The sequence below is a fragment of the Streptomyces sp. NPDC054047 genome (assembly GCF_055585065.1).
The window spans coordinates 373,852-544,763 of sequence record NZ_JBVJKV010000002.1 but is presented as its reverse complement, the minus strand read 5'-3'; the positions used below and the strand labels follow the sequence as shown (position 1 = coordinate 544,763).

The window sequence follows — 170,912 nt, the reverse complement described above, 5'->3', positions numbered from 1 at the left end:
CGATCACCCGACGCCGGCGAGCACGGACGAACCAGCACGGCACCACACCCACACACAGACCGGCCCCACAGAACCCGCACCCCGATCACCCGACGCCGGCGAGCACGGACGAACCAGCACGGCACCACACCCACCCACAGACCAGCCCCACAGAACCCGCACCCCGATCACCCGACGCCAGCAAGGACGGACGAACCAGCACGGCACCACACCCACCACCGAACGGGCCCCGCAGCACGCCGGGCGCCCGGCAGCCGGGAACGCGCACCGTCCCGTCCCGCAGACGGACCCGGCCCCGCCCCTCAGTACGGCGCATCCCGCTCCTCCACATGCCGTCGCAACCGTTCCGTGTCCGCCCCCGTCCACCCCTCCCGGGGAACAATCGCCGCCCACCCGTCCACCGGCCCCGCCCCGTACCGGTGGCCGTGCGGGGCCTCGACTCCGTACGACACCGCCATGTCGACCGACGTCTGCCAGAAGGTGACGACGGGGAACCACCGGATCGCCGGGGTGACGTCCGGGCCGAGGGGGCTCCGGAGCCACTGCGGACGGTGCAGGAACAGGTCGGACGACCACCACACCACCGGATCGGACGCGTTCTGGAGATAGACCACCCGCGGATGCCCCCACCCCACCCCCGGCCCCGCCCGCTTCAGGTCCCGCTCGGGGAACTGCGCGAACCGCACGTTCCGGCCCCCCTCGTACAGCGGGCGCCAGACCGGGCTCCCCGCGTCCCGGTGATCGCGGATCTCCTGCGACATCGGGGCGAAGTTGGGCGTGCCCACGATCAGCGCCCCGTCCGTCCGGGCCAGCAGATCGTCCACACCGTCGAACGACGACTCGATCGCGAACCCGCCCAGGCTCTCCCCGGTCACGACCAGCTTGGGCCGGTCGTCCTCGGGCAGGGCGGACCACTTCGCCAGGACGGCGTCGACGAGCCGGCGCGTGGCCTGCGCCGCACGCTCCTTGTCGACGAGGAAGGAGACCCAGCTGGGCAGGTAGGAGTACTGGACGGCGACGATGGCCGTGTCGCCGTCGTGCATGTACTCCAGGGGTTCGCTGATGTCGGCGTTGACCCACCCCGTCCCCGTGGTCCCCGCGATGGCCAGCACGTCCCGGTCGAAGGCTCCCGTCCGCTCCAGTTCCTCCACCGCCAGCCGCGCCTTCGCCTCGAACGGGTCCCGGCTGCTGAAGGCCTCCGGCGCCGACGCGCTGACGTAGACCCGCACGGGATCCTTCGCGGGCCTGCCCGTGTACCGCGTGATCTGTTCCTTCGTCGGTGTGGACCCCGCGAAGTTACGGCCCTGGAACCCCAGGTCCTGCCAGCGCAGCAGCGATCCGGGACCCCCGGACACCAGAGGCGAGGTCGGCCGGCGGATGCCCTCCTTGGTGCCGCCGTTCGTCGCGTACGCGATGCGGTCGGCGAGGTCGATGACACCGCGCTGGAAGACGACGTCACGCAGCCCGATCGTGACGAGCAGCGCGCTGAGCGCGACGCCGAGCCCGATGGCCACGGGCAGCGGGACGAACCGGTGCAGGGCGCGGATCAGCCTGCGCGCCCCCAGCCGGATGCCACGGGCCGCCAGCAGGAAAAGGGCCCAGAGCAGGACGGCGATCAGCATGATGACCGGCGTGTGCCAGGCCATCGACGGCGGCAGCCCCTGGAGCTCGCGCAGGCGGCGCTGCGCGTGGTCGCTCTCGGCGATCAGCCACACGGTGAGGACCAGGCCAAGGCCCCAGTACGCCTGCCAGAGATGGGCCCGTGCCTTCTCGCTCGGCCGCCATCGCAGCAGCGCGCGGACCAGGGTGCTGACGACCGAGCCGAGACCGTAGCCGATGGCCGCGGTGATCCCGCCGACTACGCCCTGCAGCAGCCAGGGACGGGGCACGAGGGAGGGCGTGAGGGAGAACCAGAAGAAGACCGTGCCGAAGCAGGCGCCCGTGAGGTCCGGCCAGCGTCTGACGAGGTAGGCGGGGCCGGGCCGTTCCCAGTACGGCTTCCTGACGATCGCGCCGCCGCGCCGCACCCCCTCCCGCAGAGTCCGCCGCCAACCGCCCGCCCGGCCGGATTCCGCTCCGCCCGCTCGCCCGGGAATGCTCTTCGCCAACCGCCTCAGCTCCGAGGTCCGGCGCGGCCCTCCGGTGACGGATGTCGCCGGGCGGGGGCGCGCGGGGGCACCGCCACCTCATGCTCACCCGGCCCCTCATACCTCGCAAACCCTACGTAAGCTCCCCACTCCACATCCCCGCGCCCCTCCCCCCTCCCTTAACGCTCAGCGCTCCGCGCATCGACCGCGCCCCGCGCATCGCCGATCGTCAGGTAGTCGACGGCCATGAAATTCACCGGCCTCCCGCGCTGCCGCTCGCAGTCGTGCACCCGGTCGAGGACCGGGGTCTCCGGGGGAAGCACGATCTTCAGGTTGGACGTCACCGCGGCTTCCGGGACCGGCAGGCGTCCCAGCAGGTCGCGGGCGAACGGGAGGCTCCGCGGATCGGCGAGGACCTCGTTGTAGAGGCGGTCGTAGGCGTGCTGGTCCTTCAGTACGCCTTGGTGGAAGCCGGAGCTGAGGACGGTGCCGCGCGCCGTGGCCGTCGTGGCGAGGACCGCCACGCACAGCACGGCCACGACCCGGGCGACGGGCCGGAGCCGCCTCAGGCGCGGTCGCGGGCGAGGGCGCCTGGCGGGGCGCGCGCTCTTCCATGCCTTCAGGTTGAGTCCACCGGGTGCGCGCGGCGACTCGGCCTGCCGGTCGCTTCGGGTCGCCTCCGATCGCCTCCGGTCGCCTCGTGCGCGGGACGCCCGCACGATGGACCCGTGCACGCCCGACGGCCTTCCTCGCGGCAGCCGCGGCTTCGGTTCCTGCGGCTTCCGCGGCTCTTGCGGCGTCCGGTCACGACGGCCACCGCCGTCACCGCCACCGTCGTCGTCCTCGTGCTCAGCAACCTCGCGAACAACCGGTGGGCCCAGAACTGGAGCCTGCCCCTCTCCCTGCTGGCCACGGCGGTACTGCTCGCGATCGTGTACTGGTCCGGCGGGCGGTGGGCCGACCTGGGGCTCGCGCGCGCCACCCTCCCGCGCGGCCTGTGGTGGGGGCTGGCGCTGATCGGCGTCGTCGCCGCGGGGTACGCGGTCGCGGCCGCGCTGCCGGTCACCCGCGGCCTGTTCGAGGATCAGCGGCAGAGCGGTCTGAGCGCGGGTGAGGTCGCCCTGCGGGTCCTGGTGACGGTTCCGTTCGGCACGGTCCTGCTGGAGGAAGTGGCCTTCCGGGGCGTTCTCTTCGGTCTGCTCCTGCGCTCCCGCGGGCCCCTCGCCGCGACCCTGGTCTCGTCGGGGCTCTTCGGCCTCTGGCACATCCTGCCGTCGCTCGGCCTCGCCGACGCCAAGCCCGTGCTCGGCGGCGCCTTCGGGGATTCGGCCCTCGGTGTGGTCGTCGTCGACGCCGGTGCGGTCCTGTTCACCGCCCTGGCGGGCTGCCTCTTCTGCGAGCTGCGCCGCCGCAGCGGGAGCCTGCTCGCCCCCATGGGGCTGCACTGGGCCACGAACGCCCTCGGGTACGTCTTCGGCTTCCTGCTGAGGTGAGCCGAGCCGCGCCACCGGGGGGAGCGGCCCCGGGTGAAATGCCCCGTCCAGGGAACCGGCATAGGGTGCAATTTATGGCGTAATGCCCTCTCCGGAGGCCCCTCATCCGCCGCCCCGCCCCGAAAGGGTCACTCCATGCACCCCTCCCTCAACCCGGCCGCCCTGGCCGAGCTGCGCCGCCCGCGCCCCTACCCCGCCGTCACGGTCCTGCTGCCGACCCACCGCAGGGAACCGGACAACGCCCAAGATCCCGTGCGGCTGCGCAACCTCGTCGCCGAGGCCAAGGAGCGCCTGAAGTCCGATCCCGCCGTGGCCAGGGAGCACCGGATCGACGTGGCCGCGCAGCTGGACCGGGCGGTGGCGGAGATCGACCTCGTGCACGCCGAGGACGGGCTCGCCGTCTTCGCCGCCCCCGGGGAGCACCAGGTGTGGTCGCTCGCCAGGACGGTGCCGCCGCGCGTGGTGCTCTCGGACACCTTCCTGACGCGCAACGTCGTCGCGGCCCAGGCCGCCGAGCGCCCGTACTGGGTCCTCGCGGTGTCGGCCGACCGCGTCACGCTGTGGAGCGGCACCCCGGAGCGGGTCACCGAGCACACGGCGGACTCGTTCCCGCTGACCCGCAGCCTCGACGACCCGGACGCCGAGCGCCAGGAGCGGATCGGCGACCTGCCGAGCACCTTCCGCGACGAGCAGACCCGCAAGTTCCTGCGCGAGGCGGACCACGCGGCGGCCGCCGTGCTGCACGCCCATCCGCGCCCCCTGTTCGTGGCCGGGGAGGCCGCGGCGCTCTCCCTCGTCGACGACGTCGGCACGGTCACCAAGAAGGCCACCCGGGTGCCGCACGGCGGCCTCGCGCACGGACCCGCGGACGCGGTGTGGCAGGCGGTACGCCCCTTCCTCGCCACCCAGGAGAAGACCGAACTCGACTCCGTACTCCATGAGTTGGACGCGGCGCAGGGCCGCCACCAGTACGCCGCCGGTCTGGACGAGGTCTGGCAGAACGTGACGACGGACCGGGCCCGCCTCGTCGCCGTGGAGGACACGTACCAGGCGACCGTGCGCGCCGTCGGCGGACATCTGGTGCCGGCCGCGTCCGACGATCTCGACGCGGTGGACGACGTCGTCGACGACATCGTCGAGCGGGCCCTGGACACCGGCGCGCAGGTCCGCTTCGTACCCGAAGGCACGCTCACCGACCGGGGCCGGATCGCCTGCGCCCTGCGGTACTGACGTCACCCCCACCACTCCCCCACGACTCCCCCATCACGGACAAGCTCCAGCAGCAGGGAAAGGACCGCACCGAATGAACCCCATGCCGCCCCGCGGGAAGCGGCGCCCCGCACGCCGCAGGCCCGCGGTGTCCGCCGCCCTCACGCTCGCCGCCACCCTGACGGCCGCCGCCCTCGTCTCGTGCAGCACCGACAGCGACGCCCCGTCGGCCGAGGAGAGCAGGACGGTCAGTGAACGGCCGAGCGCCCCCGACTCGGCGTCGTTCTCGGAGAAGACCGCGTCCCCGCTGAAGTCGCAGGCCTCGGAGGCCGCCGAGTCCGCCCGTGCGTCGGCGTCGAAGGCGGAGGCGTCCGCGTCGGAGCGCGCGGACGAGTTCGAGGCGTCCGTGTCCGCCGACACGGAGCGCGCCAACCAGGCCGCCGAGAAGGCTCTGCAGGACGTCGACGGGAAGGGCAACGCGATGTCCGACGTCTCCATGACGGGCAAGCCGCGCTCCGAGACCGGCGGTGTGCTCGCCTCCGTGGTGACCTTCACCAACAGGACCGACAAGACGGCGGACTTCGCCGTGCAGGTCGACTTCGTGGACTCCTCGGGCAAGACCGTGGAGACCCGCTACGTCGGCACGGAGAACCTCGAACCGGGCAAGCGGGCCCAGCGGTACGCCATCAGCCACGAGCCCCCGGAGCCGAAGCTCTCCGCGAAGCTGGTCAAGGCCCAGCGGTACTGATCCCCCGTACCGCCAGGGAGCTTCAGGAGCTTCAGAAGTCCACGGCGTCGCGGACGAGCGGGCACGTCATGCAGTGCCCGCCGCCGCGGCCCCGGCCGAGTTCGGCGCCGACGATGGTGATGACCTCGACACCCGCCTTGCGCAGCAGCGTGTTGGTCTGGGTGTTGCGGTCGTACGTGAAGACCACGCCCGGCTCCAGGGCGACGGCGTTGTTGCCGCTGTCCCACTGCTGGCGCTCGGAGGCGTAGACGTCCCCGCCCGTCTCGATCACGCGCAGCTCGGGCAGGCCGAGCGACTTGGCGACCACGTCGACGAACGCGCGCGAGCCCTCGTCCGTGATCTCCACGCCGGCCGCCTTGTCGCCCGCCGCCTTGGCGCCGGCCGTTCTGCCGCCGGGACGCAGCGTGAAGGAGTGCACGGCGTCCATGATCTTCGGGTAGAGCGTGACGATGTCGCGGTCGGCGAAGGTGAAGACGGTGTCCAGATGCATCGCGGCCCGCAGCTTGGGCATGCCGGCGACGATGACCTGCTCGGCCGCGCCGTTCTCGAACAGCGCGGACGCGACCTGGGTAATGGCCTGGCGCGAGGTGCGCTCGCTCATGCCCATCAGGACGACGCCGTTGCCGACGGGCATGATGTCGCCGCCCTCGAACGTCGCCTGTCCCCAGTCGAGTTCGGGGTCGCCCCACCACACCGTGGCGCCCTTGAAGTCGGGGTGGAACTGGTAGACGGCCTTCATCAGAAGCGTCTCGTCGTGCCGGGCCGGCCAGTACAGCGGGTTGAGCGTGACGCCTCCGTACAGCCAGCACGTCGTGTCGCGGGTGTAGAGGGTGTTCGGCAGCGGCGGCATCAAGTACTCGCGTACGCCGGTGGATTCGCGCACGAGGGCGACGTATCCGGAGCGGAACTCGTCCGGCAGGTCCGCGGTGGCCAGGCCCCCGATGAGGTACTCGGCGAGCTGCCGGGGCTCCAGCGTCTCCAGGAAGGCACGGGTGCCGTCGATGAGGCCGAGGCCGACCTCGTTCGCGGTGATCTTCCGGTCGAGGAGCCAGTCCTTGGCCCCGGGGACCGCCATGGTCTGGGCGAGCAGGTCGTGCAGCTCGACGACCTCGACGCCGCGCTGCTGGAGCTTGATGACGAAGTCCGCGTGGTCGCGCTGGGCGTTCTCCACCCACATGACGTCGTCGAAGAGCAGGTCGTCGGCGTTGGTGGGGGTCAGCCTGCGGTGGGCGAGCCCCGGCGCGCAGACCAGTACCTTGCGCAGCCTGCCGACCTCGGAGTGGACACCGAAGATCGGTGCGGCGGGGGTGTCGTTGCTGGTCACGATGCGCCTTTCGGTCGGTGGCAACAGAGGCGGAGGCCGGTCCCGGGGGCGCCGGGTCAGAGCTCGATCCAGCCGACCGCGAGCGCGATCACACCCACGACGGCGCCCGCGATCGAGACGGCGCAGATGACGGCCTCGCGGGGCGAGAACAGGCGCCGGTGCTGTTCCCGCCGGGCCTTGATGAACAGGAAGGTCGCGGGGGCGTAGATGATGAAGGAGACCAGGACGAACTTGAGCCCGGCGGCGTACAGCAGGAACGCCATGTACAGCGTGGCGATCACCGCGATCACCAGTTCCTTGCGGGTGCTCTGCCCCTCGACCGCCACGTCCTCGCGGCCCGCCCCGGTGGCGATCTTGACGGCGAAGGCGGCCGCGAGCAGGAACGGGATGAGGCTCAGCGCACTGGTCAGGTCGAGCGCGAAGTTGAACGCGTCGTCGGAGAACATCGTGACGACCAGGACGACCTGGCTCAGCGCGGTGGTCATCAGGAGCGCGGGGACCGGCACGTCCTCGGCGGTGGCCTTCCGCAGGAAGCGGGGCATGTCGTCGTCCTTGGCTGCGACGAAGAGCACTTCCGCGGCCATCAGGGTCCAGGCGAGGTAGGCGCCGAGCACGGAGATGATGAGTCCGACGCTGACGAAGACCTTGCCCCAGGTGCCGACGGCCTCCTCCAGGACCCCGGCCATGGAGGGCTGGCGCAGCTCGGCGATCTCGGCCATCGGCATGATGCCGTACGACACGATGGTGACGGAGGCGAAGACGGCGAAGACGCTGAGGAAGCCCAGGACCGTGGCCCGGCCGACGTCCTCGCGGCGCTTGGCGTGCCGGGAGTAGACGCTCGCGCCCTCGACACCCAGGAAGACGAAGACGGTGGCCAGCATGGTGCCGCGCACCTGGTTGAAGAGCGATCCCGCGTAGTCGGCGCCGCCGAAGTTCTCCGCGAAGACGGACGGCTTGAAGAGGAAGAGCGCCAGGATCACGAAGACGAGGATGGGCACGATCTTGGCGACGGTGACGATCCTGTTGATCGCCGCCGCTTCCTTGACCCCGCGGCGAATGAGCAGGAAGAACGCCCATAGGCCGAACGAGGAGAGGACGACGGCCAGCAGGGTGTCGCCGTCACCGAGGCCGGGCCAGATGGCGCCGACGGTCGACATGATGAGCACCCAGTAGGTGACGTTGCCGACGCACGCGCTGGCCCAGTACCCGAAGGCGGAGAAGAAGCCGAGGTACTCGCCGAACCCGGCCTTCGCGTAGGCGTAGACACCGGCGTCCAGATCCGGTCTGCGCACGGCGAGGGTCTGGAAGACGAACGCGAGCATCAGCATGCCCGTGCCGGCGATGGCCCAGGCGATCAACGCGCCCGCGACACCGGTCTCCTGGGCGAACCGGCGGGGCAGCGAGAACACGCCCGCGCCGACCATCGAGCCGACGACCATCATCGTCAGCGTCGTGAGGGTCAGCTTGACGGCCGGTGAGGCCCCGGCTGTGGCCTGGTCACTCGTCTCAGCGTGGCTCATGGGCTCCTCGTCAGCTCCCGTCGGGGCCGGCGCCTAGGGACGACTGACCACCCTGTGCGGGAATCTATCCCTAGTGGGTCGAGTTGTCCTGATATGAAATCGCAGGCTGACGGTGTTCGCGATTCAGCCAGGCCCGGAGGAAGCACAGTGCACGGTGAGTACAAGGTCCCCGGCGGCAAGCTCGTCGTCGTGGATCTGGAGGTCGAGGACGGGGTGCTGCGGCACGTGCGGGTGGCGGGAGACTTCTTCCTCGAACCCGACGAGGCGTTCGACGCCCTGAGCCATTCGTTGGAGGGCGCCCCGGCCGACACCGACACGGCGGGCCTCGCCGCCCGCGTCGACGCCGCGCTCCCGGAGGGCACGGTCATGTACGGGCTGACGTCGGAGGGGGTGGGCGTCGCGGTGCGCCGCGCCCTCGCGCACGCCACCGACTGGACCGACTACGACTGGCAGCTGATCCACGAGGCCCCGCAGTCCCCCGCCCTGCTCATGGCCCTGGACGAGGTGCTCACCGAGGAGGTCGCCGCCGGGCGCCGCCCGCCGACGCTGCGCGTGTGGGAGTGGGAGTCCCCGGCGGTCGTCATCGGCAGCTTCCAGTCGCTGCGCAACGAAGTGGACCGGGAGGGCGCCGAGCGGCACGGCATCCAGGTGGTGCGCCGGATCAGTGGCGGCGGCGCCATGTTCTGCGAGCCGGGCAACGCCATCACGTACTCGCTCTCGGTCCCCGACTCCCTCGTGCAGGGCCTGTCCTTCGCCGACAGCTACGCCTACCTGGACGACTGGGTGCTCGACGCCCTCGGCGACATGGGCATCAAGGCGTGGTACCAACCGCTCAACGACATCGCCACCGACGCCGGGAAGGTCGCCGGCGCCGCCCAGAAGCGGGTCGCCGGCGGGCACGGCGCCGTGCTGCACCACGTGACGATGTCGTACGACATCGACGCGGAGAAGATGGTCGAGGTGCTCCGCATCGGCCGCGAGAAGCTCTCGGACAAGGGCACGAAGAGCGCGAAGAAGCGCGTGGATCCGCTGCGCCGCCAGACCGGACTGCCGCGCGAGGCCGTGATCGAGCGGATGCTCGACTCCTTCCGCACGCGGTACGGCCTGACGGTGGGCAAGGCCACGGACGAGGAGATGGCCAGGGCGCGGGAACTGGCCCGCACCAAGTTCAGCTCACCGGAGTGGACGGCGCGGGTGCCATAGCCCCGGACGGGTTCGCGGCGCCCCCGGGCTCGCGCTGCCAGGCGGTGGTGCCGATGCGACCGGTGTTGCCGAGGTCGATCCGGCCCTCCGGAATCACGGTCCCGGGCCGGGTGCCCGGGGCCGGGGTGACCTTCAGATAGGTGCCGCTGACGGCGGTCGTGGTCGTGTCGGTGACGGTGTTGCGCCAGACGAGGACGGTGTAGGCCCTCTCGTCCTTCTTGAGCGAGACGGGGTGCGGCCCGGGGTCGTCCATCTGCGTGACGGGCGCGGGCCCTTCGAGGATCTGTACGTCGAGGGGTTCGCGGTGCTCGTCCAGGACCCGCAGCTTCGGATAGCCGTTCAGGCGGTAGGTGTCCTTGCCGCAGTTGGTCAGGGTCACGGACATCGCGCGCAGGCCCATGGCGGGGTTGACCATGCCCGCCTCGATACGGACACCGGACGCGGGGCAGAAGGACGAGGGTGCGTCGGACACCCCCGGCGGCGCCGTCTCGACGGGAATCCCCGTCGGCGAGTCAGGACCGGGCTCGGCGGACACACCGTCCGGCCAACCGTCCCCCGCATCACCCGCATCGCCCGCACCGGACCGACCACCCTCGGCAGACGCCGTACGCCCGGGATCCCTCTCCCGCTCCACCTCCTCCGAGAGCCCGCATCCGGAGGCGAACACGACCACGGCGGAGAGGACGGCGACGTGCCTGAACGGTATGACGGTCACGCGGAGATCATGCCATGGCCAAAGTTTCCCCCTATCTGCCGATCTGCCGCCTCCCACAGCCGCGCCTTCCCGCCCACGGCCGCGTCTACGGAGTCGCGCTACGGGCCGCTACGAGCCCCGACTCATAGGCGAATACGACCAGTTGGGCCCGGTCGCGCGCGCCCAGCTTCGTCATCGCCCGGCTCACATGCGTCTTCGCCGTGAACGGACTGATCACCATGTGCGTGGCGATCTCCTCGTTCGTCAGCCCCCGTGCGGCCAGCGCGGTGACCTCCCGCTCCCGGCGCGTGAGGTTCTCCAGGCCCGGCGCGGTGGCCCGGTCCGGCGGCCGCGAGACGAACTCGCCGATCAGCCTGCTCGTCACGGAGGGCGAGAGCAGGGAGTCCCCGCGCGCGACGATCTCGATGCCGTGCAACAGGTCGGCGGGCTCCGTGTCCTTGAGCAGAAACCCGCTCGCCCCGGCCCGCAGTGCGTCGAACACGTACTCATCGAGGCCGTAGTTGGTGAGGATCACGACGCGTACGTCGCGGAGGCGGGGATCTGCCGCGATCCGCCGTGTCGCCTCGATCCCGGTCATCACCGGCATCTGTACGTCTATGAGCGCCACGTCCGGCACGCACTCCCGCACCAGCGCGACCCCGCGCTCCCCGTCGGCGGCCTCCCCCACCACCTCGATACCGTCCTCGGCCTCGAGCAGCGCACGGAACCCGGCCCGCATCAACGCCTGATCGTCGATGAGCACCACCCGGATCACGTCCCCTCCCCGGGGCGCCCGACATCAGCGGCCACCCTGACCTCCGCCGGCGACCCGCCCCGCCCGGCGGCCTTTCCGGCTCCCCCGGAGAGCGCCGCGCCCATGGGTACCCCCAGGGATGCCTCATCGGCTGTCCCCCCAGCTGCCCCCCGAGCTGTCCCGGACAGCAACGCCCCGCCCTCCAGCGGAAGTTCCGCCCGGACCAGGAATCCCCCCTCGACCCGCGGCCCCGCCAGCAGCGTCCCACCCAGGGAAGCGACCCGCTCGCGCATGCCCGTGAGCCCTGCCCCCTCCACCGGCGACCGCCCCGCATCGGCTACCCCGTCGTCCTCCACCCGCACCCCCAACACCCGCTCCCCGTAGTCGAGTCCGACCGTTACCTTGGCCGAGCCTCCCGCATGGCGTGCCACGTTGGTGAGGCCTTCCTGCACGATCCTGTACGCGGTCCGCTCCAGGTCACCGGCCAGGGCACGCTCCCGGCCGCACACCGCAAGCTCCACCGCGAGCCCCGCCGCCCGCGCGCGCTCGACCAGCAGCGCCGGGCTCCCCGTCGGCTCGTCCGTGCGCAACACCGTGAGCGTGGAACGCAGTTCACGCATCGCCTCGCCGCTCGCCTCCTGGATGGCGAGCAGCGCGGGCGGTATCTCCTCGCCCCGCTTCCGGGCGAGGTGGACGGCCACCCCGGCCTGGAGCTTGACGATCGAGATGCTGTGCGTCAGCGAGTCGTGCAGTTCGCGCGCGATCCGCAGCCGCTCCTCGCCCGCCCTGCGCAGCGCCGCCTCCTCGCGGGTCCGCTCGGCCTCCAGGGCCCGCTGCTCGGTCTGGCGCAGATACGCCTGCCAGTTCTTGTCGGCGAGGCCCGTGACGAGAGCGCACAGGAACCAGCCGGCCAGCAGCAGCGTGCGCTGCACGACGTCGTCCGATCCCTCTCCCGCCGCCACGCCCCCCACAGCTCCCCCGACCTCCCCCGCCACCGCGAAGCCCGCGAGGAACACCGCGGCGGCACCGGCGGCCACGCCCCGGTGGCCTGCGCGCGCAGCCGTATGAACGGCCGCCACCACCGGAATCGCCGCGACACTGCTCGCGCCCGCGTACACCACCTCGCCGAGCAGGCACACCGTGGTGACCGCGAGCACGGCGCGCGGCGCCGCTCGATGGGCGGAGAGTGCGAGCGAACCGGCGCCGATCAATGCGTAGTCGAGGAACCCCGCACCGCCGTCCCGCAGACCCGCCGCTAGTGCGACGATCACGCCCACCACGACCGCGAGCACCGCGTCGCCGACCCACGCCTGCCGCGCTTGATTCCGCACCTGGTCCCGCACCCGATCGCGCACGTTCACCTGCCCCGCCGCTCTCCCCGTCCGGTCCGCCGCCATCTCCGCCCCCGCGTCCCTCGCATCCCCCGTTTCGGCGCATCCCCCGCCGTGTTCAGAACGATAGAGGCCGTCACTGACAACCGCGTCACCTCAGCAGACCGTTCCCGCACTACTCCCCACGCAGTAGTCGCCGACCCGTCCGGCCCCGGCGGCGTACCCGCAACTGCCTTCCGCCGGACGACGACCCGAGACACCCGGCGCCCCGACCATCGAGCCATGGCAACCTTTCGATACACCGATTCCGTACTTCCGAAATCCGCGACGGGCAGGACCGCCGAGGCTTACGCGCAGATGGCCGAGGACTTCGGCATCTCCGAGCCCGCGCCCCTAGTCGCCCTGTCCCCCGCACCCGAACTGTTCACCGCCACCTGGGCGTTGCTCCGCGAGTCCCTGCTGGTCGGCGGCGGCGACGCCTTCGGCAGCGGCGGCACCACCCGCACCGACCGGGAGCTGGTCGCCGTGGGCGTCTCGCTCGCCAACCGCTGCCCGTTCTGCGTGAGCGCGCACACGGTGATGCTGCACGCCACCGGCGAGCACCGCGTCGCCGAGCGGGTGCTGCGCGGCGAGCAGCCCGAGGACCCGGCGCAGGCGCGACTGCTCGCCTGGGGCCAGGCCACGCGGACGCCGCAGGCGCCGGAGCTCGTCTCGCCGCCGTTCCCGCGCGCCCACGCCCCGGCCCACATCGGCACCGCGCTCACCTTCCACTTCATCAACCGCGTCGCGTCGTCACTGATCGGCGAGGCCATGCTGCCGTGCAACGCGCAGCGCTTCCGGGCGGTGCGCTCGATCGGCGGCCGCACCCTGCAGAAGTCGGTCCGCCGCACCGTCACGCCCGGTGACTCGCTGCCCCTGCTCGACGACCCGCAGCCAGGCCCGGCCTGGGCCGCGGGCACACCCATCGGCTCCGCGTACGCGGCGCTCCGCACCGCGGCGACGATGGGCGCGGGCCTGCTCGACGAGGCCGACCAGGCCCTCGTACAGGCGGTGGTGGCGGAGTGGGACGGCGCGCATCCGCCGCTGTCCTGGGGCGCCCTGCCCGACCGCGCGTCGCGCCCGGGGGCACGGCTCGCGCTGCTCGCCGCACTCGCGCCGTACCGCATCACCGACGAGGACGTGGCGGCCTGGAAGAAGCCGCCGTTCAGCGACCACTGCCTCGTGCACCTGATCGCGTACGGCGCGTTCACGGCGGTCGACCGCATCGAGAGCTCCCTCGCGGCGCACCACTCGGCTCACTACGCCAAGGAGACGTCATGACCGGATCGAACACATCGGCCGCATCGAACGCGTCGGCTGCGTCAGCCGAGTCGGCTGCTTCGGCGACATCGACTGCGTCGGCGACACTGACGACGCCGACCCCCAACTCCCGCCAGGCGAAGGCCTGGAACGGGCCGGTGGGCACCCACTGGGCCACGCACCACGACCGTTACGACGCGATGCTGTCCGGCGTGAACGACGCCCTGTTCGACGCCGCGGCGATCGGCGCGGGCGACCGTGTCCTGGACATCGGCTGCGGCGCCGGCGTCACCACGCGCATCGCGGCCCGCCGCGCTGGGCACGGCCATGCGGTGGGCGTCGACATTTCGGCACCGCTCCTCGACCGGGCCCGTGCGAGCACGGCGTCCGAAGGCATCACGAACGCGGCGTACGAGCGGGCCGACGCCCAGATCCACCCCTTCCCCCGAGCTGGGTACGACGTCGCGATCAGCCGTGGCGGGGTCATGTTCTTCGCCGACCACGCCGCCGCGTTCACGAACATCGCCCGCGCGCTGCGTCCCGGCGGGCGCCTGGTGTTCGTCTGTCCGCAGCCCGTCGACCAGGAGACCGAGGAGTCCCGGACGCTGAGCCGGTTCGCCAAGCTCCTCGCGGAGGAGGATGGTCCCGCGGAGAGCCCGGAGTACGTGTCGCCCGAGGCCGCGGCCGACGCCGTCGCCGCCCGCACCGCCATGTCCTCGCTCTCGGACCCGGCCCGCATCAACGAGGTGCTCACCGCCTACGAGGACGTGAGGGTGACGCCCATACCCATCGAGGCCGTGTGGGGCCAAACCCCAGCCGAGGCGGTCGACTTCATCCTGTCGCGCACGCCGGGCCGGACGGTCACCGCCGCGACGCGGGCCTCCCTGGAGGCGGCGTTCCGGCCCCACGCGACCGAGTACGGCGTGCGGATGCGGGCGGGGGTGTGGCTCGTGACGGCGGCGCGCCAGGCCTGAGGCTTCACATGCGACACGTGCGCCACATGCGCAGGACCTGAGGCTTCAGGGACGCCAGGCCCGAGCCGCATCCGGCACCAGGCCCCGGCCGCGCCTCGCACCTCGCACCTCGCACCTGCCTCAAGCCCTTTCCCGCGCAAGGGCCTACGCCTTCCCCCGCTCGCCGTCGTCCTGCATCGCCCGGGTCTCGCTCTTGAGAATCCGCAGGGACTTGCCCACCGCGCGGGCCGTGTCCGGCAGTGTCTTCGAGCCGAACAGCACGATGACCACGATCGCCACGATGAGCAGATGCCAGGGTTCCAGTCCGTTACGGAGCATCGTCGCCCGCCCTTCTCCACAGATGTCTCAGCCGTCATTCAGCGTCGGTAGCCTCAGGAAAGATTGCTACATTGCGCAACTGTACAACCATGGGGCGGGCCGGGAGGTCCCTCTCTGTGAGGCGGAACGACTCGGACGGATAGGGCGCACCCATGACAACCAGCCACCGTGCAGCTGTACGCGGCCGTCGGCGCAAGCGCGGCCGTGTGCGGCTCACACTGGGCATCGTCCTGTCCCTGCTGGTGCTCGTGGCGGCCGGCGCCGGGTGGGTGTACGTCCGGCTGAGCGGCAACATCGACACCTTCGCGGCGGACGGTGTCTCCGGTGACCGGCCCGACGCCGACACATCCAAGGGTGAGAACGTCCTGGTCATCGGCTCGGACGCACGCACCGCGGGGAACAGCGCGCTCGGCGGCGGCGACAAGAACGACATCGGCCGCTCCGACACCGCCTTCCTGCTGCACGTGTACGCCGACCACCGGCATGCCGTCGCCGTCTCCATCCCCCGCGACACCCTCGTGGACCTCCCGCCCTGCAAACTGCCGGACGGCAGCTGGACGAAGACCCGGCCGAACACCATGTTCAACGCCGCGTACTCCGTGGGCGAGACCGCCAAGGGCAACCCCGCCTGCACCCAGAACACCGTCGAGCACCTCACCGGTCTGCGCGTGGACCACACCGTCGTCGTCGACTTCAAGGGGTTCGCCGAGCTGACGGACGTGGTGGGCGGAGTGGAGGTGTGCCTGCCGCAGGACGTCTACCAGCGTGACCTCAACCCCCACCGCGCCACCCGTGGCGCGCGTCTCTTCGCCAAGGGAGAACAGGAGGTGTCGGGCCAGAAGGCCCTGGACTACGTACGCATCCGGCACGGCATCGGCGACGGCTCCGACATAGGCCGCATCAAGCGCCAACAGGCCTTCGTGGCAAGCCTGTTGAAGAAGGTCAAGAGCGACGGCCTGACGCCCACCAAGCTGCTGCCGCTCGCGGACGCCGCCACGCAGTCCATGACCGTCGACCCCGGGCTCGGCTCAGCCGACAAGCTGATCTCGTTCGCGATGTCGCTGAAGGACATCGACCTGGGCAACACCAAGTTCGTCACCATCCCCTGGCGATACGAGGGTTCGCGGGTCGCGGTGGTCCAGCCGGATGCCGACGCGCTGTGGGCCTCGCTCAAGGACGACCGCACGCTGGACGGCGATGACGCCAGCGGCAAGAACGGCAAGAACGGCAAGCGAGACGAGCCCGGCGGCGCAGAGTCCGCCGCGCCTGTCTCCGGGGGCGGCGTCGCCGTGGCCGTCTACAACGGCACTACCGTCACCGGTCTCGCCGCCCGCGCGGCGAAGACCCTCACCGAGAACGACTTCACGGTCACCGGCACCGCGACCGCCGGCACCCAGGACCACGCCACCACGGTGATCGCGTATGGACCCGGCGAGCAGGGCAGGGCGAAGTCCGTCGCCCGGCTCTTCCCGGGGGCGGAAGTGGAGTCCGCGACCGCCCCGGGCGTGACCGTCACCCTGGGCCGGTCGTACGCGGACGCCCCCACGGCCACCCCGTCGGGCGAGCCGGAGCCCGTTCCCACCAAGGTCGCCGACGACGCCCGCTCCGCCGACGACAACCCCTGCTCGGACCTCTCCTACGGCTGACCACAGCTCACTGCGGCTGACCGCGGCTGGCCACTGCGGCTGGCCACAGCTGGCTACGGCTGCGGGACCCACCGGCGCCGGAGCACCCCGAGCGCCGCCGCGTAGAGGCCGAGCACCACGGCGAGCAGCAGGTAGTACAGGCCCGGCAGAGCCGTCATGCCCAGGAGCGGGCCCAGTGGGGAGAGCGGAAGGAGCAGGCCGACGGCGGCGAGCGCGGCCACCGACCAGCCGACCGGGCCCGGCGTCCTGCCCTCGGCCCGGCGGCGGCCGATCCGTAGGAGCAGCATCACCAGGGCCTGGGTCAGCAGGTTCTCGGTGAACCAACCGGAGTGGAACACCGCCTGGTCGTCCACGGCTCCGGGCCCGTGCAGGGCGAGCGCCAGGACCAGGAAGGTGGCGAGGTCGGCGAGGGCGTTGAGCGCGCCGAAGCCGGTGATGAAGCGCAGGAAGGCGCGGGGCCGCAGCTCGGTCGGGCGGCGAAGGACCGCCGGATGAGGCCGCTCGTAGGCGAAGGCGAGCTGCGCGGCGTCGAAGCACAGGTTCTGCACCAGGACCTGCGCCGGGAGCATCGGCAGGAACGGCAGCAGGAGTCCCGCGGAGAGCATCGCGATGACGTTGCCGAGGTTCGAGGAGAGGGTGACGCGCAGATACGTGGCGATGTTGCCGCTGCTGTGGCGTCCCGCGCGGACGGCGTGGCCGATCGCGGTGAGGTCCTTGTCGGCGAGCACCACGTCGGCGCTCTCGCGTACGACGTCCACGGCGGCCCGCGGCGCGATCCCGACGTCGGCGGCCCGCAGCGCGGGCAGGTCGTTGACCCCGTCGCCGAGGAACCCGGTGGTGTGCCCGCCCGCCCGCAGCGCCTCGGTGATGCGGGCCTTGTGCTCGGGGGTACAGCGGGCGAAGACGGTGGTGTGCCGGGCGGTCTGGGCGAGTTCGGCGTCGGTGAGGGTGTCGACGCGGTCGGCTGTGAGGACTCCGCCGCCCTCTGCCTCGCCGATCCCCAGCTCGCGGCAGGCCCGCGCCGCCGTCCCCGGGTGGTCGCCGGTGAGGATCTTGACCGTGATGCCGCTCTCCGCGAGGTCCCGCAGGGCGGTGGCGGCGGTCGGGGCAAGGGCATCCCGCAGGGTGAGGAAGCCGCGGAAGGTCAGGCCGCGTTCGTCGGCCGGGGTGTAGGCGCGGGTGCGGGCTGGCCGCTCGGCGGTGGCGACCGCGAGGAGACGCAGGCCGCCGTCCGCTTCACGGGCGGCGAGGTCCAGCAGCCTCTCCCGTTCACCGTCCTCCAGCACGCAGCGTTCCAGCACGGCCTCGACGGCGCCCTTCACCACGAGCGTGTGGGTGCCGAGGCCTCCGGGACCGCGTACGACCGCGGTGGCGAGGCGGCGTACGGGATCGAAGGGCAGCGCCGCCACCCCTTCGTATCCCAGCCCTTCGTAACCCAGCCCTTCGTAACCCAGCCCTTCGTAACCCAGCCCTTCGTAACCCGGCCCTTCGTATTCCAGCGCCTCGTCCCCCACCCCTCCGTAACCCGGCCCCTCGGACCGCGCCCCTCCGTACCGCATCGTTTCGTACCGCATCGCTTCGTCCTCGCGCCCGGCGTCGGGCACCGCGTCGAGGACCGCATCGAGGACCGCGTCGTCGAGCGGGTCGGGGGCGGGCAGCTCGGCGAGCTGGAGTGTCCACCAGGAGTTGACCGCCGCCCAGTGCAGCGCTTCGGGCGCCGCCCGCCCGTCGGCACCCAGGGTGCGGTCGAGGACCGGCCGGTCCTCGGTGAGCGTGCCGGTCTTGTCCAGGCACAGGACGTCGACGGCGCCGAGGTCGTGCAGCGCGGGCAGCCGTCTGACGATCACCCCGTGCGTACGGGCCAGGAGCGAGGCCCCGCGCGCCAGGCAGGTGGTGACGATGACCGGCAGCATCTCCGGCGTCAGACCGACCGCCACGGCGACCGCGAACGGCAGGGTCTCCAGGCCGCGCCCGCGCAGGGCGGCGTTGGCCATCAGCACGAGCGGCGGGGTCAGCAGCATGAACCGGATGAGGACCCAGGAGATGCCGTGCACGGAGCGGTCGAAGGCGCTCGGCCCGCGCCGCCCCGCCATGCCGTGCGCGGCGGCGAACCGGGTCCGCGCCCCGGTCGCGACGACCACCGCGGTGCCGCTGCCCGAGGCGACGCTGCTGCCCTGGAAGCAGAGGTGAGGCTGCTCGAAGACCCCCTCGGGGCGCCGCGTGCCCGGCACGTCGGCCGCGGCCTTGGGCACCGGCGCCGACTCCCCCGTCAGCGCCGCCTGGCGCACGCTCAGCCCGCTCGCGCGCAGCAACCGCACGTCGGCGGGGACGAGATCGCCGGGGCCGAGCCGCACCACGTCCCCCGGCACCAGTTCCTCGACCGGGATCTCCCGCTCCCGGGGGCCGTCGTCACGCTCCGCGCGGCGCAGCACGCTCGCGGTGGTGGCCACCAGGGCCCGGAGCGCGGCCATGGACCGGTCGGCGCGGTACTCACCGGACGTCCGCAGCACTCCACTGACGACGACCAGGCACAGGATCACGCAGGCGGTGCCCCAGGAGGCGACGGTGGCCGACACCAGGCCGAGACAGAGCAGCACCGCCGTGAAGGGATCCCGCAGGCTGCGGCCGAAGAGCCGCGGCCACGACACCGCCCTCCGGTCGGGAAGGGTGTTCTCGCCGAACCGGGCGACGCGCCGCTCGGCCTCCGCGTCCGTCAGGCCGCGCGGGCCGCTCTCCACACGGCGCAGCACCTCCAGCGAGGTGAGCCCACCGGCTGCGGCCTCAGGCACCAAGGCCGCGGAGCCGGCGTGCCGGTGACCGCGCGGCACGGTCGGCACTGCCGTCACGGTTGGAGCGGTCGGCACGGTCGGCGATGTGGGAGCGGTCGGCACGGTCGGCGATGTCGGAGCGTTCGGCGCGTCCAGAAGTGTGTGAGCGGTCGGCAGGGTCAGAAGTGTGCGAGCGGTCGGCGCGGTCGGTCAGCTGTCCGACCATCAGCCGCACCACGGTCACCACGTCCGCGTCGTCGACGAAGTAGACCTGGCGCCGGCCCTCGCGCCGGGAGCGCACGAGCCCGGCCAGCTTCAGCTTCGTCAGATGCTGGCTGACCGCGGGCAGCGCACCGCCGACCCGCTCCGCGAGCCCGGTCACGTCGCTCTCGCCCTGCGCGAGCGCCCATACGATGTGCAGCCGCGCGGAGGAGGCGAGCAGCCCGAAGGCCGCCGCCGCGTCGGCGAGGACCTCGGCCGATGGATCGTCGAAGCCGGTGCCGTTCGTCGCCACGGTCGTCCTCCCTCCGCGCCTGGACTCGCGCGTACGGACTCTCGTACGCGAGGGTCCAGTCTAGGCCGCCGATCGGCCTCCCCCGGAGCCCGCGCGCCTGCCCCTACCCCTGCCTTTTGCGCCCGCCCCTGCCCACCGCCATCAGCCCGACGTAGACGACCAGCGCCGACGCGAGCCCGATCGCCCAGCCGTAGTCGGCGAGCGGCTTCAGTACGGGGATCAGCCCGTCCTCGGGGAACGGTCCCTTCCCCGGCGCCGAGTGCGACCCGCCCACGGCAAGCACGCCCCCGACCGCGAAGGCCGCGACGGCGCGCAGGTTCCACCCGCCGGTGTACCAGTAGCGCCCTTCCGGGCGGTACAGGTCGGCGAGGTCCAGGACCGTCCGAAGCACCACCCAGTAGTCGGCGATCAGGATTCCGGCGACCGTGCCGAGCAGTCCGCCCACGACGCCCAGCCAGACGAAGATGTAGAGCTCGGGCGTCTCGATCAGCTTCCACGGGAAGATGACCACGCCCACGACACCGGTGATCAGCGCGCCCGTACGGAAGTTGATGAACTTCGGGGCGAGGTTCGCGAGGTCGTACGCGGGTGAGACCACGTTCGCCGCGATGTTCACGGAGACCGTGGCGACCAGGACCGTCACCAGGGCGTAGAGAAGCCCGAAGACGTTGTCGGCCTTGGCGGCCAGGTCGACGGGCTCCCAGATCGGCTCCCCGTACACCGCCTGCGAGCCGGAGGTCACCAGGACCGACAGGAGCGCGAAGGCGGTCATGGTGGTCGGCAGGCCGAGCGTCTGCCCCCACACCTGCGCCCGCTGCCCCTTACCGAACCGGGTGAAGTCGGGGATGTTCAGGGACAGCGTCGACCAGAAGCCGATCATGCCCATCAGCGCGGGGAAGAACACCGGCCAGAAGTCGGCTCCCCAGCCCAGCGTGGACGGCTGGTCGAGCAGCGGGCCGAAGCCGCCCGCCTTGTCGGCGATCCACACGAGCAGCACGACGGCGCCGACGAGCACGAAGGGCGCCGCCCAGTTCTCGAAGCGCCGCAGCGCCTCCATCCCCCGGTAGATGATGGCCAGTTGGAGGACCCAGAAGAGGACGAAGCAGAGCCACAGCGGCCATGGGTGGCCGCCGATCCGGGACTCGTCGCTCCACGCTCCGTCGAAGACCTGGTTGAGCAGGACGTAGATCCCCTGGCCGCCGATCCAGGTCTGGATGCCGAACCAGCCGCAGGCCACGGCCGCCCGGATCAGCGCGGGCAGGTTCGCCCCGCGCAGGCCGAAGGAGGCGCGGGCCAGGACGGGGAACGGGATGCCGTACTTCGGGCCCGCGTGTCCCGTCAGAAGCATCGGCAGGAGCACGATCACGTTGGCCGCCGCGATCGTGAAGACGGCCTGGCGCCAGTCCATGCCGAGCGCGACCAGACCCGAAGCGAGCGTCCAGGAAGGGATGTTGTGGGCCATGCCGATCCACAGGGCGGCGAAGTTGTAGGTGCTCCAGTGGCGTTCGGCGAGGGGGATGGGCCTGAGGTCGTCGTTGGCGAAGCGGCTGTGCTCCGGGAAGGCGCCGGGGCGCAGTTCGACGCGGCCGTCGTCGGCCACGGTCTGGGATGTCGCGCCGGGGTCCGCGGCGGTCGGCCCCGTGGGGACGGTGCCGGTCACGAGGCGAGCGGATCGGTCTGCGGCACACGTCCGATCGGCGGCACACGTCCGAAATCCATGCCCAGGCTCCTTACTCGGGTTTCGACGCGGGGATCGGGTCGACGCGGGACTCCGGTCGACGCGGGACTCCGGTCGACGTGGGACTCGGGTCGACGCGAAGACTCGGGTCAAGTCGGCTCAGGTACTGGCGGTGGCGCTGTTGCCTACAGGTGCGGGAGAGGCTTCAGATCCAGCCTCTTGGCGAGTTTCCCCGACTGACGGCGCCGACAACCCTGTTCCCGTCCGCTCCCGGTCGGACTGACCGCGACAGCGGCCTCCCGGCGTACCAGCGTACCGGCGTACCCGTGCCACGTACCCCAACTACCCTGACCCGCATGATCAGCCGCTCCGGAGAGGACGAGTCGTGAGCCAGGGGAACCCGCAGCCCGTCCGCCGCCATCCGGACACCGGGCCCGCGCTCCCTCGGCAGGCCGACCCCCGGCAGGCGGACCCCCGTCGGCCGCTCCCCCGCCAGGCACAACAGCCGCCCCACAGCGGCCACATGATCGTCTGCGGTGACGACGCGCTCGCCGAACGCCTCGCCGCCGAGCTGCGCTCGGTCTACCGCGAGCGGGTGACCGTCGTCGTCCCTTCCGCGCTGCCGGTGGACGGTCCGCGGTCGGGACCGGCCGGGCGTGCGCGGGCCACCGCCCTCCTGGTCCGGATGCAGGCCGTCATGGCACGCGCGGCCGGAACCCCCGGCGGCAGCGGGGACGCAGCGACGCGGCCCGAGGTCCCCCGGGTCCTGGAAGCACCGGAGCCCGACGAGGCCGTCCTCGTCGAGGCGGGCGTCCACGACGCCGCCGCGCTGGCCCTGGTGTACGACGACGACGAGACCAACATCCACGCCGCGCTCGTCGCCCGGCGCCTCAACCCCCGCCTGCGGATAGTGATCCGGCTCTACAACCGCAAGCTGGGCCAGCACCTGGAGGAGCTGCTGGACCAGGCCGCCGCGGTCGCGTCGCCCGGCCTGGACCCGGCCGAGGTGAACGCCTCCACCACCGTCCTGTCCGACGCCGACACCGCGGCTCCCGCCCTCGCGGCCACCGCCGTCGCCGGTACCAGCAAGGTCGTCCAGGCCGACGGTCTCCTCCTGCGCGCCGTGGAGCGCGACCCGCCGCGCCGCGGAGAGGTCGCCGACCCCGGCCTGTGCACGCTCGCCCTGCTCTCGTCGACCACCAACGACCCCGCGGGCGCGGAGGGTTCGGACGACGGCGGCCAGGACGGGCCCCTGCTGCTGCCCGACGACCGCACCGTCACCTCCGCCACCGGCAGGGGCACCGTGGTCCTCAAGGCCGTCTCGCACGCCGGGCCCGACCGGCCACCCGGCCGCCTGACCGGGCGCGGCCTTCCGCTCGGATCGCTCTTCTCGCCGCGCCTGCGCTGGTCGGTGGCCGGGCTCATGGCCTGTGTCCTCGGCCTGGCGGTGGCGAACTGGCTGACCGGCGACGACCATCCGCTGCACGCCGCCTATCTGACCCTGCTCGACCTGTTCGCCATCGACGACCCCGCGCTCGGCGAATCCACCGCCCGCCAGATCCTGCAACTCCTTTCGGGACTGGCGGGGTTGCTCCTCCTGCCGGTGCTCCTCGCCGCCGTCCTGGAGGCGCTGGGCACGTTCCGCACCGCGTCCTCCCTGCGCCGCCCGCCACGCGGTCTCTCCGGTCACGTGGTCCTGCTCGGACTCGGCAAGATCGGGACCCGCGTCCTGGCCCGCCTGCGCGAACTCGGCATCCCCGTCGTGTGCGTGGAGGAGGACCCCGAGGCGCGCGGCATCCCGCTCGCCCGCCGCCTGCGCGTACCCACGGTCATCGGCGACGTCACGGACGAAGGCGTCCTGGAAGCCGCAAAGATCCACCGCGCACACGCCCTGCTCGCCCTCACCAGTGTCGACACCACCAACCTCGAAGCCGCCCTGTACGCCCGCTCGGTCAAACCCAACGTCCGCGTGGCTCTTCGGCTGTACGACGACACGTTCGCCACCGCCGTCTACCGCACCCTGCGCGCCGCCCACCCGCAGGCCCTCACGCGCAGCCGCAGCGTCTCCACCCTCGCCGCGCCCGCGTTCGCCGGGGCCATGATGGGGCGGCAGATCCTGGGCGCGATCCCCGTCGAGCGGCGGGTGCTGCTGTTCGCCGCCCTCGACGTCGCGGGACACCGCCAGCTGGAGGGTCGGACCATCGCCGAGTCGTTCCGGCCCGGGGTCTGGCGGGTCATCGCCCTGGACGCCACCGCACCGGACGAGCGGCTCCCGGACCTGACCGCCGCCCGGTCCGACGACGGCACCGAGCATCCGGCCGGTCTCGTCTGGGACCTGCACCCGGGCTACGTACTGCGCTCCCAGGACCGCGTCGTGCTCGCCGCGACCCGCCAGGGCCTGGCGGAACTGCTCGGTCGGCGCGCACAGGCCAGGACGGGCACGGCCGACGGCTAGACCAGCACAGAGACAGACAGGCACAGAGGGAGACCGGCACAAAGGCAGACCGGCATAAAAGAACCGTAATGATTGCCGGATCACGGCAATGTGCACCATCTGTCCCGCATGCGACGATCCCCACCTCACCGAGACATCCGGCAAGTGGCAAGTGGCAAGTGGGGAGGTGCTCCGGTGACTCTCTTTCTGGGTCTTGGCATCGCGGGAATCGTGCTGCTGATCCTCTCCCTCGTCTTCGACGGGGTTCTTGAAGGGCTCTTCGACGGGCTCCTCGACGGGCTGCTGTCCCTGCCCGTCGTCGCCGGATTCGTGTCCATGCTCGGCTTCGGCGGTGCGATCGTGCTCGGTACGACCGGGCTCGGCGCCGTCGGCGCCACCGCTGCCGGAGCGGCCGTCGGCGTGGCAGCGGGCTGGCTGACCTGGAAGTTCAGCCGTGCCCTGATGCGGGATCAGACCGCGACCACACCACGGGGCGAGGATCTCGTGGGCACCGCGGGGGCCGTGGTCACCGCGATCCCGGCCGACGGCTATGGAGAGGTGCTGCTCCAACTGGCCGGTCAGCCGGTGAAGTTCGCCGCCAGGAGCACCGTGGCCGTCACCCGCGGCACCGAGATCTGGGTCGAGTCGGCCCTGTCACCGACCTCGGTCGCGGTCCGCCCCGTGCAGCGCTGACCACCGCACCACTCACGTCACGTCACGTCACACCACGTCACGCCCGTGCCGCCCCACGTAGCTCATCCACGTACACGCACCACATCACCGATCTGCCGCCCCCGGGAGGCAGGGGGGAATTCACCATGAGCCCAGTCCTGACCGCCGTCATCGGCGTCGTCGTACTCCTCGTACTGCTCGCACTCGTCGTCGTGACCCGCTACAAGGTCGCCGGGCCCAGCGAGGCCTTCATCGTGACCGGGCGGCGCGGCAAGAAGTCCACCGATCCCGACACCGGCCGCATCTTCACCGACAACAGCGGCCAGAAGGTCGTGGTGGGCGGCGGCGTGTTCGTCGTGCCGTTCGTCCAGCAGAAGTTCACGCTCGACCTCTCCTCGCGGCACATCCCGATCGCGGTGCGCGGCGCGGTCACCCTGCGCGGGGTGAAGGCCAACCTGGAGGGCGTCGCGATCGTCAAGGTCGGCGGCACCGAGGACTCGATACGCGCCGCGGCCCAGCGGTTCCTCGCCCAGCAGGGCGGCATCGTCGGCTTCACCCAGGAAGTCCTCTCCGGCGCGCTGCGCTCCATCGTGGGCCGGATGTCGGTGGAGGACATCATCCGCGACCGCGCCGCGTTCGCCGGGCAGGTCGCCGAGGAGGCCGAGGCGAGCCTGTCCGGGCAGGGCCTGGTGCTCGACGCCTTCCAGATCCAGGACATCAGCACCGAGGGCTCCTACCTGGAGGACCTCGGCCGTCCCGAGGCCGCCCGCGCCAAGCAGGAGGCGGACATCGCCGAGGCCGTGGCGCGCCGCGCCGCCGAGCAGGCCCGGCTGAAGGCCGAGGAGGAGATCGCGATCGCCCAGCGGACGTTCGCCCTCAAGCAGGCCGAGATCAAGGCCGAGACCGACGAGGCGTCCGCCCGCGCCGGCGCGGCGGGACCGCTCGCCGAGGCCGCCCGCCGGCAGGAGGTCCTCACCGAGCAGGAGAAGGTCGCCCAGCGGCAGGCCGCCCTGACCGACCGCGAGCTGGACACCAAGATCCGCAAGCCCGCCGACGCCGCCCGCTACCAGGCCGAGCAGGAGGCCGAGGCGCGCCGCGTCTCCCTGGTCAAGCAGGCCGAGGCGGACGCCGACCGGGCCCGCCTGACCGGTGAGGGCGAGAAGGCCCAGCGCGCCGCGCTCGCCGACGCCGTACGCCTGGAGGGCGAGGCCGACGCCGCCGCGATCGGCGCCAAGGGGGCCGCTGAGGCGGAGGCGATGCGCAAGAAGGCCGACGCGTTCGCGCAGTACGGCGACGCGGCGGTGCTGCAGATGCTCGTCGAGGTGCTGCCCAGCGTGGTGGCCAAGGCGGCGGAACCGCTCGGCGCGATCGACAAGATGACGGTGATCTCGACGGACGGGGCGAGCCGGCTCTCGCGCACGGTGGCCGACAACGTCGCCCAGGGCATGGAACTCCTCAGCTCCACCACGGGAGTCGACGTGGCCGAGCTCCTCAAGGGCATCACCGGCGGCAAGCCCCTCGCGGCCGCCGCCGCCACCGCGGCTTCGACCGCCGCTGCCACCCAGCTCAACGGCAAGATCGACGTCACGGACTGACCCGCCCGCGACGCCGCCGCCGGTCACCTCACAGCGAGGTGGCCGGCCAGCCGAGCAGCCGAGCTCCGATGACCGCCGTCTGGAGGGTGTAGCGGTCCAGCGGGTCGGAGGGGTCGGATCCGGTGAGGGTGCGGATGCGCTCCAGGCGGTACGTGAGGGCTCGTACGCTCAGCGACAGCTCCCGCGCCGCCTGGGCCGCCACGCACCCGGTGTCGAAGTAGGCGAACAGGGTCTCCAGCAGGGGCACGGCCCCGCCGCGCGCCTCTTCCAGCGGGCCGAGCGTGGTGAGCACCAGGTCCACCAGGGCCTGCCGGTCGCGGGCGAGTACGGGGAAGACCAGGAGGTCGGCGGCGCGCAGGACGGGCTCGTCGAAGCCCATGCGTGTCGCGAGCTCCAGGGTGCTGACGGCTTCTTCGTAGCTGTGGGCGATGCCCGCCGCGCCGGGCTGGGGCCTGCCGATGGCGATGCGGCCGCCGTCGGTGGCTGCGTACGCCCGCTTGGCGAAGTGGTCGAGGACCTCGTCCTGGTGGGCGGGGGCGATGCACACGAGGCGGCCGTCCTTGGTGGTGAGCAGGATGTGCCGGTCGCCGAAGCGGCCGACCAGTTCGCTCTCCACGTCCCGCGACACGGGATCGGTCTCGTCATAGGCGGCCGGCCCTTCCGCCACGGCCACCGCGTGCGCGTGGGACAGCCGCAGCCCGAATCGCTCGGCACGCGCGGCGAGACGCCCCAGGTCCCCTCGCCCGTACAGCAGGTCGTCGATCAATTCGCGCCGGGCCGCCTCCTCCTGACGTACGACAAGGCGTTGCGCGTGTTCATAGCCCTCGGCGAAGGCGTCGATGGCCTGCTCGGCGGTCGCGAGCAGGTGGTCCGGATCGCCGGTCGCGGGACGGTGGACGCGGGTGGCGGCGAGGTGTTCGCGGATGAGGACGCGCCACGCGTATCCGGCGTGGGCGGCCTGCGCGCCGAGCGCCCTGCGCGATGTCAGCTCCTCACGGGTGAGGCGGCGGCCGGTGGCGGCGGCCCGGGTGAGGATGTCGGCGTATCCGTCGAGCAGCCGCTCGGGAATCTCCTGGGTGGTCATCTGCTCTCCCTGGTCGGGTCGATGGCCGGTGGGTGCACGGCAGCGCGGCACGGGCGCACGGCTCATGCCGTCGGGACAGGCGGATGAGAGCAACTGGGCGCGGACGGGCGGGAGTCGACACTCCGGCAACGTCAGGGGCGCGGGCCGCTCGTCATGGTGCCGTCGATATCAGGCACGCTGTCACGGGCGGAGTTGTCGATGCGTACGACCCTGGGAGCGCGCACCCCGGCGCGGTCACGGAAGACACCGTCCACGGGGAGCCGGGCGGCGCGACCACTGCGACCCATGCCCTGCCCCCAACCCTCCGACCGTCGGCGATCGACGTCGCCGCTTGAAAATTGAGCAACTGACGGCTCAATGGAGCACCTTGGCTCGGTTTGTTAGTTTACCGTACGACATAGACCGCAAGCCGACACCCACCCGACATAAGCGATGAAACCCATGGGATGGCCGGGCGCCCTCGTCAGTTCGTCGTCCAGGACCGCAGCTTCTCGGGGTTCCGTACCGCCCAGCAGCGCTTGATCCTTTCGCCTTCGATGTCGAACGCGAGCACCGACGTGGTGACGCCACCGTGCTGGACCACCAGACCGGGCTGGCCGTTGACCGTGCGTTCCAGGATCGTCTGGCCGGGCGGCACGTGGTCGGCGACGGCGACCAGGTAGCGCGCGATCCGCTCGCCTCCCGTGATGGGGTGGGGCGCCGCGTTGACCCGTCCACCGCCGTCGGCGAGTGCCGTGGCGTCGGGATCGAGGAGGCCGATGAGCGCGGCGATGTCCCTGCTCTCCCAGGCCCGCTTGAAGTCCCTGACGATGACGGCGCGCCGGACCGCCGGGGTCGCCGGGGCCTGCGGGGTGCGCATGCGGCGGCGCGCCGATGAGGCCAGCTGACGGCAGGCCGCCGGGCTGCGGCCGACGATCTCGGCCACTTCGGCGAAGGAGTAGCGGAAGACGTCGTGCAGGATGAACGCCACCCGCTCGGCCGGGGTCATCGATTCGAGCACGACCAGGAACGCCATGTTGACCGACTCGTCGAGCGTGACGCGGTCGGCCGGGTCGGCGGTCGTACCGCCCGGCCGCCCGTCGGCCCACTCCGCGCGGTCGGGCAGCGGCTCCGGAATCCACTCGCCCACGTAACTCTCGCGCCGGGCCCGTGCCGAGCGGAGCTGGTCGAGGCAGATGCGGCCGGCGACCTTCGTCAGCCAGCCGCCGGGGGACGCGATGGCCTGCTGCTGCCGCGGGGACATGGCGTACCAGCGGACGTATGCCTCTTGTACGACGTCCTCGGCGTCGGCCAGGGAGCCCAGGAGCCGGTAGGCGAGATTGATGAGCTGACGCCGCTCGCTCATGATCGCGCCCAGGCTCGGGTCGAGCGGGCCGTCTCCGGTGCTGGACTGGGTCGTCACTGTCTCGCCGCTCCTCTTGCCGCATGTGCCGTCACCCGTACGACGAGACAGCCCGCCGGAATGTGATGTCGGCGCGTGGCCTCACATTCCGGCAGGCTGTCTCGTCGGTCTGCTGGGACGACACGGTCCCCGCCAACGGCCGCTCCGTCCCGGGGCGGACCGGCCCGACACGCAAGGGAGATCACCATGCTCACCCCCCGACTCGACTTCCTCGGCAATCCGGTCTCGGCCCAGGCCGTCAAGCACATCGCCGCCGCGGGCCGGTCGCTCGCCGAGTCGGCGCTGCCCGCCGCGACACGCGAACTGGTCGCGCTGCGCGCGAGCCAGATCAACGGCTGCGGTTCCTGCATCGACATCCACACCAAGGAGGCCACGCACGCCGGGGAGAGCCAGATACGCCTGCACCTGGTCGCCGCCTGGCGCGAGGCCACCGTGTTCACCGAGGCCGAGCGGGCCGCGCTGGAACTGGCGGAACAGGGCACCCGCATCGCGGACGCGGCCGGTGGCGTCACCGACGAGGCGTGGGCGAACGCCGCCAAGCACTACGACGAGGACCAGCTGGCCGCCCTGGTGTCGGTCATCGCCCTCATCAACGCCTTCAACCGCCTGAACGTCCTCACGCAGCGGCCCGCGGGCGACTACAAGGTCGGCCAGTTCGGATGACGGGACCGTCCGGATGACCGGACGGCCGGGACGACCGGACGGCTCGGGCGACCGGGCCGTCCGGGGGCCTGAGCCAGGGAAAGGAACCTGATGACGACGAGAGTGCGCGTCGTGACGTTGAACGTGTGGAACAGCCGGGGCGACGCCGCGGCACGGATGGCGATGGTCAATGCCGGGCTGCGGCGGCTGGACCCGGATCTCGTCGCCTTCCAGGAGGTCCTGCCGGACCAGTTGCCCGGTCTGCTCGACGGGACCGGGCTGCACGGCACCCACCAGGCGCGGACCACGGCGACGGCTCCGCCCCACGCGGACCGGTACGGCGGGACGGCGATCGCGACGCGGTGGCCGCACCGCATCGCCGAAGTCCTCGATCAGCGCGGCACGGACGCGCCCGACGTCCCGTGGCTCACGCTGGCCGCCCTCGTGCCGCTGCCCGCGCTGGGTGATGTGCTGTTCATCGCGCCCACGACGTCGTTCCGGCTGGACGCGGAAGCGCAACGGGAGCGCCAGGTGCTGGCCTTGAGCGACCTGGACGCCCGGCACCGCACTGCCCTGCCGACGGTCATGGCCGGTGACTTCAACGCGGAGCCCGAATCGGCCGGCATCCGCTATCTCACCGGCCGGCAGTCGCTGTCGGGGCGCAGCACCCACTTCCACGACGCGTGGGAGGTCGCGGGCTCCGGTCCGGGGCACACCTGGAGCGCCGACAACCCCCGCGCGGCCGAGGACATCGAACTCCTGGTGCGCCAGCCCGGACACCGCCGCCGGATCGACTACGTCTTCGTCGGCTCACCGCACGCGCACCCGGGCGCCTTCGCCCGCGTGCGCGGCGCCGGCCTCGCCTTCGACGAACCGGTCGACGGCGTATGGGCCAGTGATCATTACGGTGTCGTCGCCGACCTCGAGGTGGGGCTGCTCAGGACAGCGCGGGAATGACCGTGTCGCCGTACCCGTCGATGACTCCCTCGCGGGCGTCGTGCATCGCGTACAGCGCGAACTGATCCACTCCCAGTCGCTCCAACTCCCTTAGTTTCGCGATGTGTTGCTCGGCCGTGCCGATCACGCAGAAGCGGTCCACGATGTCGTCCGGGACGAAGGCCGTGTCGGGGTTGTCGGCGCGGCCGTGGTGGGAGTAGTCGTAGCCCTCGCGGGCCTTGATGTACTCGGTGAGGGCCTCGGGGACCAGGTCGGAGTGTTCGCCGTACTTGGACACCAGGTCGGCGACGTGGTTGCCGACCATCCCGCCGAACCAGCGGCACTGCTCACGGGCGTGTGCCAAGGACGCCGGTGAGTCGTCCTGCGTCAGGTACGCGGGGGCCGCGACGCAGATCGTGACCGAGGAAGGATCGCGGCCCGCCGCCGTGGCGGCGTCCCTGACCGCCTTCACCATCGTCTCCGTCAGATACGGGTCGGCCAGCTGGAGGATGAAGCCGTCCGCCTCCTCGCCCGCCATCTTCAGGGCCTTGGGGCCGTACGCGGCCATCCAGACCGGGAGTTCGGCATCCGGCTTGATCCAGGGGAAGCGGATCGTGGTGCCGCCCAGGTCCGCCTCCCCGCCCGAGGCCAGCGAGCGGATGACCTTCATCGCCTCGCTGATCCGGGCCAGGGTGTTCGGCGTACGGCCCGCCACCCGCATCGCGCTGTCGCCGCGCCCGATGCCGCACACCGTGCGGTTGCCGTACATGTCGTTCAGAGTCGCGAACGTGGAGGCCGTCACCTCCCAGGTGCGCGTGCCCGGGTTGGTGACCATCGGGCCGACGATCAGCCGGTCCGTGTTCGCCAGGATCTGGCTGTAGATGACGAAGGGTTCCTGCCACAGGACCGCCGAGTCGAAGGTCCAGCCGTGGCTGAAGCCGTTGCGCTCGGCGCGCTTCATGAGGCTGACGACCTGCCCGGCCGGTGGATCGGTCTGCAGGACGAGTCCGAAGTCCATGGTGCGTCGCCTCTCCTAGCCGAGGTACTGGGTGGTGCCGCGCGGCACGTACGCGCCGTGTCCGGCGCGGCCGGTGAACTTCCGCTGGTCGATGACGACTTCGCCGCGGGACAGGACCGTCTCCACCTGGCCGGTGACGTGCTTGCCCTCGTACGCGGAGTAGTCCACGTTCATGTGGTGTGTTTCCGCCGACATGATCTGCTCGGCGGCCGGGTCGTAGATGACGACGTCCGCGTCGGCGCCCGGCGCGATCGTGCCCTTCTTGCCGTACAGGCCGAACATCCGGGCCGGGCTCGCGCAGGCGATCTCGATCCAGCGGCGGCGGCTGATGTGCCCGTCCACGACGGCCTGGTGGAGGAGGTCCATGCGGTTCTCGACGCCCGGCAGACCGTTCGGGATCTTGGAGAAGTCGCCGCGGCCCAGCTCCTTCTGCCCGACGAAGCAGAAGGGGCAGTGGTCGGTCGACACCACCTGGAGGTCGTTCGTGCGCAGCCCGCGCCAGAGCGCGGCCTGGTGCTCGCGGGGCCGCAGCGGGGTCGAGCAGACGTACTTGGAACCCTCGAAGTCGGGCTCGGCGAGGTTGTCCGTGGACAGGAACAGATACTGCGGACAGGTCTCCCCGAACACCGGCAGACCCTCGTCGCGGGCCCTGGCCAGCTCGGCCACCGCCTCCTGGGCCGAGACGTGCACGACGTAGACCGGGGCTCCGGCCACCTGGGCCAGCTTGATCACCCGGTGCGTGGCTTCCGCCTCAAGGAGCGCCTTGCGCACCTCGCCGTGGTAGCGCGGATCGGTCTCGCCCCGGGCGAGGGCCTGCTCCACCAGGACGTCGATGGCCAGGCCGTTCTCCGCGTGCGTCATGATGAGGCCGCCGTTCACGGCGGCCTTCTGCATCGCCCGCAGGATCTGCCCGTCGTCGCTGAAGAAGACGCCGGGGTAGGCGGTGAAGAGCTTGAACGAACTGACCCCTTCCTCGATCAGCAGGTCCATCTCCCGCAGGGACTTCTCGTTGACGTCCGAGAGAATCATGTGGAAGCCGTAGTCGATCGCGCACTTGCCGTCCGCCTTCGCGTACCAGGCGTCCAGGCCCGCGCGCAGCGCCTGCCCCTTGGTCTGCACCGCGAAGTCCACGATGGTGGTGGTGCCGCCCCAGGCCGCGGCCCGGGTGCCCGTCTCGAAGTCGTCGGAGGAGAACGTGCCGCCGAACGGGAAGTCCATGTGCGTGTGCGCGTCGACTCCCCCCGGAATCACGTACTTGTGGGAGGCGTCGATGACGTGGTCCGCGGTCCACGCAGCGGCGGCGCCCGAGCCGTGTGCGGCGAGCGCGGCGATCCGGCCGTCCTCGATCAGCACATCGGCGTGGATCTCTTCGGCGGCGGTGATGACGAGTCCGCCGCGGATCAGGGTGCGGGTACTCATGATGGTGCGCTCCCTTTCATGCTCGTACGTTCCTGCCGGAAGGCACTGGACTAGACGCTCCGCAGGGCCCGTTCGAGGATCGAGGCCCCTTCTTCCGCCTCCGCGACGGTCAGCGAGAGCGGCGGGGCGATGCGCAGGACGCTGGTGTCGTGGCCGCCGCCCTTGCCGATCAGGAGGCCGCCGTCGCGGGCCGCCTCCAGCACGGCGGATGCCGCCTGCGGATCGGCCTCGCCCGTCTCGGGGTCGACCAGTTCGATGCCGATCATCAGGCCGCGGCCGCGCACTTCGCGTACGACGGGCAGCTGGGCGCAGATGGCGCGCATCCGCTCGATGAGCAGCCCGCCGACGCGGCGCGCGTTGCCCTGGAGGTCGTGCTCCAGGAGATACGTGAGGTTGGCGAGGCCGGCCGCCATGGTGACCGGGGAGCCGCCGAAGGTCGAGATGGAGTTGGAGTCGAGGGAGTTCATGACCTCGGCGCTCGCGACGACGCCGCCGATGGACATGCCGTTGCCGATGCCCTTGGCGAAGGTGAGGATGTCCGGCGGGCCGCTGGCGGCGTGCGCCTGCCAGCCCCAGAAGTGGTCGCCGGTGCGGCCCCAGCCGGTCTGCACCTCGTCCGAGATCCACAGGACGCCGTGCTCCCAGAGGACTTCGCGGAAGGCCGCGTAGAGCCCGTCCGGCGGCGAGGTGAAGCCGCCGACCCCCTGGATCGGCTCGGCGATCAGCGCCGCCACTCCCCCGCGCGCCTGCCCGAGCATGTCCTTCAGGTCGGCGACGCAGGCCTCGATGAACTCGGCGTCGCTCAGCGCGGCGTACGGTCCTCGGCTGCGGACGCCCCCGTGGACGTACAGCGTCTGGAGCGGCGAGAGGCTGGTCGGCGACCAGGCGTTGTTGCCGGTGATGCCGACGGCCGTGAAGGAGCGGCCGTGGTAGCTGTTGCGCATCGCCAGGATCTGGTTCGAGCGGCGGTGCGCGGTGGCCAGGAGCAGGGCCGTGTCGTTGGCCTCGGTGCCCGACGTGGTGAAGAAGACGCGGGCGTCCGGGATGCCGGAGAGGCCCGCGACCCGCTCGGCGAGGTCGATCATCGGCCGGTTGAGGTAGAGCGTGGACGAGTGGATGATCCGCCCGGCCTGTTCGCTGACCGCCTTGGTGACCTCGGGCAGTGCGTGGGCGGTCATGGTGGTGAGGATGCCGCCGAAGAAGTCGAGGTACCGCTTGCCGTCCGCGTCCCAGACGTGGCGGCCCTCGCCGTGGGTGATCTCCAGCGGGTCGGCGTAGTAGAGCGCGAGCCACGCGGGCAGGACGGCCTGGTGGCGGGTATGGAGGTCCTTCACGGCTGTACCAGTCCTTCGTACGCGTCGGGGCGGCGGTCACGGTAGAACGCCCACTGCTGGCGTACTTCCTCGATCAGCCCCAAGTCCAGGTCCCTGACGACGAGTTCCTCGGCCTTGTCGCTCGCGGTCTCGCCGACGAACTGGCCGCGCGGGTCGACGAAGTACGACGTTCCGTAGAAGTCGTTGTCGCCGTACTCCTCGACGCCCACGCGGTTGATCGCGGCGATGAAGTACTCGTTGGCGACGGCCGCCGCGGGCTGTTCCAGCTGCCAGAGGTAGGCGGAGAGTCCGCGCGACGTGGCGGAGGGGTTGTAGACGATCTGGGCGCCGTTCAGGCCCAGCTGGCGCCAGCCCTCGGGGAAGTGGCGGTCGTAGCAGATGTAGACGCCGACCTTGCCGACGGCCGTGTCGAAGACGGGCCAGCCCGCGTTCCCCGGCTTGAAGTAGTACTTCTCCCAGAAGCCCTTGACCTGGGGGATGTGGTGCTTGCGGTACTTGCCGAGATACGTACCGTCGGAGTCGATCACGGCGGCGGTGTTGAAGTAGAACCCGGACTGCTCGACCTCGAAGACCGGGACGACGACGACCATGCCGGTCTCGCGGGCCAGTTCCCGCATCCGCGTGACGGTGGGTCCGTCCGGCACGGGTTCGGCCCATCGGTAGTGCTCCGGCTCCTGCACCTGGCAGAAGTAGGGGGCGTTGAACACTTCCTGGAAGCCGATGATCTTCGCACCCTGGCGGGCCGCCTCGCGGGCGTGCTCCTCGTGCTTGGCAATCATGGATTCGGTGTCGCCTGTCCAGGTCGCCTGGACCAGTGCGGCGCGTACGACGTTGACCATGAGCTGCTCCTTCGACGGGACGTCAGAGAGCTTCTACGCCCGTAGACTTGATGCGTAGACAGGAAAACGTAAGCCTCCCCGACGGGCTGGGCAAGACCATCGCCGTTAACCGGCGGAGTCGATCATGTTTCGCACCCAAGCGGACGAGAACGCACAAATGAAACGGGCGCGTCAGGCACTGAATCCGGCAACACGCAACGCGTGCACGAGATCCCAGTGGCGCTCGTCCGACACCCCCTGGGCCGCCCGGAGCAGCAGCGGGATGAGGCGGTACGGATCGGTGTGGGCGCAGCCGGCCGCGTCCTCGGGGGTACGGACGCGGATGTAGGCGTCGAGCAGCGCACGGGCCTCGCGCTCGCGGCCCGCGTCGATCAGCGCGAGCACCGCCTCGGCGATCTCCGGTGCGGGCCGGGAGACACCCTGCCGCAGCAGCTTGCGGCAGTCGTCGCCGCGGCCGGACCCGGCGAGGGCGTCGGCCAGCGCGACGAGCCGGTCGGGCGGCAGCGAAGCGGCCTCCCAGAGCAGCGTCGACCAGTCGGCACCGAGGCCCGCGCGGTGCAGCTCACCGGCGAACACGGGCAGGCGCGCCGCGGGCCAGCCCGCCGCCTCGACGAGTACGCCGTGCGCCTCGCCGCTGCGGCCCTGGCCACGGAGCCTCACCAGGGCGGCGACGGCTTCGGTGGTGGCCCGCTCGGCGTCACGGTCCGGTCCGGCGGCGCCGTCCGCCCCTTCGGCGGTGTGCGCCCCTTCGGCGGTGTGCGCGAACCGCGCGCCGCGCGGGCCGTTCGCGGCGGGCCGCTGCGGGGCGGTCTCGGGTACGGCGACCGCACCACCGGCCTCACCCTCGCCACCCTCGCCCTCGTCCGGCCCGGCGAACCCCGCGAAACGGGCGCCTCGGGGGCGGCGCGGACGGCGGGACGTGTCGCGCGACTTGCGGTTCTGCTTGGGGGCGCGGGAGGGGCCGGGGGCCGGCTGGGCGTCGGGCGGTCCCGAGTCCGGCTCCAGGGCCGACTCCGAGTCCTGGGCCGGATCGACGGAGAGGGTGCGGGAGTCGGGGGTCGGGCCGCCCTGATCCGTCGTGAAGGCGCCGAACTCCCTTGTGCGGGTGTCGAGTTCGGGCGACGCGGCTTCGCGGCCACCGGCGACGGCTCCGAAGCCGTCCGCGGGCCGGGCCCCGAAAGCGGTCGCCCCCTGCTCATCGAAGCCGTCGAACTGCGCGGCCCGGAAAGCGCCGGACCCCTCGGCCCCGAAGCCGCCGGAACTCCCGAGCCCGAAGTCGCCGGAACCCTCGACCCCGAAGTCGTCAGCACCCTCACCCGCGAAATCGTCCGACACCGGCGTCCCGAAGTCGACCCACTGCGGGCGATCCGCCCGGTCCAGCCGCTCGATGCGCTCCCGGAGCTCCGCGCACCGCGCGGTCGCCCGCTCGTGGTCGTCACGGACCCAGGCCAGGTCGCGGTTGAGCCGCTCCACCTCGTCCCGCGTGGCCGCCGCCGCGAGCGAGCGGCCCAGGTCCGCCTGTCGTTCCACGGCGAACCGCTGCTCGGTGAGCATCATGTCGAGCCGCTCGCCGAGCAGTTCACGGCCACCGGGCCGCGCGTCGTACGCGGCCAGCGACGCACCGTGCAGCGCCCGCGCCCGCTCCGTCTCCCGCTCGGCGGCCTGCGCCCCGTACCCGGCGGCCAGGTCGTGCAGCAGTGCCTCCACCACGTCCCAGGGGGGCACTTCCGAGCCATCCAGGCAGGCCTGCATTCCCTCGGGGTCGCGGGACCAGAACACACCGCACCACCCGGCGCCCGGGTCGAGCCGCGCCAGGAGGTCCCTGAGGTACCTCGCGAACTCCCGGACCTGATCCGGGAGTTGTCCTACTGCCATCCGAGCCAGCACCGCCCCATGGAGCCTGGAGTCTTCCGGTCCGGAACATAACACCAGTCGTGTTACGGGGCGGCTACACGCGGCTTTCCGGCCGCCCCACGGAGCCTCACACCTCACTCTCCGCGCCGTGAGCGAGCACGGAGGCGCACAGCCTCCGCAGCCCCGCGTGCAGCTGCCCGGGGCTCGCGCCCTGGCTGGTCAGGTGCTCGACCAGGTCGCTGCGGACGGCGGCGAGCAGGGCGTGCGCGAGATAGTCGGCGTCCTCGCGTCCGTGTACGCCGGTCAGCATCCCGGCGACTTCGGAGTGCCACAGATCGTAGGCGGGATTGAGGTAGGGACTGCCGGCCCCCGCGCGCTCCAGGGCGAGCATCAGGGCGCGCTGGTTCAGCTTGAGGTCCAGGAGTGCGGCCATGAGCGCGGGCACCCGCTCGGCGACCGGTGCGCCGGGGCCCAGGGGCGGCGGTCCGTCGACGACTTGCTCGCGCAGTTGCTGCGTCTCCTCGACGACCAGCGCCCTGACCAGGCCGATGCGGTCGGAGAAGTGCCGGAAGACCGTGCCTTTGCCGGCCCCGGCGGCCTGGGCGATGTCGGCCATCTTGACGCTGTCGGGGTCGTCGGCGTCCTTGAACAGCCGGGCGGCCGCGGCCAGCAGCGCGGCCCTGTTGCGGACGGAGTCGGCTCTCTCCTTGCGGGCGGTGATGGTTCCTCCTCGGTGGGGGCGGGTCGAGCGGGACGAGCACGGCGAACAGATCCCAGCATAAGTCGACCCCGGGTCCGGTACTTGTAAACGGACCCGGGGTCAGGTTAACGTCGGCACCATGACGACGCACCCCGCGACACCTGGGGCAACACACCCCGCTGCACACCCCGCAACGCCCCATTCAGCGACCGACGTATTCATGCGCTCCCTGGACCTCCTCCTCGCCAAGGACATCGACGGCTGGGTCGGTCTCTGGGCGCCGGACGGAGTCTTCGAGTTCCCCTTCGCGCTCCCCGGCGCCCCACACCGGCTCGTCGGCCGCGACGCCGTGCGCGCCTACATGGCCGACTACCCCGACCACATCGACCTGCGGAGCTTCGAGGACCTGACCGTCCACCGCACCGAGGACCCCGGGACGATCGTGGCGGAGCTGCGCGGCACCGGCCGGGCGGTCGCCACCGGGCGCCCCTTCGACATGCCGTACATCCAGGTCATCACCGTCCACGAGGGCCGGATCACGCGCTTTCGCGACTACTGGAACGGCGCGCTGGTCGCCGACGCCTTCGACGGCGAGATCCCCGTCGGCGCCACCCGTTCCGGAGAGACCCGATGACCATGCGCTTCCTGATCACCGGCGGCACCGGCACCACCGGCAGCCGCGTGGCGACCGCACTGGCCGCCGAGGGCATGTCCGTACGCGTCGGAAGCCGCACCCCGGCGCCGGGCACCGGCCAGGTCCGCTTCGACTGGAGCGACCCCACCACGCACGGCCCCGCCCTCACCGGCACGGACGGCGTCTATCTGGTGCCGCCCATCGGCGACGCCGAGCCCGCCCGGCTGATGGCGCCGTTCCTGGAGCGGGCCCTGGACGCGGGCGTGCGCCGCTTCGTGCTGCTGAGTTCCTCCGCCATCGCCGAGGGCGATCCGGGAGCGGGCGAGGTGCATCGTGCGCTGCGTCAACTGGCCCCGGAGTGGGCGGTGTTGCGCCCTTCATGGTTCATGCAGAACTTCGTCACGCCGGGCCATCTCCACGTGGAGAGCATCCGCGCCACGGATGAGATCGTGACGGCCACCGGGGAGGGCCGGGTGGGGTTCGTCGACGCGGGCGACATCGCGGCCGTCGCCGTACGGGCCCTGGCGGACGAGCGGCCGCACAACGCGGCGCACCTGATCACCGGGCCGCAGGCGCTCGGCTACGCGGATGTCGCGGAGGCGGTCTCCAAGGTCTCGGGGCGGGAGATCCGCCATCGCTCCGTCCCGGCGGCGGACTTCCGCGAGCGGCTCGTCGCCTCCGGGATGCCCGAGGCATTCGCCCGCGTCCTCGCCGCCATGGACGACGGCATCGCGCACGGATCGGAGGACCGCGTGGACCCGGCGGTCGAGCGGATCACCGGCCGTCCGGCCCGCGACTTCGCGGACTTCGCCGCCGAGAACGCAGCCGCGTGGGCCCGGACGGCCTGACCGCGGCCACCCGCGCAAGGCCTCACGCCCCGCGACTGGGCCTCACTGCCCGCCGCAGCCCCTCACGCCGGGGCGAGCGGCACCAGCTCGCACGCCTGGGCCACCTCGTCCAGCGAGAGGCCGAGCGCCGTCGCGAGCGCCGACACGGTGAAGAACGCGGGCGTCGGGGCCCGCCCCGTCTCGATCTTGCGGAGCGTCTCCGCCGAGAGCCCGGCGGCCGCGGCCACCTCCACCATGCTCCGCTCGCCACGCGCCGAACGCAGCAGCCGGCCGAGCCGCTCGCCGCGCTCGCGCTCTTCAAGGGTCAGGGGAGTTCGAACCATGCACCCACCCTAGTCGAGAATCCCATTCTCATACCGGTATAGTAATTGGCCCCACTGGGGAGCACGGCAGGGGCTGGGACCTGCCGGTCCTCCTGGCGCTGAACGCATGGGCGGAACCGCGCGGCCCGGTGAAAGTGCCGGGCGGGCCCTCACAGGCCCGCCCGGCCCCGTCTCACTCCGGCCGAACGACCATCGCCGACCCGCCGCCACGACGCACCTTCTCCGCCGCGGCGAGCCACTTACCGCCCGGCAGCCGCTGCACCGCGGTGGCCGCCCCGATCTCGGGGTTCCGCTTGAAGGAGTGCCCGATCGCCTCGAGGTCGGCCCGCACCGGGCTCTCCCACAGGCCCGGCTCCAACTCGGTCTGCGCGGCGTTGCGTTGGCTCGCGCGCGGCGCCGCGATCGCGTCCACCAGCGGCAGCCCCCGGTCGACGAAGCCCGTGAGGGTCTGCAGGACGGTCGTGATGATCGTGGCACCGCCCGGCGAGCCGAGCGCGACCACCGGCTTCCCCTTCTCCAGGACGATCGTCGGGGCGATGGAGGAGCGCGGACGCTTCCCCGGGCCCGGCAGGTTCGGGTCATGGACGGCCGGGTCGGCGGGCGCGAAGGAGAAGTCGGTCAGTTCGTTGTTGAGCAGGAAGCCACGCCCCGGCACGGTGATCCCGCTGCCGCCGGTCGACTCGATGGTCAGGGTGTAGGCGACGACGTTGCCCCACTTGTCGGCGGCCGTGAGGTGCGTCGTGTTCTCCCCCTCGAACGTGGTCGGGGCGGCCTTGTCGCCGGACCCGCACGCCGCCGGATTCCGCGGGTCGCCCGGCGCGAGCGGGCTCTTGAGGACCGCGTCGTCGCGGATCAGGCACTCCCGCGAGTCTGCGAACTTCTGCGAGAGCAGTTCCTTCGTGGGCACGTCCTCGAAGGCGGGGTCCCCCACCCAGCGCCCGCGGTCGGCGAAGGCGACACGGCTGGCCTCGATGTAGCGGTGCAGGTACTTCTTCTTCGAGGCCTTCGAGAGGTCGGTGCGCTCCAGGATGTTGAGCGCCTCTCCGACGGTCGTGCCGCCGGAGGAGGAGGGGGCCATCGAGTAGACGTCGAGGCCTCGATAGGAGGTCTTCGTCGGCGCCTGCCGCTTCACCGCGTAGGCCTTCAGGTCCTTCGCGGACAGGTCGCCGGGCCGGGCGACGCGCCCGGACGCCGGGTCCACGGGCGGCTTGTTCACCGTCCGTACGACGTCCTTGCCGATGCCGCCCCGGTACAGCGCCCCGATGCCCTTGCGCCCCAACTCCTCGTAGGTGCGGGCGAGATCGGGGTTCTTGAACGTCGAGCCGACCACGGGCAGCGCGCCCCCGGGCAGGAACAGCTTCGCCGTGTCCGGGAAGTCGGCGAACCGCGCCTGGTTCGCCTCGGTCTGCGAGCGGAAGGTCCCGTCCACCGTGAAGCCGTCGCGCGCGAGGCGCTCGGCGGGCTTCAGGAGCGTGCCGAGCCGCTTGCTGCCCCATGCGTCCAGCGCGGACTGCCAGGTCGCGGGGGTGCCGGGAGTGCCCACGCCCAGGCCGCTGGTGACGGCGTCCGCGAAGGGGATCGGTTTGCCGTTCTCCAGGAAGAGGCCGGAGTCGGCGGTGCGCGGGGCCGTCTCGCGGCCGTCGATCGTGCTCACCTTGCGGCTCTTGGCGTCGTAGTGGACGAAGTAGCCGCCGCCCCCGACACCCGCCGAGTAGGGCTCGGTGACGCCGAGGGCCGCCGCCGTGGCGACCGCCGCGTCCACCGCGTTGCCGCCCTTCTTGAGGATCTCGATCCCCGCGGCCGACGCGTCCGCGTCGACGCTGGAGACGGCGCCTCCGTGACCGACGGCCACCGGCACCTTCGCCGGGGTCCGCGAGGCCGGTTCAGCTGAGCGCGGAGACGAAGGGGGCACGGCCGCTCCGACCGACACCAAAACCCCTCCGACCGCCAATAGCGTCAGATTCCGTACGACAGCACGACGCATTCGTACCTCCAGTCAACAACCGTCTGCGCAGCGTAACTTCGGTTCCCCCGCCACGTCAGGACCCCCTCGAACACGGGTCCTAGAGCCCGCTAGCATGCGCCCCCATGACTGAAGACGTGCGCACTGTCGTCCTCGGCCTGATCGCGGCCGGCCTCGGTGCCGTGCTGGGCTGGCTCGCCCGTACCTACCTGTGGCGGCGCAAGCTCCGCCGCAAGCAGGCCTTCTTCGGGCTGCCCGACAACTCCGAGTCGCTGCTCGTGGTGAACCGCGAGGCGGGCGGGCCCGAGCTCACCGTCGTACGCCACGACGTGTTCGCGCTCCTGGAGCTGGCCGCGGTGATCAAGGACTGCGGGGCGCACGCCCAGCTCGTCGCGCACGACGCCGCCCAGCAGAGCTTCGGCGAACGCACGGAGTTCTGCGTCGGCTCCCCGACGGCCAACCGCCGCATGGCCGCGCACATGCACTCCCTGCTGCCGGGCGTACGGATCAACACCGACCCGGAGCCGGGTCCCGACCGCGGGGCGTTCCAGATCGGCAGTGAGCGGTACCGCATGGAGGGCGGCATCGCGGAGTACGTGATCCTCGCGCGGCTCACCGCGGGGCAGGGCCAGGAGGCGAGACCCGTCTTCCTCTTCTGCGGCCAGCGCGCGATCACCAACCAGGCGGCGACCCGCTATCTCGCCCGGCACCACGAGCGCCTCGCCCGCAAGCACGGCGCCAACACGTTCGTCCTGCTCCTGAAGGTCGTCAACTCCCAGGCGTACGGTCCCGACGTCGTCGAGCTGGTCGGGGACGTCACCCGCGCCGCCCAGGCCCCGGCCCCGGCGGTCACGCCGCCGCGCACGTCCCATCGCGCCAAGTAGGCGGCCGGTCACCGAGCGCCGACGGTCACGCCCGGCTCATATCCCGCCTCTGTGACCTATTCGGCAATTCGGGGCAACAGGCAACCCACCGGGACCTTTGACCCTCTCTCCGTGCAGTTCCACATTCGCACGGAGGTACGTTCCCTTGAGGCCCCTGAGCTCGCCGAGTCGCCGACGCCCCGCACGCACCCGCCGCACCGGAGCCGCGGTCACGGCCGCCGGCCTGGCGACCCTGGCCGCCGCACTGACCGCCTGCTCGGGCAGCACTCCCGCGTCCGCCGACACCGCCGCGGACAAGCCGGACATATCCGTCAACTTGCAGGGCAAGAAGGCCAAGGCGGGCTCCCCGGTCGAGGTGAAGCTGGCCGAGGGCAAGCTGAAGCAGGTCACGGTCGCGGACGCGAAGGGCGAGAAGCTCACCGGCAAGGTCGCCGCGAACGGCACCACCTGGACCTCGGACCGCAAGGCGTCGCCCGGCACCTCGTACAAGGTCACGGCGACGACGGACGAGGGCGGCAGCGCCCGCACCTCCTTCAGGACGGCCGCCCCGGAGCAGGTGAACAAGCTGTCCCTGACGCCCGGCAAGGACACCACGGTCGGCGTCGCGCAGCCCCTGTCGGTCGTCTTCGACCACCCGGTGAAGAACAAGGCCGACGTCGAGAAGCACCTGAAGGTGACGACCTCGAACGACACCACCGGGTCCTGGGGCTGGATCAAGAACTACGACGGCAAGGACCGCATCGACTGGCGCCCCAAGGAGTACTGGAAGTCGGGCACGAAGGTGAAGCTCGACGCCCAGCTCAACGGCGTCGACTCGGGCAGCGGCGGCGGCTGGTTCGTCCGCGACTACGCGACCGGCTTCACCGTCGGCAAGAGCCAGAAGGTCAAGGTCGACCTCGACAGCAAGCAGGCGACGCTCGTGCGCGACGGGAAGAGCGTCAGGACCGTCCCGATGTCGGCGGGCACCCCCGGCGGCGACAAGGCGTCCTGGGGCGGCACGTCCGTCCTGATGGCCAAGGAGGGCACGATCAACATGCGCTCCGAGACGGTCGGCCTGGGCGACGCCTACGACAAGATGGTCGACAACTCGATGCGTCTGACCTGGTCGGGCATGTACGCGCACGCGGCTCCCTGGAACGCCTCGTACTTCGGCAACACCAACCACAGCTCGGGCTGCATCGGCATGAGCGACGGCGACGCCTCCTGGCTCTACGGCCAGGTGCAGGTCGGCGACCCCTTCGAGGTCTCCGGCAGCGGCTCGAAGGGCGTCCCGGACCCGGGCAACGGCTACGGCGAGTGGAACATCTCCTGGACCGACTGGCAGACGAAGAGCGCGCTCGCCTGATCAAGCGCTCAACAATCGTTACCGTGGCGTAACTTACCGACGGGTTACCCCCGGTAAGACGCCGAGGTTACCGTCGGGTCACTTTGCTTGCACGAGTAAGGAGTGACCCGTGGGACAACCGCGCAAGGCTCTGCGTACGACCACCGTGGGCGCCGTCTCGGCGACTCTCGTCGCCGGCGCCGCCTTCGGCCTCGCCCCGGCCGCCCAGGCGGCTCCGGCGGCCGCTCCGCGGGCGGCGAGCTCGGCGGACGTACGCTTCGTCGACATACCCGGCGACGGCGGCACGATCCTCAAGGCCAACGTCTTCACGCCCAAGGGCGCGCAGGCCGGCGCCGCCGGCACGAAGTACCCCGCCATCGTGCTGCCCACCAGCTGGGCCATGCCGCAGATCGAGTACGTCGCGCAGGCCCAGAAGCTCGCGAACTCCGGCTACGTCGTGGTCAGTTACAACTCGCGCGGCTTCTGGCAGTCCGGCGGCGAGATCGAGACCGGCGGCCCCGAGGACATCGCGGACGCCTCCAAGGTCATCGACTGGACCCTGGAGAACACCCCGGCCGACCCGGAGAAGGTCGGCATGGGCGGCGTCTCGTACGGCGCGGGCATCAGCCTGCTCGCCGCCGCGCACGACAAGCGGATCAAGGCGGTGGCCGCACTCAGCGGCTGGGCCGACCTGATCGACTCGATCTACAGCGGCCGCACCCAGCACCAGCAGGCCGCCGGGCTCCTCGGCGGCGCCGGCATCCTCACGGGCCGCCCGAGCCCCGAACTCCAGCAGACCCTCAAGGACTTCCTCGCCTCCAACCTGGACAAGGAGGACGAGATGATCGCGTGGGGCGCCAAGCGCTCCCCCGCGACCTACATCGACCGGATCAACAAGAACGGCGCGGCCATCATGATGGGCAACGCCTGGGGCGACACGATCTTCCCGCCCAACCAGTACGCCGAGTTCTACGAGCAGTTGACGGGCCCCAAGCGCCTGGAGTTCCGTCCGGGCGACCACGCCACGGCCGAGGCGACCGGCCTGCTCGGGCTGCCCAACGACACCTGGACCTCCACCCAGCGCTGGTTCGACCGCTACCTCAAGGGCGAGAAGAACGGCGTCGACGGCGAGCAGCCCGTCCAGCTCAAGTCCCGCTCCACGGGCGGCTACGAGGGCTACCCCGACTGGAAGTCCGTCGGCGCGACGAAGAAGAAGATCGACCTGGCGGGCTCCACCACGATCCGCGCGAATGTCGACTCGGGCGCCAACGGCGGCACCGTGCTGCTCTCGAACGCCCTGGACCAGTTCCTCAAGATCCCGCCGATGGCGTCGGTGCCGCTGCTGCCGCGGCGCTACGCGAGCGTGTGGCAGTCCGAGAAGTACACCGCGGAGCAGCGGGTGCGCGGGACGGCGAAGCTGCACACCACGCTCACCAGCACCAAGGAGAGCGGCACCCTCGTCGCGTACCTCTACGACGTGGGCCCGCTCGGCCTCGGCAAGCTGGTCAGCAACGCGCCGTACACCTTCCACGGCAAGACCCCCGGCCGGCCGTTCGGCGTGGACCTGGAGTTGTTCTCCACGGCCTACGACGTCCCGGCAGGACACAGGCTCGCCCTGGTGGTCGACACGGTCGACCCGCTCTACATCGAGCACAACCCGTCCGGCGCGCAGCTGACCTTCTCCTCGCCCGCGTCCGACCCGTCGTACGTGTCGGTCCCGCTGCGCGAACAGTGATCACCGGCTGCTGCCGGGTCGGGCCCTGGCCCCTTTAGCTACTGCGCACCCGGCAGCAGCGTCCCTGGTTCGGCCGGTGCCACTTCCGCGGCCTCGGTCTTGGGATTGCGCCGCTGTCGCTTGGACACCCACTGGGCGAACCACGAGAGCAGCATGCACATCCCGATGTAGATCGGCGAGATCACCAGAACCACGGGGATGAAAGGTAGATCGTAGTCGAGGTTCGACGCGATCAGCTTCCCGGCGTGGAGGAACTCCTCATAGGTGATCAGATAGCCGAGCGAGGTGTCCTTGAGGGCGACCACCAACTGGCTGATGATGGCGGGCAGCATGGCGCGCACGGCCTGCGGTACGAGGACGTGCGTCATCACCTGCGTCTTGCGCATCCCGAGCGCGTACGCCGCCTCCCGCTGCCCGCGCTCCACGGAGTTCACGCCCGAGCGGAAGACCTCGGCGAGCACCGAGCCGTTGTAGAGCGTGAGCCCGGTGACCAGGGCCGGCAGCGGCTGGACCTTCAGCGCCACGAAGACGAAGAAGATCATCACCAGGACCGGCATCGCGCGGAAGAACTCCACGAGGAGCGTGGCCAGCCAGCGCACGGGGCGGTGGTCGGAGAGCCGCCCCATGGCGAGCAGGCCACCGAGGGCGAGCGCGAGCACCGCGGAGATGGCGAAGGCCTTGAGGGTGTTCCCCAGGCCCTTCAGGAGCAGTTCCTGGATGCCCGTGTACTCGAAGGGCGTCCACTTCGTCGCGGTGAACTGGTCGGTGTCGAAGAGCAGATAGATGATCCAGCCGACCAGGGCGAGCAGGATCACGGTGGAGAGCAGCCCGTAGAGCTTGTGCCTGCGCTCGGTCCTGGGGCCCGGTACGTCGTAGAGGGCGGTTGATTCGTGGGAGAGGGCTTTCATCGGGCGACTCCCCAGCGCTTCTCGAGGACATTGAAGACGGCGCTGATGGCGAGGGTGATGATCAGGTAGCCGACGGCGATCCAGACGAACGTCCAGATGATGTTGTAGCCGAGCTCACTGAGCGTCTTGTACGTGCCGAGCAGCTCGGTGACGCTGAACGCGCCCGCGATGGCCGAGTTCTTGGCGAGGGCGATGAGGGTGGAGCCGACCGGCGGGATGACGGACCGGAAGGCCTGCGGGAGCACGACCATGGACAGGGTCTGGCCGAAGGTCATCCCCAGGCTGCGGGCGGCCTCGCCCTGGCCCTTGGGGACGGTGTTGATGCCCGAGCGCAGTGCCTCGCAGATGAAGGCGGAGGTGTAGCAGCCGAGCGCGAGGACGGCGAACACCTTGAAGGGCAGGACGAGTCCGAAGCGCGGGAGTCCCAGCAGCACCGCGAAGAAGAGCAGCGTGAGCGGGGTGTTGCGCAGGACGGTCACCCAGGCGGTGCCGAACGCCCGGAAGGAGCCGACCGGCGCCACCCGGCACGACGCCATGACGAAGCCGAGCACGAGGGCCAGGATCGAGGCGTAGACGGTGAGTTCGACGGTGCCGACGAACCCTTTGCCGAAGGTGGAGAAGTTGTCTGTCAGTACGTCCACGACGCCTCCTCAGCTCGCCGGGTAGCGGTCGATGGCGGGCGGCTTCGGCGCCGGGACTCCGGAGAGGCCCAGGGTGGCGTCGTAGGCCTTCTTCCAGTCGCCGTTCTTCTCCCGGGCGGCGAGCGCGTCGTCGACGGCGAACCGCAGGGTGTTGTCGCCCTTGGGGACGCCGATGCCGTAGGGCTCCTTCGAGAACGGCTTGCCGACCACCTTGAGCTCGTCGGGCACCTTGGCCGCGTACCCGATGAGGATGGCGTCGTCGGTGGTGACGGCGTCGACCTGATAGGTCAGCAGGTTGTCGACGCAGACCGAGTACGTGTCGTACGCGACGAGCGTCGCCTTCGGGTAGTCCTTCTGGATGCGCTGGTAGGGGGTCGACCCGGCGGCCGAGCAGACCTTCTTGCCGTCCAGGTCCCGCGGCCCCTTGATGTCGTCCTCGTCGGAGCGCACCAGCAGGCCCTGGCCCGCCATGTAGTAGGGGCCGCCGAAGCCGACGAGCTTCTTGCGGAGGTCGTTGATGGTGTAGGTGCCGACGTAGTAGTCGATCTGCCCGTTCTGCAGGGCGGTCTCGCGGTTCGCCGAGGCGATCGTCTTGAACCGGATCGACTTCGGTTCGAAGCCGAGCGAGGCCGAGACCATCTTGGCGATCTCGATGTCGAAGCCGGAGTACGTCCCGGTGGCGGGGTTCTTCTCGCCGAGGAAGGGCTGGTCCTCCTTGGCCCCGACGACGAGGTGACCGCGCCTCTTGGCCTTCTTCCAGGTGCCGGAGCCCGGCAGCGTGAAACCCTTCGCCACCTGGTACTTGGGCAGTTCGTCGGGCTGCGGCCCCTTCACCGGGGGGCTGCCCTCCTTGCCGCAGGCGGTGGCGGCGCAGGCGGCGAGGACGAGCGCCGCGAGCAGACGTGTCGTACGCATCATGGCTGTCCCCCCGTCAGTGCTTGAGGATCTTGGAGAGGAAGTCCTTGGCCCGGTCGCTCTCCGGGTTGCTGAAGAAGTCCTCCGGGGCGCGGTCCTCGACGATGCGGCCGGCGTCCATGAAGACGACACGGTTGGCGGCCGAACGGGCGAAGCCCATCTCGTGGGTGACGACGACCATGGTCATGCCGTCGCGGGCGAGGCCCTGCATGACCTCGAGCACTTCATTGATCATCTCGGGGTCGAGGGCCGAGGTCGGCTCGTCGAAGAGCATCACCTTGGGCTCCATGGCGAGCGCGCGTGCGATGGCCACACGCTGCTGCTGGCCGCCGGAGAGCTGCGCGGGGTACTTGTCGGCCTGTGTCGCAAGGCCCACCCGCTCCAGGAGCTCGCGGGAGCGCCGCGTGGCGTCTTCCTTCTTCTTGCCCCGCACCTTCACCGGCGCGAGGGAGACGTTCTGCAGCACGGTCTTGTGGGCGAAGAGGTTGAAGGACTGGAACACCATGCCCACGTCGGCACGGAGTGTGGCCAGCGCCTTGCCCTCTTCCGGAAGCGGCTGCCCGTCCAGTGCGATGGCTCCCGACTGGATCGTCTCCAGCCGGTTGATCGTCCTGCAGAGCGTTGATTTCCCCGACCCTGACGGGCCGATGACCACGACCACCTCCCCCTTGCCGACGGTGAGGTTGATGTCCTGGAGGACATGCAGCTCCCCGTAGTACTTGTTCACATCACGCAGCTCGATCAGCGGATCGACGGCCATGCCCTGCCCTGCCCACTCTCGGCGGTCTCGGTCCGCGCAAACTATCTACGCGAAAACGGGACTTACTGGACGACACGCACGTATGGGCATTAACCGTATTTCCAGTTACGTCATCCCGCGGCTACGCCTCCGACGCCTCCGCGTAGACCTGGGACAGCTCGGGAGCACCCGTCACCGCCCAGTCGAGCCCCGCCTCCACCACCTGGATCTCGCGCCCCGACGCGAGCTGCACGACGGGGCTGCCGCCGGGCAGGACGTGCCAGGTGGCGCCGGGCACCGTACGGACGATGACCGAACCCAGGTACAGGCCCGCGTCGTTGCCCAGCCACGGCAGCATCTCGGGGTCGTCGCGCCAGCGCGGCAGGAGCTGGTCGAGTGCGGTCAACGAGGCCGGGGAGTCGTCGAGTTCGAGCCCCGCGGTGGCTGCCTGGGAGCGCAGCAGCTCGCATTCGGCGAGGAGTTCGGCCACCCCGGCCGGATCCGCGTCGAACGCCGAGGCGAGTCCTGGGCTTCGGTCGGCGGCCTGCTGCTTGCGCCACTTGCCGAAGAAGGAGATGTTCATGATCGGCCTCTCCGTGAGGGTGCCTCTGCTCCCCGGTCCAACGAATGTAACTTGCGTCAGTTGATCACGGAATCATCCGAGTGCGCCCGACGCGTCGGCGAACCGGCGATACGCGTCGGTGAATCGCCGACGGTCTCTTCGGCTGTCCGCAGCGGCACTTCGCGGATCGGTCAACGCCTATGTACGGCCGCGCCTGCACCGAGGTGCCCCGGAGTGCACCTGACTGATGAACACCGGCCGCTACCCCACGTTCCGGCGCAGCTCCGGCGCCGGCGGCATCTTCGGCGACCCGCGGGCCAAGCTCCAGTCGGGCCTGGACTGTGTACTCGACGGCATCGGCGTCCGCACGGACATCTGACGGGGCGCCACCCGGCGGATTCCGGCATCCCGGCGAGTTCGGGTCGTGTTCACGCGCACCTCATTGACGCTTCTCCCTGACCTCCTTAGCTTCATGGCGCACCTGTCGTCACGTCAGCTTCAGCCAAGGGGAGGGGTCTGGTGTGCGCCCACGCAGCTCGCGTGCCTCGCGTATCTCACGTATCTGGGGATCGGCCGCCGTACTCGCGGTACTCGCCGGCGTCGCCCCCGTGGCGACGGCGCAGGCCGCCCCGCACAGACCCGAGCCGCTCCCCCTGGAGCGGCTCTTCGACAACAGGGCGGTCAGTGACGACGCGCGCCCCGGCGACGCGGACTTCGACGGCTCGGGCGGCTCGCTCTCGGCCCAGGACCTGACGGCGGCGGGCTGGACCCCGGGCCGCTCGCTCGCCGTGGACGGGGCGCGGCTCACGCTGCCCCGCACGGGCGCGGGCGAGGCGGACAACGTCCGGGCCGACGGGCAGTCCGTGCGGGTGCGCGGGCGCGGGGACGCGCTGGCGTTCCTGGTCGCGGGCACGGGCGGCGAGGCCAGCGGCGCGGGCACGGTGCGCTACCGGGACGGATCGAAGGGGACGTACCGCCTGACGGCACCGGACTGGCGCTCTGGTCCGCTCGCCACGAAGGCGGTCGCGCTGCCGCATCTGAACACCCCCGGCGGCCAACTCGCCGAGAAGACACGGCTGTACGTGGTGACCGTGCCGGTGGCGCGCGGGCGCGAGGTCGCTTCGGTGACCCTGCCCAAGGACCCGGGCGCCCCGGATCTGCACGTCTTCGCGCTCTCCGTGCGGCAGCCCGCGAAGGGGTGGACCGGCAGCTGGTCGGCGTCGACGGCCGGGTACACGGCGGTGGGCCCGTGGGCCGACCGGACGGTGCGGCTCGTCGTCCACACGAGCACGGGCGGGCCGCGGGTGCGGATCCGGCTCGACAACACCTTCGCCTCCGCGCCGGTGCGGATCGGCAGCGCGACGGTGGCGGTGCAGGAGTCCGGCGCGGGGGCGCGGGGCGAGCCGCGGCGGCTGTCGTTCCGGGGCAAGACCGGCACCCAAGTCCCGGCGGGTACCCAGGCGTTCAGCGACCCGCTGGACTTCGACGTGCCCGAGGACACGAACCTCCTGGTGAGCTTCCACCTCCCCGAGACGGTGACGACCGCGCCCGTCCACAGCCAGGCCATACAGCGCTCGTACGTGAGCGGCCCCGGCGACCACGCGGCGGACGGCTCCCCGGCGGCGTACACCTCGACGATCACGACCTGGCCGCTGCTCACCGGGGTCGACGTGGGCGGCGGTCCCGGCTCCGTGGTGCTGCTCGGCGACTCCATCACGGACGGCGTGAAGTCGACGCAGGACGCGAACCACCGCTGGCCCAACGTCCTCGCGACGCGGCTGCTCCGGCAGGACGAGGTGCCGCGCTTCGGGGTGCTGAACCAGGGGATCTCGGCGAACCGCGTGGTCGCGGACCGCTATCCCGGCGACGGGGTCTCCACCGACACGGGCGGCGTGAGCGCGCTGCACCGCCTGGACCGTGACGTGTTCGCCCAGACGTCGGCCCGTACGGTCGTGCTCTTCGAAGGCGTCAACGACGTCCGCTGGGGCGCGTCGGCGGATCAAGTGATCGCCGGTATGCGGGAGATCGCCGAGCGGGCGCACGCGCGAGGCCTGCGCGTGGTGGCCGCGACGATCGCGCCCTGCCGGGGCGAGACCCTGTGCACGGCCGCGGCGGATGCCGAGCGGATGAAGGTCAACGACTACCTGCGGGCGGGCGGCGACTTCGACGCCGTCCTGGACTTCGACGCGGTGCTGCGGGATCCGGCCGATCCGGCGCGGATGCTGGCCGCGTACGACAGCGGGGACCATCTGCATCCGGGGGACGCGGGGCTCGCGGCGATCGCGGACTCGGTGGATCTGGGGGCGCTGGTCCCGGAGTGATTCCTGAGGGGCCCGTAAGGGGCGCGGGGAACTGCGCGGCCGGCCCTCACCGGCCCGCAGGTCCCTCACCCCGCACCCGGCGGAGCGCTACAGCTCCAGGTCCACCACGACCGGCGCGTGGTCGGACGCGCCCTTGCCCTTGCGCTCCTCGCGGTCGACGTACGAGTCCGTCACCGCCTTCGTGAACGCCTCGTTCCCGTACACCAAGTCGATCCGCATGCCCTTGTTCTTGGGGAAGCCGAGCTGGCGGTAGTCCCAGTACGTGAACGGGTGGTCGTACTTCAGGGGGCGGGGCACGACGTCCGAGAGGCCCGCCTCGCGCAGCGCGGCCAGCGCCGCGCGCTCGGCGGGGGTCACGTGCGTGGCGCCCTCGAACAGGGCGGGGTCCCACACGTCCGCGTCGGTCGGGGCCACATTGAAGTCACCGAGGACCGCGAAGGGCCGTGCGCCCGCCGCGTCGGCGGCGACGGAGGCCTTCAGCGCCTCGAACCACTGCAGCTTGTATGCGAAGTGCGCGTGGTCCACCTCGCGGCCGTTGGGCACGTACACCGACCAGACGCGCACGGAGCCGCAGGTCGCGGAGATCGCGCGGGGCTCCTGGACGCCGTCGTACTCGGGGCCGCCGGGCAGGCCGACCGTCACGTCTTCGAGGCCTACGCGGGAGACCAGCGCGACGCCGTTCCACCGGCCCGTCGCGTTCACCGCCGACTCGTAGCCCAGCTCGCGCAGCTCGGCGGCGGGGAAGCCCTCGGCGGTGGTCTTGGTCTCCTGGATGCACAGCACATCCGTACCGCTGCTCTCCAGCCAGGCGAGGAGCCTCGGCAGCCGAGCGGTGATCGAGTTCACGTTCCAGGTGGCAATGCGCATGCTTCACAACCTACCGGGCGCCACTGACAGTGCCCGGCCCGCCGGTCAGAGGTCGGCGGACTCTCCCGGGGTGAGCCGCAGGTGCTCGGCGCCGCCGAGCGCCCCGATCTGCGCGTCGTAGATCGGCCGGGCCAGGTCCGTGAGCAGCGCGTCGTGGATGTCGTAGGCACGCTGCGGCTTGATCTCGCGTACGTAGTCGATGACCTCGGAGATCTTGCTCCAGGGTGCCATCACCGGCAGCATCAGCGTGTCCACCGGCTGCTCGGGCACGGTCAGCGCGTCGCCCGGGTGGAAGACCGAACCGTCCACCAGATAGCCGACGTTGGTGATCCGCGGGATGTCCGGGTGGATCACGGCGTGCAGCTCGCCGTGCACCTGTACGTCGAACCCGGCGGCCGTGAACGTGTCGCCGTGCCCGACGGTGTGCACCCGCCCCGGGAAGGCGGCCGAGATCTTCTCCGCGACGGAGCGCAGGGTCCAGATCTCGGCGGCCGGGTTGGCCTCCATGCCGGCGCGCAGCCGGTCCTCGCTGAAGTGGTCGGGGTGCTCGTGCGTGACGAGGATCGCGTCGGCGCCGAGCGCCGCGTCCTGTTCGCTGAAGGCGCCGGGGTCGATGACGAGACTGAGGCCGTCCCGCTCCAGGCGGACACAGGCGTGTGTCTTCTTCGTGAGCTTGATGCGCTTCGCGGCAGTCGTCATGCCCCCATCCTGCTACTCCTGGGGCGTGGTTTCCTCACGGATCACGGCCTGGGCCACCTTGAAGGCGGAGTTCGCCGCGGGCACGCCGCAGTAGACGGCCGCCTGGAGGAGCACTTCCTTGATCTCCTGCGGGGTGAGGCCGTTGCGCAGGGCCGCTCGGGTGTGGAAGGCCAGCTCGTCGAGGTGGCCGCCGGCGACGAGCGCGGTGAGGGTGACGCAGCTGCGGGAGCGCCGGTCGAGGCCGGGGCGGTTCCAGACCTCGCCCCACGCGTAGCGCGTGATGAGCTCCTGGAAGTCCCCCGAGAAGTCGTCGGCCGCGGCGAGCGCGCGGTCCACGTGCGCGTCGCCGAGCACCTCGCGGCGGACCTTGATCCCCGCTTCGTACGGGTCGGGGCGTCCGCCGCCCACGGCCTCGGGCTGTTCCATGGGCCCGATCTCCGCGACGGGGAAGACGGGCGGCGGCGGGGCGAGCACCGGCTTGACGGGCACCGCGCTGATCGCGGCGTGCGTGCCGGTGGCGTCGGGCGCGATCTGCCAGGCGGTGGAGAAGTGGCGTACGAGAAGGTCCGTGACGGCCGCGGGCTGCTCGACGGGAGCGAGGTGGGACGCGCCAGGCACCACGGCCAGGCGGGCGTCCGGTATCCCCGCGACGAGGGTGCGGGCCTCGCCCTGCCCGGTGACCTGGTCCTCCGAGCCGACCAGGACGAGGGTGGGCACGCCGATCCGGTTCAGCTCGGCGCGCACGTCGAAGGCGGCGAGGGCCTCGCAGGCGGCGATGTAGCAGCCCGGGTCGGTCGTCCGCACCATCTGTACGGCCCAGTCGGTGATGGCGGGCTGCGCGGCGGCGAAGCCGGGCGTGAACCAGCGCTCGGGGGACGTGCGCGCGATGGGATCGAGACCGTTGCTCCGCACGATCACCCCGCGCTGGCGGAACTCGTCGGCGCTGCCGAAGCGGGGCGACGCGGATATCAGCGCCAGGGACGCCACGCGCTGCGGGTGCCGCAGGGCGAGCTCGGCGCCGATCGCGCCGCCGAAGGCGCAGCCCGCGTACCCGAAGCGCTGCACGCCGACCTCGTCGAGCGTGGCGAGAAGCCGCTCGGAGAGCTCGCCGACGGAGCCGCAGGGGTGCGCGGGGGAACCGCCGTGTCCGGGCATGTCGAAGCGGAACACCCGCCACTGCTTGACCAGCTCGGGAACCTGCCGGTCCCACATGTGCCAGGTGGTGCCGAGCGAAGGCCCGAGGATCAGCACGGGGGCGTCTTCGGGTCCGTCGAATCGGTACTGGAGGGCAGGGGTAGTCGTCTCGCTCACCGCTCTACGCTAACGGGCGGAGCTGACGCGTGAGTAAGAGGGTGCCGAAGCTCTCATCGGGAGGACTGGTCCGGCGCCGGAATTCCGCGCGGAAGGCGTTCTCAACTCCCGCCGCCAAGCGCCCTGTTCACTTCGCCCCGACGACGCAGCCCCGCCCACACGCTGAAGGCGTCCTGGTGGAGAAGGCTCGATGGGGGTGATCATGAGCGTGACGCGACGCGACCGGACATCCCCCGGCAAACAGCCCGAAAGGAACCAGGCATGAGCGAGGCCCCGCCCTACATCGACGCCGACGCGATGGCCCGGCTCGTCCCGATGGCCACGGCCGTCGAGGCGGTGGAGGCCGTCCTCAAGACGGGCCTGGACCCGGAGACGGAACCTCCGCGGGGAATCGTGGACGTACCGGGCGGCCAGCTCCTCCTGATGCCGTCCGCCACGACGTCGTACACCGGAGTGAAGATCGCCACGGTCACGCCCGAGAACGCGTCCCGCGACCTCCCCCGCGTCCAGGGCGTGTACCTCCTCCTCGACGGCGAGACGCACACTCCCCTGGCCCTGCTGGACGGCATCGCCCTCACCTCTCTGCGCACTCCGGCGGTCTCGGGAGCCGCGATCAAGCACCTCGCGGTCCCGGAGGCCGGCCGCCTCCTGGTCTTCGGCACCGGCCCCCAGGCCTGGGGCCACGTGGAGGCGGTCCGCGCGGTACGCCCGACCCTGGCCCACGTGGACGTCGTGGCCCGGAACCCGGAGCGGGTGGCGGCCTTCGTCGACCGTTGCCGCGAGGCAGGTCTCTCAGCGGCGCCCGCGACCCCGGCGGACGTCGCCACCGCCGACGTGGTCTGCTGCTGCACGACAGCGCGCGAACCGCTCTTCGACAGCGCACTGCTCCCGCCCCACGCGACGGTCGCGGCGGTGGGCTCGCACGAACCGGACGCCCGCGAGGTGGACGAGGGTCTGCTCAGGCGCGGCCTGGTGGTGGCGGAGTCGCACGGGGTGGCGCTGCGGGAGTGCGGCGACATCGCACTGGCGGTGAACGCGGGCGCCTTCGACATGACCCGGCTGCGGACGCTGGGTGAGCTGGTACAAGGCAAGATCGACATCCCCGCGAACCGCCCGCGGTTGTTCAAGTCGGCGGGGATGGCCTGGGAGGATCTGGGGGTGGGAGCGGCCGTCTTTGAGCGGTGGAGGAGCTGAGCCCACTCCGCCCCTCGGCGCGGCCCGTGCCGTACTGCGCCTGCCCACCGCCGCAGTCGGGCTTTGACCATCACTCTGCGGGGTGATGGCTGAGCACCCTATTAAAGAAATTCGGCTGGACCGCGAGGAAGTCGAGATACTCATCGACGCCGGCGTCATCCCCTCATAAGACGACGTCAACAAGCTGACGTCGCCCATCTCCGGAACCTCTTGATTGGCTGAATCCCTTTCCGCGGTGAAGCATCGCCGTCGACGCAGGGGGCATTTCCAGCCCGACCGGGCAAGGTCCGATTTCCCCGCGGTCATCCTCCGAGACTTCGCGGACGGCAGGGTCACATATCCGAGCGCGCTGAAGCCGGGTGGAGGAATCCACACCCGAATCTCCGGTACACCGTCGAGGACACCCGACCAGCCCTTGACGGTGCATCCGCTCCTGGGGTGATCAGCAACTCTCCCTCCGCGTTCGGCGGATGAGGCCGACCGCAGCGAATGCCACTCTGTAGCGGGCCTGGGCGACGTCCCACCACCTGGCAGGGGCCGCTCAGCAGCTCTCGTCGGCAGGCACCTGGCACGGGCTGGTTGAGAGTTCACCATTCTTCTCATACGGGCCGAGTGCCGCATCCAAGACAGGTAGGCTTCAGCGCAAGCTCTTGGGGAGAGCTTCGTCTCGTGCCCAAAAGGCAGTTGGGCCACGGCCTTACAGCCTTGCCATCCCGTGGGGGGATCTCGCCTTGCATGAAATCGTTAAAGGCGCCAACGCAACTCTGTCCGCTCTCAGTGCCAATGCAGACTCTGTCATCGTCAGCCTGAGCTGGAGCAGTCCTAGCGGTCAAGGTGATGCCGATGTATCCGTACTGCTGCTTGGCGATAAGGGGAAAGTCCGCAGCAACGCCGACTTCTTCTTCTACAACAACCCTGCCGCGACAGACGGCAGCGTTCAGCTGCTCGGGCTCACCCCGACGGAGAACGGCAACGAGGACCGGATCCAGCTCGATCTGAGTTCCCTTCCCGCCGAGGTCGACACGATCGTCATTGCTGCAAGCCGTCATCAGCGGGCTCAGTTCGGCGAGTTGGAGAACCTGCGCCTCACCCTGACGGATGGATCCGGCGACGCCGTACTCGGCTTTGCCATCACGGACGCGAGCGTGGAGAGCGCCTTCGTCTTCGGTGAGATCTACCGGCGCAACGAGGAGTGGAAGTTTCGCGCCGTGGGGCAGGGCTACGAAACGGGCCTTGCGGGCTTGGCCACCGATTACGGCATCGAGATCGACGAGGATGACGATCAGGAGACCGAGGCGGCGGGCGAGGCCGAAGGCGAGGCCGCACAACCCGCGGCACCCCAGGCGACGGCCGAAGCTGATTCGAAGTCCGGGGCGGTGGCAGTTCTCCCTGCTCAGTCCGTTCAGGAACCGACCGCTCCCGCACCCGCGCGCCGGCTGCGTACGGCCAAGAGGAAGATCACGCTTCCCAAGGCGCCGAAGGTCTCCCTGGCGGAGAACGACTCGTGGCGGGCTGCCCGGCTGTTCCCCGCCACGACGCTGAAGAGCGACCGGGAACGCGAGACAAGGGCCACGTCGATCCTGCTGTCCGTGATGGCTCAGGTCCCCGAGTTCGGGCGCCGTCTCACCGCCGCCTTCGGAGCCCCCGCGGGGCGTATGGAGACCTTCACCGAAGTCACTCTCCCCCACGGCGAGAACCCGAAGCGCCCGGACGGAGTCATTCGCGTCGAACGCGCCGGAAGACTGTGGACCGCTCTGGTGGAGACCAAGACCAACGGCAACTCCCTCAAGGACGTGCAGATCCAGGACTACATGGACATCGCCGCCCGACGCGGGTACGAGGCCGTCATCACTCTCTCCAACGACGTGGCCCTGGAGGGAAGCCCACTCGTCGATGTGAAGATCGACGGCCGCCGCAAGCACAAGGTGGCCCTCTGGCACCTCTCCTGGGCCGAAGTGACCCACCAGGCCCAGATGTTGATCCGTCATGAGGGCGTACGTCATGAAGCCCACGCATGGCTGTTGCAGGAGCTGCTCCACTACCTCCAGCACGAGAACTCCGGGTGCCACGGATTTCAGAACATGGGCCCGGCCTGGGTTCCCGTGCGCAAGGGCATCGACGACGAGACCCTCTGCCCCGGCGATCCCCGCACTGTGCTCGTCGTCGAAAGCTGGGAACGCCTCATCCGACAGGTCTGCCTGCGCCTCGGCGGCGAACTCGGCACCAAGGTCGTACCGGTGCAGCGCGCCAAGCGTGGGACCGATCCCCAGTCACGTCGCGCGCAGCTGGCGGACCGGCTCTGTGAGGACGGGCGGCTTCACGCCGAGATCCGTGTCGACGGAGCGGCAGGCACCCTGTCGATCGGCGCCGATCTGCGCCTCGGGAAGCTCAGGACATCCGTCGAGGTCCCGGCACCGGAGCAGGGGTACCCGCTCACCTGGGTGAAGCGGCTGATGAAGCAGCTCAGCGAGGCACCGGCGGACCTGCATGTCCAGACCCTCCTCGAGGATGAGGGCACCGGACCGCGCGGCACCCTGGAGCGACTGCGTCCCGAGCCCGGTGACCTGCTCCCGACGGGATCGCAGCGCATCAGCGGATTCCGGCTCTCGCTCTCCAAGAGTGTGGGAAGCACGCGGGGAAATGCCGAGTCCGGTTTCATTCGCAGTGTGGACTCCGCCGTCGACCGCTTCCACTCGACCGTGGTCACTCCTCTGGGACAGCGCCAAGCCGGGCGCTCGAAGGCGAGCGACGCCGACTAGCGCTCCAGCTCAATCGTGTCGGCCACTGCTCCTTGGCCTCACGCCGACCACATCTGACGCATCCGGTCCCGGCACCCTCTCGGCGCCGGGACCCTCGCGAAGAGACCCGGCGCCACCCGGTGGACACAATCGACGCCATAGCGGTGCAGTAGAGCAATGTCCTCCGCGGCCGGGCGGTCCGGGAACAGGGCGCTGAGGCGGTCGGCTCCCTGTGGGCTGTGCGGTGCGTAGTCCAGCAACTGCCCCAATGCCTCACGTACGTACCTGTGACCGGAGTTGCTCTTGGCCTCTATCAGCTCGGCACCGTTGTCATCGGTCACGTAGAGGTCGCTGATGCCGCCCGGGCAGTAGAAGCGACCCGCCGCGCGTCCCTCGACCAGGAGTTGCTGCCTGAACTCGCTCACGAGGCTGGACTCGTGGCGATTGACGATGATGAGGCGTTTGCTGCGGCTGTACGAGGTCTGCCGTGTTCGCTGCTCCTCCAGCGCCGCCGTGCGCGTGGCGTGCCGGGTCTGTTCATCTGCAGGCGGCACAACGTCCCGGGACCGACGGCTCCATTCCGTCCCAGGAGTGATCATGAACTCTTCCAGTACCGAGCGCGCCTTCTCGTCCGTCAGCACCATCTGGCCGGGAAAGTTGTGCGCCGATTTGTAGCCGATCGCCATGTTGAGGTCGGCGTAGGGGATGGCAGCGTCTGTGAGGTCCAGCACCGAGTACACGGTGTGCCAGCTCTTGCTGTCCTCGGACGGGGGCCACAGACGGTCGGCCAAGTCGCGGTTACGGAAGACGGCTCCTACTTCGCCCACCGCTCGCACGCGATTCTCGCCCGTGAAGAGCACCACGTCCCCGGTCGCCACACCCTGCATCTTCTTGTCGTGACTGGGCGTCGCTCCCCAGAAGCGGGCCATGCCATCCGGGTGCAGTTCCAGGAGCCAGTTCTCCTGCTGAGTGGTGAGCGCCTCCGAGTACCGGCCGTCGGTGAAATTCACCTGCTGTGCCAGCGTGTCGGCCCAGTGGCGCCGTGTCTCCGCGCTGCCGTAGGACGGCGATATCAGGACACGCACCAGAAGCCCTCCCTCGGCCGTTCGGTCCGGGCTGTCACTTCACCCGCACCTCATGCCGCACCACCGCATCGAACAGATACCCCTGCGTATTGTGCACCGTCGTCTCCGGCTGGGTGTGGCCCGTGGTGTCTGTGGCTCGGGCCAGGAGTGTGGTGGGGCCGGGGGTTCTGGGGTGCCAGGGGGTGGTCCAGCGGGTCCAAGTGGCGCGGTGCGGGGTGTCCTTGAGGTGGGCCCGGCGCCATGTCGTGCCCCCGTCCGTGCTGATGTCCACCCGGGTGATCGCGCCCGTCGCCGACCAGGAGCGGCCGGTGAGGTGGTGGGTCGTGGCCGCCTCGAAGCTTGCGTCCCGCGGGAGTTCGAAGGCCGACTTCAGGGTCTGGCGGGTCAGGGGGGCGCTGCCCTCCGGTGGGTACGCCTCGCCGAACAGGCGGTAGAACTGCGTGTTCCAGGGGGAGAAGAGGGGTTTGGACGAGACCTCGATGTCGCCCACCCACTTGATCGACGCGATGCCCACCCACGCCGGGACCAGGACCCTCACCGGGTAGCCGTGGTCCGGAGGCAGTGGGGCGCCGTTCATCTCGTAGGCCAGGATCACGTCGTCCAGCGCCTTGGTCAGTGGCAGCGGGCGGCGGACCCGGCCCAGGTTCGTGCCGTCGTCCGTGACGTACTCCGCGTCCAGACCGCTCGGCATCACGTCCACCGCGTGGCGCGACACGCCTGCCCTGCGCAGGACTTCGGAGAGGCGTACGCCGCGCCAGCGGGCGTTGCCGATCGCTCCCAGGGTCCAGGCCGTGCCCGATGCCGGTTGGCCCTGCTGGGTCGTGAAGAAGCTCCTGCCGTTGCCCGCGCACTCGACGAAGGCGGTGCGCGTCACCGACGGGAGGCTCTTGAGGTCCGCGAGCGTGAACTCCCTCTCGCCTCCGGTCAGTCCGTCGCCCCAGACGCGCAGCGTCCAGGTCTTCGCGTCCAGGCGGGGCGTCGCCGTGTGGTTGCGTACGAAGAAGTGGGACACGGGGGTGTGGAAGGGGGTGCCGGCGAGCGCCTCGAATTTCGTTTCCGCGTTCGTGCCGCGGATCGTGAAGCGGTCCGCGGGGAGCGGTTTCACGATCCCGGCTGCCGCTGTGCCGGTTGCCCCTGTGCCGGTCGCCGCTGTGCCGGTCGCCGCTGTGCCGGTTGCCCCTGTGCCGGTCGCCGCCTGCGCCCGGGGCGCTCCCAGCGTCACCGGCAGCGTCGCCACCGCCCCGGCCGCGGCCAGCAGCCGCAGCATGTCCCTGCGGGCCACGCCGTCCGCCCGCGCCTCCCCCGCGAGCCACTGGGCACGTCGACGTCCGTCGTACGCCTCTTCAGAGATCATGGGCGTCATCGTACGAGCCGCCCCGCGGGCAACTCACCGATGAAACACGCCAGTTACGGGGTTGTCGTAGACACTACATAGACCATCGGGTGCTCCGAGTTGACGCGGTTCACCACCACGTCCAGGGTCGGCGCCGGGTCCTTCTTCACGTGGGTGAGGCCGAGCCAGGGGCCCGGGTCCGTGAACTCCCAGCCGACCACCTTGCGGTCGCGCTTGCTGATGGTGATGTCGTTCTTCTTCAGCGTCTTGGTGCTCGTGCCGATCTGCTTGAGGAACTTGTCCAGGCCCTTGTTGCTCGTCAGGAACTGGGCGTAGAGGCGGCTGGTGCGCCAGTTGTTCGTCTCGTAGTAGGCGACTTCCCGGGAGTACGGGGGGATCGGCACGTCGTAGAGTCGGCGCTGCACCCGGGAGGGCCAGCCCGCGGTGAGGCCGGTCGCGGAGTACTTGGCCTCCTTGTCGCGGCCGCTGTTGCGGCTCTGGTTCGCGGAGATCACCAGATAGCCGGCCGGTACGCCGATCAGGAGCACGATGATCGTGGCCGTCAGCCAACGGCGGCGGATCATGTGGCGGCGGTCCTCGCGGGGGCCGCTCCCCTCGTCGGCATGATCCGGGGAGCCCGCGGAGTCCGGGGACGAGGGTTGGCGGGGCACGGTCATCACTTACAGAGTTCCCTGAGAGGTGCGGTCATTGGTGCGGCGCGCCTCCGCGTAACGCTCGTAGCGTTCGTAGCGCTCCACCCGGCGGCGGTTGGCCCTGCGGAAGCGGCGGGCCACCAGGCGCGCCAGGTCGGCGGCGCCCACCATGCCCGCCTCGGGGCCCAGCTGGGCGCGGGCGATACGGGCCTCGGGGCGGTAGCCGCGGCCCGTCAGCTGGCGGCGGAAGGCGTCGCGGGCCGGGCCGATCAGGAGGTCGTCGGCGGCCGAGACGCCGCCGCCGATCACGAAGCAGGACGGGTCGAGGGCCGCCGCGAGGTTCGCGATGCCGACGCCCAGCCACTGGCCGATGTCCTGGAGCAGCTCCACGCACATCGCGTCGCCGTCGCGGGCCAGCTCCGTGATCAGGGGGCCCGTGATGTCGGGGATGTTGCCCTTGACCCGCTCGATGATCCCGTACGCCACCGGGGAGTCGGCCGCGGCGAGCTCGCGGGCCTCCCTGACCAGCGCGTTCCCGGAGCTGTACTGCTCCCAGCAGCCGCGGTTGCCGCACGGGCAGCGGTGGCCGCCGGGGACGACCTGCATATGGCCGAACTCTCCGGCCACGCCGAACTTGCCGCGCTTGACCTGGCCGTCCTCCAGGATCGCGCCGCCGATGCCGGTGCCGAGCGTGATCATGACCAGGTGGTCCTCGCCGCGGGCCGCGCCGAAGCGCCACTCCGCCCACGCGGCGGTGTTCGCGTCGTTGTCGACGAGCACGGGGACCGCGAGGCGACCCGAGATGCGGTCGCGGAGGGGTTCGTTGCGCCAGGAGAGGTGCGGGGCGAACAGGACGCGGTTGCGGTCCGCGTCGACCCAGCCCGCCGCGCCGATGCCCACGGCGTGCACGTCGTGCCGGTCGGAGAGGTCCAGGACCAGCTCGACGATGGTGTCCTCGACGACCTTGGGGCTCTTGGACTTGTCCGGGGTCTCCGTGCGGAGCGTCTCCAGGATGTTGCCGTCGGCGTCGACGACGCCCGCCATCACCTTCGTGCCGCCGATGTCGATGCCGACGGTGGGGACGCGGGGCGCCGTCAGATGGGATCGGCGCTCACGCGTGCCCACGGTCCGCAGAACGGTGGCTCGTGCGGAGCCGCGGTGCGCGAGATCGCGGTAGGTGCTCATTGCGGCGATTCTGCCTCACTCTCGCGGGGGCGCGCACAACGGACCCGGGGCGCACCCCGTAGCTCCGGGGTGCGCCCCGTCAGGGGCGCGGGGAACTGCGCGAGCAACCACGAAGAAGCCGCAGACGCGTCTGCTGGGTCACAGAGCAGTCGCGACTGCGGCTTTTCCTGGGCTGAGCGCGCAGTTCCCCGCGCCCCTTACGGGGCGCTGCTCAGCGCTTCTCCAGTTCGTGACGGAGGTCGTCCAGTTCGCTGCCGCCCGCCATCTGGCGGGTGAGCTCGTCCAGGGTGACCTCGTCACGCGCGTAGCTGCCGAACATGGTGCCGCGCTTGAGGAGGACGAAGCGGTTGCCGACCAGGTACGCGTGGTGCGGGTTGTGGGTGATCAAGACCACTCCGAGGCCCGCGTCCCGCGCGGCCGCCACGTACTTCAGGACGACGCCGGACTGCTTGACGCCAAGGGCGGCGGTCGGCTCGTCGAGGACCAGGACCTTGGCGCCGAAGTAGACGGCGCGGGCGATCGCCACGCACTGGCGCTCGCCGCCCGACAGGGTGCCGATGGGCTGGTCGACGTCGCGCAGGTCGATGCCCATGCGCAGCAGCTCCGCGCGGGTCGTCGCGCGCATGAGGTCGACGTCCAGGCGCTTGAAGGGGCCCACGCCCTTCCTCGGCTCGGAGCCGAGGAAGAAGTTGCGCCAGACCGGCATCAGCGGGACCACGGCGAGGTCCTGGTAGACCGTGGCGATACCGCGGTCCAGGGCCTCGCGCGGCGAGCCCAGCTTCGCGTCCTCGCCGTCGATGCGGAACTCTCCCGCGTCGTGCCGGTGCAGACCCGCGATGATCTTGATGAGGGTCGACTTGCCCGCGCCGTTGTCGCCGAGGACGCAGGAGATCTCGCCCGCGTGGACCTCCAGGGAGACGCCTTCGAGGGCGCGGATGTTGCCGTAGTACTTACTGACGTCGTCGAGCTCGACGAGCGGAGTGCCTTCCGCCGTCGGCACCGCGTCGGTGACATCGGTCGTGTCGGTCACTTCGTCGCCTCCGCGCGCTTGCGGACCCAGTGGTTGAGCAGGGTCGCCAGGAGCAGCATCACTCCGAGGAAGAACTTGAACCAGTCCGGGTTCCACTCGGCGAACACGATGCCCTTGCTGACCATGCCGAAGATGAGGGCGCCGACGGCCGCGCCGACCGCAGAGCCGTATCCGCCGGTGATCAGACAGCCGCCGATGACGGCCGCGATGATGTAGATCAGTTCGTTGCCGACGCCTTCGCCCGACTGGACGACGTCGTACGAGAAGAGCAGGTGCTGGCCCGAGATCCAGGCGCCGAAGGCGACGCCCATGTAGAGGCCGATCTTGGTCGCCGCGACCGGGACACCGACCGCGCGGGCCGCGTCCTCGCCGCCGCCGACCGCGAAGATCCAGTTGCCGACGCGGGTGCGGAGCAGGATCCAGGTGGCGACCGCGATCAGGCCGAGCCACCAGAGGATCGTGATCTTGAAGTCGACGCCGCCGATGGTGATCGTCGAGGCGAAGACGTCCTTGGCGGAGGAGAAGCCCTCCATGTCGGCGATCGACTTCGTGGAGACCGTGCCGCTGATCAGCTTGGTGAAGCCGAGGTTCATGCCGGTCAGCATCAGGAACGTACCGAGCGTGATGATGAAGCTCGGCGGGTCGGTGCGTGTCAGCATCACGCCGTTGAAGACGCCGACCCCGAGGGTGGCGACGAGCGAGACGAGGACGCCGACCCAGACGTTGGCCGTCATCTGGTAGCTGAACATCGACGAGATCAGCGCGGAGGTCGTCACCATGACGCCCGCCGACAGGTCGAACTCGCCGCCGATCATCAGCAGGGCCACCGGCACCGCCATGATGCCGAGCGTCGATGCCGCGTAGAGCACCGTGGCGAGGCTGTTGGTCTGCAGGAAGCTGTCCGCGGCGACCGCGAAGAAGACGAAGACGGCGACGGCGCCGACGACCGAGCCGAGCTCGGGGCGGCCCATCAGCTTCTTCAGCGGCGATGCCTTCAGGAGGCGCTCGTCGGCCTTGGTGTCCGGCGAAGGCGCCGGCGCCGGTGCGGTCGCTGTCATCGCGTCCCTCGCTTCGCGTATTCCTCCAGCTTGGCGGCCTGGTCCTTGGTGACGATCTGCGGTCCGGTGAGGACCGGCTTGCCGCCGCCGAGGACGTCGGCGTTGTACTTGTAGAGCCAGAGCAGGTCCACGGCCTCGTAGCCCTGGAGGTAGGGCTGCTGGTCGACGGCGAAGCCGAGCGTGCCGTCCTTCAGGCCCGCAGCGACCTTCTCGTTCAGGTCGAAGGTGTCGACCTCGGCCTTGCTGCCCGCGCTGTCGGCGGCCTTCACCGCGGTGTCCGCGAAGGGCGCGCCGAGCGTGACCACCGAGTCGATGGCCTTGTCGGACTGGAGCCTGGCCTCGATGGAGGACTGCACGTCGGGCATGTTCGTGCCGGTCACGTACAGGTTCTGCATCTTGCCGTCGAAGGTCTTCTTGGCGCCCTCGCAGCGCTGCTCGTGGCCGACGTTGCCCTGCTCGTGCAGGATGCAGAGCGCCTTCTTCTTGCCGCGCTTGTTGAGCTCCTCGCCGACGGCCTCGCCCGCGATCGTCTCGTCCTGGCCGATGTGGGTGAGCGCGCCGAATTCCTTGGACTCCGCGGAGCCGGAGTTCACCGTGATCACCGGGATGCCGGCCTTCTTGGCGCGGGCCAGGGCGCCCTTCATGGCGGCGGGCTTGGCGAGCGTGACGATGATGCCGTCGACCCGCTTGTCGATGTACGAGTCCACGAGCTGGGCCTGCTGCTGGGCCTCGGCATTGTGGGCGTACAGGAAGTTGATGTTGTCCTTGACGGCGGCCTGCTTGGCGCCGCTCTGGACGATGTCCCAGAACGTGTCGCCGTCACCCGAGTGGGTCACCATGCCGAACGTCCAGTTCGGCGTGTTCACCGCGGCCTTGCCCTGTGCCGTCGCCGCCTTGCGTGCGTCCTCGGCGCGCTTGCCACCGGTGCTGCTGCACCCCGCGAGGGACACCCCGAGCACCGCGACCAGCACGGCGCCCACCGCACGTACCCCTGTCTGAACCCTTGCCACGACGCCGTGCCCTTCTAGCTCTGCTCCTCGGTGTGGCCGGTCCGGATGCCCGGCCCCGGCCGCCCAAGTATCGACCACGCGGATCACGCATGTGTTCATCGGGTACCGCGGGCGGTGTACTTCTCGAGCTTCGGCACGTCCTTCTCGGTGACGATCGCGGGTCCGGTGAGGACGGGCTTGCCGCCCCCGAGGACGTTCGCGTTGGTCTTGTAGAGCCACAGTTCGTCGATGGCGAGGTAGCCCTGGAGGTAGGGCTGCTGGTCGACGGCGAAGCCGACCTCCTTGGCCTTCAGGCGCTTGACGACCTCGGCGTTCAGGTCGAAGGTGGCGACCTCGGCCTTGCTGGCCGCGTCTCCGGCGTCTTCCTTGGCCTTCACCGAGAGGGCGGCGATGGGCGCGCCGAGCGTGACCACCGCGTCGATGTCCTTGGTCGCCTGGAGTTTCGCACTGATGGATGACTGGGCGTTCGGCGCGTTGGTGCCCTCGACGTTCAGGTTCTCGACCGAACCCTTGAGGGTCTTCTTGACGCCGTCGCAGCGCTGCTCCAGGGAGACGTTGCCCTGTTCGTGGATGACGCAGAGCACCTTCTTCTTGCCGCGCTTGTTGAGCTCGTCGCCGACGGCCTCGCCCGCCACGGACTCGTCCTGCCCGATGTGGCTCAGCGCGCCGAAGTCGGCGGAGAACTCGCCGCCGGAGTTGATCGTGACGACGGGTATCCCGGCGGCCTCCGCCTTGCCGAGGACCGTCTTCATCGCCTCGGGCTTGGCCAGGGTCACGACGATGCCGTCGACCTTCTTGTCGATCGCCGACTGGACGAGCTCGGCCTGTCCCTTGGCCTCTTTGTCGTTCGAGTAGAGGAAGTCGACGTTGTCCTTGCGGGCCGCCTGCTTGGCGCCGCTCTGGACGATGTCCCAGAACGTGTCGCCCTCGCCGGAGTGCGTGACCATCGCGATCTTGAGGCGCGGCGTGTTCACGCCCTTGCCGCCTCCCCCGTCGTCGCCCGACTTGTCCTCGTCGTCCTTGCCGCCGGAGCCGCTGCACCCGGCCGTGAGCGCGATCACCGCTATGAGAGCTGCTGCCGTGCGGGCTGTACGCATGGTGGGGCCACCTCTTCTCCCGGCCGCCCTAGTGCGGCTGGGGGAGTTCTAGCGGCGGGCGCGCGGCAGCGTCAATGGCTTTGTCAGAACATTCTTACGACGGTGATGTGCCGGAGGGCTACGGCCGTACGAGGAGCTGGAACTCGAAGGAGTAGCGCGAGGCCCGGTAGATGTGCGAGCCGAACTCGACCGCGCGGCCCGTGTCGTCGAAGGTCGTGCGCTGCATCGTGAGCAGCGGGGCCCCTGCGGGCTCGCCGAGCCGCTCGCCCTCGTCGGCGGTGGCGGCGCGGGCGCCCACGGACTGGCGCGCGCTGTGCAGGGTGATGCCCGCGGCGCGCATCATGCGGTAGAGGCCGGTGGCCTCCAGGCGTGCGGTGTCCAGGCCGAGCAGGCCGGACGGGATGTGGTTGCGGAGGCAGGCCATCGGTTCGCCGTGGGCCAGGCGGAGCCGCTCGACCAGGTGCACCTCGTCGCCTTCCGCGACGCCGAGCCTGGCTGCGACCTCGGCGGACGCGGGCTCGACGGTGTTGCGCAGGACGCGAGTCTCGGGGCGCTGGCCCGCCGCCTCCAGGTCGTCGTAGAGGCTGCTGAGTTCGAGGGGGCGCTTGACCTGGCTGTGCACGACCTGGGTGCCGACGCCCCTGCGGCGCACGAGCAGCCCCTTGTCGACGAGCGACTGGATGGCCTGGCGGACGGTCGGCCGGGACAGGCCGAGGCGGCCCGCGAGCTCGATCTCGTTGCCGAGCAGGGTGCCCGGTGTCAGGGCGCCTCGCTCGATCGCCGCCTCCAGCTGCTGGGACAGCTGGAAGTACAGCGGGACCGGGCTGCTGCGGTCGACGCCGAGCTGGAGGGAGACGGTCGGGTCCACGGCTGATTTGGCGGCAGATTTGGGCACGTGGCGAGCGTAGTCGCAGGAAATGATGACGGGAAGTTCTGAAGTTCTGTTGTCCGGACAAAGGATTGACAGGATCGCGGGGCGTGGTGAGGGTGGGTCCATGCGCATCGGACTGATCGGAACGGGCCGTATCGGCACATTTCACTCCGCGGCTCTCCAGCGGCATCCCGACGTGGGTGCGCTGGTCGTCGCCGACGCCGATGTCGGGCGCGCGGCCGGGCTCGCGGCACGGATCGGCGCCTCGTCGGCGCCCTCGGTGGACGACGTCTTCACGGGCAGCGCCCGGTCGGGTGCCGTGGACGCGGTGGTGATCACCGCGGCGACCTCCGCGCACGCCGAGCTGATCGGCAAGGCGGCGCGTGCGGGACTTCCGGTGTTCTGCGAGAAGCCCATCGCCCTCGACCTGCCCGGCACGCTCGCCGCGCTCCAGGAGGTCGAGGCCGCGGGCACGGTGCTCCAGCTGGGCTTCCAGCGGCGGTTCGACGCGGGGTACATGGCGGCGCGCGAGGCCGTGCGGTCGGGGCGGCTCGGGCGGCTGCACACGGTCCGCGCGATCACCTCCGACCCCGCGCCGCCGCCGGCCGCCTATCTCCCGCTCTCCGGCGGTCTCTACCGCGACTGCCTGGTACACGACTTCGACATGCTGCGCTGGGTGACGGGCCGTGAGGTGACCGAGGTGTACGCGACCGGGTCGGACGCCGGGCCCTCGATGTTCCGCGACGCGGGCGACGTCGACACGGCCGCGGCGGTCCTCACCCTCGACGACGGCACGCTCGCCACGGCGACGGCCACGCGGGTCAACGGCGCGGGCTACGACGTACGGATGGAACTGGCCGGAGAGGACGACCAGATCGCGGTCGGCTTCGACGACCGCATGCCCCTGTCGTCCGTGGAACCCTCGGGCCCGCCGCCGCCCGAGAAGCCGTGGCCGGGCTTCCTGGAGCGGTTCACTCCCGCGTACGAGGCGGAGCTGGCGGCGTTCGTGGATGTCGTACGGGGAGAACGGGAGAACCCCTGTGACGGGCGGGAGGCGCTGCAGGCGCTGCGCATCGCCGAGGCGTGTGAACTGTCGCGGCGGGAAGGCCGGTTGGTGCGGATGACGGAGATCGCCGGGGGGTGAGCCCATCACCTTCCTCGTAGAGCCCGGCTCGGGTCCGGGCGCTACTCCACACCGTCCAGCAGCCCCGCGTCATGCGTCAACAGCGCGATCTGCACCCGGTTGTTGAGGTCCAGCTTCGTCAGGACGCGGGAGACGTGGGCCTTGACGGTGGCCACGCTCAGGTAGAGCTCCGCCGCGATGTCCGCGTTCGACGCGCCCCGGCCCACCGCGACCGCCACCTCCCTCTCCCGCTCCCCCAGCAGGGCCAGGCGCTGCAACGCCCTTTCCCTGCGCCCCAGTTGGGGGTCGATGCCCGTCACCTGCGTGATCAGCTGCTGTGTCACCGAGGGCGAGAGCACGGGCTCCCCCGCCGCCACCGCCCGTACCGCCGCGACGATTTCGGCGGGCGGGGTGTCCTTGAGGACGAACCCGGCCGCCCCCGCCCGCAGGGCCCGCAGCACCTGTTCGTCGGCGTGGAAGGTGGTGAGGACGATGACCTCGGGGGCGTCCGGGCGCTTGCGCAGGGCCTCCGTCGCCGCGAGGCCGTCCATGGTGGGCATGCGGATGTCCATCAGGACGACGTGCGGGCGCACTTCGGCGACCAGCGGGGCGACTTGGGAGCCGTCCGCCGCCTCGCCGACGATCTCGATGTCGTCCGCGCCGCCCATCATGAAGGACAGACCGGCTCGGACCAGCGGGTCGTCGTCGACGAGAAGGACGCGGATGGGGTTCATGGGCTCCACATTAACGAGATCCCCTCTCGGACAAGCCGGTCACGTCCGCCGCCCCCCGTCACATCTGTTGACCCCATCACGTCTGCTTCGGCTCGTCCCCGCGGCCGGAGGGCGCGTCCCACGGCAGCCAGGCGTCGATGCTGAACCCGCCGTCCCGCGCCATCCCGTGCTCGATGCGGCCGCCCGCCAGCGTGGCCCGCTCCGTGAGGCCGATCAGGCCCTGGCCGGAGCCGGGGACGTCCGGCACGTCGCCGGGCGGCGGTGGATTGCGTACCGAAAGGGTGAGGCCGTCGCCGGGGGCGCCGGAGACCAGGACGCTCACCTCGGCGCCCGGGGCGTGCTTGCGGGCATTGGTCAGGCCCTCCTGGGCGATGCGGTAGGCGGTACGGCCGACGGCGGCGGGCACCGCGTCCTGGTCGGCGACGCGGTGGTCGAGCGCCACCTTCATGCCCGCGTCGCGGGACTCGGCGACCAGGGTCTCCAGGGCGGCGAGGGTCGGCTGCGGGCGGCCGGAGGCCTCGCCGTCGCCGCCGCCGCGCAGGACGCCGATCACCTCGCGCAGGTCCTGCAGCGCTTCGTGCGCGCTCTCCCGGATGACACCGGCCGCGCGGGCGATCTCCTCGCGGGGCGCGTCGGGGCGGAACTCCAGGGCGCCCGCGTGCACGCTGAGCAGGGTGAGGCGGTGGGCGAGCACGTCGTGCATCTCGCGGGCGATGGACTCGCGGGCCATGCGCTGGGCCTGTTCGGCGCGGAGCGCGGCCTCGTTCTCGGCGCGGACCGCGCGCTCGCGCAGGCTCATCAGGAGCTGGCGGCGCGAGCGGACGAACATGCCCCAGCCGATGACGGAGGCGTTGATCAGCATGCTGATGAGGACAACGACCAGGAAGGGCAGATCGGCGTCGGGCCGCAGCCAGTAGATGAACGGCACCACGGCGATCGAGACCCCGCCGATCCAGCCGACGTACCGGAAGGGCCGGTGCACCGCGAGGGTGAACAGGGCGACCGCGGTCGCCCCGCCCGCGGTGTCCGAGAGCACGCTGACCGGCACCATGGCGATGGCCAGACCGACCGGCCAGCGCCTGCGCAGCCAGACGGCGGCGCAGGCGAGCGCGCCGATCACCTGGTCGGCCTCGGCGAAGCCGGGCGAGACGTTCGGGTTGTTGCCGACCGCGTCCGCGCCCACCATGCCGATGGCGACGGCCACGAAGAAGCAGGCGAAGTCGACGAGCCAGTCCCGCACGGTCCGCCGGGGCCTGCGGTCGCCCTTGTTCTCGCGTCCCGCGTGGTCCGGATCGAGCTCGGCGGCGACGGCCGAGGGCAGCGCCCAGGGACGCCTGGCCAAGGGGGCCGGGGGCGCCGAGGGAACAGGCCGGGGCTCATTGCCGCTCATGGTCGACAAATCTACGCACTGCCGGGGTCATGGGGCGTCGTCCGGACGTGATCGTCTACCAAAGTCGTACACGCGCAGACTTTCGGAGGGGCCCGGGAGGAAGAGGCCTCGCCCCGTGGCCGATGTGCGTGGGGGGTCCGCGGGGCGAGGCTCTTCGGCATGAAGCAGGTACTCGAGGTCTCCGGCGTCCTTCTCCTGATCCAGGGCGTGGCCGCCCTGGTGCACGAGCTGACCGGCCGGCTGCGCGGCTGGGGCGTCGTACAGCGGATCGGGTTCCTCGACGGCTACGAGATCTACGCGGGCGTCACGCTGATCGTGCTCGCGCTCGCGCTGTTCGCCGTCGCGGAGAGCCGAAAGGCCCGCTAGCACCGTGCCGCGGCGGGCTCGGGCACGCCCGGCGGCTCAGCAGGCGTAGTCGACCAGGTCGAAGGACTCGTAGTGGTCGGCCGTGTAGTAGTCCTCCTGGTTCTCCTCACCGGTCACGATGCGGCGCGCGCCGCGGTCCGGTGAGCCCGGCGTCACCACGGTGAACTCGTGGTAGTAGCCGGATCCTTGCGAGGGCAGGATGCCTTCCCTGTTCTGGAAGACGGTGCCGTCCTGCGGATACGGGTAGGGGCCGCCCGCCTCGATCAGGTCCAGGGTGTCGTGCGCCTGGGCGGGCAGCGCGGAGTAGCAGATGTCGCCGACGGCGGCGACGGAGTACGCCGTCGACGCGGGGGCGTGGTGGGCCGGGGCCGCGCTCGCGGAGGCGGCGACGGGGCCGCCGATGACCAGGGCGGCGGCGAGGGCGGTGATGCTCACGATTCGTGGGGGGATTCGCATGCGACCAGTGTGACGCGCGTAGAGGTTGTCGTGTCAACGTCAAGTGCGGTGAATTTTCCGGGAGTTAACCCGGCGCAACCGGTTCGCCGCCGTCAGTCCTTCTCGGCAACGGCCTTCTCGGCGCCGGTCTTCGCGGCAGCGGTCTTCGCGGCAGCGGCAGCGGCAGCGGCAGCGGCGATGCGGTGTTCCGCCATGTACTCCCGCATCCGCAGGCTGGTGGACCCGCCGGTGAAGAGCACCGCGCCCGCAACCGACAGCGGCACCGAGAGCCCCAGCCAGCCCAGCATCTCGGGCCACCTGCGCTCTGCGCGGCAGTCGTCCCACGTGGCGTCCGCCCACGTCGGGGCGTCACCCTCGTAGAACAGCACCGACTGGCACGTGCGGCTGCTGCTGGAGTACTCGTCGTCCCCGTCGCTGAACGGCGCCATCAGCTGGTACGCGAGCACGGCCCAGATGATGCCCGCGGCCAGGAACAGCGCGGCGCCCCAAGCACGGCGCTTCTGCGCGCTCGCGGCGAATTCCTGCTCGAAGTACTCGTTCATGGGCTCCCCCTGCTTGATCGACCACGGAAGGTATCACCGTGCCCGGCGCCCCCAGCTGGTCCCCACCAGAACCAGCACACCTCCCACCAGACCCACCACACCCAGCCGCTCCCCGCCGAGCGCGATCCCCACCGCCGCCGCCCACAACGGCTCCGTGCCGAGCAGCAGGCTCACCCGGGAAGGGGACGTCCTGCGTACCGCCCACATCTGCACGAAGAAGGCGAAGAGCGTGCAGAACACGGAGAGGAAGAGCAGCCCGGCCCATTCGCGCGCGCCGAAGTCCACGGCGACGGACCAGGGCGACGCTCCCGTGCCCGCGGCGGCGAGCACCGCGAACACGGCCACGGCGGAACCCAGTTGGACGGTGGTGAGCGAGAGCGCGTCCGCGTCCTGGACCGCCTTGATCCGGGACATCGCCAGAACGTGCACCGTCCGCGCGAGCGCCGCGAGGAGGATCAGACCGTCCCCCAGTGAGGGTCGCGTGAAGCCGCCGCCCTGGGTCAGCAGGATCACGCCGAGCACGGAGAGCCCGGCCGCCGCGAGGAAGGCGCGCGGCGGGCTCTTGCGGGTCACCGCGGCCTCGGCGAGCGGAGTGAAGATCATGGTGAGGCTGATGATGAGGCCCGCGTTGGTCGCCGAGGTGTGGACGACCCCGTACGTCTCCAGGAGGAAGATCCCGCTCAGGATCAGCCCGAGCACCCCCGCCCCGCGCCACTGCGGCGCCGTCAGCGCCCGCAGGCCGCGCCATCCGGCCACCACGAGCGCGGGCAGCACGACGGCGAACCGCAGCACCAGGACGGCGACGACCGTGTGCGTCGTCGTGATGCCCTTCGCCGCCAGATAACTGGCGCCCCAGACCACGGCCACGAGCAGGACGGGCAGATCGGTGAGCCAGGCGCGGCGCACTGCGGGCGCGGCGGGAGCGGCGAGCGTCGACACGGGGCGCGATCTCCAACGGATGCGGCGGTGTGGAGACTTCGGCGGCTCTCACGTGGGTCGATCACCGTATCCGGCAAAGATCGCGCCGGGAAGGGACCGCGGAGATGGGACTGCGGAGCGCGGCGTCCATTTACCGCCAGCCATGGGGCACGCCGCCCGCTTTCATTGAAACCGCAAGCACTTCTCACGCATATCGGCAGACACCCACGCGAATGAGGTTATGAACATGTCTACTCTCACCGGCAGGACGGCTCTGGTCACCGGCGGCAGCCGCGGCATCGGCGCGGCGATCGCGCTGCGGCTCGCGCGGGAAGGCGCCGATGTCGCGATCACGTACGTCAACGGGGAGGCCGCCGCGCGTGAGGTGGCCGCCAAGATCGAGGCGGCGGGGCAGCGCGGCTTCGCCATCCGGGCGGACGCGGCCGACGCCGGGGACGCCGCGGGCGCGGTGGAGCGCGCGGCCGACGACCTGGGCCGCCTGGACATCCTGGTGAACAACGCGGGCATCGGGGTCCTCGGCCCCATCGGGGACCTGGCGCTCTCCGACATCGATCGGGTGCTCGCCGTCAACGTGCGTTCGGTCTTCCTGGCCTCGCAGGCGGCGGCCGGGCGGCTGGCCGACGGGGGCCGGATCATCTCCGTCGGGACGGCGCTCACGCGCTACGCGGGCGGGACCGGCAGTTCGCTCTACGCGATGAGCAAGGCGGCGCTCATCGGTATGACGAAGCCCCTGGCGCGGGAGCTCGCCGACCGGAGGATCACGGTGAACGTGGTGCACCCGGGTGCGGTCGACACGGACATGAACCCCGCCGACGGGCCGTTCGCCGAGCCCCAGAAGGCGGCGAACGCGCTGACCCGCTTCGGTGCGCCCGACGAGGTGGCCTCCCTCGTCGCCTATCTCGCCGGTGAGGACGCCGCGTTCATCACCGGCTCGGAGCTCGTGGTCGACGGCGGGCATGCCGCGTAACCGTGCGCGGGCATGGTGATGGGGCGCACCGGGGCTGTCCACCCGGTGCGCCCCACGTTCTTCAGCGGGCTTGGGCGGGCCCGATCAGCCGCCCAGCTCCTGGTGACGCGCCGTCAGGCGGCTCGCGCCCGCCTCGGTCAGCGAACCGAAGAGGTGCAGGCGGGAGATGCCGCCGTCCGGGAAGATGTCGATGCGCACGTGCGTGCCGACGACCGGGGCGTCCAGGACGAAGCGGTGGTTGGTGTCGGGCTGCAGGCGGGTGCGGGGCAGCGCCTCGACCCACTCGCCGCTCTCGCCGTCCCGTACCGAAAGCGCGGCCCAGCCGGCCGAATTGCCCTTGAGGTACGCGGTGTCGATCTCGACGGCACGGATCTCGGACTGGGCGACCAGCTGGTAGCGGATCCAGTCGTTGCCGTTGTCGCGGCGGCGCCGCGTCTCCCAGCCGTCGTCCATCTTGCGGGAGCGGCCCGGCTGGATGGTGTTGGTGGCCGGGGAGTAGAAGCGGTCGGACGCGTCCTCGACCTGGCCGCCGTTCTCCAGGGCGAGCACGTCGAACGTGCCGAGCGTGGCGAGCCACTTGGGGTCGGCGACGACCTCGCCGTACACCCGCAGGCGCGCGATGCCGCCGTCCGGGTGCTGATTGACGCGCAGGTGCGTGAAGCGCTGCTCGACGTCGACGGCGAAGCCGTTGGCCGCGTGGCCGCCGACCGCCGTGCGGGGCACGAGCGTCGTCCACTTCACGTCGTCCGCGAGGAGCTCCTCGGGGGTCGGCGAACCCTCGACGTTGGCGCCCTCGACCGAGACGGCCTGCGGGTAGTTGCCGCGGAAGTGGGCGGTGTCGATGACGAGACCGCGTACGACGCCGGGGGCACCGAGGCGGACGAGGGCCCAGTCGTGGTCGTCGGCGGTGGGCCACGGCTGCCCGGCGGAGACGCCGCGGCGGCGGCGGGTCTCCCAGCCGTCCATGACCTTGCCCTTGTGCCCGAAGTGCTCCGGGTCGAAGACGGCGTCGTGCGCGAGGAGGAGGTTCTCGCGCATCGCGAAGAACTCGTCGTTGGCGGCGATGACGCCCGCGCCGAGCTGCCGGTCCGCGAGGTTCGCGTACTGGGTGAAGGGGAAGTCGGCGGTGCGGTAGTCCGCGTACGGGTCGCCGCCGCCGTAAGGGCTCGCGTCGCCGGTGAAACTGGGTATCGCCGTCACGGTGATCAGTTCTTCCTTTCCAGAAGTCGGCCTGCGGGTTCGCTGAACTCGCCGCCGTGCAGGATGCGTTCGCCGCGCAGCCAGGTGGACTTCACGACGCCGCTGAGGGTCTTGCCCGCGTACGCCGTGACTCGGTTCCGGTGCTGCAGCTCCGCGGGGTCCACGGTGAAGGTCTCGTCGGGCGCGAGGACCGCGAAGTCGGCGTCGCGGCCGGCCTCGATGGCGCCCTTCTGGTCGAGTCCGACCAGTTCGGCGGTGCGCGTCGACATCCAGCGCACCACGTCCTCGAGGCTGTGGCCGCGCTTGCGGGCCTCGGTCCAGACCGCGGGGAGGCTGAGCTGGAGCCCGGAGATGCCGCCCCACGCGGTCGCGAAGTCGTCGGTCTTGAGCTCGGCGGTGGACGGCGAGTGGTCCGTCACGACGCAGTCGATGGTGCCGTCGGCGAGCGCTTCCCAGAGCAGATCCTGGTTGGCGGCCTCGCGGATGGGCGGGCAGCACTTGAACTCGCTCGCCCCGTCCGGGACTTCCTCCGCGGTGAGCGTGAGGTAGTGCGGGCAGGTCTCGACGGTGAGCTTGACGCCATCGCGCTTGGCGGCGGCGATCAGGGGCAGCGCGTTCGACGACGACAGGTGCAGTACGTGGACACGGGCGCCGAGCCGCTTGGCGAGCCCGATGAGGCCCTCGATGGCGGCGTCCTCGGAGACGCGCGGCCGGGTGTCCAGGTAGTCCGTGTACTTGGGGCCGCTCTTGTGCGGGGCCGCGTCCAGCTCGTGCGGGTCCTCGGCGTGCACGATGAGCAGGCCCCCGTGAGCACCCAAGCCCGCGATCTCGGCCATGGAGGTGGCGAGGTGGTCCTGGTCCAGGTGCGGGAACTCGTCCACGCCGGACGGCGAGAGGAAGCACTTGAAGCCGTAGACACCGGCGTCGTGCAGGGGCTTGAGGTCGCCGACGTTGTCGGGCAGGGCGCCACCCCAGAAGCCGACGTCGATGTGCGCCTTGGTCCGTGCGACGTCCTGCTTCGTGCGCAGGTTGTCGACGGTGGTGGTCGGCGGCAGGGAGTTGAGCGGCATGTCGACGAGGGTGGTGATGCCGCCGGCTGCCGCGGCGCGGGTGGCGGTCCAGAAGCCCTCCCACTCCGTGCGGCCCGGGTCGTTCACATGGACGTGCGTGTCGACGATGCCGGGCAGCAGGACGTCGTCGCCGAGGTCCTCGATCCTGGCCCCCGCCGGTACGTCGGCGTCGTGCGCCAGGACGGCCGCGATCTTCCCTCCGGAGACCGTGACCGACGCGGCGCGGGTTCCCTGCGGTGTGATCACGCGGGTCGAGCGCAGCACCAGTTCTACGTCCACGTCCTCAACGCCCTTTCTTCGCTTCTTCGCTGTCGCTCGGCTGTTCGCCGTCGCTTGCCGTGTTGCTCGCCTGTTCGTTCTTTTCCGCTACACAGACCATTCGTTTCCGCTAAACGGAATTCAACGTTCTGTTGAATGAGTCTTCACGGCCGACCCCGAACCGTCAAGAGGCCACCTGGCACGCCCTGGACGTTTCCACAAAGTGGAATTAGAATTCCGCAGACCAGAACGTAGCTATGCACAACCGGGCCGTCAAACGATCACCAGGCGCGACGGCGGGTAAGCGGACAAAGGCGCCCCGACCGGTCCCTGACCGGCCCTGACCGGCAAAGACGCCAGGGCCGGTCAGAGCCCCGGCGGGGAACCGCCCGGTAGGCTGCTGCCTTGCCCGTCAGCCCCGAAAGGACTGCGCCGTGCCGACGTCAAGCGCCAGCGACGCCTCCACCGAAGTCGCCGCCTCCAAGCCGCCCGCTGCCAGCGGTGGTGTCCAGTCCCTTGAGCGCGCCTTCGACCTCCTCGAACGGATGGCGGACGCCGGAGGCGAGGTCGGCCTGAGCGAGCTCTCCGCCAGCAGCGGCCTTCCGCTCCCCACGATCCACCGCCTGATGCGCACCCTGGTCGCCTGCGGCTACGTACGCCAGCAGCCCAACCGCCGCTACTCCCTGGGCCCGCGCCTGATCCGCCTCGGCGAATCGGCCTCGCGCCTCCTCGGCACCTGGGCGCGCCCCTACCTCGCGCGCCTGGTCGAGGAGACCGGCGAGACCGCGAACATGGCCCTGCTCGACGGGGACGAGATCGTGTACGTCGCACAGGTGCCCTCCAAGCACTCCATGCGCATGTTCACCGAGGTGGGCCGCCGGGTCCTGCCCCACTCCACGGGCGTCGGCAAGGCTCTTTTGGCCCACACGCCACCGGAGGAGGTACGGGCCCTCCTCGCCCGCACCGGCATGCCCGCGGCCACGGAGAAGACGATCACCACGCCGGAGGGGTTCCTCGACGCGCTGGAGGAGGTCCGCAGGGCGGGCTTCGCGGTCGACGACAACGAACAGGAGATCGGGGTGCGCTGCCTTGCGGTGTCGGTCCCGAACTCCCCCACGGCGGCGGCCATCTCGATCTCGGGCCCGGCGGGCCGCGTGACCGAGGCCGCGGTGGAGAAGATCGTGCCGGTGCTGCAACAGGTGGCGGTGGAGCTGTCCGCCGCGCTGGCGAGTTCGGGGCCTGCGGCCTGAAGGGTCGATACCCGCCGGCCTACCCGGCCGGGTCTACCGGTCCCATGACCACGGGCCTGCCGGACGGCCGTCGACCTCGACTCCGTACGGCAGGAGGGGGGCCGTGGGCAGACATCCCGCGGCCCGCGCCCGCCGGGCGAACTCGTCCGCTTCGGGAGCGTCGGCCTTCCGGAGTGCCGCCAAGAGGGCCTCACCGCAGCTGGTGGTCGCTCGGTTGAGGTCGACCTGGGATGCCGGGGCTCGTCGCAGGAGGTGCTGGAGCGCCTCCTCGGCTTCGAGCTCCATGAACGCCTCGAGAAGCCTGGCGACGCTGTTCATGTGCCCGAGGCTCGCGCCCGGGGCGGCACGCCGGACCAGGACCTCGCACGCTCCGGAGAACCCCGCGGCGTTCATGGCCTTCAGCAGGGCGGCGATGCCCATCGTGTCGTCCAGGTCGATGCCGGCGGCGGCCCGGTCGGCGAAGGACCGTGCGGTCTCGTCGGCCCCCGCTAGGACGAGGACGTCCAGGAGCGTCTCGTGCGCATCGAGGTTCGTGGAGAAGTCCACGGCGACTCGGTCCACCAGGCCTTGATCGATCAACTTCCGCACCGCGTCCGGAACGTGGGCCGCGTGGCAGAACCACGCGAGGATGCTGACCTCGTCCAGATCCGTGCTGGTGGTGTTGGCGACATGGTGGAGCGCCAGCCGTCGCGCGGCTCCGTGGGCTCCTGCTTCCGACAGAGCGAGCACGGCGAGCAGTCCGTGCCCCGTTCCCACGTCCGCCTCGGCGCGTGTCACGAGGTGGTCGATGGCCCGCTCGGCGTCGACCGACAGCAGAACCTCGACGACTTCCGCGATGAACTCGGAGACGTGGAGGTCCACTTCGTTGACGAGCACCGTTGCCGTGGCTTCAAAGACCTCGCAGGCTCCGGCCCTTCGCAGCGCGCTGAGCAAGGGCTGGATCTCGTGCGGATCCTCGTACCACACGTGCCCGGCAACCTCCCGCCGCAACAGCGTCGCCAGGGCTTCCTCGCGGCCGGCCGCGCACAGCGAGTCCAGGAGAGCGGTGACTGTTTCGGGGTCGGTCAGATCCAGCTCGGACACGGCGCGGTCGGCGAGAACGGCGAACTCGTCCATGGCCCCGTACTCCCGCAAGGCGCCGAGAAGTCCGCAGACCGCCCTCTCGACATCGTCCGGACCCGGCACGAGACCGACATGCCGGGCCGGTCCGCGGCTCAGCAGCGTCCGTACGGCATCGTCGGCCCCGGCAAGGCGAAGAACTCCCAGCAGGCACCCGACGGTTGCGGCATCGGTCAGCCCGACCCTTGCCGCCGGGTCGAGGGCGAGCAGCGAGTGCACGGCTTGCTCGGCCCCGGCATGCCACAGCTCCGCCATCAGGCCAGGAAGTTCATCGGGGTCCAGGCGCGAAGCCTCGGTGGTGATCCTGGTGGCGAAGGCAGCCAGGAGGTCGGGAGCCTCGGCCGTGTTCAAGGACCGGATCAGCATCACGGTCGCCCACGTGTCCACCAGGTCGAGCTCGTCGGCCGCACGCCGGGCCAGAGACCGGAAGGAACGCTCGGTGCAGACCCGCCGGAGATCGGGCAGCACTCGTACCAGAGCACGTGGGGCGAGCTGATCGGTGTGCTGCAGCAGTGAGTCCACGAGGGCTTGGACGACCTCCGGAGAGGCACCCTTGTCCGTCAGACGCACGGCGAGTGCTCCGCCGGTCACGACATCCGCCGGGTCGGTCCGATCCACGAGCCGACGTGCGAGCTCGTCGACGGCTTCCTGGGCTTGCGCCGCGGCCAGGAGGTCCAGGATCTCGTCAGTCTGGCGCGTCCGGGACGGATGGGCCTGCGCTGCCGCCCAGTGTGCGATCCGGTGGGCGTCCGGATGTGTCGCGGTGCGTTTGAGAAGACGGATCAAGGCTTCGCCGCTGCCCGCCTTCGCGGCCCTGCGGTCCAGGTCGACGGCGTACCGGAACAGCCCGCGCTGCCAGGCGGCTTCCTGCAATGAAACGAGGTCCGCGGTCTCCTCCGTGTGGCGGCAGAGGGCTTCCCACAGGGACGCCGAACCGGCCTGGTCGGCGCGGACAGGGGGGATGTGCTGACGGAGGTAGACCGTGGGCTCGTACAGAGGCGGGGCTCCCGCGGTGTCCCGTCGCGCCCTCAGAGGCGTCAGGGTGCAGCGGATGTCGGTGCGGGTGCCGTCGAGCCGTTCGCCGGTCGTCAGCGCGTCGAGGACGAGTGCCGCCCAGTCCGCGCTCGGGGCCCGGTGGTGCGGGGCGAGCGTGCCGTCGGCTGCGTCCGCCAGGAGGGCCGAGGACAGCGGCGATGAGTGGCCCAGGCGGTGGGCGTCGAGCGCCGCGGTGATCAACGCGTGCTCATGGCGCGTGAAGTGGTCGTCGGGGCCGCTCAGATAGGCATCGAGCAGTTCGGGGCCGCCGCTGAGATGCTGCACCATGCGCCCGTCCCGCGCTCCCGCCCGCTCGGCGTACGCCAGGCGGTCGTCCCCATGGTGCGCGGCGAGCTCCCGCCACTGCTCCCGCTCCTCAGGGGTCAGCTCGGCCGGGACCCGGATCCGGTGCGTGTGGGCGCCGACGAGCAGGGCCCGCGCATGCGGATAGGGGTCCCGGGGCTTTCCTTGCCTGGTCAGCTCCTGCCAGTACGGGTTCTGCCACAAGGTGGCGACGGCCGCCACCCCTTGGTGCCGTTCGAGGAACAACCGCAGCTGCGCGGCGACCTGTTCGCCCTCGCTGTCGTACAGGATCCGCTGGAACTCGTTCAGCCACAGCACGGTGCCGGGACGTGCCGCCCCGTCGGCCAGGAGCGACAGCAGGTCCTGTGCGGTCGCGGGCCGCAGGAGCGGCTGGTCGGGGGCCAGTTCACGCACGGCCTCGTACAGGGCGCGAGTCTTGCCGGTCGAGGACTCCCCGGTCAGTACCAGGAGGGCCGAAGATCCACCGGCGAGCGCCTTCTCCAGCCGCCTGCGCAGCTCTCCGTCCAGCTCACGGCTCAGGTACGGGGACAGGGTGGGCAGTGTCCGGCGCCGGGGCCTGGGCAAGGGTGCCTCGTGCACCTCCAGTTGTTCAGCGGTCAGATCGGAGAGCGATTCGGCTTCGGACCGTTCCTCCGGCGGCGTGCGGCGCTCGGCCCCTTGCTCGTCGCGAGCCTTCCCCAACAGGTCGCGCAACTCGCGTCCTGGCGGCGGTTCCTGTGCCCAGTCGGCCCAAAGCGCGGCCAAGGCCAGGACTCTGTCGTCACTGGCCGCTTGGGGCAGCTTGAACCCGGCCACGTCCCGGGGAGCCCAGTCGCTGATCCGCTTCCGTGAGAAGCCCCGAGCACCTGGAGCAGCGGCGGATGTCCTGAGCGTCGTCTCCACCACGGTCTGGCTGAAGGAGAGCCCTTGAGCCCTCCGGCGCGCCTCGGCCCGCTCACGCAATCCGCTCAGGATCTCCCACACGCGCTGTCCGGCCGTCCCCATCCGAATGCGCCTCCCCCTGCCCGGGCCACCCGCGACAGGCGCTTCGGGCACTTCCCTCGGTGGCGTTGACCAGCAGGATAGTTCGCCCGCTGCCCGGTTCGCCCGGATGTCGGAGGTTGCACGAACACGTGGAGTCAGAGTGGCTCCCGTACCGGGCCACGGTCCCGGCGCAGTGGTCATCCGCCCGCTCAGACCCCAAGAGGTTCACGTGTGCCGTCACTTCGAGAAGCCCGAGCCCGACCGCGTACCGGCCCCACCGAAGGAAGAACGGGAAGTCACGTCCCCACCGCTGTGGCAGGAAGTGCGGCGCCGCATCGCACTCGGGGCGGCAGGAGTGGTCATGCCTGCGCTGCTGGGCCTCTTCGAGTGGTGGTCCCGACGCTAGGTCAGCTCCAGGGATCAGCGACACGGCCGTCCGGTTCGAGTCCGTACCGGAGCAGTTGCCGACGGCGGGGGTCGTCGCCGTCCTTCCCCAAGAGCCACAGGCCAGAGGAATCCCCGGACGCCACGGCTCTGAGGGCGAGGCTTTCGGCTTCGACGTGCTCACCGGCCTCGTCCAAGAGCCGTGCCAGGTGGACGAGACCCCAGGTGAATCCTTGGTCAGCGGCGTCCTGACAGGCGGCCACTCGCCCGGCCTCGAGGCGCGCGCGCAGTTCCCTCAACGCGTCCAATGCGTCCGCCGGAACCTGCGATCCGTGTGCCGCCACCCTCCCCGCCCCTCACTTGCTGTCCTGTTCACCGGTGTTCATCTTTGTCCAGGCGCACCATGGCGAACAGTCACTTCGGCAGATTCGACCCCGCTTTACCCATCAGTCGGCGTCGAAGGAGAAGAACGCTGTGTCCGACCACACCGTCATGATCGCGCTCGCCCTGGCCGTGACCATCGTGATCGCTGTCCTGGTCGCGGCAGGTGCCGGGTACCTCGCCCGTCGCGATCAGGCGACCTACCCGGCCGCACTGACGCGCGCCGCCGTGGCATTCGCCGCCACCCTCACTCTGGCCGCCGTGCTCACCACCGCGCTCGTCGATGTCGGCGCGTCCTGACGCCACGAGGATGTCTGGCGTCGGCAGCGGCTCGGTCCCCTCCTCGCCGATGTCTCAACGCGAAGGCCGCTGCCCGGCGCCGCCCCGGATCAGCCCACGCCCCGTCGCCACCGCGACCGCCGCCGTACGCGAATCGACGCCCAGCTTCGCGTAGATGTGCACCAGGTGGGACTTGACCGTGGCCTGGCTCAGGAAGAGCCGCTTGCTGATCTGCAGGTTGGACAATCCCTCCCGCACCAGCCGCAGCACCTCCAGCTCGCGCCCGGTCAACGCCTCCCCGGGCGTCCGCATCCGGTCCATCAGCCGATGCGCGATCGCCGGCGCGAGGGCGGACTGCCCCGCCGCGGCGGTCCGCACCGCCGCCGCCAGCTCCTCCGGCGGCGCGTCCTTCAGGAGATATCCCGCCGCGCCCGCCTCGACCGCGGCGAGGATGTCGGCGTCCGTGTCGTACGTCGTCAGGACGAGCACCCGCGGCGCCCCCGGCACGGCGGTGATCGCGGCCGTGGCCTGCGCCCCGTGCATCCCCGCCCCGAACTGAAGATCCATCAGGACGACGTCGAACCCGCCGGTGGCGGCCAGCGACACCGCGGCCTCGGCCGTCGCCGCCTCCCCCACGACGGCGAAGCCGGGCTCGGTGTCGAGTACCGCGCGCAGCCCGGCGCGCACGACGGGGTGATCGTCGGCGAGGAGCAGCCGGATGGGCTCCGGCGCCTCGGCGCTCACAGTGCGGCCTCCATCGGACCGGCTCCCACCGGAGCAGTCCCCGTCGGAACGGCTGCGGTCGGAACGGCTGCGGTCGGAACGGCCCCCGTCGGAACGGCTTCGGTCGGAACGGCCCCCGTCGGGAGCGGCAGGGTGACCGCGACGGCGGTTCCCTGCCCCGGCGCCGACTCCACGCTAAGCGTCCCGCCGAGCGATCGGGCCCGGGCCCGCATCGCGGGCAGACCGAACCCTCCGTCCTGCCCGTTGTCGTGGGGCGCGGACGCCGGGTCGAAGCCCCGCCCGTCGTCGACCACGTCCAGGGACACCGAGGTGTCCATGAAGCTGAGCGTGATCTCGGCGCGCCTCGCGCCCGCGTGCCGGACGGTGTTCGCGAGGGCGGACTGGGCGGTGCGGAGCAGGGCGACTTCGTACGGGGTCGGCAGCTCGGTGGGTGTACCGCTCACCGTGAACTGGACCTGGACGTCCGAGGCGGGCGATGCGGACGCGCTTGCCGATGCGCTTGCCGATGCGGAGAGCCTTTCCAGCGCTCCGGCCAGCGAGCCGTGCTCCAGGTCGGGCGGGCTGAGGGCGCGCACGAAACGCCGTGCCTCCGCGAGGTTGTCCTGCGCGGCGGCGCGGGCCTGCTCGATGTGCGGGGCGGCGGGCGATCCCGCGGGCAGCGCGCGTTGCGCGGCGCGCAGCAGGAGCTGGATGGAGGACAGGCCCTGCGCGAGCGTGTCGTGGATCTCGCGGGCGAGGCGTTCGCGCTCGGCGAGGGTGCCCGCGGTCCGCTCGGCGGCGGCGAGCTCGGCCCGGGTGGCCATGAGCTCGTCGATCAGTTCACGGCGCCGCTCGCTCTCCCGGTACAAGGCCTGGTACCCGAGGACGGTGGCGACCGCCACGGCCGCGCCGAGCAGCGGCCCGATGAAGCTGCCGGGCGACACGGGAGAGCCGTGCAGCAGGAAGCTGGCGATGGCGGCAGCGGCGGTCAGCGCGACGGCGGGCAGGCCCCAGCGCAGAGGCAGCAGATGCATCTGGAGGAAGTAGAGGGGGAAGGCCGCCCACAGCCCGTCCGGCGACAGGACGAGCAGCGCCACCCAGCAGGCGCCGAGCACCGCGAGCCACACGGCCGCCGCCCGCTGCGACCGAGCCACGGCCGGACTGAACGTGCCCGCCGCGTAGACGCCTCCCATGACGACCACCACCGCCACGACGACACCGCCACGCGCCGCACCGTCGGCCACGGCCCGCACGGCAGCAAGCGCGAGCAGCCCCACGAGCAGCGCGTGCAGGCAGAGGCGCAGGGCGAGGGTGACGGGGGTGGTCCGCGAGGGGGATGAGGGGGCCAGGGAGTCGTCGGGGAGCATCGGGGCCTCGGTCGGGGGTGAGGGTGGGAGCGGGGAGGGTGCGGGGGCGGGTGCCCGGAGGCGGTCTCGGTCGGAGGGGGCGAGGGCGGATGCCCCCAGAGCTGATCTCAGGCGGAGGCGGGAGCAGGGGCGGGGGCCGGTTTCGGTCCGGGGGCGCTCCGGCTCCGGGGCGGTCTCGGTCGGGGGTGAGGGCGAGGGCGGGAGCGGTGGCTCCCGGAACCGGTTCTCGGCCGGAGGCGGGAGCGGGGCGGGGGCCCAGAGCTGATCTCGGTCGGAGGCGCCCGGTACCAGTTTCGGCCCGGAGTGAGGGCGGCAGCGGGGCGGGGCCCGGAGCCGGTTTCGGTCGGGTGGGAGCGGGAGCGGTGGCTCCCGGAACCGGTTCTCGGCCGGAGGCGGGAGCGGGGCGGGGGCCCAGAGCTGATCTCGGTCGGAGGCGCCCGGTACCGGTCTCGGCCCGGGGTGAGGGCGGCAGCGGGGCAGGGCCCGGAGCCGGTTTCGGTCGGGTGGGAGCGGGAGCGGTGGCTCCCGGAACCGGTTCTCGGCCGGAGGCGGGAGCGGGGCAGGGGCCCAGAGCTGATCTCGGTCGGAGGCGCCCGGTGCCGGTCTCGGCCCGGGCTGAGGGCGGCAGCGGGGCGGCGCCCGGTGCCGGTTTCGGTCGGGGGTGGGTGCGGGTGCTTCCGGAGCTGGTCTCGGTCGGAAATGGGGGCGAGGGCAGAGTCGGGGGTCCGGTGCGATTCGCGGGCCGGGGTCCGCCCCGTGGCTTCGAGCGGGACTGGATTCCCGGCGCAAGTCCGGGCTCGGCACTCGGGGAGTTGTTCATCGGACCCTCCAGCGTAGGCGCAGCCGCCCCCGCTTCCGTCAACCGAAAGGTTGATCGCGGGCTCCCTCCTTCGATCCGGGGGAAGCGTGCTGCGGCGCGATGCCGCGCGGGTGGGCACGGACGGAGGGTGGGGCCATGTTCGTCGCATGGAGAGACCTTCGGTTCGCCAAGGGGCGGTTCGCCCTGATGGGAGCCGTCGTCGTACTCATCACTCTGCTCGTGGGGCTGCTCTCCGGGCTCACGGCCGGGCTCGCGAGGGAGAACACCTCCGCGATCACCGGCCTCCCCGCCGACCACCTCGCCTTCGCCGCGCCACCGCCCGGCCAGTCCGCCTCCTTCACCAGCTCCCAGGTGCAACAGCGCGCCTGGGAGACCTGGGCGAAGCAGCCGGGCGTACGGTCCGCCGAGCCCATCGGCATCAGCACCCTGAACGCCACCGCCGGTGACCGCTCGGCCGCCGTGTCCGCCTTCGGGGTCGAGCCGGACTCCGGGATCGCGCCGGCCGGCGTCGCGCCGGGCAGGGCCGTGCTCTCGGAGAAGGCCGCGGCGGACCTCGGAGTCGGCCCCGGGGACACGGTGCGGCTCGGGGGCAGCGGAGTCGAGGAGAGCGTCGCGCGGATCGCGTCGGACGCCTCGTACAGCCATACCCCTGTCGTCTGGACCGCGCTCGACGACTGGCAGGGGCTCGGCCACCGGGGTACGTCGCTGGACGAGCAGGCCACGGTCGTCGCGCTGCGGACCGGCGGCGGAGTCGATCTCGCCGCCGGGGACGAGGCGGCGGGCACGGAGACGAAGTCCCTCGACGGCGCGCTCACGGCCATCGGCTCCTACCAGGCGGAGAACGGTTCGCTGCAGCTCATGCGCGGCTTCCTCTTCGTCATCTCCGCGCTCGTCATAGGGGCGTTCTTCACGGTGTGGACGATCCAGCGCGCCGGTGACATCGCGGTGCTGAAGGCACTGGGCGCGTCCACTCCGTACCTGCTGAGGGACGCCCTCGGCCAGGCCGTGCTGATACTCGCCGCCGGGACGGCCCTGGGGACGGGGATCGCCGCGGTGGTCGGCTCCGCGATCGGCGGCGGCGACGTCCCCTTCGTCCTCGACGCTGCGACCGTGCTGTGGCCCGCCGCCGTGATGATCGCCCTCGGGGCGTTGGGCGCGGGCCTGTCCGTCCGGCGGATCACCGCCGTCGACCCGTTGACCGCGCTGGGGAGTGCCCGATGAGTCTGTCCCTCGAAGACATCACGCTGACGTACCCGGACGGTGAGGGCCGCCTCACGGCGCTCGACGGGGTCGACCTCGACGTCCCCGCCGGAACGCTGACGGCGATCGTCGGCCCGTCCGGCTCGGGGAAGTCCAGCCTCCTCGCGGTGGCGGCGACGCTGGCGACGCCCGACGCGGGGCGGGTACTGGTCGGAGGTACGGAGACAGGTGCGCTGTCCGCGGCGGAACGCACGGAGTTGCGGCGGCGGAGGATGGGGATCGTCTTCCAGCAGCCGAATCTGCCGGCCTCGCTGACCGCGCTGGAACAGGTGGAGCTGATGGCGCGCATCGACGGTCGCGGACGCCGACGCTCCGGCGAGGCCCGGGCGCGGGCACGGGAGCTGCTCGCCACGGTGGGCCTCGACGGTCTCGCGCATCGACGCCCGCACCAACTGTCGGGCGGCCAGCGCCAACGGGTCGGCATCGCACGGGCGTTGATGAACGCACCCGCGGTGCTCCTGGTGGACGAGCCGACCAGCGCCCTGGACCACGAACGGGGCGCGGCGGTCCTCGATCTGCTGGGACGCCTCACCCGGGAGTGGCGCACGGCAACGGTCCTGGTCACCCACGACCGAGCCCGGCTGGCTGTCGCCGACCGGGTGGTGGAACTGGTGGACGGAAGGGTGGGGGCCCCGGCGGAGAGCTCCTTCCCGTAGCACCCCTCCCCGGAGCCCCGCCCCGCCCCGGAGCCCTCACCGCCCCGGGGAAGAGGTCCGAGTCCACCCCCCGGCCGAGGGCCAACTGGGCGCAGCCGGTGATCAACAACCCGCCGAGGGGACGGAGCTCGCCGCCGAGAAGCGCTGGAATCCAGCCCGCTCTGCGGCCGAGGGGGACCTCGGCCGGGGCAGTCGTCAGTGAGGGTCCCTGGCCGGGGGAGCCGGGAGTTCGGGGCGGGGCGGGGGCGGGGGCGAGGGCGAGGGCTGGGAGAAGTCTTCCGGGGTGATCCTCCGCAGCGTTCGGCGCACCCCTCGCGGCACCGCAGGCCCCGGCACCGTCATGACCCGGCACCGCGCATGCCTCTGTACGTAGCGTCGTGCCCTCCCCCAGCCCCTGCGCGTGCCGAGGATCACGAGGTCATCCGTCGAGGCGGCGGCCAGGTCACACACCGCCCGGCCCACCGCGCCCCGCACCACCCACCGCTCCACCGCGACCCCCTCCGGCGCCCCGCCGAACACCTCGTCGAACGCCCGGTCCAGTCGCTCCCGGGCCGCCGACTCCCAGTGCTTGGCCCACGCCCGGTCCGGGCGCCGCGCGTACAGCCCCTCCCCTTCCGGCGGCTCCCAGGCGATCACCGCGACCAGGGTGCGACCGGCCCTTCGCGCCTCTTCCGCCGCCACCCGCAGCGCCGCGAGACTCGCCGGTGAACCGCTCACCCCCACCACGACCCTTGCCTCCACGGCCAGCCCCCTCCCTCGTCGCACCTCGTCGCGCCTCGTCGCACCAGCGCCTAGTAGCAACAGGCCAATCCGGCCCGCTCCACCGGAGTCTGTACGCTGATTGGCCTGGCCAGCAGGGCCAATCAGCGGGAGGTGGCATGGCAGACGTACGTGTGATCCACGATGTGGACCGGAAGCTCGGCAGCCGGCAGTTGTCGCAGCTGGTGACCGGTACGGCCGGGGCCCACCCCGGCTACCGCGCGCTCGCCCACGGCATCCGCACCCTCCTCCTGGACGGCCGCATCCCCCTGCGCACCCGGCTTCCCGCGGAACGCGAGCTGGCCACGGCACTCGGTGTCAGCCGGGCCACCGTCACCGCCGCGTACGACCTCCTGCGCGAGGGCGGCTACGCCCGCAGCAGGCGCGGCGCGGGCACCTGGACCGAGCTGCCCGACGGGAGCCGCCCCTCCAGCGTGGCCGCGTTCCCCGCGGGCGACGGCGTGCTCGACCTCGCGGTGGCCGCACCCGGCGCACCCGAGGCCGAGCTGACCGAGGCGCTCGCCGCCGCGGCCGCCGCCCTCCCCCCGCATGCCTCGACGCCGGGCTACCACCCGTACGGACTACCGGAGTTGAGGGAGGCCGTCGCCGACCGCTTCACGCGGCGCGGTCTGCCCACCCTGCCCGACCAGATCCTGATCACCACCGGCGCCCAGCACGCCCTGTCCCTCACGCTCTCCCTGCTCGGCAGACCCGGCGACCGCATCCTGGTCGAGAACCCCTCGTACCCGAACGCTCTCGACGCGATCCGCCGCGCGGGACTGCGCGCCACGCCCGTACCCGTCACCGACACCGGCTGGGACACCGGCCTCGTCGAGTCGACGCTCCGTCAGGCGGCGCCCCGCATGGCCTACTTGGTGCCCGACTTCCAGAATCCGACGGGCGGTCTGATGCCCAGGGAGCAGCGCGTACGCATCCTGGAGGCGGCCCGCTCCACCGGCAGCTGGCTCCTGATCGACGAGACGATCGCCGACATCGCGCTCGACGGGCCGCCGGCCGCGCCCTTCGCCTCGCTGGCCCCGCACGGCGTGGGCGAACAGGTCGTCACCGTCGGCTCGTTGAGCAAGACGCACTGGGGCGGGCTGCGCATCGGTTGGGTGCGGGCGGGCTCACGGCTCATCACGGAGCTGGCGACCGCGCGCGTCCCCTCCGACATGGCGACCCCGGTGATCGAGCAGCTCGTCGCGCTGCATCTGCTGTCCGGCATGGACGACGTACTGCGTGACCGGCTGCCGCGCATCCGGGCCCAGCGGGACGCGCTCGCCGCCTCGCTCGCCCACCACCTGCCCGAGTGGCGCTGGCGGACCCCGCCGGGCGGCCTGTCGCTCTGGGTCGACCTGGGGCAGCCGATCGCCTCGGCCCTGGCCCGCGCGGCGCTCGCCCACGGCGTACGCATCGAGGGCGGCGCCCGCTTCGGCGCGGACCCCGGCACGCACGAGCACCGGCTGCGCATTCCCTACACGCTGCCTGCCGCCTCCGGCGAGGAAGCGGTCCGGCGGCTGGCCACGGCGCTCGGCACGGGCCTGGACCGCTCGGCCACCGGAGGACCACGCCACTGGGTCGCCTGACGGCACGGCGCTCCATCAGGCCGCTCCATCAGGGCGCTCCATCAGGGCGCTTCACGAGAACGCCCGGAGAAGGGCGCCGCGCTCTACCGCGGCCCCGGCTCCCCGAACAGCTCCACCGCTCCCCGGACCGCCGCGAGGCCCGCGGCCAGCGCGCTGACGGAGCCGATCGCTCCCGCGACGAGCAGCAGCGACCGCCGCAGCCTCGGCACCTCCGGGGCACCGCTCAGCGCCATCGCGGCCAGTGCCGCGAGCTCGTCCTCGGCAATGCCCCGGTCGGGGAACTCGGCCGGATGCGCGGCGAGCTCACGGCGCAGCCGCGACACCGCGGTGCCCAACTCCGCGACTCGCGGATCCTCATCGCTGCCGGTCACTTGCCTCTGCCCCACGCTCCGCAACACAGCTCTCCCCCTCGCACGACGTCGCGCGCATCTTCTCGTGCAGATCTTGCGACCCCCGCGCGGCGTTGGTCAGACACCAGGGGGGACGCGGGTCAGTAAACGCCACGGGAAGCAGGACGCGCCACTTTATGGCCTGAAGACACCGCGTCGACCGCTGATCGACCGCACAACGACCGCGGAAGGCCACTTCGACCGCCGCGACCGGGCGGCCGTGGTGCGGTATGCAGGAGCCATGACGAATCCGATGATCGCCGGGCTCCTCCTCGCCGCGGGCGGCGGGCGGCGCCTGGGAGGCCGGCCGAAGGCGCTCCTCGACCACCGGGGGCGGCCCCTCGTGGAGCACGCGGTCCACGTCCTGCGCGAGGGCGGGTGCACGCGCGTGCACGTGGTGCTCGGGGCGGACGCCGACGTCGTACGCGCGAAGGCCTCGCTCCCCGGCTGCGTACTGATCGACAACCCGGAGTGGGCGGAGGGGATGGGGTCGTCGCTGCGGGCGGGCCTCGCATCCCTGCGCGAGGACGCCGCCGACGCCGAGGCCGCGCTCGTCTCGCTCGTCGACCAGCCGGGCATCGGCCCGGCCGCGGTGGCCCGCGTGCACGCCGCCTACCGCTCGCCCGCCACCCTCGCGGCGGCCGCGTACGACGGGGAGCGCGGCCACCCGGTGCTCTTCGGCGCCGACCACTGGGCGGGCATCGCGGCGAGCGCGGTGGGTGATCGCGGGGCTCGCTCCTATCTGAAGGAACACGCCGGAGAAATCTCACTCGTCGAGTGCGGCGACGTGGCCCGGGCGTACGACATCGACACCCCCGCCGACCTGATCCACCTTGAGTGACCGGCATGGCACTCAGCGACACGTTCTGTCGATGAGAAGAATCTCGACGTCAACAGACGATTGAACTTCCACTATGAGGAAACTAGTATCCACTGTTCAGAAGCACCCGTTCCCTCAAGTGGGGCCCACGGCCGTATCTCGGCTCCGGTGGCACTGAGTGTCACTGCGAATGCCCGGCGGTCGCCAAGGCGCCACCTGTGAAGCTCGCTGAAGGAAGTGACAGCTCATGTCCGCACCAGCGCAGTCCCCGCTGGCCATCGTCGACGCGGAGCCTCTGCCGCGGCAGGAGGAGGTCCTCACCGACGCGGCCCTCGCCTTTGTGGCCGAGCTGCACCGGCTCTTCACGCCCCGGCGTGACGAGCTCCTCACCCGCCGCTCCGAGCGCCGCGCCGAGATCGCAAGCACCTCCACGCTCGACTTCCTTCCCGAGACCGCGGCGATCCGCGCGGACGACTCCTGGAAGGTGGCGCCGGCCCCGGAGGCCCTGAACGACCGCCGCGTCGAGATCACCGGGCCGACGGACCGCAAGATGACCATCAACGCCCTGAACTCGGGCGCCAAGGTCTGGCTCGCGGACTTCGAGGACGCATCGGCGCCCACCTGGGAGAACGTGGTCCTGGGCCAGCTCAACCTCACCGACGCCTACGAGCGCCGCATCGACTTCACCGACGACCGCAGCGGCAAGTCGTACGCCCTCAAGGACGCGGGCGAGCTCGCCACCGTCGTCATGCGCCCGCGCGGCTGGCACCTGGACGAGCGTCACCTCCAGCTCGAGGGCCGCCCGGTGCCCGGCGCGCTGGTCGACTTCGGCCTGTACTTCTTCCACAACGCCAAGCGCCTCATCGAGCTCGGCAAGGGCCCGTACTTCTACCTCCCGAAGACGGAGTCGTACCTGGAGGCCCGCCTCTGGAACGACATCTTCGTCTTCGCGCAGGACTACGTCGGCGTCCCGCAGGGCACCGTCCGCGCCACCGTCCTCATCGAGACGATCACGGCCGCGTACGAGATGGAGGAGATCCTCTACGAGCTGCGCGACCACGCGTCGGGCCTGAACGCGGGCCGCTGGGACTACCTCTTCTCCATCGTCAAGAACTTCCGTGACGGCGGCTCGAAGTTCGTCCTGCCGGACCGCAACCTCGTGACGATGACCGCCCCCTTCATGCGGGCGTACACCGAACTCCTCGTCCGCACCTGCCACAAGCGCGGCGCGCACGCGATCGGCGGCATGGCCGCGTTCATCCCGTCCCGCAAGGACGCGGAGGTCAACAAGGTCGCGTTCGAGAAGGTCAAGAACGACAAGGACCGCGAGGCCGGCGACGGCTTCGACGGCTCCTGGGTCGCGCACCCGGACCTGGTCCCGATCGCGATGAAGTCGTTCGACGCGGTCCTGGGCGACAAGCCCAACCAGAAGGACCGTCTGCGCGAGGACGTGAAGGTCGCCCCCGGTGACCTGATCGCCATCGACTCCCTCGACGCGAAGCCCACGTACGACGGCCTGGTCAACGCCGTCCAGGTCGGCATCCGTTACATCGAGGCGTGGCTGCGGGGCCTGGGCGCCGTCGCCATCTTCAACCTCATGGAGGACGCGGCCACCGCCGAGATCTCGCGCTCGCAGATCTGGCAGTGGATCAACGCGGGCGTCGTCTTCGAGAACGGCCGGACGGCCACCGCCGACCTGGCCCGCGAGGTCGCCGCCGGTGAACTGGCCGCCATCCGCGCCGAGATCGGCGAGGAGGCCTTCGCGGCCGGCAAGTGGCAGCAGGCCCACGACCTCCTCCTCCAGGTCTCCCTGGACGCGGACTACGCGGACTTCCTGACCCTCCCGGCGTACGAGCAGCTGCGCTGATTCCCCTGCGGAATTCATGACTTGGCCCCCGGCACCGCACAGCGCCGGGGGCCAAGTCATGCCCCGTAAGGGGCGCGGGGAACTGCGCACTCAGCCAGGGACCGCCCGCGGCTAACCGAGATGCGAGGACCAGTCCTGCTCAGCCGCGGGCTTCCCGTGCAAGTCGGGCACCCGCTTCAGCCAGGCAGGCCGCCCCCTCTCCGTAGCGGCAGCGCGCCGGGCGTCGGCGGCAGCCAGCTCCCCCCGACTGGGAAAGTCCCTCGGCAGCCAAGCCGCAGAGGAACGCGCTCTGGCCAGCAGGAAGCCGACGTACGCCTCCCGCACCTCCCCGGGGGACGAGAACCCCGGTTCAGATGCCAGCCACGCGTCCGGCACCAGGGCGACGATCTCGCGGAGAGCGGCCTCCGTCACCAGCGGAGCGAGCTCCGCGTCGGCTGCGGCCGTATCGGGGGCGTACCCCCCGAGGGCGTGATGGCGGAAGTCGTACACCTTGTCCGGCGCGGACGCGCCCCAGCGGTGGTGGAAGACCAGGGCCGCGCCGTGGTCGATCAGCCACAGGTGCGGCTCGTGGGTGCCGAACGTGGGCCAGACCATCAGGTTCGAGCTGTGCACCGTGCGGTCGACGTTCGCCGTGAGGGCGTCGAGCCACACCACCTTGCCCGCCTCCAGCGGGTCCACGTCGAGCGCCTCGGGCGTGAAGTCCACCGCCCCCGGCAGGAGGTCCATGCCGAGGTTGAGCCCGGCACTCGCCTCCAGCAGGTCCCGCACCTCCTGGTGCGGCTCGTCCGCCGCGACGGCCGGGTCGAAGTCGACCAGGACGAGCTCGGGGAAGCGCAGCCCGAGGTGGCGGGCCAGTTCGCCGACGATGATCTCGGCGACCAGGGCCTTGCGGCCCTGCGCCGATCCGGTGAACTTCACGACGTACGTACCCAGGTCGTCGGCCTCGACGATGCCGGGCACCGATCCGCCGGTCCGCAGGGGTTCGATGTAGCGGGTGGCAACGACCTGTCTCAGTGTCTTCAAGGGTCCCGCTCTCCAGCTTCCTTCGTTCTCACGGAGTCAGAGCGTCTTGCTCAGACGGTCGGCGAGCAGGGACGCGAAGCGTGCCGGGTCGGTCAGCTCCCCGCCCTCCGCGAGCAGGGCGGTGCCGTACAGCAGCTCGGCCGTCTCGGTCAGCGCCGGGTCGCCCGCTCGCTGGTCGTAGGCCGTCTGGAGGCCGCTGACCAGCGGGTGCCCCGGGTTGAGTTCGAGGATGCGCTTGACCGGCGGGAGCTCCTGGCCCATCGCCTTGTACATCTTCTCCAGGGCCGGTGTCAGGCCGTCGGTGTCGCTGACCAGGCACGCCGGTGAGCTGGTGAGGCGGGTCGTCAGGCGTACGTCCTTGACGTCGTCCAGGGTTTCGTTGAGCCAGGTCAGGACCGCCGCGTAGGCGTTGGCCTGCTCCGCGGACGGCTCCTCGTCGGAGGGCAGGTCGTGCGCGCCGCGGGTGATGGACTGGAACTCCGTGCCCGCGTAGCCCCCCACCCCTTCGACCCAGATCTCGTCCACGCGGTCGGTGAGCAGCAGGACCTCGTACCCCTTGGCCCGGAAGGCTTCCATGTGCGGGGAGTTGGCGATCTGTGCGCGGCTGTCGCCGGTCATGAAGTAGATCTTGTCCTGGCCCTCGGGCATCCGGGTGAGGTAGTCGGCCAGGGTGGTGGGCTCGTCGCCGGCGGTGGAGGCGAAGGAGGCGATGTCGAGGATCGCCTTGTGGTCCTCGGCCGGGTCGAGGAGGCCCTCCTTGACGACGGGGCCGAACTCGCGCCAGAACGTGCGGTACTTGTCGGCTTCCTTGGTCATCAGGTCCTTGACGGAGGCCAGGACCTTCTTCGCCAGGCGGCGGCGGATCAGCTGGATGTGCCGGTCCTGCTGGAGGATCTCGCGGGAGATGTTCAGCGACAGGTCGGCCGCGTCCACGACTCCCTTGACGAAGCGCAGGTGGTCGGGCAGGAGCTCGCGGCTGTCGTCCAGGATGAAGACGCGCTTGACGTACAGCTGGAGGCCGTGGCGGGCGTCGCGCTGGTAGAGGTCGTGCGGGGCCCGCGAGGGCAGGAACAGCAGCGCCTCGTACTCGAAGGTGCCCTCCGCCCGCATCTGGATGACCTCGAGCGGGTCGGCCCAGTCGTGGCTGACGTGCCGGTAGAACTCCTGGTACTCCTCCTCGCTCACCTCGGAGCGCGGGCGGGCCCAGAGCGCCTTCATCGAGTTGAGGGTCTCGTCCCCGAGCCGGACCGGGAAGGAGATGAAGTCCGAGTACCGCTTGACGATCTCCCGGATCTTCCCCTCGTCGGCGTAGTCGTAGAGCGCGTCCTCCTCGTCGGCGGGCCGCAGGTGCACGCAGACCGACGTGCCCTCCGGCGCGTCCTCCACGGTCTCGATCGTGTACGTGCCGTCGCCCGTCGACTCCCAGCGCACACCGGTCGTCTCACCGGCCTTGCGGGTGAGCAGCGTGGTCCTGTCGGCGACCATGAACACGGAGTAGAAGCCGACGCCGAACTGGCCGATCAGCTCCGCCGACTCCTTGTTCTCCTTGAGGCGGCGCAGCATCTCGGCCGTACCGGACCGGGCGATGGTGCCGATCAGTGCCACCACCTCGTCGCGCGTCATGCCGATCCCGTTGTCCCGCACGGTCAGGGTGCGGGCCTCCTTGTCGGCCTCGATGGCGATGTGCAGGTCGTCCGCACCGAGCTTCTCGTCCTTGAGGCCGGCCAGGCGCCGCTTGTCCAGGGCGTCAGAGGCATTGGAGATGAGTTCGCGCAGGAAGATGTCCTTGTTCGAGTAGATCGAATGGACCATCAACTCCAGCAGCTGCCGGGCCTCGGCCTGGAACTCCAACGTCTCGGTGCTCATGACTTCCCCTCTGGTCAGTAGATCTGTTCGACGCCAAGAATTCCAGAGGCCGGGAAGATGCACACACCGGTATCCGGGCACGGCGCGGTGACGGTCGCCGAACCGGCGGCTACCCGGCGGCCCGATCGCCGGCGCGGAGCCGGTCAGGACGCGCGCAGGGCCTTCGCGAGGACGCCCTCGCCCGTCAGCTCGATGCGGCCCGCCCGCACGCCCTCCCCCACCGTCGATGCGCCCCGGCCGACCTCCACGCACGTCTCGGCGTCCAGGGCCATACGGGCGTCCGGTTCCGCGGGGGCCGGTCCGTCGCCGTACGACTCCCGCCCGCCTCCCAGACTGACGTGGAACTCCCCTTCGTCCAGGCGGACTTCCAGGACCCCTTCCACTCCGAGCGCCGCCAGGGCCCGGAGCAGCGGCAGCGCGAACCAGTGGGCGCGGACCGCGTCCGTCGGCCTGCGCTCCTGGAGGACGGGCGCGCCCCAGGTGGCGAGCGCCTGGAGCACCGGGAGCAACGTGCGACCCCGCTCGGTCAGTTCGTAGACGTACGCGGCCGAGGGCGGGGGCAGGCGGCGGCGCGTCGTCAGGCCTTCGCGCTCCATGTCCTTGAGCCGGGAGGCCAGGACGTCCGTGCTCACGCCCGGCAGATCGGCGTGCAGGTCGGTGTAGCGCCGGGGGCCGACCAGGAGCTCCCGGACGATCAGCAGGGTCCAGCGGTCGCCCACGGCGTCGAGGGCGCGGGCTGCGGCGCAGTACTGGTCATAGCTTCGGCGGGACCTGGCGGCGGGTGGCATGCGACTCAGTCTATGCAAGTTGTTGGACTTTCCAAGCTCCAACTTGGTAAAACCAAGTAACTCACGTCACGGGAGGCACAGCGCATGGAGTTCCGGCAGTCCAGCAAGCTCAGCGAGGTCTGTTACGAGATCCGGGGCCCGGTCATCGAGCACGCCAACGCCCTGGAGGAGGCGGGCCACAGCGTCCTGCGCCTCAACACCGGCAACCCCGCGCTCTTCGGCTTCGAGGCGCCCGAGGAGATCGTCCAGGACATGATCCGGATGCTCCCCCAGGCGCACGGCTACACGGACTCGCGCGGCGTCCTCTCCGCCCGCCGCGCCGTCGCCCAGCGCTACCAGGCCCTTGGCCTGGACGAGGTCTCGGTGGACGACATCTTCCTCGGCAACGGCGTGTCCGAGCTGGTCACCATGGCCGTCCAGGCCCTCCTGGAGGACGGCGACGAAGTCCTCGTCCCGGCCCCGGACTTCCCGCTGTGGACCGCCGTGACGACCCTCTCCGGAGGCAAGGCCGTCCACTACGTGTGCGACGAGTCCGCGGACTGGTACCCGGATCTGGACGACATGGCGTCGAAGATCACCGACCGCACGAAGGCCGTCGTGATCATCAACCCGAACAACCCCACGGGCGCCGTCTACCCGAAGGAGATCCTGGAGGGCATCCTCGACCTCGCGCGCCGCCACGGCCTGATGGTCTTCGCCGACGAGATCTACGACCAGATCCTGTACGACGACGCCGTGCACCACAGCGTCGCCGCCCTCGCCCCCGATCTCGTCGTCCTGACCTTCTGCGGCCTCTCCAAGACGTACCGCGTGGCGGGCTTCCGCTCGGGCTGGCTGGTCGTCACGGGCCCCCAGCAGCACGCGAAGAGCTACCTGGAGGGGCTGACCATGCTCGCCTCCATGCGCCTGTGCCCGAACGCCCCCGCCCAGTACGCCATCCAGGCCGCGCTCGGCGGCCGCCAGTCCATCCGCGAGCTGACCGCTCCGGGCGGCAGGCTGCACGAGCAGCGCGACATGGCGTGGCGGAAGCTGAACGAGATCCCCGGCGTCTCCTGCGTGAAGCCGAAGGGCGCGCTCTACGCCTTCGCGCGCCTGGACCCCAAGGTCCACCCCATCCACGACGACGAGAAGTTCGTCCTCGACCTGCTGCTCCAGGAGAAGATCCAGGTCGTCCAGGGCACGGGCTTCAACTGGCCGCGCCCCGACCACTTCCGCATCCTGACCCTCCCTTACGCTGACGACCTCGACGCGGCGATCAGCCGCATCGGCCGCTTCCTCAGCGGCTACCGCCAGTGACGTCACCGGACGACGGGGGTCGTGTGTCTCTCTGTTCCACCTGCCGGGTTCCTTCCCTCACCCAGTTCGCCTCGCCCGGCCTGGTCGAGGCCATCGTGTACGGCGGGCTCGACCGCGCGGCCGACCCGGCCTGGGCGGAGTCGGGCGCCGTCACCCTCGACGACTACGCGCGCTGGTGCGGCCATCTGTGCGGTCTGACGTGCCTGCGGATGGCGCTCGGCCCCTCCGCGCCCTCGCTCTTCGAGCTGCGGGACGGCGCGCTGAAGTACGGCGCCTACACGGAGGACGCCGACGGCACGATCCACGGGCTGATCTACGCCCCGTTCGCGGAGTACGTACGTGATGTGCACGGCGTCAACGCCACGGTGCACCGGCACCTCACGGTCGAGGAGGTCACCGGCCTGCTCGACGAGGGCCGCTCGGTGATGGTCTCGGTGCACTACGAGATCCGCCGTCCGCACCTGCCTTCGCCCGGCCGGGGCGGCCACCTGGTGCTGGTCACCGGGCGTTCCGCGGACGGCGGGCTGCACCTGCACAATCCGTCCGGGGTCGATGCGGGGACGCGGACGGCGGACATGGCACTTTCGGACTTCGAACCGTTCTTCGCCGGACGCGGGGTGTCCCTGCGCTGACAGAGGGTCATCCTTCCTGCCAGGATGGCGCGATGATGCGTGGAGGCAGGGTCGCCATCGTGGGTGGGAGCATCGCCGGATGCGCCGCCGCACTCGCCGCGTACCGCGGTGGCGCCGATGAGATCACGGTGTACGAGCGGGCCGCGGGTCACCTCGCCGACCGCGGTGTCGGACTCGCGGTGCACAACTCCCGTTACGCGGAGCTGGATTCCGCCGGGTATCTGGACGCGGACATGCCGTGGGTGCAGCTGGAGCGGCGCCGCTGGTACGTGCGGGACGGGTCGGCGGCGGGGCCGCTCGGCCACGAGATCGGGGCGATGGCGTTCCCTTTCCGTACGTACAACTGGGGACCTCTGTGGCGTGAGTTGCGCGGCCGGGTGCCCGAGTCCGTGGTCTTCCGGACGGGCGTGGCGGTGGAGGAGGTGCGCACCGGCCGCGAGGACGCCGAGGTGGTCACCGCCGACGGCACCGAGCGCGCCGACCTCGTCGTCGGCGCAGACGGCTACCGTTCCGTGGTCCGTGCGGCGGCGTTCGCGACCGTGCGTCCCGCGTACGCCGGCTATCTGGCCTGGCGCGGCGCCTTTCCCGCCGTCCGGCTGCCGGACCCGGAGCTGTGGGCCGAGGAGGACTGCGTGTACGTCGTCTTCCCCGGCGGCCACCTCATCGTCTACCGCATCCCGGACGGCATCGGCGGCCACCGCGTCAACTGGGTCCTGTACACCGCGCCGCCGCCGGACCTCGACCTGGGGCTCGGCCTCGACCTGCGGCTCACCGCGCCCACCAGCCTGCCGCCCGGCGGCCTCACGGAGGCCCTCTCCTCCCACCTGACCTACGTGTGCGACGCGTTGCTGCCGCCCTACTGGGGCGACCTCGTCCGTACGACCACCCCGGACGAGCTCTTCCTCCAGCCGATGTACGACTTCACCGCGCCCCGCTACACCACGGGCCGGGTGCTCCTGATGGGCGACGCCGCCACCGTGGCCCGGCCGCACACCGGGGCGGGCGCGGTCAAGGCGCTCCAGGACGCGACGGTCCTGGAGTCCGCCTTCGCCACGGCCACGACCTGGCCGGACGCCCTCGACACGTACGACACCGACCGCACCGTGGCCGGTGCCGCGATGGTCGATCTCGGGCGGCGCCTGGGCCGTGCGCTCGTCGAGGAGACGCCGCCGTGGCGGTCGATGGACCAGACGGCGCTGGAGACGTGGTGGAAGCAGGCCGACGGGAGCGGGGCGTTCGGGGGGCGGGAGCTTCGACGGTGAGATGAGGTTGGCGGCTGAGGTGCGGACGGGCTGACGCGGCGGGCGGCGGCTGATACCCATCCGTCGGTTTGGGTATGCACGTCAAGATCAATAAGATCCGGCGATGATCACAAGAAAACGGCTGGCGGCCGGGGCCTTCACCCTGCTCGCCGCCTTGACCGCCGGACTCGGCACGGCGGGCCCCGCCGCCGCCGAAGCAGACGAACCGGCGCAGCCCTCGCCCAAGGTCGAGCTCGTCCTCGACGTCAGCGGTTCGATGCGGGCCCGCGACATCGACGGCAAGTCCCGGATGGCGGCGGCGAAGCAGGCGTTCAACGAGGTGCTCGACGCCACGCCCGACGAGGTCCAGCTCGGCATACGCACGCTGGGCGCCAACTACCGCGGCGACGACCGCAAGACGGGCTGCAAGGACACCGAGCTGCTCTACCCCGTCGCCGAGCTCGACCGCGCGGGACGCACCGACGCGAAGGCCGCGGTGGCCACGCTCGCGCCCACCGGGTGGACGCCGATCGGCCCCACGCTCCTGAAGGCCGCCGACGACCTCAAGGACGACGACACCGGGCGCAGCCGCCGCATCGTCCTCATCTCCGACGGCGAGGACACCTGCCAGCCGCTCGACCCCTGCGAGGTGGCCCGCAAGATCGCCGCCGAGGGCATCCACCTCACGGTCGACACGCTCGGCCTGGTGCCGGACGCCAAGACCCGCGACCAGCTGAGCTGCATCGCCGAGGCCACCGGCGGTACGTACACCTCGGTGCGGCACACCGACGAACTCTCCGGGCGCGTCAAGCAGTTGGTCGACCGCGCCGCGGACCCCGTCGCCACCCCGGTGGCCACCGAGGGCGCCACCCAGTGCTCCGAGGCCCCGCAGCTGAAGGCGGGCGTCTACACCGACCGGGAGAAGTTCGGCGAGCACCGCTGGTACCGCGTCGACGTGAGGCCCGGCCAGGAGCTGCGTTCCTCCGTCAGCGTCGGCGCCGACCGCGCGGTGAACCAGGACTACGGCGTGCTGCTGCGCGCCTCGACCGAGCGCGGACGCGAGATCGTGCGGGGCTCCGAGGCGGGTGACGGACGTACGGACGTGATCTCGACCGGGCTGCGCTACCCGAAGCCGGAGGAGGACGGCGACGACGAGGGCAGCGACGGGGGCGAGCCCGCCGCCGAGACCGTGTGCCTCCAGGTCAGCAACTCCTTCTCGGCGCCTTCCTCCGTGAAGACGACCCCGGGTCTGCCCATCGAGCTGGCCGTCGACCTGGTGGACGCGCCCGACGAGGCCTCGGACGTGGCGTCCTTCGGTCTGGGCAACGGCTGGTGGCTGCTCGGCGCCCTGATCCTCACCGGCTTCCTCGCCGGTCTGGTCTGGGGCTGGGTCTCGCGCTGGCGCTTCGCGGTCTGGAGGACCAACTGATGCGTACGACACGTGTGTTGAGCCGGGCCGGCCTGCTGGCCGGCGCCGCGCTGCTCGCCCTGACCGGCACGGCCGGAGCGGCCTTCGCCGCCGGTTCGGACGGTTCTGACGGTTCAGGTGGTTCCGACACGTCCGACGCTCCGACCGAGGCCGGTACGTCCTTCCGTACGGCGACCGCGATCCAGCCGGACCAGGAGGCCACCGCGGAGGCGTCCACCGGCGACTACCTGTACTGGTCGTTCCCCGCGGACGTCGGGCAGCGCGCCACCGTGCACGCCACGGTGAAGCTGCCCGAGGACACCGCCCGGCACGGCGCATCCACCTGGCGGGTCGACGTGTACGACGGACTGCGGCGCCACCAGGCGTGCCGGTTCGGCGCGCAGAGCAGGACGGCGGCGCAGGACGCCGCCACGGTCGAACTGTCCTGCACGCTGCGCACGGTGCGCGGGTGGGCCGAGCCGTGGGCCAACGACCCGCTGCCGGGCACGTACTACGCCCGGCTGACGGTCACCGGACTGAAGGCGGACGACCTGGGCCTGCCGATGCGGGCCGAGGCGTTGGTCACGACCAGCGACGCGGGCGGTGCGCAGGCGGTGGACGGCGCCCTCGCGGAGCCGTTGGTGCCGGGGGCCGGCACGAAGGCGGCGGCGGCCTCCAGCGAGCCGGAGGACGGCTGGGCGTCGGGGTGGTGGTCGTCCCGCTGGCTGTGGACCGGGGCCGGTGGCGTGCTCGGCGCGCTCGCGGGCATCGGGGGCTACTGCCTGACGCGCGGCTCGGGCCGCCCGGCGCGCGTACCTGCGGGGATCTAACCTCGGTGGTGGCCGGACCGGGCCTTCCGGTCCGGCCACCACCGACAGAACAGGAAGTTGTGCACCATGGGTGACCTGCTCCTCGTCCGGCACGGCGAGACCCAGTGGTCCCTGACCGGGCAGCACACCAGCTGGACGGACATCCCGCTGACCGAGAACGGCAGGGAGCAGGCGCGCGGGCTCGCACCGCTGATCGGCAGGTTCCGGATCGGCGCGGCGTTCGTGAGCCCCCGGCAGCGGGCCCGGGACACGGCGGAGCTCGCGGGCTTCCCGGAGGCCCGGGTCGACCCCGACCTTGGCGAGTGGGACTACGGGGCGTACGAGGGGGTCACCACGGTGGAGATCCACCGCACCCGCCCCGACTGGTATCTGTTCACGGACGGAGTGGCCGCGGGCCCCGCCGAGCACCCCGGCGAGAGCCCGGAGCAGGTCGGCGAGCGGGCCGACCGGATGCTGGCCAAGGTCGACGCGGCGCTCGCCAACTACGAGGGCAGCGTGGTCCTCTTCGCCCACTCCCACTTCCTTCGGGTCCTGACGGCGCGGCGCCTCGGACTGCCGGTGTCGGGAGGGGCGTTGTTCCAACTGGCGACGGGGACGGTCTGCCGCCTCAGCACCGAACACGGCCGACCTGTCGTGGCGAGCTGGAACATCCGTCCGTAAAACCAGGCACACTCTGTCCCATATAGCTCTCTCACCACCAAGAAGGATCGCGAATGATCACGCTCAAGAAGGAAGACGGACCGGCTGATCTCGGCGGAGTGACCCGTCTGTCCATAGGGGTGTCCTGGGACCCGACCGTCGGCAGCAGCGGTGGGGTGCTGGGGAAGCTCCGCCAGAAGGCGGGCACCGACCTCGACCTGATCGCCATCGCGATGGCCGGGGCGGACCCGGTGCGCCTCGCCGGTCTCGACTCCCTCGACCCGCTGGGCAACGGCTCGCTGGTGCACAGCGGGGACAACCAGACCGGCAAGGGTGACGGCGACGACGAGACGGTGACCGTCGAGTTCGAGCGCGTGCCGGACAACATCACGTCCATCGTGTTCGTCGCCGCCGCGTACAAGAAGCGCAGCGCCTTCCAGAACGCGCGCAACATCAGCTTCAAGGTGTACGACGCCACGGGCGGCAGCACCCAGCAGGTCGCCGACATCTGGCCGAGCCTGCTCACCAATGACAACGGCTGCGCCGTGGCCAAGGCGATCCGGGAAGGCGGTGCCTGGAAGCTCCAGGTCATCAACGAGACCGGGAAGATCAAGCAGGGCGACGAGCAGGCCCTGATGCGCTTCGCGATGAGCAAGTAGCGGGCGGACGTCCGGGCCGGCCGGTCTCCCCGGCCGGCCCGGTGGCGGTCATGGGGCGGTGGGGCCGTCGCGCGGTGCGGCCGTCGCGCGGTGCGAGGGCCGGTTCGACACGCACCCCCAAGATCATCAAGACTTGCCGCCATGCGATACGGCGTGAACCTCCTCAACTTCGGCTCCGGCACCACCCCCGACTCCCTCGTCCGTCAGGCGACCGACGCCCGTGACCTCGGGTTCGACCTTGCGATGATCTCCGACCACATAACGGTCACCCCCGACGTGCACGCGGTCTATCCGGCCCCGTTCTACGACCAGTTCGTGCTCGCCGCGCATCTCGCTGGCCGCGTACCGGGGCTGCGGCTCGGCACGACGATCACCGTGATCCCCTACCGCCACCCGCTCCAGACGGCCCGCCTGGCCGCCAACATCGACCAGCTGAACGAAGCGGGCTTCATCCTCGGCGCCGGTGTCGGCTGGTCCCGCGCCGAGTACGAGGCGCTGGGCGTCCCCTTCGAGGAGCGCGGCGCCATCACGGACGAGTACCTCACCGCGATCCGCGCCGCGTGGCGTGCGGAGACGACCTCCTTCCAGGGCCGGTACGCCGCGTACGAGGACATCCGCAACGCCCCCGCCCCGGCGACGCCCCTGCCCGTCTGGGTCGGCGGCAACTCCCCCGCGGCCCAGCGCCGCGCGGCCCACCTCGGCGAGGGCTGGCACCCGTTCATGCCGACGCTCGACGCCGTGCGCACGGCACTGCCCCGGATCGCCGCCGAGGCGGAGGCCGCCGGGCGCCCCGCGCCGGACCTCGTGCCCCGCCTCCAGCTCCGGCTCGCACCGCAGCCCGACACGGCGGAACGCCCCCTCGGCCACGGCAGCGTCGACCAGCTCCGCGCCGACCTGGAGGCGCTGGCCGAGCTCGGCGCCACGGACGTCCTACTCGACACCTACCCCGGTACGCCCGCCGAGCGCGGCACCGCCGACGACGACCGGCGCACGCTGGAACTCGTCGCCGAGAAGGTCGTCGACCTCGCCGCGGGAACCGTTCGCTGAGTCGGCGGGCCGCAGACAGCCGAGGTCCCGCGGCCGTTGTCAGTGGCACGAGGCACTATCGGAACCAGGCGGAAGAGGACCTGGGGAAGAGGTGGGCTCATGACGAAGCCTGTGACGGCCGCTCAGCGGCGGATCATCGAGGCCGCCGACCCGGCGACGGGCCGTCTCACCGGGAGCGAGACACAGCTGGCGGGACTCGTGCGCCACCGCCTCGCCTTCCGGCACCCCCGGCCGCCGCACGCCTACTTCCTGACGCCCACGGGTCATCGGATACGGGAGGGCACCGAGCTCGGCCCCGCTGCCGATGCCCCCGCCCCTCCCCCGGTCGCCCCCGCCCCCTCCGGCCTCTTCGCCGCCCGCACGGGCACCGAGCCCGCACCGCCGCCCGGTGCCGAAGGCCCGGCCCGCGCCCGTGACGTGCGCAGCGCCTGGGAAGGCCTCCTGGAGATGCGCCGCATGACCAATCCGGGCGGTGCGCGGGACCGCCCCTGCTCCTGGGAGCGGACGCATCTGGTGCAGGCCGCCGCGCTGGCCCTGGAGGCGGCGGGCTGCCCGCCGGGGCCCGAGGGGTATCGGGTGGGCGAGACACCTCAGCCCGAGGCCGTCGCCGTGCGCGAGGCGGCGCCGGACCGGCTGCGGGCGTGCGCGACCGCGCTGGAGGCCGCGGGATGGCAGGTCGGCGAACACGCCGAGCGGCCGCACGGCGTGCGCTATCTGCTTGCCTCGCCCCGCAGGGGCTAGGCGCACGCGGCGCTGAAGAAGTGACCTTGTCGAACCGTTGAAGGGAATGTCGTGTCGGAGCAGTTCTACGTGAGCATCGGTGTCCGTGGGTACGAGACGGACTCGCAGGGCCACCTCAACCAGGCCGTCTACCTGCAGTACGCCGAGCACGCCCGCTGGTCGGTGCTGCGCGCCGCGGGCATCGAGCAGGCCGGTCTGCTCGCCAAGGGGGTGGGCCCCGTCGCCCTGGAGAACACCATCCGCTACTTCAGCGAACTGCGCGCGGGCGACGAGGTGGAGGTGACCTGCGAGTTCGTGTGGGGTGAGCGCAAGACGTTCCGCATCGAGCAGTTGATCCGCAAGACGGACGGCACCAAGGCCGCCGAGGTGCACTCCATCGGTGGCCTCCTGGACCTCAACGCACGGCAGATGGTGGGCGATCCGCGCGAGTACTTCCGCGCGCTGGCCGACGACCCGACCGTGATCGGCCTCTGACGGCTAGATTGGTGGTTGATCGTTCCAACAGGCAGCAAGCAGGCCCGCTCACCCACCGGAGGCCCTCTCGTGTCGGACCGCGACCCCCAAGCCGAAGCCGCCGCGGAGATACGCGCGCGCATCGACACCAGCACGCCGCACTCCGCGCGGTTCTGGAACTACTTCGTGGGCGGCAAGGACAACTACGAGAAGGACCGTGAACTCGGCGACCACATCAAGGGGATCCACCCCGGTCTCGTCGACGTGGCGCGGCTGAGCCGGCAGTTCCTGGGCCGCGCGGTCCGCCATCTGGCGACGGAGCAGGGCGTCCGCCAGTTCCTGGACATCGGCACCGGCCTGCCGACCGCCGACAACACGCACGAGGTCGCCCAGCGCGTCGCCCCGGACTCCCGGATCGTGTACGTCGACAACGACCCGCTCGTCCTGGCCCATGCCCGCGCGCTGCTCACCAGCACGCCCGAGGGCGTCACCGCGTACATCGACGCCGACCTCTACGACCCCAAGGCGATCCTGAAGTCCGCGAGCGAGACCCTGGATCTCTCGCGGCCCGTCGCCCTGATGATCCTCAACACCCTGGGCCACGTGGGCGATTACCAGCAGGCACGCGACCTGGTGTCGCAGCTCATGGCGGGCCTGCCGTCCGGCAGCTACCTGGTGATCAGCGACAGCACCGCCACCAGCCAGGGCATGATCGCGGCGTCGGACGCGTACAACAAGAGCGGCGCGATCCCCTATCACGTACGCAGCGTCGAGGAGATCGGCGGCTTCTTCGACGGCCTGGAGCTGGTGGAGCCCGGCGTCTCCCAAGTCACCCGGTGGCGCCCCGAATCCGAGGACGCGACGCCGGTCGACGCCTACGGAGCTGTGGCCCGCAAGCCGTAACCGGCCCCGCGCACCCCGGGCATACGGAGCGGCGGGGGCTAGGCGTCGACCAGCCCCCGCTTCTCGTCATAGTCCGCACGCGACTGCGCGATCGTCACCCGGTGCCGCTCCGCCCACCCCGTCAGGGTCAGCAGCGTGCCGTGCAACTCCTGGGCGACCGGCGTCAGGTCGTACTCGACCTTCGGTGGCACCGTCGGGTACACCGTGCGCGTGAGCAGGCCGTCGCGCTCCAGGTTCCGCAGCGTCAGCGTCAGCATGCGGCGGCTGATGCCCTCGATGCTGCGCTCCAACTCCGTGAAGCGGATGGGGCCGTGGGCCGCGGCGACCAGGATCGGGATGCTCCATTTTCCCACCACCCTGTCAAGAACTTCCCGCAGCGGGCACGCCTGCGCGTTCACCACCTGCGCCGTTACACCGGTGTTCCCTTGGGACATCGAAGTTCCTCCTTCTCCCGGACTCCATGGTCACGCACGATGAGCCCCGTTACAAGTCGTGCACCTATGCAGCTCATGGAGGTTCCCATCGTGTCCGATGTCAAGGATCGAACCCTCGCACCGCGCTCCCGCCGGGCATCGCTCGCCGTTCTGTCCTCGGGCCTCCTGATGACGATCATCGACGGCAACATCGTGACCGTCGCGATGCCCGCCATCCAGAACGACCTCGGATTCTCGGCGCCGGGCCTCGCCTGGGTCGTGAACTCCTACCTCATCGCGTTCGGCGGCCTGCTCCTCCTCGCGGGCCGGCTCGGCGATCTCATCGGCCGCAAGCGGATGTTCGTCTCGGGTCTCGCCGTGTTCACCGCGGCGTCCGTGCTGTGCGGAGTCGCCACCGACCAGGGCCTGCTGATCGCGGCACGCGCCGTGCAGGGTGTCGGCGGGGCGATGACATCGGCGGTCGTCCTCGGCATGCTGGTGGCGCTCTTCCCCGAGCCGCGCGAACAGGCCAAGGCCATCGCGGTGTTCAGCGCGGTCGGCGCGGCGGGCGGCGCGCTCGGCACGTTCCTTGGCGGCGCGCTCACCGAGGCCCTCAACTGGCACTGGATCTTCCTGATCAACCTGCCGATCGGGGCCGTCGCGCTCGTCGCCGCGGTCCGCGTCCTGGCGAACGACCGCGGCACGGGCCTCGCCGGAGGCGCGGACTACCCGGGCGCGGCGCTCATCACCGGCGCGCTGATGCTCACCGTCTACACGATCGTGGGCTCCGCCGAGCACGGGACGCCCGCCACGGTCGCGCTCGCCGCGCTCTCCCTCGCCCTGTACGCCGCCTTCGCCGTCCGCCAGACCCGCGCGGCCCGCCCGCTGCTGCGCCTGCGCGTCTTCCGCTCCCGCGCGCTGACCGGCGCCAACGTCGTGCAGATCCTGATGATCGCCGGCATGTTCGGCTTCCAGTACATCGGCGCGCTCTACTTCCAACGGGTCCTGGGTTACGGCGAGTTGAAGACGGGCTTCGCCTTCCTGCCCGCGCCGATCGTCATCGGCGTCCTGATGGTGGGCCTGTCCGCCCGGCTGATCGGCCGCTTCGGCCCCTACCGTTCGGTGCTCGCGGGGCTTGCCCTCATCACGGTCGGCCTCGCTCTCCTCGGCCGCCTGCCCGCGAACGGTTCGTACGTCGTGGATGTGCTCCCCGCCATGCTGCTGCTCGGCGCCGGGTTCGCCGCCGCGATGCCCGCGGTGACGGGGCTGGCGATGGCCGGGGCGCGCGAGGAGGACGCAGGCCTGGCCTCCGGGCTCTTCAACACCACGCAGGTGGTGGGCGGTTCCCTGGGTCTCGCCGTCCTGACCACGCTGGCGGCGAGCCGTACGGAGGGTGTGCTCGCGGACGGCGGGCAGACCGTGGCGGCCACGGCGGACGGCTACCGCCTCGCCTTCTCGGTGGCCACGGGCATCGCGGCGGCGGGCTTCGCCCTCGCGGCGACGCTGCTGCGGCCGGAGCGCGGGACGACCGCTTCCGACAGCGCCGCCGCCCCCGAGATGGAGCAGGAGCGAGAGCAGGAGCACCGGGAACCCGTGGCCGCGCGTACCGCCCGCTAGAGGCGCGAACCGCGTGTTAGACCAGTCCAGGTACTGCACTTGCCTCACGGCGGCCGGGCCACTACGGTCCGGCCAGCCGTGAATCTACGCGCGTCGCGCACCGAGCGAGAGGTCCCTGACCATGCGTAAGACCCTTCTGACCGCAATGACCGCCATCGGCGCGGGAGTTGCCGTGGCGCTCGGCACCGGCCTGTCCACGGCACAGCCGAAGGCAGCCCCGTGGCAGCAGGTCGGGAGCGACGTGAAGTCCGGCATCAGCGGCCTCGCCGTCACCTACCGTTCGGGTGGCAATCTGCACGCCCTCGTCGTACGCGACAACAAGCGGCCCGGCGAGAACCGCGTCGCCGAGGTCACCTACCGCCACGGCCAGGCGGCCGTGGCCACGCCGCTGACCTGGCTGGGCGGTGCCGAGCCCGTCGACCTGGAGGCGCTCGACGCGGTGCCGGGGACGTCCGACGAGTACGTGGCCGTGGCCAGCCGAGGGCTCGCCTACCACCTCGAGCTGACCGACGCCGGGGAGGCCGTGCGGGTCCTGGACATCGCGCCGCTGCCCGCGATCGGCACGGGCGACGACTTCGAGAGCTTCACGCTGACGTCGCGGCACGGGAAGACGGTGGCGGTCTGGGCGGACCGGGGCGAGGGCAAGGACCGTCCCGCGACGCTGTACGCGGCGCCGTTCTCGATCAATTCCTACGGTGAGTCGAAGTTCGGCGCGGTGAAGACGGCGACGTTCCGAGCGCCCTACCCGAAGGGGGACGTCCGCCACGCATCGGACATGGAGGTGACCAGGTCGGGGCGCCTGCTGGTCAGTTCCGCCTCCGACGCCGGTGACGACGGGCCGTTCGACTCCGCCGTGAGCGACGCGGGCAGGGTGTCCGTCACCTCAGCGGGGAGGGTGCGGCTGTCCGTCGACAAGACGCCCGAGCTCCTGACGAAGTTCAAGGACCACAAGATCGAGGCGCTGCACTGCGTGCCCGGCTCCCGCGTCGCGGCCCTCGGCACGGACGACGAGAACGCGGGCGGCGCCGTCACCATGCACCGTCTCTGCGACTGACCCCGGCGCCGTCTGTGCGGCTGATACCGGAGCCACCCGCCCGCCTCTTCCGGCGTGCGGGGCGCAGCGGATCCGCCCGCCCCGCACGCCGGTAGAGGCGGGCGACCGCAAGGCACTGCAGGCCCATGGACCCCGCCATGGCCAGGCAGACGCCGGGCAGCCCCAGGCCCAACAGGGCGTGGGCGAGCGCAAGTTGGACCGCCACCCCGCACGCCGTGATGCGGGCGAGGGCCGGGCTGCCGCCGCTGCCCTCGAAGACGCCGCCCAGCGCGATGAAGCAGGCGAGCAGCACCAAGTACGGCCCAAGGCAACGCAGATAGAGCGCCCCCGCGTCGGCCACCTCGCCCTCGGCGCCGAAGCCCCGCATGATCCACGGACCGGCGGCTAGCAGCAGCAGCGCGGCCGCCAGGCCCAGCGCCCCGGCGATGAGCAGGGCCTGGCGCCCGACGGCCCGCCGCTCGTCGCGGCCGGTGCCCAGCAGGTGGGCGGTGTGGATGGCGGCGGCCTGGCGTACGGAGTAGAAGGCCATGGTCGCCAGATACATCGCCTTGGTCGCGATGCCGTACGCGGCGACCTCCCCGACGCCGATCCTGGCGACGACCGCCACCAGCGCGAGCGCGCCCGCCATCCGTACGACGAAGTCGGCCGACATCGGCAGACCGGTGGCCGCCGTCCTGCGCGCGTCGGCGCCCAGCCGCCTCTCGCCCACTTCGCGGCGCGCTGCCCGCAGCAGCGCGTTGCGGTGCAGCGCGACGAGACCGCCGAGCAACGCGACCGCCCGGCCGAGGACCGTGGCGATCGCCGCCCCGCGCACACCGAGTCCGAAGCCCAGGATGAAGAGTGGATCCAGGACGAGGATCAGGCCGTTGGCCAGCAGGGCGAGCCGCATCGGGGTGCGGGTGTCGCCCGCGCCCTTGAGGATGCCGTCGACGACGTTCGTGGCGAAGTACACGGCCATGCCCGGCAGCGCGATCGCGAAGTAGCCGGTCGTGAGGGCCAGCGCGTCGCTCTCCCCGCCTAGGACCAGCCGGGCCAGCGGCTCCCTGCACAGGTAGCCGCCGACGGCCACGACCGGCGTGATCAGCACCCACAGGGCCCAGCCGCCGCGCACCGCCGACCGCACCGCGGCCCGGTCCCGCGCTCCCCGGGCCCGTGCGACCAGGACCGTCGTACCGGAACCGGCCATGAGGATGACGCCGAGCAGCAGGTTCTCGACGTTCGTGGCGACGGCCACCGCGGCGACCGCGTCCCCGCCCAGGCGCGCCACCCAGACCATGTTGATGATCCCGGCCGTGACTCCGGCGAGCAGCTCGAAGTAGACCGGGTACGCGAGCGAGACAAGTCGCCGCCGGTGCTCTGCCGATGGTGATGCTTTTCCTGATCCTGATCCTGATCCTGATGACGGACCCATGGCCCATCCCCCCCTTTCCGCTGTACCTCGATTCGAGGTACAGCGGAAAGAGATAGCATCAACCGCACGGGGTGGACAAGGGTGCGCGAGGTTACGCAAGGGTGCGCCGCTCTGGAACGCGCGACGAAGGGGCTCAACTCACATGCTGGAGCTGTCGATCCTGGGCTTCCTCCGCGAGGAGCCCCTGCACGGCTACGACCTCAAGACCCGTATCCAGGGCCTCAGCGGTCACATCCGCCCCGTGAGCGACGGCGCGCTCTATCCGGCGATCACCCGCCTGGTGAAGGCGGGCCTGGTCGAGCAGCGCACCGAGCCGGGCAGGAGCGCGGCGCCCCGTCGGATCCTCTCCCTCACCGAGGCCGGACGCACCGAACTCCTTGCCCGCCTGCGGGACCCCAAGGACGCCGACATCACCGACGGGCAGCGCTTCTTCACCCTGCTCGCGTTCCTGCGCCACCTCCCCGACCCGGCCGAGCAGGCCGCCGTGCTCCGTCGCCGCCAGGTCTTCCTGGACACACCGGCGAGCTTCTTCTACCGCGACGGGAAGCCGGTGTCGGCGGAGGAGGCGCCCGACCTCTTCCGCCAGGGCATGCTCCGGATCGCCCGCGCCACCGGCACGGAGGAGAAGAAGTGGCTGACCGAGGCCATCAGCACCCTGGAGGGCGGGCGCGGTTGAGGGGTCAGGGTCGCTGCGCCGCCACCAGTTCCCGGGCCTCCTCGTCCGTCGCGACCGACGGCGGGGAACCCTCCAGGGGCTTGCGGGCCGTCTCCTTCATCGCGGCCACCGCGATGATGCCGACCAGGCCCGCCAGCATCGTGTAGAACGCGGGCATCAGGTCGTTGCCGGTCGCGCCGATCAGCGCCGCGACCACCAGCGGGGTCGTACCGCCGAAGAGCGAGACCGAGATGTTGAAGCCGATGGACAGCGAGCCGTAGCGGACGTCCGTGGGGAAGAGGGCCGGCAGCGACGACGACATGGCGCCCAAGTAGCAGACCAGGGCCAGGCCGAGGATGAGCAGGCCGGTGAAGACCGCGACCGTGCCGCCCTGCTTGATGAGCAGGAAGGCCGGAAGGGCCAGGACGAAGAAGCCCACCGAGCCCGCCATCAGGACCGGCTTGCGGCCGATGCGGTCGGAGAGGCGGCCGACGGAGTTGATGAGTGCCATCAGGATCAGCATGACGAGCACGATGGACATCAGGCCGCCGGTCTCGCCGAAGCCGAGCTGCGTCAGGTACGTCGGCATGTAGGACAGCAGCATGTAGTCGGTGATGTTGAACGCGGCCACCAGCGCGATGCAGAGCAGCATCGCGCGCCACTGGCCGAAGAAGGAGTCCTTGAAGGACTTCTTCTGGCGTTCGGCGGCCGGTCCGCTCTCCGCCTCCGCCATCTTCTGGAAGGCGGGCGACTCGTCGAGCTTCAGCCGCAGGTAGAGGCCGATGAGACCGAGCGGCGCCGCCACCAGGAACGGGATGCGCCAGCCCCAGGACTGCATGGCGTCGTCGCTGAGCCACAGGGTGAGGGAGGTGACGAGGACCGCGGCGACGGTGTAGCCGATCAGGGTGCCGAACTCCAGGAAGGAGCCCCAGAACCCGCGGCGCTTGTCGGGCGCGTACTCGGCGATGAAGGTCGCCGCGCCGCCGTACTCGCCGCCCGTGGAGAAGCCCTGCACCATGCGGCACAGGACGAGGAGGATGGGGGCCCAGACGCCGATGGTGGTGTAGCTGGGGATCAGGCCGATCGCCAGGGTCGCCGTCGACATCATGATCATGGTCAGCGCGAGGATCTTCTTGCGGCCGACCCGGTCGCCGAGCGGCCCGAAGAACATGCCGCCGATGGGACGCACCAGGAAGGCGGCGGCGAAGGTGGCGAGCGAGGAGAGGGTCTGCGCGGTGTCGTTGCCGGAGGGGAAGAACTCCTTGCCGATGATCACCGCGAGGTAGGCGTAGACGCCGAAGTCGTACCACTCCATGGCATTGCCCAGCGCGGTCGCCTTCACCGCGCGCTTGACCTGGGCCTCTTCGGTGACGGTGATGTCCGACTGACGCAGGCGCGGGTTCTTGCGGCGGTGGATCGCACGGAAGAGCGCGCGGTGCCGGGCCAGGGCCTCCGGAGCGGGTGCCGGTGTTTCGGGTGCTTCGGGGGCGCTCACGGGGCAGTCACTCTCTCGGTCGGCGATGGGCGTGCACCGACGGCCCGACCTGGGTGGCCGGTACATCGACATTTGGTCGTCTGCCCTGCTGGGCGACGATCAACACTCCCAATTCCGGAGAGCGGAAAATGCCCGCCATTGGTCCTCACCACGCGGGCCCCAAGTCCCGCATTCCGCGGGACTTGGGGCCCGACGCGCGCGGCGGCGGAGGACCGTGGGTCCGCTCAGCGCGCGGACAACTGCGTCGCCGGCACGATCTGCTGCTCCTGGCCGGGGCTGGACCAGAGCAGCTTCATGTGCGCCTCGCCCGTCTGCTCCGCGTACTCGACCTTGATCGAGTGCCGCTTGCCCGCGGTGAGGGCGACCTGGCCCTTGTCGATCCTCGGCTCGTGCGGCGACCAGGAGTCGATGACCAGCTTGCCGTCGATCCACACCCGCGCCATGTCGTCCGACACGGTCGTCAGGGTGTACGTCTCCGAGCGGCGCGGCTCCAGTGTGCCGGTCCAGCGGATGCTGAACTTGTCGGAGGGGATGCTCGCCGCCGGTGAACCCTCGTACTTCCAGGCGTGGTTGAGGGTGCGGTCGGTGCGGGTGATCTTCGGGGTGCCGCTCAGAACGGCGTTGTCGAAGATCTCCTGCTTCAGGCCCTTGCCGTGGCCGGGGCGGGCCGTCGGCCCTGCGTCCACCGTCAGCTCGACGACCGTCGCCGTGTCGTCGGTCGCGGCTCCGGACGGCTTCACGTCGATGCCGTCACCGGCCTTGGTGACCGTCACCTTCTGGTCGCTGCCCAGCACTCGCGCCGCCGTGACGTCGAAGTCCGTACGCGCCTTCAGGTGCAGGGCGGCGCCGGACGCGGGCCACTGGGTGACGGCCGCGTAGAGCTTGTCGCCCTTGCGGCTGACCGAGCCCCAGGACGGCTCCTCGACGAGTCCGCCGTAGCGGGCGCCGAACACCGCCTTGCCCTGACCCGCCGTGCGCAGCCAGTCGCCCATCTGCTTCAGGCGGTCGACGGAGGGCTGCGGGACGCGTCCTCGGGCGTCGGGGCCGACGTTCAGGAGGTAGTTGCCGCTGCGGGAGGTCGTGGAGAGGAGGTTGCGGACCAGGGTGGACGACGACTTCCAGTCGGTGTCGTAGCGCGCGAAGCCCCAGTGGCCGTTGAGGGTCATGCACGATTCCCAGAGCTGGCCGTCGACCGGGGCGCCGGGGATCTCCTGCTCGGGGGTGCCGTAGTCCCCGTCGACCACGCGGCGCTTGCCGACGCGGTTGTTGATGATCAGGTCCGGGTCGAGGTCGCGGAGGTAGGCCTCCAGCTTCTCGCCGTCCCTCGCCGTCCAGGGGTTGTTGGGCTTGTCCGTGTCCCACTCGCCGTCGAACCACAGCAGCGCCGGATCGTAGGTGTCGACCAGCTCCTTGAGCTGGGCGCGCATCCGCTTCTCGTACCGGGGGAAGGTCGCCGGGTCCGGGAAGTCCGGGTCGTGCCAGTCCCAGATCGAGTAGTAGAAGCCGAGCTTGATGCCCGCGTCGTCCGAGGCCTTCTTCAGTTCGGCCAGGATGTCGCGCTTCTTGTCGAAGGAGGAGTGGTCGCGCAGGTTCCAGTCGTTGACCTTCGTGGGCCACATCGCGTATCCCTCGTGGTGCTTCGAGGTGATGACGATGTAGCGCATTCCGGCGTCCTTGGCCGCCTTGACCACGGCCTTGGCGTCGAACTCGGCCGGGTTGAACGTGGCGGCCTGCTTCTCGTACTCCGCCTTCGGGATGTCGCACTGGCGCTGGATCCACTCGGCGTCGCGGCAGACGGAGCCGTCGGCCTTCTTGTACTCGCCCTCGAGGTTGGAGTACGTGCCGAAGTGGATGAACATGCCGAAGCGGTCCTGCCGGAACCAGTTGGTGCGGTCCGCGGTGAAGGGGTCGTCGGTGGCGTGGTCGGTGCCCGGGCCCGGAGCCTCGGGGGCGGCGGCGGCCGGGGGTTCCGTCGGTGCCGCGACCGCGGCGGGGACGGCGGTCGCGGCGAGGGCCGAGGCGAGGAGCAGGGCGATCCCGGCGACTCTTCGCCGGGTGCGGCTGAACTGGGTGCGCATGGGGGCGGCTCCCTGAGGTTGACGGGTCGCTCGGGAACGTAGGGTCGAATACATCGGATGTCAATGCGTCCAACTGACCTCGACAGGGCCGATGTTGGCACGATCGCCCGCCAGCGCTCCGATGACTGGAGGCGCACTGCGGCCACACTGCCTCGGGGGTGCACCGAGGCGGTGCCACGCCGCCCCCCATCCCGCGTTTCCATAAAGATTTCAAGCGAATTCCGATCAGCACGCGAAAGGAATCTGTGACTCCGATAAATCGCCGCGTGACGTCGACCTCACTATTGATTATTTACCGGAAGGGGATTTGTGAAGGTGGTGTAGCATCGGATCAGGCAGATAATTCGTCGACGATGAAAATCAGCCAACGGGGGCAAGGAGAACATCACTTGATGCCCCCATGTTCTGATCTTTCACAGTCGTGAATGCGGAACCCAGGGGGAGATCAATGTCATCGATAAAGGTCCTGCTCGTCGACAGCGAACAACTCGTGCTCGAAGGTTTCCGAAAGCTTCTCGACGGGTTTACGGAATTCTCAGTGGTGTCCATCGCCCATGACGCCGCAGCGGCGGTCGAGCACTTACGCAGGCGCCGCCCACAGATCGTCGTGATGGGACTCGGCGTGCCCGGAACGGGCGGCGTGGACGCGATCCGGGCCATTCGCCGGGAGTCGGGGCACGTGCGCATCGTCATCCTCTCCTCCAACCAGCAGCCGGTCTATATGCGCGAGGCCTTCGTGGCCGGCGCCAACGCGTACCTCTCCCGCAGCATCGACGCGGACGAGCTGCGGGGCACGCTCCTCGCCGTGCACCGCGACGGCGCCGCGTTCACCGCGGCCACCGCGGGGCCGATCCTGCAGCTCATGTCGGGCCGCCACCGCGGCGACGACACGGCCCTGTCGACGCTGACCGAGCGCGAGCGGCAGATCCTGTCCCTGATCGCCGACGAGCGCGAGACCGAGTGCATCGCCACCGCGCTGGGCATTCGTCCTAAGACCGTGCGCAACTATCTGAGCCGTATCTACGCCAAATTGGGCACCCCCAACCGTGTACAGACCGTCCTGTACGCGAAACGCTCCCTGGGTCGCCAAGGAGGACTCGTGACGGACCCGTGACGCACTGGACGGCCATCTCCCTGACAGCGCAACGGAACGCGTCTCAATTGCCCGAGCAATTGACCCGTTCAAATCGGTTCCTGCACTCGTTCCGGTACTCGATCCGATACTCGTTCCGAAACTTCGGCAACCGCCCTGCACCATGCCGCGCCCGCATCCGCGAGCGCGATGGGGAAGGCCATGAAGGTGAACGCGCCGCGCTGCGGGAGATCCCGCAACCGGGCAAGGCCCTCAATCTGTATGAACTCCCGCTTCCTGCCATGAAGATGCGTGGGCCAGAGAGCGGCGGGGTCGCGCGTCCCGTAGAAGGACTCCACCATCGCGCGGGCGGGGCCGTCGAAACTCCAGCAGTCCGTACCGAGCACCTTCACGCCCAGGTCCAGCAGATGGTCGACGGCCTCGGGCGTGATCGCGGTGGACCGCGTGTAGTACGCGGGGGTGCCCAGGCGCAGGTCCGAGTCGGTGCGGAAGAGCACCACCGTCCCCGGTCCGGCCTCCGAACCGGCCGCGTGCAGCGCCTCCTTGACGTCGGACGCCGTGACACTCCCCCCGCACTCCCGTACGTCCAGGACGACGCCGGACCCGCAAAACCACTCCAGCGGCAGGTCGAGGACCTTCTTCGCGGGCTCCCCCGCGCACTCGGGGCCGTAGTGGAAGGGCGCGTCCACGTGCGTGCCCTGGTGGACGGACATCCGGTAGAACTCGTTGGAGAGGAAGCAGCCGTCGGGCAGATCGCGTGCGCGCAGCCGGCGGGCGCCGGTCAGCCAGCGCCAGTAGTTGCGCCGCCGGTCCTTGCGACTGTCCCCCGGCAGCGCCCTGATCCTGCGCGAGAGGTGGCGGATGCCGTCGCGGTGGAGCCACTGCTCGAACTCCACGCCGGGCGCCCGGCGGCTGATGGGGATGCTCAGGTCTACGTACATGGATCGGATGCTCCTGACTCTTTCTCTGTCGGTGACGGGACGTCGGTCTTCACTCACGCCTGATGCGGCACGCCCGATGCGGCACGCCTGCTGCGGCACGCCTCACGCGGCGTAGGTGAGCAGGCGGCGGATCGCGGCCGCCGCCGTATGGCCGTACGCCTCTCTGACCCGGTCGAGGAGGCGGCGTACGTCCATCGCGTACTCCTGTGTGCCGGTCGTCTCCAGGGCGAACGAGGCCAGTGCGCAGCCCAGTTGGGCGGCTCGTTCGGGCGGCGCTCCCTGGATGATCCCGGCGACGAGGCCCGCCCGGAACGCGTCTCCCGCCCCGCTCGGCTCGGCCACGGTGACCGAGCCGAGGGCGGGGACGAGGCAGGGCTCACGGCCGGGACGCTCGATGCGCGCCCCGGCGGCGCCGAGCGTGGTCACCCACGCCCCGACCCGTTCGAGGACGCGCGGGCCGCTCCAGCCGGTGGCCTCCCTCAGCCGCTCCGACTCGCCCTCATTGGTGATGAGGCAACTCGTCCCGGATATCAGGTGCTTGATGTCCGCACGGCCCATCCCTTCGATCTGCCACGAAGGGTGGGCCACGAACGGCAGCCCCAGTGCGCGGCACTCCTCGGTGTGCCGGAGCATCGCGGCCGGATCGCCCGGCTCGACCACCACCAGGCCGAGGCCGCCCGTGCTCGCCGCGACGGAACGCAGCGAGAGGGTGGAGGAGGCCCACAGGGCGCCCGGCCTGAAGGTGCTGACCCGCTCCCCCTCCAGGTCGGTCGTGCACACGTGCCGCGCGGTGTGCTCGCCCGGCACGACGAGTACGGACTCGGTGTCGACCCCGTGCTGCTTGAGCCACACCTGGTAGTCGGCGAAGTCGGAACCGACCGCGCCGACCAGGACCGGATCGAGACCGAGCCGGCCGAGGCCGAAGGCGACGTTGGCCGCGGCGCCGCCCCGGCGCATCTCGAGCCGCGAGGCGAGGAAGGCGAGGGACGCGACGTGCGGCCGGTCCCCCACCAACCGCTCCGGAAAACGGCCCGGGAAGGTCATGAGGTGGTCCATCGCGATGACCCCCGTGATGGCGATGGGCACGGAGAACTCAGACCCCGGACTCGATCTTCCGCTTGATGCCCGCCTGGTTCTGCCGGGTGTGCAGCTGCATGCGCTCCACGACGGTCGGCAGCGGGACATCGAAGGCGTCGTCGACCTCGAAGTCCTGGACCCAGGTCATGAGGGTCCCCTCGGGCACCTGCCGGTAGCTCCACTTGAGGTGCATGTAGCGGAACGGGAAGAGCGGATCGCGCCGCTCGGCGACCGCCGTGAGCTCGCGGTGGTCCAGGAGCCGCCAGGAACTCCAGGTCGAGCCCTCGGGGTTGGTCAGCTCGAAGAGGATCTCGGTCCAGCGGCCGTCCCGCTCCTCCGAGACCACCTTGGCGTGGCTGTACTCGTCGAAGAGGTCGGGCCAGCGGCCGATGTCGTTCGTGATCTCGAAGACGCGCTGTGCGTCCGCCTCGATGACAACGCTGTTCTCGATCCTGGGCATCGTCTCAGCTCCCCACCGCGGCGACGCCGGCCGACAGCAGGCGCCCCACACAGTCGACGAGGTCACCGAAGGTGCGAAAGCCCCCCTCGGCGTCGGCGTCGATGCTGACGCCGAAGTGCTGCTCCAGGGCGACGATCACTTCGACCAGCTCGGTCGAGTCGATGTCGAGGTCCTCGGCCAGGCGCTGGTCGTCGGTCAGCGCCTCGCTCTCGAAGCCGGCACCGCGCATGACGGTGACCACGTTCTCGCGGATGTCCATGGAACTCACGTACTCCTTCGGGTAATTCAGGTGGTCGGTCTTGATGAGGTGAAAGGTCAGTCGGCGACCGCGATCGCCACGGCCACGCCCGCCTCGTGCGAGATGCTCATGTGCAGCCCGCTGTATCCGGCACGCCGCATCGCCTCGTCGGCCCGGCCGGTCAGGCGGGGCACCGGTGCGCCGGACGCGTCGCGGCCGATCTCGACGTCCCGCCAGCCCAGGCCTTCGCCGTAGCCGCCGAGCGCTTTGCGCACGGCCTCCTTGGCGGCGACACGACCGGCCATGCAGTACGCCCGGTGGCGGGGCGACGTGCCCTCGCACTGGGCCTGCTCATTGACCGTGAAGAGCCGCTCGACCATCCGCTGCCCACGGCGCTCGACCATGGCGCGAAGACGCTCGACGTCGACGATGTCGATGCCCACCGCGCGGATGCCGGCCGACCGGGGAAGCACTTCCTGGGAGGTCAACGCCTCAGCAACAGACATGCGTTGACACCTCCCAGGCCGCGCGAGACCACCAGCGTGTGCTCGCAGTCGGCCACGGGGCGCGACTGCCCCGCGACCAGGTCGAGGTCGATCCCGGGGGCCTGCCGGTCCAGGTTCACGGTCGGCGGCACCACCCCGTCGCGCATCGCCCGCAGCGCGAGCGCCGCGTCGGCGGGCGCCGCCGCCCCCAGGAGGTGGCCGAAGCCCGACTTGGGTGCGGTGACGGGAAGCTGGCGCGCGGTGGCGGAGCCGAACGCCTCGTGCAGCGCGTATCCCTCCGTCACGTCCTCGAACGGGACGCCCGAGCCGTGCGCGAAGACCGCTCCGATGTCACCGCCGGAGATCCCGGCGCGCCGCGTCGCGGTCCGCATGGCGCGGCCGAGGACCTGCCCGGTCGGCTCGACCGTGTAGTAGGGCATGTAGCCGTCGGTGGTCACGCCCCAGCCGGCCAGTTCGCCCAGGATGCGCGCCCCGCGCCGCTCGGCGTGCTCGCGCCGCTCCATGACCAGGAACACCGCGCCCTCGCCGAAGACGCTGCCGCCGTGGCCCGCGTCGAACGGGCGGTACAACTCGTGCGGGCCGAGCGAGCCGCGGGACTTGGCGCCGAGGCCGCTGGTCTCCATGCAGAGCCAGCCGTACGGCGAAAGGGGCGCCTCCACGCCGCCCGCGATCACGACGTCGGCGCGGTCGCGCAGGAGCGCCTCCGCCCCGCCGATCAACGCGTACGCACCGCTGGCCCGGTCGGCGACGAACGTGCGCGCCGGGCCCTTGATCCCCTGGTCGATGCAGATGTTGCCCTGCGGCGCGGCGGGGAACCAGGCGGTCGCCTGGTAGGGGCTGACCGCGCGCGGCCCGTCGGTCCACAGGTGGCGCAGCTCGCGCTCGGCGAACTCCCAGCCGCCCAGGATGTTGCCGACCATGACGCCGGTGCGCTCGGCGGACGCCTCTTCGCCCACGGTGACGCGGGCGTCGGCGAGCGCCTGCCGTACGGCGTGCACGGACAGGTGCGTGAAGCGGTCGGTGCGCTTGACGAAGCGGGAGGGCAGCTCGGCGCCGGCGTCGAAGTCCGCCTGGCCCGCCGCCGACGTGGCGTACTCCGACGCGTCGAAGCGGTCGATGGCGGCGATCTGCGGGATGCCCGCGCGTGCGCTGTCCCAGAGGGGATCGATGCCGGTGCCCGCGGGCGTGACCGCGCCGATCCCGGTGATGACGACGCTCATCGGTGCGCTCCTTCCCGCACGGCCCGTGTGACGAGCGCGGCGTGCAGCCCCGCGAACCCGCTGGCGCCCTTGAGGATCGCCTTGCCGTGCCACGGGCGGCCCTCGCCCGGTACGTAGTCGAGGTCGCAGGTGGGGTCCGGGTTCTCGTAGTTGGCGGTCGGGTGGACGAAGGAGTGCTTGCCCGCGAGGGCGCAGAGCACGATCTCCATGGCGCTCGCGGCGGCCAGCGCGTGGCCGACCATCGACTTCGCCGAGTTCACCGGGATCTCCCGGGCGCGCTCGCCGAGGGCGAGCTTGAGGGCGCTGGTCTCGCAGGTGTCGTTCTGCGGGGTCGAGCTGCCGTGCGAGCTGACGTGGTCGATGTCCCGCGGACGCAGGCCGGCCTCCGCCACGGCCTGGGTCATGGCGCGGGTCAGGTCCTCGCCGTCGGAGAGCAGGTCGGTCATGTGCGCCGCGTTGGAGGTGTGCGAGAAGCCGTCCACCGTCAGGTAGGGCGCGGCCCCCCTGCGCTCCGCGTGCTCGCGCGACTCCAGGACGACGATGCCGCAGCCCTCGCCGAGCACGAAGCCGTCGCGGCCCGCGTCGTACGGACGGGACGCGGCCTCGGGACGGTCGGCGTGGGAGCGCGAGAGACAGTTGATGATCTCGAAGGACGCCACCGTCACCGGGGTGATGGGCGCCTCCGTGGCCCCCGCGATCATCACGTCCGCCTCCCCGTGGCGGATCGCCTCGTAGGCGTGGCCGATCGCGTCGACGCCGCCGATGCAGCCCGTCGACAGGGTCACGCACGGGCCCTGCATGCCGAGCAGCGCCGAGAGGATCGTGCCCGGGGTGTTCGACATGGACGCGAGGTACAGGTCGCGGCCCGCCTTGGCCGGGTCGATGGGCCCCCGGCCCTCGTCGGTGACCCGCAGGAACTCCTCCTCCATCTTCGGGGTGCCGCAGACCGCCGTGGACAGCGAGAGTCCGGCGCGTACGGGGTCGTAGGTGCCCTGCGTGAGCCCCGCGTCCCGTACGGCCTGGTAGGCGGCCGCCACGGCGAACTGCGTGTACCGGTCGAGCCGTCGCACCTCGGGCGGCAGGCCCGGTATCTGCTCCTCGAATCCGGAGACCTCAGCGATCGAGTCCGACACGAAGTCGAAGTCTCCGAAGAGCACCGAACTCGTGATGTCGGAAAGGGGCTTCGTGACGCTCTTTCCCGCGGAGATCGTTTCCCATAGTGCTTCTGTTCCTATTCCGGCCGGGCTGACCACTCCTAACCCGGTGACCACCACTTCTCGCACGTGAACCACTAACGCCTTTCTCCTGTCAGAACAGTGATGAGGCCGGGTGTGACGGACTCCTTCGCCGTCACCCCGTATTTCTCCATGACCGCCCGGTACACGGATTCCTCCTGGACCCCGCCCGCCTCGGTGTTCACCAGGAGGCTGAGCGCGATCATCGGACGGTGCAGGGCGGGCCGCCCCGGCTCCTGGCGCATGACGTCGACCATCAGCAGGGTGCCGCCGGGTCGCAGCAGCCGTGCGCACTCCTGGACGAGGCGCTCCGTGGCGTCCGGGCCCGCGAAGCGGCTCAGGTGCGCGAGGACGACGGTGTCGAAACAGCCGCCGGGGAAGGGCGCCTTGGGCAGGTCGCCCGCGTAGTCCCTGGTGAAGTCGGCGGGGACGAAGCGGAACCGCTCCGCCACGCCGAACTCCGCCGCCCGCTCGCGTGCGACGCCGAGCAGCTCCGGGGCGTCGTGGGCCACCACGCGTGCCTCCGGGTCGGCGGCGGCCAGGGCGATGCCCCACTCGCCGGCGCCCGACGCGAAGTCCAGGACGCGGCCCGCCTCCGGCAGGGCGAGCTCCCGCACCACGCGGAAGGCGGTGCGCACCCCCACCGGGAAGATCCCGGCGAACATCCCCGGGTAGAGGTCCCGGTTCTCGGGGGCGCCGAGCTCTCCGCCGCCGTGCCCGCCGGTCCGCACCAGTTCGGTGAGGCCGGTCCACTGGTCCCACTCCGCGAGTACGTCGGCGAAGTGCTCGCCGAGGTAGCCGCGGCCACCCTCGACCAGGTAGGCGCGGGAGGCGTCGGTGAGCGTCCAGCTGTCCTCGCCGCTGCCGTCACCGCCCGCGACCAGGCCCAGCTCCTCCAGGGCGGCGAGCAGGGCGCGCAGCCCGTCGGGGTCGCAGCCCAGCTCGGCTGCGAGGCCCCGGGCGCCGCGCGGGCCCCGGACGAGGCCGGTGAACACGCCCAGTTCCAGGGCCGTGCCGAGCACCCTGGCGCGGGCGAAGCCGAAGTTCAGGGCGAGGAGCGGACCGGGGTCCGGTGCATCCTCGTACGGAGCGAGGGCGCGGCTGGGTGCCGCGGCCGTCGGTGCACTCACTTGCCGCCCCCCAGGAGGCTCACGTACTCGGGGTTCTGCGTGTACTCGTAGGGGTCCTCGGAGAGGAACACGTTCCGTACCGGAGGCCGCTCGCAGGGCGCGACGACCAGGAACCGGCAGGTCTGGTCCGGGCCGGTGACGAAGCCGTGGGGCTCGTTGCGGGGGATGAAGATGGCGTCGCCGGGGCCGACTTCCTCGGTCTTGCCGAGCTCGGGCATGACGAGCCCCATCGAGCCTTCGAGCACATAGATCTCGTGTTCCCACTCGTGGTAGTGCGGCGGAGTGGAGCCGTTCGGCGCGACCTCGAATTCGGTGAGGACGAAGCGGTCGGCGCCGTCCGGTGTGTCGATGAGTTTCCGGTGGGTGGTCTCCTTCGCTCCCGGTTCGCGGACTATCTCGGCCTTGACCGCGGTCCTGTGCACGCGCTTCATCTGCTGCCCTTCTCGGGATGGGGTCGGGGACGGAATCCGAGTGGATCCGAATCTGCAATCGAACGTAAGTCAGCGGCGGCGGCTCATCTATGGGCATAGACCGCCGCTGACGTCGGGACATTGAGCCGGACTCGGACGGGATGTCGGCCCACGGGGGTGGGACAAAGTCCCGGCGGCCGGGCTACGCTCGCGACAGCGCTTCGGAAACCGAAGCAGCCGGCAGTCGGCAGACGGCAGTCAGAGCCAGGAGGAGCGAGACCGATGACCCTCGACGTACGTGACGTACTGGCACCCGGCGCACCCGGACAGACCCGGCTCCTGCTCGCGCGGGACGTCGTCTTCCACAGCCCTGTCGCGGACTACGGCGGGCGGGACGACGTGGCGCACCTGTTCGCGAAGATCGGGCAGTGCCTGAGCGGGGTCGAGCCGCTGCGGGAGTTCTCCGGACCCGGGGCGGACGGGGAGGGCAGGGAAGGCGGGGAAGGCGAGAAGCGCGGGCAGGAGCACCACAGCGTGACGACCTTCACCTGTAGCGTCGGCGAGGAGTCCGCCGCGTACGGCGTCTTCGTCCAACAGGTCGACGCCCAGGGTCAGTTGACGGAGGCGACCCTGCTGCTCCGGCCGCTCGGCGCGCTGAAGGCCGCCGTCTCGCAGATGCGGGAGGCGCTCAGCGCCGACCCTCTGCCGAGTCGGCGCTGACCTCTGTGGCCCAGCGCTCGGCCCACGCGTCCAGGGGGCGCAGGGCTTGGTGGGCGTCGCTCCCGAGCTCGGTCAGGGCGTAGGAGCTGTCGGGCAGTTGCCGCACCAAGCCGGCTTCGAGCAGTTCGGTCAGGCGCTGGCGCAGCACGCTGGACGACATCGCGTCGCACCGCTCCTGGAGCGCGCGGAACCCCAGCGGCTCGGCCCGCAGCTCCCAGACGATCCGCAGGCTCCAGCGCCGCCCGAACAGGTCGAGGGCGGCCATCAGGGGACGGCCCGTGGTGGAGGCGCGGGTCGGCCTGCCGGGCAGCGGTGCGGTCATCCGCCGACGCTAGCACCAGGGCCGCGGGCGGTGCGGCGGCGCGGCGCACGGGCAGGGCCGCCGCGCGAGGGCATCTTGACCATGGTCCGCGCGCGGTTCATCGTGGTGCGCCGTCCAGCACCGCTCGGGCGCCCGCCCGAGCATCGCCGACCCGGGAGGGTATCCCTACGTCATGCCCCTGGCCCGCCGCACCTTCCTCACCGCACTCGCCGGAACGACCGGCGCCGCCGTCGCCTGTTCCGGCTCCACCGCCGACGGCGCCCCGGCCTCCGCCTCGCCCGCGGTCAAGGCCGCCCGACGGCTGCTGCCCCGGCACTGGAAGCAGCTGACGTTCAGAACCGCGGGTCCCGACGACGCCTTCCGGATATCCGGGCGGCGCGGGAACATCACCGTCACCGGATCGACCCCGGCCGTTCAACTGACCGGCCTGCGCCACTACTTGAAGCACACCGCGCACGCGAACATCACCTGGGCCGGTGACCAGCTGGACCTGCCCGACCGGCTGCCCGGCCTGGACGAGCCGGTCACCGGCCGCGCCAACGCCCCGCACCGCTTCGTGCTCAACGACACGAACGACGGCTACACGGGGGCGTACCACGACTGGTCGTACTGGGAGCGCGAGATCGACGTGCTCGCCCTGCACGGCTACAACGAAGTGCTCGTGTACGTCGGCGCCGACGCGCTCTACCACCGCGTGTTCCAGGAGTTCGGCTACTCCGACCAGGAGTTGCGCGAGTGGATCCCGGCCCCGGCGCACCAGCCGTGGTGGCTGCTCCAGAACATGTCCGCCTTCCCGTACCCCGTCTCGCGCCAACTCCTCGACCGAAGGGCGGCGTTGGGCCGTCGCATCGCCGACCGGCTGCGGGACCTCGGCATGACGCCGGTGTTCCCCGGCTACTTCGGCACGGTCCCGCCCGGCTTCACGGCGAGGAATCCCGGCGCGAGGACCGTGCCGCAGGGCGACTGGGTCGGCTTCGCGCGGCCCGACTGGCTCGATCCGCGCACCGAGCACTTCGGCCGGGTGGCCGCTGCCTTCTACCGCGCCCAGGACGATCTCTTCGGCGCCTCGACGATGTACAAGATGGACCTCCTGCACGAGGGCGGCAAGCCGGGCGACGTCCCGGTCCCGGACGCGGCGAAGGCCGTCGAGAAGGCCCTCCAGACCGCGCATCCCGGCGCCACCTGGGTGATCCTCGGCTGGCAGAGCAACCCTCCAGAGGCCATCGTCGACGCCGTCGACAAGTCGATGATGCTGGTGGTCGACGGCCTCTCCGACCGCTTCCCGAAGGTCACCGACCGCGAGGCCGACTGGAACGCGACCCCGTACACCTTCGGCTCGATCTGGAACTTCGGCGGCCACACGGCCCTCGGCGCCAACACCCCCGACTGGGCCGCGCTCTACGAGAAGTGGCGCACCAAGGAGGGCAGCACGCAGCGCGGCATCTCCCTGATGCCGGAGGCCGCCGACAACAACCCGGCCGCCTTCGAGCTCTTCTCCGAACTGGCCTGGCGTACAGGCGACTTGGACCTGGACGCCTGGTTCGCCGACTGGTCCGTTTCCCGCTACGGAGCCGCCGACCCGCACGCGGCGGCGGCCTGGGACGTCCTGCGCCGCACCGCGTACGGCACGACCCGAGCCGACGAGTGGTCCGAGGGCGCGGACGGCCTCTTCGGCGCGCGGCCCGACCTGTCGGCGAAGTCGGCGGCGGCCTGGTCACCGAAGGCGATGCGGTACGAGCCCGCGGAGTTCGAACCCGCCCTCACCGAACTACTGGCCGTACGCAGCGAGTTGCGCCGCTCCTCCGCCTACCGCCGCGACCTCCTGGACGTGGCGCGCCAGGCCCTCTCCAACCGCAGCCGGGTGCTCCTCCCCGACATCAAGAAGGCGTACGACGACAAGGACACGGCCCGCTTCGACGAGCTGACCCGGACCTGGCTCGGACACATGGATCTGCTCGACAAGCTGGTGGCCACCGACTCCCGCCACCTCCTGGGGCGTTGGGTCGCCGACGCCCGCTCGTGGGGCGCCGACGCGACCGAACGGAACCGGCTCGCGTACGACCAGCTGTCGCTGCTCACCGTGTGGGGCACGCGGTCCGGGGCGGACGCGGGGCTGCGCGACTACGCCAACCGAGAGTGGGCCGGACTGGTCGGCGGGCTCTACCGGCTGCGCTGGGGGACGTACTTCAAGGAGCTGCGTGCGGCGCTCGACGAAGGGCGGGCCCCGAAGGCCATCGACTGGTTCACGCTCGAAGACGGGTGGATTCGTGACCCGGGGCAGCTCGCCGTCCGGCCGACCGGAGACACGTACAAAGTCGCTGTTCAGGTGCGCGAACGGCTGATCGGGACGCGATAACCGGCGGGGCGCGGCCTCCAAGATCATCAACTCGCCCTCCCTTGACGGGTATACGTCATCCTCGAACTCTGGTAGGAAACCTTCCTAACAGTACGTGGAAGAGCCCAAGCGTCATCGGATCGACGAACTCCCCCACCTTGGAGGTCCCGTGCCCACCCCCCATCGCGCCCCCACGCCCCGCATCCACACCTCACGCCGAACTCTGCTCGCCTTCATCGGCGCCTCGCTCGTCGCAGGACCGGTCATCGCCTCCCAGACGGCGGGCGCGGCCCCGGCCGCGAAGGCGGTCGGGCTCGACGATCCGGCGAAGAAGGAGATCGCCATGAAGATCGTGTGCAGCGCCGAGAACTCCGACCTCAACTGGAAGGAGTACTACCGCTACTGCGAGGACATCGGCGACGGCCGCGGCTACACCGCCGGGATCATCGGCTTCTGTTCCGGCACCGGCGACATGCTCGACCTCGTCGAGCTCTACACCCAGCGCAAGCCGGGCAACGTCCTCGCCAAGTACCTGCCCGCGCTGCGCGAGGTGGACGGCACCGACTCCCACGAGGGCCTCGACCCCAACTACACGCGCGACTGGGAGCGGGCCGCCGAGGACCCGGCGTTCCAGAAGGCGCAGAACGACGAGCGGGACCGCGTCTACTTCAACCCGTCCGTCAAGCAGGGCAAGGCGGACGGCATCGGCGTCCTCGGGCAGTTCGCGTACTACGACGCGATCGTCATGCACGGCAATGGCGGCGACAGCACCAGCTTCGGCAACATCCGCAAGCGCGCGCTGCGTTCGGCCAAGCCGCCGGCCCAGGGCGGTGACGAGGTGACGTACCTCAACGCCTTCCTGGACGCGCGCGTCTGGGCGATGAGGCAGGAGGAGGCGCACGAGGACACCAGCCGCGTCGACACGGCACAGCGGGTGTTCCTGAAGAAGGGCAACCTCAATCTGAACACTCCGCTGGAGTGGAAGGTGTACGGGGACCCGTACCGCATCGGCTGATCCGTCGTCCGCGTCGGCGCGGGGCACCGGCACCCCGCGCCGATGCAGCGGTGCTGCCGATGTAGCGGTGCTTACGTGTTGTGTGAAGAATTCTTCGCTGGTGCTCGACGGCGGAGGGGTCCGATCCTTGCTGGATGATCGGAATGAACGCGGTACTCGGCGTCGCAGTGGTGTCCCTGGGCATGGTGCTCACGCCGGGCCCCAACATGATGTACCTCGTCTCGCGGAGCATCACCCAGGGCAGGCGGGCCGGAGCGATCTCGCTGGCCGGGGTCGCCGTCGGCTTCATCGTCTATCTGACGGCCGCCAACCTGGGCCTGTCCCTGGTCTTCCTCGCGGTCCCCCAGCTGTACGTGGCCGTGAAGCTGGCCGGGGCGGCCTACCTGGCGTGGCTGGCCTGGAAGGCGCTGAAGCCGGGCGGCGTATCGGTCTTCTCCCACCAGGAGTTGGCCCCCGACTCGCCCCGACGCCTGTTCTCCATGGGGGTGTTGACGAACCTCCTGAACCCGAAGGTCGCCATCATGTACGTCTCGCTCATCCCCCAGTTCATCGACCCGGCGGCCGGGCACACGCTGGTGCAGGGCTTCCTCCTGGGCGGCGTCCAGATCTCGATCAGCCTGGTCGTGAACCTCGCCATCGTCATGGCGGCAGGCACCATCGCGGTGTTCCTGGCCCGCCGCCCGACGTGGCTGCGGGTCCAGCGGTACGTGATGGGTACGGTGCTCGGCGCCCTGGCGGTCAAGCTCGCGACGGACCGGGCGCCCGCCGCGGCGACCTGAGCACCGCCGCCACCGCCAGGGTCGCGACGATCCCGCCGAGCGTCATGACCACGGTGGTGGACGCCGCGTCCACCACCGCGCCGCCCGCCAGCGCGCCCAGCGAGAGCGTCGCCTGGAACGACGACGTGAACAGCACGGACGCCGCCTCGGGCGCGCGCGGCGCCGCCGTCACGAACCACGTCTGGGAGCAGACCGGCACCGCGCCGTACGCGGCACCCCAGACCAGGAGCAGCACGAGCGCGCCGGTCTTCCCCGTACCGAGCACGGGCAGCAGCAGCGTCGCGGCGGCGAGCAGGCACGCGGCCACCGCGAACGTGCCGCGCGGCCGGCGCCGCACCCACGCGCCCGCGAGGAAGTTGCCGACGATGCCCGCGGCGCCGTACGCGAGCAGGAAGACGGTGATGAGCCGCGGGCCCGCGTGCGTCACGTCCGCCAGGAACGGCGTGACGTAGGTGTAGGTGCCGAAGTGGGCCATCACGATGAGGAAGGTCGCGAGGAGGCCGACCCGGACGCGGGAGGTACCGAGCAGCTCGCGCAGCACCGTGAGCCGGGTGACCTGCTGCGGCGGCAGGGGCGGCACGGACACCACGAGCGCGCCGAGCACCACCAGGGTCAGGACGCCCATCGCCACGAACACCGAGCGCCAGCCCGCCAGTTGACCGAGCAAGGTGCCCGCGGGGACCCCGAGCACCGAGCCCAGCGGGACCGCGGAGAAGATCACGGCGGTCGCCCGGCCGGCCTGGGCCTCGGGGACCAGACGGGAGGCCAGGCTCGCGCCGATGGACCAGAAGGCACCGATGACGAGTCCGACGAGGACCCGGGAGACCATCATCAGCCAGTAGCCGGGCGCGATCGCGGCGAGGAAGTTCGCGAGAGCCAGCAGCAGCATCAGGGCGCAGAGCATGTGGCGCCGGTCGACGCGTCCGGTGGTGACGGTCACGGTCGGTGCGGCGACGGCGGCGAGCAGGCCGGGCAGGGTCATCATCAGGCCGGACGTGCCGTCCGAGATGCCGAAGGTGTCGCCGATGGGGGTCAGCAGGCCGATCGGCAGGATCTCGGTGGTGACGATGGAGAAGATCCCCAGCGTCACGGCGATGACGGCCGGCCAGCCGCCCCGCCGGAGGCGGGCGGAGGAGGTCTCGGTGAACGGAGGTGACGTGGCGGGTGCTGGCATGCTGCCGAGTTCAGCAGTGCCGTACGGACCGGGTCTGGCACGTATGCGACATCAATGTGCCGCGGCGAGGGTGACGTCGGATTCCCGCGCGGCGCCCCCGCCGGCCGGCCGCTCGGCTCAGTGCGTGATCGCGGGCTTGGGCTGTTCGGCGCCCGCCGAACCCGCCTTGCCGCCCAGGTGGTTGAAGACCAGGTTCAGCGCCACCGCCAGCAGGCAGCCCGTGGAGATCCCCGATCCGAGGACGATCTGGGCCCAGGCCGGGAACGCGTCGTAGAAGCCGTCCGAGAGCGCGGGCGCCAGGCCCGCGCCGAGGGTGACCACGACGATCAGGGCGTTGTCGCCCCGGTGCAGGTCCGCCTGGAGCAGCGTCTGGATGCCGCTGACCGCGATGGAGCCGAAGAGGAAGAGGCTGACGGCGGCCAGGACCGGCATGGGAACGACCGAGATCAGTGCCGCCGCTGCCGGGCTGAGGCCGATCAGGACGAGGATCGCGCCGCTGAGCGCCACCACGAAGCGGCTGCGCACCTTGGAGATGACGACCAGGCCGATGTTCTGCGCGAAGGCGCTCGCGTGGAAGGCGTTGAAGAGCGGGCTGAGTGCCGAACCGAGCGCGTCGGCGCGCAGGCCGCGGGCGATGGTCTTCTCGTCGACCTCCTTGTCGACGATCCTGCCCAGGGCGATCATGTCGGCGGTCGACTCGGTGAGGATCACCAGCATCACGACGCACATGGAGATGATCGCCGGGATGTTGAACTCCGGTGCGCCGAAGTGCAGCGGGGAGGGGATGCCGACCAGGGCGGCGTCGTCCAGCTTGGAGAAGTCGGCGAGGCCCATCGGGATCGCGAGCAACGTACCGAAGATCATCGCGAAGAGCATGCTGATCTGCTTGAGGAAGCCGCGCGTGAAGCGCTGGAGCAGCAGCATCACCAGGACGGTGGCCCCTGCCAGGCCGATGCTGGCCGGCTCCGGCGTGCCCGTCGGCGAGTCGTCCACGATCCAGTCGTACGCGACGGGGATGAGGGAGACGCCGATCAGGGTGATGACCGATCCCGTCACCACCGGCGGGAAGAAGCGGACCAGGCGTGAGAAGTAGGAACTGACCAGGAAGCCGAAGACGCTGGAGACGATGATCGCCCCGAAGACCACCGGCATCCCCGCCTCGACGCCGCCCTGCGTCGTGATGATCGTCAGCATGACGCCGACGCCCGCGAACGAGACTCCGTTGACGAAGGGCAGGCGGGAGCCGATGAAATTGCCTATGCCAAGGGTCTGGAGCAGCGTCGCGATGCCCGCCATCAGGAGGCTGCCGCCCATGAGTACGGCGGTGTCCCCCGGCGACATCTTGGCGGCGACGGCCACGACGAGCGGGACCGAGACCGCGCCCGCGTACATGGAGGCGACGTGCTGGAGACTTGCGACGAGCATCCGGCCCGGCGGCAGGATCTCGTCGACCGGATGGACCTCAGGAGCCGCTTCGGCGGGTGCGGCCGGGTCGGCGGGGCGTGGCTGAGAACTCATGGGTGGCGCTTCTTCCGTGTGCGAGACGCCGGAAGTCGGGCCCGCCGCGCGGGAGTTCACGAGGCGCGCGGCGGGACCGACCATCAATCCGACTGGAAAGTAACTTCCGCGATGCGGGCGGCGTCACGCACGTTACGTCAGTGGGCCCCCGCCGGGGAAGACCCTTCGTGCACCCTCTGTTCAGCGATCTCTCCCCCGGGCTCCATCGGATTGGTCACTTCGTCGTCCTCGCCCCGCTTGCCGATGTGGTTGAAGACGAGGTTGAGCAGCACGGCCGCGACACAGCCCGTGGAGATGCCCGAGTCGAGGATGATGTTCGCCGTCTCCGGGAACGCGTGGTAGAACTCCGGCGCCGCGATCGGGATCAGGCCGACGGCCAGCGAGACGGCCACGATCAGGACGTTGTTGTCACGCTCCAGGTTCGCCTTGACCAGCGTCTGGATGCCGCTCGCCGCGACCGAGCCGAAGAGGACGACACCCGCGCCGCCGAGCACCGGGCGCGGTACGACGGCGATGAGCGAGGCGGCCATCGGGCACAGGCCCATCAGGACCAGGAAGCCGCCGCCCACGGCGACCACGTACCGGCTGCGGATCTTCGTCATCGCGACCAGGCCGATGTTCTGCGCGAACGCGCTGCACATGAAGCCGTTGAAGAGCGGGCTGACCGCCGAGCCGAGGCAGTCGGCGCGCAGTCCGGCCGCGATGGTCTTCTCGTCGGCGGGACGGTCCACGATCTCGCCGAGCGCCAGCATGTCGGCCGTGGACTCGGTCATCGAGACGACCATGACGACACAGAGGGAGACGATCGCCGCCGCCGCGAACTGCGGGGCGCCGAAGTGGAACGGCGTCGGGAAGCCAACGATGTCCGCGTCGCCGACCGGGCTGAAGTCCGTGACGCCGAACGGGATCGCGATGACCGTGCCGACGACGAGGCCCAGGAGCACGGCGATCTGCTTGACGAAACCGGTGGTGAACCGGCGCAGGAGCAGCACGATCACGAGGGTGATGCCCGCGAGACCGAGGTTCTTCATCGAGCCGTAGTCGTCGGCTCCCGGGACGGGTCCCTGCGCCCAGCCGAAGGCTACCGGCATGAGCGAGATGCCGATGAGCGTGATGACCGTGCCGGTCACCACCGGCGGGAAGAAGCGGACCAGCTTCGAGAAGAAGGGCGCCGCGACGAAGCCGAGGATGCCCGCGACGATCACCGCCCCGAAGATGATCGGGAGCGCGTCGTCCTTGTCCTTGGTCGAGTCGACGACCGCGAGCATGGGGGCGACACCGGCGAAGGTGACGCCGTTGACGAAGGGCAGCCGGGCGCCGATCTTCCAGATGCCGAGCGTCTGGAGGAAGGTGGCCAGGCCCGCGGTGAACAGACAGGCGCCGGTCAGGAAGGTGAGTTCCTTCGCGGAGAGGCCGATCGCCGCGCCCACGATGAGCGGCGGGGCGACGACACCGGCGTACATGGCCGCCACGTGCTGGAGGCCGGTCGTCGCCATCTTGAGCGGGGGGAGCTTCTGGTCGACGGGATGTACGTCTCGTATGGCGCTCTCGCCGTCGACTTCGGATGGGTCTGGGGTGGTGCCTTGCTTGGTGAACCTGGGCTGAGTGGCCACTGTGGCTCCTCCGGTTGTTTTCCAGTACGGGCCGTGCCGGCACTTTTCGCTTCTGGGAGGTGGTGCGTGGTGCAAGGACTTGCTCGGTATGAAGTTGTGGGTGGTGCGCCCAGGTAGTACTGACCGCCCCGGGAACGTGAAGCTTTGGGCCACGTTCCGGGGCGGCACTTGAGCAACCCGCTCGGCTGCTCAAGTCCGGTCAAGGGCCGTCCCCCCTGACCGGAGTTCGTGGGTCAGGCCTCGGCGGCGATCCGCGCGAGGCGCTGCGCCTCCTCCCGCGCAGAGCGGGCGATGGCGTCCTCGTCGACGTGCAGCAGGGAGCCGTTCTCGACGATCGGCCGGCCGTTGACGAGGGAGAGCGTGACCGGGGCCGCCGCGCCGAAGACGATGGCGGTCACCGGGTCGGCGATCGAGGAGTGCCCGATGCCGTCGATCTTCCAGAGGACCAGGTCGGCGAGCTTGCCCGGCTCGAGCGACCCGATCTGCGTGGAACGGCCCAGGACCTGGGCGCCGCCGAAGGTGCCAAGGCGCAGGGCCTGACGCGCGTTCAGGGCGGCCTCGCGGTGGGCGCCGAGGCGGTTGATGAGCAGCGCGTTGCGCAGCTCGGTGTGGAGTTCGCCGGACTCGTTGGACGCCGTGCCGTCGACACCGAGGCCGACCGGGACGCCCGCCTTGAGCATGTCGGGGACGCGGGCGATGCCCGCGGCCAGACGCGCGTTGGAGGAGGGGCAGTGCGCGACGCCCGTACCGGTACGGGCGAACGCGGCGATGTCGGAGTCGTTCATGTGGACGCAGTGCGCCATCCACACGTCGTCACCGAGCCAGCCCGTCGACTCGAAGTAGTCGGTCGGGCCCATGCCGAACAGCTCCTTGCAGAACTGCTCCTCCTCCACGGTCTCGCTGCCGTGGGTGTGCAGGCGTACACCCTTGGCGCGCGCCAACTCCGCGCCCTGCTTCATGAGTTCGGTGGAGACCGAGAACGGCGAGCAAGGGGCGACGGCGACCTGCGTCATCGCGTCGAAGGAGGCGTCGTGGTGCTTGTCGACGGTCTCGGCGGTCGCGGCGAGCGCGCCTTCGAGCGTCTCGACGGCGAAGTCCGGCGGCAGGCCGCCGTCCTTCTCGCTGCGGTCCATGGAGCCGCGGGCCAGGGTGAAGCGGACACCCATGTCGCTCGCGGCGCCGATGATGGCGCCGGAGAGGTCACCCGAGTTCTTCGGGAAGACGTAGTGGTGGTCCATCGCGGTGGTGACACCGCCGCGGGCCATCATGCCGAGCGAGCCCTGTGCGGCCGCCGTCACCATCCGCTCGTCGATGCGCGCCCAGGTCGGGTAGAGCGCGACGAGCCAGTTGAAGAGGTTGTGGTCGGTGGCCAGGCCACGGGTGATCCACTGGTAGAAGTGGTGGTGGGTGTTGACCAGGCCGGGGGTCACCAGGTGACCGGTCCCGTCCACGCGGCGTACGACGTTCTGAAGACCCTCGGGAGCCTTCCCCGCTCCGATGGACTCGATCTTGTTGCCCGCGACGACGACGTGTCCCGACGCGTACTCGGTGTCGTTCGCGTCGACGGTCGCGATGGCACAGTTCTCGATGACGATGCGCTGCAGGTCTGCCGGTGCTGCCATGGTGCTTCTTCCTTCTCTTTGTTGTGGCGATGTGGGCACGGCATGACCCTAGGAAGATTTGAGTGCCGCGGCCGCGGGGCCGCGGGTGCCGAGATGGTTGAAGAACAGGTTGAGCAGGACCGCGGTCAGCGCTCCCGCACTGATTCCGGAGCCGAGGACGGTCTGCGCCCAGGCCGGGAATTCGGCGTAGAAGGTGGGCGCGGCGAGCGGGATGATGCCCGCTCCGAGCGCGACGGCCACCAGGATGATGTTGGAGCTGTCGTCCAGGCCCGCCTCGGAGAGCGTACGGATGCCGCTCACCGCGATGGAGCCGAAGAGGACGATGCCCGCGCCGCCGAGGACCGGCATCGGTACGAGGCTGACGACCGCGCCGAGCATCGGGAAGGCGCCGAGCACGATGAGGGCGCCGCCCGCGACGGCCACGACATAGCGGCTGCGGACACGTGTCAGGGAGACGACGCCGACGTTCTGCGCGAAGGCCGAGGTCGGGAAGCCGCCGAAGACCGGTCCCACCAGGGTCGCGATGCCGTCGGTGCGCAGGCCGCGCGTGATGGTCCTCCCGTCGGTCTTGCGCTCGCAGATCTCGCCCAGGGCGAGCATGCCGGCCGACGACTCGGTCATCAGGACCAGCATCACGATGCAGAGCGAGAGGATCGCGGCGGGCTGGAACTCCGGGGCGCCGAAGGCGAACGGCGTCGGGAGCGCGGCCACCGGAGCGGACCTGATGGCGCTGAAGTCGGCCATCCCGAAAGGGATCGCGGCGAGCGTGCCGACGAACATGCCCAGGAGCAGGGCGACTTGCTTGAGGAAGCCGCGTCCGAACCGCTGGAAGAGCAGGATCACCACGAGCGTGAAGGCGGCGAGCGCGAGGTACTTCATGGCGCCGAAGTCGGCGGCGGCCTTGTCGCCGCCCTGTGCCCAGGTGACGGGCACGGGCATCAGCGTCACGCCGATGAGGGTGATGACGACGCCGGTGACCAGCGGCGGGAAGAAGCGCAGGAGGCGCCCGAAGAAGGGGCCGACGGCGAGGCAGAAGACGCCCGCGACCATCACCGCACCGTAGATGGCCGGGAGTTGATGACCTGTGGCGCTGTTCTCGGCGATGGCGAGGATGGGTGCGATGCCGGCCGACGATGCGGCGTTCACGAAGGGGAGCCGGTTGCCGACGAAGCCCTTGACGCCGAGCGTCTGCAGGATCGTGGCGAGTCCGGCGATCAGCAGGCTCGCGGCGATGAGGCGCGTCTGAGCGACCGTGTCCAGGCCGACGGCCTGGCCGATGATCAGCGGCGGAGTGACGACGCCCGCGTACATGGCGGCGATGTGCTGGAGCGCGGCGGGGACGAGCCGCGAGGGGTGGAGCTTCTCATCCACCGGGTGACAGGCGGGAGTTGATTCGCCGCCGGCTATGTCCGATGGGGTGGAACACGGGCCTTTAGCCGGCCCCTTTGCAGGCTGTGCCATTGCTGCTGTTCCCTCCGGTGTGGCGCGCCCCCGTCCGCTGCGGACGGTTGGGGGCGCGCATCCCGCGTCAGAGGTTGGTCATGTCGACCGGGATCTTCGGCTCGATCCCGTCCCTGAGAACCGTGGCCTCGATGAGGCCGTAGGGGCGGTCGGCCGCGAAGTAGACCTCGTTGTCGTTCTTGAGACCGAAGGGCTCGAGGTCCACCAGGAAGTGGTGGTTGTTCGGCAGCGAGAAGCGGATCTCGTCGATCTCGCTCCGGCTGTTGATGACGCGCGAACCCATTTGGTAGAGGGTCTGCTGGAGCGAGAGGGAGTACGTCTCGGCGAAGGCCTGGAGGATGTGCTTCTTGGCCTGCTCGTACGACTTCTCCCAGTTGGGCATCCGGTCCGCGTCGCTGGTCCAGTTGTAACGCCAGGCGGCGGAGACGTCGGTGCACAGGATGCGGTCGTACGCCTCCTTCAGCGTCGTGTACTTGTCCTTGACGTAGCCCCAGAACTCCGAGTTGGTGGAGTTCATGACCGTGAGGTCCTTGAGCCCGGAGATGATCTCCCAGTTCTCGCCGTCGAAGGTGATCTGCGTGGTGCGCAGCTCCTGGCCCTTGCGGGCGAAGGAGTGGTTGACCTCGTCCGAGCCGATGAACCGGGAGTTGTTGTCCGAGGTCGCGATGCGCTCCCAGGTGTACTCCTGGATGCGGATGCGCGCGACCTTGATCGGCTCCTGGGACGTCACGAAGTGGCGGGCCAGGTGGATGCCGAACTGCTCGGCGGACTCGATGCCGTACTCCTTGGCGAACGCGTACACCGTGTTCTTGGTGGTGTCCGTCGGCAGGACGTTGGCGTTCGAGCCGGAGTAGTGGACGTCCTCCATGTCGCCGGAGAGCGCGACCGAGACGTTCAGGTCCTTGATGTGGTGGGTGTCGCCGTCCCGCGTGATCTTGACGACGCGGTTCTCTGCTTTGCCGTACTGGTTCTGGCCGAGAATCGTGGGCATGTCTGCTAGCTCCCTCGGTAAACGGAGTAGCCGAACGGGTTGAGCAGCAGCGGTACGTGATAGTGCTCGCCCGGATCGACGGCGAACGTGATCGCCACCTCCGGGAAGAACGCACCGCTGTCCCTTACGCGGGGGGCGTCCTGCTGCGCCTCGGCTTGCTTCTTCATGAAGTACTGCTCGACCTCGAAGTCGAGCCGTACGTGGGTCGTGCCCTCCGGCAGCGCCGGGAGGTCCTTGCAGCGCCCGTCCGCGTCGGTCGCGGAGCCACCGAGCGCCACCCACTCGGCGTCACGGCCGCTGCGGGCGGTGAGCGAGATGGCGACGCCCTCGGCGGGGCGTCCGACGCTGGTGTCCAGGATGTGCGTGGACACCGAGGCGGTGGTGTCAGTGCTCATCAGTCCTTGTCCTCTTCTACGAGACGGGCCAGCCGGATTCGGTTGATCTTCCCGAGTTCGGTGCGCACGTTGGCGCGCTCCTGCTCGGCGGTGTTGCCGATCCGGGTCTTCACCGCATCGCGCATCTGCTCACCGGTCGCGCCGGTGGCGCAGATCAGGAAGACGTGACCGAACTTCTCCTGGTAGGCCAGGTTCAGTTCGAGCATCTCTTCCTTGAGCTCCTCGGAGGCCCCCGCCATGCCGCGCTGTTCACGCGACGACGTGGGGTCCCCGGGCTTCGGGCGGCCGATCGGCGGGTGCCCGGCCATCGCCTCGGCCAGATCCTCGTCGGTCAGCTCGGCCGTGGCGGCGTCACTGGCGGCGAAGAGGGCTTCGACGGTGGGGAAAGGGCGCTGGGAGAGCAGTTTGCTTCCCCAGGCCGATGAGGCGCAGGCCTCGTGGAGGGCGGCGGTGGCCGCACTCTCCGGCGAGGCGTTGAACCGGGCAAGGCCCGGCGTCGAGCTCGAAGTCACGGGTGCCTCCGTGGCCATAGGGCCTTGTGCTGGACGGGCTGCGGATAGCTAACGCCAGCCGAAACACCACGTCAACACTTTGTTGAAAACTTCGAGTAACAAAGGCCGCCGCCCGGTTAACGGACGACGGCCTTTCAGGGGCCCCGGCCCCTTGGGGGGCCTGGGCCGTCAGGTGGAGCGGTTCAGATAGTTGTAGACGGTGAAGCGGCTGACGCCGAGCGCGCCGGCGACCGTCTCCACACCATGCCGCACGGCGAAGGCGCCTCGCGCCTCGAGTATCCGTACGACCTCCTGCTTGGCCTTGCGGTCAAGGTCCGACAGGGGCACCCCGCGCTTGCGCTCCAGGGCCAGCAGGATGTGGTCGAGGGAGTCCGCGAGCTGCGGAAGCCGTACGGCGAGCACGTCCTCGCCCTGCCAGGCCAGGACGACGTCGTCGGGGCCCGCCTGGTCGGGGGCCACGATTTCGCCGCCCATGGCGTCCACGAGCGGCTTGACGGCGGCCACGAAGGGGTCGCGGTCGTCTCTGGAGCCGGTCATTCGATGGCCTCCCCCGACTCTCCGAGCACGTTCACCTGGAGCGAGACGCGCGTGGCGCCCGCCTCCAGGGCCTTGCGCAGCAGCGCGTCGACGGCGGTCAGGACCTCGTCCGCACCGCCTTCCGCGGTATTGCCGAAGGGGCCGACGTCAACGGCGTCGAGCTCGGCCCCCTGGATGACGTCACGGGCCACCACCGCATGGGCGGGCGCCTCGTCCAGGTCGAAGGGTTCGGTCGTGAACTCCACTCTCAATCGCACGCGCACAACCTACTGCCGCGTGGTGATTTTCCGGCAGCCCCCTCTTGACAAGGGCCGATCCTCGACGGCAATCTTCCATCAGACAGAAATTAACTTCCGCAATACGGAAGGAGCGCGGAAGCCCCATGGGATACTCCGACCAGCGCTTCAATGTGAACCTGTCGATCCTCTTCACGGAACTCCCGCTCCTGGAGCGCCCCGCGGCTGCCGCCGCGGCGGGCTTCACGGCGGTCGAGCTGTGGTGGCCCTGGGTCGACGCCCCCACCCCCGAGCAGTCCGAGCTCGACGCCCTGCGGGCGGCGATCGAGGACGCCGGCGTACAGCTGGTGGGCCTGAACTTCTACGCGGGGCAGCTGCCCGGTCCGGACCGCGGCGCCCTGTCGATTCCGGGCGAGGAGAGCGAGAAGTTCCGTGCGAACCTCTCGGTCGCCGCGGACTTCGCCGAGTCCCTCGGCTGCAAGGCGCTGAACGCGCTGTACGGCAACCGGGTGGAGGGGGTCGCCCCCGCCGTCCAGGACGAACTCGCCCTGGAGAATCTGGTGTTGGCCGCCCGCGAGGCCGACCGCGTGGGTGCGGTGCTGCTGATCGAGGCCCTGAACAAGCCGGAGTCGCCGCGCTGCCCGATCGTCAGCGCGGACGCCGCGATCGCCGTGGTGGACAAGGTGAACTCCGCCACCGGGCTCGGCAACGCGAAGTTCCTCATGGACCTGTACCACCTGTCCATGAACGGTGAGGACCTGCCGGCCGTCATCGATCGGTACGTCGCCCAGACCGCGCACGTGCAGATCGCCGACAATCCTGGCCGCGGGGCCCCCGGAACGGGGTCGTTGCCCCTGGAGGAGCTGCTCGATCAGCTCCGCAAGGCGGGTTACGAGGGGTTCGTCGGGCTGGAGTACAAGGCCGGCGACCGGCCCAGCGCTGAGGCCTTCGGCTGGCTGCCCGGCTCGGACTAGACCACCGCTTCGCGGCGGATCTTTTCCCGCCCACCCACCCGAAACTCCGTAGTTTTTGCAGAAAGGCTCCACCATGAGCAACCTTCCCAAGATCGCGTGGATCGGACTCGGCATCATGGGGTCCCCCATGTCCGAGAACCTGATCAAGGCTGGTTACTCCGTCACCGGCTTCACCCTCGAGCAGGACAAGCTGGACCGCCTCGCCGCCGCCGGCGGCACCGTCGCGAAGTCGATCGCCGAGGCCGTCAAGGACGCCGACGTCATCGTCACGATGGTGCCCGCCTCTCCGCAGGTCGAGGCCATCGCCTACGGCGAGGACGGCATCCTGGAGAACGCGAAGTCCGGCGCGCTGATCGTCGACATGTCCTCGATCACCCCGCAGACCTCCGTGGACCTGGCCAAGGCCGCCAAGGCCAAGGGCATCCGCGTCCTGGACGCCCCCGTGTCGGGCGGCGAGGCCGGCGCGATCGAGGCCGTGCTCTCCATCATGGTCGGCGGCGAGCAGGCCGACTTCGACGAGGCCAAGCCGCTCCTGGACGCCCTCGGCAAGACCATCGTGCTGTGCGGTCCGCACGGCTCGGGTCAGACCGTGAAGGCCGCCAACCAGCTCATCGTCGCCGTGAACATCCAGGCGTGCGCCGAGGCCGTCGTCTTCCTGGAGAAGTCCGGGGTGGACCTGACCGCCGCCCTCGACGTCCTGAACGGCGGGCTCGCGGGCTCGACCGTCCTGACCCGCAAGAAGGACAACTTCCTCAACCGCGACTTCAAGCCCGGCTTCCGGATCGACCTGCACCACAAGGACATGGGCATCGTCACCGACGCCGCCCGCAATGTCGGTGCCTCGCTCCCGGTCGGCGCCGTGGTGGCCCAGCTCGTCGCCTCGCTGCGCACGCAGGGTGACGGCGGCCTCGACCACTCCGCGCTCCTTCGCGGCGTGGAGCGCCTCTCGGGCGCCGAGCTCTAAGAAGCCCCAAAGGCTTCCGGAGCTCCCTCCAACTTCCGGGCCGCGGCGGCGCTGACACCTGTCCTGTCGCGCCCAGGCGTCGCCGCGGTCCGGAACTCAAGCCCCAGCAAGAGCAAGCGAACAAGCCCCACCCAAAACTTCAACAAACTGTTGACGTAGCTGTTCGGGCGTACTTACGCTCGCGTCACCTCAGCAGTTTCAGCAGTCCGTACGGAAGGTCACCCTCGCCACCATGTCGAAGCGTGTGCTCACGACCGAGTCCGGCGCTCCCGTCGCCGACAATCAGAACTCCGCCACCGCCGGCGTCGGTGGCCCGCTTCTCCTCCAGGACCAGCACCTCCTCGAGAAGCTCGCCCGCTTCAACCGCGAGCGCATCCCGGAGCGTGTGGTGCACGCGCGTGGTTCCGGCGCGTACGGCTACTTCGAGGTGACCGACGACGTCACCGCGTACACCTCGGCCGACTTCCTGAACACCGTCGGCAAGCGCACCGAGACGTTCCTGCGCTTCTCCACGGTGGCCGACAGCCTCGGCGGCGCGGACGCGGTCCGTGACCCGCGCGGCTTCGCGCTGAAGTTCTACACCGAGGAGGGGAACTACGACCTCGTCGGCAACAACACCCCGGTGTTCTTCATCAAGGACCCGATCAAGTTCCCCGACTTCATCCACTCCCAGAAGCGCGACCCCTTCACGGGCAAGCAGGAGCCGGACAACGTCTGGGACTTCTGGGCGCACTCCCCCGAGGCGACCCACCAGGTGACGTGGCTCATGGGCGACCGCGGCATCCCCGCGTCCTACCGCCACATGAACGGCTACGGCTCGCACACCTACCAGTGGACGAACGAGGCGGGCGAGGCCTTCTTCGTGAAGTACCACTTCAAGACGAACCAGGGCGTACGCAGCCTTTCGTCGGACCAGGCCGCCGAGCTCGCGGGCAAGGACGCCAACTCGCACCAGACGGACCTGCTCCAGGCCATCGAGCGCGGCGTGAACCCGTCCTGGACGCTGCACGTGCAGATCATGCCGGCGGCCGAGGCGGCCGACTACCGCTTCAACCCGTTCGACCTGACGAAGGTGTGGCCGCACAGCGACTACCCGCTGCAGCGCGTGGGCCGCCTGGTCCTGGACCGCAACCCCGACAACGTCTTCGCCGAGGTCGAGCAGGCCGCCTTCTCCCCGAACAACTTCGTTCCGGGCATCGGCCCCTCCCCCGACAAGATGCTCCAGGGCCGCCTGTTCGCCTACGCGGACGCGCACCGCTACCGCCTGGGCGTCAACCACACGCTGCTCGCGGTGAACGCGCCGAAGGCGACCACCGCCGACAACTACGGCCGTGACGGCCTGATGGCGTCCAACGCGTACGGCCGCGACCGCAAGAACTACGAGCCCAACTCGTACGACGGCCCGGCCGAGACCGGTCAGCCGCTGTCCGCCCCGCTGGCCGTCAGCGGCCACACGGGCACGCACGAGGCGCCGCTGCACACCAAGGACGACCACTTCTTCCAGGCGGGTGAGCTCTACCGCCTGATGTCGGCCGACGAGCAGGCCCGGCTGGTGGCGAACATCGCGGGTGGCCTCTCGCAGGTCACGCGTGACGACGTCATCGAGAAGAACCTCGCCCACTTCCACGCCGCCGACGCCGAGTACGGCAAGCGCGTCGAGGAAGCCGTCCGCGCCCTGCGCGAGGACTAGAACCCCCTGACTGCGCCGGGGAATTGACGGGAGGTCAGTTTCCCGGTGCTGCGCCCGCACCATCACGGACCCGGATGAGGGGTGGTCCCGTGGTGAACCGGGCCGGATGAGGACCGCGGCGGCTCTGCGAGCCAGTGCGGTGGTAAAGGTCAGACGGCTCTCCTCTCGACCTGAGGGAGGAGAACTCCGCCGGTCCATTCGCAGCCGCCGCGGTCCCAGCCGTTTCCTGGCCCCTGGGCCTTGGACCCCTATGACTCCGTCCGGCAGCGCGTATGCATGTTCCGCCAGTCGCGCGCGGTCGGACGGCAACAACCAGAACGCCGAGTACGGACGGTCCCGTGCTCGGCGTTCTTTGTTGTCTGCGACTGCGTCTTGGCTGAGCGCGCGGTTCCCCGCGCCCCTGAAGGGGCGCCCACCGGCAGCCCCTTCAGGGGCGCGGGGAACTGCGCGAGCGACCGCGACGCACCCGCAGGGGCAGACTGGCCTCAGCGCACCCTCTCGCCCGAAGCCAGCTTCGCCACCATCCGCTCCAGGCGGGCGGCTCGCGTGGCGGGGGTCTTCGCCGTCATCAGCCTGTGCAACACCACGTACTGGTCGGACTTGCCCAGGGCCTCGAAGGTCTCGCGAGCCGCCGGGCTCACCGCGAGCGCCGCCGCCAGGTCGTCCGGGACCGTGGCGTTGCGCTGCGACTCGTAGGCCGCCGCCCAGCGTCCGTCAGCCCGCGCCACGGCCACCTCCACGAGGCCCGGCTCGCGCATGCGGCCCTCCTCGGTCAGCTCCTCGACGCGGTCGATGTTCACCTTCGACCACAGGCTGCGCGGGCGGCGAGGGGTGATCTTCTGCAGGTAGAAGACGTCGTCGTACGCCTTGCGGTGGCCGGTGATCCAGCCGTAGCAGAGCGCCGTGTCGTTGACCTCCGCGGCCGTCACCGAGGGCACCCCCGAACCCTTCTTGGCGAGCTTCACCCAGACGCCCGGCGAGCTGTCGTGGTGTTCGTCCAGCCAGGCCTCCAACTCGGCCCGGCCCGCGCAGGTCATGACCTTCAGATCAGCGAGCGATTCCATCCGCCCAAGATAAAGGGGCGGTCCACCCCCCACGGGTGGACCGCCCCTTCAGGCGCTCAGCGCGACGTCACACCTTCAACGGCCGGATGGCGGTGGGCGCGTGGCCCGGCTCCGTGGCGATCTCCTCGAACTCCTTGACCGCGCTGATGTCGGCCGTGGGGCTCATGGAGATGTTGGTGATGCGCTCCAGGATGGCCTCGACGACGACCGGGACCTGGTGCTCCTGGGCCAGCTTCTTGGCCTGCTCGAAGGCGGCGCCCAGTTCGTTCGGGTCGGTGACGCGGATGGCCTTGCAGCCCAGGCCCTCGGCGACCTTGACGTGGTCGACGCCGTAGACGCCCAGCTCGGGGCTGTTCTGGTTCTCGAACTCCAGGTTGACCTGGAAGTTGATGTCCAGGCCGATCTGGGCCTGGCGGATCAGGCCCAGGTAGGCGTTGTTCACCAGGACGTGGACGTACGGGATGCGGTGCTGCGCGCCGACCGCCAGCTCCTCGATCATGAACTGGAAGTCGTAGTCGCCGGACAGGGCGACGACCGGGGTGTCGCGGTCCGCGGTGGCGACGCCGAGCGCGGCCGGGATCGTCCAGCCGAGCGGGCCCGCCTGGCCGCAGTTGATCCAGTGGCGCGGCTTGTAGACGTGCAGCATCTGGGCGCCCGCGATCTGCGAGAGGCCGATGGTGGTGACGTAGCGCGTGTCCGGGCCGAAGGCCTTGTTCATCTCCTCGTAGACGCGCTGCGGCTTCATGGGGATGTTGTCGAAGTGCGTGCGGCGCTGGAGGGTCTCCTTGCGCTCCAGGTGGGATGCGACCCACGCGGAACGGTCGGGCAGCTTGCCGGCGGCCTTGAGCTCCTTGGCCACCTCGACGAAGAGTTCGAGGGCAACCTTGGCGTCGGAGGCGATTCCGTAGTCCGGCGCGAAGATCTTGCCGATCTGGGTCGGCTCGATGTCGACGTGCACGAACTTGCGGCCCTGGGTGTACACGTCCAGCTTGTAGCCGGTGTGACGGTTGGCCCAGCGGTTGCCGATGCCCAGGACGAAGTCCGACTCCAGGAACGTGGCGTTGCCGTAGCGGTGGCCGGTCTGCTGGCCGACCATGCCCGCGTTCAGGTCGTGGTCGTCGGGGATCGTGCCCCAGCCCATCAGGGTCGGGACGACCGGGGTGTCGGTGATCTCGGCGAACTCGACCAGGAGGTCGGAGGCGTCGGCGTTGATGATGCCGCCGCCGGCGACGATCAGCGGACGCTCGGACTCGACCAGGTACGTGATCGCCTTCTCGATCTGGGCGCGGGTCGCGGACGGCTTGTAGACCGGCAGCGGCTCGTACGTGTCGATGTCGAACTCGATCTCGGTCTGCTGGACGTCGATCGGCAGGTCGATGAGGACCGGACCCGGGCGGCCCGAGCGCATCAGGTGGAACGCCTGCTGGAAGATGCCGGGGACCTGCGCGGCCTCCAGGACCGTGACGGCCATCTTGGTGACCGGCGTGGCGATCGACGCGATGTCGACGGCCTGGAAGTCCTCCTTGTGGAGCAGGTGCGTCGGCGCCTGGCCCGTGATGCAGAGGATCGGGATCGAGTCGCCGGTCGCGGAGTACAGACCGGTGATCATGTCGGTGCCCGCCGGGCCCGACGTACCGATGCAGACGCCGATGTTGCCGGGGTTGGCGCGGGTGTAGCCCTCGGCCATGTGCGAGGCACCCTCGACGTGCCGGGCGAGCGTGTGGTCGATGCCACCGCCCTCCTGGAGCGCCTTGTAGAACGGGTTGATCGCCGCGCCGGGCACACCGAACGCGTTGGTGACGCCTTCGCGCTTGAGGATCTCAACTGCCGCACGGACAGCGGTCATACGGGCCATGGGGTTCTCCTGCTTCGACAACAGCTTCGACAGCTTCATCAGCTATTCGGCTGACGGATACGGCTGGCGGATCCGGCTCCCGTCGCGCCCCGCGGTGAGCTTCTGTTTCCGCATTGTGGAAAGTATGTTCTGCTATATGGAAGCAATGTAGGCGGGTGCGGTGGAGACCGTCAAGAGATGTCCGGGAACCGGGCTGACCGAGGGGCGCGTCCCAGTCGTTGAATTCGCATTGAATTCGGGCCACACCATCGGGGGGTCACCCGTGGCCAGTTCACCGGATGCGTCGCCCGCCGGGCAGGGGCCGCCCGCCGGGCCGGGCAGGCAGGACCGGCAGAGGTACGGGCGCTGGACGGCCGGGGCGCTGCTGGGGCAGGGGGTCCTCGGGCGGGTCCTCCTCGCGCACGACGGGACGGGGCGCGCGGCCGCCCTGCGGGTGGTGCACGCCTCCCTCGCCCGTGACCAGGGGTTCCGCACGCGCTTCGCCCGCGAGGTGCACGCGATCGGCGCGGTGCGGGGCCGTCACATCGCGGCCCTCCTCGACGCCGATCCGCACGGCGCGACGCCCTGGCTCGCCACGGAGTACGTCCCCGGGCCGACGCTCGCCGCACGGGTGCGGGACATGGGCGGACCACTGGGTACGGCGGAACTGCGGGTCCTGGCGAGCTCGCTCGCCGGGGCGCTGGACGACGTCCACCGGGCGGGCCTCGTGCACGGGGGCCTCCGCCCGTCGAACGTGCTCCTGGCCGCCGACGGACCCCGCGTCGTCGACTTCGGAACGGGGGCGTGCGCCGGGTACGCCGGGTACGCCGGGTACGTGGAGTACAGGGGAGGACGGGGATACACGGCACCCGAGCTCCTGGCGGAGGGCGCGGTGGCCAAGCCTCCCGCGGACGTCTTCGCCCTCGGAGCGGTCCTCGCCTTCGCGGCGACGGGCCGCGCTCCTTTCGCCGCAGGGGGCGAAGGCGGCGGCACTGATGATGACGGCCCCGCCCTCACGGACGTTCCGAGGGAGCTGCTCCCCCTCATCACCGCCTGCCTCGCCGGGCACCCCACGGCCAGGCCCGCCCCACGCACCGTCGCGCGCATGGCGGGCCTTCCCCTGCCGGGCAGCCGCCGCCGGGCCCTGACTCTGGCGGGCACGCTGTTCTTGGCTCAACTGCCTGCCGTGGCAGGCCCACTTGGTGGACGATGGAGGTCACGAACCGGCGAGCGGTGACGGTTACGGTGACGGGTGAGGGTGATGACGGACAGCGGCGTCCCGGTACGGTGTCCGATCTGCCGGCGCGAGCATGTGTACGCCCCTCCCTCCTACCCCTGCGCGTGCGGCGCCCCCGTGGTACCGCCGGTGGCGCGCGGCGCGACGGTGACACCGGTGACGGACCGGACGTGGGCGGAGGAGTGGGTGACCGTGCGGTGCCGGACGTGCGGGCGCCGGGACCAGTGGCCGCAGCCGGAGCTGGGGTGCGGGTGCGGGGCGGTGCTGCGCATCCCGGTCCGAGCGGTGCAGGCGCCGTCGGCGACACCGCAGACTCCGGCTCGGGAGACCCCGGAAACACCGAAGCCCCCGGAGGCCCCGGAGACCAGGGACGCCCCCGAATCCCCGGAAGCCCGGGAAGCCCCGGCGCACATCTCCCTGCCCCGGACGGCTCCGACGCCTCGGCCCGCCTTCCAGCCGGTGCCGGTCCGCACGGCGCGGGACGCGGTGACGGTGGCAGCGCTGTACCTGCGGTGGCTGGGGTACGGGGACATCCGGGGAGCGGTCAAGCGGGCGCCTTCCGGGGTGCGGGTCGCGGCGCGGGGCATGATCGCGCTGATCGAGCCGTCCGTGCAGCCGACGACGCTCCGTGACGTGGAGTGCGTATGGCTGACCGCGATGACCGAATCCGTGAGCTGCGTCTGCTTCTCCCTCGCGGGGTACGAGGAACCGGCCCGCACCCGCGCGGACGCCCTGTCCATCCCGTTGTTCGTCATCGACCTGACGGGCACACCCCAGCCGGTGAACAACGCAGCGGACGAACTGATCGCCACGGGCACCTAGCGCCCACCGAAGCCACCGGCGACGAGAAGCCACTTCCCCCGACACGGGCACCCCCGACTGCGGACCCAACCAACACACCCACGGCACCCACGGCACCCACGGCACCCACGGCACCCACGGCACCCACGGCAGGAAACCCCCTCCCACCGACGCAGACAATCCGACGGCTGCGGGGAGCCCCCCCCCCACCGGCACACCCGAATCGACCGATCCAGAGACTCCATCCCACCAGCACAAGCCATCCGGCCGCCGCAGGGATCCCCCCACCCGCACACCCGAACCCACCGCTCAAGAGACCCCATCCCACCAGCACAAGCCATCCGGCCGCCGCGGGGATACCCCACCCGGCACAGGCCGCCCGGCCACCCGGCCACCCGGCCACCCGGCCACCCGGCCACCCGGCCACTGCAGCGAATCCCCCTCACCGGCACACCCGATCCGACCGCTCCAGAGAACCCACCCCACCACCACAGGCCATCCGGCCGCCGCGGGCCCCCACCCGGCACAGGCCACCCAGCCTCCGCGAGGCAAAGGCCCCCACCAGCACAGGTGATCCGCCGCGAGCGAGCTGTCACTACAGGCCCCCAACCCACACGGGCGAGCTGGCCGCTGCAGGGAACTCGTCCCACCGGTACGACCGATCTGGCCGCTGCGGGCCCCTGCCCCCACGGGCGTCGGGTGACCTCCTCGCTGCGGGGTGATCGGGTGGGTGGGTGGGAAAGATCCGTCGCGAAGCGGCGGGACAGAAATACCCGCAGCCGCCGGCCGGCAAGCCGCATACTCGGCGGATGCGCATCCGCCGGGCCACCCCCGCCGACCTCCCCACGCTCCAGGACATCGAACGCGCCGCAGGCGAACCCTTCCGCGCCCTGGGCATGGAGGCCATCGCCGATGACGAGCCGCCCGGCATCGACCTCCTGGAGGAGTTCCGCCGCGCAGGCCGAGCCTGGGTGGCCACCGGCACAGGCGAAGACGCAGGCCCAGGCACAGGCACAGGCACAGGCACAGGCGACGCTGGCGAAGACCGCACTGGCGAGGACGGCGAGAGCGGCGGCACCCCCATCGCGTACCTCATCAGCGAACCCGTGGACACCGCGGAGCACATCGAGCAGATCTCCGTCCACCCCCGAGCGGCGCGCCACCGCATCGGCCAGGCCCTGATCGAGCACACCGCGGACCGCGCCCGCGAAGAGGGCAGGGAAGCCCTCACCCTGACCACCTTCGCGGACGTCCCCTGGAACGCCCCGTACTACGCCCGCATCGGATTCCGCGTGCTCGCCGAAGCCGAACTCACCCCGGGCCTACGCAAGATCCGCGCCCACGAGGCCGAGCTCGGACTCGACCGCTGGCCCCGCGTGGCCATGCGCCGCGACCTCGCCCCCGCCGGCACTACGCCCCGTACCGCTCCCTGAGTTCGATCTTCCGCACCTTCCCCGACACCGTCATGGGGAAGCTCTCCAGAATCCGCAGCCCGGCCGGGATCTTGTAGTGCGCCAACTGCCCTTCGCAGAAGGCCCGCAGCTCCTCCAGTGTCAGCGGGCCTTCCGGACCCTCCGGACCCTCCGCGTCCCGCAGGATCACGCAGGCCAGCGGGACCTCTCCGTACCGCTCGTCCGGCACCCCCACCACCTGGACGTCCGCGATCTTCGGGTGTCCGTAGAGGAACTCCTCGATCTCGCGCGGGTAGATGTTCTCGCCACCCCGGATGATCATGTCCTTGATGCGGCCGACGATCTGGACGTAGCCGTCGTCACGCATCACCGCCAGGTCACCCGTGTGCATCCAGCGCCCCGCGTCGATCACCTCCGTCGTACGCGACGGCTCGTTCCAGTAGCCGAGCATCACGCTGTAGCCCCGCGTGCACAGCTCGCCGGAGGTGCCCCGCGGCAGCGTCACGCCGCTGGCCGGGTCGACGACCTTCACCTCGATGTGCGGCAGCACGCGCCCCACCGTGCCGGTCCGCCGCTCCAGATCGTCCGTGCGCCGGGTCTGCGTCGAGACAGGGGAGGTCTCGGTCATGCCGTAGCAGATGGAGACCTCCTCCATGTGCATCTCGGCGACCACCCGCTTCATCACCTCGACCGGACAGGGCGAGCCCGCCATGATGCCGGTGCGCAGCGAACTCAGGTCGTACGTACCGAAGTCGGAGAGGTTCAGTTCCGCGATGAACATCGTCGGCACCCCGTACAGCGACGTACAGCGCTCGCGCTCCACCGCGTGCAGCGTGGCGACCGGGTCGAAGGACGGGGCCGGGATGACGATGCAGGCGCCGTGGGACGTGGCGCCCAGGTTCCCCATCACCATGCCGAAGCAGTGATAGAAGGGCACGGGCAGGCAGACCCGGTCCTGTTCCGTGTAGCCGACCGTCCGGCCCACCCAGTAGCCGTTGTTGAGGATGTTGTGGTGGGAGAGCGTGGCCCCCTTGGGGAAGCCGGTCGTGCCCGAGGTGTACTGGATGTTGACGGGGTCATCACAGCTCAACTGCGCCTCGCGGGCGGCGAGTTCACCGACCTTCACCCTCCCCGCCGCGTCCAGCAGCTCATCCCACGAGCCGTCCCCGATGTAGTGGACGGACCGCAGCTCCGGGCAGGCGGGCCGCACCTGGTCCACCAGTGCCCGGTAGTCGCTCGTCTTGAGCGACTGCGATGCGACCAGGACCGTCACCCCGGCCTGCTTGAGCACGTACTCCAACTCATGTGCCCGATAAGCGGGGTTGATGTTCACCATGATCGCGCCGATCCGCGCGGTGGCGTACTGCACGAGCACCCACTCGGCACAGTTCACCGCCCAGATGCCGACCCGGTCCCCCTTGGCGACTCCGGCCCCCATGAAGCCCCGCGCCAACTGCTCGACGGCGGAGCCGAATTCGGCGTACGTCCAGCGTGCCCCCGCCGCCACGTCCACCAGCGCGTCCCGCTCCGGCCAGGCCTCGACCGCCCGGTCGAGGTTGCGTCCGATGGTGTCACCGAGCAGCGGCGTCGTACTGACACCGTGCGCATACGACAGTTCGGTCACCGAAATTCGCGTTTCCGGCACACCTGTCACCACATCCATGAGCTGCTCCCTGAGCGGGCCTTGCGAAGCACGGCGTCAAGTGTGACCCGCAGGTCAGCGCCGCGTCGACCCTTACGCGCGATCCCGCACATCTCACGACCTCTTTTCATGACACCTTTTCAAATAGAGCAAGAACGCACCTATATCCGGCGCGGATTGTCCACAGGTACGGAATGTTAGAATCTGCCGACCAGCACGGAGGACCAGATGCCCGCAGGAAAGCCCCGCACAAAGGCCGTCGGCCGGCCGCCTCATTTGTCTCTCGATGCCATCATCGCCGCGGCGGATCGCATTCTTCAGACCGAGGGCGCGGAAAAGATTTCGATGCGGCGCCTGGCGAACGAATTGAACAGCGCACCCATGGCGCTTTACTACCACGTGCGCGACAAGGATGAACTGCTCCTGCTCCTGATGGAGAATCAGGCGAAGAGCGTTCCCCGCCCGGAGCTTCCGGAGGATCCCCGTGAGCGGCTGATCACGGTGTCGATCCTGCTCTACGAGCTGCTGTCCGACCGGCTGTGGATCGTCCAGGTGCTGACCGGCGCCGACCTCGTCGCCCCCTCGGCCCTCTGGTTCGTCGAGGAGATGATCGGCGCCGCGGTGGACTACGGCCACACTCCGGAACAGGCCGTATACATCTACCGCACGATCTGGTTCTCCATCGTCGGCGACCTGGTCATCCGTGTGAACGGAGAGCGCCGACGCGGCAAGACGACCGGACCGAGCCATGAGGACGAGGTCGTCGCCGGCCTGACGAGCGGCACGCACCCCCATCTGGCGACGGTCGCCGGTCGATGGGCCGAACTCAACGCCCGTGACACGCATCGGCAGGGCCTTACGGCGATCATCGACGGACTGCTGCGGTCGGACGAGACCACGGAAGACCGATAAATACGCGACTGGAAATACGCGGCTGGCCCCACGGCAAAGGACCGATCAGCGTGCCCACTCAATCAACTCAATCAACTCAATCAACTCATTCACTGGCCACCGGCGCCATGGAAATGTTCCAGAAGTCGGCATAGCGGCCGCTTCGGCCCACAAGCTCGTCGTGGCTTCCCTCCTCCACGATGTGGCCGCCTTCCAGGAAAAGGACGCGGTCGGCACGTTGCACGGTCCGCATCCGGTGCGCGACCATCACCACGGTCCGCCCCGCCATCAGGCGCTCGATGCCCTCGTGGACGGCTGTCTCGTTCACCGGGTCGAGGGCCGAGGTCACCTCGTCCAGCAGTACGACGGGCACGTTCTTCAGCAGTGCCCGCGCGATCGAGACGCGCTGGCGTTCACCGCCCGACAGCAGTGCGCCGCCCTCGCCGACGTTCGCCGCCCATCCGCCGGGCAGTCGCTCGATCACCTCGTCGAGCCGGGCCGCGGTCGCCGCCGCCCGGACGTCGGCTTCGTCGGCGTCGGGACGGCCCAGGCGCACGTTCTCCTCGATGGTGCCGTCGAAGAGGTGGACGTCCTGGAAGACGATGGCGATCCGCGCCATCAGCTCCGCCGTGTCGATCTCCCGCACGTCCACACCGCCCACGCGTACCGCGCCCGTGTCCACGTCGTAGAACCGCGCGAGCAACTGGAGCAGCGTGCTCTTGCCCGCACCCGACAGTCCGACGACGGCCAGCCGCTGTCCCTGGGGCACGGAGAACGACACGTCGTCGAACACCGTGCGGTCGCCGTGCCGGAAGGTGACGGACTCGAACGCCAGGTCATGGTGGACCGGCTCGACCGGTTCGCGGGGTTCCGGCAGCGGCTCGGTGCGCAGGACCTTGTCGAGCCTCTCCAACTCGGACCGCACGCCGCGGAGTTTGCCGCCGATGTCCGACAGCGAAAGCAGCGGATCGGCGCAGCGGGCCGCGAGCACCAGGATCGTCAGGACCTCCGCCGCACCGATGCTCCCGCCGAGCGCGAGCGAGGCGCCCAGGGCCAGCAGCGCGGTGAAGCTCACCTGGACCGTGAGCGTCAGGCCCACCGCGCCGGGCAGCATCGCGAGGACGGTACGGCGGGACGCGTGCTCGACCTCCTGCAGCGAGTCGTCGAGCAGCGCGAAGCGTTCCCCGGTCCGGCCGCCGGCTCGCAGCACCGGCTGGGCCTGGAGGAACTCGATGACGCGGCCCGAGGCCTCCTTGTCCCGCTCGTGGCGCTCCGCGTCGGTGCCGGCCATCGAGCGTGCGGTCCACACCTGGATCGCGGCCACGACGGGAGCGGCGGCCAACGCGGCCAATCCCAGCTGCCAGTTGAAGGCGATCATCACGGCGACGATCGTCAGGGGGGTCACCAGGGCGGAGACGAACGGTGCCAGCAGGTGCGCGGCCACGCCCATCGCCTGGAGCAGGCCGCGGCTCGCCATGACGGACACCTCGCCGACCCGTCCGGCGTTGTACCAGCCGATGGGCAGCCGGGCCAGATGCTCGCCAAGGCGGTAGTACATGCCGTGCAGCATCGTGGTCCCCACGCGCATGCCGGACAGATCGCTGACGTAGCGCAGCACGGCGTAGACCGCGACCGCCGCCCCGAACGCGACGAGCCACGGCACGGCGTCGTCGGGCGCGCCGCCGAATAGTTCCCGCAGCACCGGAACCAGCAGCGCGTAGGAAAGGCCCTCGGCCACCGCGGTGATCGTCATCAGGGCCACGGTGCGGCGCATCGCCCGGGCGTACTCGGGTCCGAGCACGCGCAGCAGCGTCCGGATCATCGGGGATCGCCTCCTTGGGATCGCCAGAACGCGGTGAACTTCCCGTCCCGCGTGAGCAGTTCGGCGGGTGCGCCGCGCTCGACGACCGACCCGTTCTCCAGCATCACGACGGTGTCGGCGTCCAAGACCGTCTCCATGCGATGGGCGATGACCATGATCGTCCGGTCGCCGCCCAGCGTCGCCAGGGCCTGGCGAATCGCCTGTTCGGTCTGCGGGTCGGCGAAGGCGGTCGCCTCGTCGAGCACCAGGACGGGTGTGTCGGCCAGCAGCGCGCGGGCGAGCGAGATCCGCTGGGCCTCGCCGCCCGACAGCTCGACGCCCTCGCCGATCACCGTCTCGTACCCGTGCGGCAGTTCGAGGATCCGGTCGTGAATGTTCGCGAGCCGGGCGGCGCGCACCACGTCGTCTCGCTCGGCGTGCGGCACCGCGAGCGCGATGTTGTCCGCGACCGACGCGCGCAGCAGGCGGACGTCCTGGAAGACGAAGGAGACCATGCGGTAGAGCTGTCGGCTGCCGATCTCGCGCAGATCGACACCGCCGAGGACGACCGAGCCGTGGGTCGGGTCGAAGAAGCGCGGCAGCAGCTGCACGAGGGTGGACTTGCCGCTGCCCGACGGCCCGACGACCGCCGTGCAGGTCCCCGGCTCCAGCACCAGGTCGATCCCGCGCAGCACCTCGCGATCCTCTTCGTAGCCGAAGCGGACGTCACGCAGTTCCATCCGGTGCCCCTGGGGCGCCACCGGGCGCGCGGGCTCCGGCAGCGGCTCGACCTCGAGCACTTCCTTGATCCGGCCGACCGCACGGCCCGCGGCCTGCATGTCGTCGAAGCCGTGGCCCAGTGCCGCCACCGGAGCGGTCAGTCCCAGGCCGAGCAGCAGGAAGGGCAGCAGGTCGGTCGGGGCCATGCTTCCGGACGTGATCAGGGACGTACCGCCGATCAGGACGACCAGCAGCACGAACGGCGGCGACAGCGCCAGCTGCATCCCGGCGGCGACGAGGGACATGCCGCGCACCCACCGGAAGAAGGTGCCGACGAAATCGTCCACGGCGGTGAGGAACTTCCCGTGGGCGCGCTCGGATCCGCCGAACGCCTTCACCACCGAGATGCCCTGCACGAACTCGACGACGGAACTCGCGATCCGCCCCATGGCCGCGTCGAACTCCTCCTGCTCGCGCATCCTGGCGGGGAGCATCAGCAGCGGCACCAGCGCGATGGCCATCACCACCGGGATCAGCGTGATCAGCGTCAGCCGCCAGTCGATGGTGAGGAGATAGACCAGTGAGGCCAGCGGCACCACGAACGCGGAGACGAGCTCGCCGGGCGCGTGGGCGATGAGGGGGTGCACGGCGCTCACGTCCTCCCCCACCACCTTGGCCAGCTCGCCGGTCCTGCGCCGGGAGAACCAGCCGATCGGCACGCGTCCGAGGTGCGCGGCCAGTTGCCGACGGAAGGTCAGCTGCGCCTGGCCGTCGAGCACGTGCCCGAGTCCCGAGGACGCGGCCGTGAACAGCAGCCGCACGAACAGACCGGCCGCACCCGCGAACACGACCGCCCAGACGTGGTCTTCGTCGACCGGGCCCGGTGCCAGCAGGGTGCGGCCCAGTTCGACGACCGCGAGCAGGGGCATCAGACCCGCGAGAGCGCCGATCACCTGAAGGATCGCGACGGCCGCGAGACTCCGGACATGAGGACGCAGCAGCCTCGACAGGCTCTGCTCCCCGACGGATTCGGAACTTGAGGATGCCGTGGACCGCTCCCCCGCATCCGTACCCGCCCCGACCGAATCGATCGCGTTCATCACTCCCCTTTCGTACGCGTACGAATATTACTGTACTTGGCTCCGAACCCGGGGGACAGGGGTCAGCAACCGTCAGCGTCCGGCGCCGCACTGACAGGACGTCAGCAGCAGCTCAGCAGGGAGTCAGGAGGGGTAGAGGAGTAGCAGGGGGAAGCGGGGAGTCAGGAGGGCGCACCGAGGAGTCAGCTCTTGCCGCGCTCCAGCCACTCCTCCGACGAACCCTCAGCCGTCCGCTCCCGCAGGTCGACCCGCCGGATCTTGCCGGAGATGGTCTTGGGGAGTTCCTCCGTGAACTCGATGCGCCGGACGCGCTTGTAGGGAGCCAGCACCGACCGGGTGTACTCGAAGATCGCCTGCGCCGTCTCGTCGCCCGGCGACCAGCCCTTGGCCAGCACGACGTACGCCTTCGGGACGGCGAGCCGCAGCGCGTCCGGCGCGGGCACGACCGCGGCCTCCACCACGGCCTCGTGCTCCAGCAGCGCGCTCTCCAGCTCGAAGGGGGACACCTTGTAGTCGGAGGACTTGAAGACGTCGTCGCTCCGCCCCACATAGGTGAGGTAGCCCTCGGCGTCGAGCGAGCCGATGTCACCCGTGCGGTAGTAGCCGTCCGCCATCGCCTCGGCCGTACGCTCCGCATCCCCGTGGTAGCCGGTCATCAGGCCGACCGGCCGCGCCGACAGGTCCAGGGAGATCTCGCCCTCCGACACGCCCGGCTCGCCCGTGACCGGATCGAGGAGCGTGACCCGGTAGCCGGGGCTCGGGCGGCCCATGGAGCCGGGGATCAGGCGCTGGCCCGGGGAGTTGGCCACCTGGACCGCGGTCTCCGTCTGGCCGAAGCCGTCCCGGATCGTCACGCCCCAGGCGCGGTTCACCGCATCGATCACCTCGGGGTTCAGCGGCTCGCCGGCCGCCACGATCTCCCGCGGCGGCGTGCGCAGTTGGCCCAGGTCCGCCTGGATCAGCATGCGCCACACCGTGGGCGGCGCGCAGAAGCTGGTGACGCCCACGCGGTCCATCTCCGCCATCAGGCCGCCCGCGTCGAAGCGCGTGTAGTTGTAGATGAAGACCGTCGCCTCGGCGTTCCACGGGGCGAAGAGATTCGACCAGGCGTGCTTGGCCCAGCCCGGCGAGGAGATGTTCAGGTGTACGTCGCCTGGCTTCAGCCCGATCCAGTACATCGTCGCCAAGTGGCCCACCGGATACGACACATGAGTGTGCTCCACCAGCTTCGGCTGCGACGTCGTGCCCGACGTGAAGTACAGCATCAGCGGGTCGTCGGCTGCCGTGACGCCGTCCGGCTCGAAGTCCGGAGCGGCCGATGCCGTGTCCGCGTACGCCAGCCAGCCCTCGCGCGGGGACCCCTCCCCGACCACGATCCTGGTGTACGTACCCGGCACACCGTCGAACTTCTCCACGTCCTCGCCGCGGGTGATCACATGCCGTGCCTTGCCCCGCTCGATCCGGTCCCGCAGATCGACCGTTCCGAGCAGCGGCGTCGCCGGGATCATCACCGCGCGCAGCTTCATCGCGGCGAGCGCGGTCTCCCACAGCTCCACCTGGTTGCCGAGCATCACCAGAATCCGGTCACCGGCCACGACGCCGTGCGCCCGCAGCCAGTTGGCCACCTGGTTCGAGCGCGCCGACAACTCGGCGTAGCTGAAACGCTGTTCGCCCCCGCCCTCCTCGGTGATGTGGAGGGCCGTGCGGTCGTTTCCAGCGGCGATGACGTCGAACCAGTCCAGCGCCCAGTTGAACCGCTCGGGCCGCGGCCAGGCGAAACCCTCGTACGCCGCCTCGTAGTCCTCGCGGTGCTTCAGCAGGAAGTCCCGCGCCGCCCGGAACTGTTCCGTGCCGCTGGTGGCCGTCGTCGTCATCGCGCTCTCCTCGTCGCCGGTCCGGTGCCCGGCACCGTGCCGGGCTCTTCGCCGGAGTCATTGCCGGACGCTACGTAGCATCGTGTAATTCGTGATGCGGATCTCACCACCCCCGGACGGGGGTGTCCCGAGGTGAAAGGGCGTGCGCGTGACGGCTGACGGAGGCGAGGCGGTCGAGATGCGGGCCGCGCTGCTGCGGCTGCGGCGCGGCACGGGCCTGCCGGTGGCCTTCGGGGGCCTCGTCGAGGGGCAGCGGCACGTGCGGATCGGCGAGCTGACGGGCACGGGGACGCGTGCGCTGTGCGGGCTCGCGGTCTCGTCCGGCAACGGCCTGGGCGGCAAGGCGGTCGCGCTCTCGCGCCCCTGCGCGGTCACGGATTACCACGACTCGCGCCACATCAGCCACGAGTACGACTCCGCCGTGGCCGCGGAGGGCCTGCGCTCGGTCCTCGCGGTGCCGGTGGTGGTGCGCCGCAAGGTGCGAGGCGTCCTGTACGGGGCCCTGCGCTCGGCCCAGCCGCTGGGCGACCGCACGCTGTCGGCGGCGGTGGCGGCGGCGCGGGACGTGGAGCAGGCCCTGGTCGTGCGTGACGAGGTGCAGGCGCTCATCGTGGCGGCGCGGGAGCCGCAGCCGGGCGCCGGGCCCGCCTGGGAGCAGGTCCGCGAGGCGCACCGTGCGCTCCGGGGTCTGGCCCCACGGATCGCCGACCCGGTGCTGCGGGCGGAGATGCTGGCGGTCTGCGGCCGACTGGCGTCGGCGGCCACGCTGCCGCCGGGCCGTGAGCGGTCGGTGTCCCTCGCTCCGCGCGAGGTGGACGTCCTCGCGTGCGTGGCCGGGGGTGTGACGAACGCGGTGGCGGCGGAGCGGCTGGGGCTGCGGCCGGAGACGGTGAAGGGGTATCTGCGGGCGGCCATGCGGAAGTTGGGGGCGCACACGAGGCTGGAGGCGGTGGTGGCGGCGCGGCGGGCGGGACTGCTGCCGTGATCCCCGGAGCGCGCCATTCCATGACGGCTCCATGGCGGGCGCTTTGGCTAACGCTTTGGCGAGCGCTTTGGCTAACGCTTTGGCGAGCGCCTTACGTCGCGGGCCCGCGACGGATTGAATGGGCCTGGAGGGGGTGATGGGCATGGTGTCCACTGACCGTTTTCTCGCCTTTGCGGCGATGTCACTGCTGGTGATCGTGATCCCGGGACCGAGCGTCCTGTTCGTGATCGGCCGGGCGCTCGCCCACGGCCGGCGCACCGCGGTGGCGACGGCACTCGGCAATGTCGTCGGGTCGTACGTCCTGGTGCTCGCGGTCGCGTTCGGCGTCGGGTCGCTCGTCGAACGGTCGGCCGCGGTGTTCATGGCGGTGAAGCTGGCGGGGGCCGCGTACCTGGTCTTCCTCGGCGTGCAGGCTTTCCGGCACCGCAAGGAGATGCGGGCGCAGTCCATCGGGACGGCTTCCCCCGCAGAGGCGCGCACCGACCTGCGAACGCTCATGGACGGCGCTCTCGTCGGCGTGACGAACCCGAAGGGCATCGTGTTCTTCGCGGCGGTGCTGCCCCAGTTCGTCGACCGCTCGGCGGGCCATCTGCCCGCGCAGATGCTTCTCCTCGGGCTCGTCCCGATCTGCATCGGTCTGATCACGGACACCCTGTGGGGCCTGACCGCCTCAGCGGCCCGCTCCTGGTTCGCCCGCTCGGACCGCCGCCTTTCCCTGATCGGCGGAGCCGGGGGCGTCACGATGATCGGACTGGGCGTGACGGTGGCGGCTACGGGGCGGGCGGACTGAGGCCTGCCGACGCCGGTCAGCGCTCGATAACCGTGCCGAAGCGAATGTCGTACGCGCTCGACCCGCTCATGGGGCCACTCATGGGGCCGCTCAGCAACCGCGCGGCTTCGTCCGTCAGTTCGTGCCGTTGCGCCTTGGTCAGGGTGCCGAACGGCTCGATGGTGAGGACGGCGAGACCCTTGGCCTCTCCCGCACTCTTGCCCGAGCCCTTGCCCGCGCTCTTGCCCGTGCCCGTGCCTTTGCCCGTGCTCTTGCTCTCCTCGACGCGCCACACGCCCGCGAGGAAGCCGTCCACCAGGAAGGTGTTGTAGGAGAAGTTCCCCTTCCAGGTGCGGCCCTTGTACTCGGGAGGTACGACGCGGCTGCGGTCGGCGTGCGACAGGAGGAGGTTGTCGAACTCGGGCAGGAGGCGCGCCGGAGCCGGGGTGTCCGCGTCGGGGCGGGGCGCGTCGGGGAGGTCGAAGAGCTCGACGCCGCTCTCGTCGCGGAACGTACGCAGTTGGGGCCGCAGCCGCTCGAATGCCTCCTTCAGCCGCGTCAGGCCCGCCCAGATCTGCATGTCCTTGACGGACGCGGGCCCGAAGGCGGCGAGGTAGCGCAGAACGGTGGCGTCGGGCGCGGGCACCGGCTCGCTCGGGCGGCCGGTCCAGTGCTCGGCGGTGGTGAGCGCGACCTGCCCGCTGCGCCGCCACAGACCGCGCGGGGTGACCTGGACCAGCGGCAGCGAGCAGCGGGCGGCGACGGCGAGCGACTGCGGGTCGGCGTCGGGCCAGCGGGGCAGGAGGATCTCCCGCAGCTGCTGCATGGTCCGGGGCTCCTCCTCGACGGCGGCGCGGGCGATCGAGGCGAGCTCCCCCAGGTCGACGCCGACCAGCCCCTTGCGGAAGGCGTGCAGCTCACGGTCGCGCGCCGCCTGCACCAACGGGCGCAGGGTGAGGGCGTCGTCGGCGGTGTGCAGATGGATGGTGGACCGCATCGTGACGATGCGTACGAGGTCGCGCGAGGCCAGCAGCCCGGACAGATCCTCCGGGTCGAACCCTTCGAGCCGGGCGGCGAGCGCGTAGTAGGGCGGCTTCACGTTCTGCGCCTGAAGGCCGAGGAGGTGGGTGACGGCGCCCTCGACGGAGAGGCCGGCCGAGCGGCGCAGGAGGAGCTGACGGTCGAGGGTGGCGCGGTTGAGTGCGCGGGTGCTGAGTACGGGGGCGGGGGCGGGGCGCGACTGGGCACTCGCGCGAGCAGCCTTCGGCTTGGCGCTCTTTGTCCCCTGCGTAGCTCCCCGCGTACTCGCCGAACCCGCCGCACTCACCGTCCCCTGCGTGCTCGCCGAACCCGCCGCACCCGCTGTTCCCTGCGTCTTCGTCATGCTCCGCACGCTAGCGGGACTTGCGGACACCAGCTGTCCGCAAACGTGTCGAGATGTCGCCACGGTCGCGCCTTTTGGGACGTATATCCTGCGCAGAAGCCGTCAAGACAGACGTTCGACTTCGTCCGACACCAACTGACACCAACACACCTCACCCGACATCGGAGGCAGCCAACATGGCGGAGCGCCGGCCCCGGCCCGCACCGAGCGCGAAGAGGCACGGCTGGCGGCGCACCATCCCCGCCAAGGCCGCCTCGGCCGCAGGGAACGGGAACGCTGGAATCCCCGAGGCGACGCCCGCGTCCCCCTCCCCCTCCGCACCCGCGGACGCCCCGAGCGTCGTACAGGCCGCGCTCTACCGGGACGGGGTCCGCGTCGCGACGCCCTCCTCCCTCGCCGACACCTTCCGGGAGCTGCGCGAGCAGCGGGAAGGCATGGCGTGGATCGGCCTCGCCCGGCCGACGGAGGCGGAACTCCTTTCCCTGGCAGCCGAGTTCGACCTGCACGAGCTCGCCGTCGAGGACGCGATGGAGGCCCACCAGCGGCCGAAGCTGGAGCGGTACGGGGAGACCCTCTTCGTCGTCCTGCGCGCGGCCCGCTACCTGGACGCCTCGGAGGAGGTCGACTTCGGTGAGCTGCACGTGTTCGTGGGGCCCGACTTCGTCATCACGGTGCGCCACGGCGCCGCACCGGACCTGACCGCCGTACGCCGCCGCATGGAGGAGAGCCCGGAGCTCCTCAAGCTCGGCCCGGAGGCGGTCCTGTACGCGATCCTGGACGCGGTGGTCGACGGGTACGCCCCGGTCGTGGCCGGCGTCCAGAACGACATCGACGAGATCGAGACCGAGGTCTTCGGGGGCGACCCGGAGGTCTCGCGGCGCATCTACGAACTCTCCCGGGAAATGGTCGAGTTCCAGCGCGCGACCCGCCCCCTGGTGGCGATGCTGCACTCCCTCATGGCGGGCTTCGCCAAGTACGGCACCGACGAGGAACTCCAGCGCTACCTGCGCGACGTCGCCGACCACGTCACCCACACCAGCGAGCGAGTAGACGGCTTCCGCCAGGCCCTGACGGACATCCTCACGGTCAACTCCACACTCGTCACGCAGCAGCAGAACGCGGAGATGCGGGCGCTGGCGGAGGCGGGTTTCGAACAGAACGAGGAGATCAAGAAGATCTCGTCGTGGGCGGCCATTTTGTTTGCACCCACGCTGGTGGGAACGATCTACGGAATGAATTTCGACGAGATGCCGGAGCTGCACTGGGCCTTCGGCTATCCGTTCGCGATCGGGCTGATGGCAGTGGTCTGCGTGAGCCTGTACTTCATCTTCAAGCGGCGGGACTGGCTGTAGCGGGGAGCCAGTAAGCTTGCTCGACTTCGCGTACGCGAAGGTTTCAGAAGGGCTCTCCCGGCCCCCTGGGGAGAATCTGGGGAGAATGCGCGGCGCTGGGGAGCGGGCCATCACCCGCCGCACGTCATTCGCCGTTGGGTGTAGCTCTCCCCGGGAGACGCCTGCGGTTCAGACCGTGAGGTCGTAGTCGTGCTGGTCAGAGGTGGAATAGAGCCGTTCGTGCTCGCGGGCGAGATGGAAGGCGAAGTAGGCGTCGAGGTCACCGTTGTCCTTCACCGCCCGGAGTTTGAGGACGGCCTCGGCGCCGCTCAGCCCCCACCTTGCCCCGGTGATCTCCAGACGGTCGCCGATGAGATGCCTGCATGCGCCCTCGATCGGGCCGGTGGCGATCGGCCGGCCCTCGGCCAACGCGGTCTCGTGGCAGAGTTGGTCAAGGTGGCCGCCCAGGTACCGGACGCAGGTGGCTGCGGCTTCGCGTTTCGCTCCGCGCAGGCCGGCCCGCTCCGCCTGCGCGGTGATCTCCGCGGCTGGCCCGGCCGTGGAGGATCGTGGCCAGATGCCCGGCGACCCAGGCTTCGGCTGCCGGGGTGCCGGACCGGTGGAAGCTGTGCGCGGCAGCCCAGACGTACTCGCTGACGTGCACGATGTCGAGCAGGACCTACAGGGTGATCCCGCGCCGGTCGGCTTCGGCGCGGATCGGGTCGAGTTGGTGGCGGGCGCCGTCGACCAGGACGCCCCAGGTCCGCACGTGGTCGCGGTCGCGGGCCTGGGCCGCCGCCTCCCACGCCTCCAACTCCCCGATCAACGACCCCATCAGCGTCGCCTCCTCCACCCACACGGTAGAGACCCGACCACGCCGCCGCCCCTCATGCGCAGTCGTACGTCAGCCCGCCCGCTCATAGGTAAGGACGGTCTTCGGGTGGTTGCCGATCTTGCGTAGGCGCAGCGGGCCGTCCGAGGACTTCACGTCGAAGGAGTACTCGGTCTCCTCCGGCGGGCAGTTGACGGTCCTGGTGCCCTGATCGAGCTTGAAGTTGCTCATGGACAGATCGTGCTGGTCGATGCCGGAGACAACGGCGCTGCCCTTGCATCGCGGGCCGGTGCGGGACTCGATGACCACGCGTGCGCGTCTGCCCGACTCGACCTGGTGGAGGGTCAGCTGCTGGCTGCCGTCCCTGGCTCGCCACCGGCCCACGAACCAGGGGTGGATGGGCTTGTATTCCGTGGCCACCTCGGCGAATCCGGAGCCTTTGCGCCAGGTCAGCGTGGTGGTTTCCAGCATGCTGGGATCGACGAAGTCCACTCGGGCGCCACCGTCGCGGATGCGGGCCTTCGGCCAGGCGATGGTGTTTTTGGTCGGGTCGGTGGTCCAGGAGGAGAGGTCCCCGGTGGCGACGGCCGCGATCACCTCTTGCGGTTCTTCGCCGTCCCTGCAGTACACGCCGAAGCCGGCCGCGAGCCACACGGTGTCCCGGTACGCCTTTGCCCTGATGCCGTGGCACGGTTCGGTGCCGGTCTCATAGACCGTCTTCCGGGCGGACCAGGCGTCGTCAGAGGTGTCGCGATGCTGTGCCTCCAGGCCGCGGCGAGTGAAGCGGAGGGACACCTGCCGGCCGTCGGACAGTTCGAGGACGGTGTGGTCGTCGTCGTCCTCGACGACCCGTGAATCAGGCTTGTCCTCCGGTTCGCGGTGGGACTTCGTGTGCTTCGCGCTGCTGCCGGACGGTCCCCCGACCGATTGCTCGGCGCAGCCGCCGACGGCTGCGCCGAGCATCAGCACCGCTACCGCCCACGCCGCTGCGCTCTTCGTTCTCATGCCGTGTCAGCTCCCCTGTACGCCGTGCCGCGATGCCCGGGCCGGTGGGTGGCACGAACTCGGCGATGCTAGTCGGTGGGCGGCCCGCCCCGCTCGACCCCCGGCACGGTGCGGCCCCGGCGGTTCCGTCACTCGTCGACGACGGCGGCGACCGCACCCGGGCCGCCGCCTCCCGCGCCTCCAACTCCCCGATCAACGACCCCATCAGCGTCGCCTCCTCCACCCACCCGGTAGAGACCCGACCACGCCGCCATCACCCACAACCACGATCTCCCAGCTCAAACCATCGGGGCCGTCCCCGGAAGGGCGCGCATGCGTCACCGCGCCGCCCACCAGCCGTTCCCGAGTGCTCATGCCACGCTCACCGGCGGGACGTCTTCCCCGTCTCCGTCACCCGCCGGTCCTGCCGCAGGTCGTCGAAGAGCCGGGCCGACCTCTTGGCGTCCCACTTCAGTACGTTGCCCTTGGACGTGGGGACGCCGAAGCCGGACACGGGCACGTTGATCTGCTTGCCCCGGCCGCCCGCGACGCTCTGCACGGCGCGGAACATTCCGCTCAGATCGCGCAGGCTCATGTCCTTGTCGACGATGAGCGTGTCGAGCCCGGCCTCCACGGCCGGAGCGATCTCCCGCGGGTCGAGGAGGGTGTCGGGCCGTGCGGCCTGGTGGGCGAGGGTCGACAGGAACTTCTGCTGGTTCCTCGACCGGCCCAGGTCACCCTCCCGCTCCTGGTGGCGCTGGCGGACGAAGGCGAGCGCCTGCTTGCCGCTCAGGGTCTGACATCCCTTGCGCAGGTCGGCGCCCGACTGCTTGTCCTTGATGTCCCGGTCCAGGCACATCCGTACGCCACCGATGGCGTCGACGATGTTCACGAACCCGGCAAAACCGATCTCCGCGTAGTGGTCGATGCGCAGCCCGGTGTTCTTCTCGACGGTGTGCACCAGGAGTTCGGGGCCGCCGTAGGCGAAGGCGGCGTTCAGCTTGTCGCCCTCGGGCCGCTTCGTCTTGCCCGTCGTCGTGTCGAGGCGGCCGGGCAGGGTGACCCAGGAGTCGCGCGGCAGGCTGACCATGCTGGTGCCGTTGGCCCCGGTGTGCAGCAGCATCATCGAGTCGGTGCGCCGCCCGCCGCCCCCGCCCGCGCGCAGGTCCTGCACGGCGTCCGGCGAGAGCCCGTCGCGGCTGTCCGAGCCCACGATGAGGTAGTTGGTGCCCTCGCCGGGCGGCGGACGGTCCCCGTACGCGCCCAGGTCGACGTCGCGCTGGAGCCGGGTCTCGGCCCAGCCGTACGTACCGCCCGCCCCGGCGACCACGACGACCAGCAGCACGAGGACCGCCCGCCGCAGCCTCCTGCGCTTCTTCGACGTCCGGGCGTGGGCGCGCCGGGGCCCGTAGCGGGAGCTGGGGCGGTCGGCGAACGGCACACGCGCTTCGGTGCCGCCCCCCGGGGTCGCGTCCTGGGCCTCCCCCGCGGGTTCCGGGACATCCCCCGCGGGCATGGCGTGTCCGGCCCGCTGGTCGAGCGGGTCCCTCATGGTCGACTCCCTCGGTCATGTTCCAGGTCCGACTCGCGCTCGCGCGAAGGCAGCTCGTCCGGCAGAGCTCCAAAGGCCCTGGCGGACGCCTCCGCGGGCGGCGTTTCCAGCAGATACGGATCGGCGGTCCCGGTCCGCTTCATGCTGTGCCACTTCAGACGGGTGCCGAGCAGCGCCGTGGTCACGGAGTGGATGACCACCAGGTACATCAACTGCCGGTAGACGAACTGCTGGAGCGGCAGCACCCACAGCACGCGCAGCCGTTCGCGGTCGAGCCGCAGCGCGTACGCGGCGGTGAACACCTGCACGGCCAGGAAGCCGAACCAGACGAGTCCGGCCTCCACGGGGTCGCGGAACAGCACCCCGAACAGGGCGAACATGTCCACGACCGGCGCGCACAGCGGCAGCACGATCTGGAACAGGGTGACGTAGACCAGCACGCGACGCCCGAAGCGTCCGCCGGGGCCGACCTCCGTCACCGCCCGCCGGTGTTTCCACATCGACTGGAGGGTGCCGTAGCACCAGCGGTAGCGCTGGCGCCACAGCTGTCGCACGGTGCTGGGCACTTCGGTCCACGCGACCGCCGACTCCTCGTAGACGACGCGCCATCCCGCCCGCCAGAGCGCCATCGTCAGGTCGGTGTCCTCGGCCAGGGTCTCGTCGCTGACGCCGCCGACGCCCATCAGCGCGTCCCTGCGGAAGGCCCCGATCGCTCCCGGCACCGTCGGCATGCACTCCAGGACCTCGAACATCCGCCGGTCGAGGTTGAAGCCGAGTACGTACTCCAGGTGCTGCCACTTGCCGAGCAGGCGGCGCCGGTTGCCGACCTTGGTGTTGCCGCTGACCGCGCCGACCGCCGGGTGGGCGAGCGGCTGGACGAGGCGGGCAAGCGCCTCGGGCTCGAAGATGGTGTCCGCGTCGACCATCACCACGATGTCGTACCGGGCGTGCGCCAGGCCGGTGTTGAGGGCGCTGGGCTTGCCGCCGTTGGGCTGCCGGATCACCGTCACCCGGGGGTCGTCGATGTCCTCGGCGATGTCGGCGGTGGCGTCGGTCGAGCCGTCGTCGATCACGATGATCTGGAAGTGCGGGTGGGTGGAGGCGAGCAGCGAGTACACGGTGGAGGCGATGCCGGCCTCTTCGTTGTACGCGGGAACCAGCACCGTCACCGGGTCCCGCACCTCGCGCAGCCGTGGCGCGCCGGGCCGGTAACGGTGCAGCCTGCGCACGTGGAGGCGGGCGAACAGCGCGAACAGGAGCATCCGCAGGACGCCGAGCACGCCGGTGAGGGTCAGCGTCCACACCATCACGGTGAGGAGGCCGTGCCCGAGCCGCTGCGACCAGATCAGGCCCTCGCCCTTGACCTCCTCGGCGACCGGGACCTCTTCGAGGAACGAGGGGCGGCCCAGTCCCCCGCTGACGGTGGTGAACCACTTCACGTCGCGGTCCCGCAGCAGGTCCTCGGCCTCGCGGAAACCGAGGTCGGTCTGGCTGTGCTGCGTCACCACTCCCCGCGCCGGATCGCGGTCCTTGCGGTCCGAGGCGACCACCAGGTACCCCTGATCCGCCGCGCGCTTCGCGGCCGGCCACTGCACGCCGCAGAGCGTGTCCGCGGCCGTGGTGTGCGGCAGCCGCAGCAGGCTGGTGTTGACGCCCGCCGCGCCCGCGAGAGCGGTCTGGGTGAGCGACAGTTCGAGACGCGCGCGCAGCGGCGACGCGACACCGAGGTCACCGCCGCTGTAGGTGTACGAGCCGATCTCGTGGCCCTCGCGCACGATCCGCCGCAGCAGCCCGGGGTGCCGGGCCGCGTCCTTCCCGTAGACGAAGAAGGTCGCCCGCGCATGGTGCCTGCGCAGCAGGTCGAGCAGGCGCGGCGTCCACACCGGGTCGGGCCCGCCGTCGAAGGTGAGCGCGACGGTCCTGGGCGGCATGGCCGCGGTGGCGACCCCGTTCGGGCCGAACCGCAGCAGCGGCTTGCCGTCGTCCGCCTCGCGCGGGATCGGCCGGGTGCACGGCGGCTTGGTGCGGGCGGCGTCGACCTGATGGGTGGTCCAGCCCTCGAAGAGGAGGGCGACGGTGACCACGAGGAGGACCAGCAGGAGGACGATCCAGTGTCCGCGCGGTGGGCGGCGGACGGCGGAACCCCGCCTCACTGCCTCAGGCCTCCGGCCGGCGGGGCCGATCTGCCGGTGTCCGGGCCCGAGGGCGCCGGTGCGTTCGTACTCGGCGGGTGGGTGCCGACGGGCTGCCGGAGGCCGCTGATCAGCGCGCCGACGAACAGCAGGTACCCGACGCAGGCGCAGCCCACCATCAGCGCCAGGCCTTGCAGCGTCCGCCGACGCCAGCCCGACTGGTCGATGAAGACGGGAAGTTGGGGATCGGCGTCGTCGGGACGCCGCGTGGCCGGGGTCGCGCGAGGTGCCACCGCGGCCCGGTCCGGCATGCGCTGCGCGACGTCCGGGTGCACGGACGACCATCGCCCGTGATGCGGTGTGCTGGCTATGTGGGGGGTGCCCTGCACTGGTGCTCCTGATCTGCGGCCGCGCACGCGCGACTCTTTGTGTGGGGGGGTACGGGCCCGGGGGCCCGCCGCACTGCACGTGAGACGTCAGGAGCCGCATCCCGGTGCCCTTCCCGGGTGGGGCCGGGAAGGGCCACGTACGCATGTGCCCTCACAAGGGCAGGCAGGCCAGGCTGCGGCCATCGGCCGTCACGCAGCCCCCGACCCTACTCGGGCGGACGGCGGTGGTCATCCGGGTAGTGAGCAACGCCTCCCCGAAGAGCCGGCTGCGCTGGAGATGGCGCTGGGTGCACGCACCCTGCGCCATGGAGGGAAGCTCGCGGAGGCCGGGAGCCTTGACCCGCGGAGCGAGGAACCTCGAACGGACGGTGCCGCACCGTCCGTTCACCTCGTGGTCCGCTGCCCGACGGCATATCTGCCGGAAAGCCTTCACGGCAAGATCACAAGGTGGATTCTGTCGTGGAGTGCCCATGACAGAGAGGATTCCCCTTCATGGCCAAGTCCCGCAGACACCGGCCCGCTTACGGCCGGCTCGCCCTCGTCGCGGCCCTCGTGTCGGTCGCCGCGACCGTGCCCCTGAGCTCCGGCGCCCTCGCGGCCACCGCGCTGCCCGCCGTCCAGCCGCGCGCCGAGACCCCCGCCCTGCACGACGACGCCGCGGGCGGCGACGCCGACGCCGACGACCCGGCGATCTGGCGCAACTCCGCCGACCCGGACCGCAGCCTGGTGGTCGCCACCGCCAAGCAGGGCGGGCTGCGCGTGTACGATCTCGCGGCGCGCGAGGTGCAGTCCGTTCCGGCGCCCGCGGCGCCCGGTCCTGACGACGCACCCGGCCGCTTCAACAACGTTGACCTGGTGCACGGTCTGCGCCTGCCGTCGGGCCGCGCGGACCTCGCCGTCACCAGCGACCGCGGCAGCGACCGGCTGCGCGTCTACCGCATCGACCGTGACCGCTCCGGCGGTCCGCTCACCGACGTCACCGACCCGTCCGCCGCGCCCGTCTTCTCGTCCTCGCAGGAGGAGATCAACGAGCAGCGCACCGCGTACGGTCTCGCGACGTGGACGGACCCGGCGTCGGGCCGGTCGTACGCGGTGGTCAGCCAGCGGGAGCGGACCCGCGTCGCGCTCCTCGAACTGACCCCGAAGAGCGACGGCACGGTCGGCTACCGCAAGGTCCGCACCCTCGACCTGCCCGCCGACTTCCGACTGCCGAACGGCACTTCGTGGTCGCCGTGCGGCGAGCCCGGCGAGCTGCCCCAGGTGGAGGGCATGGTCGTGGATCCGGCCAACGGCACGCTGTACGCGGGCCAGGAGGACGTCGGCATCTGGCGGCTCCGCGCCGACCTGACCGGCAAGCCCCAACTGGTCGACAAGGTGCGGGAGTACGGCGTCCCCGGGACGTACGACCCCGCCACCGAGGAGTGCACCGCGGGCACCGACCCCGGCTACGGCGGCAAGCGTCTCAAGGCCGACGTCGAGGGTCTGACGCTGCTCGACGAGGGCGACGGCAGTGGCGACGGCTACCTGCTGGCCTCCAGCCAGGGCGACAACACCTTCGCCGCCTACGACCGCGAGGTGTCCGACCAGAACGAGTACGAGGGTGGCTTCCGCGTCACGGCCGCCTCTTCCGTGCTCGACGGCTCCGAGGAGTGCGACGGCGCCGCGGTGCTCAACGAGCCGCTCGGCGACAGGTACCCGAACGGCCTGCTCGTCGTGCAGGACGGTCACGACGCGCCCGGTGACGCCGAACGGCCCTCCACCGACTTCAAGTTCGTGGACCTGGGCGACGTGCTCGACGCCGTCGACGACTGACGCGACAGACCATCGCCGGAACGGCCGGCGGGCACAGGGTGGCGGTCCCATGGACCGCCACCCTTTTCCTTTCTCGTTCAAGTGAAAGGGCGATCAATTCACACGGACGACCATGGCCAGAATTTCACCCGGACGGAATGAGACGCTCCCCCCGCCCGGAACACGTCGAACTCGTCGGACACATGACAATGGCAAGAAGCCGACGCCCCTGACCGGATCCCGTCGGCGAATCCACCCTTCGCGCCTTGCGTGACCTGGAATCAGAACACCGGGCCCCTGTCCGAAAGGTGCGGACGCCGCTCGACGGCCGAGGTACTTGTGAATACGGATGTGGCCAAGCGCCATTGACGGCCCGTCAGGCGGCCCGCGCTGTTTTTTGGACAGACCATTGAAGAGAGTCACCTCTTCGAAACATATGGCTCTACGGTTGCTTCACGTGGGGGGAAACACGAGGGGTACGAGGGGGGAGAAGCCGATCGTGTGGGTGTGGCGCGAGAACCGGGGGGTCCGCGCTGCCCTGTAACACCAAAGGCTGTTCTTTCCAGGGGGTTCTGTGCGGCTGCCACCGACCGGGCGCCGCCGGAGCAGATGGGGCCGTCCGGCTTGACCAGCCGGGCCGACCCATCGAAATCGAATCGGTATTCGAAGTCCTTCTGCCCGTCGGCACGCTCGAAACACCGGACTCTGCGCAGGTCGCGTCCGCCCCACACCTACATGTCGGGCAACACAGGGACTTTCCGAAGGAGACCCCCGTGACGGAATCTCGGCCGCACAATCCCGCCTCCGACGGGAGCGGATTACTGCTCGAGGCGTTCGACGCTCAACTGTTCCGGGAAACCTCCGAAACGGCTCTTGCGAAGCTGGAGAAGCACCTTTCCGATCTCTCCATCAGGGGTCTCGAACTGACCGATCCTGCCCGGTTGTCGGAGGCGGCGAAAGCCCTGATGACGACGGAGCGCGAGCGGGTCGCGGCGTTCGACGAGGAGAAGCTCGCGGGGATCATCGACCTGTACATCAGGACCGGCATCCAGGTGCACTCGCCCGGGTACATGGGCCGCCAGTTCTCGGGCGTCGTGCCGCTCGCCGGCGTCATCGACTTCGTCAGCTCGGTGGTCAACCAGCCGGCCTCGTTCTACGAGGCGGCCCAGTTGCCGAACGCGGTGGAGCGGATCATGGCTGACGAACTGAACCGGTTCATCGGCTGGGATCCGGCCCGGTTCACCATGGTGACCACGTCAGGCGGGTCCCTGGCCAACCTCACCGCGCTCCTGGCGGCCCGCAACCAGAAGCTGCCCGGCTACTGGTCGGAGGGCGGCTCCGGCCTGCGCGGGCAGCCGCGGCCCGCCATCGCGGTGGGCTCGGACGTGCACTACAGCGTCGCGCGGGCGGCCGGTGTGATGGGCATCGGCGAGGCACAGCTCGTGCGGCTGCCGCTGAACAGCCGGGGTCAGATCTCCGTGGCGGACGCCCGGCCCGCCCTGGAGGCGGCCGAGCGGCAGAACCTGAAGGTGTTCTGTCTCGTCGCGTCGGCCGGCAGCACATCGGTGGGCGCCTTCGACCCCATCGACGAACTCGCCGACCTGGCCCGGGAGAGGAATCTCTGGCTGCATGTCGACGGCGCCCACGGAGCGAGCCTCCTGGTGTCGGACACCCTCCGCGAGAAATTGCGGGGAATCGACAAGGCGGATTCCCTGACCTGGGACGCGCACAAAATGATGTTCGTGCCCGCCCCGTGCACGATGCTCTTCTACCGGGACAAGGAGGCGAGCCTCACCGCGTTCCGGCAGAAGGCCAGTTATGTGTTCGACGAGGAGCCGGACATATACACCGCCTACGACAGCGGGGGCAAGAACTTCGAGTGCACGAAAAGGCCGATGATCATGACCCTGTGGTCGCTCTGGGCCATGTACGGACCTGCCTTGTTCGCGGAGAAGATCGAGTATCTCTGCCAATTGACGGAGGAGGCCCACGGCATCGTACGGGCCGAGCCCGACTTCGAGGCAGTGCACCGTCCGGAGGCGAACATCCTGTGCTTCCGATATCACCCGGCCGGGATCAGGAAAGAGGATGTCCACCGCCTCCAGATCGCCATTCGCAACAGCGTGAAGCTCCGGGGAAACTTCTTCATCTCAAAGGTGAACGTCGATGGGGTGGCCGCACTGCGCGTGGTCATGATGAACCATCAGATCACCGGCGAACACTTCCGGATGCTGATCTCCGAAATCAGAAGGACAGGCCAGGACCTGCTCAGCAGTAAAACGGGAGCAGAAACAGCTTAGAGGGGACGGATGTTGAGTACATCGCATGTTCCACAGGCCGACCACGTTCCGCCGACCGCACTGTCGCCCGGTGGCGCCCGCGAACTGGCCAACTGGCTCATCCCGGAATGGGAGTTGTTGCCGGAATCAGTCGAAGCCGTAACCGCGCTCCCCTCGTTCGCCGACAAGTTGCGGGAATGCGAACGCGTCTGCCAGACACCGTACAGCGAGATTGCCCATGAGGTTC

151 protein-coding genes and 2 pseudogenes (1 of these 153 running past the window's edge) are annotated in these 170,912 nt (G+C 70.7%); 63 read left to right on the top strand and 90 right to left on the bottom strand.

Going from position 1 to position 170,912, the window contains the following annotated elements:
* Positions 1-302: 302 nt before the first annotated feature.
* Positions 303-2,027 (bottom strand): alpha/beta hydrolase, encoded by a 1,725-nt coding sequence (locus ACZ6ZP_RS09065; RefSeq protein ID WP_469406554.1) that lies wholly within the window; start codon positions 2,025-2,027, stop codon positions 303-305.
* Between the two features lie 239 nt (positions 2,028-2,266).
* Positions 2,267-2,611: a hypothetical protein gene (locus ACZ6ZP_RS09060; protein WP_469406164.1), complete on the bottom strand. Its 345-nt coding sequence runs from the start codon at positions 2,609-2,611 to the stop codon at positions 2,267-2,269.
* 204 nt (positions 2,612-2,815) lie between these two features.
* On the opposite strand from ACZ6ZP_RS09060, the gene ACZ6ZP_RS09055 reads away from it, so the two are divergent.
* The 3 genes from ACZ6ZP_RS09055 to ACZ6ZP_RS09045 all read left to right on the top strand — a co-directional run bounded on the left by ACZ6ZP_RS09055 (position 2,816) and on the right by ACZ6ZP_RS09045 (position 5,537).
* On the top strand, positions 2,816-3,580 hold the full coding sequence (locus tag ACZ6ZP_RS09055; protein ID WP_399973485.1) for a CPBP family intramembrane glutamic endopeptidase: 765 nt from the start codon (positions 2,816-2,818) through the stop codon (positions 3,578-3,580).
* 135 nt (positions 3,581-3,715) lie between these two features.
* Positions 3,716-4,810 (top strand): baeRF3 domain-containing protein, encoded by a 1,095-nt coding sequence (locus ACZ6ZP_RS09050; RefSeq protein WP_469406163.1) that lies wholly within the window; start codon positions 3,716-3,718, stop codon positions 4,808-4,810.
* Positions 4,811-4,883: 73 nt separating this feature from the next.
* Positions 4,884-5,537 carry a hypothetical protein gene (locus ACZ6ZP_RS09045; protein ID WP_351159038.1) on the top strand — a complete coding sequence of 218 codons (654 nt, stop codon included), beginning with the start codon at positions 4,884-4,886 and terminating at the stop codon, positions 5,535-5,537.
* 31 nt (positions 5,538-5,568) lie between these two features.
* Here ACZ6ZP_RS09045 and ACZ6ZP_RS09040 read toward each other — a convergent pair whose 3' ends face one another.
* Both ACZ6ZP_RS09040 and ACZ6ZP_RS09035 read right to left on the bottom strand, forming a co-directional pair.
* Complete coding sequence (locus ACZ6ZP_RS09040; protein WP_383817593.1) at positions 5,569-6,861, bottom strand: arginine deiminase; 1,293 nt, start codon at positions 6,859-6,861, stop codon at positions 5,569-5,571.
* Between the two features lie 56 nt (positions 6,862-6,917).
* On the bottom strand, positions 6,918-8,381 hold the full coding sequence (locus tag ACZ6ZP_RS09035) for a basic amino acid/polyamine antiporter (RefSeq protein WP_361461935.1): 1,464 nt from the start codon (positions 8,379-8,381) through the stop codon (positions 6,918-6,920).
* A gap of 147 nt (positions 8,382-8,528) precedes the next feature.
* Here ACZ6ZP_RS09035 and ACZ6ZP_RS09030 point away from each other — a divergent pair, with 147 nt between their 5' ends.
* Positions 8,529-9,584 (top strand): lipoate--protein ligase family protein, encoded by a 1,056-nt coding sequence (locus ACZ6ZP_RS09030; protein ID WP_351159032.1) that lies wholly within the window; start codon positions 8,529-8,531, stop codon positions 9,582-9,584.
* Here the strand turns inward: ACZ6ZP_RS09030 and ACZ6ZP_RS09025 are convergent.
* The 3 genes from ACZ6ZP_RS09025 to ACZ6ZP_RS09015 form a co-directional block, all read right to left on the bottom strand.
* Positions 9,550-10,299, bottom strand: coding sequence for a DUF4232 domain-containing protein (locus ACZ6ZP_RS09025; protein ID WP_351159030.1), 750 nt, complete (start codon positions 10,297-10,299; stop codon positions 9,550-9,552). The two genes, ACZ6ZP_RS09030 and ACZ6ZP_RS09025, sit on opposite strands and share 35 nt — an antisense overlap.
* A gap of 85 nt (positions 10,300-10,384) precedes the next feature.
* A complete protein-coding gene (locus ACZ6ZP_RS09020; RefSeq protein ID WP_351159027.1) occupies positions 10,385-11,053 on the bottom strand; it encodes a response regulator transcription factor in 669 nt (222 codons plus the stop codon).
* On the bottom strand, positions 11,050-12,387 hold the full coding sequence (locus ACZ6ZP_RS09015; RefSeq protein WP_469406553.1) for a sensor histidine kinase: 1,338 nt from the start codon (positions 12,385-12,387) through the stop codon (positions 11,050-11,052). Before ACZ6ZP_RS09015 ends, ACZ6ZP_RS09020 begins: the two co-directional genes overlap by 4 nt.
* A gap of 258 nt (positions 12,388-12,645) precedes the next feature.
* On the opposite strand from ACZ6ZP_RS09015, the gene ACZ6ZP_RS09010 reads away from it, so the two are divergent.
* Together ACZ6ZP_RS09010 and ACZ6ZP_RS09005 are read left to right on the top strand one after the other, a co-directional pair.
* Positions 12,646-13,683, top strand: a complete 1,038-nt coding sequence (locus tag ACZ6ZP_RS09010) for a carboxymuconolactone decarboxylase family protein (protein ID WP_469406159.1) — start codon at positions 12,646-12,648, stop codon at positions 13,681-13,683.
* Positions 13,680-14,636 (top strand): class I SAM-dependent methyltransferase, encoded by a 957-nt coding sequence (locus tag ACZ6ZP_RS09005; protein WP_469406157.1) that lies wholly within the window; start codon positions 13,680-13,682, stop codon positions 14,634-14,636. The genes ACZ6ZP_RS09010 and ACZ6ZP_RS09005 overlap by 4 nt, the downstream gene beginning before the upstream one ends.
* A gap of 144 nt (positions 14,637-14,780) precedes the next feature.
* Here ACZ6ZP_RS09005 and tatA read toward each other — a convergent pair whose 3' ends face one another.
* Complete coding sequence (gene tatA, locus ACZ6ZP_RS09000; RefSeq protein ID WP_469406156.1) at positions 14,781-14,954, bottom strand: Sec-independent protein translocase subunit TatA; 174 nt, start codon at positions 14,952-14,954, stop codon at positions 14,781-14,783.
* Between the two features lie 152 nt (positions 14,955-15,106).
* On the opposite strand from tatA, the gene ACZ6ZP_RS08995 reads away from it, so the two are divergent.
* Entirely contained in the window at positions 15,107-16,600 is a 1,494-nt protein-coding gene (locus ACZ6ZP_RS08995; RefSeq protein ID WP_469406155.1) for an LCP family protein, read from the top strand.
* Between the two features lie 53 nt (positions 16,601-16,653).
* Here the strand turns inward: ACZ6ZP_RS08995 and ACZ6ZP_RS08990 are convergent, their stop codons facing one another.
* From ACZ6ZP_RS08990 to ACZ6ZP_RS08980, 3 genes and pseudogenes are all read right to left on the bottom strand, one after another.
* On the bottom strand, positions 16,654-19,389 hold the full coding sequence (locus tag ACZ6ZP_RS08990; protein ID WP_469406153.1) for a cation-translocating P-type ATPase: 2,736 nt from the start codon (positions 19,387-19,389) through the stop codon (positions 16,654-16,656).
* A 154-nt stretch (positions 19,390-19,543) separates the two neighbouring features.
* A pseudogene (locus ACZ6ZP_RS08985) lies at positions 19,544-19,882 on the bottom strand (ArsR/SmtB family transcription factor); the annotation flags it as partial.
* A 103-nt stretch (positions 19,883-19,985) separates the two neighbouring features.
* The gene (locus ACZ6ZP_RS08980) at positions 19,986-21,542 is read right to left on the bottom strand and encodes an NCS1 family nucleobase:cation symporter-1 (protein WP_469406152.1); all 1,557 of its coding nucleotides are present in this window, start codon (positions 21,540-21,542) and stop codon (positions 19,986-19,988) included.
* A gap of 541 nt (positions 21,543-22,083) precedes the next feature.
* On the opposite strand from ACZ6ZP_RS08980, the gene ACZ6ZP_RS08975 reads away from it, so the two are divergent.
* From ACZ6ZP_RS08975 to ACZ6ZP_RS08965, 3 genes are all read left to right on the top strand, one after another.
* Positions 22,084-24,015, top strand: coding sequence for an NAD-binding protein (locus tag ACZ6ZP_RS08975; RefSeq protein ID WP_366461853.1), 1,932 nt, complete (start codon positions 22,084-22,086; stop codon positions 24,013-24,015).
* A 174-nt stretch (positions 24,016-24,189) separates the two neighbouring features.
* The gene (locus ACZ6ZP_RS08970; protein ID WP_399973460.1) at positions 24,190-24,687 is read left to right on the top strand and encodes a hypothetical protein; all 498 of its coding nucleotides are present in this window, start codon (positions 24,190-24,192) and stop codon (positions 24,685-24,687) included.
* Positions 24,688-24,812: 125 nt separating this feature from the next.
* Positions 24,813-26,261 carry a flotillin family protein gene (locus ACZ6ZP_RS08965; RefSeq protein ID WP_399973457.1) on the top strand — a complete coding sequence of 483 codons (1,449 nt, stop codon included), beginning with the start codon at positions 24,813-24,815 and terminating at the stop codon, positions 26,259-26,261.
* Between the two features lie 28 nt (positions 26,262-26,289).
* Here the strand turns inward: ACZ6ZP_RS08965 and ACZ6ZP_RS08960 are convergent, their stop codons facing one another.
* The 3 genes from ACZ6ZP_RS08960 to sigJ all read right to left on the bottom strand — a co-directional run bounded on the left by ACZ6ZP_RS08960 (position 26,290) and on the right by sigJ (position 28,747).
* Complete coding sequence (locus ACZ6ZP_RS08960) at positions 26,290-27,345, bottom strand: PucR family transcriptional regulator (protein WP_351159007.1); 1,056 nt, start codon at positions 27,343-27,345, stop codon at positions 26,290-26,292.
* 131 nt (positions 27,346-27,476) lie between these two features.
* Positions 27,477-27,632: a hypothetical protein gene (locus ACZ6ZP_RS08955; RefSeq protein WP_361461958.1), complete on the bottom strand. Its 156-nt coding sequence runs from the start codon at positions 27,630-27,632 to the stop codon at positions 27,477-27,479.
* Between the two features lie 176 nt (positions 27,633-27,808).
* Complete coding sequence (gene sigJ / locus ACZ6ZP_RS08950; RefSeq protein WP_469406149.1) at positions 27,809-28,747, bottom strand: RNA polymerase sigma factor SigJ; 939 nt, start codon at positions 28,745-28,747, stop codon at positions 27,809-27,811.
* A 186-nt stretch (positions 28,748-28,933) separates the two neighbouring features.
* On the opposite strand from sigJ, the gene ACZ6ZP_RS08945 reads away from it, so the two are divergent.
* Together ACZ6ZP_RS08945 and ACZ6ZP_RS08940 are read left to right on the top strand one after the other, a co-directional pair.
* On the top strand, positions 28,934-29,410 hold the full coding sequence (locus ACZ6ZP_RS08945; protein ID WP_469406147.1) for a carboxymuconolactone decarboxylase family protein: 477 nt from the start codon (positions 28,934-28,936) through the stop codon (positions 29,408-29,410).
* Between the two features lie 90 nt (positions 29,411-29,500).
* The gene (locus ACZ6ZP_RS08940) at positions 29,501-30,346 is read left to right on the top strand and encodes an endonuclease/exonuclease/phosphatase family protein (protein WP_383817567.1); all 846 of its coding nucleotides are present in this window, start codon (positions 29,501-29,503) and stop codon (positions 30,344-30,346) included.
* On the opposite strand, the gene ACZ6ZP_RS08935 is transcribed toward ACZ6ZP_RS08940, so the two are convergent.
* The 6 genes from ACZ6ZP_RS08935 to ACZ6ZP_RS08910 form a co-directional block, all read right to left on the bottom strand.
* A complete protein-coding gene (locus ACZ6ZP_RS08935) occupies positions 30,327-31,343 on the bottom strand; it encodes a TIGR03842 family LLM class F420-dependent oxidoreductase (RefSeq protein WP_351158993.1) in 1,017 nt (338 codons plus the stop codon). The two genes, ACZ6ZP_RS08940 and ACZ6ZP_RS08935, sit on opposite strands and share 20 nt — an antisense overlap.
* A gap of 15 nt (positions 31,344-31,358) precedes the next feature.
* Entirely contained in the window at positions 31,359-32,762 is a 1,404-nt protein-coding gene (gene hydA / locus ACZ6ZP_RS08930) for a dihydropyrimidinase (RefSeq protein WP_361461967.1), read from the bottom strand.
* 50 nt (positions 32,763-32,812) lie between these two features.
* Complete coding sequence (locus ACZ6ZP_RS08925; protein WP_351158987.1) at positions 32,813-34,096, bottom strand: aspartate aminotransferase family protein; 1,284 nt, start codon at positions 34,094-34,096, stop codon at positions 32,813-32,815.
* Complete coding sequence (locus ACZ6ZP_RS08920; protein WP_361461972.1) at positions 34,093-34,935, bottom strand: nitrilase-related carbon-nitrogen hydrolase; 843 nt, start codon at positions 34,933-34,935, stop codon at positions 34,093-34,095. The genes ACZ6ZP_RS08925 and ACZ6ZP_RS08920 overlap by 4 nt, the downstream gene beginning before the upstream one ends.
* A 171-nt stretch (positions 34,936-35,106) precedes the next feature.
* On the bottom strand, positions 35,107-36,810 hold the full coding sequence (locus tag ACZ6ZP_RS08915) for a hypothetical protein (RefSeq protein WP_383817562.1): 1,704 nt from the start codon (positions 36,808-36,810) through the stop codon (positions 35,107-35,109).
* Between the two features lie 106 nt (positions 36,811-36,916).
* Positions 36,917-37,459, bottom strand: a complete 543-nt coding sequence (locus ACZ6ZP_RS08910; RefSeq protein ID WP_383817924.1) for a TetR/AcrR family transcriptional regulator — start codon at positions 37,457-37,459, stop codon at positions 36,917-36,919.
* A 250-nt stretch (positions 37,460-37,709) separates the two neighbouring features.
* Between ACZ6ZP_RS08910 and ACZ6ZP_RS08905 the strand changes: the two genes are divergently transcribed.
* A complete protein-coding gene (locus ACZ6ZP_RS08905; RefSeq protein WP_351158979.1) occupies positions 37,710-38,123 on the top strand; it encodes a nuclear transport factor 2 family protein in 414 nt (137 codons plus the stop codon).
* Positions 38,120-38,971, top strand: a complete 852-nt coding sequence (locus ACZ6ZP_RS08900; protein WP_469406143.1) for an NmrA family NAD(P)-binding protein — start codon at positions 38,120-38,122, stop codon at positions 38,969-38,971. The genes ACZ6ZP_RS08905 and ACZ6ZP_RS08900 overlap by 4 nt, the downstream gene beginning before the upstream one ends.
* A gap of 62 nt (positions 38,972-39,033) precedes the next feature.
* On the opposite strand, the gene ACZ6ZP_RS08895 is transcribed toward ACZ6ZP_RS08900, so the two are convergent.
* Together ACZ6ZP_RS08895 and ggt are read right to left on the bottom strand one after the other, a co-directional pair.
* The gene (locus tag ACZ6ZP_RS08895; RefSeq protein ID WP_351158974.1) at positions 39,034-39,294 is read right to left on the bottom strand and encodes a helix-turn-helix domain-containing protein; all 261 of its coding nucleotides are present in this window, start codon (positions 39,292-39,294) and stop codon (positions 39,034-39,036) included.
* Positions 39,295-39,466: 172 nt separating this feature from the next.
* Entirely contained in the window at positions 39,467-41,278 is a 1,812-nt protein-coding gene (gene ggt / locus ACZ6ZP_RS08890; RefSeq protein WP_469406141.1) for a gamma-glutamyltransferase, read from the bottom strand.
* Between the two features lie 104 nt (positions 41,279-41,382).
* On the opposite strand from ggt, the gene ACZ6ZP_RS08885 reads away from it, so the two are divergent.
* From ACZ6ZP_RS08885 to ACZ6ZP_RS08875, 3 genes are all read left to right on the top strand, one after another.
* Positions 41,383-42,141: a hypothetical protein gene (locus ACZ6ZP_RS08885; protein WP_366462997.1), complete on the top strand. Its 759-nt coding sequence runs from the start codon at positions 41,383-41,385 to the stop codon at positions 42,139-42,141.
* A gap of 145 nt (positions 42,142-42,286) precedes the next feature.
* A complete protein-coding gene (locus ACZ6ZP_RS08880) occupies positions 42,287-43,486 on the top strand; it encodes a L,D-transpeptidase (protein ID WP_383817557.1) in 1,200 nt (399 codons plus the stop codon).
* A 109-nt stretch (positions 43,487-43,595) separates the two neighbouring features.
* Complete coding sequence (locus ACZ6ZP_RS08875; protein WP_469406138.1) at positions 43,596-45,200, top strand: CocE/NonD family hydrolase; 1,605 nt, start codon at positions 43,596-43,598, stop codon at positions 45,198-45,200.
* Positions 45,201-45,238: 38 nt separating this feature from the next.
* Here ACZ6ZP_RS08875 and ACZ6ZP_RS08870 read toward each other — a convergent pair whose 3' ends face one another.
* From ACZ6ZP_RS08870 to ACZ6ZP_RS08850, 5 genes are all read right to left on the bottom strand, one after another.
* Entirely contained in the window at positions 45,239-46,108 is an 870-nt protein-coding gene (locus tag ACZ6ZP_RS08870) for an amino acid ABC transporter permease (RefSeq protein ID WP_361461989.1), read from the bottom strand.
* Positions 46,105-46,749: an amino acid ABC transporter permease gene (locus ACZ6ZP_RS08865; protein ID WP_469406136.1), complete on the bottom strand. Its 645-nt coding sequence runs from the start codon at positions 46,747-46,749 to the stop codon at positions 46,105-46,107. The genes ACZ6ZP_RS08870 and ACZ6ZP_RS08865 overlap by 4 nt, the downstream gene beginning before the upstream one ends.
* A gap of 9 nt (positions 46,750-46,758) precedes the next feature.
* The gene (locus tag ACZ6ZP_RS08860; protein WP_351158958.1) at positions 46,759-47,664 is read right to left on the bottom strand and encodes a glutamate ABC transporter substrate-binding protein; all 906 of its coding nucleotides are present in this window, start codon (positions 47,662-47,664) and stop codon (positions 46,759-46,761) included.
* Positions 47,665-47,680: 16 nt separating this feature from the next.
* On the bottom strand, positions 47,681-48,424 hold the full coding sequence (locus tag ACZ6ZP_RS08855) for an amino acid ABC transporter ATP-binding protein (RefSeq protein WP_361461994.1): 744 nt from the start codon (positions 48,422-48,424) through the stop codon (positions 47,681-47,683).
* A gap of 121 nt (positions 48,425-48,545) precedes the next feature.
* The gene (locus ACZ6ZP_RS08850; protein ID WP_351158953.1) at positions 48,546-48,986 is read right to left on the bottom strand and encodes a DUF6278 family protein; all 441 of its coding nucleotides are present in this window, start codon (positions 48,984-48,986) and stop codon (positions 48,546-48,548) included.
* Positions 48,987-49,212: 226 nt separating this feature from the next.
* Here ACZ6ZP_RS08850 and ACZ6ZP_RS08845 point away from each other — a divergent pair, with 226 nt between their 5' ends.
* On the top strand, positions 49,213-49,344 hold the full coding sequence (locus ACZ6ZP_RS08845; RefSeq protein ID WP_351158950.1) for a hypothetical protein: 132 nt from the start codon (positions 49,213-49,215) through the stop codon (positions 49,342-49,344).
* A 142-nt stretch (positions 49,345-49,486) separates the two neighbouring features.
* A complete protein-coding gene (locus tag ACZ6ZP_RS08840; RefSeq protein WP_469406134.1) occupies positions 49,487-51,286 on the top strand; it encodes an SGNH/GDSL hydrolase family protein in 1,800 nt (599 codons plus the stop codon).
* Between the two features lie 87 nt (positions 51,287-51,373).
* Here the strand turns inward: ACZ6ZP_RS08840 and ACZ6ZP_RS08835 are convergent, their stop codons facing one another.
* The 3 genes from ACZ6ZP_RS08835 to pcaDC are packed head-to-tail and all read right to left on the bottom strand — an operon-like array spanning position 51,374 to position 54,163.
* Entirely contained in the window at positions 51,374-52,153 is a 780-nt protein-coding gene (locus ACZ6ZP_RS08835; RefSeq protein WP_366462994.1) for an exodeoxyribonuclease III, read from the bottom strand.
* Between the two features lie 45 nt (positions 52,154-52,198).
* Positions 52,199-52,831, bottom strand: a complete 633-nt coding sequence (locus tag ACZ6ZP_RS08830; protein ID WP_351159374.1) for an MBL fold metallo-hydrolase — start codon at positions 52,829-52,831, stop codon at positions 52,199-52,201.
* A gap of 33 nt (positions 52,832-52,864) precedes the next feature.
* Positions 52,865-54,163 carry a bifunctional 3-oxoadipate enol-lactonase/4-carboxymuconolactone decarboxylase PcaDC gene (gene pcaDC / locus ACZ6ZP_RS08825; protein WP_351158943.1) on the bottom strand — a complete coding sequence of 433 codons (1,299 nt, stop codon included), beginning with the start codon at positions 54,161-54,163 and terminating at the stop codon, positions 52,865-52,867.
* A 261-nt stretch (positions 54,164-54,424) separates the two neighbouring features.
* On the opposite strand from pcaDC, the gene ACZ6ZP_RS08820 reads away from it, so the two are divergent.
* Together ACZ6ZP_RS08820 and ACZ6ZP_RS08815 are read left to right on the top strand one after the other, a co-directional pair.
* Entirely contained in the window at positions 54,425-55,357 is a 933-nt protein-coding gene (locus ACZ6ZP_RS08820; RefSeq protein WP_469406131.1) for an ornithine cyclodeaminase family protein, read from the top strand.
* A gap of 731 nt (positions 55,358-56,088) precedes the next feature.
* Positions 56,089-58,116 carry a TerD family protein gene (locus ACZ6ZP_RS08815; protein WP_469406549.1) on the top strand — a complete coding sequence of 676 codons (2,028 nt, stop codon included), beginning with the start codon at positions 56,089-56,091 and terminating at the stop codon, positions 58,114-58,116.
* A gap of 38 nt (positions 58,117-58,154) precedes the next feature.
* Here ACZ6ZP_RS08815 and ACZ6ZP_RS08810 read toward each other — a convergent pair whose 3' ends face one another.
* From ACZ6ZP_RS08810 to ACZ6ZP_RS08770, 9 genes are all read right to left on the bottom strand, one after another.
* Positions 58,155-59,180: a hypothetical protein gene (locus ACZ6ZP_RS08810; protein ID WP_469406130.1), complete on the bottom strand. Its 1,026-nt coding sequence runs from the start codon at positions 59,178-59,180 to the stop codon at positions 58,155-58,157.
* Between the two features lie 34 nt (positions 59,181-59,214).
* On the bottom strand, positions 59,215-60,543 hold the full coding sequence (locus tag ACZ6ZP_RS08805) for a sulfite oxidase (protein WP_469406128.1): 1,329 nt from the start codon (positions 60,541-60,543) through the stop codon (positions 59,215-59,217).
* A gap of 44 nt (positions 60,544-60,587) precedes the next feature.
* Positions 60,588-61,190: a sugar kinase gene (locus tag ACZ6ZP_RS08800; protein WP_351158932.1), complete on the bottom strand. Its 603-nt coding sequence runs from the start codon at positions 61,188-61,190 to the stop codon at positions 60,588-60,590.
* 3 nt (positions 61,191-61,193) lie between these two features.
* A complete protein-coding gene (locus ACZ6ZP_RS08795) occupies positions 61,194-62,351 on the bottom strand; it encodes an ROK family glucokinase (RefSeq protein ID WP_351158929.1) in 1,158 nt (385 codons plus the stop codon).
* A 211-nt stretch (positions 62,352-62,562) separates the two neighbouring features.
* Positions 62,563-63,381 carry an ATP-binding cassette domain-containing protein gene (locus ACZ6ZP_RS08790; protein ID WP_469406125.1) on the bottom strand — a complete coding sequence of 273 codons (819 nt, stop codon included), beginning with the start codon at positions 63,379-63,381 and terminating at the stop codon, positions 62,563-62,565.
* Positions 63,378-64,439 (bottom strand): ABC transporter permease, encoded by a 1,062-nt coding sequence (locus tag ACZ6ZP_RS08785; RefSeq protein WP_351158924.1) that lies wholly within the window; start codon positions 64,437-64,439, stop codon positions 63,378-63,380. Before ACZ6ZP_RS08785 ends, ACZ6ZP_RS08790 begins: the two co-directional genes overlap by 4 nt.
* Entirely contained in the window at positions 64,436-65,449 is a 1,014-nt protein-coding gene (locus ACZ6ZP_RS08780) for a sugar ABC transporter substrate-binding protein (RefSeq protein ID WP_399973393.1), read from the bottom strand. Before ACZ6ZP_RS08780 ends, ACZ6ZP_RS08785 begins: the two co-directional genes overlap by 4 nt.
* 95 nt (positions 65,450-65,544) lie before the next feature.
* Positions 65,545-66,546: a sugar ABC transporter substrate-binding protein gene (locus ACZ6ZP_RS08775; protein ID WP_351158919.1), complete on the bottom strand. Its 1,002-nt coding sequence runs from the start codon at positions 66,544-66,546 to the stop codon at positions 65,545-65,547.
* Positions 66,547-66,664: 118 nt separating this feature from the next.
* Positions 66,665-67,414, bottom strand: a complete 750-nt coding sequence (locus tag ACZ6ZP_RS08770; protein WP_351159371.1) for a GntR family transcriptional regulator — start codon at positions 67,412-67,414, stop codon at positions 66,665-66,667.
* A gap of 127 nt (positions 67,415-67,541) precedes the next feature.
* On the opposite strand from ACZ6ZP_RS08770, the gene ACZ6ZP_RS08765 reads away from it, so the two are divergent.
* The gene (locus tag ACZ6ZP_RS08765; protein ID WP_361462080.1) at positions 67,542-68,561 is read left to right on the top strand and encodes a Gfo/Idh/MocA family protein; all 1,020 of its coding nucleotides are present in this window, start codon (positions 67,542-67,544) and stop codon (positions 68,559-68,561) included.
* Positions 68,562-68,602: 41 nt separating this feature from the next.
* Here the strand turns inward: ACZ6ZP_RS08765 and ACZ6ZP_RS08760 are convergent, their stop codons facing one another.
* Both ACZ6ZP_RS08760 and ACZ6ZP_RS08755 read right to left on the bottom strand, forming a co-directional pair.
* The gene (locus ACZ6ZP_RS08760) at positions 68,603-69,274 is read right to left on the bottom strand and encodes a response regulator (protein WP_469406122.1); all 672 of its coding nucleotides are present in this window, start codon (positions 69,272-69,274) and stop codon (positions 68,603-68,605) included.
* 76 nt (positions 69,275-69,350) lie between these two features.
* The gene (locus ACZ6ZP_RS08755; RefSeq protein WP_351158911.1) at positions 69,351-70,664 is read right to left on the bottom strand and encodes a sensor histidine kinase; all 1,314 of its coding nucleotides are present in this window, start codon (positions 70,662-70,664) and stop codon (positions 69,351-69,353) included.
* A 159-nt stretch (positions 70,665-70,823) separates the two neighbouring features.
* Between ACZ6ZP_RS08755 and ACZ6ZP_RS08750 the strand changes: the two genes are divergently transcribed.
* Entirely contained in the window at positions 70,824-71,030 is a 207-nt protein-coding gene (locus tag ACZ6ZP_RS08750) for a hypothetical protein (RefSeq protein ID WP_351158909.1), read from the top strand.
* A gap of 36 nt (positions 71,031-71,066) precedes the next feature.
* Here ACZ6ZP_RS08750 and ACZ6ZP_RS08745 read toward each other — a convergent pair whose 3' ends face one another.
* The 3 genes from ACZ6ZP_RS08745 to ACZ6ZP_RS08735 all read right to left on the bottom strand — a co-directional run bounded on the left by ACZ6ZP_RS08745 (position 71,067) and on the right by ACZ6ZP_RS08735 (position 72,967).
* Positions 71,067-71,486, bottom strand: coding sequence for a guanyl-specific ribonuclease (locus ACZ6ZP_RS08745; protein ID WP_469406120.1), 420 nt, complete (start codon positions 71,484-71,486; stop codon positions 71,067-71,069).
* Positions 71,487-71,578: 92 nt separating this feature from the next.
* A complete protein-coding gene (locus ACZ6ZP_RS08740; RefSeq protein ID WP_469406118.1) occupies positions 71,579-72,028 on the bottom strand; it encodes a hypothetical protein in 450 nt (149 codons plus the stop codon).
* A 33-nt stretch (positions 72,029-72,061) separates the two neighbouring features.
* Positions 72,062-72,967 carry a DMT family transporter gene (locus ACZ6ZP_RS08735; protein ID WP_366462986.1) on the bottom strand — a complete coding sequence of 302 codons (906 nt, stop codon included), beginning with the start codon at positions 72,965-72,967 and terminating at the stop codon, positions 72,062-72,064.
* A gap of 220 nt (positions 72,968-73,187) precedes the next feature.
* On the opposite strand from ACZ6ZP_RS08735, the gene ACZ6ZP_RS08730 reads away from it, so the two are divergent.
* A complete protein-coding gene (locus tag ACZ6ZP_RS08730; RefSeq protein WP_361462092.1) occupies positions 73,188-73,934 on the top strand; it encodes an SDR family NAD(P)-dependent oxidoreductase in 747 nt (248 codons plus the stop codon).
* Positions 73,935-74,018: 84 nt separating this feature from the next.
* On the opposite strand, the gene alc is transcribed toward ACZ6ZP_RS08730, so the two are convergent.
* Together alc and allB are read right to left on the bottom strand one after the other, a co-directional pair.
* Positions 74,019-75,134, bottom strand: a complete 1,116-nt coding sequence (gene alc / locus ACZ6ZP_RS08725) for an allantoicase (RefSeq protein WP_351158899.1) — start codon at positions 75,132-75,134, stop codon at positions 74,019-74,021.
* 5 nt (positions 75,135-75,139) lie between these two features.
* Positions 75,140-76,483, bottom strand: coding sequence for an allantoinase AllB (allB, locus tag ACZ6ZP_RS08720; RefSeq protein WP_351158897.1), 1,344 nt, complete (start codon positions 76,481-76,483; stop codon positions 75,140-75,142).
* A gap of 413 nt (positions 76,484-76,896) precedes the next feature.
* On the opposite strand from allB, the gene ACZ6ZP_RS08715 reads away from it, so the two are divergent.
* Positions 76,897-77,712, top strand: coding sequence for an IclR family transcriptional regulator (locus tag ACZ6ZP_RS08715; RefSeq protein WP_351158895.1), 816 nt, complete (start codon positions 76,897-76,899; stop codon positions 77,710-77,712).
* 33 nt (positions 77,713-77,745) lie between these two features.
* Here ACZ6ZP_RS08715 and ACZ6ZP_RS08710 read toward each other — a convergent pair whose 3' ends face one another.
* Positions 77,746-80,934: a hypothetical protein gene (locus tag ACZ6ZP_RS08710; RefSeq protein ID WP_469406115.1), complete on the bottom strand. Its 3,189-nt coding sequence runs from the start codon at positions 80,932-80,934 to the stop codon at positions 77,746-77,748.
* Between the two features lie 1,077 nt (positions 80,935-82,011).
* Between ACZ6ZP_RS08710 and ACZ6ZP_RS08705 the strand changes: the two genes are divergently transcribed.
* Positions 82,012-82,218, top strand: coding sequence for a hypothetical protein (locus ACZ6ZP_RS08705; RefSeq protein ID WP_351158887.1), 207 nt, complete (start codon positions 82,012-82,014; stop codon positions 82,216-82,218).
* A gap of 54 nt (positions 82,219-82,272) precedes the next feature.
* On the opposite strand, the gene ACZ6ZP_RS08700 is transcribed toward ACZ6ZP_RS08705, so the two are convergent.
* Together ACZ6ZP_RS08700 and ACZ6ZP_RS08695 are read right to left on the bottom strand one after the other, a co-directional pair.
* Positions 82,273-82,941 carry a response regulator transcription factor gene (locus ACZ6ZP_RS08700; protein WP_351158885.1) on the bottom strand — a complete coding sequence of 223 codons (669 nt, stop codon included), beginning with the start codon at positions 82,939-82,941 and terminating at the stop codon, positions 82,273-82,275.
* A complete protein-coding gene (locus ACZ6ZP_RS08695; RefSeq protein WP_469406113.1) occupies positions 82,938-84,287 on the bottom strand; it encodes a sensor histidine kinase in 1,350 nt (449 codons plus the stop codon). The genes ACZ6ZP_RS08700 and ACZ6ZP_RS08695 overlap by 4 nt, the downstream gene beginning before the upstream one ends.
* Before the next feature lie 955 nt (positions 84,288-85,242).
* On the opposite strand from ACZ6ZP_RS08695, the gene ACZ6ZP_RS08690 reads away from it, so the two are divergent.
* Both ACZ6ZP_RS08690 and ACZ6ZP_RS08685 read left to right on the top strand, forming a co-directional pair.
* A complete protein-coding gene (locus ACZ6ZP_RS08690) occupies positions 85,243-86,328 on the top strand; it encodes an ABC transporter permease (protein ID WP_469406112.1) in 1,086 nt (361 codons plus the stop codon).
* Positions 86,325-87,023, top strand: a complete 699-nt coding sequence (locus ACZ6ZP_RS08685; protein WP_351158878.1) for an ABC transporter ATP-binding protein — start codon at positions 86,325-86,327, stop codon at positions 87,021-87,023. Before ACZ6ZP_RS08690 ends, ACZ6ZP_RS08685 begins: the two co-directional genes overlap by 4 nt.
* Before the next feature lie 195 nt (positions 87,024-87,218).
* Here the strand turns inward: ACZ6ZP_RS08685 and ACZ6ZP_RS08680 are convergent, their stop codons facing one another.
* Complete coding sequence (locus ACZ6ZP_RS08680; RefSeq protein ID WP_469406111.1) at positions 87,219-87,764, bottom strand: universal stress protein; 546 nt, start codon at positions 87,762-87,764, stop codon at positions 87,219-87,221.
* A gap of 137 nt (positions 87,765-87,901) precedes the next feature.
* Here ACZ6ZP_RS08680 and yczR point away from each other — a divergent pair, with 137 nt between their 5' ends.
* Positions 87,902-89,368, top strand: a complete 1,467-nt coding sequence (yczR, locus tag ACZ6ZP_RS08675; protein WP_351158873.1) for a MocR-like transcription factor YczR — start codon at positions 87,902-87,904, stop codon at positions 89,366-89,368.
* An 83-nt stretch (positions 89,369-89,451) separates the two neighbouring features.
* On the opposite strand, the gene ACZ6ZP_RS08670 is transcribed toward yczR, so the two are convergent.
* Positions 89,452-89,766 carry a DUF5955 family protein gene (locus ACZ6ZP_RS08670; RefSeq protein ID WP_351158871.1) on the bottom strand — a complete coding sequence of 105 codons (315 nt, stop codon included), beginning with the start codon at positions 89,764-89,766 and terminating at the stop codon, positions 89,452-89,454.
* A gap of 232 nt (positions 89,767-89,998) precedes the next feature.
* Here ACZ6ZP_RS08670 and ACZ6ZP_RS08665 point away from each other — a divergent pair, with 232 nt between their 5' ends.
* A complete protein-coding gene (locus tag ACZ6ZP_RS08665; protein WP_351158868.1) occupies positions 89,999-90,598 on the top strand; it encodes a nucleotidyltransferase family protein in 600 nt (199 codons plus the stop codon).
* Between the two features lie 226 nt (positions 90,599-90,824).
* Positions 90,825-92,444, top strand: coding sequence for a malate synthase A (gene aceB, locus ACZ6ZP_RS08660; protein WP_361462120.1), 1,620 nt, complete (start codon positions 90,825-90,827; stop codon positions 92,442-92,444).
* A 111-nt stretch (positions 92,445-92,555) separates the two neighbouring features.
* Here the strand turns inward: aceB and ACZ6ZP_RS08655 are convergent, their stop codons facing one another.
* The 3 genes from ACZ6ZP_RS08655 to ACZ6ZP_RS08645 form a co-directional block, all read right to left on the bottom strand.
* Positions 92,556-93,458 (bottom strand): HipA family kinase, encoded by a 903-nt coding sequence (locus ACZ6ZP_RS08655; RefSeq protein ID WP_361462293.1) that lies wholly within the window; start codon positions 93,456-93,458, stop codon positions 92,556-92,558.
* Between the two features lie 45 nt (positions 93,459-93,503).
* Entirely contained in the window at positions 93,504-95,333 is a 1,830-nt protein-coding gene (htpG, locus tag ACZ6ZP_RS08650; protein ID WP_469406109.1) for a molecular chaperone HtpG, read from the bottom strand.
* A 143-nt stretch (positions 95,334-95,476) separates the two neighbouring features.
* Positions 95,477-96,121, bottom strand: coding sequence for a winged helix-turn-helix transcriptional regulator (locus tag ACZ6ZP_RS08645; RefSeq protein WP_351158861.1), 645 nt, complete (start codon positions 96,119-96,121; stop codon positions 95,477-95,479).
* Positions 96,122-96,205: 84 nt separating this feature from the next.
* Between ACZ6ZP_RS08645 and ACZ6ZP_RS08640 the strand changes: the two genes are divergently transcribed.
* From ACZ6ZP_RS08640 to ACZ6ZP_RS08590, 11 genes are all read left to right on the top strand, one after another.
* Positions 96,206-97,417 (top strand): pyridoxal phosphate-dependent aminotransferase, encoded by a 1,212-nt coding sequence (locus tag ACZ6ZP_RS08640; RefSeq protein ID WP_469406107.1) that lies wholly within the window; start codon positions 96,206-96,208, stop codon positions 97,415-97,417.
* 23 nt (positions 97,418-97,440) lie between these two features.
* Positions 97,441-98,049 (top strand): cysteine peptidase family C39 domain-containing protein, encoded by a 609-nt coding sequence (locus ACZ6ZP_RS08635; RefSeq protein WP_469406106.1) that lies wholly within the window; start codon positions 97,441-97,443, stop codon positions 98,047-98,049.
* A gap of 35 nt (positions 98,050-98,084) precedes the next feature.
* Entirely contained in the window at positions 98,085-99,311 is a 1,227-nt protein-coding gene (locus ACZ6ZP_RS08630) for an FAD-dependent monooxygenase (RefSeq protein WP_351159366.1), read from the top strand.
* Between the two features lie 103 nt (positions 99,312-99,414).
* A complete protein-coding gene (locus ACZ6ZP_RS08625; RefSeq protein ID WP_469406104.1) occupies positions 99,415-100,719 on the top strand; it encodes a VWA domain-containing protein in 1,305 nt (434 codons plus the stop codon).
* Positions 100,719-101,528: a hypothetical protein gene (locus ACZ6ZP_RS08620; protein WP_469406102.1), complete on the top strand. Its 810-nt coding sequence runs from the start codon at positions 100,719-100,721 to the stop codon at positions 101,526-101,528. The genes ACZ6ZP_RS08625 and ACZ6ZP_RS08620 overlap by 1 nt, the downstream gene beginning before the upstream one ends.
* Before the next feature lie 66 nt (positions 101,529-101,594).
* The gene (locus tag ACZ6ZP_RS08615) at positions 101,595-102,188 is read left to right on the top strand and encodes a histidine phosphatase family protein (protein ID WP_361462137.1); all 594 of its coding nucleotides are present in this window, start codon (positions 101,595-101,597) and stop codon (positions 102,186-102,188) included.
* A gap of 53 nt (positions 102,189-102,241) precedes the next feature.
* On the top strand, positions 102,242-102,826 hold the full coding sequence (locus ACZ6ZP_RS08610; RefSeq protein ID WP_351158846.1) for a TerD family protein: 585 nt from the start codon (positions 102,242-102,244) through the stop codon (positions 102,824-102,826).
* A gap of 141 nt (positions 102,827-102,967) precedes the next feature.
* Positions 102,968-103,873, top strand: coding sequence for a TIGR03619 family F420-dependent LLM class oxidoreductase (locus tag ACZ6ZP_RS08605; RefSeq protein ID WP_469406099.1), 906 nt, complete (start codon positions 102,968-102,970; stop codon positions 103,871-103,873).
* Between the two features lie 99 nt (positions 103,874-103,972).
* Positions 103,973-104,614 (top strand): hypothetical protein, encoded by a 642-nt coding sequence (locus tag ACZ6ZP_RS08600; protein ID WP_469406097.1) that lies wholly within the window; start codon positions 103,973-103,975, stop codon positions 104,612-104,614.
* A 51-nt stretch (positions 104,615-104,665) separates the two neighbouring features.
* Complete coding sequence (locus tag ACZ6ZP_RS08595) at positions 104,666-105,088, top strand: acyl-CoA thioesterase (protein WP_351158839.1); 423 nt, start codon at positions 104,666-104,668, stop codon at positions 105,086-105,088.
* Between the two features lie 69 nt (positions 105,089-105,157).
* Positions 105,158-105,970: an SAM-dependent methyltransferase gene (locus ACZ6ZP_RS08590; RefSeq protein WP_351158836.1), complete on the top strand. Its 813-nt coding sequence runs from the start codon at positions 105,158-105,160 to the stop codon at positions 105,968-105,970.
* A 38-nt stretch (positions 105,971-106,008) separates the two neighbouring features.
* Here ACZ6ZP_RS08590 and ACZ6ZP_RS08585 read toward each other — a convergent pair whose 3' ends face one another.
* Positions 106,009-106,404, bottom strand: a complete 396-nt coding sequence (locus ACZ6ZP_RS08585) for a winged helix-turn-helix transcriptional regulator (protein ID WP_351158834.1) — start codon at positions 106,402-106,404, stop codon at positions 106,009-106,011.
* A gap of 75 nt (positions 106,405-106,479) precedes the next feature.
* Between ACZ6ZP_RS08585 and ACZ6ZP_RS08580 the strand changes: the two genes are divergently transcribed.
* Together ACZ6ZP_RS08580 and ACZ6ZP_RS08575 are read left to right on the top strand one after the other, a co-directional pair.
* Positions 106,480-108,000, top strand: a complete 1,521-nt coding sequence (locus tag ACZ6ZP_RS08580; RefSeq protein WP_469406096.1) for an MFS transporter — start codon at positions 106,480-106,482, stop codon at positions 107,998-108,000.
* A gap of 121 nt (positions 108,001-108,121) precedes the next feature.
* The gene (locus ACZ6ZP_RS08575; RefSeq protein WP_469406095.1) at positions 108,122-109,054 is read left to right on the top strand and encodes a hypothetical protein; all 933 of its coding nucleotides are present in this window, start codon (positions 108,122-108,124) and stop codon (positions 109,052-109,054) included.
* Here ACZ6ZP_RS08575 and ACZ6ZP_RS08570 read toward each other — a convergent pair.
* Positions 109,029-110,465: an MATE family efflux transporter gene (locus ACZ6ZP_RS08570; RefSeq protein ID WP_469406094.1), complete on the bottom strand. Its 1,437-nt coding sequence runs from the start codon at positions 110,463-110,465 to the stop codon at positions 109,029-109,031. The two genes, ACZ6ZP_RS08575 and ACZ6ZP_RS08570, sit on opposite strands and share 26 nt — an antisense overlap.
* A 142-nt stretch (positions 110,466-110,607) precedes the next feature.
* Between ACZ6ZP_RS08570 and ACZ6ZP_RS08565 the strand changes: the two genes are divergently transcribed.
* Complete coding sequence (locus ACZ6ZP_RS08565; protein ID WP_351158827.1) at positions 110,608-111,141, top strand: PadR family transcriptional regulator; 534 nt, start codon at positions 110,608-110,610, stop codon at positions 111,139-111,141.
* Between the two features lie 4 nt (positions 111,142-111,145).
* Here ACZ6ZP_RS08565 and proP read toward each other — a convergent pair whose 3' ends face one another.
* Both proP and ACZ6ZP_RS08555 read right to left on the bottom strand, forming a co-directional pair.
* Positions 111,146-112,615 (bottom strand): glycine betaine/L-proline transporter ProP, encoded by a 1,470-nt coding sequence (gene proP / locus ACZ6ZP_RS08560; RefSeq protein WP_351158824.1) that lies wholly within the window; start codon positions 112,613-112,615, stop codon positions 111,146-111,148.
* Positions 112,616-112,839: 224 nt separating this feature from the next.
* Positions 112,840-114,693 (bottom strand): alpha-L-fucosidase, encoded by a 1,854-nt coding sequence (locus ACZ6ZP_RS08555; RefSeq protein ID WP_383817467.1) that lies wholly within the window; start codon positions 114,691-114,693, stop codon positions 112,840-112,842.
* Between the two features lie 448 nt (positions 114,694-115,141).
* On the opposite strand from ACZ6ZP_RS08555, the gene ACZ6ZP_RS08550 reads away from it, so the two are divergent.
* Complete coding sequence (locus tag ACZ6ZP_RS08550; protein ID WP_351158820.1) at positions 115,142-115,807, top strand: response regulator transcription factor; 666 nt, start codon at positions 115,142-115,144, stop codon at positions 115,805-115,807.
* A 68-nt stretch (positions 115,808-115,875) separates the two neighbouring features.
* Here the strand turns inward: ACZ6ZP_RS08550 and ACZ6ZP_RS08545 are convergent, their stop codons facing one another.
* The 9 genes from ACZ6ZP_RS08545 to ACZ6ZP_RS08505 all read right to left on the bottom strand — a co-directional run bounded on the left by ACZ6ZP_RS08545 (position 115,876) and on the right by ACZ6ZP_RS08505 (position 123,024).
* A complete protein-coding gene (locus tag ACZ6ZP_RS08545) occupies positions 115,876-116,727 on the bottom strand; it encodes a cyclase family protein (protein WP_469406091.1) in 852 nt (283 codons plus the stop codon).
* Positions 116,728-116,829: 102 nt separating this feature from the next.
* Positions 116,830-117,813, bottom strand: coding sequence for a carbohydrate kinase family protein (locus ACZ6ZP_RS08540; protein ID WP_469406090.1), 984 nt, complete (start codon positions 117,811-117,813; stop codon positions 116,830-116,832).
* 7 nt (positions 117,814-117,820) lie between these two features.
* Positions 117,821-118,264, bottom strand: a complete 444-nt coding sequence (locus ACZ6ZP_RS08535) for an SRPBCC family protein (protein ID WP_361462161.1) — start codon at positions 118,262-118,264, stop codon at positions 117,821-117,823.
* A gap of 4 nt (positions 118,265-118,268) precedes the next feature.
* The gene (locus tag ACZ6ZP_RS08530) at positions 118,269-118,523 is read right to left on the bottom strand and encodes an acyl carrier protein (RefSeq protein WP_351159364.1); all 255 of its coding nucleotides are present in this window, start codon (positions 118,521-118,523) and stop codon (positions 118,269-118,271) included.
* A 56-nt stretch (positions 118,524-118,579) separates the two neighbouring features.
* Positions 118,580-119,008 carry a holo-ACP synthase gene (gene acpS, locus ACZ6ZP_RS08525; RefSeq protein WP_361462164.1) on the bottom strand — a complete coding sequence of 143 codons (429 nt, stop codon included), beginning with the start codon at positions 119,006-119,008 and terminating at the stop codon, positions 118,580-118,582.
* Complete coding sequence (locus ACZ6ZP_RS08520; RefSeq protein WP_351158807.1) at positions 118,987-120,228, bottom strand: beta-ketoacyl-[acyl-carrier-protein] synthase family protein; 1,242 nt, start codon at positions 120,226-120,228, stop codon at positions 118,987-118,989. Before ACZ6ZP_RS08520 ends, acpS begins: the two co-directional genes overlap by 22 nt.
* Positions 120,225-121,499, bottom strand: a complete 1,275-nt coding sequence (locus tag ACZ6ZP_RS08515; protein WP_469406548.1) for a beta-ketoacyl-[acyl-carrier-protein] synthase family protein — start codon at positions 121,497-121,499, stop codon at positions 120,225-120,227. Before ACZ6ZP_RS08515 ends, ACZ6ZP_RS08520 begins: the two co-directional genes overlap by 4 nt.
* A gap of 20 nt (positions 121,500-121,519) precedes the next feature.
* A complete protein-coding gene (locus ACZ6ZP_RS08510) occupies positions 121,520-122,593 on the bottom strand; it encodes a methyltransferase domain-containing protein (protein ID WP_469406087.1) in 1,074 nt (357 codons plus the stop codon).
* Positions 122,590-123,024 (bottom strand): cupin domain-containing protein, encoded by a 435-nt coding sequence (locus ACZ6ZP_RS08505; protein ID WP_351158803.1) that lies wholly within the window; start codon positions 123,022-123,024, stop codon positions 122,590-122,592. The genes ACZ6ZP_RS08510 and ACZ6ZP_RS08505 overlap by 4 nt, the downstream gene beginning before the upstream one ends.
* Before the next feature lie 261 nt (positions 123,025-123,285).
* Here ACZ6ZP_RS08505 and ACZ6ZP_RS08500 point away from each other — a divergent pair, with 261 nt between their 5' ends.
* The gene (locus ACZ6ZP_RS08500) at positions 123,286-123,723 is read left to right on the top strand and encodes a hypothetical protein (protein ID WP_469406085.1); all 438 of its coding nucleotides are present in this window, start codon (positions 123,286-123,288) and stop codon (positions 123,721-123,723) included.
* Here the strand turns inward: ACZ6ZP_RS08500 and ACZ6ZP_RS08495 are convergent.
* The gene (locus ACZ6ZP_RS08495) at positions 123,692-124,045 is read right to left on the bottom strand and encodes a winged helix-turn-helix transcriptional regulator (protein ID WP_351158798.1); all 354 of its coding nucleotides are present in this window, start codon (positions 124,043-124,045) and stop codon (positions 123,692-123,694) included. The two genes, ACZ6ZP_RS08500 and ACZ6ZP_RS08495, sit on opposite strands and share 32 nt — an antisense overlap.
* Positions 124,046-124,217: 172 nt before the next feature.
* Between ACZ6ZP_RS08495 and ACZ6ZP_RS08490 the strand changes: the two genes are divergently transcribed.
* From ACZ6ZP_RS08490 to ACZ6ZP_RS08480, 3 genes are all read left to right on the top strand, one after another.
* Positions 124,218-126,401, top strand: a complete 2,184-nt coding sequence (locus ACZ6ZP_RS08490; protein ID WP_469406083.1) for an alpha-N-acetylglucosaminidase — start codon at positions 124,218-124,220, stop codon at positions 126,399-126,401.
* A 148-nt stretch (positions 126,402-126,549) separates the two neighbouring features.
* Entirely contained in the window at positions 126,550-127,395 is an 846-nt protein-coding gene (locus tag ACZ6ZP_RS08485) for a chitosanase (RefSeq protein ID WP_351158793.1), read from the top strand.
* A gap of 134 nt (positions 127,396-127,529) precedes the next feature.
* Complete coding sequence (locus ACZ6ZP_RS08480) at positions 127,530-128,174, top strand: LysE family translocator (RefSeq protein WP_351158791.1); 645 nt, start codon at positions 127,530-127,532, stop codon at positions 128,172-128,174.
* Here ACZ6ZP_RS08480 and ACZ6ZP_RS08475 read toward each other — a convergent pair.
* From ACZ6ZP_RS08475 to ACZ6ZP_RS08430, 10 genes are all read right to left on the bottom strand, one after another.
* Positions 128,134-129,348, bottom strand: coding sequence for an MFS transporter (locus ACZ6ZP_RS08475; RefSeq protein ID WP_469406081.1), 1,215 nt, complete (start codon positions 129,346-129,348; stop codon positions 128,134-128,136). The two genes, ACZ6ZP_RS08480 and ACZ6ZP_RS08475, sit on opposite strands and share 41 nt — an antisense overlap.
* Positions 129,349-129,465: 117 nt before the next feature.
* Positions 129,466-130,866 carry a nucleobase:cation symporter-2 family protein gene (locus tag ACZ6ZP_RS08470; RefSeq protein WP_351158786.1) on the bottom strand — a complete coding sequence of 467 codons (1,401 nt, stop codon included), beginning with the start codon at positions 130,864-130,866 and terminating at the stop codon, positions 129,466-129,468.
* Between the two features lie 137 nt (positions 130,867-131,003).
* A complete protein-coding gene (locus tag ACZ6ZP_RS08465) occupies positions 131,004-132,362 on the bottom strand; it encodes a nucleobase:cation symporter-2 family protein (protein WP_351159359.1) in 1,359 nt (452 codons plus the stop codon).
* 350 nt (positions 132,363-132,712) lie between these two features.
* Positions 132,713-134,101 carry an 8-oxoguanine deaminase gene (locus ACZ6ZP_RS08460; RefSeq protein ID WP_351158784.1) on the bottom strand — a complete coding sequence of 463 codons (1,389 nt, stop codon included), beginning with the start codon at positions 134,099-134,101 and terminating at the stop codon, positions 132,713-132,715.
* Between the two features lie 48 nt (positions 134,102-134,149).
* Positions 134,150-135,562: a nucleobase:cation symporter-2 family protein gene (locus ACZ6ZP_RS08455; RefSeq protein WP_361462189.1), complete on the bottom strand. Its 1,413-nt coding sequence runs from the start codon at positions 135,560-135,562 to the stop codon at positions 134,150-134,152.
* Between the two features lie 67 nt (positions 135,563-135,629).
* On the bottom strand, positions 135,630-136,553 hold the full coding sequence (gene pucL, locus ACZ6ZP_RS08450) for a factor-independent urate hydroxylase (protein WP_351158779.1): 924 nt from the start codon (positions 136,551-136,553) through the stop codon (positions 135,630-135,632).
* Between the two features lie 5 nt (positions 136,554-136,558).
* Positions 136,559-136,948, bottom strand: a complete 390-nt coding sequence (gene uraH / locus ACZ6ZP_RS08445; protein WP_351158777.1) for a hydroxyisourate hydrolase — start codon at positions 136,946-136,948, stop codon at positions 136,559-136,561.
* Positions 136,948-137,460: a 2-oxo-4-hydroxy-4-carboxy-5-ureidoimidazoline decarboxylase gene (gene uraD, locus ACZ6ZP_RS08440; protein WP_361462194.1), complete on the bottom strand. Its 513-nt coding sequence runs from the start codon at positions 137,458-137,460 to the stop codon at positions 136,948-136,950. Before uraD ends, uraH begins: the two co-directional genes overlap by 1 nt.
* 168 nt (positions 137,461-137,628) lie before the next feature.
* Positions 137,629-137,997, bottom strand: a complete 369-nt coding sequence (locus ACZ6ZP_RS08435; protein ID WP_351158772.1) for a helix-turn-helix domain-containing protein — start codon at positions 137,995-137,997, stop codon at positions 137,629-137,631.
* Complete coding sequence (locus tag ACZ6ZP_RS08430; protein WP_249586930.1) at positions 137,994-138,254, bottom strand: YkoF family thiamine-binding protein; 261 nt, start codon at positions 138,252-138,254, stop codon at positions 137,994-137,996. The genes ACZ6ZP_RS08435 and ACZ6ZP_RS08430 overlap by 4 nt, the downstream gene beginning before the upstream one ends.
* A 125-nt stretch (positions 138,255-138,379) precedes the next feature.
* Here ACZ6ZP_RS08430 and ACZ6ZP_RS08425 point away from each other — a divergent pair, with 125 nt between their 5' ends.
* The 3 genes from ACZ6ZP_RS08425 to ACZ6ZP_RS08415 all read left to right on the top strand — a co-directional run bounded on the left by ACZ6ZP_RS08425 (position 138,380) and on the right by ACZ6ZP_RS08415 (position 141,861).
* Positions 138,380-139,207, top strand: coding sequence for a TIM barrel protein (locus tag ACZ6ZP_RS08425; RefSeq protein WP_366464525.1), 828 nt, complete (start codon positions 138,380-138,382; stop codon positions 139,205-139,207).
* A gap of 73 nt (positions 139,208-139,280) precedes the next feature.
* A complete protein-coding gene (locus tag ACZ6ZP_RS08420) occupies positions 139,281-140,171 on the top strand; it encodes a 2-hydroxy-3-oxopropionate reductase (RefSeq protein WP_351158768.1) in 891 nt (296 codons plus the stop codon).
* A gap of 232 nt (positions 140,172-140,403) precedes the next feature.
* Positions 140,404-141,861, top strand: coding sequence for a catalase (locus ACZ6ZP_RS08415; protein WP_351158766.1), 1,458 nt, complete (start codon positions 140,404-140,406; stop codon positions 141,859-141,861).
* A 485-nt stretch (positions 141,862-142,346) separates the two neighbouring features.
* Here the strand turns inward: ACZ6ZP_RS08415 and ACZ6ZP_RS08410 are convergent, their stop codons facing one another.
* Together ACZ6ZP_RS08410 and gcl are read right to left on the bottom strand one after the other, a co-directional pair.
* Positions 142,347-142,925: a YdeI/OmpD-associated family protein gene (locus ACZ6ZP_RS08410; protein ID WP_469406078.1), complete on the bottom strand. Its 579-nt coding sequence runs from the start codon at positions 142,923-142,925 to the stop codon at positions 142,347-142,349.
* A 67-nt stretch (positions 142,926-142,992) separates the two neighbouring features.
* Positions 142,993-144,780: a glyoxylate carboligase gene (gene gcl, locus ACZ6ZP_RS08405; protein ID WP_351158763.1), complete on the bottom strand. Its 1,788-nt coding sequence runs from the start codon at positions 144,778-144,780 to the stop codon at positions 142,993-142,995.
* A gap of 262 nt (positions 144,781-145,042) precedes the next feature.
* On the opposite strand from gcl, the gene ACZ6ZP_RS08400 reads away from it, so the two are divergent.
* The 3 genes from ACZ6ZP_RS08400 (at position 145,043) to ACZ6ZP_RS08390 (ending at position 148,230) form a co-directional block, all read left to right on the top strand.
* On the top strand, positions 145,043-145,996 hold the full coding sequence (locus ACZ6ZP_RS08400) for a serine/threonine-protein kinase (RefSeq protein ID WP_469406076.1): 954 nt from the start codon (positions 145,043-145,045) through the stop codon (positions 145,994-145,996).
* A 24-nt stretch (positions 145,997-146,020) separates the two neighbouring features.
* Positions 146,021-146,818, top strand: coding sequence for a hypothetical protein (locus ACZ6ZP_RS08395; RefSeq protein ID WP_383817423.1), 798 nt, complete (start codon positions 146,021-146,023; stop codon positions 146,816-146,818).
* A gap of 788 nt (positions 146,819-147,606) precedes the next feature.
* Positions 147,607-148,230: a GNAT family N-acetyltransferase gene (locus tag ACZ6ZP_RS08390; RefSeq protein ID WP_366463665.1), complete on the top strand. Its 624-nt coding sequence runs from the start codon at positions 147,607-147,609 to the stop codon at positions 148,228-148,230.
* On the opposite strand, the gene ACZ6ZP_RS08385 is transcribed toward ACZ6ZP_RS08390, so the two are convergent.
* A complete protein-coding gene (locus ACZ6ZP_RS08385; RefSeq protein ID WP_469406074.1) occupies positions 148,208-149,872 on the bottom strand; it encodes an AMP-binding protein in 1,665 nt (554 codons plus the stop codon). The two genes, ACZ6ZP_RS08390 and ACZ6ZP_RS08385, sit on opposite strands and share 23 nt — an antisense overlap.
* A 207-nt stretch (positions 149,873-150,079) precedes the next feature.
* Between ACZ6ZP_RS08385 and ACZ6ZP_RS08380 the strand changes: the two genes are divergently transcribed.
* Positions 150,080-150,763 (top strand): TetR/AcrR family transcriptional regulator, encoded by a 684-nt coding sequence (locus tag ACZ6ZP_RS08380; RefSeq protein WP_351158751.1) that lies wholly within the window; start codon positions 150,080-150,082, stop codon positions 150,761-150,763.
* Between the two features lie 85 nt (positions 150,764-150,848).
* Here the strand turns inward: ACZ6ZP_RS08380 and ACZ6ZP_RS08375 are convergent, their stop codons facing one another.
* The 3 genes from ACZ6ZP_RS08375 to ACZ6ZP_RS08365 all read right to left on the bottom strand — a co-directional run bounded on the left by ACZ6ZP_RS08375 (position 150,849) and on the right by ACZ6ZP_RS08365 (position 156,237).
* Positions 150,849-152,564: an ABC transporter ATP-binding protein gene (locus ACZ6ZP_RS08375; protein WP_469406071.1), complete on the bottom strand. Its 1,716-nt coding sequence runs from the start codon at positions 152,562-152,564 to the stop codon at positions 150,849-150,851.
* Positions 152,561-154,363, bottom strand: a complete 1,803-nt coding sequence (locus ACZ6ZP_RS08370) for an ABC transporter ATP-binding protein (protein ID WP_469406070.1) — start codon at positions 154,361-154,363, stop codon at positions 152,561-152,563. Before ACZ6ZP_RS08370 ends, ACZ6ZP_RS08375 begins: the two co-directional genes overlap by 4 nt.
* Positions 154,364-154,545: 182 nt before the next feature.
* Positions 154,546-156,237 (bottom strand): AMP-binding protein, encoded by a 1,692-nt coding sequence (locus tag ACZ6ZP_RS08365; protein WP_469406068.1) that lies wholly within the window; start codon positions 156,235-156,237, stop codon positions 154,546-154,548.
* Between the two features lie 178 nt (positions 156,238-156,415).
* Between ACZ6ZP_RS08365 and ACZ6ZP_RS08360 the strand changes: the two genes are divergently transcribed.
* Positions 156,416-157,222 carry a helix-turn-helix transcriptional regulator gene (locus ACZ6ZP_RS08360; protein WP_361472079.1) on the top strand — a complete coding sequence of 269 codons (807 nt, stop codon included), beginning with the start codon at positions 156,416-156,418 and terminating at the stop codon, positions 157,220-157,222.
* A 142-nt stretch (positions 157,223-157,364) separates the two neighbouring features.
* Positions 157,365-158,012 (top strand): LysE family translocator, encoded by a 648-nt coding sequence (locus ACZ6ZP_RS08355; RefSeq protein ID WP_351158740.1) that lies wholly within the window; start codon positions 157,365-157,367, stop codon positions 158,010-158,012.
* Between the two features lie 16 nt (positions 158,013-158,028).
* Here ACZ6ZP_RS08355 and ACZ6ZP_RS08350 read toward each other — a convergent pair whose 3' ends face one another.
* Entirely contained in the window at positions 158,029-159,375 is a 1,347-nt protein-coding gene (locus tag ACZ6ZP_RS08350) for a winged helix DNA-binding domain-containing protein (RefSeq protein ID WP_469406065.1), read from the bottom strand.
* Between the two features lie 176 nt (positions 159,376-159,551).
* Between ACZ6ZP_RS08350 and ACZ6ZP_RS08345 the strand changes: the two genes are divergently transcribed.
* Positions 159,552-160,727 (top strand): magnesium and cobalt transport protein CorA, encoded by a 1,176-nt coding sequence (locus tag ACZ6ZP_RS08345; RefSeq protein ID WP_469406064.1) that lies wholly within the window; start codon positions 159,552-159,554, stop codon positions 160,725-160,727.
* Between the two features lie 168 nt (positions 160,728-160,895).
* Here the strand turns inward: ACZ6ZP_RS08345 and ACZ6ZP_RS08340 are convergent.
* From ACZ6ZP_RS08340 to ACZ6ZP_RS08320, 5 genes and pseudogenes are all read right to left on the bottom strand, one after another.
* A pseudogene (locus tag ACZ6ZP_RS08340) lies at positions 160,896-161,505 on the bottom strand (ISKra4 family transposase); the annotation flags it as partial.
* A 105-nt stretch (positions 161,506-161,610) separates the two neighbouring features.
* Positions 161,611-162,543, bottom strand: coding sequence for a hypothetical protein (locus ACZ6ZP_RS08335; protein WP_469406062.1), 933 nt, complete (start codon positions 162,541-162,543; stop codon positions 161,611-161,613).
* 361 nt (positions 162,544-162,904) lie between these two features.
* Positions 162,905-164,074, bottom strand: a complete 1,170-nt coding sequence (locus tag ACZ6ZP_RS08330) for an LCP family protein (RefSeq protein ID WP_469406060.1) — start codon at positions 164,072-164,074, stop codon at positions 162,905-162,907.
* Positions 164,071-166,227: a bifunctional polysaccharide deacetylase/glycosyltransferase family 2 protein gene (locus tag ACZ6ZP_RS08325; protein ID WP_469406058.1), complete on the bottom strand. Its 2,157-nt coding sequence runs from the start codon at positions 166,225-166,227 to the stop codon at positions 164,071-164,073. The genes ACZ6ZP_RS08330 and ACZ6ZP_RS08325 overlap by 4 nt, the downstream gene beginning before the upstream one ends.
* Positions 166,224-166,595 (bottom strand): hypothetical protein, encoded by a 372-nt coding sequence (locus tag ACZ6ZP_RS08320; protein WP_361472036.1) that lies wholly within the window; start codon positions 166,593-166,595, stop codon positions 166,224-166,226. The genes ACZ6ZP_RS08325 and ACZ6ZP_RS08320 overlap by 4 nt, the downstream gene beginning before the upstream one ends.
* A 492-nt stretch (positions 166,596-167,087) precedes the next feature.
* Here ACZ6ZP_RS08320 and ACZ6ZP_RS08315 point away from each other — a divergent pair, with 492 nt between their 5' ends.
* The 3 genes from ACZ6ZP_RS08315 to ACZ6ZP_RS08305 all read left to right on the top strand — a co-directional run.
* Positions 167,088-168,407, top strand: coding sequence for a phytase (locus ACZ6ZP_RS08315; protein ID WP_366463678.1), 1,320 nt, complete (start codon positions 167,088-167,090; stop codon positions 168,405-168,407).
* Between the two features lie 752 nt (positions 168,408-169,159).
* Complete coding sequence (locus ACZ6ZP_RS08310) at positions 169,160-170,686, top strand: pyridoxal phosphate-dependent decarboxylase family protein (RefSeq protein ID WP_469406055.1); 1,527 nt, start codon at positions 169,160-169,162, stop codon at positions 170,684-170,686.
* Between the two features lie 12 nt (positions 170,687-170,698).
* Positions 170,699-170,912 carry the start of a phenylacetate--CoA ligase family protein gene (locus ACZ6ZP_RS08305; protein ID WP_469406053.1) on the top strand. It continues 1,361 nt past the right edge of the window, so the window shows 214 of its 1,575 coding nt (coding positions 1-214); its start codon is at positions 170,699-170,701; its stop codon lies beyond the right edge, outside the window.

Coding starts and splice junctions, on each gene's coding strand:
- ACZ6ZP_RS08505 (WP_351158803.1), bottom strand. CDS start 123,024: ATGAAGCGCGTGCACAGGACCGCGGTCAAGGCCGAGATAGTCCGCGAA.
- ACZ6ZP_RS08535 (WP_361462161.1), bottom strand. CDS start 118,264: ATGCCCAGGATCGAGAACAGCGTTGTCATCGAGGCGGACGCACAGCGC.
- ACZ6ZP_RS08465 (WP_351159359.1), bottom strand. CDS start 132,362: ATGGCGACGACCGGCCTCCAGCACGTGGCGGCCATGTACGCCGGTGTC.
- ACZ6ZP_RS08470 (WP_351158786.1), bottom strand. CDS start 130,866: ATGAGTTCTCAGCCACGCCCCGCCGACCCGGCCGCACCCGCCGAAGCG.
- ACZ6ZP_RS08495 (WP_351158798.1), bottom strand. CDS start 124,045: ATGACCGCACCGCTGCCCGGCAGGCCGACCCGCGCCTCCACCACGGGC.
- ACZ6ZP_RS09050 (WP_469406163.1), top strand. CDS start 3,716: ATGCACCCCTCCCTCAACCCGGCCGCCCTGGCCGAGCTGCGCCGCCCG.
- ACZ6ZP_RS08740 (WP_469406118.1), bottom strand. CDS start 72,028: ATGAACGAGTACTTCGAGCAGGAATTCGCCGCGAGCGCGCAGAAGCGC.
- ACZ6ZP_RS08955 (WP_361461958.1), bottom strand. CDS start 27,632: ATGGGTCGCAGTGGTCGCGCCGCCCGGCTCCCCGTGGACGGTGTCTTC.
- ACZ6ZP_RS08785 (WP_351158924.1), bottom strand. CDS start 64,439: ATGACAGCGACCGCACCGGCGCCGGCGCCTTCGCCGGACACCAAGGCC.
- ACZ6ZP_RS08575 (WP_469406095.1), top strand. CDS start 108,122: ATGCGTAAGACCCTTCTGACCGCAATGACCGCCATCGGCGCGGGAGTT.
- ACZ6ZP_RS08480 (WP_351158791.1), top strand. CDS start 127,530: ATGATCGGAATGAACGCGGTACTCGGCGTCGCAGTGGTGTCCCTGGGC.
- ACZ6ZP_RS08600 (WP_469406097.1), top strand. CDS start 103,973: ATGACGAAGCCTGTGACGGCCGCTCAGCGGCGGATCATCGAGGCCGCC.
- ACZ6ZP_RS08350 (WP_469406065.1), bottom strand. CDS start 159,375: ATGACGAAGACGCAGGGAACAGCGGGTGCGGCGGGTTCGGCGAGCACG.
- ACZ6ZP_RS08315 (WP_366463678.1), top strand. CDS start 167,088: ATGGCCAAGTCCCGCAGACACCGGCCCGCTTACGGCCGGCTCGCCCTC.
- ACZ6ZP_RS08390 (WP_366463665.1), top strand. CDS start 147,607: ATGCGCATCCGCCGGGCCACCCCCGCCGACCTCCCCACGCTCCAGGAC.
- ACZ6ZP_RS08835 (WP_366462994.1), bottom strand. CDS start 52,153: ATGCGCATTGCCACCTGGAACGTGAACTCGATCACCGCTCGGCTGCCG.
- ACZ6ZP_RS08665 (WP_351158868.1), top strand. CDS start 89,999: ATGACGAATCCGATGATCGCCGGGCTCCTCCTCGCCGCGGGCGGCGGG.
- ACZ6ZP_RS08335 (WP_469406062.1), bottom strand. CDS start 162,543: ATGAGAACGAAGAGCGCAGCGGCGTGGGCGGTAGCGGTGCTGATGCTC.
- ACZ6ZP_RS08420 (WP_351158768.1), top strand. CDS start 139,281: ATGAGCAACCTTCCCAAGATCGCGTGGATCGGACTCGGCATCATGGGG.
- yczR (WP_351158873.1), top strand. CDS start 87,902: ATGGCAGACGTACGTGTGATCCACGATGTGGACCGGAAGCTCGGCAGC.
- ACZ6ZP_RS08640 (WP_469406107.1), top strand. CDS start 96,206: ATGGAGTTCCGGCAGTCCAGCAAGCTCAGCGAGGTCTGTTACGAGATC.
- ACZ6ZP_RS08745 (WP_469406120.1), bottom strand. CDS start 71,486: ATGCGAATCCCCCCACGAATCGTGAGCATCACCGCCCTCGCCGCCGCC.
- ACZ6ZP_RS08620 (WP_469406102.1), top strand. CDS start 100,719: ATGCGTACGACACGTGTGTTGAGCCGGGCCGGCCTGCTGGCCGGCGCC.
- uraH (WP_351158777.1), bottom strand. CDS start 136,948: ATGAGCACTGACACCACCGCCTCGGTGTCCACGCACATCCTGGACACC.
- ACZ6ZP_RS08900 (WP_469406143.1), top strand. CDS start 38,120: ATGACCATGCGCTTCCTGATCACCGGCGGCACCGGCACCACCGGCAGC.
- ACZ6ZP_RS08530 (WP_351159364.1), bottom strand. CDS start 118,523: ATGGACATCCGCGAGAACGTGGTCACCGTCATGCGCGGTGCCGGCTTC.
- ACZ6ZP_RS08795 (WP_351158929.1), bottom strand. CDS start 62,351: ATGAGCACCTACCGCGATCTCGCGCACCGCGGCTCCGCACGAGCCACC.
- ACZ6ZP_RS08945 (WP_469406147.1), top strand. CDS start 28,934: ATGCTCACCCCCCGACTCGACTTCCTCGGCAATCCGGTCTCGGCCCAG.
- ACZ6ZP_RS08395 (WP_383817423.1), top strand. CDS start 146,021: ATGACGGACAGCGGCGTCCCGGTACGGTGTCCGATCTGCCGGCGCGAG.
- ACZ6ZP_RS08475 (WP_469406081.1), bottom strand. CDS start 129,348: ATGCCAGCACCCGCCACGTCACCTCCGTTCACCGAGACCTCCTCCGCC.
- acpS (WP_361462164.1), bottom strand. CDS start 119,008: ATGTCTGTTGCTGAGGCGTTGACCTCCCAGGAAGTGCTTCCCCGGTCG.
- ACZ6ZP_RS08805 (WP_469406128.1), bottom strand. CDS start 60,543: ATGACGCCCATGATCTCTGAAGAGGCGTACGACGGACGTCGACGTGCC.
- ACZ6ZP_RS08520 (WP_351158807.1), bottom strand. CDS start 120,228: ATGAGCGTCGTCATCACCGGGATCGGCGCGGTCACGCCCGCGGGCACC.
- ACZ6ZP_RS08800 (WP_351158932.1), bottom strand. CDS start 61,190: ATGACCGTGCCCCGCCAACCCTCGTCCCCGGACTCCGCGGGCTCCCCG.
- ACZ6ZP_RS08385 (WP_469406074.1), bottom strand. CDS start 149,872: ATGGATGTGGTGACAGGTGTGCCGGAAACGCGAATTTCGGTGACCGAA.
- ACZ6ZP_RS08365 (WP_469406068.1), bottom strand. CDS start 156,237: ATGACGACGACGGCCACCAGCGGCACGGAACAGTTCCGGGCGGCGCGG.
- ACZ6ZP_RS08895 (WP_351158974.1), bottom strand. CDS start 39,294: ATGGTTCGAACTCCCCTGACCCTTGAAGAGCGCGAGCGCGGCGAGCGG.
- ACZ6ZP_RS08965 (WP_399973457.1), top strand. CDS start 24,813: ATGAGCCCAGTCCTGACCGCCGTCATCGGCGTCGTCGTACTCCTCGTA.
- ACZ6ZP_RS08765 (WP_361462080.1), top strand. CDS start 67,542: ATGCGCATCGGACTGATCGGAACGGGCCGTATCGGCACATTTCACTCC.
- ACZ6ZP_RS09035 (WP_361461935.1), bottom strand. CDS start 8,381: ATGAGCCACGCTGAGACGAGTGACCAGGCCACAGCCGGGGCCTCACCG.
- ACZ6ZP_RS08845 (WP_351158950.1), top strand. CDS start 49,213: ATGAACACCGGCCGCTACCCCACGTTCCGGCGCAGCTCCGGCGCCGGC.
- ACZ6ZP_RS08905 (WP_351158979.1), top strand. CDS start 37,710: ATGCGCTCCCTGGACCTCCTCCTCGCCAAGGACATCGACGGCTGGGTC.
- ACZ6ZP_RS08850 (WP_351158953.1), bottom strand. CDS start 48,986: ATGAACATCTCCTTCTTCGGCAAGTGGCGCAAGCAGCAGGCCGCCGAC.
- ACZ6ZP_RS08460 (WP_351158784.1), bottom strand. CDS start 134,101: ATGGCAGCACCGGCAGACCTGCAGCGCATCGTCATCGAGAACTGTGCC.
- ACZ6ZP_RS08355 (WP_351158740.1), top strand. CDS start 157,365: ATGGTGTCCACTGACCGTTTTCTCGCCTTTGCGGCGATGTCACTGCTG.
- ACZ6ZP_RS08760 (WP_469406122.1), bottom strand. CDS start 69,274: ATGAACCCCATCCGCGTCCTTCTCGTCGACGACGACCCGCTGGTCCGA.
- ACZ6ZP_RS08555 (WP_383817467.1), bottom strand. CDS start 114,693: ATGCGCACCCAGTTCAGCCGCACCCGGCGAAGAGTCGCCGGGATCGCC.
- ACZ6ZP_RS09045 (WP_351159038.1), top strand. CDS start 4,884: ATGAACCCCATGCCGCCCCGCGGGAAGCGGCGCCCCGCACGCCGCAGG.
- ACZ6ZP_RS08570 (WP_469406094.1), bottom strand. CDS start 110,465: ATGGGTCCGTCATCAGGATCAGGATCAGGATCAGGAAAAGCATCACCA.
- ACZ6ZP_RS08870 (WP_361461989.1), bottom strand. CDS start 46,108: ATGAAAGCCCTCTCCCACGAATCAACCGCCCTCTACGACGTACCGGGC.
- ACZ6ZP_RS08645 (WP_351158861.1), bottom strand. CDS start 96,121: ATGCCACCCGCCGCCAGGTCCCGCCGAAGCTATGACCAGTACTGCGCC.
- ggt (WP_469406141.1), bottom strand. CDS start 41,278: ATGCGTCGTGCTGTCGTACGGAATCTGACGCTATTGGCGGTCGGAGGG.
- gcl (WP_351158763.1), bottom strand. CDS start 144,780: ATGGCCCGTATGACCGCTGTCCGTGCGGCAGTTGAGATCCTCAAGCGC.
- ACZ6ZP_RS08885 (WP_366462997.1), top strand. CDS start 41,383: ATGACTGAAGACGTGCGCACTGTCGTCCTCGGCCTGATCGCGGCCGGC.
- ACZ6ZP_RS08685 (WP_351158878.1), top strand. CDS start 86,325: ATGAGTCTGTCCCTCGAAGACATCACGCTGACGTACCCGGACGGTGAG.
- ACZ6ZP_RS08455 (WP_361462189.1), bottom strand. CDS start 135,562: ATGGCACAGCCTGCAAAGGGGCCGGCTAAAGGCCCGTGTTCCACCCCA.
- ACZ6ZP_RS08630 (WP_351159366.1), top strand. CDS start 98,085: ATGCGTGGAGGCAGGGTCGCCATCGTGGGTGGGAGCATCGCCGGATGC.
- ACZ6ZP_RS08860 (WP_351158958.1), bottom strand. CDS start 47,664: ATGCGTACGACACGTCTGCTCGCGGCGCTCGTCCTCGCCGCCTGCGCC.
- ACZ6ZP_RS08730 (WP_361462092.1), top strand. CDS start 73,188: ATGAACATGTCTACTCTCACCGGCAGGACGGCTCTGGTCACCGGCGGC.
- ACZ6ZP_RS08425 (WP_366464525.1), top strand. CDS start 138,380: ATGGGATACTCCGACCAGCGCTTCAATGTGAACCTGTCGATCCTCTTC.
- ACZ6ZP_RS08580 (WP_469406096.1), top strand. CDS start 106,480: ATGGAGGTTCCCATCGTGTCCGATGTCAAGGATCGAACCCTCGCACCG.
- ACZ6ZP_RS08755 (WP_351158911.1), bottom strand. CDS start 70,664: ATGAGCGGCAATGAGCCCCGGCCTGTTCCCTCGGCGCCCCCGGCCCCC.
- ACZ6ZP_RS08960 (WP_351159007.1), bottom strand. CDS start 27,345: ATGACCACCCAGGAGATTCCCGAGCGGCTGCTCGACGGATACGCCGAC.
- ACZ6ZP_RS08550 (WP_351158820.1), top strand. CDS start 115,142: ATGTCATCGATAAAGGTCCTGCTCGTCGACAGCGAACAACTCGTGCTC.
- ACZ6ZP_RS08345 (WP_469406064.1), top strand. CDS start 159,552: ATGGCGGAGCGCCGGCCCCGGCCCGCACCGAGCGCGAAGAGGCACGGC.
- ACZ6ZP_RS08585 (WP_351158834.1), bottom strand. CDS start 106,404: ATGTCCCAAGGGAACACCGGTGTAACGGCGCAGGTGGTGAACGCGCAG.
- ACZ6ZP_RS08750 (WP_351158909.1), top strand. CDS start 70,824: ATGAAGCAGGTACTCGAGGTCTCCGGCGTCCTTCTCCTGATCCAGGGC.
- ACZ6ZP_RS08500 (WP_469406085.1), top strand. CDS start 123,286: ATGACCCTCGACGTACGTGACGTACTGGCACCCGGCGCACCCGGACAG.
- ACZ6ZP_RS08545 (WP_469406091.1), bottom strand. CDS start 116,727: ATGTACGTAGACCTGAGCATCCCCATCAGCCGCCGGGCGCCCGGCGTG.
- ACZ6ZP_RS08415 (WP_351158766.1), top strand. CDS start 140,404: ATGTCGAAGCGTGTGCTCACGACCGAGTCCGGCGCTCCCGTCGCCGAC.
- ACZ6ZP_RS08605 (WP_469406099.1), top strand. CDS start 102,968: ATGCGATACGGCGTGAACCTCCTCAACTTCGGCTCCGGCACCACCCCC.
- ACZ6ZP_RS08330 (WP_469406060.1), bottom strand. CDS start 164,074: ATGAGGGACCCGCTCGACCAGCGGGCCGGACACGCCATGCCCGCGGGG.
- htpG (WP_469406109.1), bottom strand. CDS start 95,333: ATGAGCACCGAGACGTTGGAGTTCCAGGCCGAGGCCCGGCAGCTGCTG.
- aceB (WP_361462120.1), top strand. CDS start 90,825: ATGTCCGCACCAGCGCAGTCCCCGCTGGCCATCGTCGACGCGGAGCCT.
- ACZ6ZP_RS08380 (WP_351158751.1), top strand. CDS start 150,080: ATGCCCGCAGGAAAGCCCCGCACAAAGGCCGTCGGCCGGCCGCCTCAT.
- ACZ6ZP_RS08820 (WP_469406131.1), top strand. CDS start 54,425: ATGAGCGAGGCCCCGCCCTACATCGACGCCGACGCGATGGCCCGGCTC.
- ACZ6ZP_RS08690 (WP_469406112.1), top strand. CDS start 85,243: ATGTTCGTCGCATGGAGAGACCTTCGGTTCGCCAAGGGGCGGTTCGCC.
- ACZ6ZP_RS08360 (WP_361472079.1), top strand. CDS start 156,416: ATGCGGGCCGCGCTGCTGCGGCTGCGGCGCGGCACGGGCCTGCCGGTG.
- ACZ6ZP_RS09005 (WP_469406157.1), top strand. CDS start 13,680: ATGACCGGATCGAACACATCGGCCGCATCGAACGCGTCGGCTGCGTCA.
- ACZ6ZP_RS08855 (WP_361461994.1), bottom strand. CDS start 48,424: ATGGCCGTCGATCCGCTGATCGAGCTGCGTGATGTGAACAAGTACTAC.
- ACZ6ZP_RS09010 (WP_469406159.1), top strand. CDS start 12,646: ATGGCAACCTTTCGATACACCGATTCCGTACTTCCGAAATCCGCGACG.
- ACZ6ZP_RS08915 (WP_383817562.1), bottom strand. CDS start 36,810: ATGGCAGTAGGACAACTCCCGGATCAGGTCCGGGAGTTCGCGAGGTAC.
- ACZ6ZP_RS08625 (WP_469406104.1), top strand. CDS start 99,415: ATGATCACAAGAAAACGGCTGGCGGCCGGGGCCTTCACCCTGCTCGCC.
- tatA (WP_469406156.1), bottom strand. CDS start 14,954: ATGCTCCGTAACGGACTGGAACCCTGGCATCTGCTCATCGTGGCGATC.
- hydA (WP_361461967.1), bottom strand. CDS start 32,762: ATGAGTACCCGCACCCTGATCCGCGGCGGACTCGTCATCACCGCCGCC.
- ACZ6ZP_RS08610 (WP_351158846.1), top strand. CDS start 102,242: ATGATCACGCTCAAGAAGGAAGACGGACCGGCTGATCTCGGCGGAGTG.
- ACZ6ZP_RS08940 (WP_383817567.1), top strand. CDS start 29,501: ATGACGACGAGAGTGCGCGTCGTGACGTTGAACGTGTGGAACAGCCGG.
- ACZ6ZP_RS08775 (WP_351158919.1), bottom strand. CDS start 66,546: ATGCGTACAGCCCGCACGGCAGCAGCTCTCATAGCGGTGATCGCGCTC.
- ACZ6ZP_RS08565 (WP_351158827.1), top strand. CDS start 110,608: ATGCTGGAGCTGTCGATCCTGGGCTTCCTCCGCGAGGAGCCCCTGCAC.
- ACZ6ZP_RS08375 (WP_469406071.1), bottom strand. CDS start 152,564: ATGATCCGGACGCTGCTGCGCGTGCTCGGACCCGAGTACGCCCGGGCG.
- ACZ6ZP_RS08920 (WP_361461972.1), bottom strand. CDS start 34,935: ATGGTCAACGTCGTACGCGCCGCACTGGTCCAGGCGACCTGGACAGGC.
- ACZ6ZP_RS08410 (WP_469406078.1), bottom strand. CDS start 142,925: ATGGAATCGCTCGCTGATCTGAAGGTCATGACCTGCGCGGGCCGGGCC.
- ACZ6ZP_RS08435 (WP_351158772.1), bottom strand. CDS start 137,997: ATGACCGGCTCCAGAGACGACCGCGACCCCTTCGTGGCCGCCGTCAAG.
- ACZ6ZP_RS08975 (WP_366461853.1), top strand. CDS start 22,084: ATGATCGTCTGCGGTGACGACGCGCTCGCCGAACGCCTCGCCGCCGAG.
- ACZ6ZP_RS08695 (WP_469406113.1), bottom strand. CDS start 84,287: ATGCTCCCCGACGACTCCCTGGCCCCCTCATCCCCCTCGCGGACCACC.
- ACZ6ZP_RS08490 (WP_469406083.1), top strand. CDS start 124,218: ATGCCCCTGGCCCGCCGCACCTTCCTCACCGCACTCGCCGGAACGACC.
- pucL (WP_351158779.1), bottom strand. CDS start 136,553: ATGCCCACGATTCTCGGCCAGAACCAGTACGGCAAAGCAGAGAACCGC.
- ACZ6ZP_RS08370 (WP_469406070.1), bottom strand. CDS start 154,363: ATGAACGCGATCGATTCGGTCGGGGCGGGTACGGATGCGGGGGAGCGG.
- ACZ6ZP_RS08935 (WP_351158993.1), bottom strand. CDS start 31,343: ATGGACTTCGGACTCGTCCTGCAGACCGATCCACCGGCCGGGCAGGTC.
- ACZ6ZP_RS08615 (WP_361462137.1), top strand. CDS start 101,595: ATGGGTGACCTGCTCCTCGTCCGGCACGGCGAGACCCAGTGGTCCCTG.
- ACZ6ZP_RS08995 (WP_469406155.1), top strand. CDS start 15,107: ATGACAACCAGCCACCGTGCAGCTGTACGCGGCCGTCGGCGCAAGCGC.